The 222,586-nt window shown below is 61.2% G+C and carries 227 protein-coding genes, 2 tRNA genes and 1 other annotated feature (2 of these 230 running past the window's edge); of the genes, 117 read left to right on the top strand and 112 right to left on the bottom strand.

What is annotated here, in order from left to right:
• Positions 1-884, top strand: the 3' portion of a protein-coding gene (locus tag AC0JZ8_RS17775) for a phage terminase large subunit family protein (protein ID WP_471893062.1). It extends 55 nt beyond the left edge of the window; only the last 884 of its 939 coding nucleotides appear in the window; its start codon lies beyond the left edge, outside the window; the stop codon is at positions 882-884.
• A gap of 109 nt (positions 885-993) precedes the next feature.
• On the opposite strand, the gene AC0JZ8_RS17770 is transcribed toward AC0JZ8_RS17775, so the two are convergent.
• On the bottom strand, positions 994-1,194 hold the full coding sequence (locus tag AC0JZ8_RS17770) for a hypothetical protein (protein ID WP_062453459.1): 201 nt from the start codon (positions 1,192-1,194) through the stop codon (positions 994-996).
• Between the two features lie 97 nt (positions 1,195-1,291).
• Here AC0JZ8_RS17770 and AC0JZ8_RS17765 point away from each other — a divergent pair, with 97 nt between their 5' ends.
• The 10 genes from AC0JZ8_RS17765 (at position 1,292) to AC0JZ8_RS17720 (ending at position 7,703) form a co-directional block, all read left to right on the top strand.
• Entirely contained in the window at positions 1,292-1,921 is a 630-nt protein-coding gene (locus AC0JZ8_RS17765; RefSeq protein WP_180215423.1) for a hypothetical protein, read from the top strand.
• A 59-nt stretch (positions 1,922-1,980) separates the two neighbouring features.
• A complete protein-coding gene (locus tag AC0JZ8_RS17760; protein ID WP_471893061.1) occupies positions 1,981-3,150 on the top strand; it encodes a phage portal protein in 1,170 nt (389 codons plus the stop codon).
• Between the two features lie 60 nt (positions 3,151-3,210).
• The gene (locus tag AC0JZ8_RS17755; protein WP_184654789.1) at positions 3,211-3,498 is read left to right on the top strand and encodes a CopG family ribbon-helix-helix protein; all 288 of its coding nucleotides are present in this window, start codon (positions 3,211-3,213) and stop codon (positions 3,496-3,498) included.
• Positions 3,498-3,806, top strand: a complete 309-nt coding sequence (locus AC0JZ8_RS17750) for a type II toxin-antitoxin system RelE/ParE family toxin (RefSeq protein WP_471893060.1) — start codon at positions 3,498-3,500, stop codon at positions 3,804-3,806. The genes AC0JZ8_RS17755 and AC0JZ8_RS17750 overlap by 1 nt, the downstream gene beginning before the upstream one ends.
• Positions 3,807-3,985: 179 nt before the next feature.
• A complete protein-coding gene (locus AC0JZ8_RS17745) occupies positions 3,986-4,312 on the top strand; it encodes a DUF6107 family protein (protein ID WP_062453454.1) in 327 nt (108 codons plus the stop codon).
• 79 nt (positions 4,313-4,391) lie between these two features.
• Complete coding sequence (locus tag AC0JZ8_RS17740; RefSeq protein WP_471893059.1) at positions 4,392-4,985, top strand: HK97 family phage prohead protease; 594 nt, start codon at positions 4,392-4,394, stop codon at positions 4,983-4,985.
• Positions 4,986-5,001: 16 nt separating this feature from the next.
• A complete protein-coding gene (locus tag AC0JZ8_RS17735) occupies positions 5,002-6,285 on the top strand; it encodes a phage major capsid protein (protein WP_471893058.1) in 1,284 nt (427 codons plus the stop codon).
• Positions 6,286-6,403: 118 nt separating this feature from the next.
• Positions 6,404-6,973, top strand: coding sequence for a head-tail connector protein (locus tag AC0JZ8_RS17730; protein WP_471893057.1), 570 nt, complete (start codon positions 6,404-6,406; stop codon positions 6,971-6,973).
• Positions 6,973-7,305, top strand: a complete 333-nt coding sequence (locus tag AC0JZ8_RS17725; RefSeq protein WP_180215424.1) for a phage head closure protein — start codon at positions 6,973-6,975, stop codon at positions 7,303-7,305. The genes AC0JZ8_RS17730 and AC0JZ8_RS17725 overlap by 1 nt, the downstream gene beginning before the upstream one ends.
• A complete protein-coding gene (locus AC0JZ8_RS17720) occupies positions 7,302-7,703 on the top strand; it encodes a DUF3168 domain-containing protein (RefSeq protein WP_174195867.1) in 402 nt (133 codons plus the stop codon). Before AC0JZ8_RS17725 ends, AC0JZ8_RS17720 begins: the two co-directional genes overlap by 4 nt.
• Here the strand turns inward: AC0JZ8_RS17720 and AC0JZ8_RS17715 are convergent.
• Positions 7,682-8,908 carry an MFS transporter gene (locus tag AC0JZ8_RS17715; protein ID WP_471893056.1) on the bottom strand — a complete coding sequence of 409 codons (1,227 nt, stop codon included), beginning with the start codon at positions 8,906-8,908 and terminating at the stop codon, positions 7,682-7,684. The genes AC0JZ8_RS17720 and AC0JZ8_RS17715 overlap by 22 nt on opposite strands.
• A 110-nt stretch (positions 8,909-9,018) precedes the next feature.
• Here AC0JZ8_RS17715 and AC0JZ8_RS17710 point away from each other — a divergent pair, with 110 nt between their 5' ends.
• The 21 genes from AC0JZ8_RS17710 to AC0JZ8_RS17610 all read left to right on the top strand — a co-directional run bounded on the left by AC0JZ8_RS17710 (position 9,019) and on the right by AC0JZ8_RS17610 (position 31,660).
• Entirely contained in the window at positions 9,019-9,426 is a 408-nt protein-coding gene (locus AC0JZ8_RS17710; RefSeq protein ID WP_062453448.1) for a phage major tail protein, TP901-1 family, read from the top strand.
• A 20-nt stretch (positions 9,427-9,446) separates the two neighbouring features.
• Positions 9,447-9,797 carry a gene transfer agent family protein gene (locus AC0JZ8_RS17705; RefSeq protein WP_062453447.1) on the top strand — a complete coding sequence of 117 codons (351 nt, stop codon included), beginning with the start codon at positions 9,447-9,449 and terminating at the stop codon, positions 9,795-9,797.
• A complete protein-coding gene (locus AC0JZ8_RS17700) occupies positions 9,797-10,015 on the top strand; it encodes a rcc01693 family protein (RefSeq protein WP_471893055.1) in 219 nt (72 codons plus the stop codon). The genes AC0JZ8_RS17705 and AC0JZ8_RS17700 overlap by 1 nt, the downstream gene beginning before the upstream one ends.
• Positions 10,016-10,059: 44 nt before the next feature.
• Entirely contained in the window at positions 10,060-10,596 is a 537-nt protein-coding gene (locus AC0JZ8_RS17695) for a phage tail tape measure protein (RefSeq protein ID WP_471893054.1), read from the top strand.
• Positions 10,597-10,605: 9 nt separating this feature from the next.
• A complete protein-coding gene (locus AC0JZ8_RS17690; RefSeq protein WP_471893053.1) occupies positions 10,606-11,244 on the top strand; it encodes a phage distal tail protein, Rcc01695 family in 639 nt (212 codons plus the stop codon).
• Entirely contained in the window at positions 11,241-12,116 is an 876-nt protein-coding gene (locus tag AC0JZ8_RS17685; protein WP_471893052.1) for a DUF2163 domain-containing protein, read from the top strand. Before AC0JZ8_RS17690 ends, AC0JZ8_RS17685 begins: the two co-directional genes overlap by 4 nt.
• Positions 12,113-12,610, top strand: a complete 498-nt coding sequence (locus AC0JZ8_RS17680; protein WP_471893051.1) for an NlpC/P60 family protein — start codon at positions 12,113-12,115, stop codon at positions 12,608-12,610. Before AC0JZ8_RS17685 ends, AC0JZ8_RS17680 begins: the two co-directional genes overlap by 4 nt.
• Before the next feature lie 94 nt (positions 12,611-12,704).
• Complete coding sequence (locus tag AC0JZ8_RS17675) at positions 12,705-16,502, top strand: baseplate multidomain protein megatron (protein WP_471893050.1); 3,798 nt, start codon at positions 12,705-12,707, stop codon at positions 16,500-16,502.
• A gap of 64 nt (positions 16,503-16,566) precedes the next feature.
• Positions 16,567-16,788 carry a hypothetical protein gene (locus AC0JZ8_RS17670; protein ID WP_062453440.1) on the top strand — a complete coding sequence of 74 codons (222 nt, stop codon included), beginning with the start codon at positions 16,567-16,569 and terminating at the stop codon, positions 16,786-16,788.
• Between the two features lie 160 nt (positions 16,789-16,948).
• Positions 16,949-17,212 carry a hypothetical protein gene (locus AC0JZ8_RS17665; RefSeq protein WP_062579714.1) on the top strand — a complete coding sequence of 88 codons (264 nt, stop codon included), beginning with the start codon at positions 16,949-16,951 and terminating at the stop codon, positions 17,210-17,212.
• Between the two features lie 72 nt (positions 17,213-17,284).
• Complete coding sequence (locus tag AC0JZ8_RS17660; RefSeq protein ID WP_471893049.1) at positions 17,285-17,956, top strand: response regulator transcription factor; 672 nt, start codon at positions 17,285-17,287, stop codon at positions 17,954-17,956.
• Positions 17,946-19,370, top strand: coding sequence for a sensor histidine kinase (locus AC0JZ8_RS17655; RefSeq protein ID WP_062453437.1), 1,425 nt, complete (start codon positions 17,946-17,948; stop codon positions 19,368-19,370). The genes AC0JZ8_RS17660 and AC0JZ8_RS17655 overlap by 11 nt, the downstream gene beginning before the upstream one ends.
• 317 nt (positions 19,371-19,687) lie before the next feature.
• Positions 19,688-20,083, top strand: coding sequence for a hypothetical protein (locus AC0JZ8_RS17650; RefSeq protein ID WP_430256330.1), 396 nt, complete (start codon positions 19,688-19,690; stop codon positions 20,081-20,083).
• Between the two features lie 179 nt (positions 20,084-20,262).
• A complete protein-coding gene (gene ccmI, locus AC0JZ8_RS17645; protein WP_471893390.1) occupies positions 20,263-21,459 on the top strand; it encodes a c-type cytochrome biogenesis protein CcmI in 1,197 nt (398 codons plus the stop codon).
• Positions 21,456-22,007, top strand: a complete 552-nt coding sequence (gene ccmE, locus AC0JZ8_RS17640; protein ID WP_471893048.1) for a cytochrome c maturation protein CcmE — start codon at positions 21,456-21,458, stop codon at positions 22,005-22,007. Before ccmI ends, ccmE begins: the two co-directional genes overlap by 4 nt.
• A complete protein-coding gene (locus tag AC0JZ8_RS17635; RefSeq protein WP_471893047.1) occupies positions 22,004-23,998 on the top strand; it encodes a heme lyase CcmF/NrfE family subunit in 1,995 nt (664 codons plus the stop codon). Before ccmE ends, AC0JZ8_RS17635 begins: the two co-directional genes overlap by 4 nt.
• A 143-nt stretch (positions 23,999-24,141) precedes the next feature.
• Entirely contained in the window at positions 24,142-24,621 is a 480-nt protein-coding gene (locus tag AC0JZ8_RS17630; RefSeq protein WP_062453433.1) for a cytochrome c-type biogenesis protein, read from the top strand.
• 158 nt (positions 24,622-24,779) lie between these two features.
• Positions 24,780-26,384: a Do family serine endopeptidase gene (locus AC0JZ8_RS17625; RefSeq protein WP_471893046.1), complete on the top strand. Its 1,605-nt coding sequence runs from the start codon at positions 24,780-24,782 to the stop codon at positions 26,382-26,384.
• Between the two features lie 100 nt (positions 26,385-26,484).
• The gene (locus AC0JZ8_RS17620; protein ID WP_274604797.1) at positions 26,485-27,243 is read left to right on the top strand and encodes a response regulator transcription factor; all 759 of its coding nucleotides are present in this window, start codon (positions 26,485-26,487) and stop codon (positions 27,241-27,243) included.
• Between the two features lie 39 nt (positions 27,244-27,282).
• On the top strand, positions 27,283-28,674 hold the full coding sequence (locus AC0JZ8_RS17615; RefSeq protein ID WP_174196051.1) for a sensor histidine kinase: 1,392 nt from the start codon (positions 27,283-27,285) through the stop codon (positions 28,672-28,674).
• A 25-nt stretch (positions 28,675-28,699) separates the two neighbouring features.
• The gene (locus tag AC0JZ8_RS17610) at positions 28,700-31,660 is read left to right on the top strand and encodes a bifunctional [glutamine synthetase] adenylyltransferase/[glutamine synthetase]-adenylyl-L-tyrosine phosphorylase (RefSeq protein WP_471893045.1); all 2,961 of its coding nucleotides are present in this window, start codon (positions 28,700-28,702) and stop codon (positions 31,658-31,660) included.
• An 18-nt stretch (positions 31,661-31,678) separates the two neighbouring features.
• Here AC0JZ8_RS17610 and AC0JZ8_RS17605 read toward each other — a convergent pair whose 3' ends face one another.
• Both AC0JZ8_RS17605 and pepN read right to left on the bottom strand, forming a co-directional pair.
• Complete coding sequence (locus AC0JZ8_RS17605) at positions 31,679-34,033, bottom strand: PAS domain-containing sensor histidine kinase (RefSeq protein WP_244474011.1); 2,355 nt, start codon at positions 34,031-34,033, stop codon at positions 31,679-31,681.
• Between the two features lie 283 nt (positions 34,034-34,316).
• Positions 34,317-36,965 carry an aminopeptidase N gene (gene pepN, locus AC0JZ8_RS17600; RefSeq protein ID WP_471893044.1) on the bottom strand — a complete coding sequence of 883 codons (2,649 nt, stop codon included), beginning with the start codon at positions 36,963-36,965 and terminating at the stop codon, positions 34,317-34,319.
• A gap of 326 nt (positions 36,966-37,291) precedes the next feature.
• On the opposite strand from pepN, the gene AC0JZ8_RS17595 reads away from it, so the two are divergent.
• Positions 37,292-38,230: a DMT family transporter gene (locus AC0JZ8_RS17595; protein WP_092662503.1), complete on the top strand. Its 939-nt coding sequence runs from the start codon at positions 37,292-37,294 to the stop codon at positions 38,228-38,230.
• Between the two features lie 83 nt (positions 38,231-38,313).
• Here the strand turns inward: AC0JZ8_RS17595 and AC0JZ8_RS17590 are convergent, their stop codons facing one another.
• The 5 genes from AC0JZ8_RS17590 to AC0JZ8_RS17570 all read right to left on the bottom strand — a co-directional run bounded on the left by AC0JZ8_RS17590 (position 38,314) and on the right by AC0JZ8_RS17570 (position 42,241).
• Positions 38,314-38,448, bottom strand: coding sequence for a hypothetical protein (locus tag AC0JZ8_RS17590; RefSeq protein WP_256413693.1), 135 nt, complete (start codon positions 38,446-38,448; stop codon positions 38,314-38,316).
• A 13-nt stretch (positions 38,449-38,461) separates the two neighbouring features.
• Positions 38,462-38,653 (bottom strand): hypothetical protein, encoded by a 192-nt coding sequence (locus tag AC0JZ8_RS17585; RefSeq protein WP_062453430.1) that lies wholly within the window; start codon positions 38,651-38,653, stop codon positions 38,462-38,464.
• Positions 38,654-38,824: 171 nt separating this feature from the next.
• Positions 38,825-39,721 carry a uracil-DNA glycosylase gene (locus tag AC0JZ8_RS17580; RefSeq protein ID WP_174195881.1) on the bottom strand — a complete coding sequence of 299 codons (897 nt, stop codon included), beginning with the start codon at positions 39,719-39,721 and terminating at the stop codon, positions 38,825-38,827.
• Positions 39,722-39,797: 76 nt separating this feature from the next.
• On the bottom strand, positions 39,798-41,090 hold the full coding sequence (locus tag AC0JZ8_RS17575) for an Hsp70 family protein (protein WP_184654805.1): 1,293 nt from the start codon (positions 41,088-41,090) through the stop codon (positions 39,798-39,800).
• Between the two features lie 164 nt (positions 41,091-41,254).
• Positions 41,255-42,241, bottom strand: coding sequence for a hypothetical protein (locus AC0JZ8_RS17570; protein WP_471893043.1), 987 nt, complete (start codon positions 42,239-42,241; stop codon positions 41,255-41,257).
• Positions 42,242-42,394: 153 nt separating this feature from the next.
• Between AC0JZ8_RS17570 and blaOXA the strand changes: the two genes are divergently transcribed.
• Positions 42,395-43,198 carry a class D beta-lactamase gene (blaOXA, locus tag AC0JZ8_RS17565; protein ID WP_471893389.1) on the top strand — a complete coding sequence of 268 codons (804 nt, stop codon included), beginning with the start codon at positions 42,395-42,397 and terminating at the stop codon, positions 43,196-43,198.
• Between the two features lie 6 nt (positions 43,199-43,204).
• Here blaOXA and AC0JZ8_RS17560 read toward each other — a convergent pair whose 3' ends face one another.
• Complete coding sequence (locus AC0JZ8_RS17560) at positions 43,205-43,918, bottom strand: DNA helicase (protein WP_471893042.1); 714 nt, start codon at positions 43,916-43,918, stop codon at positions 43,205-43,207.
• 182 nt (positions 43,919-44,100) lie between these two features.
• A complete protein-coding gene (locus AC0JZ8_RS17555; protein WP_062453424.1) occupies positions 44,101-44,889 on the bottom strand; it encodes an SDR family oxidoreductase in 789 nt (262 codons plus the stop codon).
• Between the two features lie 306 nt (positions 44,890-45,195).
• On the opposite strand from AC0JZ8_RS17555, the gene AC0JZ8_RS17550 reads away from it, so the two are divergent.
• Positions 45,196-46,872, top strand: coding sequence for an electron transfer flavoprotein-ubiquinone oxidoreductase (locus AC0JZ8_RS17550; protein WP_192076656.1), 1,677 nt, complete (start codon positions 45,196-45,198; stop codon positions 46,870-46,872).
• Between the two features lie 123 nt (positions 46,873-46,995).
• On the opposite strand, the gene AC0JZ8_RS17545 is transcribed toward AC0JZ8_RS17550, so the two are convergent.
• Together AC0JZ8_RS17545 and AC0JZ8_RS17540 are read right to left on the bottom strand one after the other, a co-directional pair.
• Positions 46,996-47,364, bottom strand: a complete 369-nt coding sequence (locus AC0JZ8_RS17545) for a PIN domain-containing protein (protein WP_471893041.1) — start codon at positions 47,362-47,364, stop codon at positions 46,996-46,998.
• Entirely contained in the window at positions 47,361-47,558 is a 198-nt protein-coding gene (locus tag AC0JZ8_RS17540) for a type II toxin-antitoxin system VapB family antitoxin (RefSeq protein WP_062453421.1), read from the bottom strand. Before AC0JZ8_RS17540 ends, AC0JZ8_RS17545 begins: the two co-directional genes overlap by 4 nt.
• Before the next feature lie 194 nt (positions 47,559-47,752).
• Between AC0JZ8_RS17540 and AC0JZ8_RS17535 the strand changes: the two genes are divergently transcribed.
• Complete coding sequence (locus AC0JZ8_RS17535) at positions 47,753-48,370, top strand: L,D-transpeptidase (protein WP_062579746.1); 618 nt, start codon at positions 47,753-47,755, stop codon at positions 48,368-48,370.
• A 93-nt stretch (positions 48,371-48,463) separates the two neighbouring features.
• On the opposite strand, the gene AC0JZ8_RS17530 is transcribed toward AC0JZ8_RS17535, so the two are convergent.
• The 3 genes from AC0JZ8_RS17530 to AC0JZ8_RS17520 form a co-directional block, all read right to left on the bottom strand.
• Positions 48,464-48,880: a DoxX family protein gene (locus AC0JZ8_RS17530; protein WP_062453419.1), complete on the bottom strand. Its 417-nt coding sequence runs from the start codon at positions 48,878-48,880 to the stop codon at positions 48,464-48,466.
• 107 nt (positions 48,881-48,987) lie between these two features.
• Entirely contained in the window at positions 48,988-50,004 is a 1,017-nt protein-coding gene (locus AC0JZ8_RS17525) for a zinc-binding alcohol dehydrogenase family protein (protein WP_471893040.1), read from the bottom strand.
• A gap of 115 nt (positions 50,005-50,119) precedes the next feature.
• Positions 50,120-51,367 carry an MFS transporter gene (locus AC0JZ8_RS17520; RefSeq protein WP_471893039.1) on the bottom strand — a complete coding sequence of 416 codons (1,248 nt, stop codon included), beginning with the start codon at positions 51,365-51,367 and terminating at the stop codon, positions 50,120-50,122.
• Between the two features lie 251 nt (positions 51,368-51,618).
• Here AC0JZ8_RS17520 and AC0JZ8_RS17515 point away from each other — a divergent pair, with 251 nt between their 5' ends.
• Complete coding sequence (locus AC0JZ8_RS17515; protein WP_062579750.1) at positions 51,619-52,578, top strand: diacylglycerol/lipid kinase family protein; 960 nt, start codon at positions 51,619-51,621, stop codon at positions 52,576-52,578.
• Positions 52,579-52,607: 29 nt separating this feature from the next.
• Here AC0JZ8_RS17515 and AC0JZ8_RS17510 read toward each other — a convergent pair whose 3' ends face one another.
• Both AC0JZ8_RS17510 and AC0JZ8_RS17505 read right to left on the bottom strand, forming a co-directional pair.
• Positions 52,608-54,854 (bottom strand): mechanosensitive ion channel family protein, encoded by a 2,247-nt coding sequence (locus tag AC0JZ8_RS17510; RefSeq protein ID WP_471893038.1) that lies wholly within the window; start codon positions 54,852-54,854, stop codon positions 52,608-52,610.
• A 151-nt stretch (positions 54,855-55,005) separates the two neighbouring features.
• On the bottom strand, positions 55,006-56,340 hold the full coding sequence (locus tag AC0JZ8_RS17505; protein WP_471893037.1) for a glutamine synthetase family protein: 1,335 nt from the start codon (positions 56,338-56,340) through the stop codon (positions 55,006-55,008).
• Between the two features lie 93 nt (positions 56,341-56,433).
• Here AC0JZ8_RS17505 and AC0JZ8_RS17500 point away from each other — a divergent pair, with 93 nt between their 5' ends.
• Positions 56,434-57,801, top strand: coding sequence for an aspartate aminotransferase family protein (locus tag AC0JZ8_RS17500; RefSeq protein ID WP_471893036.1), 1,368 nt, complete (start codon positions 56,434-56,436; stop codon positions 57,799-57,801).
• Positions 57,802-57,803: 2 nt separating this feature from the next.
• Here the strand turns inward: AC0JZ8_RS17500 and AC0JZ8_RS17495 are convergent, their stop codons facing one another.
• Together AC0JZ8_RS17495 and AC0JZ8_RS17490 are read right to left on the bottom strand one after the other, a co-directional pair.
• Entirely contained in the window at positions 57,804-59,357 is a 1,554-nt protein-coding gene (locus AC0JZ8_RS17495) for an ArnT family glycosyltransferase (RefSeq protein WP_471893035.1), read from the bottom strand.
• 150 nt (positions 59,358-59,507) lie between these two features.
• Positions 59,508-60,533, bottom strand: coding sequence for a glycosyltransferase family 2 protein (locus AC0JZ8_RS17490; RefSeq protein ID WP_062580229.1), 1,026 nt, complete (start codon positions 60,531-60,533; stop codon positions 59,508-59,510).
• Positions 60,534-60,688: 155 nt separating this feature from the next.
• Here AC0JZ8_RS17490 and AC0JZ8_RS17485 point away from each other — a divergent pair, with 155 nt between their 5' ends.
• A complete protein-coding gene (locus AC0JZ8_RS17485) occupies positions 60,689-61,663 on the top strand; it encodes a lysylphosphatidylglycerol synthase domain-containing protein (protein ID WP_471893034.1) in 975 nt (324 codons plus the stop codon).
• On the opposite strand, the gene AC0JZ8_RS17480 is transcribed toward AC0JZ8_RS17485, so the two are convergent.
• The 4 genes from AC0JZ8_RS17480 to AC0JZ8_RS17465 form a co-directional block, all read right to left on the bottom strand.
• Positions 61,664-62,080, bottom strand: coding sequence for a type II toxin-antitoxin system VapC family toxin (locus AC0JZ8_RS17480; RefSeq protein ID WP_471893033.1), 417 nt, complete (start codon positions 62,078-62,080; stop codon positions 61,664-61,666).
• A gap of 8 nt (positions 62,081-62,088) precedes the next feature.
• Positions 62,089-62,367, bottom strand: a complete 279-nt coding sequence (locus AC0JZ8_RS17475; RefSeq protein ID WP_471893032.1) for a hypothetical protein — start codon at positions 62,365-62,367, stop codon at positions 62,089-62,091.
• Positions 62,368-62,413: 46 nt separating this feature from the next.
• The gene (gene amn, locus AC0JZ8_RS17470; RefSeq protein ID WP_062453407.1) at positions 62,414-63,916 is read right to left on the bottom strand and encodes an AMP nucleosidase; all 1,503 of its coding nucleotides are present in this window, start codon (positions 63,914-63,916) and stop codon (positions 62,414-62,416) included.
• 168 nt (positions 63,917-64,084) lie between these two features.
• Positions 64,085-64,435, bottom strand: a complete 351-nt coding sequence (locus AC0JZ8_RS17465; RefSeq protein WP_192086800.1) for a DUF2147 domain-containing protein — start codon at positions 64,433-64,435, stop codon at positions 64,085-64,087.
• Positions 64,436-64,956: 521 nt separating this feature from the next.
• Between AC0JZ8_RS17465 and AC0JZ8_RS17460 the strand changes: the two genes are divergently transcribed.
• Positions 64,957-65,223 carry an SEL1-like repeat protein gene (locus AC0JZ8_RS17460; protein ID WP_062579770.1) on the top strand — a complete coding sequence of 89 codons (267 nt, stop codon included), beginning with the start codon at positions 64,957-64,959 and terminating at the stop codon, positions 65,221-65,223.
• A gap of 190 nt (positions 65,224-65,413) precedes the next feature.
• On the opposite strand, the gene AC0JZ8_RS17455 is transcribed toward AC0JZ8_RS17460, so the two are convergent.
• Positions 65,414-66,523 carry a pyridoxal phosphate-dependent aminotransferase gene (locus AC0JZ8_RS17455; RefSeq protein WP_471893031.1) on the bottom strand — a complete coding sequence of 370 codons (1,110 nt, stop codon included), beginning with the start codon at positions 66,521-66,523 and terminating at the stop codon, positions 65,414-65,416.
• A gap of 121 nt (positions 66,524-66,644) precedes the next feature.
• Positions 66,645-66,989: a hypothetical protein gene (locus tag AC0JZ8_RS17450; protein WP_244474013.1), complete on the bottom strand. Its 345-nt coding sequence runs from the start codon at positions 66,987-66,989 to the stop codon at positions 66,645-66,647.
• Between the two features lie 235 nt (positions 66,990-67,224).
• On the opposite strand from AC0JZ8_RS17450, the gene AC0JZ8_RS17445 reads away from it, so the two are divergent.
• From AC0JZ8_RS17445 to AC0JZ8_RS17420, 6 genes are all read left to right on the top strand, one after another.
• Complete coding sequence (locus tag AC0JZ8_RS17445) at positions 67,225-68,445, top strand: NAD(P)/FAD-dependent oxidoreductase (protein ID WP_192086798.1); 1,221 nt, start codon at positions 67,225-67,227, stop codon at positions 68,443-68,445.
• Between the two features lie 30 nt (positions 68,446-68,475).
• Positions 68,476-69,273, top strand: a complete 798-nt coding sequence (locus AC0JZ8_RS17440) for an aldolase/citrate lyase family protein (RefSeq protein ID WP_471893030.1) — start codon at positions 68,476-68,478, stop codon at positions 69,271-69,273.
• Between the two features lie 85 nt (positions 69,274-69,358).
• Positions 69,359-69,449, top strand: a tRNA-Ser gene (locus tag AC0JZ8_RS17435).
• A gap of 359 nt (positions 69,450-69,808) precedes the next feature.
• Positions 69,809-70,903 carry a porin gene (locus tag AC0JZ8_RS17430; RefSeq protein ID WP_113166386.1) on the top strand — a complete coding sequence of 365 codons (1,095 nt, stop codon included), beginning with the start codon at positions 69,809-69,811 and terminating at the stop codon, positions 70,901-70,903.
• A 418-nt stretch (positions 70,904-71,321) separates the two neighbouring features.
• Positions 71,322-72,401, top strand: a complete 1,080-nt coding sequence (locus AC0JZ8_RS17425; protein WP_113166387.1) for a porin — start codon at positions 71,322-71,324, stop codon at positions 72,399-72,401.
• A gap of 339 nt (positions 72,402-72,740) precedes the next feature.
• Positions 72,741-73,823 (top strand): porin, encoded by a 1,083-nt coding sequence (locus AC0JZ8_RS17420; protein ID WP_471893029.1) that lies wholly within the window; start codon positions 72,741-72,743, stop codon positions 73,821-73,823.
• Between the two features lie 90 nt (positions 73,824-73,913).
• Here the strand turns inward: AC0JZ8_RS17420 and AC0JZ8_RS17415 are convergent, their stop codons facing one another.
• A complete protein-coding gene (locus AC0JZ8_RS17415) occupies positions 73,914-76,073 on the bottom strand; it encodes a lytic transglycosylase domain-containing protein (RefSeq protein WP_471893028.1) in 2,160 nt (719 codons plus the stop codon).
• A gap of 233 nt (positions 76,074-76,306) precedes the next feature.
• On the opposite strand from AC0JZ8_RS17415, the gene dapA reads away from it, so the two are divergent.
• The 3 genes from dapA (at position 76,307) to AC0JZ8_RS17400 (ending at position 78,861) form a co-directional block, all read left to right on the top strand.
• Complete coding sequence (dapA, locus tag AC0JZ8_RS17410) at positions 76,307-77,191, top strand: 4-hydroxy-tetrahydrodipicolinate synthase (RefSeq protein ID WP_062453396.1); 885 nt, start codon at positions 76,307-76,309, stop codon at positions 77,189-77,191.
• Between the two features lie 109 nt (positions 77,192-77,300).
• Positions 77,301-77,777: an SsrA-binding protein SmpB gene (gene smpB, locus AC0JZ8_RS17405; RefSeq protein ID WP_062453395.1), complete on the top strand. Its 477-nt coding sequence runs from the start codon at positions 77,301-77,303 to the stop codon at positions 77,775-77,777.
• Between the two features lie 115 nt (positions 77,778-77,892).
• Positions 77,893-78,861: a lysylphosphatidylglycerol synthase transmembrane domain-containing protein gene (locus AC0JZ8_RS17400; RefSeq protein ID WP_092661804.1), complete on the top strand. Its 969-nt coding sequence runs from the start codon at positions 77,893-77,895 to the stop codon at positions 78,859-78,861.
• 60 nt (positions 78,862-78,921) lie between these two features.
• On the opposite strand, the gene AC0JZ8_RS17395 is transcribed toward AC0JZ8_RS17400, so the two are convergent.
• Positions 78,922-79,500: a LabA-like NYN domain-containing protein gene (locus AC0JZ8_RS17395; protein WP_062453393.1), complete on the bottom strand. Its 579-nt coding sequence runs from the start codon at positions 79,498-79,500 to the stop codon at positions 78,922-78,924.
• 279 nt (positions 79,501-79,779) lie between these two features.
• On the opposite strand from AC0JZ8_RS17395, the gene rpoZ reads away from it, so the two are divergent.
• The 10 genes from rpoZ (at position 79,780) to AC0JZ8_RS17345 (ending at position 88,251) form a co-directional block, all read left to right on the top strand.
• The gene (gene rpoZ, locus AC0JZ8_RS17390; RefSeq protein ID WP_062454756.1) at positions 79,780-80,187 is read left to right on the top strand and encodes a DNA-directed RNA polymerase subunit omega; all 408 of its coding nucleotides are present in this window, start codon (positions 79,780-79,782) and stop codon (positions 80,185-80,187) included.
• Between the two features lie 136 nt (positions 80,188-80,323).
• Positions 80,324-82,585, top strand: a complete 2,262-nt coding sequence (locus AC0JZ8_RS17385) for a RelA/SpoT family protein (RefSeq protein ID WP_113167359.1) — start codon at positions 80,324-80,326, stop codon at positions 82,583-82,585.
• A 159-nt stretch (positions 82,586-82,744) separates the two neighbouring features.
• Positions 82,745-82,897, top strand: a complete 153-nt coding sequence (locus AC0JZ8_RS17380) for a DUF3563 family protein (RefSeq protein ID WP_082471869.1) — start codon at positions 82,745-82,747, stop codon at positions 82,895-82,897.
• A 188-nt stretch (positions 82,898-83,085) separates the two neighbouring features.
• The gene (locus tag AC0JZ8_RS17375) at positions 83,086-83,715 is read left to right on the top strand and encodes a DUF2062 domain-containing protein (RefSeq protein WP_471893027.1); all 630 of its coding nucleotides are present in this window, start codon (positions 83,086-83,088) and stop codon (positions 83,713-83,715) included.
• Between the two features lie 15 nt (positions 83,716-83,730).
• Positions 83,731-84,138 carry a holo-ACP synthase gene (gene acpS / locus AC0JZ8_RS17370; protein ID WP_062453390.1) on the top strand — a complete coding sequence of 136 codons (408 nt, stop codon included), beginning with the start codon at positions 83,731-83,733 and terminating at the stop codon, positions 84,136-84,138.
• Between the two features lie 200 nt (positions 84,139-84,338).
• The gene (lepB, locus tag AC0JZ8_RS17365) at positions 84,339-85,094 is read left to right on the top strand and encodes a signal peptidase I (protein WP_062454754.1); all 756 of its coding nucleotides are present in this window, start codon (positions 84,339-84,341) and stop codon (positions 85,092-85,094) included.
• Complete coding sequence (gene rnc, locus AC0JZ8_RS17360) at positions 85,094-85,810, top strand: ribonuclease III (protein ID WP_371816122.1); 717 nt, start codon at positions 85,094-85,096, stop codon at positions 85,808-85,810. Before lepB ends, rnc begins: the two co-directional genes overlap by 1 nt.
• A gap of 9 nt (positions 85,811-85,819) precedes the next feature.
• Complete coding sequence (gene era, locus AC0JZ8_RS17355; protein ID WP_471893388.1) at positions 85,820-86,815, top strand: GTPase Era; 996 nt, start codon at positions 85,820-85,822, stop codon at positions 86,813-86,815.
• A 196-nt stretch (positions 86,816-87,011) separates the two neighbouring features.
• Positions 87,012-87,527 carry a hypothetical protein gene (locus AC0JZ8_RS17350; RefSeq protein WP_062453388.1) on the top strand — a complete coding sequence of 172 codons (516 nt, stop codon included), beginning with the start codon at positions 87,012-87,014 and terminating at the stop codon, positions 87,525-87,527.
• A 208-nt stretch (positions 87,528-87,735) separates the two neighbouring features.
• Positions 87,736-88,251 (top strand): PAS domain-containing protein, encoded by a 516-nt coding sequence (locus AC0JZ8_RS17345; protein WP_092661812.1) that lies wholly within the window; start codon positions 87,736-87,738, stop codon positions 88,249-88,251.
• Between the two features lie 10 nt (positions 88,252-88,261).
• Here the strand turns inward: AC0JZ8_RS17345 and AC0JZ8_RS17340 are convergent, their stop codons facing one another.
• On the bottom strand, positions 88,262-88,654 hold the full coding sequence (locus AC0JZ8_RS17340) for a hypothetical protein (protein ID WP_062453386.1): 393 nt from the start codon (positions 88,652-88,654) through the stop codon (positions 88,262-88,264).
• Between the two features lie 221 nt (positions 88,655-88,875).
• Between AC0JZ8_RS17340 and recO the strand changes: the two genes are divergently transcribed.
• A complete protein-coding gene (gene recO / locus AC0JZ8_RS17335) occupies positions 88,876-89,658 on the top strand; it encodes a DNA repair protein RecO (protein WP_192086791.1) in 783 nt (260 codons plus the stop codon).
• Here the strand turns inward: recO and AC0JZ8_RS17330 are convergent.
• Positions 89,639-90,865, bottom strand: coding sequence for an MFS transporter (locus AC0JZ8_RS17330; RefSeq protein ID WP_430256353.1), 1,227 nt, complete (start codon positions 90,863-90,865; stop codon positions 89,639-89,641). The genes recO and AC0JZ8_RS17330 overlap by 20 nt on opposite strands.
• A 105-nt stretch (positions 90,866-90,970) precedes the next feature.
• The gene (locus tag AC0JZ8_RS17325) at positions 90,971-91,870 is read right to left on the bottom strand and encodes a DMT family transporter (RefSeq protein WP_062453384.1); all 900 of its coding nucleotides are present in this window, start codon (positions 91,868-91,870) and stop codon (positions 90,971-90,973) included.
• 278 nt (positions 91,871-92,148) lie between these two features.
• Between AC0JZ8_RS17325 and AC0JZ8_RS17320 the strand changes: the two genes are divergently transcribed.
• Positions 92,149-92,400 carry a hypothetical protein gene (locus AC0JZ8_RS17320; RefSeq protein WP_139283842.1) on the top strand — a complete coding sequence of 84 codons (252 nt, stop codon included), beginning with the start codon at positions 92,149-92,151 and terminating at the stop codon, positions 92,398-92,400.
• Between the two features lie 61 nt (positions 92,401-92,461).
• On the opposite strand, the gene AC0JZ8_RS17315 is transcribed toward AC0JZ8_RS17320, so the two are convergent.
• The 11 genes from AC0JZ8_RS17315 to AC0JZ8_RS17265 all read right to left on the bottom strand — a co-directional run bounded on the left by AC0JZ8_RS17315 (position 92,462) and on the right by AC0JZ8_RS17265 (position 101,936).
• Entirely contained in the window at positions 92,462-93,307 is an 846-nt protein-coding gene (locus tag AC0JZ8_RS17315; protein ID WP_471893026.1) for an MOSC domain-containing protein, read from the bottom strand.
• 9 nt (positions 93,308-93,316) lie between these two features.
• Positions 93,317-93,967: an HD domain-containing protein gene (locus tag AC0JZ8_RS17310; protein WP_471893025.1), complete on the bottom strand. Its 651-nt coding sequence runs from the start codon at positions 93,965-93,967 to the stop codon at positions 93,317-93,319.
• 8 nt (positions 93,968-93,975) lie between these two features.
• Entirely contained in the window at positions 93,976-96,744 is a 2,769-nt protein-coding gene (locus tag AC0JZ8_RS17305) for a DUF2339 domain-containing protein (RefSeq protein WP_471893024.1), read from the bottom strand.
• Between the two features lie 82 nt (positions 96,745-96,826).
• A complete protein-coding gene (locus tag AC0JZ8_RS17300) occupies positions 96,827-97,675 on the bottom strand; it encodes a mechanosensitive ion channel family protein (RefSeq protein ID WP_174195908.1) in 849 nt (282 codons plus the stop codon).
• Between the two features lie 98 nt (positions 97,676-97,773).
• On the bottom strand, positions 97,774-98,319 hold the full coding sequence (locus tag AC0JZ8_RS17295) for a tyrosine phosphatase family protein (RefSeq protein ID WP_325261265.1): 546 nt from the start codon (positions 98,317-98,319) through the stop codon (positions 97,774-97,776).
• Complete coding sequence (locus AC0JZ8_RS17290; protein WP_430256694.1) at positions 98,316-98,909, bottom strand: YfbR-like 5'-deoxynucleotidase; 594 nt, start codon at positions 98,907-98,909, stop codon at positions 98,316-98,318. Before AC0JZ8_RS17290 ends, AC0JZ8_RS17295 begins: the two co-directional genes overlap by 4 nt.
• Before the next feature lie 14 nt (positions 98,910-98,923).
• Positions 98,924-99,775, bottom strand: a complete 852-nt coding sequence (gene ygfZ / locus AC0JZ8_RS17285; protein WP_471893023.1) for a CAF17-like 4Fe-4S cluster assembly/insertion protein YgfZ — start codon at positions 99,773-99,775, stop codon at positions 98,924-98,926.
• Positions 99,776-99,879: 104 nt separating this feature from the next.
• Positions 99,880-100,599, bottom strand: a complete 720-nt coding sequence (locus AC0JZ8_RS17280; protein ID WP_471893022.1) for a hypothetical protein — start codon at positions 100,597-100,599, stop codon at positions 99,880-99,882.
• Positions 100,600-100,670: 71 nt separating this feature from the next.
• Positions 100,671-100,928, bottom strand: coding sequence for a hypothetical protein (locus AC0JZ8_RS17275; RefSeq protein ID WP_062453374.1), 258 nt, complete (start codon positions 100,926-100,928; stop codon positions 100,671-100,673).
• Between the two features lie 103 nt (positions 100,929-101,031).
• Complete coding sequence (locus AC0JZ8_RS17270; protein WP_244474014.1) at positions 101,032-101,502, bottom strand: TIGR02301 family protein; 471 nt, start codon at positions 101,500-101,502, stop codon at positions 101,032-101,034.
• A gap of 8 nt (positions 101,503-101,510) precedes the next feature.
• Positions 101,511-101,936, bottom strand: a complete 426-nt coding sequence (locus tag AC0JZ8_RS17265; RefSeq protein WP_062579812.1) for an NUDIX hydrolase — start codon at positions 101,934-101,936, stop codon at positions 101,511-101,513.
• A 150-nt stretch (positions 101,937-102,086) separates the two neighbouring features.
• Between AC0JZ8_RS17265 and AC0JZ8_RS17260 the strand changes: the two genes are divergently transcribed.
• The 3 genes from AC0JZ8_RS17260 (at position 102,087) to AC0JZ8_RS17250 (ending at position 103,902) form a co-directional block, all read left to right on the top strand.
• Positions 102,087-102,413 carry a YnfA family protein gene (locus AC0JZ8_RS17260; RefSeq protein ID WP_062453372.1) on the top strand — a complete coding sequence of 109 codons (327 nt, stop codon included), beginning with the start codon at positions 102,087-102,089 and terminating at the stop codon, positions 102,411-102,413.
• Positions 102,414-102,454: 41 nt separating this feature from the next.
• Positions 102,455-103,219 carry an SOS response-associated peptidase gene (locus AC0JZ8_RS17255; RefSeq protein ID WP_209900444.1) on the top strand — a complete coding sequence of 255 codons (765 nt, stop codon included), beginning with the start codon at positions 102,455-102,457 and terminating at the stop codon, positions 103,217-103,219.
• A 65-nt stretch (positions 103,220-103,284) separates the two neighbouring features.
• Positions 103,285-103,902 (top strand): LysE/ArgO family amino acid transporter, encoded by a 618-nt coding sequence (locus tag AC0JZ8_RS17250; protein ID WP_471893387.1) that lies wholly within the window; start codon positions 103,285-103,287, stop codon positions 103,900-103,902.
• Between the two features lie 6 nt (positions 103,903-103,908).
• Here AC0JZ8_RS17250 and AC0JZ8_RS17245 read toward each other — a convergent pair whose 3' ends face one another.
• The 5 genes from AC0JZ8_RS17245 to AC0JZ8_RS17225 form a co-directional block, all read right to left on the bottom strand.
• Complete coding sequence (locus AC0JZ8_RS17245) at positions 103,909-104,046, bottom strand: hypothetical protein (protein WP_430258480.1); 138 nt, start codon at positions 104,044-104,046, stop codon at positions 103,909-103,911.
• Positions 104,047-104,235: 189 nt separating this feature from the next.
• The gene (locus tag AC0JZ8_RS17240) at positions 104,236-105,054 is read right to left on the bottom strand and encodes a CDP-alcohol phosphatidyltransferase family protein (RefSeq protein ID WP_062453369.1); all 819 of its coding nucleotides are present in this window, start codon (positions 105,052-105,054) and stop codon (positions 104,236-104,238) included.
• Between the two features lie 22 nt (positions 105,055-105,076).
• On the bottom strand, positions 105,077-105,778 hold the full coding sequence (locus AC0JZ8_RS17235) for a phosphatidylserine decarboxylase (protein ID WP_180215429.1): 702 nt from the start codon (positions 105,776-105,778) through the stop codon (positions 105,077-105,079).
• Positions 105,779-106,023: 245 nt separating this feature from the next.
• Positions 106,024-106,164 carry a hypothetical protein gene (locus tag AC0JZ8_RS17230; RefSeq protein WP_156461813.1) on the bottom strand — a complete coding sequence of 47 codons (141 nt, stop codon included), beginning with the start codon at positions 106,162-106,164 and terminating at the stop codon, positions 106,024-106,026.
• 26 nt (positions 106,165-106,190) lie between these two features.
• A complete protein-coding gene (locus tag AC0JZ8_RS17225) occupies positions 106,191-108,092 on the bottom strand; it encodes an ABCB family ABC transporter ATP-binding protein/permease (RefSeq protein WP_062579820.1) in 1,902 nt (633 codons plus the stop codon).
• 199 nt (positions 108,093-108,291) lie between these two features.
• Between AC0JZ8_RS17225 and AC0JZ8_RS17220 the strand changes: the two genes are divergently transcribed.
• Entirely contained in the window at positions 108,292-108,516 is a 225-nt protein-coding gene (locus tag AC0JZ8_RS17220) for a hypothetical protein (RefSeq protein WP_062453367.1), read from the top strand.
• Positions 108,517-108,675: 159 nt separating this feature from the next.
• Here AC0JZ8_RS17220 and AC0JZ8_RS17215 read toward each other — a convergent pair whose 3' ends face one another.
• Positions 108,676-110,583, bottom strand: coding sequence for a LysM peptidoglycan-binding domain-containing protein (locus AC0JZ8_RS17215; RefSeq protein WP_471893021.1), 1,908 nt, complete (start codon positions 110,581-110,583; stop codon positions 108,676-108,678).
• Positions 110,584-110,742: 159 nt separating this feature from the next.
• Between AC0JZ8_RS17215 and AC0JZ8_RS17210 the strand changes: the two genes are divergently transcribed.
• Both AC0JZ8_RS17210 and AC0JZ8_RS17205 read left to right on the top strand, forming a co-directional pair.
• Positions 110,743-111,360, top strand: coding sequence for an LOG family protein (locus tag AC0JZ8_RS17210; RefSeq protein WP_471893020.1), 618 nt, complete (start codon positions 110,743-110,745; stop codon positions 111,358-111,360).
• Between the two features lie 41 nt (positions 111,361-111,401).
• Complete coding sequence (locus AC0JZ8_RS17205; protein ID WP_471893019.1) at positions 111,402-112,034, top strand: LysE family translocator; 633 nt, start codon at positions 111,402-111,404, stop codon at positions 112,032-112,034.
• 7 nt (positions 112,035-112,041) lie between these two features.
• On the opposite strand, the gene AC0JZ8_RS17200 is transcribed toward AC0JZ8_RS17205, so the two are convergent.
• The 7 genes from AC0JZ8_RS17200 to cysS form a co-directional block, all read right to left on the bottom strand.
• Complete coding sequence (locus AC0JZ8_RS17200; protein ID WP_062579824.1) at positions 112,042-112,371, bottom strand: DHCW motif cupin fold protein; 330 nt, start codon at positions 112,369-112,371, stop codon at positions 112,042-112,044.
• Positions 112,372-112,393: 22 nt separating this feature from the next.
• Positions 112,394-113,320: an EamA family transporter RarD gene (rarD, locus tag AC0JZ8_RS17195; RefSeq protein WP_430250236.1), complete on the bottom strand. Its 927-nt coding sequence runs from the start codon at positions 113,318-113,320 to the stop codon at positions 112,394-112,396.
• A 134-nt stretch (positions 113,321-113,454) separates the two neighbouring features.
• Complete coding sequence (locus tag AC0JZ8_RS17190; RefSeq protein ID WP_471893018.1) at positions 113,455-114,570, bottom strand: metallophosphoesterase; 1,116 nt, start codon at positions 114,568-114,570, stop codon at positions 113,455-113,457.
• Between the two features lie 188 nt (positions 114,571-114,758).
• Positions 114,759-115,718 carry a prolyl aminopeptidase gene (pip, locus tag AC0JZ8_RS17185; protein ID WP_471893017.1) on the bottom strand — a complete coding sequence of 320 codons (960 nt, stop codon included), beginning with the start codon at positions 115,716-115,718 and terminating at the stop codon, positions 114,759-114,761.
• Positions 115,715-116,218 (bottom strand): GFA family protein, encoded by a 504-nt coding sequence (locus AC0JZ8_RS17180; protein ID WP_471893016.1) that lies wholly within the window; start codon positions 116,216-116,218, stop codon positions 115,715-115,717. The genes pip and AC0JZ8_RS17180 overlap by 4 nt, the downstream gene beginning before the upstream one ends.
• Entirely contained in the window at positions 116,215-116,727 is a 513-nt protein-coding gene (locus tag AC0JZ8_RS17175) for a GFA family protein (RefSeq protein WP_471893015.1), read from the bottom strand. Before AC0JZ8_RS17175 ends, AC0JZ8_RS17180 begins: the two co-directional genes overlap by 4 nt.
• Positions 116,728-116,863: 136 nt before the next feature.
• Positions 116,864-118,261, bottom strand: coding sequence for a cysteine--tRNA ligase (gene cysS / locus AC0JZ8_RS17170; RefSeq protein ID WP_471893014.1), 1,398 nt, complete (start codon positions 118,259-118,261; stop codon positions 116,864-116,866).
• A 357-nt stretch (positions 118,262-118,618) separates the two neighbouring features.
• On the opposite strand from cysS, the gene AC0JZ8_RS17165 reads away from it, so the two are divergent.
• Positions 118,619-118,846 carry a hypothetical protein gene (locus tag AC0JZ8_RS17165; protein WP_062453357.1) on the top strand — a complete coding sequence of 76 codons (228 nt, stop codon included), beginning with the start codon at positions 118,619-118,621 and terminating at the stop codon, positions 118,844-118,846.
• A 21-nt stretch (positions 118,847-118,867) separates the two neighbouring features.
• On the opposite strand, the gene AC0JZ8_RS17160 is transcribed toward AC0JZ8_RS17165, so the two are convergent.
• The 8 genes from AC0JZ8_RS17160 to alr form a co-directional block, all read right to left on the bottom strand.
• Positions 118,868-119,449, bottom strand: coding sequence for a DedA family protein (locus AC0JZ8_RS17160; RefSeq protein WP_062579834.1), 582 nt, complete (start codon positions 119,447-119,449; stop codon positions 118,868-118,870).
• 41 nt (positions 119,450-119,490) lie between these two features.
• On the bottom strand, positions 119,491-120,231 hold the full coding sequence (locus AC0JZ8_RS17155) for an SDR family NAD(P)-dependent oxidoreductase (protein ID WP_113111103.1): 741 nt from the start codon (positions 120,229-120,231) through the stop codon (positions 119,491-119,493).
• A gap of 83 nt (positions 120,232-120,314) precedes the next feature.
• Positions 120,315-121,817 (bottom strand): amidophosphoribosyltransferase, encoded by a 1,503-nt coding sequence (purF, locus tag AC0JZ8_RS17150; RefSeq protein ID WP_062579838.1) that lies wholly within the window; start codon positions 121,815-121,817, stop codon positions 120,315-120,317.
• Between the two features lie 135 nt (positions 121,818-121,952).
• A complete protein-coding gene (locus tag AC0JZ8_RS17145; RefSeq protein WP_062579839.1) occupies positions 121,953-122,540 on the bottom strand; it encodes a CvpA family protein in 588 nt (195 codons plus the stop codon).
• A gap of 154 nt (positions 122,541-122,694) precedes the next feature.
• Positions 122,695-124,098, bottom strand: a complete 1,404-nt coding sequence (radA, locus tag AC0JZ8_RS17140; protein ID WP_062453352.1) for a DNA repair protein RadA — start codon at positions 124,096-124,098, stop codon at positions 122,695-122,697.
• 4 nt (positions 124,099-124,102) lie between these two features.
• On the bottom strand, positions 124,103-124,348 hold the full coding sequence (locus AC0JZ8_RS17135; protein WP_471893386.1) for a type II toxin-antitoxin system RelE/ParE family toxin: 246 nt from the start codon (positions 124,346-124,348) through the stop codon (positions 124,103-124,105).
• A 47-nt stretch (positions 124,349-124,395) separates the two neighbouring features.
• On the bottom strand, positions 124,396-124,653 hold the full coding sequence (locus AC0JZ8_RS17130) for a ribbon-helix-helix domain-containing protein (RefSeq protein ID WP_062453351.1): 258 nt from the start codon (positions 124,651-124,653) through the stop codon (positions 124,396-124,398).
• A 77-nt stretch (positions 124,654-124,730) separates the two neighbouring features.
• Entirely contained in the window at positions 124,731-125,897 is a 1,167-nt protein-coding gene (alr, locus tag AC0JZ8_RS17125) for an alanine racemase (RefSeq protein WP_471893013.1), read from the bottom strand.
• 255 nt (positions 125,898-126,152) lie between these two features.
• Between alr and AC0JZ8_RS17120 the strand changes: the two genes are divergently transcribed.
• Positions 126,153-126,527, top strand: a complete 375-nt coding sequence (locus tag AC0JZ8_RS17120) for a tudor domain-containing protein (RefSeq protein WP_471893012.1) — start codon at positions 126,153-126,155, stop codon at positions 126,525-126,527.
• A gap of 93 nt (positions 126,528-126,620) precedes the next feature.
• Here AC0JZ8_RS17120 and AC0JZ8_RS17115 read toward each other — a convergent pair whose 3' ends face one another.
• The 5 genes from AC0JZ8_RS17115 to rpsF form a co-directional block, all read right to left on the bottom strand.
• Positions 126,621-128,123 carry a replicative DNA helicase gene (locus tag AC0JZ8_RS17115; RefSeq protein WP_062579847.1) on the bottom strand — a complete coding sequence of 501 codons (1,503 nt, stop codon included), beginning with the start codon at positions 128,121-128,123 and terminating at the stop codon, positions 126,621-126,623.
• A gap of 266 nt (positions 128,124-128,389) precedes the next feature.
• Positions 128,390-128,968, bottom strand: coding sequence for a 50S ribosomal protein L9 (gene rplI / locus AC0JZ8_RS17110; protein ID WP_062579849.1), 579 nt, complete (start codon positions 128,966-128,968; stop codon positions 128,390-128,392).
• Between the two features lie 20 nt (positions 128,969-128,988).
• Positions 128,989-129,966, bottom strand: coding sequence for a DUF2232 domain-containing protein (locus tag AC0JZ8_RS17105; RefSeq protein WP_062579851.1), 978 nt, complete (start codon positions 129,964-129,966; stop codon positions 128,989-128,991).
• Between the two features lie 164 nt (positions 129,967-130,130).
• Complete coding sequence (rpsR, locus tag AC0JZ8_RS17100; protein ID WP_062453345.1) at positions 130,131-130,379, bottom strand: 30S ribosomal protein S18; 249 nt, start codon at positions 130,377-130,379, stop codon at positions 130,131-130,133.
• 23 nt (positions 130,380-130,402) lie between these two features.
• Entirely contained in the window at positions 130,403-130,870 is a 468-nt protein-coding gene (gene rpsF, locus AC0JZ8_RS17095; RefSeq protein ID WP_062453344.1) for a 30S ribosomal protein S6, read from the bottom strand.
• Positions 130,871-131,231: 361 nt separating this feature from the next.
• Between rpsF and AC0JZ8_RS17090 the strand changes: the two genes are divergently transcribed.
• Positions 131,232-132,734, top strand: a complete 1,503-nt coding sequence (locus AC0JZ8_RS17090; RefSeq protein WP_471893011.1) for a Dyp-type peroxidase — start codon at positions 131,232-131,234, stop codon at positions 132,732-132,734.
• Positions 132,735-132,811: 77 nt separating this feature from the next.
• On the opposite strand, the gene AC0JZ8_RS17085 is transcribed toward AC0JZ8_RS17090, so the two are convergent.
• Together AC0JZ8_RS17085 and AC0JZ8_RS17080 are read right to left on the bottom strand one after the other, a co-directional pair.
• Entirely contained in the window at positions 132,812-133,066 is a 255-nt protein-coding gene (locus tag AC0JZ8_RS17085; RefSeq protein ID WP_062453342.1) for a hypothetical protein, read from the bottom strand.
• A gap of 85 nt (positions 133,067-133,151) precedes the next feature.
• Positions 133,152-134,195, bottom strand: coding sequence for an aldo/keto reductase (locus tag AC0JZ8_RS17080; RefSeq protein WP_430256371.1), 1,044 nt, complete (start codon positions 134,193-134,195; stop codon positions 133,152-133,154).
• Between the two features lie 213 nt (positions 134,196-134,408).
• Between AC0JZ8_RS17080 and AC0JZ8_RS17075 the strand changes: the two genes are divergently transcribed.
• From AC0JZ8_RS17075 to gmk, 8 genes are all read left to right on the top strand, one after another.
• Entirely contained in the window at positions 134,409-135,710 is a 1,302-nt protein-coding gene (locus tag AC0JZ8_RS17075; protein ID WP_471893010.1) for an Nramp family divalent metal transporter, read from the top strand.
• A 108-nt stretch (positions 135,711-135,818) separates the two neighbouring features.
• A complete protein-coding gene (gene fabD, locus AC0JZ8_RS17070) occupies positions 135,819-136,778 on the top strand; it encodes an ACP S-malonyltransferase (RefSeq protein WP_471893009.1) in 960 nt (319 codons plus the stop codon).
• Between the two features lie 16 nt (positions 136,779-136,794).
• Positions 136,795-137,532 (top strand): 3-oxoacyl-[acyl-carrier-protein] reductase, encoded by a 738-nt coding sequence (gene fabG / locus AC0JZ8_RS17065; protein ID WP_471893008.1) that lies wholly within the window; start codon positions 136,795-136,797, stop codon positions 137,530-137,532.
• Between the two features lie 283 nt (positions 137,533-137,815).
• Complete coding sequence (locus AC0JZ8_RS17060; RefSeq protein WP_006727438.1) at positions 137,816-138,052, top strand: acyl carrier protein; 237 nt, start codon at positions 137,816-137,818, stop codon at positions 138,050-138,052.
• Positions 138,053-138,170: 118 nt separating this feature from the next.
• Complete coding sequence (gene fabF, locus AC0JZ8_RS17055) at positions 138,171-139,433, top strand: beta-ketoacyl-ACP synthase II (RefSeq protein WP_062453337.1); 1,263 nt, start codon at positions 138,171-138,173, stop codon at positions 139,431-139,433.
• A 135-nt stretch (positions 139,434-139,568) separates the two neighbouring features.
• Entirely contained in the window at positions 139,569-140,807 is a 1,239-nt protein-coding gene (gene mltG, locus AC0JZ8_RS17050) for an endolytic transglycosylase MltG (RefSeq protein WP_471893007.1), read from the top strand.
• Between the two features lie 36 nt (positions 140,808-140,843).
• Positions 140,844-141,752: a YicC/YloC family endoribonuclease gene (locus AC0JZ8_RS17045; protein WP_471893006.1), complete on the top strand. Its 909-nt coding sequence runs from the start codon at positions 140,844-140,846 to the stop codon at positions 141,750-141,752.
• A gap of 7 nt (positions 141,753-141,759) precedes the next feature.
• Positions 141,760-142,449, top strand: a complete 690-nt coding sequence (gmk, locus tag AC0JZ8_RS17040; RefSeq protein WP_062453334.1) for a guanylate kinase — start codon at positions 141,760-141,762, stop codon at positions 142,447-142,449.
• Between the two features lie 79 nt (positions 142,450-142,528).
• On the opposite strand, the gene rsmA is transcribed toward gmk, so the two are convergent.
• The 6 genes from rsmA to AC0JZ8_RS17010 all read right to left on the bottom strand — a co-directional run bounded on the left by rsmA (position 142,529) and on the right by AC0JZ8_RS17010 (position 150,127).
• Positions 142,529-143,374 (bottom strand): 16S rRNA (adenine(1518)-N(6)/adenine(1519)-N(6))-dimethyltransferase RsmA, encoded by an 846-nt coding sequence (rsmA, locus tag AC0JZ8_RS17035; protein ID WP_209900478.1) that lies wholly within the window; start codon positions 143,372-143,374, stop codon positions 142,529-142,531.
• Positions 143,374-144,405, bottom strand: coding sequence for a 4-hydroxythreonine-4-phosphate dehydrogenase PdxA (pdxA, locus tag AC0JZ8_RS17030; protein WP_471893005.1), 1,032 nt, complete (start codon positions 144,403-144,405; stop codon positions 143,374-143,376). The genes rsmA and pdxA overlap by 1 nt, the downstream gene beginning before the upstream one ends.
• Before the next feature lie 27 nt (positions 144,406-144,432).
• A complete protein-coding gene (locus AC0JZ8_RS17025; protein ID WP_471893004.1) occupies positions 144,433-145,395 on the bottom strand; it encodes a SurA N-terminal domain-containing protein in 963 nt (320 codons plus the stop codon).
• 132 nt (positions 145,396-145,527) lie between these two features.
• Entirely contained in the window at positions 145,528-147,861 is a 2,334-nt protein-coding gene (locus AC0JZ8_RS17020) for an LPS-assembly protein LptD (protein ID WP_062453331.1), read from the bottom strand.
• Positions 147,861-148,949 (bottom strand): LPS export ABC transporter permease LptG, encoded by a 1,089-nt coding sequence (gene lptG / locus AC0JZ8_RS17015; protein WP_062453330.1) that lies wholly within the window; start codon positions 148,947-148,949, stop codon positions 147,861-147,863. The genes AC0JZ8_RS17020 and lptG overlap by 1 nt, the downstream gene beginning before the upstream one ends.
• Complete coding sequence (locus AC0JZ8_RS17010) at positions 148,946-150,127, bottom strand: LptF/LptG family permease (RefSeq protein ID WP_062453329.1); 1,182 nt, start codon at positions 150,125-150,127, stop codon at positions 148,946-148,948. Before AC0JZ8_RS17010 ends, lptG begins: the two co-directional genes overlap by 4 nt.
• Before the next feature lie 277 nt (positions 150,128-150,404).
• On the opposite strand from AC0JZ8_RS17010, the gene AC0JZ8_RS17005 reads away from it, so the two are divergent.
• Both AC0JZ8_RS17005 and AC0JZ8_RS17000 read left to right on the top strand, forming a co-directional pair.
• Entirely contained in the window at positions 150,405-151,898 is a 1,494-nt protein-coding gene (locus AC0JZ8_RS17005; RefSeq protein WP_471893003.1) for a leucyl aminopeptidase, read from the top strand.
• A complete protein-coding gene (locus AC0JZ8_RS17000; RefSeq protein WP_113111088.1) occupies positions 151,898-152,347 on the top strand; it encodes a DNA polymerase III subunit chi in 450 nt (149 codons plus the stop codon). Before AC0JZ8_RS17005 ends, AC0JZ8_RS17000 begins: the two co-directional genes overlap by 1 nt.
• Here AC0JZ8_RS17000 and AC0JZ8_RS16995 read toward each other — a convergent pair whose 3' ends face one another.
• The 4 genes from AC0JZ8_RS16995 to AC0JZ8_RS16980 all read right to left on the bottom strand — a co-directional run bounded on the left by AC0JZ8_RS16995 (position 152,348) and on the right by AC0JZ8_RS16980 (position 157,071).
• Positions 152,348-152,740 carry a type II toxin-antitoxin system VapC family toxin gene (locus AC0JZ8_RS16995; RefSeq protein WP_092661884.1) on the bottom strand — a complete coding sequence of 131 codons (393 nt, stop codon included), beginning with the start codon at positions 152,738-152,740 and terminating at the stop codon, positions 152,348-152,350. It lies immediately after the preceding gene.
• Positions 152,740-153,003 carry a type II toxin-antitoxin system VapB family antitoxin gene (locus AC0JZ8_RS16990; protein WP_092661886.1) on the bottom strand — a complete coding sequence of 88 codons (264 nt, stop codon included), beginning with the start codon at positions 153,001-153,003 and terminating at the stop codon, positions 152,740-152,742. The genes AC0JZ8_RS16995 and AC0JZ8_RS16990 overlap by 1 nt, the downstream gene beginning before the upstream one ends.
• A gap of 70 nt (positions 153,004-153,073) precedes the next feature.
• Positions 153,074-155,116, bottom strand: a complete 2,043-nt coding sequence (locus tag AC0JZ8_RS16985; RefSeq protein ID WP_471893002.1) for a prolyl oligopeptidase family serine peptidase — start codon at positions 155,114-155,116, stop codon at positions 153,074-153,076.
• 71 nt (positions 155,117-155,187) lie between these two features.
• Entirely contained in the window at positions 155,188-157,071 is a 1,884-nt protein-coding gene (locus AC0JZ8_RS16980; protein WP_209900491.1) for an ABC-F family ATP-binding cassette domain-containing protein, read from the bottom strand.
• 206 nt (positions 157,072-157,277) lie between these two features.
• Between AC0JZ8_RS16980 and AC0JZ8_RS16975 the strand changes: the two genes are divergently transcribed.
• A complete protein-coding gene (locus tag AC0JZ8_RS16975) occupies positions 157,278-158,156 on the top strand; it encodes a trypsin-like serine peptidase (protein ID WP_174195940.1) in 879 nt (292 codons plus the stop codon).
• Between the two features lie 78 nt (positions 158,157-158,234).
• Here the strand turns inward: AC0JZ8_RS16975 and AC0JZ8_RS16970 are convergent, their stop codons facing one another.
• Positions 158,235-158,948, bottom strand: coding sequence for a Crp/Fnr family transcriptional regulator (locus AC0JZ8_RS16970; protein WP_092661890.1), 714 nt, complete (start codon positions 158,946-158,948; stop codon positions 158,235-158,237).
• Between the two features lie 206 nt (positions 158,949-159,154).
• On the opposite strand from AC0JZ8_RS16970, the gene AC0JZ8_RS16965 reads away from it, so the two are divergent.
• Positions 159,155-159,877, top strand: coding sequence for a hypothetical protein (locus AC0JZ8_RS16965; RefSeq protein WP_471893001.1), 723 nt, complete (start codon positions 159,155-159,157; stop codon positions 159,875-159,877).
• 89 nt (positions 159,878-159,966) lie between these two features.
• Here AC0JZ8_RS16965 and AC0JZ8_RS16960 read toward each other — a convergent pair whose 3' ends face one another.
• Both AC0JZ8_RS16960 and AC0JZ8_RS16955 read right to left on the bottom strand, forming a co-directional pair.
• Positions 159,967-161,016, bottom strand: coding sequence for a GGDEF domain-containing protein (locus tag AC0JZ8_RS16960; protein WP_471893000.1), 1,050 nt, complete (start codon positions 161,014-161,016; stop codon positions 159,967-159,969).
• A 174-nt stretch (positions 161,017-161,190) separates the two neighbouring features.
• The gene (locus AC0JZ8_RS16955) at positions 161,191-161,706 is read right to left on the bottom strand and encodes a DinB family protein (RefSeq protein WP_062579897.1); all 516 of its coding nucleotides are present in this window, start codon (positions 161,704-161,706) and stop codon (positions 161,191-161,193) included.
• Positions 161,707-161,858: 152 nt separating this feature from the next.
• Between AC0JZ8_RS16955 and AC0JZ8_RS16950 the strand changes: the two genes are divergently transcribed.
• Both AC0JZ8_RS16950 and ndk read left to right on the top strand, forming a co-directional pair.
• Positions 161,859-162,548 carry a glutathione S-transferase family protein gene (locus tag AC0JZ8_RS16950; protein WP_174195943.1) on the top strand — a complete coding sequence of 230 codons (690 nt, stop codon included), beginning with the start codon at positions 161,859-161,861 and terminating at the stop codon, positions 162,546-162,548.
• An 81-nt stretch (positions 162,549-162,629) separates the two neighbouring features.
• A complete protein-coding gene (gene ndk, locus AC0JZ8_RS16945; protein ID WP_062453319.1) occupies positions 162,630-163,052 on the top strand; it encodes a nucleoside-diphosphate kinase in 423 nt (140 codons plus the stop codon).
• Between the two features lie 74 nt (positions 163,053-163,126).
• Here the strand turns inward: ndk and AC0JZ8_RS16940 are convergent, their stop codons facing one another.
• A complete protein-coding gene (locus AC0JZ8_RS16940) occupies positions 163,127-163,645 on the bottom strand; it encodes a hypothetical protein (RefSeq protein WP_062453318.1) in 519 nt (172 codons plus the stop codon).
• A complete protein-coding gene (locus AC0JZ8_RS16935) occupies positions 163,642-164,205 on the bottom strand; it encodes a CGNR zinc finger domain-containing protein (protein WP_062453317.1) in 564 nt (187 codons plus the stop codon). The genes AC0JZ8_RS16940 and AC0JZ8_RS16935 overlap by 4 nt, the downstream gene beginning before the upstream one ends.
• A 67-nt stretch (positions 164,206-164,272) precedes the next feature.
• Here AC0JZ8_RS16935 and AC0JZ8_RS16930 point away from each other — a divergent pair, with 67 nt between their 5' ends.
• Positions 164,273-165,169, top strand: coding sequence for an ABC transporter permease subunit (locus AC0JZ8_RS16930; RefSeq protein WP_471892999.1), 897 nt, complete (start codon positions 164,273-164,275; stop codon positions 165,167-165,169).
• Between the two features lie 3 nt (positions 165,170-165,172).
• On the opposite strand, the gene AC0JZ8_RS16925 is transcribed toward AC0JZ8_RS16930, so the two are convergent.
• The 4 genes from AC0JZ8_RS16925 to uvrC form a co-directional block, all read right to left on the bottom strand.
• Positions 165,173-165,631, bottom strand: coding sequence for a molybdenum cofactor biosynthesis protein MoaE (locus tag AC0JZ8_RS16925; RefSeq protein ID WP_062453315.1), 459 nt, complete (start codon positions 165,629-165,631; stop codon positions 165,173-165,175).
• Positions 165,632-165,646: 15 nt separating this feature from the next.
• Entirely contained in the window at positions 165,647-165,901 is a 255-nt protein-coding gene (gene moaD, locus AC0JZ8_RS16920; protein ID WP_062453314.1) for a molybdopterin converting factor subunit 1, read from the bottom strand.
• Positions 165,898-166,488: a CDP-diacylglycerol--glycerol-3-phosphate 3-phosphatidyltransferase gene (gene pgsA / locus AC0JZ8_RS16915; RefSeq protein WP_062453313.1), complete on the bottom strand. Its 591-nt coding sequence runs from the start codon at positions 166,486-166,488 to the stop codon at positions 165,898-165,900. The genes moaD and pgsA overlap by 4 nt, the downstream gene beginning before the upstream one ends.
• Positions 166,489-166,617: 129 nt before the next feature.
• Positions 166,618-168,672, bottom strand: a complete 2,055-nt coding sequence (gene uvrC / locus AC0JZ8_RS16910) for an excinuclease ABC subunit UvrC (RefSeq protein WP_471892998.1) — start codon at positions 168,670-168,672, stop codon at positions 166,618-166,620.
• A gap of 741 nt (positions 168,673-169,413) precedes the next feature.
• On the opposite strand from uvrC, the gene AC0JZ8_RS16905 reads away from it, so the two are divergent.
• Positions 169,414-170,052, top strand: a complete 639-nt coding sequence (locus tag AC0JZ8_RS16905) for an outer membrane protein (protein WP_062453311.1) — start codon at positions 169,414-169,416, stop codon at positions 170,050-170,052.
• Positions 170,053-170,153: 101 nt separating this feature from the next.
• On the opposite strand, the gene AC0JZ8_RS16900 is transcribed toward AC0JZ8_RS16905, so the two are convergent.
• The 4 genes from AC0JZ8_RS16900 to AC0JZ8_RS16885 all read right to left on the bottom strand — a co-directional run bounded on the left by AC0JZ8_RS16900 (position 170,154) and on the right by AC0JZ8_RS16885 (position 173,603).
• Positions 170,154-171,164, bottom strand: coding sequence for a Bug family tripartite tricarboxylate transporter substrate binding protein (locus tag AC0JZ8_RS16900; RefSeq protein WP_471892997.1), 1,011 nt, complete (start codon positions 171,162-171,164; stop codon positions 170,154-170,156).
• 181 nt (positions 171,165-171,345) lie between these two features.
• Positions 171,346-171,942: a glutathione S-transferase family protein gene (locus AC0JZ8_RS16895; RefSeq protein ID WP_062453309.1), complete on the bottom strand. Its 597-nt coding sequence runs from the start codon at positions 171,940-171,942 to the stop codon at positions 171,346-171,348.
• A gap of 57 nt (positions 171,943-171,999) precedes the next feature.
• On the bottom strand, positions 172,000-172,686 hold the full coding sequence (locus AC0JZ8_RS16890; protein WP_471892996.1) for a ribonuclease T2 family protein: 687 nt from the start codon (positions 172,684-172,686) through the stop codon (positions 172,000-172,002).
• Positions 172,687-172,736: 50 nt separating this feature from the next.
• Positions 172,737-173,603, bottom strand: coding sequence for a 23S rRNA (adenine(2030)-N(6))-methyltransferase RlmJ (locus AC0JZ8_RS16885; RefSeq protein WP_471892995.1), 867 nt, complete (start codon positions 173,601-173,603; stop codon positions 172,737-172,739).
• A gap of 83 nt (positions 173,604-173,686) precedes the next feature.
• Here AC0JZ8_RS16885 and AC0JZ8_RS16880 point away from each other — a divergent pair, with 83 nt between their 5' ends.
• Together AC0JZ8_RS16880 and AC0JZ8_RS16875 are read left to right on the top strand one after the other, a co-directional pair.
• Positions 173,687-175,825, top strand: coding sequence for a molybdopterin-containing oxidoreductase family protein (locus tag AC0JZ8_RS16880; RefSeq protein ID WP_471892994.1), 2,139 nt, complete (start codon positions 173,687-173,689; stop codon positions 175,823-175,825).
• Positions 175,822-176,409, top strand: a complete 588-nt coding sequence (locus tag AC0JZ8_RS16875; RefSeq protein WP_184654883.1) for an NUDIX domain-containing protein — start codon at positions 175,822-175,824, stop codon at positions 176,407-176,409. Before AC0JZ8_RS16880 ends, AC0JZ8_RS16875 begins: the two co-directional genes overlap by 4 nt.
• Here the strand turns inward: AC0JZ8_RS16875 and AC0JZ8_RS16870 are convergent.
• Both AC0JZ8_RS16870 and AC0JZ8_RS16865 read right to left on the bottom strand, forming a co-directional pair.
• Entirely contained in the window at positions 176,406-176,813 is a 408-nt protein-coding gene (locus tag AC0JZ8_RS16870) for a PIN domain-containing protein (protein WP_192076725.1), read from the bottom strand. The genes AC0JZ8_RS16875 and AC0JZ8_RS16870 overlap by 4 nt on opposite strands.
• Positions 176,813-177,088, bottom strand: coding sequence for a type II toxin-antitoxin system Phd/YefM family antitoxin (locus AC0JZ8_RS16865; protein WP_184654885.1), 276 nt, complete (start codon positions 177,086-177,088; stop codon positions 176,813-176,815). The genes AC0JZ8_RS16870 and AC0JZ8_RS16865 overlap by 1 nt, the downstream gene beginning before the upstream one ends.
• A gap of 151 nt (positions 177,089-177,239) precedes the next feature.
• Here AC0JZ8_RS16865 and AC0JZ8_RS16860 point away from each other — a divergent pair, with 151 nt between their 5' ends.
• Positions 177,240-178,067 carry an alpha/beta fold hydrolase gene (locus AC0JZ8_RS16860; protein WP_471892993.1) on the top strand — a complete coding sequence of 276 codons (828 nt, stop codon included), beginning with the start codon at positions 177,240-177,242 and terminating at the stop codon, positions 178,065-178,067.
• A gap of 65 nt (positions 178,068-178,132) precedes the next feature.
• Here AC0JZ8_RS16860 and purN read toward each other — a convergent pair whose 3' ends face one another.
• Positions 178,133-178,759: a phosphoribosylglycinamide formyltransferase gene (purN, locus tag AC0JZ8_RS16855; protein WP_430258512.1), complete on the bottom strand. Its 627-nt coding sequence runs from the start codon at positions 178,757-178,759 to the stop codon at positions 178,133-178,135.
• Entirely contained in the window at positions 178,756-179,829 is a 1,074-nt protein-coding gene (purM, locus tag AC0JZ8_RS16850) for a phosphoribosylformylglycinamidine cyclo-ligase (RefSeq protein WP_062453300.1), read from the bottom strand. Before purM ends, purN begins: the two co-directional genes overlap by 4 nt.
• A gap of 247 nt (positions 179,830-180,076) precedes the next feature.
• Here purM and AC0JZ8_RS16845 point away from each other — a divergent pair, with 247 nt between their 5' ends.
• The 5 genes from AC0JZ8_RS16845 to AC0JZ8_RS16825 all read left to right on the top strand — a co-directional run bounded on the left by AC0JZ8_RS16845 (position 180,077) and on the right by AC0JZ8_RS16825 (position 187,239).
• Entirely contained in the window at positions 180,077-181,255 is a 1,179-nt protein-coding gene (locus AC0JZ8_RS16845) for an AI-2E family transporter (RefSeq protein ID WP_062453299.1), read from the top strand.
• A 7-nt stretch (positions 181,256-181,262) separates the two neighbouring features.
• On the top strand, positions 181,263-181,970 hold the full coding sequence (hdaA, locus tag AC0JZ8_RS16840; protein ID WP_471892992.1) for a DnaA regulatory inactivator HdaA: 708 nt from the start codon (positions 181,263-181,265) through the stop codon (positions 181,968-181,970).
• A gap of 100 nt (positions 181,971-182,070) precedes the next feature.
• Positions 182,071-184,284: an RNA degradosome polyphosphate kinase gene (locus AC0JZ8_RS16835; RefSeq protein WP_471892991.1), complete on the top strand. Its 2,214-nt coding sequence runs from the start codon at positions 182,071-182,073 to the stop codon at positions 184,282-184,284.
• 29 nt (positions 184,285-184,313) lie between these two features.
• Positions 184,314-185,834 carry an exopolyphosphatase gene (gene ppx / locus AC0JZ8_RS16830; protein ID WP_471892990.1) on the top strand — a complete coding sequence of 507 codons (1,521 nt, stop codon included), beginning with the start codon at positions 184,314-184,316 and terminating at the stop codon, positions 185,832-185,834.
• A gap of 118 nt (positions 185,835-185,952) precedes the next feature.
• Complete coding sequence (locus tag AC0JZ8_RS16825; protein ID WP_471892989.1) at positions 185,953-187,239, top strand: HEAT repeat domain-containing protein; 1,287 nt, start codon at positions 185,953-185,955, stop codon at positions 187,237-187,239.
• A 144-nt stretch (positions 187,240-187,383) separates the two neighbouring features.
• Here AC0JZ8_RS16825 and AC0JZ8_RS16820 read toward each other — a convergent pair whose 3' ends face one another.
• From AC0JZ8_RS16820 to AC0JZ8_RS16810, 3 genes are all read right to left on the bottom strand, one after another.
• The gene (locus tag AC0JZ8_RS16820) at positions 187,384-188,742 is read right to left on the bottom strand and encodes an esterase-like activity of phytase family protein (RefSeq protein ID WP_471892988.1); all 1,359 of its coding nucleotides are present in this window, start codon (positions 188,740-188,742) and stop codon (positions 187,384-187,386) included.
• 248 nt (positions 188,743-188,990) lie between these two features.
• Complete coding sequence (gene rnd, locus AC0JZ8_RS16815) at positions 188,991-190,136, bottom strand: ribonuclease D (RefSeq protein WP_471892987.1); 1,146 nt, start codon at positions 190,134-190,136, stop codon at positions 188,991-188,993.
• A 90-nt stretch (positions 190,137-190,226) separates the two neighbouring features.
• Positions 190,227-191,495, bottom strand: a complete 1,269-nt coding sequence (locus AC0JZ8_RS16810) for an MFS transporter (protein WP_471892986.1) — start codon at positions 191,493-191,495, stop codon at positions 190,227-190,229.
• 260 nt (positions 191,496-191,755) lie between these two features.
• Between AC0JZ8_RS16810 and aspS the strand changes: the two genes are divergently transcribed.
• The 3 genes from aspS to AC0JZ8_RS16795 all read left to right on the top strand — a co-directional run bounded on the left by aspS (position 191,756) and on the right by AC0JZ8_RS16795 (position 195,840).
• Positions 191,756-193,546 (top strand): aspartate--tRNA ligase, encoded by a 1,791-nt coding sequence (gene aspS, locus AC0JZ8_RS16805; RefSeq protein ID WP_471892985.1) that lies wholly within the window; start codon positions 191,756-191,758, stop codon positions 193,544-193,546.
• A gap of 175 nt (positions 193,547-193,721) precedes the next feature.
• The gene (locus AC0JZ8_RS16800; RefSeq protein ID WP_062579936.1) at positions 193,722-194,042 is read left to right on the top strand and encodes a DUF1236 domain-containing protein; all 321 of its coding nucleotides are present in this window, start codon (positions 193,722-193,724) and stop codon (positions 194,040-194,042) included.
• Positions 194,043-194,216: 174 nt separating this feature from the next.
• Positions 194,217-194,274 (top strand) — a sequence feature (sul1 is cis-regulatory element that is thought to sense ions involved in sulfur or methionine metabolism; They are found in Alphaproteobacteria).
• Positions 194,275-194,349: 75 nt separating this feature from the next.
• Positions 194,350-195,840 (top strand): SulP family inorganic anion transporter, encoded by a 1,491-nt coding sequence (locus AC0JZ8_RS16795; RefSeq protein WP_430256390.1) that lies wholly within the window; start codon positions 194,350-194,352, stop codon positions 195,838-195,840.
• Positions 195,841-195,922: 82 nt separating this feature from the next.
• Here the strand turns inward: AC0JZ8_RS16795 and AC0JZ8_RS16790 are convergent, their stop codons facing one another.
• A complete protein-coding gene (locus AC0JZ8_RS16790; protein WP_062453289.1) occupies positions 195,923-197,113 on the bottom strand; it encodes a hypothetical protein in 1,191 nt (396 codons plus the stop codon).
• A 232-nt stretch (positions 197,114-197,345) separates the two neighbouring features.
• Here AC0JZ8_RS16790 and parC point away from each other — a divergent pair, with 232 nt between their 5' ends.
• A complete protein-coding gene (gene parC, locus AC0JZ8_RS16785) occupies positions 197,346-199,613 on the top strand; it encodes a DNA topoisomerase IV subunit A (protein WP_471892984.1) in 2,268 nt (755 codons plus the stop codon).
• A gap of 45 nt (positions 199,614-199,658) precedes the next feature.
• Here the strand turns inward: parC and AC0JZ8_RS16780 are convergent, their stop codons facing one another.
• The 5 genes from AC0JZ8_RS16780 to hemB all read right to left on the bottom strand — a co-directional run bounded on the left by AC0JZ8_RS16780 (position 199,659) and on the right by hemB (position 202,770).
• Complete coding sequence (locus AC0JZ8_RS16780) at positions 199,659-200,045, bottom strand: type II toxin-antitoxin system death-on-curing family toxin (RefSeq protein WP_092661935.1); 387 nt, start codon at positions 200,043-200,045, stop codon at positions 199,659-199,661.
• Positions 200,045-200,266, bottom strand: coding sequence for an AbrB/MazE/SpoVT family DNA-binding domain-containing protein (locus tag AC0JZ8_RS16775; RefSeq protein WP_062453286.1), 222 nt, complete (start codon positions 200,264-200,266; stop codon positions 200,045-200,047). The genes AC0JZ8_RS16780 and AC0JZ8_RS16775 overlap by 1 nt, the downstream gene beginning before the upstream one ends.
• Before the next feature lie 75 nt (positions 200,267-200,341).
• The gene (locus tag AC0JZ8_RS16770; protein ID WP_062453285.1) at positions 200,342-201,103 is read right to left on the bottom strand and encodes an arginyltransferase; all 762 of its coding nucleotides are present in this window, start codon (positions 201,101-201,103) and stop codon (positions 200,342-200,344) included.
• Positions 201,104-201,224: 121 nt separating this feature from the next.
• Entirely contained in the window at positions 201,225-201,683 is a 459-nt protein-coding gene (locus tag AC0JZ8_RS16765; RefSeq protein ID WP_062453284.1) for an RDD family protein, read from the bottom strand.
• 76 nt (positions 201,684-201,759) lie between these two features.
• Complete coding sequence (gene hemB, locus AC0JZ8_RS16760; protein WP_471892983.1) at positions 201,760-202,770, bottom strand: porphobilinogen synthase; 1,011 nt, start codon at positions 202,768-202,770, stop codon at positions 201,760-201,762.
• Between the two features lie 194 nt (positions 202,771-202,964).
• Between hemB and AC0JZ8_RS16755 the strand changes: the two genes are divergently transcribed.
• The 11 genes from AC0JZ8_RS16755 (at position 202,965) to AC0JZ8_RS16705 (ending at position 214,381) form a co-directional block, all read left to right on the top strand.
• Positions 202,965-203,402 (top strand): DUF6163 family protein, encoded by a 438-nt coding sequence (locus AC0JZ8_RS16755; RefSeq protein ID WP_062454738.1) that lies wholly within the window; start codon positions 202,965-202,967, stop codon positions 203,400-203,402.
• A gap of 233 nt (positions 203,403-203,635) precedes the next feature.
• The gene (ldtR, locus tag AC0JZ8_RS16750) at positions 203,636-204,148 is read left to right on the top strand and encodes a transcriptional regulator LdtR (protein ID WP_062454736.1); all 513 of its coding nucleotides are present in this window, start codon (positions 203,636-203,638) and stop codon (positions 204,146-204,148) included.
• A gap of 533 nt (positions 204,149-204,681) precedes the next feature.
• On the top strand, positions 204,682-206,010 hold the full coding sequence (locus tag AC0JZ8_RS16745; RefSeq protein ID WP_062454734.1) for a L,D-transpeptidase family protein: 1,329 nt from the start codon (positions 204,682-204,684) through the stop codon (positions 206,008-206,010).
• A 185-nt stretch (positions 206,011-206,195) separates the two neighbouring features.
• Positions 206,196-207,485, top strand: coding sequence for a serine hydroxymethyltransferase (glyA, locus tag AC0JZ8_RS16740; RefSeq protein WP_471892982.1), 1,290 nt, complete (start codon positions 206,196-206,198; stop codon positions 207,483-207,485).
• Between the two features lie 9 nt (positions 207,486-207,494).
• Positions 207,495-207,974: a transcriptional regulator NrdR gene (gene nrdR / locus AC0JZ8_RS16735; RefSeq protein WP_062453281.1), complete on the top strand. Its 480-nt coding sequence runs from the start codon at positions 207,495-207,497 to the stop codon at positions 207,972-207,974.
• Positions 207,975-207,978: 4 nt separating this feature from the next.
• The gene (gene ribD, locus AC0JZ8_RS16730; RefSeq protein ID WP_471892981.1) at positions 207,979-209,058 is read left to right on the top strand and encodes a bifunctional diaminohydroxyphosphoribosylaminopyrimidine deaminase/5-amino-6-(5-phosphoribosylamino)uracil reductase RibD; all 1,080 of its coding nucleotides are present in this window, start codon (positions 207,979-207,981) and stop codon (positions 209,056-209,058) included.
• Between the two features lie 9 nt (positions 209,059-209,067).
• Entirely contained in the window at positions 209,068-209,679 is a 612-nt protein-coding gene (locus tag AC0JZ8_RS16725) for a riboflavin synthase (protein ID WP_062579946.1), read from the top strand.
• Positions 209,680-209,882: 203 nt separating this feature from the next.
• Positions 209,883-210,341 (top strand): 6,7-dimethyl-8-ribityllumazine synthase, encoded by a 459-nt coding sequence (gene ribH, locus AC0JZ8_RS16720; RefSeq protein WP_062453278.1) that lies wholly within the window; start codon positions 209,883-209,885, stop codon positions 210,339-210,341.
• 4 nt (positions 210,342-210,345) lie between these two features.
• Positions 210,346-210,825 carry a transcription antitermination factor NusB gene (gene nusB, locus AC0JZ8_RS16715; RefSeq protein WP_430256394.1) on the top strand — a complete coding sequence of 160 codons (480 nt, stop codon included), beginning with the start codon at positions 210,346-210,348 and terminating at the stop codon, positions 210,823-210,825.
• A gap of 20 nt (positions 210,826-210,845) precedes the next feature.
• A complete protein-coding gene (locus AC0JZ8_RS16710; protein WP_062579950.1) occupies positions 210,846-212,075 on the top strand; it encodes an MFS transporter in 1,230 nt (409 codons plus the stop codon).
• Between the two features lie 164 nt (positions 212,076-212,239).
• On the top strand, positions 212,240-214,381 hold the full coding sequence (locus tag AC0JZ8_RS16705; protein ID WP_062453275.1) for a sodium-translocating pyrophosphatase: 2,142 nt from the start codon (positions 212,240-212,242) through the stop codon (positions 214,379-214,381).
• Positions 214,382-214,460: 79 nt separating this feature from the next.
• On the opposite strand, the gene AC0JZ8_RS16700 is transcribed toward AC0JZ8_RS16705, so the two are convergent.
• Entirely contained in the window at positions 214,461-214,985 is a 525-nt protein-coding gene (locus AC0JZ8_RS16700; protein WP_062454732.1) for an outer membrane protein assembly factor BamE, read from the bottom strand.
• A gap of 223 nt (positions 214,986-215,208) precedes the next feature.
• On the opposite strand from AC0JZ8_RS16700, the gene AC0JZ8_RS16695 reads away from it, so the two are divergent.
• From AC0JZ8_RS16695 to AC0JZ8_RS16660, 8 genes are all read left to right on the top strand, one after another.
• Positions 215,209-215,760: a ubiquinol-cytochrome C chaperone family protein gene (locus AC0JZ8_RS16695; RefSeq protein WP_062579953.1), complete on the top strand. Its 552-nt coding sequence runs from the start codon at positions 215,209-215,211 to the stop codon at positions 215,758-215,760.
• Positions 215,757-216,335, top strand: coding sequence for a YceD family protein (locus tag AC0JZ8_RS16690; RefSeq protein WP_062579955.1), 579 nt, complete (start codon positions 215,757-215,759; stop codon positions 216,333-216,335). The genes AC0JZ8_RS16695 and AC0JZ8_RS16690 overlap by 4 nt, the downstream gene beginning before the upstream one ends.
• Before the next feature lie 148 nt (positions 216,336-216,483).
• The gene (plsX, locus tag AC0JZ8_RS16685) at positions 216,484-217,530 is read left to right on the top strand and encodes a phosphate acyltransferase PlsX (protein WP_062453272.1); all 1,047 of its coding nucleotides are present in this window, start codon (positions 216,484-216,486) and stop codon (positions 217,528-217,530) included.
• Positions 217,531-217,550: 20 nt separating this feature from the next.
• Entirely contained in the window at positions 217,551-218,522 is a 972-nt protein-coding gene (locus AC0JZ8_RS16680) for a beta-ketoacyl-ACP synthase III (RefSeq protein WP_062453271.1), read from the top strand.
• Positions 218,523-218,661: 139 nt separating this feature from the next.
• Positions 218,662-219,000: an integration host factor subunit alpha gene (locus tag AC0JZ8_RS16675; protein WP_192076741.1), complete on the top strand. Its 339-nt coding sequence runs from the start codon at positions 218,662-218,664 to the stop codon at positions 218,998-219,000.
• Between the two features lie 172 nt (positions 219,001-219,172).
• Positions 219,173-219,706 carry a MerR family transcriptional regulator gene (locus tag AC0JZ8_RS16670; RefSeq protein WP_062453269.1) on the top strand — a complete coding sequence of 178 codons (534 nt, stop codon included), beginning with the start codon at positions 219,173-219,175 and terminating at the stop codon, positions 219,704-219,706.
• Positions 219,707-219,812: 106 nt separating this feature from the next.
• Entirely contained in the window at positions 219,813-220,277 is a 465-nt protein-coding gene (locus AC0JZ8_RS16665) for a BA14K family protein (protein ID WP_062579958.1), read from the top strand.
• 183 nt (positions 220,278-220,460) lie between these two features.
• Positions 220,461-220,537: transfer RNA gene (locus AC0JZ8_RS16660), tRNA-Pro, on the top strand.
• A gap of 455 nt (positions 220,538-220,992) precedes the next feature.
• Here the strand turns inward: AC0JZ8_RS16660 and AC0JZ8_RS16655 are convergent.
• The 5 genes from AC0JZ8_RS16655 to AC0JZ8_RS16635 form a co-directional block, all read right to left on the bottom strand.
• A complete protein-coding gene (locus AC0JZ8_RS16655; RefSeq protein ID WP_062579960.1) occupies positions 220,993-221,328 on the bottom strand; it encodes a hypothetical protein in 336 nt (111 codons plus the stop codon).
• A gap of 138 nt (positions 221,329-221,466) precedes the next feature.
• A complete protein-coding gene (locus tag AC0JZ8_RS16650; RefSeq protein WP_062453266.1) occupies positions 221,467-221,652 on the bottom strand; it encodes a hypothetical protein in 186 nt (61 codons plus the stop codon).
• A 104-nt stretch (positions 221,653-221,756) separates the two neighbouring features.
• Positions 221,757-221,906 (bottom strand): hypothetical protein, encoded by a 150-nt coding sequence (locus AC0JZ8_RS16645; protein WP_471892980.1) that lies wholly within the window; start codon positions 221,904-221,906, stop codon positions 221,757-221,759.
• 76 nt (positions 221,907-221,982) lie between these two features.
• On the bottom strand, positions 221,983-222,276 hold the full coding sequence (locus tag AC0JZ8_RS16640; protein WP_062579963.1) for a hypothetical protein: 294 nt from the start codon (positions 222,274-222,276) through the stop codon (positions 221,983-221,985).
• Positions 222,277-222,333: 57 nt separating this feature from the next.
• A protein-coding gene (locus tag AC0JZ8_RS16635) for an O-antigen ligase family protein (protein ID WP_471892979.1) crosses the window boundary here: on the bottom strand, positions 222,334-222,586 show its final stretch. Its footprint extends 1,001 nt past the window's final position; 253 of the gene's 1,254 nt are visible here — the last part of the coding sequence; its start codon lies off the right edge, out of view; the stop codon is at positions 222,334-222,336.

Here is a 222,586-nt window from a genome sequence, read left to right as displayed (position 1 = left end):
TCAGGGGCAGTGCACACAAAGCCCTGTCGTGGGAGATCGGCAAATGGAAGCATGCGCAGGAAACGTTCGACATGCTGCAGTTCGGCCTGCGGCTGGGACTCGATCCGCGCCAACTGGTGACGACCACGCCGCGACCGGTGCCGGTGCTGAAGCAACTGATTGCCGACCCCGGCACGCGGCTGATCAAGATCTCCACAGCCGGTAACGCCGGCAATCTGGCACCGGGCTTTATCGCGGCGCTGGAGCGACGCTATGGCGGGACGCGGCTCGGGCGCCAGGAACTCGGCGGCGAGCTGATCGAGGATCGCGACGACGCGCTGTGGAAGCGCACCGACCTCGAGGCCTGCGTGACGCGGTTTACCGGGGTTCTGCGGCGAATCGTGGTGGCGGTCGATCCGCCCTCGGGATCCGGTGAAAACTCCTGCTGCGGCATTGTCGTGGCGGGTGTCGAGGCAAGCGAAGGTTCGCCTGGCCGGGCCGTGGTGCTGGCCGATTGTTCGGTGACCGGCCAGACGCCGGGCGGCTGGGCAAAGGCCGTGGTGAAGGCGTATTCGCGGTTTTCGGCCGACCGCGTCGTGGCCGAGGGCAACCAGGGCGGCGACATGGTGCCGGCGATGCTGAAAAGCATCGACGCCAACCTGCCGGTGACGGTGGTGCATGCATCCCGCGGAAAGTTTGCCCGCGCAGAACCGGTCGCAGCCCTCTACGAGCAGGGACGGGTGGTGCATGCGGGACGGTTTGCGGAGCTGGAGGACCAGATGTGCGATTTCGGTCCCAACGGACTGTCATCGGGACGCTCGCCGGACCGGCTGGATGCGCTGGTCTGGGCGTTGACGGCGCTTGTTTTGGACGGCCTGGGCGAGCCGCGCGTCAGGGGGATTTGAGCCTAGGCCCGGTGTGGCGCTTCTGGTGAACCGCGCAACGAAAAGCGGCCCGGACAGGGCCGCTCAAGCGTTCTATATCTGACAGTTGGCTACTGCCAACAGTTGCAATTCAGCTTTTAGCCGGCACAGCCGGAGCGCTGTCGCGCATCTGCTTCCATTCGGATTCCATGCGCTCGAGGACGTGCTGCGGCACCGATTTCGTGGCGGCTGTCTGGGCGGTCTGCTGCATCATCATGATCTCCGGATTGTGCGCTGCACCATCATGGTGGTGCGCCCCTATGAACGTCGCATGGTTGGATTGGTTCCACATCCTTACTCCGAAGTAAATCGTCACTAACAGACTAAAACGATTTAGTTTTTTCTAAACCGATTGAAACCTTCGAACGCGGTAAAGGGGTAGGATTAACATGGGATACGAGCGCAGTTTTTTCTTCGATCACGTGCGCAGGAACCCGTTCAGCGGGCGGTTGGCAAGTGGTCAGGTGGCCGGGTTGGCTGCTGTTTTGGAGGCATGGGAGGCGCGCAACCCCATCGAAGGCCCCGCGGCGCTTGCCTATGCGCTGGCGACCGCGTTTCACGAGACGGCAGCGACGATGCAGCCGGTGCGCGAAACGCTGGCCAAGACCGATCAGCTTGCGGTGGTGCGGCTGGAAAGCGCTTACAGCGCCGGCCGGCTGCGGACGGTGAAGACGCCGTACTGGCGTTACGATGCCGATGGCCGCACCTGGCTGGGGCGCGGGCTCGTGCAACTGACCCACAGGCGCAACTACCAGAAAATGTCGGCGCTGACAGGGATCGATCTGGTCACGGCACCTCACCGCGCCATGGAGATGGATGTGGCAGTAAAAATCCTGATCGAGGGCATGCGGGCCGGCAGTTTCACCGGCCGCAAGCTCGGCGATTATTTCGGCCCTGGGAAATCGGACTGGGTCGGGGCGCGAAAAATCATCAATGGCAATGACCGGGCGGCGCAGGTGGCGGGGTACGCGAAAGCGTTCGCGGCAGCGCTGCGGGACGATGCGGCGATGGCGGCCTGAGGGCTGGTTGAGGGCTGGTTGAGGGTGAAGTGATCCCGGATCGAGTGAAGGATGCGATGATGAGATTTCCATTCCGGCTTCCTGGGCTTTCCCGCATCGCGCCGCCTCAGGAAACCAAGGCGACGTCGGGGCTATCGTCGGGCTTTGCGATCGTATCTGGCGATGGCGCGGCGCACTGGTCCGGGCGGTCCTATGCGGCTCTGGCAAAGGCCGGGTTCATGAAGAACCCGATCGCCTATCGGGCCATGCGGATGGTGGCCGAAGCTGCCGCCGCCGTGCCGTGGCTTGCCTATCGGGGGACGAGCGAGGCAGCCGATCATCCGGCGCTGGCGCTTCTGGCACGTCCGAACGGGCGCCAGAGCGGGCCGGATTTCTTCGAGGCGCTGTACGGGCATCTGCTTTTGTCCGGCAATGCCTATGTGGAGCCGCTGGCGCTTGGCGGCGACCTGCGGGAACTGCATTTGCTGCGGCCGGACCGGGTGAGCGTCGTCGAGGGGCGCGACGGCTGGATTGCGGCCTATGATTATCGCGCCGGGCAGGTGACACGGCGGCTTGCCGTCGATCGTGACGGGCCGGGGCTGCTGCACCTGAAGCTGTTTCACCCGCTCGACGACCATTGTGGCCTGTCGCCGCTGGTGGCGGCTGGCGCAGCGCTCGACCTTTCCAATGCGGCGGCGGGCTGGAACAAGGCGCTGCTCGACAATTCCGCAAGACCGTCCGGCGCGCTGGTCTACCAGCCGAAGGACGGCGGCAATCTTTCCGCGGATCAGTATCAGCGGCTGAAGGACGAACTGGAGGCGGGCTATTCGGGGGCGGTAAATGCCGGCCGGCCGCTGCTTCTGGAAGGCGGGCTGGACTGGAAGGCGATGGGGCTTTCGCCGAAGGACATGGATTTCATCGAGGCGAAGAACGGTGCTGCCCGCGACATTGCGCTGGCGCTCGGCGTGCCGCCAATGCTGATCGGCATTCCCGGTGACAATACCTATGCCAACTACCAGGAGGCCAACCGCGCCCTTTACCGGCTCACGGTGCTGCCGTTGATTGCCCGAACGGCCGCAAGCTTTTCCGCCTGGCTTTCGGATACGCTCGGGGAGGGACTTCGGCTGGAACCGGATCTCGACGGGGTGGCAGGTCTCTCGGCCGAGCGTGAGGCGCTGTGGGCGCGGATCGGTGCTGCAGCCTTCCTGACCGAGGACGAGAAGCGCGAGGCGGTGGGTTATTCGGCGTGATTGCCCGATCGCGGCGCAAGGTGTAATTTGTAATACGGTGTATTACAGATGGAGATCGTCATGGCAGACGCCAACTCTGACAAGAAGGCCGAAAAGCCCGTTCTCTCGGACCCGATCACCTTGCGCGTGCCGCAGGACATTCTCGACGATATCGAGAAGATCGCCGAGACATCCGATCGCAGCAGAAGCTGGGTGATTGTCCGGGCGTTGAAATATTATCTGATGGCGGAGGGGAATGACATCCTGCAGATCCGCAAGGGCGAGGAACAAATTGCGCGCGGCGAATTCGTCGATGCGGAGGAGTTCTTCGCGGAGGTGCTCGACGAGAAGAAGAGCGACGCCGCCTGATGCGGATCAGGCTCTCCAAGGATGCGGCGCTCTTTCTGAGAAGCGAGCAGCGGTATCTGGAGCGTTTCAATCCGCGCGCCGCCGAAGCGGTGCTGCGGCAGTTGCGGGGATCGATGCGGCTCTTGCTGGACTATCCGCAAGCCGGGAGCCCGATTGAGGCGCTGGAAGGAAGGCGCCGTTTCGTGTCCGGCGAATATGTCATCGACTACAGGATGGAGAAGGGGATCATCTCCGTTTCCCACATCCGACACGGCCGACAACTGCCACCCGATCTCTTAGCGGACGGACCGGCAGATGAAGGAAACTGAGAGACTCAACTTCTCAAACCCCTGACTCAACTCGTCAACGCGGTCTCGCAAGTGATTCAGGGGATTGATGAAAACCTGAAGGCCTCATGTGGCGCGTGAAGATGCGCGAGGCCTTGGCGGTTGCGGATGGAGATCCGCTTTCCGGCTGACACTCTCAACATAACCCAGAAAGTTTAACGATGGCTGACCTTGGGCACGATCCGGGAACGCTTGGCGTGTGGGCTGCGCGGACCGCAGGTGCGGTGGCGGGTGCGGGCGTTTCGCTGGTCTATCTCCTGCCGAAAAGCGGGCACGAGGCGGCGAGCCGGTTTCTGACCGGGGTGGCCTGCGGACTGATCTTCGGCGGGCCGGCCGGGCTTTGGCTGATGGCACGGTTGGGGATCAGCGGTGAGCTTCCCGAGCCGGAGACCTTGCTGGCGGGATCGGCTGCCGCCAGCCTTTCGGCCTGGTGGGTGCTGGGCGCGCTGTCGCGCTTAGCCGAGCGATACGGGCGCCGCAGGGAGTAAGGCGCTCCCGACGGCGACGACCTCCTTCCGCCGCGGGCGGATGGGTTCGACAGGTTCAGTGACATTGCAGGAGATCCCGATGCACGCTGACCGCGGGCAATGCCCGCCCATGCGCCCGAATGTGCGCAAATTCGCCAATCTGGAACTGGCCGGCATTGCCGGCGACGGCACGTTTTCCGGTTATGCCAGCGTGTTCGGCGAGGTCGATCTCGGTCGTGACCGGATCGAACGGGGGGCGTTTCTCTCCTCGCTTGTCGAACGCGGCGCAACCGGCGTGCGCATGCTTTACCAGCACGACCCGAACGAGCCGATCGGCGCCTGGAAGACGATCCGCGAGGATGGTCGCGGGCTGTTCGTCGAGGGCGTACTGTCGCCAGGCGTCGCCCGATCGCGGGAAGTGCTGGCGCTGATGAAATCCGGTGCGCTGGACGGGCTCTCGATCGGCTTTCGAACCGTACGGGCCCGCACCGACGCCAAGACGGGGGTGCGGCGCATTCTCGAGGCGGATCTTTGGGAAATCTCCGTCGTGACCTTTCCGATGCTGCCATCGGCACGGGTGTCCGACGTCAAGCATCAGCGCTTCTTTCGCGACCGCGAGACGGAGCTCGTTCGCCAGATGCGGCGGGCGGCGAAGATGATGTGGAGATCGTCGTTCAGGCAGAACAAGGCTTAATGGAGAAGGATAGGACATGATGACGGGACAGGGACAGGGAAGTGGCGCCGTGGCGCCGGAAGTGAAAGCCGTGCCGGAAACGGTGACGGCCGCGCTCGACGAATTCATGGAGGCGTTCGAGGCCTTCAAGGACGTCAACGACCGAAGGCTCGGCGAGATCGAGCAGAAGCTGACTGCCGACGTGGTGACCCGCGACAAGGTGGATCGCATCAACCGCGCCATGGACGACCAGAAACGGGTGCTGGACCAGCTGGCGCTGAAGAAGGCGCGGCTGCCGCTCGGTGGCCGGGGTGGGTATGGCCAGAGTGCCGATCTTTCGCCTGAGGCGATGGAGCACAAGGCGGGGTTCGACGCCTATATCCGTCGCGGCGAGGACAATGGACTGCGCGAGCTGGAGGCGAAGGCGTTCTCCGTTGGGGTCGGCGCCGATGGCGGCTATCTCGTGCCGCCGGAGACCGACACGGAAATCGGCCGCCGCGTGTCCGTCGTGTCGCCGATGCGGGCGCTTTCGACCGTGCGCACCGTCTCGACTTCTGTCCTGAAGAAACCGTTCTCGACGACGGGGCTGACCACCGGCTGGGTTGCGGAAACGGCGGCGCGGCCGCAGACCAATACGCCGCTTCTGGCCGAACTCGCCTTCCCGACCATGGAACTCTACGCCATGCCGGCCGCCACGCAGGCGCTGCTCGACGACGCGGCTGTCGACATGGAGGCCTGGATTGCCGGCGAGGTGGATATCGTGTTTGCCGAGCAGGAGGGCGATGCCTTCGTGCGCGGTGACGGGGTAAACAAGCCGAAGGGTTTTCTCGCCTATACGGCTGTTGCCGATGCGAGCTGGGCCTGGGGCAGTCTTGGCTATATCGCAACCGGTGTTGCCGGCGGCTGGAAGGCGACCAATCCCTCCGACACGCTGATCGAGGTGATCTACGCGCTCAAGGCCGGTCATCGTCAGAACGGCACGTTCATGATGAACCGCAAGGTGCAGGCCGATATCCGCAAGTTCAAGGATGTCGACGGCAACTACCTGTGGCGGCCGCCGGCAAGTGCGGGCCAGGCCGCCTCGCTGATGGGCTTTCCGATCGCAGAAGCCGAGGAAATGCCTGACATTGCCGCAAGCTCGACGTCGCTTGCCTTCGGAGACTTCCGCTCGGGCTATCTCGTGGTCGATCGGGCCGGCGTGCGCATCCTGCGCGATCCGTATTCCGCCAAGCCCTATGTGCTGTTCTACACCACCAAGCGGGTCGGCGGCGGGGTGCAGAATTTCGAGGCGATCAAGCTGGTGCGGTTCGCCGTGAGCTAATCGGCCGGGCGGACTAACGTTTGCCGGAACTACCCGTCATCCGGCCATCCCCACCTTCTTCCCGCAGCGGCGGGGAGAGGATGGGCAGGGCCGGATATCATCTTCGACGAGGATCCCCATGACCTATGCCCAGACCAATCCGCCCCTGGCGGAACCGCTGACGCTTGCCGAGGCAAAGGCGCATCTGCGTCTTGACGGCGCTGATGAGGATGCGCTGATCGGATCGCTGATTGCGACTGCCCGCGAGCATCTGGAGCGTGAGACGGGCCTATGCCTGATGGCGCAGTCCTGGCGGCTCTATCTCGACCGCTGGCCCTGCGACGGCGTGATCCGCATCCTCAAGTCTCCCGTGCAAGCGATTCAGAGCGTTACGATTTACGATGCTGCAGGGAATGCGGTTGATGTGTCGCTTGAAGACCATCTGCTCGACGGCAAGGGGCGACCAGCGCGACTGTGGCTGCGCTCGACGATCGATCCCGGCCAGGTGATGAACGGCATCGAGATCGACTTTTCGGCCGGCTATGGCGAGGCCGGGACCGATGTGCCGGATACGCTGAAGCGGGCGATGTTGATCCATATCGGCCATATGTTCGCCTTCCGCGGCGTGCTGTCGCCCGACCAGCAGCCGGCGGGAATTCCCGATGGCTATGAGCGCCTGATCGCGGCCTTTCGCATGCGGAGGCTGTGATGGTGGTGTTTCTCGACCCCGGCCAGATGACCGCCCGGCTGGAGCTGGAAGATGCGGTTTCCGTATCCGACGGTCAGGGTGGTGCGACCGTAACCTGGCAATCGGTGGCGGCCGTTTGGGCAATGATCGAGCCGGTCTCATTCGTTGTGACCGAAGCGGCAAGTGCCGAGGTGGGCACGGTCAGCCACCGGATCTGGATCCGGTTTCGAAGCGATGTCGCGGCCGGGCAGAGGCTGACCAAGGGCGCGCGGATCTTCCTGCTGAAACTGGTGCGCGACCCTGACGAGACCGGTCGCTATCTGGTCTGCCAATGCGAGGAGCAGGCACTATGACCTCAGCCTCCAATGCATTGATGAAGGCGGTCCATGCGCGGCTGACCGGCGACGCCGCATTGACGGCGCTGGTCGGTCAAGGCGGTGTCCACGACCGGCTGATGCCGAAGCCGAAACTGCCGGCGATCGCCTTTGGGGAGTGGGAGACGCGTGACTATTCGACCGGTACGGAACCGGGCGAGGCGCATAGCCTGACCATCACGGTGTGGTCGCAGGCCGAGGGGCGAAGGCAGGCGCAGGAGATCGCAAGCCGGGTGGACACGCTGCTGCACGATGCGGCGCTGACGCTGGAAGGGTTTGTGCTGGTGAGCCTGTTGCGGACTGGGTCGCGCACCAGGCGTGAGCCGAACACGCGATATCTTCAGGTCGAGCTGCGTTACCGTGCGGTGACTGAGTGAGAGGCCGCCATGCGGTTACTCTGCCGCACGAGATGCATGAGGAAGAGGATGCCGGTAAGCGCCGAGCCGGCCAGAAGGACGGTGACGACGAGAACCGTCAGCGCGCCCGATCGATCGAGCAGTGCTGTGAACACGACGGGGGCGAGCGCATTGGCAAGGTTCTGCGGCATGGACAGCCGTGCGGCCTGGCGGCCATAGTCGCGCGGTGAAAACAGGGCGAGCGGCAGCAGCGCCTTTGCGACCTGCAGGACTGCCGAGCCGATGCCGTAAAGCCCGATGAAGATCCACAGCGTTGCGGTCGACGACGGCAGGACGATGAGGCTGAGAAAGCCGAGGATCATGAAGCTATTGCCGGTCACGGCCGTAATGAACGGATTGCCGCGCTTGCCGAGCAGCATATCGAATGCACGCGCCGAAATGCCGATGACGCCACGCGCTGCGGCAAGCTGCAGGGCAAATTCAGGCGTCGCACCGGATTGCCGCAACAGTTCCAGAAGCGACGGCGACACGCCGTAGGATGCGAAGGAGGCAATGGTGGTGGCGGTGGCGACCAGAAGGAAGGCGAGCTTGCCTTGCCGATTGGTGAAGGCGACCGGGGGCGCATCGACGCCGGCATCGGCGGTGTCCCAGGCGATCGGCTTCGGCAGGGCGAAGAGATAGAGCGGCACGCAGACGAACAGATGCACGAAAGCGCAGACCATCATCGTGGTGCGCCAGCCGATGAGATCGTTTCCGAGACTGAGCAGCGGCCAGAAGATGGTGGCGGAGAGGCCGGTAAACAGCATCAGGATGGTGATGCTGCGACGTCCCTTCGTGCCTTCACGCTCGACCACCGCGGCATAGGCCGGTGCCGAGAGACAAAAGGCGCCGCCGGCACCGAGCAGGATCCACGCGACCGCATAAAGCGGCAGGCCGTTCGAGACGGACAGCACGAGCAGCCCGGCGCAGAAGAATACGGAACCGGCAGCGAGAACCTTGGCCGCCCCGTGGCGCCCGAGCAGCCGGCCGACGAGCGGACCACAAAACGCGCTGGCGAGCATCATCACCGACAATCCGGCAAACACCATTTCGTTGGCTAGGCCGAGATCGGGCGCGATGGAGCGACCGAGAACGCCGAGGCTTTCGAACGTGGTGCCCCAGCCGATGAGTTGCGTGATGGCGAGAACGCCAATGGTCCGGGCAGACCGGAGGGGGGACTTGGTCAATGCGATATCGCGATGGGGAGCGGGCGAGGAAATGTGTCCCGCGGCTGTAGCAGGTCGGCACGCAACCCGAAAGCATCAATACTTCAAAGCGGTTGGAAAAGGATCGGGACATGGTGGCACAGAAGGGCAAGGACCTTCTCCTGAAGGTGGATAATAGCGGAACGTTTCTGACCGTGGCGGGACTGCGCTCCAGGCGGATCGCCTTCAACGCCGAAACGGTCGACATTACCGATGCCGAAAGCAGCGGGCGCTGGCGCGAACTTCTGGGCGGGGCGGGGGTGCAGCGGGCATCGCTGAGCGGTTCGGGCATCTTCAAGGACGGCACGAGCGACGCGCTGGTGCGCAGCACGTTCTTTGCCGGCACGATCCTGTCCTGGCAGATCATCATCCCCAGTTTCGCGACACTGGCGGGTGCGTTCCAGGTGACGGCGCTCGAATATTCCGGCGAGCACAATGGCGAAATCCGGTTCGAGATTGCGCTCGAATCCGCCGGCGTCGTGAGTTTCACAGCATTGTAAGAGCATGAAAGGGGGATTTCATGGGCATGCATGGACGGGCCAACCGCCGACGCGGCGAGGTGGAGGCCGAAATGGACGGCGAGCGGCGCATCCTGTGTCTGACGCTCGGCGCGCTGGCAGAACTGGAAACGGCCTTTGCGGCGAGCGATCTGACGGAGCTCGCGGGACGGTTTTCCTCCGGGCGGATGAAGGCAGCCGACATGATCCGCATCATCGGGGCGGGCCTTCGCGGCGGCGGCAACCTGATTACCGACGACGAGGCGGCGGCGATGAGCGTCGATGGCGGGATCCTGTCCTGTGCGCGGATCGTCGGCGAGTTGCTGAGTGCTGCCTTCGGCACGGATGAGGGCACGTCACCCGCAAACCCCTGATGGCCGCAGCGGGCGGGAAGGCGCAAACGTTTGAGCCTTTTCCATGGGATGCGGCGATGCACGCCGGTCTCTGCCTGCTGCGGCTTTCCGCACCGCAATTCTGGGCGATGACGCCACGGGAACTGTTTGCCGCAACCGGCGGCCTGATCAAACGCGCGACGTCGATCGAGCGAGCCGGGCTGGAGACGCTGATGCGGGCTTTTCCGGATGGGGCGTGATTTTGCGAGCCGGTTGATCTTCGATGTGAACGGGAGCGGATGCGATGGATCCAGATGACGAGACGTTTGGCGCGGCGGTGGCGGGGGCTGAAGCCTTGTCTGGCGTGATGGCGGATCTTGAGGCGCGTTCGGACCGGTTCGGCCGGGCTTTGACCAGTGCACTGAGCACGGCGACGACCGGGGGCAAGGGGCTGGACGATGTGTTGAAAGGGCTCGGCAACCGGCTGGCGGATATTTCGCTAACGGCAGGGCTGAAGCCGCTCGAAAGCCTGCTGGGCAATGCAGTGAGCGGGCTGATCGGGTCTGTGACGCCGTTTGCCGATGGCGGCGTCGTGCGGGCGCCGACTTTCTTTTCGATGGGCGGCGGCACCGGGCTGATGGGCGAGGCGGGTGCCGAGGCGATCCTGCCGCTTCGGCGCGGATCGGACGGCGCGCTCGGCGTGGCGTCAGCTGGCGGCGGCGGGGGAGCGCAGGTGGTGTTCAACGTGACCGCGACGGATGCGGCGAGTTTTCGCAAAAGCGAGGGCCAGATTTCGGCGATGCTGGCACGCAGCGTTTCGCGCGGAAACAGAGGATTGTGAGGGGCAGCGATGAGCGGATTTCATGAGGTGCGCTTTCCCCTGCGGGTGGCGCTTGGCGCTTCCGGCGGGCCTGTGCGCCGGACCGATATCGTCAATCTGTCCAATGGCCGGGAGGCCCGCAACCAGCGCTGGCGGGATTCGCGGCGAAGCTATGAAGCCGGATCCGGGGTGAAATCGGTTGCCGATCTCTATGCGGTTCTGGAGTTCTTCGAGGCACGCGGCGGCCAGCTCTACGGCTTCAGGTTTCGCGATCCGGTCGACTGGAAATCCTGTGGGCCGGGCCAGGCGATCTCGGCAAGCGACCAGCAGATCGGGGTCGGCGATGGGGCGAACTCTGCGTTCTCGCTGACGAAAACCTATGCGGATGCGGCCGGCGGCTGGGAGCGACGGATCACCAAGCCGGTGGCGGGAACGGTGGTCGTGTCGGTCGGCGGCGTGGCGAAGGCAGCGACGTCCTTCACCGTCGATACGACGACCGGCATCGTGACCTTTGCGGAAGGGCAGGTGCCTACGGCCGGCCAGATCGTGCGGGCCGGGTTCGAATTCGACGTGGCCGTGCGCTTCGATACCGACCGGATCGAGATCAATCTGGCGCATTTCGACGCCGGGCGTATCCCGGCCATTCCATTGACGGAGGTGCTGGCATGAGGGCGATCCCGGCGGGTCTTGCCGCCCATCTGATCGGCGAGGCGACCACGATCTGCTATTGCTGGCGGGTGACGCGACGTGACGCGGTGGTGCTTGGGTTTACCGAGCATGACCGCGACCTGGTCTTTGCCGGCACGACATTTCTGGCGGCAAGCGGCTTTGCGGCGAGCGAGGCGGAACAGGCGCTTGGCATGGCCGCCAGCGCGGAAGAGGTGGAGGGCGGCCTCTCGAGCGCTGCAATCGACGAGGCGGATCTTGCAAGCGGGCGCTATGACGGCGCGCGGGTCGAGCTGTTCGTGGTCAACTGGGCGGATCTGGCTCAGCATATGCTGCTCAATATCCGCGAGATCGGCGAAGTCTCGCGATCGGGCGGTGCTTTCAGGGCCGAGTTGCGCAGCCTTGCGCATCGACTGGGCCAGCCGAAGGGCCGGGTCTATGGCAGGCGCTGCGACGCGAGCCTTGGCGATACCAGCTGCCGGGTGAACCTCTCGGCCTGGCGCGGGAATGGCATGGTGGATGCGGTGATCGATCAAAGCCGCATCGTCGTCTCGGGTCTTTCCGGATTTGCAGAGGGATTTTTCGGCCGGGGCATCGCGGAATTTGCAGGCGGGTCGCAGGTGGATATCGAGGTTCACGAGCGACGCGCAGACGGCAAGGCGGTGCTGACATTCTGGTTGCCGCTGGAGCAGGTGGTCGTTCCCGGACAGGCGGTGACGTTGACGGCCGGTTGCGACAAGACGGTCTCGACGTGCGGCGGGAGGTTTGCGAACATCCTCAATTTCCGCGGCTTTCCGCATGTGCCGGGTTCGGATTTTGCCTATTCGTATGTGGATGGCGAGCGGCTGCATGACGGCGGAGCGCTGTTCGAATGAGCGCCGCCGGAGGGCGGATCGTCGCGGTGGCGGAAAGCTGGATCGGCACGCCCTATCGGCATCAGGGCGCAACGCGCGGCATCGGCTGCGATTGCATAGGCCTGATCCGCGGCATCTGGCGGGAGCTTTACGGCGAGGAGCCGGAACCGGTGGGTCCTTATGCGCCCGACTGGGCGGAACGGGGCGGCGAGGACCGGATGGCGGAGGCTGGCATCCGGCTGTTTGGACCGTCATTTGGCGTCGTGCAGATGCAGCCGGGCGATCTGCTGCTGTTTCGTTGGCGACCGGACACGATGATGAAGCATGCGGGCATTCTGGCCGGGCCGTCCCATTTCATTCATGCCTACGAGCAGATGGCGGTGACACGCTCGGTTCTGGTGCCCTCCTGGCGCCGCAAAATCGCTGCAGTGCACCGGTTTCCGCCGGCAAGGGATGGCGCGCTCCTCGCGCCAATCGGGGCACGTTCCCTCTCTCCGCGAGCGGGGTTAGAGTGAGGGGCAGCCACGTCCTTTTCTGCCTCCAAAATCTGATAGATCCACAACATGAGCGCGCATCCAGTTCACGGCTGGGGCGGCGTGAGGGGGTTCCATGGCGACGATCCTGTTTCAGGCGGCGGGTGCGGCACTTGGTGGGGTGTTCGGTCCTGTCGGGGCGATCCTTGGGCGGGCGGCGGGGGCGTTGGCGGGGAGCGTGGTTGATCGGGCGTTGATCAACGGGTCCTCGACCGTCTCGGGCGCGAGGCTTGCGACGGCGCGTATTCCGGGGGCCGATGAAGGGGCGGCGGTCAGCCGGGTTTATGGCACCGCGAGGATCGGGGGTACGCTGATCTGGGCGACGCGGTTCGAGGAGGAGGCGACGCGGGAGCGGACCGGCGCCAAGGCGACGGGCGGGTCTCAGACGGAAACGTTTCAGTATTTCGCCAACTTCGCCGTCGGGCTATGCGAGGGACCGATCGCCTGCGTGCGGCGCGTCTGGGCCGATGGCCAGGAAGTGGACCTGACGGCGATCGAGATGCGGGTGCATGTGGGCGACGAGACGCAGTTGCCGGATCCGCTGATCGAGGCGAAGCAGGGGGAAGGAAAGGCGCCGGCCTATCGCGGGCTTGCCTATGTCGTGCTCGACCGGTTGCCGCTGGAAGCGTTCGGCAACCGCATTCCGCTGCTGCAGTTCGAGGTGGTGCGGCCGGTGGGGACACTGGAGCGGCAGATCCGGGCGGTGACGATTATTCCCGGCGCGACCGAGCATGGCTATCACACGGTTCAGGTGACCGAGAAGACGGCGGAAGGCAGCGCCCGCATTCTCAACCGCAACACGATGGTGGCAACGACCGACTGGCAGGCATCGCTCGACGAACTGCAGGCGCTCTGCCCCGATCTTGAGAGCGTGGCGCTGGTCGTCGCCTGGTTCGGGACGGATCTGCGCGCGGGCCAATGCCGCATTCTGCCGGGTGTCGAGGTGGAGACACGGCGCGACGAAAGCACCGTATGGTCGGTTGCCGGGGTGGTGAGGAGCGCGGCGCACCGCGTCAGTTCGTCGGGAGGCGGGCCGGCCTATGGCGGCACGCCTGGGGATGCAAGCGTGCTCGCGGCGATTGCCGATCTCAAGGCGCGCGGGCTGAAGGTGTTTCTCTATCCGTTCGTGATGATGGACATCGCGCCGGGTAATGGTCTGGCCGATCCCTATGGCCAGGCGGAGCAGGCAAGCTACCCGTGGCGCGGGCGGATTACCTGTCACCCTGCACCGGGACTGGCGGGGAGTGCCGACAGGACGTCGGTTGCGAGGACGCAGGTCGAGGCTTTTGCCAACGGGGCGGACGGCTATCGGCGGATGGTGCTGCATTATGCCGAGCTCGCCAATACGGCCGGTGGCGTCGAGGGGCTGGTGATCGGATCGGAACTGCGGGGGCTGACGCAGATCCGCGATCAGACCGGTGCGTTTCCGTTCGTCGAGGCGCTGGTGACGCTGGCATCGGATTTGCGGGCGCTTGTCGGACCGACGACGGCGCTGACCTATGGCGCGGACTGGAGCGAATATTTCGGCTACCACCCGCAGGACGGTTCCGGCGATGTGTTGTTCCATCTCGATCCGCTCTGGGCGTCGCCTCATATCGATGCGGTCGGGATCGACAATTACATGCCGCTCTCCGACTGGCGCGACGAGGATCTGGCAGCGGCAAATCCGGATGGGTTCCGGTCCTGCGACGACCGGGCGGCGATGGCGGCGCAGATTGCGGCGGGCGAAGGGTTCGACTGGTATTACGCAAGCGAGGCCGACCGGGCGACCCGGCTGCGCTCGCCGATCACCGACGGGCTGGCGGGTAAGCCCTGGGTGTTTCGCGCCAAGGATCTCCAGGGGTGGTGGGACAACCGACACTATAACCGGGTGGGCGGCGTGGAGAGTGCGGCGTCGACAGCCTGGTTGCCGGGGATGAAGCCGATCTGGTTTACCGAACTGGGTTGCCCGGCTGTCGACAAGGGCGCCAACCAGCCGAATGTGTTTGTCGATCCGAAATCGGTGGAAAGCAGCCTGCCGTATTTCTCGTCCGGCGGGCGATCCGACAGCCAGCAGCGACGGTTTCTCGAAGCGCATCATGGCTGGTGGCAGGGCGAGGCGGCACCCGCCGGCATGGTCGATCCGGATCATGTGTTCGTCTGGACATGGGATGCGCGGCCGTCTCCGGCCTTTCCCGACGACCTGACGATCTGGAGCGACGGCGAGAACTGGCGCACGGGGCATTGGCTGAACGGCAGGCTGGGCGGAACGACGCTTGCCGACGCGATCGCGGCGATCCTGACCGATCACGGTTTTGACGATTTCGACGTGTCCGGCGTGACCGGCGATCTGACCGGCTATGTGCAGGCTGATGTTACCTCGGCGCGCTCGCTGCTGGAGCCTCTGTTGAGTGTGTTCCAGATCGACGTCAGCGAGGATGCCGGGCTGTTGCGATTCCGCTCGAGGCAGGGTGCGAGCCTTGCCGCGCGCGAGATCGGGATCGTGGCGGAGGTCGAAGGCGAACCCCTCTGGTCGGAAAGCCGGGGCCACGACAGCGACTTCCCGGCGCAAGCGGTGTTGGGCTTCTACAATCCGGTTCTGGACTACGAGCAGGCGAGCGCACGGTCGCGCCGCGCTACGGCCGAAAGCGAGCGTGTGGCAAGCTACGACCTGCCGGCGACGCTTGGCGAGGAGGCGGCGCTCGGGGCGGTGGAATCGGTGCTGCGAGCGCAGCGCGTGGCACGGCGCTCGATCTCCTTCACGCTGCCGCCGCAGGATCTGGCGCTCGAGCCCGGCGATGCGGTGCACCTGGCAGATGGTCCCGACGGTATCTTCGTCGTCCAGCGGGTCGAGGACGGGACGGTGCGGCGGATCGAGGCACAGAACCATGCGCCGCTTCCGCCTGGTCGCTATGACGCAGTGACGACGCGGCGTGAGAGCGGTCGTTCGGCGAGCGACGCCTTTGCGCCGGTCCTCCATTTTCTCGACCTGCCGCGGCTGACCTCGTCCGATGAGGCAGGGTTTGCGGCGGTGGCAGCCTATTGCAGGCCCTGGCGGCGGATCGCGGTTTCGTCTTCGGCAACGACCGATGGATATCGCCGGCGGGTGACGGTCGATCGCCCAGCAAGGCTCGGCTTGCTGGTTTCGGCGCTCGATCCCGGTGTAACGGGACGGTTCGACCGCTCAAAAGTGCTCGATCTCGACCTTTATTTCGGCGGTCTCTCGTCGGCGCAGGCGCTGGCGGTGTTGAGCAGCGACAACCGGCTAGCCATCCGCGCGTCAAACGGCATCTGGGAGATCGTCGGGTTTGCCGAGGCGCAGGAGATCGCGGCGGGGCGATGGCGGCTGTCCGGATTGCTGCGGGGACTGGCGGGAACCGAGGATGCGATGGCGGCCGGGAGCGCTGTCGGTGCGGCCTGCGTGGTGCTGGACGATGCCGTGAAGCCGCTCGGGCTGACCGGTGACGAGCAGGGACGGAGGCTGAATTTCCTGGCCGAAAGCCTGGGCGCCGTCGGAGGCCGATCCGGACCGCATGTGTTTGCCGGTGGAGAAAGGGCGCAGACGCCGCTTTCGCCGGTGCATATCCGCGGTGTCCGGTTGGCCGATGGCGCTGCCCAGTTCCGCTGGATCCGGCGCGGGCGCGTCGATGCCGACGGCTGGGACGGGCGCGATATTCCGCGAGACGAGCCGGACGAAGGCTACCGCGTCGAGATCCTCGGGACCAGTGGCGTCGTGGTGCGGCGGGTGGAGGTCGAGGCTCCGCTGTTCCTTTATCCGGCGAGCGACGAGCTTGCCGATTTCGGCTCTCAGCAGCCGAGCCTCACCCTGAGCATCCGCCAGATCGGGCAAGCCGTGCCGCTCGGCATTGCGGCGCTTGCGACGATCGCGTTCTGACAGCCGAGTTTGAGTGCCAATTTTTGTGTGCCGATTTCTGACAATATCGTGATGGGAGACAGCTATGGACGGGACAAAAGCCTGGTATCAATCGAAGACGATCTGGGGCGCGCTGATTGCCGTTGCCGCCCCGCTTGCGCATGTGGCGGGAGTGGAGATTAACGCTGATGCGCAAGGGGAGCTTGCCGACATTCTGGTCACCTTTGCCGGTGCTTTCGGCGGGTTGCTGGCGCTCTACGGGCGGATCGTCGCGAGCGCGCCGATCCATCCGACGGGCAAGGGATGACGGCGCCACGAGGGTCAGCATTACAGACCATTCATTTGCCATTCAGTTGGTATTGGATACATACTCCATCGAATGCTTTGGACATGATTTCGGGGACGTGATTCAAGACCGTGATCCCGGGGCGTGACACCTGTCGTCTTATGAGTGGAAACCGAAAGCCATGGCGCGACTGCCGATCATTGCGATCATCGCCGCGACAATAGCGGGATTGGCGGCCTTTGTGCCGGCAAACGCGCCGGCGCGCGACTATCTGATCCTGGTTGCAGGCGACTGCGGCACGGCGGCAAACAAGGTATTGCGCGACACGGGAGGTCAGCTTTTGTCCGCCCAGCCATCCTCGGACGGACAGACCTGCATTGTCACCGTGCTGGTGCAGGGCAATGGCGAACGTCCGCGCAAGGTGACGGTCCGGGTTCCCATGTAGGCCGGTTGCCTGTAAACCGGCTTGTAAGCTTCATACCGCGGCGGGGCCCGCAGTGATTTTCAGGACAGTTTCATGCGTATTCTCGTGGTCGAAGACGACGTCAACCTCAACCGCCAGCTTTCCGACGCGTTGAAGGAATCCGGCTATGTGGTCGATCAGGCCTTCGACGGCGAAGAAGGGCACTATCTCGGCGAGACCGAGCCCTACGACGCCGTGATCCTCGACATCGGACTGCCGCAGATGGACGGCATCACCGTTGTCGAGAAGTGGCGTGAGGCGGGCAAGGGCATGCCGGTGCTGATGCTGACGGCGCGTGACCGGTGGAGCGACAAGGTGTCGGGTATCGATGCCGGCGCCGACGACTACGTTGCCAAACCCTTCCATGTGGAAGAAGTGCTTGCGCGCGTGCGTGCGCTTATCCGGCGTGCTGCGGGGCATTCGTCGTCCGAGATCATCTGCGGTCCGGTTCGGCTCGATACCAAGGCATCGAAGGCGAGCGTCGACGGAACACAGCTGAAGCTGACCTCGCACGAGTTCCGGCTTCTCTCCTACCTGATGCATCACATGGGCCAGGTCGTGTCGCGCACCGAGCTTGTGGAGCACATGTACGACCAGGATTTCGACCGCGACTCCAACACGATCGAAGTGTTTGTCGGGCGCCTGCGCAAGAAGATCGGTGTCGACCTGATCGAAACCGTGCGGGGCCTCGGCTACCGCATGCAAGCGCCCAACGATGCGCATTAAGCGGATAGGGCCCCGCTCGCTCACCGCTCGCGTTCTGCTTCTGGCAACCACCTGGTCGGCGGTGGCGCTGGTGGTGATCTCGATCGTCATTTCGCAGCTCTACCGCCAGTCCGCCGAACGCTCGTTTACCGACCTTTTGCGGGCGCAGCTCTATAACGTCATCAATTCCGTGACGATCGGCGAGGACAACAAGCTGATCGGCAACCCCCAACTGGGCGACCTGCGTTTCTCGCAGCCGGAGACCGGATGGTACTGGATCATCGAACCGCTCGGCACGTTTGCCGCGACGGCGATCTCGTCCTCGTCGCTCGGGACCTCCAACATCACAGTGCCGTCGATCCTGCAGGCGCCGTTCAACAATCGCTACGAGCGTTTCTATCCGACCCGCGACGCTTTCGGGAACCACGTCCTGGTCGCGGAAACCGAAGTGGTTCTGGACGGCGAGGGACGCGCGGCGCGGTTTCGCGTCTCGGGCAATCTCGATGCCGTGGAAGACGATATCCGCAGCTTTTCGCGCAGCCTCTATATCGCGCTCGGCGTGTTCGGGATCGGCAGCCTGATCGTCAACGGCCTCGCCATCCTCTACGGATTGCAGCCGCTTGATGCGGCGCGCCGTTCGCTGGAGCGGGTGAGGCGCAGTGAGGCGGAGCATCTGGAGGGAGAATTTCCGCGTGAAATCATGCCTTTGGCAAACGACATCAATGCTTTGATCGAAAGCAACCGCCGCATCGTCGAGCGGGCCCGCATGCAGGTCGGCAATCTCGCGCATTCGCTGAAGACGCCGATCGCGGTTCTGCTCAACGAATCGCGCATGCTCGACAAGGTCCAGTCCGATCTCGTCCGCTCGCAGGCCGAGACGATGCAGGCGCAGGTGCAATCCTATCTGAATCGCGCCCGGATCGCGGCACAGCGCAACTCGCTTCTGGCGCGCACGGATATCGAGCCGGTGCTGGAGCGGCTGGTGCGCGTGATGCGCCGCCTCAACCCCGACAAGGAATTCCACCTTTCCGTCTATCCGCCGGGCGCAGCGCTTGCGCTGGAGCAGCAGGATGTCGAGGAGACGATCGGAAACCTGTTGGAAAACTCCGCACGGTTCTGTCGCACCGGCGTCTGGGTGACGGCAGCGCTTGCAACAGCGCCACCGGAAAAGGCAGAAGGAGAGGCGGCCAAGCGTCCCTGGATCGAGATGGCCGTCGAAGACGACGGGCCGGGTCTCAATCCCGACCAGATCACCGAAGCGGTCAAGCGCGGCAGGCGGCTGGACGAGAGCAAGCCGGGGGCCGGGCTGGGACTGTCGATTGTAAGCGAGATCGTCAGCGAATATCAGGGCGAGCTGGAGATGACGCGCGGGGTGCGCGGTGGCCTTCGGACCCAGTTGCTGCTGCCGGGCATGATCAAGGAAGTCGCCGGCTGAGCACAAGGCCGGTTGAGGGAAGAAAACTGTGGCCGATGGGCAACGACGCCGCACTTGCTTCCGACGGTTCTGGACGGACGGATCGCCTGCTATATCTTGTCTACAGCCAATGCAACATCATGCCGTGACGATACGGCGACAACAAGAACTGCGCACAAAAAGGAGAGGCGACAATCGCAGCATTTCAGTTCCGACCCAATAGCGTCATAATGGCGCCAAGCCGGAAACCGAATGATGCCGGTTCCGATCCCGAAAACGAAACGAGCGCGGTTCCCGACACGATGCGGTTGTCACATCTCCTCACTGCAGCAACATTCATGACGATTGCCGGCCTGCTGGCAGGGTGCAACACCAGTTCCACCGCGGCGGGTGCCCCGAAAGGCCTGCTGTCGCAACGGCCGTCAAGTTCGGCTGCCTATATCACGGCGCTGCAGGGCGGGATCGTCGGGCGGACCGGCGCCGAGCTCTCCAGCAGCGATCGGACGCGGGCGCTTGAGGCGGAATACCGCGCGCTTGAAGGCAGTGCCGTCGGCCAGACGATCAAGTGGAAGGGTGACGATGCGAGCGGCGAAGTGATCGCCAACGCACCGTTCCAGGTCGGCTCGCAGAACTGCCGCCAGTATCGCCACACCGTCACGGTCGCCGGCAAGGAACTGATGTCGCGGGGGGCAGCCTGCCGCAACGCCAGCGGCACATGGACGCCGCTGACCTGACAATCCCGATCAGACGCGGAAAATAAAAAAACGTTGCCGATGCTGTCGGGAGCGGTCTCCATCTTTGCTGCTAGGGGAACGCTTGCCGGCTGCGGCAATACCCGTCAAATTCGCGTCAACGCGCGCTAGACCACTGGCCGGCCATTGGAAAGCGTCACCGATTGCGGTAATGGGCGATGATGTATTTGTGGATCGTTCTCGCGCTGCTGACGGCTGCCGTCGCAGCCGCCCTTCTCCTGCCGTTTGCGCGCAGCGCTTCGGCGGCTGCTTCCGGCGTATCGAATGCTCTTCGGGGCAATTCCACGAGGGCCGGAGAGGTCGAAGTCTATCGCGACCAGCTGCGGGAAATCGACCGCGACCGCGAAGGCGGGTTGATCAGCACTGAGGAGGCGGAGAACGCCCGCGCCGAGGTTGGACGCCGGCTGATTGCCGCTGCGGCCGAAAACGATCAGGACAAAACCGGCGGCATCGCCAACAGAAAGCACCGGATCGCCACGGCACTCGTCACCGTCGTGCCTCCGGCATTGGGGCTCTGTCTTTACTTGAGCCTCGGAAATCCCGGCATCCCGGACCAGCCGCTACAGGCGCGTCTTGAAAACCCCGGCAACAATATCGCGCTGCTCGTCACCAAGGTGGAGCGGCACCTGGCCGAAAATCCGACCGATGGTGCGGGCTGGGATATTCTGGCGCCGATCTATCTGCGGCTGAACCGTGCGGGCGATGCCGAACTGGCCTATCGCAATGCGATCCGTTTCATCGGTCCGAGCAATGCCCGCTATTCGGGCCTCGGCGAAACGCTTGTTGTCGCCAATGACGGGATCGTCACGGAAGCGGCGCGCCAGGCGTTCGAGCAGGCGGTGAAACTCGATCCGGCCGATCCGCGCTCGCGCTTTTATGCAGCACTTGGTTTGGAGCAGGGCGGGAGGAAGGACGAGGCACGGGCGGCCTTCGAGGAGCTTGCAAGTACGACGCCTGCCGATGCGCCGTGGAAGGGTTTGCTTGACGAACATATCGTCAAGAACGGCGGGACGCCTTTGGCTGTAAAGCCGGTGGCCCCTTCTCTCGGAGGACCGACACAGGAAGATGTTGCGGCAGCGCAGGACTTGTCGCAGGGTGATCGTAAAGTGATGATTGCCGGCATGGTCGACAGTCTCGCCGCAAAGCTCAAGGACGAGCCCGACAATATCGAGGGCTGGCTGCGGCTGGTGCGCTCCTATGCGGTGCTGGGCGACGAGGCGAAGGCCCGCGACGCACTTTCGACCGGACTGGCGCAGTTTCCGCCTGACGGCAATGATGGCAAGCGTCTGCTGGCGCTTGGCAAGGATATCGGGCTCGATGCGGATGCATCGCCGGCGCCGGGAGGAGCAAGACCATGACACGCAAGCAGAAACGCATGGCGGTGATTCTGGGCGGCATGAGCTTCGTCACGATCGCAGTGCTGCTGGTCATGTTCGCCTTCTCGCAGTCGGTCGCGTATTTCTTCATGCCGGGCGATCTGGCCAAGACCGATATCCAGCCGGGAACGCGCATCCGGCTCGGCGGGCTGGTGGAAGAGGGATCGGTCAAGCGCGGCCAGGGATCGACGGTGAGCTTTACCGTGACCGATGGTACCGGCAAGGTGGATGTCAGCTATACCGGCATTCTGCCCGACCTGTTTCGCGAGGGGCAGGGCGTGGTGACCGAAGGCGTGTTTGACGGCGGCACCCGGTTTACCGCCGACAGCGTGCTGGCCAAGCATGACGAGAATTATATGCCGAAGGAAGTCGCCGATCGTCTGAAGAAGGACGGTGTCTGGGAAGACGGGACCGGCAAGGGCATGGCGCCGAAAAAGGATGCGGCTCAGCCTGAAGCCAAAATCGACGGCAAGCCGCAGGTGATGCTGCAGATGCCAGGGACGTCCGCCGAGGGAGTGACCAGACAATGATCGTCGAGATCGGCCATTACGCGCTGGTTCTGGCGCTTGCCACCGCGCTGATCGTATCCACCCTGCCGATGATCGGTGCCAGGCGTCGCGACCCCGCGATGATGGCGCTGGCAACGACCGGGTCGCTGACGCTGTTCGCTCTGGTGGTCATCTCGTTTGCGGCACTGACCTGGGCCTACATGGTGTCGGATTTTTCGGTCAAGAACGTCTGGGAAAACTCCCATTCGATGATGCCGATGCTCTACAAATTCTCCGGCGTCTGGGGCAATCACGAAGGATCGATGCTGCTCTGGCTGCTGATCCTCGCCTTGTTTTCGGCGCTGGTGGCAGGGTTCGGCGGCAATCTGCCGGATACGCTGAAGGCCAATGTTCTGGCCGTGCAGGCCTGGATCTCTTCGGCCTTCCTATTGTTCATCCTGCTCTCGTCCAACCCGTTTCTGAGGCTCGACCCCGCACCTGCGGAAGGGCAGGACCTCAACCCGGTTTTGCAGGATCTCGGCCTCGCCATCCATCCGCCGCTGCTTTACCTCGGCTATGTCGGCTTTTCCGTCTGCTTTTCGTTTGCCGTCGCGGCGCTGATCGAGGGGCGTATCGATGCCGCCTGGGCGCGCTGGGTGCGGCCGTGGACGCTGGCGGCCTGGACATTCCTCACGGCAGGCATCGCGATGGGCTCCTACTGGGCCTATTACGAACTCGGCTGGGGCGGCTGGTGGTTCTGGGATCCGGTCGAGAATGCTTCCTTCATGCCGTGGCTTGCGGGCACCGCGATGCTGCATTCGGCACTGGTGATGGAAAAGCGTGAGGCGCTGAAGATCTGGACGGTGCTTCTGGCGATCATGACCTTCTCGCTGTCGCTGCTTGGAACCTTCCTGGTGCGGTCGGGCGTGCTGACCTCGGTGCATTCGTTTGCGTCCGACCCGACCCGCGGCATCTTCATTCTCTGCATCCTTGCGGTATTTATCGGTGGTGCGTTTTCGCTGTTTGCCTGGCGGGCGCCGAGCCTGAAGGCGGGCGGACTGTTTGCGCCGATCTCGCGCGAGGGCGCGCTGGTGCTGAACAACCTGATCCTGACGGTGGCGACGGCGACGGTTCTGACCGGCACGCTCTATCCGCTGGTGCTGGAGACGCTGACCGGCGAAAAGATCTCCGTCGGCGCACCGTTCTTCAACATGACCTTCGGGTTGCTGATGCTGCCGCTTCTGATCGCCGTCCCGTTCGGCCCGGTGCTGGCCTGGAAGCGCGGAGATCTGCTGGGCGCTCTGCAGCGGCTCTACGTGTTTGCCGGACTGTCGCTCGCGGCCGGTCTCGCCTTCGCGTATTTCCAGGGCGGAGGGCCGGTCCTGTCGATCTTCGGGCTGGCGCTCGGTTTCTGGGGCATGTTCGGCGCGGTGGCCGATCTCTGGTATCGCGGCAATTTCGGCAAGGTCGGCTTCGCCACAGGCCTTCGACGCGTCCGGGGCCTGCCGCGTTCGGCGTTCGGCACGGCGCTCGCGCATTTCGGCCTCGGCGTAACCGTGCTCGGGATTTTTGCGGCGACGACATTCGGCACCGAAACGGTGGTTGAGATGAAGCAGGGCCAGACGGCCGAGGCCGGTGGCTATTCGCTGACCTTCGACGGGTTCCGCGATGCCGTCGGGCCGAACTTCACCGAAAGCCGCGGGCATTTCACGGCCCGCAAGGGCGGGGCTGCAGTCGCCGACGTCTGGTCCTCGAAGCGGCTCTACACGGCGCGGCGCATGCCGACGACTGAGGCCGGTATTCTCACCTTCGGTCTCAGCCAGCTCTATGTGTCGCTCGGCGACCCAATGGATAGCGGCGGGATTGTCGTGCGGATCTGGTGGAAGCCGTTCATCCTGTGCATCTGGGGCGGATGTCTGATCATGATGATGGGCGGGTTCGTGTCGCTGTCCGATCGCAGGCTGAGGGTCGGCGCGCCGGCCAAGCGGCCGAAGGTGGTGACGCCGAAGGGTGGGCTGGAGCCGGCGGAATGAAACATTCGCGGCTTCCCTCATTCCTGTGCTTGTCACCGCAATCCAGCGCGCCCGGGTCTCTGGGCGCAAAAGACGCAATTGAAACAGCGGGTTCTTTCACAGCGCGGACGCGCCGTGCCTGGATTCCTGTGACGAGCACAGGAATGAGGGGAGGATGGGGTTTGCGCAGATCATGCCAGGCTCTGCTTGCGCTCTTCCTGCTACTCGCACCGCTTCCCGCCTTCGCCGTCAATCCGGATGAGATCCTCAAGGATCCGGCGCTGGAACAGCGGGCGCGGCAGATTTCCACGCAGTTGCGCTGCATGGTCTGCCAGAACCAGTCGATCGACGACAGCAATGCCGAGCTTGCCCGTGATCTTCGCGTGCTGGTGCGCGAGCGGTTGACGGATGGGGATACGGACGGGCAGGTGATCGATTATGTCGTCTCCCGCTACGGCGAGTTCGTGCTGCTCAATCCGCGTGTGAGCGCAAGGACGATCATTCTCTGGGCGCTGCCGATCGGAGCGCTGGTGATCGGCATCGTCGCGCTGTTCGTCTTTATCCGGACCCGGCCAAACACACGCTCCATCGCGGCTCTGACAGATGCCGAAAAGAAGCGGATCGACGAGTTGTTGAAGCGGTAAGGTCTGCCGTTTCTCAAGGCTGCAAGAATTTCGAACATTACCAACAATTCATGCCACCGACACCTGCAGTTAAGGTGCGGGCTCCTATATCTCTTCTCAACCACCGCCGCCGGACCTCCGGCAACACCAAGACTGACGAGAAGAAGAAGGTAGCTCAGATGCGCACCATTAAACGTCCCTCCCTGAAGACGGTTCTCAAGACTTCCACCGTAGCTGGCCTTGCGGCCGTCATGCTGTCGACCGGCATTCCGGCCCAGGTGACCGCATCCTTCGCGGCCCCCGTCAGCGTGACTGCGCCACAGGCACCGAGCTTTGCAGATGTCGTTTCCGCCGTATCGCCCGCCGTCGTGTCCGTTCGCGTCCAGTCGGACGAGCCGCAGGAAACCGCCGACGAAGGTGGCAACAACTTCAACTTCAATTTTGGCGGTCGCGGTTTCGACCAGTTGCCCGACGATCATCCGCTGAAGCGCTTCTTCAAGGAATTCGGTGGCCAGGGCGGCCCAGGTGCTCCGGGCGCTCCCGGTGGTCCGAACGGCGGCCCCGGTGCCGGTCCGCGTGACCGTGCCGATCGTGGTGGCCCGGGCGCAAACCGTCCGCATCACCTGCGTCCGACCGCACAGGGCTCCGGCTTCTTCATCTCCGAAGACGGCTATGTCGTCACCAACAACCACGTCGTATCCGATGGTCAGGCCTATACGGTCGTCCTCAACGACGGCACCGAGCTTGAAGCCAAGCTGGTCGGCCGCGACAGCCGCACCGATCTGGCGCTGCTGAAGGTCGATGCCACCAGCCGCAAGTTCACCTATGTGTCCTTTGCCGACGACACCAAGACCCGCGTCGGCGACTGGGTCGTGGCTGTCGGCAACCCGTTCGGCCTTGGCGGCACCGTGACTGCCGGCATCGTCTCGGCCCGTGGCCGTGATATCGGCTCCGGTCCTTACGACGACTACATCCAGGTGGATGCGGCCGTGAACCGCGGCAATTCCGGCGGCCCGACCTTCGACCTTTCCGGCCAGGTTGTCGGCATCAACACGGCGATCTTCTCGCCGTCGGGCGGCAATGTCGGCATTGCCTTCGCGATCCCGGCCTCGACCGCGAAGGACGTGATCAACGACCTGATGAAGGACGGCAAGGTGGCGCGCGGTTGGCTCGGCGTGCAGATCCAGCCGGTGACGCAGGATATCGCCGACTCGCTCGGCCTCAAGGAAGCAGCCGGCGCGCTTGTCGTTGCTCCGCAGGAGGGATCGCCAGGCCAGAAGGCCGGCATCAAGGAAGGTGACATCATCACCGCCGTCAACGGCCAGGCTATCAAGGATGCCCGCGAGCTGTCGCGCCGCATCGCAGGCTTCGGCCCTGATGCCAAGGTGAAGATCGATCTGTGGCGTGAAGGCAAGTCGCAGAACGTCACCGTGACGCTCGGCAACATGGCAAGCGACGAGGCGGCTTCGGCCGAACCGAAGCAGCCGGATGCGCCGGTTCCCTCGACCAGCAAGGCGCTCGCCTCGCTCGGCATCACCGTTGCTCCCGCCGAAGACGGTTCCGGCCTTGCCGTGACCGAAGTCGATCCGGACAGCGAAGCAGCGGCCCGTGGTCTGAAGAACGGCGAGAAGATCTTGTCGGTCAACAACCGCAAGGTCGCTACCGCCGATGACATCGGCAAGGTGATTGAACAGGCCCGCAAGGACGGCCGCACCCGTGCGCTGTTCCAGGTCGAGGCCGACGGTACCAGCCGCTTCGTGGCGCTGCCGATCGACGAAGGCTGATTAAAGCCTCCGGTTCCCAATAGGTTGGTCCTCCCAGACGACCTCATGAAGGGCGCCACCGGCAACGGTCGGCGCCCTTCACCGTTCATGGAGTTTCAAGATGCAGACGATAATCCCACATTCCGGCAGTGCCGATGATTCCGCTGGTGCAAAAATCGCAAGCGACGCTATTGTCCCGCACATGAAGATTCTGGTGATTGAAGACGATCTCGAGGCTGCGGCCTACATGACGAAGGCCTTTCGCGAGGCAGGGATTGTTGCCGACCATGCAAGCGACGGCGAAAGCGGCCTGTTCATGGGCACCGAGAATTCCTACGACGTGATGGTGATCGACCGCATGCTGCCGCGGCGCGATGGTCTGTCGGTGATTTCGGAACTGCGCAAGCGCGGCGTCAATGCGCCGGTGCTGATCCTTTCCGCACTTGGCCAGGTGGACGACCGGGTGACCGGACTGCGTGCCGGCGGCGACGACTATCTGCCAAAACCCTATGCATTCTCAGAGCTTCTGGCGCGTGTCGAGGTTCTCGGCCGGCGCAAGGGCACGCCGGAACAGGACATGGCCTACCGGGTCGGCGATCTGGAACTCGACCGGCTGTCCCACGAGGTGAAGCGCGCCGGCAAGGAGATCCTGCTGCAGCCGCGCGAATTCCGTCTTCTCGAATACCTGATGAAGAATGCCGGCCAGGTGGTGACCCGCACGATGCTTCTCGAAAACGTCTGGGACTATCACTTCGACCCGCAGACCAATGTGATCGACGTGCATGTGTCGCGGCTTCGCTCGAAGATCGAGAAGGATTTCGACAAGCCGTTGCTGAAGACCATCCGCGGTGCTGGTTATATGATCAAGGACGAGGGGTAAGCCTTCGTGTTTGCCCGTATCGTCAACCGCGCAAGGCTGATGTTCCGCTCCACGGCGGTGAGGCTTTCGGCGCTCTACATCCTGCTGTTTGCGCTCTGCGCCGCGTTTCTTGTGTTCTACGTTACGGCACTTTCCGAAAAGACGCTGGTGCAGCAGACGCGCCAGACGATTCAGGAGGAAATCCAGGACATTCAGCGCGCCTATGACCGCGGCGGCATCAATCTTCTTCTGCGCATCATGGAGCGGCGCGCCCGCCAGCCGGGTGCCAATCTCTATGTGATTGCGGGCCCGAGCGGCGATATCTTGGCCGGCAATGTCGCCTCCGTGCAGCCGGGCGTTCTCGACAAGGAAGGCTGGACGGACATGCCGTTCGGCTACACCCCATACTCCGAGAACCAGGGCGCGCGGCGGCATCTTGCGATCGCCAACGTGCTGCGCTTCGACAACGGTCTTCGGATCATGATCGGCCGCGATCTCGGAGATCCCAGCCGTTTCCGCTATATCGTGCGCCAGGCGCTGATGGTGGCGCTGGCGATCATGGGGCTCGGTGCTCTCGTGATCTGGTTCGGCATCGGCCGCAATGCGCTGAAACGGATCGACCGGATGTCGGCCGCAAGCCAGAAGATCATGGCGGGCGACCTGTCGCAGCGGCTGCCGGTTGGCCGCTCCGGCGACGAGTTCGACAGGCTGTCGGAATCGCTCAACGCCATGCTCGGCCGCATCGAGAAACTCAACGAGGGACTGCGGCAGGTTTCCGATAACATCGCCCACGATCTGAAGACGCCGCTGACACGGCTGCGCAACAAGGCGGCCGATGCGCTTTCCGAAGACCGCGAGGATGTGCGTCGTCACGCGCTGGAAGGGATCATCGGCGAAAGCGACCAGCTGATCCGGACCTTCAACGCGCTGTTGATGATCTCGCGGGTCGAGGCGGGTTCGATGGCGGCGGAAATGTCTGATGTCGATCTCTCTGCCGCCTCTGCGGACTGTGCCGAGCTTTACGAACCGGTGGCCGACGAGGTTGGACTGGCGCTGGTGACCGAGATCGAGCCCGGCCTTTCCGTGAACGGCAACCGCGAACTGATCGGCCAGGCGATCTTCAATCTGCTGGACAATGCGATCAAATACGCCGCTGAAGCCGGCGGTGTTCCCGAGATCAAGGTGAAACTGTCCTCAGTGGGCGGGCTGATCCGGCTGTCCGTGTGCGACAACGGTCCGGGCGTGCCAGCGGACAAGCGCGAAGAGGTGACGAAGCGGTTCTTCCGGCTGGATGCCAGTCGTTCCAAGCCCGGAACGGGTCTCGGCCTGTCTCTGGTCGAGGCAGTGATGGGGCTGCATGGCGGAAGGCTGGAGCTCTCCGCGACCGACGAGGCGAGCACTGAGGCTCCCGGCTTGACGGTGACCATGGTGTTTCCGGTGGTGAAGGGCTAGGCTGGCGGAGCGCGGGAGGAAAAGAATGGAGACCGGAAACCGGCTCGACGACGTAGCGGCTGGTGTGATCCGGCCGCTGAACCAGGCGGAGGCCAAGCTTGCGCTTTCCCTGTTGAAGGAGATCGGCAAGACCGAGCCTTCCGTGGCTGAACTCGTCAAGGCCGATGGGCCGCTCAAGGCCTTTTTTGTCGCAGCGTTCTCGCTGTCACCGTTTCTCCGCGATGTGGCTTCGATCAGGCCTAAGCTTCTGGCCGGTGCGATCGACGGGCAGGTCGAGGATGCGCTGGCCGCGCTGGTTGACGCAGCGCGAGACGCCTGGCGACCGGTGGATGCAAGGATCCCGTCCGAGAACGAGGTGATGACGGCGCTGCGCAGTGCCAAACGCGCGTTCGGCTTTCTGCTGGCGCTCGCAGATCTTGCCCGCATCTTCTCGGCACGGGATACGACGCGCTGGCTGAGCGAGTTTGCGCAGGCTTCTACGGCGGCGGCGATCGATCATCTGCTTCTGGCAGCCCATGAGAGTGGCAAGCTCCGGCTCGTCGATCCAGCGGAGCCGAGCCGCGGATCGGGCCTGATCGTGCTCGGGATGGGCAAGCTCGGTGGCCGCGAGCTGAACTACTCTTCCGATATCGACATCGTCGTCTTCTATGATCCCGACGCCGGCATTCTTGCCGACCCGCTCGATGCCTCGGAAACCTATGGGCGGATGATGCGGCGGTTGATCCGCATTCTGCAGGAGCGCACGGCAGACGGCTATGTGTTCCGCACCGATCTGCGGCTGAGGCCCGATCCGGGCTCGACTCCGCTTGCCGTGTCGATGGATGCGGCGCTGATCTATTACGAGGGCAGGGGCCAGAACTGGGAACGGGCAGCCTTCATCAAGGCCCGTCCGGTGGCGGGCGATATCGTGGCAGGCGAGGGATTTCTGAAGCTGCTGACGCCGTTCGTGTTTCGCAAATATCTCGACTATGCGGCGATTGCCGACATCCATTCGATCAAGCGGCAGATCCATGTGCACAAGGGCCACGGTGCGATCGCCGTCAAAGGTCATGACATCAAGCTCGGCCGGGGTGGCATTCGCGAGATCGAATTCTTTGCGCAGACGCAGCAGCTTATCGCCGGCGGCCGCATGCCGGCCTTGCGCACGCGCGAGACAGAGGCAGCGCTGAAGGCGCTGGCCGAGGCGAAGTGGATCAGGCCGGAGATCGCGGCGGCGCTGACCGATGCCTACTGGTTTTTGCGCGATGTGGAGCACCGCATCCAGATGGTGCATGACGAGCAGACGCACAGGCTGCCGACCACCGAGGCGGAACTGAAGCGCATTGCCTTCATGCTCGGTTTCGACAGCGTTGCGGCCTTTTCGACCAGGCTTGAAGCCATTCTGAGGACGGTCGAGAAGCGATATTCCCGGTTGTTCGAGCAAGAGGAAAAGCTTTCTTCGCAGGGCGGAAATTACGAAGGCAATCTCGTCTTCACCGGCCAGAAGGACGATCCCGATACCTTGGAGACGCTCGGCCGGCTCGGTTTCGAGCGTCCGGCCGACATGAGCCGGGTGATCCGGACCTGGCATTCCGGTCGCTACCGGGCAACGCAGTCATCGGAAGCCCGCGAGCGGCTGACGGAGATGATGCCGGCGCTCTTGAAGGCGATCGGCGAGAGCCGCCGCGCCGACGAGGCCCTGCTGCGGTTCGACAGTTTTCTCAAAGGCCTGCCGGCCGGCATCCAGCTGTTCTCGCTGATCGGCAACAATCCGCTCCTTCTGTCGCTGATCGTGACGATCATGGCCTCTGCGCCGCGGCTCGCCGATATCGTCGCCTCCAAGCCGCATGTGTTCGACGGCATGCTCGACCCCGGGCTGATGGCGGAGATCCCCACCCGCGACTTTCTCGCCTCGCGGCTGACGGCGTTTCTGGCAAGCTCGCGGCACTACGAGGACCGGCTGGACCGGCTGCGGATCTTTGCCGCCGAGCACCGGTTCCTGATCGGGATCCGGTTGCTGACCGGGTCGATTTCCGGAGAGGAGGCGGGTCGCGCCTTTACCCATCTCGCCGATCTCCTGATCGAGGCGGCGCTGATTGCCGTGACAGCCGAAATCAAGGCGGCGCATGGCGCCTATCCGGGCGGTCGGCTGGCCGTGCTCGGCATGGGCAAGCTCGGCTCATTCGAACTGACCGCCGGCTCTGATGTCGATCTCATCCTTCTCTACGACTATGACAGCGCGGTCGCGGAAAGCGATGGCCCGCGGCCGCTTGATGCGCAACGCTATTTCACGCGCCTAACCCAGCGGCTGGTCGCAGCGCTTTCGGCGCCGATGGCGGAAGGTGTCATCTTCGAGGTGGATCTGCGGTTGCGTCCCTCCGGCAACAAGGGACCGGTCGCCACCCGCATCGGTGCCTTTGGCAAATACCAGCGCGAGGAAGCCTGGACCTGGGAGCATATGGCGCTGACGCGGGCGCGGCTTGTCTGCGGTGACACAAGCCTTCAGGACGAGGTGAGGGACGTGATCGAAGACGTTCTGTCGTTAAGCCGTGATGTCGGCCAGATCGCCAAGGACGTCTCAGAGATGCGGGTCCTGATCGGCAAGGAAAAGCCGCCGCGCGATAGCTGGGACTTGAAGCTGATCCCGGGTGGATTGATCGATATCGAGTTTCTGGCCCAGTACCTGCGGCTTGTCGCACCCGTGAAGGACATCACCGTCCACACCTACGGCTCGACGACCGGCGAGTTGCTCGAGCTGTTAGGCCACGACCTGATTACGCCCGGCGATCTCGATACCTGCCTTGAGGCGCTTCTGTTGTTCAGCGAATTGTCGCAGATCATCAGGCTCTGCGTGGACGGCCCGTTCGAGCCGAAGGATGCGCCATCCGGTCTCGTGGAGCGCATCTGCCGGGCTGGAGACTGTCCGGACCTGGCGACGCTCGAGGGCGAGGTAAAGCGGTTATCCAAGGCGGTGCGGAAGGTTTTCGAGAAAGTGGTGAGAATCTGAGCGAAGGCTTAAGAGCTCTCAAGCTACCTTCTTTGCCGCAAACTGGACCATGTCGCTCTGGGGGATGTGGATCGAAACCACGGTTCCCTTGCCCATGACGGACCGGATCCGCATCGTGCCGCCGTGCAGGGTGATCAGCGAGCGGGAGATGGCGAGGCCGAGGCCGGAGCCGCCTTTGCTCTTGGCATACTGGCTCTGCACCTGTTCGAAGGGCTGGCCGATCTTCGACAGCGATGCCTTGGGGATGCCGATGCCGGTGTCGGCGATCGTAAGCACGATGCCGCCGCTGATCGGCTTTGCGCGCAGTTCGATGCGGCCGCCTTCGTCAGTGAATTTCACGGCGTTGGAGAGGAGGTTCAGCATCACCTGTTTCAGCGCCCGGCGATCGCCGATCATGTCGAGGGAAGGCGACAGGCACTGGCGGATGGCGATCTGCTTTTCCTGCGCGACCACCGCCGTCAGCCTCAGGCTTTCCTCGATCAGCGGCGTCAGGTTGACGGGCTCCGACTGGATCAGCATGTGACCGGCCTCGATCTTCGACATGTCGAGGATATCGTTGATGACGTTGAGGAGATGCTTGCCGCTGTCGTGGATATCGCGGGAGTATTCGCTGTATTTGGCGGATCCGAGCGGACCGAACATGCCGTTCACGAGGATCTCGGAAAAGCCGAGGATGGCGTTGAGCGGCGTTCTGAGTTCGTGGGACATGTTGGCGAGGAATTCCGACTTCGCCTTGTTGGCGGCCTCGGCGCGTTCCTTTTCCGCCTGGTAATTGGCATTGGCGGTCGAAAGCTCTTCCTTCTGGCGCTCGAGCTTCTTCTGCGAGGCGGAGAGATCGCCGATCGTTGCCATCAGGCGGCGTTCCGAATCGCGCAGGCGTTCCTGGTGACGCTTGAGCAGGGTGATGTCGGTGCCGACGGATACCGTGCCGCCATCGCGGGTGCGGCGTTCGTTGATCTGCAACCAGCGTTCATCGGCAAGCTGCACTTCGGTGGTGCGCGACAGGCCGCTGCGATCGGGATCGGCGACACGGCGTTCGATCACCGGACGGGCAGAGGCGCCAAGCACGGTGCTGCGTTCGGTGCCGGGAACGAGGACTGAGTCCGGAAGACCGTGGGCCTGCTGGAAATGGGTATTGCACATCACCAGGCGGTCGTTCTTGTCCCAGAGAACGAAGGCTTCCGACGTGCACTCGATGGCGTCTGCAAGGCGCTGGTCGGCTTCTGCATAGCGTTCGGCAAGCCGGTGCTGCTCGGTCACATCCATGGCGATGCCGATCACATGGGTGCGACCGTTTGCCATCCGCACGACCTGGGCGCGGGCGCGCATCCACACATAGTGGCCGGCGGCGTGGCGCATGCGGAAGACTTGGTCCACCTGCTTGGCATTGCCGCGGCTGATGGCGCGGGCGAGAGCGTAAAGATTGCCATCGGTCGGGTGCATCATCCGCGCCGCATCGGTAAAGGACACGACGTTGCCAACCGGGGGGAAGCCGAGCATCTCGTACATCGAGCCCGACCAGAACAGGCGCCGGTTAGTAACGTCGAAATCCCACAGGCCGCAGCGACCGCGCGACAGCGCCGTCTCGATGCGCAGGTTCGATTGCACGAACGTCTCGTCGGCGTCGCGGGCGCGCTTCACCTGAGCGTAATAGGCATAGAGGATGACGAGCAGGATGGCCGAAATGCCGGCAAAGATCGTGACGCTGAGCGAGACTTCGCCACGTACGAATTCGTTCGTCGTCTCCAGCGAATGGGCCGCTACGATCAGCGCACCGTCGTTGCCGATTGGCTTGATCGACGCATAGTAGGGGACATCACCGAAAAAGGTCTCGATGACCGTGCCCGACCCGCCGACGCGGCGCATGGCTGCGGTTTCGGGAAGAACCGAGGAAAGACGCTTGCCGAGATAGCTGCCGGCATCGCCGATGCCGCCGAAGATCCGGCCGGTGGTATCGGTAAAGAGCACGACAGCGCCGCGCTCCAGCTTGTCCTGGCCGAGGAATGTCGAGAGACGCGCTTGGGCAGTCTGGCGGTCGGCTGCAGCAAACAGCGATTCCTGACCGGAGAAAGCGGCGGATGCGGTCGCGGACATCAGCGACGCGGACTGGCGCGCGGCATCTTCCATCCGGCCATGCTCGCCCACGATCCCCATAATGCGCGATGCGGCAACGACGGCAAGAAAGATAAGGATCAGAATTGGAATGGAACGCTTCAGCACCAGCTCGACGCGCGGCGTCTGCTGTGCGATCGGCCGGACGGAAAGCTGAGCTTCCTCCGGAGCCGTCCGTCCAAGGCTGCTGAAGCCTGGAAACTTGAAGCGCAACCATCCCCCGGCCTCGGTTTCCCGCTGCACGCCCGATATCATCGTCATCCGATCCCTCGTCGTGATTCGCTGCGCCGCCGCTCGAATCTGACCTAATGAATCACAGAGTGATTCTCTGTGTCCAGAGGGTTGGTAACATTTCGTTAACCATATGATAGTCGACGCATTTACGCCTGAGAGGATCCGCAAATCAGGTGTCTGGGTAACGCTTTTCAGGATGCGAGTTATCAAGCCCCGTCAAGCAAGATGTACCAAAATGTGCCAAATCGGCGCAAAAAATATCCGCGCCGGCAGGCAGCCGACGCGGATGTCATTTTGCACGAAGATTGTCTCAGCCCTTCAGCATACGCTCAACGATGTCGCGCACGTCAGTCGAAAGGGACGGGCTACGTTCAATCGTCATCAAAGCGTCGCGGGCCTGGTCGGCGCGGGTCGGCTCCAGCGAGCGCCATGAGCGCATCGAGGTGAGGATGCGGGCGGCAAGTTGCGGGTTCTTCGGATCGATCTCGAGGATCTGTCCGGCGAGGAACCGGTAGCCTTCGCCGTCGCGGCGGTTGAAGCCGGTCGGGTTCGAGAAGGCATACATGCCGACCAGTGCGCGAACACGGTTCGGATTGCCGGCATTGTAGCGCGGATGGTCGATCAGCGCTTTCACCCGTGCCAGCGCATCTTCGCCGGGCATGGTCGCCTGCAGCGAGAACCACTTGTCGATGACCAGCGGGTTTGCGTCGAACCGCGTCAGGAAGCTTGCGAGCGCACCCGTCGTTTCCGAGGCTTCCGGGAAGCGATGGGCAAGCAGTGTGAGCGCCTGCGAGAGTTCCGTCATGTTGTCGGCGGCACTGAAGGCTTCGGCCGCGCGCTGCGGGCTGTTTTCGGCATAGGCGAGGTAGGTCAGCGCCGCCGATTTCAGCGCACGCCTGCCGGCGGCTTCGGCATCCGGCGAATAGGCACCCTCTGCCTTCATCTCGGTAAACAGGCGCTTGAACAGCTCGACACCGGCATCACCGATGAGCTTCAGCACGGCGGTGCGGCCCGTGTGTATCGCCTCCGGATCGTTGTTGCCGCCAAGTTCGCGACCGATATCGGCTTCGCTCGGCAGCGCCAGAACCTGGGCGCGGAAGGCGGGCTCCAGCGTGTCGTCGCCGGCGGCTTCGAGAAGTGCCTCGATCAGGGCCGGGTCGCAGGTGACGTCGTGGCCTTCCCGCGCATCGCGGGCAGCCTTGGTAAGGTTCGGGATGGCGAGATCCGTCAGGGCCTGCCAGCGCGAAAACAGATCCGTGTCGTGACGAGCGATATGCGCAAGATCGGCCAGCGTCTGGGTAAAGGCGATGTTGACCGGCGCCGAGAACGAACGGTTGAGCGACAGAACAGGCCGCAACGCAATGCCGGTAAAGGTGAAGGTTTGGCGGCGATCGGTGAGATGCAGCACGTCACCGGTCACTTCACCGCCCTTGACGGATGTCGCGTCGGCAATGGTGCCATTATCGAGGATCAGCGCGAAGGACAGCGGAATGTGCATCGGCTGCTTGTCCGGCTGGCCGGGCGTTGCCGGCACCATCTGTTCGAGCGACAGCTTGAACGTGGCGGAGGCCTGGTCGTATTCGGTCGAGACGTTGACGAGCGGCGTGCCGGCCTGCGAATACCAGAGCGAGAACTGGGCGAGATCGCGCCCGCTCACATCCTCGAAGCATTTCACATAGTCCTCGACGGTGACGGCCTGGCCGTCATGCCGTTCGAAATAGAGATCCATGCCGGCCTTGAAATCGTCCTTGCCGAGCAGCGTGGCGATCATGCCGGTGACTTCGGACCCCTTCTGGTAGACCGTCGTCGTGTAGAAATTGTTGATCTCGCGATAGGTCGTCGGGCGCACCGGGTGGGCGAGCGGGCCGCCATCCTCCGGGAACTGGTCCGAGCGGAGATGGCGCACTTCGGCGATGCGCTTGACCGGACGCGAGCGCTGGTCGGCCGAGAATTCGTGGTCGCGATAGACCGTGAGGCCTTCCTTCAGGCACAGCTGGAACCAGTCGCGGCAGGTGATGCGGTTGCCGGTCCAGTTGTGGAAGTATTCGTGGGCGATGATCGCCTCGATATTGGCGTAGTCCTGATCCGTTGCAGTCTCTGGATCGGCCAGCACGTACTTGTCGTTGAAGACGTTGAGCCCCTTGTTCTCCATGGCGCCCATGTTGAAGTCGGAAACGGCGACGATCATGAAGATGTCGAGATCGTATTCGCGGCCGAACCGCTCCTCGTCCCACTTCATCGAACGCTTCAGAGCGTCCATGGCGTAGGCGGTGCGCGACTCGTTGCCGTGCTCGACATAGATCTTCAGCGTCACTTCACGCTCGGACATCGTCACGAACGTGTCTTCGACGACCGCAAGATCGCCGGCGACGAGAGCAAACAGGTAGGATGGCTTCGGATGCGGATCGAACCAGGCGGCAAAGGCGCGGCCTTCATCATATCCGGCACCGCCCAGGAAATTGCCGTTCGACAGCATGACCGGGTTGGCGGCCTTGTCACCGATGATGGTGATCGTGTAGGGCGCCAGAACGTCGGGACGGTCAGGGAAGTATGTGATCCGGCGGAAGCCTTCGGCCTCGCACTGCGTGCAATAGATGCCGTTGGTGCGGTAAAGCCCCATCAGCTGCGTATTGGCTTCCGGATTGATATGGGTCGTGATGGTGATCTCGAACGGCGCCTCGGCCGGCAGATCACGGATGATGAGGCTTTCCGGCGTGGTATCGTACTGACTGGCCGGCACGTCCTTTTGGTCAAACAGCAGGCCGGAGAGAGCAAGCTCGTCGCCATCGAGCACCAGAGGAGCGGACGGATCCACGCCTTCGCGGCGATGGAAGATCAGCCGGGCATCCACTTTCGTGTTCGTCGGGTCGAGCTCGAAGGTGAGGTCGACACGTTCCAGAACGAAATCAGTGGGGCGGTAATCTGCCAGATGTACGATCTGGCCCGTATCTGTTCGCATGACTTTTCCTGAACCGGCTCTTCAAATTGAACGCGTCGAGGATCTGCGCGGTTGCGCGCATTGAGCTTTCGACAATCCCCATCGCCGCCGCGGATCATTGCACGCAATACTAAACGATTGTTGAAGCCACCTTTAAGATAACGCGATTTTGTTCCAGTCTTGAGCAGCCTCGCGGAAGCTGACTTGCCATCATGCTTCGTGATTGTGCTTTGTCAATTTCCTGTCGCGGCCCCGGGAAATGTGGTTATTGTGATTTGTATTCGAATCCTTTTCTTTGGTGGTGCTGCGATTACGGTCCCGTCACCGTGATTTTTGCAGAGTGCATGATGGTGGCCGACGCGCAGAACCCCTTGCGGGGCATTCTTTTCAAGGTCATCTCCGTCGTCATCTTCGTGGCCATGCAGGTCTGCATCAAGTCCGCCGGAACGGGGATCCCTGCAGGGCAGATCACCTTTTACCGCTCCGCTTTCGGGATCGTGCCGATCGTGCTCTACCTGTCGGTTCTCGGACAGCTATGGCCGGCATTCCACACGTCGAGCATTTTTGGACATTTCAAGCGCGGTGTGCTGGGCATCATGTCGATGGCCTTCGGCTTTTACGGCCTGATCCACCTGCCGCTGCCAGAAGCGATCGCCATCGGCTACGCGGGACCGCTGATGGCCGTCGTGTTTGCAGCGCTCATCCTCAAGGAAACAGTGCGCGTCTATCGCTGGACGGCGGTGTTGATCGGAATCGTTGGCGTTCTCGTCGTCTCCTGGCCAAAGCTGACACTGCTCCGCGACGGCGGGTTTGCCTCCGAACAGGCGCTCGGGGCGATCGCGGTTCTCTGTGCCGCCGTGCTGGCCGGTCTTGCCATGGTGCAGGTGCGCCAGCTGGTGCAGACCGAAAAGACGGCGACGATCGTGCTGTATTTTTCGCTGACCGGCGCGCTTCTGTCGCTGGCCAGCCTGCCGTTCGGCTGGGTGTCGCTGCCCTGGAGCAGTTTTCTGCTTCTGATCGCGGCCGGGCTATGCGGTGGCGTAGCGCAGATCTTCCTGACCGAAAGCTATCGATTTGCCGATGTCTCGACAGTCGCACCCTTCGACTATACGTCGATCATTCTGGGCATTGCCGTGTCATATCTGCTGTTTGCGGACGTGCCGACGGCAACGACGCTGATCGGTACCGCGATTACGGTTTCCGCCGGTATCTTCATCATCTACCGCGAGCATCGGTTGGGTCTCGAGCGCAAGGCGGCACGCCGGGCGTCAAGCACCGCCAACTGAACCCGTGCTGCAGGAACATGCCCCAAACGCAAAAGGGCCGCATGACGCAGCCCTCGACAGTTCAATCCAACATGGATGACGCTTTACAGCGGAATTGCAGTTTCCGCGTCGGAGCGCTTCACCGCTGAGCGAGAAAACTCGACGGATGCAGATACCGCGCAGCTGATCTGGAGAATGCTGTCGCGGATCGTACGGATCGGGTGCAGAACGGTTTTCATTGTCGTCATACCCTCAGCGTTCACGAAAGTCTGCGAAGACGGCGGACGGACGGGTGATCCCGACCGGACGGCTCATCGAGCGCGACGTGATCTGCTCGTGCGTGGCAGATCCGAAGTGGTGGTACCCGTTCGAGGAGCGCGGCGCGAGGCCGGCAACGCGGAGGGTTTCAAAACCCGAATGGATCGGACGAAAGCGTGTGGTCATTGCCTTGGTTCCTTAAACCGTGTCCTCCCAAGACAGGATGATATATTGCAGCGCAGCATTGATTCATCAATGGCGGCAAACGCGGCGCTGACATGCAGCGCACGCATAACGATATTCATAAATTGGTAATATTAACGCGAATCGTCGGTCTGCTGCCTAGATTCTGGGCATTCAAGTGCCGGAAATGCGGCTTTTGAACAGCAGCATGTCCTGCCAGGCAAGAGCCTTGTTGGCAGGCGCCGCAAGCAGATCCTGAGGGTGAAGCGTCGCCAGCGCCGACACCGCGAGACCTGCCGCCGTGACCTCGCGCCATTCGCCGCGCATGGAATGGATCGTGCCGGTGTCGCCGAGGAACAGACGCGCGGGAAAGTTGCCGAGCAGCAGCAGATGGCGTGGCTCGGCAAGCGCGATCTGACGGTCGAGGAACGGCCTGCAGATTTCAAGCTCCGCGTCTGAAGGCATCCGGCTTCCCGGCGGACGCCAGGGGATGATGTTGGTGAGCAGCACCGTTTCGCGCGACAGGCCGATCGCCGCCAGCATTCGGTCCAGCAATTGGCCTTGCCGCCCGGAAAACGGTGTGCCGTCGCGATCATCTTCGGCATTCGGCATCGGGCCGATCACCATGATGCGCGATTGCGGATCGCCGGTCATGAACACCGTTGAGCGGGCGCCGTGTTTCAGGTTGCAGCCGCCGAAGGTTTCCAGCGCCGTCTTCAGTTCGGAAAGCGTGCCGGCACCGTCTGCCGCAAGACGCGCGGCATTGACCGCGCCGCCATCGGGAATGGCGACCTGCTGCATGGAGGAGGGGGTAAGACGCGGAGCCGGGGGTGCGGGACGCTGCTGCTGTGGGGCATCGCCGCCGCCAGCATAGGCCTCACGCTCACCTTGCGGCGGTGACGACGCGTTCGGTGCCGCTCGCCCTTGCGCCTTCGCGGCCTTCTGCTCGGCAAACTGCGCGAAGCGATCGACCGGTTCGTCCTCGACCAGCCAGTCGACACCCGAATCCGCATAGAAATGCAGCAGCGCTGCAAGTTCGGCAGGATCGAGTTCGGAGGCGGTGGGGCTCATATGCGCACCCTATAGCATGTCGGGCTCGGGTTGGAATGGGATTCCGTCCGCGGCTGTGGAGAACCTCGTGGAGTGCTTACGCCGCCCACTGCTCCACATCGCCGCTTTCGCCGATCAGGGCCAGACCGTGGGCGATCGACAACAGTTCGCCGCCGCTCTCGATCTTGCCGGCATCGAAGCGCCGGTTGAAGATCTGCCGCACCGCCGGCACGAAGGATGTCCCACCGGTCAAGAACACCTTGTCGACCTCATCAGGTGCCGTGTTTGTCTTGGTCAGCACGTCGTCCAGCGCACCTTCGATCCGGGCGAGGTCGTCGGCGATCCAGGTTTCGAAATCGGTCCGCTTCACCATCTTCTTGCCACCCCGGCCGAGCGGCGAGAAATTGAACTCCGCCTCGTCGGACGCAGAAAGCGCCATCTTGGTGGCCGAGATCGACTGATAGAGCGGATAGCCTTCGTCGTGATCGACGAGATCGATGAAGAGTTCCAGCTTGTCCGGATCGGTCGCCGAGCGCACCAGCGATTTCAGATCGGTGAACTCGCGGGTGGTCTTGAATATCGACAACTGGTTCCAGCGCGAGAAATTGGCGTAATAGCTCGACGGCACTTCGAGAAGCTTGTCGAAGCTTTTGAAATGCGTGCCCTTGCCGATCTCGGGCGCCACCAGATGCTCCACCATCTTTGCATCGAAGTGATCGCCGGCGATGCCGACGCCCGAATGGCCGATAGGCGTGGCGACGAGCTTGCCGGCGACACGCTCGAAGCGGATGAGCGAGTAGTCCGTCGTGCCGCCGCCAAAGTCGGCCACCAGAACGGTGGCATCGCTCTTCAGGCTCTGCGCGAAGTAATAGGCGGCTGCGACAGGCTCGTAGACATAGTGGATTTCCGGAAAGCCCAGCCGCGTCAGAGCTTCGTTGTAGCGATCGGTGGCAAGTTTCTCGTCCGGGCTGGCGCCGGCAAAATGCACCGGACGTCCTGCGACGAGACGCGAGACTTCGCCCGGCCAGTTGCCTTCTGCATAGGCCTGCAGCCGCTTCAGAAAGATTTCCATCAGGTCTTCGAACATGTGCCGGCGGGCAAACACCAGCGTACCCTGAAACAGGGGGCTTGCAGCAAAGGTCTTGATCGACTGCAGGAAGCGAACATCACCGGGATTGTCGATGAACTGGCGGATGGCGGCCTGACCGGCCTCGATCTTCAGCGCCTGCGCGCCAAGCTTCGCATCCTTCATGAAGGACAGCGCCGTGCGCATCGAATCCGTGGTGCCGGCGCTGCTGGAGAACTCCAGCGAATGCGTGGTGGCGCCACTGTCCGCCAATGCCAGAACCGTATTGGTCGTGCCGAAATCAAGCCCGAGCGCCCGTGCCATGGCCGTGCTCCTTAAAGATCTACGTCGAATATGATGAACCGGAAGCGCCGCTTCCGAGGGCAACCGAACGCGAAAACGCGCCCTGTTTTTCAAGAGGGCGCGTGATGGCACAAGGTGCAGGCGAAGGCAAGAGCGGAAAGGGACTGAACCCCCTCCGGTCGTCCTCAGGCCTCGCTGTAGATCTTTCCCATATCCAGCGTCTTGGACGTATCGCCGGAGCCGAACAGGGTGCCGATCGTCTGGGTTTCCTTGGAAACGATATTGTCCAGCATCTGGCTGACCATCAGGCTCTGAAGGACTTCCGAAGCCCGTTCGCGAGCCTGTTGTTCCTCGCTGGAACCGGTCGTTCCAAAACGGGTCTGGATCCTTGCGACCTGATCGAGGAAGTCTGCGACGCGATCGGCAGAGGCCGTCTTGGAGACGGAGGTCGACGCGGTGGTCGGAGCGTTGGACGACGAAGCCGTCGCTCCCGTGCTCGAGCCGCCCGCCGGTGCCGTGGATGCAGTGCCGGCCTGGACCGGACCCGACGAGGAGGGGCCAGAGGCGCTGCCGGAATTCACGCTGTTCGATGGCGCTCTGTTTGATGGAGCAACGGCACCCGCCTCGGGTTCAGCGGATGGCTCAGCTTCCATCGTGCTTTGTGCCGGCACGCTTCCGGTCGATGTGCTGCCCGATGGCGCACTGGACGTTGGCGCTGCGGTGTCGTCGTCTTCAACCATCGAAGCGTCGCGGTCTGTTTCGGCGCCGCTGGTCTCGGTGCTTTCAGGCTTTGCATCGCCGGTCGCAGCAGTTTCCGGCGCGGTGGAAACCGGCGTCTCGGATTTGTCTGTGTCGCCTACGCTCTCGCTGGCTTCATCATTATCGGCCGCTACTGGCTCGGCTTCTGCAGTCTCGTCACCCGACGCCGGAGGCGTGGCGGAGTAGATGCCGTCATCGCTATTGTCGACCTGCGTTTCGGGTTCTGCGCTCGCGACCGGTTTAACCTGCTCGGTGCTGGTCGGGGTGGTTGCGGATGAAGTGCCGGATGTTGTGCTTGCTGGCTGTGTGCTTGAGGTGGACGTCTGGCTCGTAGAGGATGGTTGGCTGGAACTGGACGTCTGGCTCGGCGAGGATGAACTCGATCCGCCTTTGAAAAGGCTGTCAATTAACACGGTATGCCCCTTGGGTTCTAATCAAGCTCGGCCTTTAACAGCGTCGCCTTGACGAGGGGTCAAAACCGGCATGACAAGTTAACTCAATGTTTACACATTCATGGAGGATCTTCCCGGCGTCGCACAAGGAGGACTGCTAGAGTGCTGAAGAAAATGAAGTTTCTGTCGTTGATCACGGTTGCGTGCTTGTTTTCCGGCGTGACCTCCCATGCTGCCGAGCCCATCGCCTGCACGGTCGTAATCGAGGAAAAGACAGGTGAACAAGTGCACCGGGAAGGCGCCTGCGATCAGGCTTTCTATCCGCAATCCACCTTCAAGCTGCCACTCGCGATGATGGGCTACGACGCCGGCATCCTCACCGACGAGACGACGCCGCTCTGGAAATACCAGGCGAAATTCAACCGCTCTGAGCGTGAGCAAAAGGATGTCGACCCGACTATCTGGGAACGCGATTCGATCGTCTGGTATTCGCAGGAGATCACGCGCAAGCTCGGCAAAGAGCGTTTCGCGGCCTATGTGAAAAACTTCGGTTATGGCAACCGCGATGTCTCCGGCGGACCCGCCGGCACCGATGGCTTGACGGAAGCATGGCTGATGTCGTCGCTGAAGATTTCGCCGGACCAGCAGGTGGCGTTCATCCGTCGCTTCCTCACCGGCAAGCTGCCGATCTCGGAAAAGGCTTCCGACATGACGCAGGCCATCCTGCCGCATTTTGCAGCTGCTGACGGCTGGGACGTGCAGGGCAAGACCGGCGCCGGCTGGATGCGCGGCAAGGACGGCAAGCCGGACTATTCCCACCCGATCGGCTGGTTCGTCGGCTGGGCCGAGCAGAACGACCGCCGCGTGATCTTTGCAAGGTTGCTGGTCGACGTGAAGCGCTATCCCGACACGCCGATCAGCTATGTTGTGCGCGACAGCCTGATCGCGGACCTGCCGAAGCTTGCCGCCGATCTCTGATGCCGCTTACCCGTTCGGCCGGAACGCCACGCTGCCGCCCTGAAGGAAGCAGGTCCGGCTGAACTTGGACAGGTCGAGCGGGTTGGGAAGCCTGACATCCGCGATGTCGGGGAGGGGCTTCGTCGCCTCGTCGTAAGCGCGGTCGATCTGCGTCACGAAGACGATGATCAGACCGCGCTTACGGGCGAAAGACTCGAGTGTGGAAACCTGGTCGGCCAGCGGCGGGTTTTCGCGGCGCTGGTCGAGCAGTTGCAGATAGTCCACCACGACCAATGTGCCGGCTGCAGCGGTTTCCAGCGCCTCGATCATGTAACCGGCATTGATCGCATCGGAGCAGTCGAACGAAAACTGGTCTCCGAAGCGCTGAGGCTCGACCTCAAGCGCGCGAAAGCGCCCGAGAATGTCGGCAGGCGTATAATCGAGGCTGAAGAAAAAGGCGCTGTTGCCGGCTTTCATGGCCTCGATGGCAAGGCTGAGCGCCATCAGCGTCTTGCCCTGTCGCGGCCGTGCACCGACCAGCAGCATGTCGCCCCGTTTCAGGCTCCGGTACAAGATTTCGGCGGACGATGTTTCGGCATGCTTGGCCGATAGCAGGCTCCAGCTCCGGTACCCTTGCTCGATGGCGAGCCGGTCGAGCGCGGCGTGAAGGGGAGTGGATGTCTGCCGGGCGAGAAGCTTCGCCTTGCGTTTCAGCTGATAGATCGGAACTGTCGTTTTCATGGTCAAACCTCCTATTGCGAGCGTGTTTCGCAATCCCTCCTTGTGCGGATGCTCGAACAGTCGGTTCGATGATCAGAGGTCCGGTATGAGGTTTACTTTCCCGTTCGGAGGGGGGAGGCGTGGACCGCGCCAGAATCAGAGCCTAGCGCGATCCGTGTCGTCTTCAAAGTGGTCTTGTCAGGTTAGAACGAGCGGGCCGCTCCGCCATCGACGCGCAGCATCGATCCGGTGATGTAGCTTGCGGCTTCCGAGCAGAGGAAGGCACCGGCAGCGCCGAATTCCTCGACCGTGCCGAGCCGGCCGGCGGGGATCGTCTTGACCGATGCGGCGCGGACTTCGTCCATCGTCTTGCCCTGCTTCTTCGCATTGGCCGTATCAAGCTCCTCGATCCGGTCGGTGAGGATGCGGCCAGGCAGCAGCATGTTGGCGGTAATGCCGGAACCGGCGACTTCTGTCGCAAGCGTCTTGTTCCAGCCGACCAGAGCGCCGCGCAGCGTATTCGACAGCGCGAGGTTGGCGATGGGCTCAACCACGCCGGAGGAGGCGACCGTCAGAACGCGACCCCAGCCTTGCGCCTTCATCTGCGGCAGCAACGTGTTGGTGAGCGTGATGACGCGCAGCACCATCGACTGGAAGAACGTGTCGAGCTTGTCGGCGCTCATGTCCTCAGTCGTGCCGGGCGTTGGGCCGCCGGTATTGTTGACGAGAATGTCGATGCCGCCGAGCTTTTCCTCAACGGCCGTCACCATCGAAGCGACGAAATTCTCTTCGCCGAGATCGCCGCGGACCCAGTCAGCCTTGCCTTTACCGAGCGCATTGATCGCCTTGCAGTTTTCGGCCAGCTGATCGCCCGACCGACCGACGAGAAGGACGTTTGCGCCTTCCGCCGCCAGAGCCTTGGCTATCCCCAGCCCAAGGCCGCGGGAGGAGGCGAGTACGAGCGCGCGTTTGCCGGCAATACCGAGATCCATGAAGCTTTCCTTCTCTGCACGAGGTTCATAACGGGCCTTCGGGCGCGACGACAGGTTGCGACGCGGGACCGGTCATTTGAATGCCGGGGCTTTATAGCTTTGGTCCACCCATGGCGAAAGCCAGAACTTGCCTTTGGCGCCAGAACCGTTATTTACGTGTACGTCAACGTAAGTTGAGAAAACGGAAGCGTGCTTTGCGCGAATGACAAGCCGGAAGACGTTTTCGCGCCTCGACAAGCGGGATCGCTTTTGACAAGACAGAAACAGACCTACTGCGCCGGCGAGGGGCCGGCATCGGAGTTTGCAATGGACGCCCAAGACCTTTCCGCCAACCCGCTTCCCGAACGTGAAAGCATGGAGTTCGACGTCGTGATCGTCGGCGCTGGCCCGGCCGGCCTGTCGGCCGCGATCCGGTTGAAGCAGGTCAATCCGGATCTGACGGTGGTCGTTCTGGAAAAAGGCGCCGAAGTCGGTGCGCATATTCTTTCAGGCGCCGTGGTCGATCCGTCGGGCATTGATGCGCTCCTGCCCGGCTGGCGGGAGGAAGAGGGCCATCCCTTCAAGACCGAAGTAACCGACGACCAGTTCCTGCTGCTCGGTCCCGCCGGCTCGATCCGCCTGCCGAACTTCGCCATGCCGCCGCTCATGAACAATCACGGCAATTACATCGTCTCGCTCGGCAACGTCTGTCGCTGGCTTGCCGAAAAGGCCGAAGCGCTGGGCGTCGAGATCTATCCCGGCTTTGCTGCCGCCGAAGTGCTCTACAATGACCAGGGTGCCGTAATCGGTGTCGCAACCGGCGACATGGGGATCGAGAAGAACGGCGAGCCGGGTCCTGCCTATACCCGCGGCATGGAACTGCTCGGCAAGTACACGCTGATCGGCGAAGGCGTGCGTGGCTCGCTAGCCAAGCAGCTGATCGCGAAATTCGATCTCGCCAAGGATCGCGAACCGCAGAAATACGGCATCGGCATCAAGGAACTTTGGCAGGTCAAGCCGGAGAACCACAGACAAGGCCTCGTCCAGCACTCGTTCGGCTGGCCGCTCGGCATGAAGACCGGCGGCGGCTCCTTCCTCTACCACCTGGAGGATAACACGGTCGCGGTCGGCTTCGTCGTCCACCTCAACTACAAGAACCCCTATCTCTACCCGTTCGAGGAATTCCAGCGGTTCAAGACGCATCCGGCCATCCGGGGCACGTTCGAAGGCGGCAAGCGCCTGTCCTACGGCGCGCGCGCGATCACCGAGGGTGGCTACCAGTCGGTGCCGAAACTGTCCTTCCCGGGTGGCGCGCTGATCGGCTGTTCCGCCGGCTTCGTCAACGTGCCCCGCATCAAGGGATCGCACAACGCGGTCATCTCCGGCATGCTCGCCGCCGACAAGCTGGCCGCCGCAATCGCTGCCGGCCGCGCCAATGACGAGCCGGTCGAGATCGAGAACGAATGGCGCCAGACGGCGATCGGCACCGATCTCAGGCGCGTGCGCAACGTCAAGCCGCTTTGGTCGAAGCTCGGAACCGGTCTCGGCGTCGCGCTCGGCGGTCTCGACATGTGGACCAACCAGCTGTTCGGCTTCTCGTTCTTCGGCACGCTGAAGCACGGCAAGACCGATGCGCAAAGCCTGGAGCCGGCGGCACAGCACAAAAAGATCGACTATCCCAAGCCCGATGGCGTGCTGACCTTCGACCGTTTGTCCTCGGTGTTTCTCTCCAACACCAACCACGAGGAAGACCAGCCGGTCCATCTCAAGGTCAAGGACATGGACCTGCAGAAGCGCTCCGAGCTCAAAGTCTATGCGGGCCCCTCGACCCGCTACTGTCCCGCCGGGGTCTATGAATGGGTGGAGAAGGACGGCGAAGAAGTCTTCGTCATCAACGCCCAGAACTGCGTCCACTGCAAGACCTGCGACATCAAGGACCCCAACCAGAACATCGTGTGGGTCCCGCCACAGGGCGGCGAGGGGCCGGTGTATCAGAATATGTGATCCTTGAGGTGCCGAGGGAGACCAGAGCAACCGCTGTGCGTTCAATTGGACGCACAGCGATCTAGAGAGGCGCCTCCGCACAGTCCCGGATGCAAATCGCTGCGCAGGTTTGCTGGGAGCGCTTCAGACTGAGGTCCAGCCACGGCCGAACCGGTGGGCGACAGCGTTCAGCCGCTTGTCCCGTGTCCAAAGCAACAGATCGGGCGTCAACAACAGAGACGCCACGAGATGCGCGTCACAATAGCCGATGCCTGAGCCAGACAGTTTCTGTGTCCGTATCATTGCCAGAACCTCCGCATCTGACGCTGTTTCGGATTTCGGCAGCCGATGCAGATAGCCGATGATCACATCGTATTGGCGCATGTTCCCCAGCGCCAGTTCCCCGATCACATGCGGATGAGTGCAGACCTGTCCATTTTCCAGCAGAGCAATCAGCCTCGGGTCTCGTTTGCCGAGATGGTCGGCCCAGATGACTGTATCGACCAGAATCACTGCTCGTCCGGCCGCCAGCGGGGCGCTGATCTGAAGTCTGGTTCCGTTCCGCCAAGAAGAGCAAGGCGCCGTGCAGCTTCGTTTTGAACGAGAAGCGTAAGCGCCTTCTTGACGATCGCCGATGTCTCCTGAAGACCGGTCAGTTCCTTTGCATCGATAAGCAGTTCATCATCGATGGTGATCGTCGTTCGCATGGTCAGTCTCCCTTCGCATGAAAAATAACATCAGATGATGCGCTTAACAACGTCGTGCGCGCCTGTGGGCGTGCACGGTGTTGTCGTGTGCAAATACGCCATGGATCCGGCTCGATCCGCACCCGCCTTATCAGTTCATTAACCATAATATCCGTAATCCTTGGTCATCTTCTCGACTCGCCAAGGACACATTCATGTCGATTTCCCGTCGCGGCCTGCTGGTCGGTTTGCCGCTTCTGCTGGCCGGTTGCGCATCCACGTATCCAGAACAGCGCAATTATGCAGCGCTCCCAGGCGAGGCTTTCCCCTTGTCACCGGTGCCAATCGATCGGATCAGGCCCGAACTGCGCCGGACCGAAGTCGACTATGTCAGCTCCTACGAGGCAGGTACCGTCGTCGTTGATACGCCTGCGCGCCGGGCCTATTACATTCTCGGCAATGGCCGGGCGATCCGTTACGGCGTCGGTGTCGGCCGCGCCGGTCTTGCACTCTCCGGAAACGCCTATGTGGGCCGCAAGGCCGAATGGCCGACCTGGACGCCGACGGCCAACATGCAGCGCCGCGAACCGCGCTACCGGGCGCTCGCAGGCGGCATGCCGGGCGGCCCTAACAACCCGCTCGGCGCCCGTGCGATGTATCTTTACCGCGGCGGCAACGATACGCATTTCCGCATCCACGGCACCAACCAGCCGGATTCGATCGGTCACGCGATGTCGAGCGGTTGCATCCGCATGATGAACCACGACGTCATCGATCTTTTCCAGCGCGTCCAGGTCGGCGCAAAGGTCGTCGTCATCCAGGCGAGTGCCTGATCCAAGCCGCAGCCATCCGTAAGAAGCCTGCCGTCACTGTCGTGGCGGCGGGCCTTTTCGCATGTGGATGTTATGGGTGGACGTGAACACCCGTCAGCGTGATTTCCAGGCGACGACCATCAGGCCGCCGATCACGGTGATATGCTCCATCACCACGTAGAACTCGAGCGTCTTGAACGGCTCTTCCATCGTCCAGAAATGGTGGACGATCGGAATCGTCAGCGCCGTGAACACGCCGAGCGCGCCGGCACCGAGCCAGGTCCAGCGGTTGAGGATGATAAGCGCCGAACCCACCAGCTGGGTGATGATGACGGCCACGTTGAAGGCGAATGCCGGTTCCAGCCCGAACTGCGTCATCTCCGCGACGCCGGCCGGAAAATCGATGAGCTTGGAAAGCCCGCTTCCCCAGAACATGAACGTCAGGACGGCTCGGGCCAGATACCCGAACCATGTGGACCCGGTCACGATATCCAGCGGATTTCCGAATGTATTGGACTGCGATGTCGCCATAAGAACCCCCTTTGCGCGTACCCGCCTGGACCATAGCTCCAAACGGCAAACGTGATAAGGTGTAAGTTTTTATCGATACACCTTATGGGGTGTGTGTTGCTGCGTGGTCAGAAGCCGGACAGAACCAGCTTGCCTCGCGTCGTGCCGCTTTCGATCCTGGCGTGGGCCTTCTTGAGGTTTGCAGCATTGATCGGGCCGATCACGTCGGACAGCGTCGTGCGGATCTTGCCGGCATCAACCAGTTCGGACACATGATTGAGCAGCTTGTACTGTTCGATCATGTCGGCGGTCTGGAACACCGGCCGAACGAACATCGTCTCCCAATGAATCGACAAAGCCTTGCGCTTGAACTGGCGGATATCGATCGGCTCCTTCGGGTCGTCGATCAGCCCTAGTCGTCCCTGCGGCGCGATCATCTCGAGGATGTCGTTGATGTGATCGGAGGTTTCCGTCGTCGAGAACACGAAGGCGGGGTTGCCGATCGCCATCCCGGCGATCTGTTTTGCCAGCGGCTTGGAATGGTCGAGAACATGGTGAGCGCCGAGCGTGCGGATCCAGTCCTGTGTTTCCGGCCGCGAGCCGGTGCCGATCACCGTCGCGTCGGTCAGTTCTCGCAGCAACTGGATGGCGATGGAGCCGACGCCACCGGCGCCGCCAATGACCAGAACCGCATTCCAGGCGCTCGCCACCTTGTCCTGCACCTTCATCCGGTGAAACAGCGTCTCGTAGGCGGTGATTGCCGTCAGGGGCAGCGCGGCCGCCTCCTCGAAGGACAGGCTTGCCGGCTTCTTGCCGACGATCCGCTCGTCGACCAGATGCAGTTCCGCATTGGTGCCGGGACGGTTGACCGCGCCCGCGTAAAACACCTCGTCACCCGGCTTGAAGAGTTTCACATCCGGCCCGACCGCCCGGACCACGCCGGCTGCATCGAAGCCGAGGATCCGGTACTGGCCAGCTTCGACAGGCTGCAACCGGCGCTGCTTGGTATCGACAGGATTGACCGAGACGGCCTTGATCTCGACCAGCAGGTCGCGCCCCTTGGGCTCGGGCTCCGGCAGCTCGATGTCGAGAAGGGCGTTTTCGGATGTGATCGGCAGGTTTTCGCTAAAACCAACAGCGCGCATGGAATCTCCTCGTCAAGCTCAGGGCATCGAGGACGATACATCGCGCGTAACGACGGCAACGGCAAGGCGGCGCAGGCGAGCGCCGGTACGCTTTACCGAGCCGGCACTTTCTGGCTCAGGCTGAGGGCTTTGCCTCACGTTCCAGAGCGACCGACACGCCGAAGACGCAGAGCCCGATCAGCGAAAGTACCGCACCGACATAACCGGTTGCCTGAAAACCCCAGCCCCAGGCGATGACGAGCCCGCCGAGCCAGGCACCGAGTGCGTTGGCGATGTTGAAGGCCGAATGGTTGGAAGCGGCCGCCAGCGTCTGGGCGTCGGCGGCCACATCCATCAGCCGCGTCTGCAGCGCCGGGCCGCAGGCGAAGCCGCAGCCGACCAGGAAGACGGTGATATAGAGCATGACAGGGATGTGCGCGAAGGTCGCAAAGGCCAGCATCACGGCCACGTAGAACACCATCGTTCCGCCGATCGTATCCTTCAGCGAAATGTCGGCAAGCCTCGAGCCGACAATATTGCCGACATTCATGCCGATGCCGAACAGGGCGATGACGATCGACACCATGGTGACCGGAAGCCCGGCCGTTTGCGTCGTGGTGGAGGCGATGTAGCTGAACACCGAAAACATGCCGCCGAAACCGACCGAGGCAATGCCGAGCGTCAGCCAGACCTGGGTCTTGCCGAATGCGCTGAGTTCGCGGCGAATGCTGGCGCCTTCCTGCACCTTGTCCCTCGGCTGGAAAAACCAGACGAGTGCCACGGTCAGGAGACCGATGAAGCCGACAAGGTAGAAGGCGGAGCGCCAGGACAGCATCTGGCCCATGAAGGTGGCAAGCGGCGTGCCGAGCAGCGTCGCGATCGTCAGACCCAGCATGACGCGGCCGACGGCGCGGGCGCGCTTGTTGGGCGGCACCATGGAGGCGGCCACCAGCGAGGCTACCCCGAAATAGGCCCCGTGCGGCAGGCCGGTGACGAAGCGCAGCGCGGTAAAGCTCCAGAAACTTGGCGCCATCGCCGACAGGATGTTGCCGACCGCAAAGACACCCATCAGAGCCAGAAGCAGCGTGCGGCGCGGCAGCCGGGCCGATAGAATTGCGATGATCGGCGCGCCGATCACCACACCCAGCGCATAGGCGCTGATCACATAGCCCGCCGTTGGGATGCTGACCTGATACGTCTCCGCCACATTCGGCAGCAGGCCCATGATGACGAACTCGCCGGTACCGATCCCGAAGCCGCCGACGGCAAGCGCGAATTCGATCAGAAGGACGGCGAGGGGGGAAAGGCTGGTTTTCGGGATGCTGTCGTCAGGTCTGGTGTTGGCCTTGGCATCGGGCACGTGTCGGACTGCGGTGTCTGTCATGGTATCGCATCTGTTGAAAAAGCGGACGGGTACGGCTCGAAGCGAGCGCGTCCGGGAGCAAATGATGGGGCTTTGAGGCAGTTGAATTGACAGCAGATTAGCACGTGATTGTGCAGCGCGGTAGGCTTTTGACAAAAACCAACTGTACCACAATCGTGCAATCGCCATGCGGTGCCGTTGATATCTGCCGCGGCCTCACCATTTTCCACCCTGTCGTTATCCGCCGCCCTCGAGCACCTGGTCCCTTGTCGATGAAACTACATGCCGTTTTCAACCGCGATGGCGGGACTTTCCGAACCACGGATATGGACGCTTACTGCGACCACGCCCTGAAGACCTTCCGGGCTGCCGGCCACGAGATCGAGTGCAAGGTTGTTGCCGGCGACAAGGTCGTCGAGACGATGGAAAAGGCAGCCTCGATGCCCGGCGTCGAAGGACTGATCGCCGGCGGTGGCGACGGCACGATTTCCGCGGCGGCGGGCATTGCCTGGAAAAGCGGTATCGTTCTCGGCGTGGTGCCGGCCGGCACGATGAACCTGTTTGCCCGTTCGCTGAAACTGCCGCTCGACATCTGGGAAGTCCTCGACACGTTGGCAGAGGGCACGCCCGAAGCGATCGATATCGCCAGCGCCAACGGAAAAAGCTTCGTGCACCAGTTTTCCGCAGGCCTGCATGCCCGGATGGTGCGCTACCGCAACTCGATGAATTTTGCCTCGAGGCTCGGCAAGATGCGGGCAAGCGCAAGGGCTGCAATCGGCGTCATGTTCAACCCGCCGGAATTCGAGATGGAATATGTCGTCGATGGCAAGCGCACTTCGCGCAAGGTGTCGGCCATCTCGGTCTCAAACAACGAGTTTGGCACCGATCCTCTGATGTTTGCCGATGACCTGACCAGCGGCCATCTTGGGTTCTACCTCGCCGAACCGATGAAGCCGTCCGGGGTCGCAAAACTCACCTTCGACATCCTGCGCGGCAAGCTCAAGGAAAACGCCGCGGTCACGGCGATGACGGCAACAGAACTCGAACTGCACTTTCCTCGCCACCGCCGCGACGTCAGCTGTGTCATCGATGGCGAACTCCTGCCGATGAAGCGGGACGTGACGCTGAAGATCCATGCCGGCGAACTGAAGGTTCTGGTTCCCGGACAGAATACGGCTGCAGGACGCGAAAATGCCGCTGCGAATATGTCGCCGGAACCGTCTACGGTCTGATCGGCGCTGAACGCGGCAATGTCGAACGCTCAGACAGCGATCGACGTCAGCGGTGGCGGCGTGCCGGCGGCGGCGGCTTCGATATCGACGGAATTGGCTCCGTTCGAGCGCACCGTCACCGCATTGGATGCGAGCTGCACGCCGGCGGCCTTGCAGGCGGCCAGCAGCCGCGTCATCGCTTCGCGCTTCAGGATGCCCGGATTGCCGGGCAGGCAGGTAAACTTGAAGCGGACGATCATCGCCGTTTCGGTGATGTCCTGGATACCCTGCATCTTCAGCGGAATGAGGAACTGCGGCCCAAATTCCGGATCCTCCAGCATGCCCAGCCCCACCTTCTTGGCGGCACGGCGGATGATCTCGGCATCGCTGTCGCGCTCGAAGCGGAGCTGGAACTTGATCGTTCCCCAGTCGCGGCTGAAATTGGTGACGGAACTGATCTGCCCGAAGGGAATGGTGTGGATGGGTCCGTTGTGATGGCGCAGCCGCACGGAGCGCACGGTGATCTGCTCCACGGTCCCCTGCAGCTTGCCCGTATCGATGTACTCGCCAATCCGGAAGGCATCGTCGACAATAAAGAAGATGCCGGAAACGACGTCCTTTACCAACGCCTGAGACCCGAACGAAAGCGCAAGACCGAGCACTCCGAACCCGGCCAGCAGCGGCGCCACGTTGATGCCGAGCGAACTGAGGACGATCAGCGAGCCGACCGCGAGAACCGCACCGAGAACGAGGTTGCGAATCACCGGCAGCGCCGTCGTCAGGCGGCTTGTCTGCTTCTTGTCCGCTTGCTCGTCTTCCTGGCCGGGCAGCATCACGGTCTGCGGTGGTGCGATTGTCTCGGCGTATTTCCACACCAGCGTGTAGACGGCCCAGCTTGCGACCACGGCAAAGCTCAGCCGCTCCAGCCAGAGGATCCAGCCGGTTGCGATGTCGCCGCCGCTGGTCATCAGCGGCCACCAGAGCGCGGTGATCAGGTGCAGGCCGCCGATCCACACAGCGCCCGAGCAAACCACACGAAGGCTGGCGAGCACGGAAGACCACAGGCCCGCCCCGTGGGTGGTTTCCCAGTGCCGCGCGAACTCGTCCACCACGTGGTGGGCACCGAGTGCGAACACCGGCAGGAGCAGCAGGATGACCTGAGTCGAGCCGGCTGCGAAGCTCCAGCGCGCACTGTCCGGCGAGCCGATGATGACCGACCCGAAGAACCAGATGAAGATGGCCGAAACGACATAGAAATCCGGAAGCAGGTTGCCGATGACGCGCCGGACGGGGCCCGGGCTTGAGCCCTTGAACGCAGCGCGGATGCCGGCGCGGCCGCCCCAGAACCAGGTTAGCTTGAGCAGCGTCAGCAGGGTGCCGCCGATCAGGAACCACCCGTCGAGCGAGGCCCGGTCCAGGCCTAGCCAGTTCCACAGCCGCATGGTCTCACCAAACAGGGCGGTGATCACCCCATAGGCGGTGAGCATATGGAAATGCCATTGCGGATTGCTGATCGCGAACAGTGTTTCGCCGCTCTCATCGGGCCGAAACAGGAACCGTCCCACCGCCATGTAGACAAGCAGGATCAGGGTGAAGGCAATGGCGGCCTGGCAGACCTGGAAGGCAGCCGTGGTATCCGCGAGCATCGTCAGCAGGACCCACCGGGCGACACCGAGAAAAATCGCGATCGACAGCAGATCGCCGACCAGGCGCTTGAAGAAGCGGCGGAACTTGCCGGCGATGTGACGGGCCCGCAAATGGCTGTGTCGCAGCAACTGCGCAAACAGGAGCCGAACGCTAAGCGCCGCGGCGCCGCCCGCCAAAAGCGAAAGCAGCGCCACCATCGCGATCCGGCCGTTCGCAATGCCCTCGGCATCCAGATGCGTGGTCGTCATGCCCACCATGGTGGACAGGGCCTGCAGCCCCGCAATCGCCGTCGTGAAACCTTGGGACGAGGCATCCGAAAACCGCTCCCAGCTGGCCATGCCCATGTTGGCCGCTTCCATTTCCGGCGTCATCTGCATCGTATCGGCGCTGGTTGCGGTGGCAGTGCCAGAGGTCGTGTCCGATGCGGAGGTCGCGGGGTATGCAGCGGCGCCGGTGGTTGTGGTCGCGGTCTCCACCTGAACCGTCAGCGGTCGGCCCGTGCGGGCCGCAAGATCCAGCACCTGCTGCACGTCGGCGGCGGTCTGACCGGGCTTGAGGACGACGGTCAGCGGCGCGTCCTGCGACCACATCGGAGATGCGGTCAGGAGAAGGCCGAGAAAGGCTGCTGCGGCAGCTCGGCAGAACGGCATCAGCGTCTCCATCGGCCAAGCGGCCCTTGCCCGTCCGCGCCGCGCGTGGCGGCATGACGTCCTTTTGCAACCCCTGCAGGCTCGCAGGCAGGTTCCCATCATATGGCGAAGATCGTCGTTCCGCCAGCCGCCCGCCGATGGATGCTGGATCCTAGATTCGAGGCAGATAGGTCTGGTAGTCGAAGTCGCTGACGGTCCGCAGGAAGGTGATCGCCTCCTTGCGCTTCGTGTCGCCGTAGAGCGTCTGGTATCGCTTTCCGAACACGTCCCGGATGAAAGGCGAGGCAGCAAAATCCTCGACCGCGGTGAGGAAATCATGGGTGAGGCGTTTCGCGTCAGCTGGGGGTTTTTGGCCGGGCTCCGTTGCCGGACCGGGATCGAGATCCGCTTCGAGCCCTAGGAGCATCCCGCCGAGAATGGCGGTCAGCAGCAGGTATGGATTGGCATCGGCACCGGCAACGCGGTGCTCGATGCGCGCGGCGGGACCGTTCGCGTCCGGAATGCGGACGGCCGTTCCGCGATGGCCAAAGCCCCAGTCGATATCGACGGGCGCAAACGAATCGGGCTGAAAACGCCTGTAGGAGTTCGCAAAGGGCGCAAACACGAGCTGCGCATCACGCATTGTGTTGAGCAGGCCGGCGGTGACGGATCGCAGTTTCGCAGGGTCGCCGCCCTTGGCGTCGAGAATGTTGTTGCCGTCGGCATCGATGATGCTGGCATGCACATGCAGGCCGGACCCGGCATGATCCGAATAGGGTTTCGCCATGCAGGTGGATTTCAACCCGTGCTTTCTGGCCGCCTGTTCGACAATGCGTTTGAGGCAGATGCAGTCGTCGGCCGCCGCCAGCGCATCCGCGCGGTGCAGAAGGTTGATCTCGAACTGACCGGGACCGAATTCGGCCGTCGTCGCATCCGCTGGCAGGTCCTGAGCATGCGCCCATGTGCGCACTGTCTGCAGGTAACCGTCGAGAGCATCGACTGCGCCCATGTCGTAGAGCTGGAACCCGTTCGGCTCGCCGCGATAGGCAAGTTTTGCCGGCGGCCGCGGACGTCCGGTCTCGCGCCAGTCATCTTCGACCACATAGAATTCGAGCTCCATCGCCACGACCGGCGTCAGCCCAAGCTTCGAAAAGCGCTGCAGCAGGCCGGCCAGAATCGCGCGCGGATCCATGAAGCTCGGCTGCCCGTCCATCTCGTGCATGGTCGCAAGCACCTGCTTCGAGCCCGACGGGCCCCAGGGCATCGGCGCAAGCGTGCGGCGGTCGGGAATGCACAGCCCGTCGGGATCGCCGATCGAGATCGAAAGCCCGGTCAGCTCGTCATTGTCGCAGCCCCAGATATCGAGCGACTGGGTGGAGGAGGGCAGCCGTACCGTTCCGTCCCAGATCTTCTTTTCGGCCGTCATCGGAATGCGTTTGCCGCGCAGGTCGCCGTTCATGCCGACCAGCATGATTTCGATATGGGGCTCGGCTGCGGTCTCGGTCATGAAGCATCATCTCGATGGTTGCGCTGCCTCGTTGGTAGCCGATAAGAATTGGTCGCACAATCTGAGCCGCGTCCAAGCCCCGAGGGAAACCGCATGAACGAGAAGCCGACGATCTCCAATCTCGCCGCGATCGACGCAGCCCACCACATTCATCCGTTTTCGGACATGAAAGAGCTGAACGCCAAGGGCACGCGAATCATCGAGCGGGCCGAGGGGCGCCATATCTGGGATTCGACGGGCAAGAAGTATCTCGACGGCTTTGCGGGCCTCTGGTGCGTCAACGTCGGCTATGGCCGAAAGTCCATCGCGGACGCTGCCTACCGTCAGATGCAGGAATTGTCCTATTACAACAGCTTCTTCGGCACCACGACGCCGCCCGCCATTCTGCTTGCCCAGAAGATCGCGTCGCATGCGGGGCCGCACATGAACCGCGTGTTCTTCACCAATTCCGGATCAGAGGCCACCGACACCTGGTTCCGCATGGCTCGCGTCTACTGGAAGGCGCTCGGCATGCCGGAAAAGACGCTCGTGATCGCGCGGCGCAACGGCTACCACGGTTCGACCGTCGCCGGCGCCTCGCTCGGCGGCATGAAGCTGATGCACGAACAGGGCAACCTGCCGATCGACGGCATCCACCATATCGGCCAGCCCTACTGGTATGCTGAGGGTGGCGATCTTTCGCCGGAGGAATTCGGCCTGCAAGCAGCGCGCGAGCTTGAAGCCAAGATTGATGAACTGGGCGAAGACAAGGTTGCCGCCTTCGTCGCTGAGCCGATCCAGGGCGCCGGCGGCGTGATCATTCCGCCGGATACCTACTGGCCGGAGATCTCGCGCATCTGCAAGGCGCGCAACATTCTGCTCGTGTCCGATGAAGTCATCTGCGGCTTCGGCCGCCTTGGCTCCTGGTTCGGCTACCAGCATTACGGCTTTGAGCCCGATCTCGCGCCGATCGCGAAAGGCCTGTCCTCCGGCTATCTGCCGATCGGCGGCGTGCTGGTCTCCGACCGGGTCGCGGATGTGATGGTCAACGAGGTCGGCGACTTCTTCCACGGCTACACCTATTCGGGCCACCCGGTGGCCGCAGCAGCCGCGCTCGAAAACCTGCGAATCATCGAAGACGAAGGTCTGGTCGAACGGATCCGCGACGATATCGGACCCTATTTTGCGAAAGGCTGGAAAAGCCTTGAGGCGCATCCGGTCGTCGGACAGGCCGATTGCGTAGGCTTGATCGGCGGCCTTCAGCTTGCAGCCGACAAGGCGACCCGGCGGCGCTATGCCAAACCCGACGATATCGGGTCGCTCGTGCGCAACCACTGCCTCGAAAACGGGCTGATCATGCGCGCCACGGCAGACCGCATGCTGGCATCGCCGGCCTTCACCATCACCCGGGGGGAAGTCGACGAAATGGTAGTGACGTTGTCAAAGGCTCTGGATCACCTCGCAGAAACCGTGACGGAATAGGGTCAGTCCGGGAGATCGACAATTGCCATGGCGAATGGGTACTGGTCGCCTTCGTGTCCCCAGGAGTAGGGAAAGCGCAGGATGACCGGGGTAGCCGAAAGCCCTTCGAGCCCCTGCGTCTTCAAATAGCGGCCAAAGACGGCCTGAAACCCGTCCGGCATTGTGCCATCCGAGCGGCGCCAGACAAAGACTCCCTTGCGATAGGCTGAGATTGCCGTGGTCACCATGCCGGCCGGCTGGTGCGAGACGACAACGGTCGTATCGGGCAGGTTGAAACGCATATTTCCCGCCAGATGCCCATCGGCGGCAATGATCAGCATCGGGCGCGGGTCGGAACCGTCGCTTGCGAGTTCCGGCTCGATCTGCTTCGCCAACTTGTCGAAGGGAATGTTGACGTAACCGTAGTTGCGCGTGAAGGGGTCGATCGCCACTCTTCCAAACAGGATCAGGGGAATAATCACCATGATCGCCGCAGCAGTCACCCAGAGGCGCTTGAGCGGCATCGATATGTCGATCCCGGCTGCGTCGATCTTCAGCGTCAGGTAAAGCGGCAGAATCAGCAGCAGCGGCGTGAGCCAGCGGTCGCGCACGTCATCCACGCCGCCGAACAGGACCATGCCCAAAAGGACGGCCATCACGAATGCCAGGATGCGACCGGCAAGCCGGCTCCAGTCGTCCTCGGCCTTGAAGACCGTCGAAAGCTTTTCACGCAGCGAGATGGCGAACACCGCTGCGGTGAGGGCCATGAACCCGGTCGATGACAGGAGCAGAGATCGCAGTCCGCGGGAGATCGCTGCGAGCGTACCGGCGTCAGCGCTGATGAGTTTGTCCACCGACCGGCTGCTGGCCGCCTCGAAATTGTCGAGCAGCCAGACGGCGTGCGGGGCAACGACAAGCAGCGCCACCAGGCCGCTCAAAAGGATGCGCCAGTCCAGCACCCGGTCTCGAAACCGGCTTTCCATCAGCACTGCAAGCATCGCGCAGAGCGGAAGAAGGACAAAGTTGTACTTGGTCATTCCCCCGATTCCCGTGGCGAGCCCGAACAGAAGGAACGAGGCAAGCGTCGGAACGGATAAGAGCCTGAACAGCGCAAACAGGAAGAGTGAACTGCCGAAGATCGCCGCCACGGTGTGGCTGAGGTCCCGTTGCGCCTCGAACGAGACCTGCGGGATGGTCAAAAGACCGAGCACCGCCACCACCGCGAGGCGCTTGTCCTTCAAGACCTGTCGGGCAGCGAGGAAATAGAAGCCGTAGGCACCGAACAGAAGCAGGTTCTTCAGTCCCGACAAAGTCGGCATCGACATGCCAAAGAGATGAACCGCGAGGTATTGCAGCCAGTTGTAGATCGGCGGCTGGGTGCCGTATCCGGCCAGCAGCCATTGCGACAGATAGGCCTGTTCGCCTTCGTCAAGCTCCAGCGCATGCGGCAGAACCAGACGCACCCCAATATTCACCAGAAAATAGACCGCCAGGACCGTGAAAAACGTGCGGCCGCGGGAAAGCCGGTCCGCGGAGACCCTGACAGTGGAGAAATGTGAACCCTCAAGGCTATGCAAAAGGTTTTCTCCAGGTCCGCCGGTGACGAAGACTGAATAATTCAGGCGCGAATGTCTGTCTGGCGTATCATGCCGTGCCCGCAGATCAAGCGGCAAGCCAGCGTGCCGGCTGCCCTTTTGACGTGTTTTTTCAGAATATCGCTGAGTGTGTCACGGCTGCGGCGTAGCGTCACTCGAGGCGACACCCTCGTGGACTGCCCTGACGATATAGGAGAGCGACGCGCCGTCACGGTAGTAGATGCGGGCGATCATTTCGGCGAGGATGCCGGTGGTGATCATCTGCACCGAGGACAGGAACAGCATCACGCCGATCATGAAGAGCGGACGTGTACCGATATCGTTGCCCAGAATGAACTTGTCGATGAACAGGTAAAACAGGATCAGCGCCGAAAGCGCACCGAGGCCAAGGCCGAGCGATCCAAAGAAATGCCCCGGCCGCGCCTTGAAGCGCATGAAGAACATCACCGACAGAAGATCGAGAATGACGCGGAAGGTGCGCGAGATCCCGTATTTCGAAACGCCGTGCTGGCGGGCGTGATGGGTGACAGGCATTTCGCCGATCCGCGAGCTCGGCACGACGCCCGCAACCCAGGCCGGGATAAAGCGGTGCATCTCGCCCATCAGTTGGACCTGCTTGATGACAGCCGAGCGATAGATTTTCAGCGAGCAGCCGTAGTCATGCAGGCGGACGCCGGTGATGCGGCCGATCAGCCGGTTGGCGATAAAGGAAGGCACCTTGCGCAGGAACAGCCCATCCTGGCGGTTCTTGCGCCAGCCGACCAGGAGGTCGAGTTCGCGTCGCTCGAGTTCGGCGACCATCGAAGGAATGTCTTTGGGGTCGTTCTGCAGGTCGCCGTCGAGCGTCGCAATCAGCCGGCCGCGTGCTTCCGTAATGCCGGCCTGCATGGCGGCCGTCTGGCCGAAATTGCGCTGCAGCTCGATGATCCGCAGGATGAGACCCGAACGCGACAGCGAAAGCTTCGCATTGGCGATCGTCGCGTCGGTGCTTCCGTCGTCGACCAGGATCAGCTCCCATGCCGAGGGATAGGTGGCCATGGCGGCGCAGATCCGCTCGATCAGCGGACCGACGCTTTCCTCTTCGTTGAAGAGCGGCACGACGAGGGAGAGTTCGACCGGTGAAACGGTGCCGATCGTACCATCAAGCGTGCCATCGATCGTACCGGCCGCCGAACTTGCTGTTGTACGCACCTTGTGTTTCTCCTAGAAACTCGGGAAACCTCGGGCGTGACGGTCCGCCGGCATGGCGGCCGCAGTCTCTGCGCCTTGGTCTTAATGCTTGACCCGAAACCTCGTATTGGGCCCCCTGATATATGAAGAATTCTCCGGTTTCCAGCCGCAGACCGTGGATAATTCGCCACGCCATGACGCTTGGCACAGTTGCGATCGTGGCCCTCTACGCCGCCTTCATCCACTATGTCTGGGGCTGGGGCAGGGTCGTTTCATTATGGAGCGCCGCCGGGTGGGGAACGGCTGCTTTAGCGCTCGTGTTATTGCTTGCGACCTATGTGCTGCGCACCTGGCGGATCTATGATTATTTCCCGCACGAAACCGGCGGCCGCTTCGGCACGTTGCTGCGGCTCGTGCAGGTCCACAACCTTCTCAACATCATGCTGCCATTCCGCTCGGGCGAAGCAAGCTTCCCGCTTCTGATGCGGCGCGAGTTCGGCGTTTCTCTCACCCGCGCAACGGCAGCGCTTCTCGTCATGCGGCTGTTCGATCTGCACGCCCTGTTGGCCGCTGCCGGCGTCGGGCTCGTGCTGCAGACGGGTGGTACGACGGGTGCAATCTGGGCGTGGGCGTTGTGGGCCGCGTTTCTCATCCTGCCGGCGCTAGCCTTTGCCTTACGCGGCCATGCCTTCAAGCTCGCGGAAAAGCTGCTGCCGGCGAAGGGGAAGACGCTGCTCGACGAGATCAAGGCCGGACTGCCGCTTGATGCAAACGCCTTTGCTCGGGCCTGGGGCGCAACACTGGTCAACTGGTTCACCAAGATCGCGGTTCTTGCCTGGGTCCTCGGCCTGCTCGGCGGGCTCTCGGTCGGCCCGGGTTTCGGCGGCGCGCTCGGTGGTGAATTGTCCTCGGTACTGCCCGTCCACGCACCCGCCGGCGTCGGCACCTATCCGGCCGGCATCACTGCGGGAGCCATTGCCTTCGGAGCGGATGCGGGTGGGATGGCATTGGAGGAACTCGGCAAGGCTGCGGTCAACACCCACATCCTCGTCATCGTCTCGTCACTCGTCGGCACCGCATTGTCGCTTTTGGCGGCACGGCCGAAGAGGGGGGATTGATCAGGCGAAAGACGAAAGAGGAACAGCCAGCTTCCTTACGGCCCGATCGGTACTCTGACCCAGCTTGCGCACAAGGCTTTCATCGGCCGTCACGAATTGCAGCCCTTCACGTTGGTCAAGGGCCAGATACAGGCAATCGTAGGCCGGATGGTCGATCCGCGCGGCGAGCTCTATGGCCGCCAGCCAGATCGGCAGCATCTCCCGAAGCTGGAGATCCGATCCCTCGATCATCAGAGCGGCAAACCTTGCCTCCGGCAGTGACAACTCCCGGCGCCGCACCTTTTTCCAGAAAATGTTGGCGCACTCCGCCAGGATGAGATCGGGCGCCGCCAACTCGTGTCGGTTCAAAAGGGTCATCGCCTGCGGTGTGCCGGGTTCTTCGACGACCCATTTGACGACAACGCTCGCATCGACCACGTAAAGGGTCATCGCTTGTTGCGCCCCTCGCGCTGCAGCACTTCCGATAGTGTGTGGTCACGGTCTGCCGTCAGCCTGCGGAATTCTTCCGCCAGCGTCTCGAATGTTGGACGGCTGTGGCGGGGCCCGTCCCATCCCGTGCCCTCCAGCGCGTTTAGGGCACGCTGCCTCCGCTCACCTTCCACGAAGTGGCGAAGCACGTCCTCGACTGTTGCCGTTTCCGGCAGCCCGCTGATCTCCTTCGCCTCAATCAGTAGGTCATCGTTGACTGTCGATGTCGCGCGCATTGCAGCCTCCATGCACGCACAAGTGTATACGCGATTTGACCCGCTGTCACTGGAAAGCCGTCTCGTAAAAGCTTCGCAGCTTGCGCGAATGCAGCGTCTCAGTGGGCATCGCCGCCAGTTTCTGCACGGCACGGATGCCGATCTGTAGATGCTGGCTGACCTGGGTCCGGTAGAACGCCGTCGCCATGCCGGGCAGCTTCAGTTCGCCATGCAGCGGCCGGTCGGAGACGCAGAGCAGCGTTCCATAGGGCACACGGAACCGGAAGCCGTTTGCGGCAATCGTTGCCGATTCCATGTCGAGCGCGATCGCTCTCGACTGCGAAAGCCGCTTTACCGGGCCGCGCTGGTCGCGCAGTTCCCAGTTGCGGTTGTCGATCGTCGCCACTGTGCCGGTGCGCATGATCCGCTTCAGCTCGAAACCCTCGTAACCGGTCACTTCCTCGACGGCGCTTTCCAGCGCCTGCTGCACTTCGGCAAGCGCCGGGATCGGGATCCAGACGGGCAGGTCGTCATCGAGCACATGGTCTTCGCGAACATAGGCGTGGGCCAGCACGTAATCACCCAGCCGCTGGCTGTTGCGAAGGCCCGCGCAATGTCCCACCATCAGCCACGCATGCGGACGCAGCACGGCGACGTGGTCGGTAATCGTCTTCGCATTGGAAGGCCCGACGCCGATATTCACGAGAGTAATGCCGGAATGATCGCCCTTCTTGAGGTGATAGGCCGGCATCTGCGGCATCCGGATCGTGCCCGGGTTCTCCGGCCGGTCGTTGCCGGCGGTGGTGAGGATGTTGCCCGGCTCCACGAACTCCGTATACCCGTCGCCACCTTCCGCCATCAGCTTACGCGCCCAGGCGGCGAATTCGTCGATGTAGAACTGGTAGTTCGTGAACAGCACGTAATTCTGGAAATGCTCTGCCCCGGTCGCGGTATAATGGCTGAGCCTTGCCAGCGAATAATCGATGCGCTGCGCGGTAAACGGCGCAAGCGGCGCAGGCTCGCCGAACGGGGCCTCGTATTCGCCATTGGCGATAAGATCGTCCGTATTGTTGAGATCCGGCGTGTCGAACAGGTCGCGCATCGGGATGTCGGCCATCGCGTTGCTGACGGACGACTCGATATGCGCGCCTTCGCCGAATGCGAAATGCAGCGGGATCGGTGTCGTCGATTCCGACACGATCACGGGAACGCCGTGGTTGCGAATGAGCAGATCGAGCTGCTCGATCAGGTAATGGCGAAACAGTTTCGGCCGGGTCACCGTTGTCGTGTAGACGCCGGGGGACGTCACGTGGCCATAGGAGAGACGCGAATCCGCATGGCCGAACGACGTGGTCTCGATCATCACCTGCGGATAGCAGGCGCGGTATCGACCGGTCACGGCCGCACCCTTCGCAAGTGCGCCGAAGGCATCGATCAGGAAGGACGTGTTGCGCTCGTAAAGCGCTGTCAGCGCATCGACGGCTGCTTCCGCATTGTCGAAAGCCTGCGCCGCGACAGGGCTCGGGCTGATGAAAGCAAGGGCGGGGAGTGAAGAGATTCGTGTGTTCATGCGCTATTATAATGGGAAGTTTTCGACAATCAAACGACAGCTGACGGGGATAATAGCCTGATCTCATCCCCAATCGCCGGCGAGACCTGCACTGCTATCCCGGCCCACCCGTTACAGAGGTGACTGCCGGGATTGCAAACGCTGCCGCCTGCTATCGCGACGATAGCGTCAGAGGCGCGTCCAGGTCTGCGACTTGCAGAGGATCTTCATCACGCAGCCCTTCATCTTGAGCGAATTGCCGCTGACCGAGCCGGAGCCGCTATAGGTCTTGTCCGCCTCGGGATCGGTGATCTCGCCGGTATAGTCGCTGCCCTTGGGCGAAAGCTTGCCGATCTGCCGTCCCGCATGCTTGCCGGTTTTCAGCGTCACGCAGAAGGCGCCGCCGCATTTGCCGATCTCTGCCGTCTCGCCGCTTGCGGTCTTCCAGTTGCCCTCGATCGCTTCTGCCGCATGGCCGGTGCCGGCTATGCCGAAGGCGAAGAATGAGAAAGCAGCTGCGAGTATCGAAATGCGCTTCATGATGGTTTTCCCTCCCGGAGCCGGCGCTTCCGCACCGGTCATATGTCTGAGCGTTCGCACCTCCTCGCGCGAACAGCGGAAAATCTAGCTTACGCACACGTAAAGGTAAATATCCTGAGCCTGCGCATGGGGCGGAATATCAGCCGAATCTCCCGCCGTTTTCGCCGAGCGACGCGCGTTTATTTCGACGCGATGAAAACGCGACCCGAATTCGTGGTGAAGAAAGGGTTGAAATCCAGATCTGAATTTTTCGTAAAAATGTCCGCAAAACCCTTAATAGCCAAGGGCCGCGATGTTTAACAAAAAACCAAGTTTACCAAGCGTTTGCACTTTGTTTTCAGCAAATTAATCATGCTTTTTAGGCGCTTTTTGCAAGCTTTGGCCGATACTCAAATCATCAAAGAGCGGCACAAACCGCCACCCCGGAAGGGCCGATAACAAGCTGCACAAGACAGCGACGGTCCCGACGGAAAACAGGGCAGACGACAAGAACAACGTTCTCGAAACAGGGATACGAACCGATGGCACGCTTTGAAATGAATGCTTCCGAAATGGCCACCATGGGTGGCGAGGCTCGCGCAGACGTTCTCTGCGACATGGGTCTGATGTATGCGACCGGACGGGGTTGCCCGGTCGATCTGGTCTCTGCCCACAAGTGGTTGAACATCGCCGCGATCAAGGGCTGCGACCGCGCCGCCGAATTGCGCGCCGATCTCGCCGCGACGATGACCAAGATGCAGCTTGCAGAAGCGCTGCGCGCAGCCCGCGAATGGATGACCATCCACTAACGCGCAAGCGCATATTCAGTCATGCGACCGGCCCAGAAGAAGGCCGGCGATCAAGAACACGGGCCTACCAGAGAGAAAACGGGATGGAGACGCGGCGCGAACCGGAGCTGTTCCCGGCAACAAACCGCAGCCGCTGAAGATCAAAAGACCGCGACCGGCAGAAACAAGGCCGGCGCGGTCTTTTTCTGTTCTAGAGACCCTTCAGAACTTTCGGCAGCACCTCTTCCAGCAATGCCATATCCTGCTCCGGTCCTGCGCTGATGCGGATGCAGCGGTTGAGAGGTGCCACGCCCGGCATACGAATGAAGACGCCGTGCTCCATCAGACCGTCGACGATCGCCCGCGCATGGGTACCATCGCGGCCGCAGTCGATCGCCACGAAATTGGTTGCCGATGGCAGCGGCTCGAGCCCGTTGGCCCGGGCGATCGCCGAGATCCGGTCGCGAGAGGCTTTGATCTTGTCGATCACCTCAGCCAGATAATCCTGGTCTTTCAGTGCCGCCAGTGCTGCTGCCACGCCGACCCGGTTCATGCCGAAATGGTTGCGGATCTTGTCGAACGCGGTGGCGTTGTCGGGCGTCGAGATGGTGTAGCCGACCCGCGCGCCCGCCAGACCGTAGGCCTTGGAGAAGGTCCGGGTGCGGATGATGTTCGGCAGGTCGATCAATGCCGAAAGCTTCGGCGCTGCGCCATCGGGCGCCGTTTCGCAATAGGCCTCGTCCAGCACCATCAGGCAGCTTTCCGGCAGGCCCCGCGCGAAGGAGACGATCTTTTCGGCGTCGTTCCAGCTGCCCATCGGATTGTCGGGATTGGCGAAGTAGACCAGCGGCGCGTTTTCGCGGATGACGGCGTCCATCAGGGCGTCGAGATCTTCGCGATCGTCGCGGTAGGGCACCGTCACCAGCGTGCCGCCATGGCCGGCGACATGGAAGTTGAAGGTTGGATAGGCACCGTAGGACGAGACGACGGGCATTCCCGGCTCGATCACCATCCGCACGATCTGCCCGAGCAGGCCGTCCACGCCTTCGCCGATCGCAATGTTTTCGGCGTTGCAGCCAAGATGCGCGGCAAGCGCCTGCTTCAGCTGGTAATTCTCCGGGTCCGAATATTTCCAGCTGTCTGCGGCGGCGGACTTCATGGCTTCGATGACTGACGGGGCAGGGCCGAACCCGTTCTCGTTGGCGCCAATTCGGGCTTGCACGGCAAGCCCTCTGGCGCGCTCAATGGCCTCGGGGCCGACAAAGGGAACGGTCGCGGGAAGAGCGCCAATGAGCGGCGTGAAGCGCGAGAATGAAGACATGATATCAGGATCCGGTTCAAAAAGTCCGCACACAATAGGGGGCTTTGAACGGCGTGCAAGGGCGGACAAGGCCGCTGATGGCGCGCATGAAGCAAAACTATGCCCCTGACGACGACCCGGCTTAGTGGCTCGTTTCGAACGAAAGCCGGATGACGTGATGCAGGAATTCCGCATCGATCAGCATGTTGAAGGCGACCGTGACCTTCTCCTCTTCGCGGCGCATCACGGTGCAGCCGATTTCGTCGTGAATGCCGAGGATTTCCAGGAAGAAGTTGGCCGGTACCGGCAGGCTGGGACTGACGTCCAATTCGGCGCCATAGAGAGAGATGGTCCGGATCAGGCAGCGGAAGGCGGTATTGGTCGAGAGATGGTGTCCGACAAAGATGATCCGGCCAGGCCGGTCTATCGTGAACTTTTCAAATGCCCGATCGCCCGTGTGAGCATGGTCGTGTGCGGTATCCTTCATCATCGTACCCGGCAGATCGCCTCCCTCGTTCTCGTCCTCGACTATGACTTTATTCCTCTTTTTATGAATCATTCTGAAACAGATGGGTAAAATGCCGCTGATCTGCGCGTTTTCGTCGCGTCATGATCACGCGTTGCGCAAGTTGCACCGTTAGTGTGCCGAAATCGGGCTGTTGACGGGTCGCCGGGGCGGCGCTACCCCTTCAGCCGCGAGTTTTTCGCGATGGGAGCAGGGCGTGGCAGCAGGTAGATTGGTGATCGTCGGGGCAGGGCAGGCCGGGTTCGCGCTCGCCGCCAAGCTGAGAGCGCTGAAGGATGAGCGGCCGATCACGATGATTGGCTCCGAAGATGTCATTCCCTATCAGCGGCCGCCACTGTCCAAGAAGTACCTGATGGGCGAGATGAGTTTCGACCGCCTGACGTTTCGCCCGGAAACCTGGTTTGCGGAACACGATGTCGAGCTCCGGCTCTCGACCTTTGTCGAAGAAATTGACCGGGATGCAAAGACGATCCGAATGCAGGACGGGTCTGTCCTCGAATATGAACATCTGGCGCTGACCACCGGCTCGACGCCGCGCACCCTTCCAGCCAGCATCGGCGGTGATCTCACGGGTGTCTTTACCGTCCGTGACAAGCGCAACGCCGATCTCCTCGCCGACGAGATGAAGGCAGGTCGCCGGCTTCTGATCATCGGCGGTGGCTATATCGGCCTCGAAGCCGCAGCTGTCGCCCGCCATCTCGGGCTTGAAGTGACGCTCATCGAGATGGCTGACCGCATTCTCCAGCGAGTCGCGTCGAAGGAAACCGCCGACGTGATGCGGGCCATTCACGCCGAGCACGGTGTCGTCATCCGGGAAAAGACAGGCCTTACCCGCCTGATCGGCGAGGACGGCCGGGTTCGCGGGGCCGAGTTGTCCGATGGCACGGTCATCGATATCGATTTCGTCATCGTCGGTATCGGCGTCACGCCGAACGACCGGCTGGCCCAGCAATGCGGCCTCGACGTTGGCAATGGCATCCTCGTCGACGACTATGCTCGCACGTCCGATCCGGCAATCTTTGCCATGGGCGATTGCGCCATGCTGCCCTGGAAGGGCAACAACATCCGTCTCGAGTCGGTGCAGAACGCAGTCGACCAGGCCGAATCGGTTGCCGCGACCCTGACCGGGTCAGCCGAGCCCTACGAGGCAAAGCCGTGGTTCTGGTCCGACCAGTATGACGTGAAGCTGCAGATCGCCGGGTTCAACCTCGGCTACGACGAGACAGTGATGCGGCCGGGCAGCCGGGAAGGCAGCGTCTCGATCTGGTATTTCCGCGAGGGCCGCCTGATCGCGGTGGATGCGATCAACGACGCCAAGGCCTATGTGACCGGCAAGAAGCTGCTGGACAACGGCCTGACGGCAGACAAGGCGCTGATCGCCGATCCGGCGACCGACCTCAAGCAGTTGCTCGCGTAATAAAGACAGCATTTTTTAAAAGGAGATACCATGCCGGCACCGAAAAACGCCTTCAAGGCTCGTTTGCAAGCCGGCCTGCCGCAAATCGGCCTCTGGCTCAACATGGCCGAGCCGTTGCCGGCGGAAATTGCCGGCCATGCGGGCTTCGACTGGCTGGTCATCGATGGCGAACACGGACCGAACGACCTGCGCAGCATCATGGCGCAGTTGCAGGCCCTGTCCTCCTCCTCATCGGAAGCCGTCGTTCGCCCGCCGATGGGCGAAACCTGGATGATCAAGCAACTGCTCGACATCGGCGCCCGCACGCTTCTGGTGCCGATGGTCGATTCCGCCGAGCAGGCGAAAGCACTGGTTGATGCCGTCCGCTATCCGCCGGAGGGAAAGCGCGGCGTGGGTGCAGCCGTTGCCCGCGCGTCCGCCTTCAACGCGATCGCAGACTATACAGACACGGCTGCAGACGAGATCTGCCTTCTGGTGCAGGTCGAAACCATGGCGGCGATCGATGACATCGAGCGAATCGCGGAGGTCGAAGGCGTTGACGGCATCTTCATCGGTCCGGCAGATCTCTCTGCCGACATGGGTTTTCGCGGCCAGATCGGTGCACCGCAAGTGCAGGACGTGATCGAGAACGCGAATCGCCGAATCGTCGCCGCCGGCAAACCGGCCGGCATCTTGACCTTCGAAGAAGAACTCAACCGCCGCTATCTCGATCTCGGCGCAACGTTCGTGGCCGTCGGCGCCGATGTCGCTCTCTATTCCAATGCGCTGAAGACGCTCGCCGGTCGCTATGGACGCGGTTCGGGTGGTGCAGGCTCCGCCAGCTACTGATTCCACGCCGAATCCTGCCTCGAATCGGGATCGGCCTGCGAAAGACCTTGCAATCGGCAACGTTCCGAAATAATCAGGCCGGACCGGAGAGGTGGCCGAGTGGTCGAAGGCGCTCCCCTGCTAAGGGAGTATACGGCAAAACCGTATCGTGGGTTCGAATCCCATCCTCTCCGCCATTCCCAAATTTCAAACTCCCAATCGATTTGCGATCCTAGAATCGCTGTTGCGCGCGTAGTTCGCTGAACCTTGCGCGAAGCCTAAGTGGCTGCTTTCCAATGTGTTTCTTAACGATGTGTAAACTTTTAACGGTCGCCCGAGGTGCTTTTGTGCTCTTTCGGCAACACGGGTTTGTGAAGCAGGTGGGTAGAAGGTGCGGATGGCCAGTTCGCGATTGCATGCGCGGCCTGCATTTGTAATTTGAACCACGGAAGCGCGGCGGTGGTTCGTCCGTTTTCAAAGTCCCGGGGACGGGCAGGGAACGCTGGCCTTTAGCAAAAGACCCATCCCCATATGAAACTTTGACTGGAGGTCAAATATGAACATCAAGAGCCTTCTTCTCGGCTCCGCTGCAGCTCTCGCAGCAGTTTCCGGCGCCCAGGCTGCTGACGCGATCGTCGCTGCTGAGCCGGAGCCAATGGAATACGTTCGCGTTTGCGACGCTTTCGGCACAGGTTACTTCTACATCCCGGGCACGGAAACCTGCCTCAAGGTTGGTGGTTACGTTCGTTTCGACGCTAAGTACAACGACGCATACCGCCTTGACCGCGAGGGTCTCTTCACCAACACTCGCGCTCACATCTCGCTCGACACCGCTTCGGACACCGAATGGGGCGCTCTGAAGACCAAGATCGTAGCTCGCTTCGACTACAACCCTCAGTATGATGTCATCTCCGACACCAACGGCACTGACATCGGTTTCGATGGCAACAACACTCGCACTCGTCTGAACCAGGCTTACATCACTTGGGGCGGGTTCCTGGTCGGTCTTGCTGACTCGCAGTACTCGCAGTTCTCGGGCTACGCTGGCGACATCATCAACGATGATGTGATCTCCTACGGTCCTTTCGAACTCAACCAGGTTACCTACACCTTCGACGCCGGCAACGGCTTCAAGGTTGTTGCTTCGCTTGAAGACGACGGCGCGAACGACAACGACACTCCCGGTGGCGCAAGCGACTGGCCGGATGCAGTTCTTGGCGCTAAGTACGACAACGGCACGTTCGCTGCTTCGCTCGTCGGCGGTTACGATGAGTCGGCTGAAGAAGGCGCTGTAAAGGGCCGCATCTCCGGCAAGTTCGGCGCATTCTCGGCCTTCCTCATGGGCGGCTGGAACACAGACGGCGACACCAACAACAAGTACGCACCAGGTACCAACTATGGTGATGCTACGGTAGGTTGGGGCGACTGGGCTGTCTGGGGCGGCGCTGGCTACAAGTTCACCGACAAGGTTGCTGCTAACGTACAGGTTGGCTACACCGACTCCGAAGTTCTTGCTGCTTCCGCAAACGTCAAGTGGACCCCGGTTTCGGGTCTCCTGATCCAGCCGGAAGTTTCGTACACGAGCGTCGACAACGCGCAGATGGACGACGATCAGTGGACCGGTATGGTTCGCCTTCAGCGCACGTTCTAATCCTTATTTAAGGATTGTTTAACGGAAGGCCCGGCTCACGCCGGGCCTTTTGTCGTTCGTGGCACTGATTTTTCTGCGCGATCCGTCGCGAATCGGCGTCGTGGCCTGGTGATTTTTCCCGATGAGGGAGGTTGTCACATTCCTCTGGAAGCATCGTCGGTCGCCGATTCCCGGCCTGTTTATTAAGTGTTGGTTAACACTCGAAACCAATGCGATGAAACGTTGCAACACTTTTTCAAATAAACGCCAAAAATGCACGTCGAAGCTTGCGATTTACTTGTCACAATTGGGAAGGTCTCGTAGCCTCAAGAGATGAAGCGCGTCGGTTCGTCGCCGTTTCTTGAGTCGCGGGGAGGGGCAGATATGCTGGCTCCAGCAAGCTACTCACCCCTTTTGAAACTTTGACTGGAGGTCAAATATGAACATCAAGAGCCTTCTTCTCGGCTCCGCTGCAGCTCTCGCAGCAGTTTCCGGTGCCCAGGCTGCCGACGCTATCGTCGCTGCTGAGCCGGAGCCAATGGAATACGTTCGCGTTTGCGACGCTTTCGGCACCGGTTACTTCTACATCCCGGGCACTGAAACCTGCCTCAAGATCGGTGGTTACGTTCGTTTCGACGCGCAGTACGCAGACGCTTACAGGCCGAATAGCGATGGCCTGTACACGAACACCCGCGCGCACATCTCGCTCGACACGGCTTCTGACACCGAATGGGGTGCACTGAAGACCCGTATCACGGCCCGCTTCGACTACAATCCGCAGTATGATGTGGTTTCCGACACTAACGGCACTGGTATCGTCTCTGACGGCAACAACACCCGTACGCGTCTCATCGACGCCTACATCACATGGGGCGGCTTCCTGGTTGGTCTCACCGACTCTCAGTTCTCGTCCTTCTCGGGTTACGCCGGCGACGTCATCAACGATGACGTGATCTCCTACGGCCCGTTCGAACTGAACCAGGTTACCTACACCTTTGACGGTGGCAATGGCTTCAAGGCCGTGGTCTCGCTCGAAGACGACGGCACCAACGACAACGACACACCCGGTGGCGCAAGCGATTGGCCCGATGCTGTTGCTGGTATCAAGTACGACACAGGCACGTTCGCAGCTTCGCTTGTCGGTGGTTACGACGAATCGGCTGAAGAAGGCGCAATCAAGGCCCGCATCTCCGGCACCTTCGGCGCATTCTCGGCCTTCCTTCTCGGTGGCTGGAACTCGGACGGCGACACCACAAACAAGTACGCTTTTGGCGACAGCATTGGCCAGAGCTGGGGTGACTGGGCTGTTTGGGGTGGCGCAGGCTACAAGTTTACCGACAAGGTTGCTGCCAACGTTCAGCTTTCCTACACGGACAACGACACCTTCGCAGCAACTGGTAACGTTCAGTGGACCCCGGTTTCCGGTCTCCTGATCCAGCCGGAAATCTCCTACACCAGCTGGGACGCAATCGACGAAGACCAGTTCGCTGGTATGGTTCGCCTTCAGCGCACGTTCTGATCCTTTAAAAGGATTTGGTTTTACGAAAGGCCCGGCTTCTGCCGGGCTTTTTGCGTTTCGGCGTTTGAGCCGGTCCGCCGCTCGACGATTCGCTGCAACGCAGCATCGTCCGCTCTTCAGCGATTTAGAACACACGAACCAACTGATGAATGCTTGCAACACCGACCGGTTCGATTGAGGCGCTAATGGACGCGACAGTGCCGATTTCGTTGCCGCAAAGTTGATCGACGACTAGCGTCTCGGCAGCCGACCACGCGACTCGGGGTGATTCCTGCTTCCATGGACGACCTTGTTTTACGACATGCATTGTTTCATCTGCGTTTGTTTGGAGATTACAAAATGAACATCAAGAGCCTTCTTCTTGGCTCCGCTGCTGCCCTGGCAGCAGTTTCCGGCGCTCAGGCTGCCGACGCTATCGTCGCAGCCGAACCGGAACCCATGGAATACGTTCGCGTTTGTGACGCGTTTGGCACAGGCTACTTCTACATCCCAGGCACTGAGACCTGCCTCAAGGTTGGCGGTCGCGTCCGCTTCGACGCTCTGTATGGCGATGCCTACAATCCTGACGCCGATGGTCTCTATACAAACACCCGTGCCGAGCTCTACCTGAGCACAGCTTCCGATACGGAATGGGGTGCTTTAAAGACCAACCTTACGGCGCGCTTCGATTATAACCCGCAGTATGACGCCATTGATGCGGCTGGCACCGGCATCGAAAGTGACGGCAACAACACCCGTACCCGCCTGATGGTTGCGACGATCGAACTCGGCGGCTTTGCGGTCGGCCTGCAGGATTCGCTCTATGAATCCTTCATCGATTACGCCGGTAACGTCGACAGCGACGACGTCATCAATTACGGCCCGAGCGAAGTCAACATGGTTGCCTACACCTACAAGGGTGGCAACGGCTTCTCGGCATTCGCCGCTCTCGAAGACGACGGCCAGAACGACAACGACACCGCCGGTGGCGCCAGCGACTGGCCGAATGTTGCCGCTGGTCTGAAATACGACACAGGCAATTTCATGGTCGGCGTAACAGGTGGTTACGACGAATCGGCTGAAGAAGGTGCCGTCAAGGCACGTGTCGGCGGCAAGTTCGGCGCCTTCACCGCCTTCCTGATGGGTGGCTGGAACAGCGACGGCGACAGCTTCAACTCCTATGCACCTGAAATCATTGATGGCTTCGGCTGGGGTGACTGGGCCGTCTGGGGTGGTGCCGGTTACGAGTTCAACGAAGACCTTGCTGCCAACATGCAGGTTTCCTACTCTGATAGCGACGTCCTTTCGGCTGTCGCCAACCTGCAGTGGACGCCGATCCAGGGCTTCCTGATCCAGCCAGAAATTGCCTACACCAAGTGGAACAACGCCACGCTCGACGACGAAGCATGGTCGGGTCTCTTGCGCTTCCAGCGCACGTTCTGATTTCTGCTATCAAACGCGAAAGGCCCGGCATTGCCGGGCCTTTTTGCATTCTGAGGTGTGATCAGATGAACCAGGCGTTGCAAGATAAGATTATCGGCGACCCAACCGCAGGTCTGTCACGATATCCGACGTCTGTCCAAGCCTGACCTTGTAGACCTGATAGTTCTCCATTACCCGCTGCACATAGTTGCGCGTTTCGGGGAAGGGGATGCGCTCGATCCAGTCGACGACTTCGTCGATAGGCTTGCCGCGAGGATCGCCATAGCGGGCAATCCACTCGTTCACCCGTTTCGGCCCCGCATTGTAGGCGATGAATGTCATGATGTAGGAGCCGCCGAACGTCTCGATCTGCTCTCCCAGATAATGGGCGCCGAGCGTCGCGTTATAGCCGGCATCGCTTGTCAATCGGTCGGCCTTGAAGGCCAGCCCGTGGCGCCTCGCCACGCCCTGGGCGGTCGTCGGCAGGATTTGCAGCAGCCCGCGGGCGTTGGCCGGTGACACGGCTGTCGGATTGAACGCGCTTTCCTGCCGGGCGATCGCGTAGGCAAGCGCCTTGCCGGACCCCTCGATATTGGCAGCCGTTGGAATGACGCCCAGTGGATAGGCAAGCGCTGCAACGTCGATGCCGCGTGAAAAGGCACTCTTGCCGATCGAGAGCGACAGCGCATGGTCGCCCTGCGCTTCCGCGCGTGACGAAAGCAGCGCGAGTTCACCGGGGCTTGTCAGCTCTTCGCCAAGTGCCTTGTAAAGCGCTGCCGACCGGCGATCGTGGCCGGCGGCGTCCAGTCTTGCGATAGCCCGAACGGCCTCGCGGTTTTCGAACATCTGCCGGTCGGCTGCCGATGGCGTCGGATAACTGACATCGAGCGTCCGCGTGCCCAGCCTTGCGGCGGCGAGCTGGCCATAGAATGTGCCGGGGAACCGGGCAGCGCGGCTGTAGAATTCCGATGAGGAACCCGGTCCGCCAGCTTCCGCGGCGCGTCCGAGCCAGTAGAGCGCGCGCGATGCCGAGAGCGGACGGCTCGAGGCGGCAAGAATCCTCGAGAAATGCTTTTCGGCTGTGGCCGGATCGTTCAGCGCCCGCAGCGCGTACCAGCCCGCATGAAACTCCGCATCCACCTTGTCGGTGGAGAGTGCTGCCATCGGGTCGGACACCGTCCGGTAGGCCAGCCTGACATCGCCGAGATCGGCGAGCCCGCGGGCAACGATTCGTTGCTCGTTCCACCATTCGCTGGTGTTGATCAGGCGGCCCGCTTCGCGCGGAGCCTTTGCGAGAAGCGCTGCTGCCTCCTGGTACTTGTCCTGCCGGCGCAGATATTCGATCCGCACGAACAGGGTAGCCGGATCGCTTGCCAGCGAACGGTCAATTGCCTCGATCGCCGGTCCTGCCGTCTTTGCGTTGACGATGACGGCGTTCCACGCCTTGTAGAGCGATTGCGAACCGCCGAGCTCGGCAAAGCGCTTCGCCTGCGCGCCGCGGCTGCGGTACATCAGGTAATCCATCCGCGCCCGGTGATCCGCAGGCGAAAGAAGCGCAGAAAACTCGGCAAGGATCCGGTCTTCCATCGGCTTGTCCAGCGGCTCGGATGCCCAGATGTTTTTCAGGATGCGCCCGGCATCGGCATGTTTGCCGCTTGCCACCAACGCCCTCGATAGAATGACGGCACCTTCCGGCGTTTCCGGTTTCGTCGTGCCGAAAGCGGCAAGCACCTGGGCCGGCGTCGGGTTTTCGCGGTAGAGCGCGCGTTCGGACTGCGCCCGCAGGGTGGAAAGCCCCGGCCATCCGACGAGCCTGCGCTGCGCAGCGGCAATTTCGCTCGAAGGAATACCGCGGGCGCCCGAGGTGGCAATCGCCCAGGTCAGGATCTTTTCGTCGAGCGAGCCTTCCGGCAGGCTGTCGCGCATGGCGATCGCCTGTGCGGCATCGTTGTCGGAGAGTGCATCGAGACCGGCCTTGAGAGCAGGGGCGGGAGCGGGCGTCGCAAGCGGCCGGTTCATCCTGGGGATTGCGCCGGTAATGTCAGGCACGGGAACCAGCGCCGGAGTGGCCGGTGGTGTTGTCGGTGGCGCAGGGACGGGCGTCGGAACGGTGGTGAAGCCCTGGATTGCAGCGGGAGCGTCCGGCCTCACGAATGGGAGCGGTGCGACGCCTGCATTGGAACCTGGAGGTGCAGCGTAAGCCGGCAGGACCGCGACGCTGATTGACAGCGCTGCCCAGAGCGTCTTGAGGATTACAACGGGTTTGCTCATCCGGCAACTCGCGACAACGATGTTTCAGACCCCTTATTAGCTGCTGACAAGCTTAACAAAACCTTACCACAGCGGTCACGATCGCGCGAATTCTTAAGTGGGATTTACGCTGAAAACCCATGTACTTCCGCTTGTCGCCGCCCGGTCGCCGATTTATGGTGCCCAGCCTTATAGTCGCGGATTACGGCCGAAGCATGGATTGTACCATGCCCTTCGGCCTTTGGGAGTTTTGCATGTTCAAGGGATCGATCCCCGCTCTCGTCACCCCCTTCACCACCGACGGCGCGGTGGACGAGGATGCTTTCGCCGCGCATGTGGAGTGGACGATCTCGGAAGGCAGTTCCGGTCTGGTCCCGGTCGGTACGACCGGCGAATCTCCGACGCTCTCGCACGACGAACACAAGCGGGTCGTTGAACTGTGCGTCGAGGCCGCCCGCGGCCGCGTCCCTGTCATCGCCGGCGCCGGGTCCAACAACACCCGCGAAGCGATCGAGCTTGCCCAGCATGCGCAGACCGCGGGCGCCGATGCGCTTCTGGTGGTCACACCCTATTACAACAAGCCGACCCAGAAGGGCCTGATCGCGCATTTTTCCGCGGTCGCCGAAGCCACGGATCTGCCGATCATCATCTACAACATTCCCGGCCGGTCGGTCATCGACATGACCCCGGAAACGATGGGTTTCCTTACCAAGGCCTACAAGAACATCGTCGGCGTCAAGGATGCGACCGGCAAGATCGAGCGCGTCTCCGAACAGCGCATCACCTGCGGGTCGGAATTCGTGCAGCTGTCCGGCGAGGATGCGACGGCACTTGGCTTCAACGCCCATGGTGGCGTTGGCTGCATCTCGGTGACGGCCAATGTCGCGCCGCGGCTTTGTGCCGAGTTCCAGGCCGCCACGCTTGCCGGCGATTATGCCAAGGCACTCGAGTATCAGGATCGCCTGATGCCGCTGCACAAGGCGATCTTCATGGAGCCCGGCGTCTGCGGTTCGAAATACGGGCTTTACAAGGTCCGCGGTCTGAACCGCGCCGTCCGCTCTCCACTGATGTCGACGCTGGAACCGGCGACGGAAGCTGCCATTGATGCAGCACTGCGTCATGCGGGTATCCTGAACTGAAGCCGCAGCGCTTCACTTTTGCTGCCTGGCGCATTACATAGAAATCGAACCCCGCTCATCGCCCATGGGCGGGGATTGTGTTTCAGATGAAGGGCGACGGAAGATTTCAATGGCCCCCAAAGGCAGCCAGCGCACGGTGAACAAGATTGTCGCGGAAAACCGCAAGGCCCGCTTCAATTACGAGATCCTCGATACCTACGAAGCCGGCATCATGCTGACCGGCACCGAGGTCAAGTCGCTGCGTGACGGCAAGGCAAATATCGCCGAGTCCTACGCCTCCGACGAAGGCAATGAAATCTGGCTGATCAACAGCCATCTTCCGGAATATCTGCAGGCCAACCGCTTCAACCACGAGCCGCGCCGTCGCCGGAAGCTGCTTTTGTCGAAGCGCGAGATCTCCCGCCTGCGTGTCGGTATCAACCGTGAAGGCATGACGCTGGTGCCGTTGAAGATCTACTTCAATGAAAAGGGTCGCGCGAAACTCGAACTGGCGCTCGCCAAGGGCAAGAAGCTGCACGACAAGCGCGAGACCGAGAAGGAACGCGACTGGAACCGCGAGAAGTCGCGGCTTTTCAAGGCCGGCTGAGGCTGACCGGTCGGGCGTCGCGTTAAGCGCGTGCTCGAGCGAGCTGGAGAACCCTCACTGCGGAACAAAACCACACATCGCCCGTTTCAGCTCGTTATTTTGGGGTAAGTGGGCGATGACGAAGAAGCAGATCTTTACCTACATCACGATTGTCATCGGCTTCGGCGCCGCCGGCTACCTTCTGTACCATACGTTCCGCGAATACTCGCTCAGCGACATTGTCCAGTCCGTCCGGGATATCCCGACCTATAATCTCGTCATGGCGGGTCTGTTTGCCGCCGGATCCTATGTCTGCCTGTCCGGCTTCGATTGGGCCGGCGTGCGCTATGTGAAGAACGACCTCTCCTATCCCAAGATCGGCCTTGCCTCCTTCATCGCCCTGTCGATCGGCCAGAGTGTCGGCCTGTCGGGTCTCAGCAGCGGCGCGCTGCGCTATCGCTACTATCATCACTGGGGCATGAGCACCGAGGACGTTGCCAAGATCGTTCTGTTTTCCGGTGTCACTGTCGGCATCGGCATGGCCGTTCTGTCGGGTATCGTGATGATCATCAATCCGAAGGATGCCGCAACAGTCCTGCGGCTGTCGGAGGCGATGGTTATGGGGATCGGTTTTGCCTGCCTCGCCGTGACGGGTGTATATCTCATCCTCGCGGCAACGGTGCGCGCGCCTTTGAAGATCCGCTCCTGGAGCTTTGAAATGCCGACGCTCAGGATCGCCATCGCACAGGTGGTAATCGGCACGATCAATTTCGCGCTCGTATCCGCCTGTCTGCGCGAAGTCATGGCAGCGAGCGCCGATGTCAGCTACCTGAAGGCCGCGACCGCGTTCGTGCTCGCCAATCTTGCAATCCTCATAACCCATGCGCCCGGTGGCCTCGGAGTCCTCGAGGCAACGGTTCGTCATGTAATGGGCGACCAGGCGTCGATTGGTTCGCTTGTCGCGTTCCGAGTGATCTACTTCTTCATTCCGTTCTTTATCGGGCTTCCCCTGGCCCTGATCGTCGAGGGCGTGTTTCGTGCACGAAAGCGCAGCGCCGGGCAGGGGGCGTCATCTTCGGTGACGCCGGAGCCGCATTCGGCCTAGTCGTTTTCCCCAACAAAAAAGGCGCCGTCGAACGGCGCCTTTCTCATTCCAGGGATGATCTCAGCCTTCGGCCGGTTCGGGAGCAGGCTCCGTCGGCCGTGGTGCGCGTTCCGATGGATCGCGGCCCACTTCGGCTTTCAGTGTCATCAGATCGATGAAATGATCGGCCTGCCGGCGCAGGTCGTCGGCGATCATCGGCGGCTGCGTCTGCATCGTCGAAACGACCGAGACCTTGCGACCGCGGCGCTGCAGCGCCTCGACAAGATTGGTGAAGTCGCCATCGCCCGAAAACAGCACGAGATGATCAACGGTCTCGGCCTGTTCCATCGCATCGATCGCGAGCTCGATATCCATGTTGCCCTTGATTTTGCGGCGGCCAAGGGAATCCGTGAATTCCTTGGCGGGCTTTGTCACAACCTTGTAGCCGTTGTAATCCAGCCAGTCGATCAGCGGTCTGATCGACGAATATTCCTGATCCTCGATCAGCGCCGTATAGTAATAGGCACGCAACAGATAGCCGCGCTTCTGAAAAGCCTTCAGAAGCTTACGGTAATCAATATCGAAACCAAGGCTTTTCGAGGCCGCGTAAAGATTAGCACCGTCGATAAAGAGAGCTATCTTCTCTCTTGGGTCAAACATATGTCTCCATCCCCTTCAAGCTGCTTGACCAAGGACCCGTCAAATGAAAAGTTGAGCCGATCGCTTAGGTATTTATCGGTTAAATTACCAGCTAATCATATAAATGTCATTTATGGTAGGATTCGCTTTTATCCAAGCAACCTTTCGTTGAATCTGGCCAGAGTCATCGCCACCACGGTCGGCGGCATGCGGCAGTCGGCATGAATAAACTTGAATTTCGCCGGCAATGGCTGTATCGGGCGTAGCAATTCCGAAAATAACGACCGCAAAGGACAGGCAATGGCCCGTGTCACAGTAGAAGATTGCATTGACAAAGTCGATAATCGTTTTGAGCTGGTGCTTCTCGCCAGCCACCGTGCCCGCCAGATCTCGCAGGGCGCAGCGATCACCATCGATCGCGACAATGACAAGAACCCGGTCGTCGCACTGCGCGAAATCGCCGACGAAACGCTGTCTCCCGACGACCTGAAGGAAGACCTGATCCATTCGCTGCAGAAGCATGTCGAAATCGACGAGCCCGAGCCTGATCCGGCAACCCTGATTGCTGCCGGCAGCACGTCGACAGCCTCTGGCAACGACGAGGAAGACGGCGCCGCGGAAACCGTCAATTTCGACCAGATGTCGGAAGAAGACCTTCTCGCCGGTATCGAAGGCCTCGTGCCGCCGGAAAAGAGCGACGATTACTGATTGATGCATTGTTTGGGCAAGGGACCGTTCATTCTCTCGCCCTAATCTGTCTTGATATCTATGATGGCCGCGCTGATCTGATGGTTGGCGCGCCATTTTTATTTTGTTGGACCCGGTATCGAGGGCATTTCACGGGATGATGAGGCAGTACGAGCTTGTTGAGCGGGTACAGAAGTACAAGCCCGAGGCCAACGAAGCTCTTCTCAACAAGGCCTATGTCTACGCCATGCAAAAGCATGGCCAGCAAAAACGCGCCTCTGGCGATCCCTATATCTCGCATCCGCTCGAAGTGGCTGCCATCCTCACCGACATGCATCTCGACGAGTCGACGATCGCCGTCGCGTTGCTGCACGATACGATTGAGGACACGACCGCGACCCGCGCCGAGATCGACGAGCTGTTCGGCGAGGATATCGGTCGTCTCGTCGAGGGTCTGACCAAGCTCAAGCGTCTCGATCTCGTCTCGAAAAAGGCCAAGCAGGCCGAAAACCTGCGCAAACTGCTGCTGGCGATCTCCGACGACGTGCGCGTGCTGCTGGTCAAGCTTGCCGACCGGCTGCACAACATGCGCACGCTCGACCATATGAAGGCTGAGCAGAAGGCACGCATTTCCGAAGAGACGATGGATATCTATGCGCCGCTTGCCGGCCGCATGGGCATGCAGGACATGCGCGACGAGCTCGAGGACCTGTCCTTCCGCTACATCAACCCGGAAGCCTATGCGACGGTCACCCAGCGGCTGGCCGATCTTTCGGCCCGCAACGAAGGACTGATCAAGAAGATCGAGGACGAGTTACGCGATCTTCTCGTCGCCAACGGCCTGCCGGACGCCGCCGTCAAGGGACGCCAGAAGAAGCCCTATTCCATCTTCCGCAAGATGCAGTCGAAGTCGTTGTCCTTCGAACAGCTTTCCGACCTCTACGGTTTCCGCATTGTCGTCGACGACGTCGCCTGCTGCTACAAGGCACTCGGCATCGTTCATACCCGCTGGCGCGTCGTGCCGGGCCGCTTCAAGGACTACATCTCCAACCCGAAGCAGAACGACTATCGCTCGATCCACTCGACGATCGTCGGCCCCTCGAGGCAGCGCATCGAATTGCAGATCCGTACCGAGATGATGCAGGAGATTGCCGAATACGGGATCGCCGCGCACGCGCTCTATAAGGATGGCCAGTCGGGTGGCGCCAAGGGCGACGATCTTCTGCCCAAGGAATCGAGCGCCTATTCCTGGCTGCGCCATACGATCGAGTCGCTTGCAGAAGGCGACAATCCGGAAGAATTCCTGGAGCATACCAAGCTCGAACTGTTCCAGGATCAGGTCTTCTGCTTCACGCCCAAGGGCAAGCTGATCGCGCTGCCGCGCGGTGCCACGCCGATCGACTTTGCCTATGCGGTTCATACCAATATCGGCGACACCACGGTTGGCGCCAAGATCAACGGCCGTATCATGCCGCTTGTCACCCGGCTGAACAACGGTGACGAGGTGGAGATCATCCGCTCGGGCGTGCAGGTTCCGCCGGCCGCCTGGGAAGAAATCGTCGTCACCGGCAAGGCCCGCTCGGCCATCCGCCGCGCTACCCGCATGGCGATCCGCAAACAGTATGCCGGCCTCGGCTATCGCATTCTGGAGCGCACCTTCGATCGCGCCGCAAAGACCTTTACCCGCGAGGCGCTGAAGCCTGCTCTGCATCGGCTTGCCCACAAGGATGTCGAGGATGCGATCGCTGCCGTCGGGCGAGGGGAGCTGTCGTCTCTCGACGTGCTGCGCGCCGTCTTCCCCGATTTCAAAGATGAACGCGTTACCGTGAAGCCATCGGCCGATGACGGCTGGTTCAACATGCGCAGCGCGTCCGGCATGATGTTCAAGCTGCCGAACCAGCCAAAGGCACCGCTGGAGGATGCCCAGACGGCCGTCAATGCCGGCGATGTCGTTGCGTTGAGCCCTGAACCGGTTCCGATCCGCGGTCTTGCCGGCAATATGCAGGTGCGTTTCGCACCGAGCGGCGCCGTGCCCGGAGACCGTATCGTCGGGATCATGGACAAGGGCGAGGCGATCACCATCTATCCGATCCAGGCGCCGATCCTGCAGCACTTCGATGAGGAACCGGAGCGCTGGATCGATGTGCGCTGGGATCTCGACGAGGCCAACAAGTCTCGTTTTCTGGCCCGTATCGACGTCAACACGATCAACGAGCCAGGCACCCTTGCGACGGTCGCGAAGACAATCGGCGGTCTCGACATCAACATCCGATCCTTGTCGATGGCCAGCAATCGCGCCGCCGATTTCTCCGAGATCGCCATGGAAGTCGAAGTCTGGGACGTGCGCCAGCTCAATCAGCTCCTGACGCAGCTGAAGGAACTGGACTGCGTTTCCAACCTGAAGCGTGTCTACGACTAGACCCCAGCCGATCGTCGACGCGGACTGCCTGTTTTGAGTGCGCTCCCTTTGAGAGGGTATGCATTCAATGCAGGGCTGGGAGGTAACCCTTGCGTTGGTAAAGCCCGCTGGTTCAGCCTATATCTGCTGCACCGCAACATTTACCGAAAGAGACGTCAGATGTTTACCTCCGTCCGCAAGTTCGCCCGCGTCCTGCGCGGCCCTTCCGTCCAGGAACGCGAAATGGCTTACCTCAATGAAGCCTGCGATCGCTTCGATCTCGAGCACCGCGTTCGCCAGATCGACCGTGGCATGTTCCGCAAGTCCATCTAATTCAATGGCATGACAGCGGCTCGCTCGTCTGTCGTGCAGTAGATCTATCCGGGGGCCGTGCGCGAAGCGGCCCGATGCCAGCGGCCAATTTTCGCCATCATCTTGGGCTTCCGCTACGAAGACCGTTTCCGAACTGAGATGATGGTTCTCGGATCCTTGACCGGACCGAACCAGAAAGAAGCTGCTTCATGCCCTTTCGGCGCCGCAAAGCCCCGACCTTCCGAGAAAAGCTGCATCGCGCAATATTCCCTCCGAAGGGGTTCCGCCGTGTGCTCGGATATTACCGGCTCAAGATCTTGCGCATCGGCGGTTCGCCGCATGCGGTTGCTGCCGGTCTTGCCATCGGCATGGTCAGCGCCTGGACACCCTTTCTCGGCTTCCACATCCTTTTTGCGATTCCTTTTGCCTGGGTGCTGGGCGGCAGCATGGTCGCTGCGGCGCTTGGCACGGCCTTCGCCAATCCCGTTACTTGTCCCATCATCTGGCCCCTTACGTGGGAAATCGGCCAGTTCATCCTTGGCCGCGCTGGCGGCGGCGAAGCGCGGCCGGTCGATCTAGCGGCGCTGTTTTCCCAGCTCAAGCTATCGGAACTCTGGGACCCGATCCTGGAGCCGATGCTGATCGGCTCGCTGCCTCCCGGACTGTTCTGCGGACTGCTTGTCTATGTCGCGACCTATTTCGGAATCCGCAGTTTTCGCAACAGCCAGACGGAGCGTCGCCTTGCCCGCCGCAGCGAATATCAGCAGGCCTATGAGCGGGAATATCAGCCGGGGAACTTGACGGCGCAGCCGGCAAACCGCAAGTCAGTCGATGCTTGAGATAGAGGGACTTTGATGATTATCGGCATGGGCAGTGACCTCATCGACATCCGTCGAGTTGAAAAATCCATCGAACGTTTCGGGGAACGGTTCACCCATCGTTGTTTCACCGATATCGAGCGCGCAAAGTCCGATCGTCGGAAGAACCGCGCCGAATCCTATGCCAAGCGGTTCGCCGCCAAGGAAGCCTGCTCCAAGGCCCTCGGCACCGGCCTTGCAAACGGCGTGTTCTGGAAAGACATGGGCGTTGTCAACCTGCCGGGCGGCAAGCCGACCATGGTGTTGACGGGTGGCGCGGGTGAGCGGCTGGCGGAACTTATGCCCGCCGGTCAGGAGCCTTTCATCCACGTCACGATCACCGACGAGTATCCCTATGCGCAGGCCTTCGTGATCATTGAGGCGCGACCGGTGGCCGCTCCGTGAGCGTACCCGAATTTGGCGAAGCGGTGGGCCATTGCCGCCGCTCTGTGAAGACGCTAAAGCATGTCCCGCAAAAGCGCGCAGCGGTTTTGTAGCTACAAGGTGCCACGCAGGAATGACCTGAACGGCGGGCGTGATCTCTCGAAGATTGCGGCACGTTTCACACAGGTAGCCATCCGCCGTGAAGAGAGAGATTGAAATACGTGTCCGATAACGCCGAGACGAAGCCGCAGAATGCCCTTTGGGAAAACATCAAGGTCATCATCCAGGCCTTGCTGCTGGCTATGGTGATCCGCACCGTCCTGTTCCAGCCCTTCACGATTCCGTCCGGCTCGATGATGCCGACGCTCCTGGTCGGCGACTATATCTTCGTCAACAAGTTCGCCTACGGGTTCTCGAAGTATTCGATGCCGTTTTCGCCGGACCTGTTTGAAGGCCGCGTCCTTCAGTTCAGCGAGCCGAAGCGCGGCGACGTGATCGTGTTCCGCCTGCCGCAGCAGCCCGAGATCGATTACATCAAGCGCCTGATCGGCCTTCCCGGTGACCGCATCCAGGTTCGCGACGGCGTGCTCTTCGTCAACGGAACCGCTGTACCCAAGCAGGGCGACGGCGCTTTCACATCCGACTACCGCTCCGATCCCGGCACCAACGTTCCAGTCTTCCGCGAGACGCTCGACAACGGCGTGACCTTTGACACGCTCGACCAGTCCCCAAGCTCGCGCGGCGACAACACCCGCGAGTTCGTCGTGCCGGCCGAACACTATTTCTTCATGGGCGACAACCGCGACAACTCGCTCGACAGCCGATTTGACGAAGGTCCGGGCATGGTTCCGGCCGAAAACCTCGTCGGTCGCGCCAGCGTCATCTTCTTCTCGCTCGGCAACGACACGTCCTTCCGCGAGATCTGGAAATGGCCGTCCAACATGCGTTGGGACCGTCTCTTCAAGGGCGTTCATTGATGAAACCGCTCTCACTCTCGGATGAAGAACGCGGCCGTCTCGAGACGATAATCGGCCACGTCTTTTCCGAGAAGCAGTGGCTTGACCGGGCGCTGACCCACGCCAGCGTCGGTCTTGCCAAGGATGCCAATTACGAGCGTCTGGAGTTTCTGGGCGACCGTGTGCTCGGGCTCTGCGTTGCCGAACTTCTGTTCACTACCTTCCGGTCCGCACCGGAAGGAGAGCTGTCTGTGCGCCTTAATCAGTTGGTCAGCGCCGAAAGCTGTGCCATTGTTGCAGACGAGATGGAACTGCATCGTTTCATCCGCACCGGCGCCGACGTCAAGAAGATCACCGGCAAGCGGATGATGAACGTCCGCGCCGATGTGGTGGAGAGCTTGATTGCCGCCCTTTATCTGGATGGCGGACTGGAAGCTGCCCGCGGTTTCATTCTGCGTCATTGGAAGGCGCGTGCGACCCGCGCCGATGGCGCCCGCCGCGACGCCAAGACGGAATTGCAGGAATGGGCACATGCCAAATTCGGTGTGACACCTTCCTATCGCATTGACGACCGCTCCGGCCCGGATCACGACCCGCGCTTTACTGTGACGGTCGAGATTCCCGGTGTTTCGCCCGAAACGGGCGCCGACCGGTCGAAACGTGCAGCCGAACAGGTGGCTGCCACCAGGATACTCGAACGCGAAGGCGTCTGGCAGAAGACCTCTGCTGAAGACTGATTGGACATCATGATCGAAGACAACACCATCGAAGGCAAAGACGAAGACGTAAACGCCGTTCAGCCGGAAACCGCGGTCGACGAGGCGGCGGCGGAACAGGCTGAAGCCGGTCCGACCCATTCCGGTTTCGTGGCGCTGATCGGCGCGACCAATGCCGGCAAGTCGACGCTGGTCAACCGTCTCGTCGGCGCCAAGGTGTCGATCGTCAGCCACAAGGTGCAGACGACCCGCGCCATCGTTCGTGGCATCGCAATCCACAACAACGCCCAGATCGTCTTCATGGATACGCCCGGCATCTTCAAGCCGCGCCGCAGGCTGGACCGCGCCATGGTGACCACCGCCTGGGGCGGCGCCAAGGATGCCGACATGATCGCGCTCCTGATCGACAGCGAACGCGGCCTGCGCGGCGATGCCGACGCGATCCTCGAGGGTCTGAAGGATGTGCATCAGCCGAAACTGCTGCTTCTGAACAAGATCGATCAGGTCAAGCGCGAGGATCTTCTGGCGCTTGCTGCTGCGGCCAACGAAAAGATCGACTTCGTGCGCACGTTCATGATATCGGCGACGACCGGTTCCGGTTGCGACGATCTGATGGACTATTTCTCCACGACCCTGCCGGAAGGCCCCTGGTACTATCCGGAGGATCAGATTTCCGATCTGCCGATGCGCCAGCTTGCTGCCGAAATAACCCGCGAGAAGCTCTTTCTAAGGCTCCACCAAGAGCTTCCCTACGCCTCGCATGTCGAGACGGAGAAGTGGGAAGAGCGCAAGGATGGCTCCGTCAGGATCGAACAGGTCATCTATGTCGAGCGCGAAAGCCAGAAGAAGATCGCTCTCGGCAAGAACGGCGACGCCATCAAGGCAATTTCGACAGCGTCGCGCAAGGAACTGACCGAGATCCTTGAACAGCCCGTTCACCTGTTCCTTTTTGTGAAGGTCAGGGAAAATTGGGGAGACGATCCACAACGTTTCCGCGAAATGGGCCTGGAATTCCCGAAAAACTGAATGTTTGACCGTTTTTGGCTTGCCGACTCCTTCCGATGCGTTAGCTTGATATCGGGAGAAGGAACTGCTGTGTAATTTCGAATGTTAGTAAATTCGGAAATGCTTAATTGTTATTTCCTAAAATACGCCGACGGGTTACGCTGGTTGTATTGAAGGACTGAGGCGATCTCGGCAAATCGTGGAGGTGGTGCCAGGCATGAGCGATATAAGACGTTTTGATGCCTTCAGTGGTATGGATCTCAGCGATGCGGTTGGGTTCTTCAGCTGGAACGTTCAGGAGAACAAGGTCTACGGCGATCAGGTCTTCGCATTCATCTACGGGGTCCCCTACAGGGACCTCGAGAGCGGCGCGCCGATCGAACAGGTCATCGTCAACGTCGACGATGGCGACAAGCAGCGCGTCGCAAAAGCCCTGCACGAGTCCATCATTTCTGGCAAAAAGTGCCATCAGAGTTATGGAATCACCCATGTGGACGGTCGCCGCGTCACGGTGACAGGGCAGGGACGATGCCTTCGCGACAAGCTCGGCCTGCCGTCGATCTACACAGGTTCCGTTACCGCTGTCGAAGTGGGCAGTGGTGCTCATTCTGGCGATCCACTCAAGACCCATTGTCTCGAGGCTTTGAAAATCGCCAACAGCCGCCGCCACGCGCTTGCGGCCCGCTACCTGTCCTCCGCACTCAACGTGCTGGATGGCGGCAAAAAAGCGTAAAGCATCCATGGTTCGGGCAAATTGCGGCTGCATCCTCCGGTCGTGCACGATGGCTGCAGAATCGCTCCCTTGGACATTCCTGTCAGCCAAAGGTCGCTCGTGATTCGTTACGTAGAATCCCGTAGCAACTTGTCATCTATCAATGTACGCGATTGCTAACGCGATGGTGATGGTACAACTACGCGTCGTATTGGCATAGGGAGCGGACATGGCACGCGGAACGATCGCTTCTGACGAAGCGGATCAAGATTTCATCAACGCGGTGGGGTTCTACAGCTGGAATGTTGCAGAAAACCGCGTCTATGGTGACGAGGTCATCGCCCATGTGTTTGGTCTCTCGATTGAGGACCTGTCGATCGGAATGCCGATCGACGTCCTGGTGCGCTACATCGACGAAGGCGACAAGCAGCGTGTGGCCAAGGCTATCCACATGGCGATCGTCGATGGTGCAGCCTACAATGCCGAATACAGCCTGACCCATCCGGATGGCCGTAAGGTTAGTGTTCGCGCGAACGGACGCTGTCTGCGCGATGTCGATGGACTGCCTTCGATCTACAGCGGCACTGTCATCGTGCAGCCAGCTCTCGCCGAACCGATTCAGATCAGTGATCCGCTCGAGAGCCACTGCCGGGCAGCGCTGGATCTCGCTTCAGCGCGCGGCCATGCTCTGGCCGCGCGATATCTGTCTTCAGCACTGAACATGCTGACGCCGGATCTCGGCTGAGACGGAGATCTTACTTCTTGCGCTCCATCAGCGCCTTAACCTCTTCGAAGCGACGACGATTTTCGGGTTCCTGCTCACCCGGGCCGTAGCATGTCTTCGAGATGCAGAAGCGCAGCAGCGTGAAGGGAGGTCCACCCTTGCCGAACTCGCAATCGATCTCGTTGGTGAAATCGGTCGGCTTGGCGTCCTGGCGGGTCGAATAGGTGAGACGTGCGCCCGGCGGATCGAGTTCCGGGAAGGACTGCACAATGCCGGTCTTGACGTCTGGAATGAGCAGGAAGTTCTTGGCAACCGCGACGCAAGCCTGTTCAAGCTGCGGCGACTGTGCGGCCGCAGGCGTTGGCAAGGCGAGGCCAAAGGGCATCGCGGCAATGATAGCGGTAGCGAGCAGGGCGTTTTTCATGTGATCTCCGGCAGCGTATTGCTCTTGGCTGTTCGGCGGAGAAATCCGCGGCGAAGGCAATTTGTTCCAGCCCGGTCGAGAGATAAATCGAGGGAGGCGCGACAGCCACACCTAGATACCGACAGAGCCCGCAAACCGTGCCGGAAAGACGCAGAAACCGATTCAGTCCCAAGAGGTTATACGGTAGAACTGATCAACGCAGACAGGAAGTTCACCTATCGATGCAGTGGCAGGACGAGGCAATCATCATCGGCGTGAAACGCCACGGCGAGACGAGTGTCATCGCCGAACTGATGACGCGCGAACGCGGCCGCCATCTCGGCATCGTCCGGTCCGGCCGCTCGCGCGCGATGCAACCGGTGCTGCAGCCGGGAAACCGCGTGGAGGTGGTCTGGCGCGCGCGTCTCGACGAGCATCTCGGCGAATTCAAGCTCGAACCGCTGCAACTGCGTGCAGCAAAGCTGATGGAAACCGCAACGGCGGTCTACGGTGTCCAGGCGATGGGGGCTCTGCTTCGGCTGCTTCCCGAGCGTGATCCGCATCCGCACCTGTTCGAAGCTCTCGATATCATTCTCGATGCGATGGATGATCCGTCCGATGCGGGCGAACTCTTCGTCCGGTTCGAACTCGCGGTGCTGAACGATCTTGGTTTCGGACTGGATCTTTCGGAATGTGCAGCGACAGGCACACGCAGCGATCTTGTCTATGTGTCGCCAAAATCCGGTCGCGCCGTGAGCCGCGATGCCGGCGCTCCCTATGCGGACCGCATGCTGGCCCTGCCGGATTTTCTGGGAGAGGGAGCATCCAGGACTGCCGACCGCGACGGCATGGCCGCGGCCTTCCGTCTGACCGGCCATTTCCTATCCCGGCATGTCTATGAACCGCGCGGAATGACCCAGAGTACCGCCCGCGACGGGTTCGTTCAGGCGGCGCTGAAGGCGCTGTCGAAAGCCCCTGACGATCAGACGCCGCAAGGATCAGGTATCATTCCGCCGGCTGCATGACCGGTTGGCGGTTCACCGTCTTTTCGCGAATGGGCCAGTGTACGGCCGCGGCAAACAGGCCGAACACGACGCCGAACCACCAGACCATGTCATAGGAACCGAGCCTGTCGTAAAGCGCGCCGCCCATCCAGACGCCGAGGAACGACCCCACTTGGTGCGACAGGAACACGAAACCGCCAAGCAGGCCCAGATGCCGCGTGCCGAACATGATCGCCACCAGTCCGTTGGTCGGCGGCACCGTGGACAGCCACAAGAGACCCATCACGGCGGCAAAGATGATGACCGAGGTCGGAGACTGCGGCAGAAGCAGGAAGGCCGTGACGGCGATCGAGCGGCCGATATAGATATAGGCGAGCAGATAGGGTTTCGAGTAGCGCTGCCCGAGCACGCCGGCGCCGAGCGAGCCGATGATGTTGAAGAAACCGATCAGTGCCATGGCGATCACCGCATACCGAGCGTCAATGCCGATATCGCGAAGATAGGCCGGGAAATGCGCGGTGATGAAAGCTACCTGAAAACCGCAGACGAAAAAGCCCGAGGTCAGCAACAGGTACGACTTGTGCCCGAAGGCTTCCCGCAGTGCCTGCGCCGCGGTCTGCTTGAACTCCGTCTGGTTCTGCGTGCCGGAGCTGGCATTGCCCCGGAGCGGGATGGCAAGCAGCGGAACAGCAAGCATCATCGCCGACATGATCATCAGACTGTCCGACCAGCCGTAGGCCGTGATCAGCGCCTGGCTGAGCGGCGCAAACAGAAACATCCCGGCAGATCCGGCGGCAGTGCCGATCCCGAACGCTAAGGAGCGCTGTTCGGGCGTCACGTTGCGGGCAAAGGCTGACAGGATCGTGCCGAACGAACCGGCGCCGACGGCAAGCCCCACCATCAGACCGCCTGACAGGTGCAGCATGGGAATTGATTGCGCGGACGACATAAGGAACAGTCCGCCCGCATAGAGGAGACCCGACAGGGCGAGCACGCGGCCGGTACCGTATTTGTCCGCTATCGCTCCGAAGATCGGCTGGCCAAGGCCCCAGGCGAGGTTCTGGATCGCCATCGCGAGCCCGAACGTGGTGCGATCCCAGCCCCGATCGGACAACATCGGCAGTTGGAAGAAGCCCATTGCCGAACGCGGGCCGAAGGTCAGCATCGCAACCAAGGCACCGGCCGTGATGATCAGCCAGGGCATCGATGCGCGCGCGGGGTTGGACATGCTTGCCTCCTGAATTGAGGCATTATCCATAGCCGCGCGGGTGTGAAATGGGAAACGACTTTTCCTGACGCGATGCATCACAACAGCTGATGCGACAAGCCTCTTCTACAGCGCGCCGGGCGGCTCGATCGGGGGCGGTGGGACTTTGCCAAGCCGCGATTCGCGCCAGAGCGTGAAGGCGCCGGCGCTAATGACGATCGCACACCCGGCCACCATGTTGATGGTCATCATCTCGCCGAACAGCATCACACCGATCAGGCAGACGAGCACCGACTGTACGTAGAACATCGGCTGTACCGCGACGGCGTCGACGAGCGAGTAGGCGCGGATCAGCAGATAGTGCCCGGTCATGCCGGTAACGCAAAGCGTCAACATCCAGAACCAGTCGGAAAGCGTGATGTGCGACCAGTAAAACGGACCGACCAGCGTGATCGCCGCAGCACCGGCAATACCCGTGTAGAAAAACGCGGTATCGGCCGTGTCGGTGCGGCTCGCGAGCCGGGTCAGCACCGAGTAGAGCGCAAACATCGTGGTGCCGATCAGCGGGATGACGATCCGGAAATCGAATGTCGCATGCAGCGGATTGATGATCATCAGGATGCCGGCAAAGCCGACGCCGATCGCGGTCCAGCGCCGCCACCCGACCTTCTCGCCAAGCAAGGGCACCGAAAGGCAGGCAACGAGCAGTGGCGTCGCAGCAAAGATCGTATGGGTGGCCGCAAGACCGACCTCGGCAAATGAGAAGATCGACAGCGCGATCTGGAAAACCAGAATGACCCCGCGGGCAATCTGCAGCCACAACCTGTTCGCGGACGCTGCACCTTTGACACCGCCGGACGAGCGACCGGCCACGATGAGCACGAAACCTGCGAAGGCCCAGTAGCGGATCATCGCCACGAAAATGGGAGGATAGGCGCCGCCCAGGTGTTTCGAGATGCCGTCCTGAACCGCGAAGATAATGACAGCAGTCAACGCGAAGAGAAGTCCCGTAGACCGAGATGTCATGATGGTGATCGATTCCAGTGCGGAGCGCGCAAGCGCCGCCGTGACGCCCTACGTTTGTGAGATCGGTGTTCTTGACCGGTTTTGACCTTTGTCAACAAACGCCGATTGGACATGTCTGCCATGCGGTGCCGTCAGAGGGAACCTTCAGACCCAGAAAAGGTATATGAGAAACTGCAAATAGTTCTGGAGACCTGCACTTGAGGTCTTCCCCGTACTGGCGACTGGAACATATGTTCTCAAGGTTGAGTTAGACTTGGGCAAGCAAATCAGGAGAAACGATGCTCACTGGGATGACGGAAGACCAGCGAAACGAATTTCTGGAGCGCATCACCGCGACCACGATTGCAAACCAGGCAATCCTGAAGTGTAGCATCAGCGGTTTTCCTTTGACGGCGGATAATGTTGTCGCCTTCGTTGGCGATTTTCTCGATCCGGAAAACCCGAACCTGCAGGAACTGATCGAAAAGATTGGTCACGCCATCGACGAGGTGCTGGATTGCCAGGGCCAGGCGATGCGCCTGGCGCGGTAGCACAGGACAGTTCTCAAGTCCGGAAAGGGGATGCGGTCAGGCAACGTACAGCCGCTTTTCCTTACCGATGCTTGATGGCCCAGGCGCCGCGCGTCGAGACCACTTTCACGTCGTCACCAATTGCGATCATGCCGCCGCCGCGCGGCACTGCGTTCCATCCGAACAGCGGGCCGGGAACGCGCCGGTCGGCCGACATGCGCAGGCGACCGAGTGCCGGCATCGGGTTGGCGACATCCCGCGAACCGGTCACCTGATCCTGGGTGATCATGATGCAGCGGGCGCAGGGTTTGACGAGATCGAGACGAAGGCCGCCGATCTCGATCGCCTCCCAATGGTCATCGCCAAAGGCGTCCCCGTCGTCGATGACGATGTTGGCGCGGAACCGGTCCATCCCGACGGCGCCTTCTCCATGCTTCTCCATGTCGGCATTGATCGCCTCGAGCGAGCCGGTGGTCGTGACCAGGACCTGGTATCCGTCGGCAAATGTGACCGGCGTATCGGGTCCTGCCCAGTCGTCGCTTGCGGTCCGCTTCGAACGTTCATCGAAGAAAACAAGCCGCACGTCGCAGCCCAGCCAGTCGCAAAGGGTCGAGTTGATATCCTTGTCGGCCAGCGCGGCGCTGACGATCGAATTCCAAACGACCACATCGGTACGCCGGTAGCCCGGCGGCCGGGTGACGGTGATCTCGCCCTTGCTCTCCATCGAAAACCGGAACCCGTCCGTGTCGGGCAGGACCTGCAACTGCGCCATTTCTGGAAGATCGCGCTGGTTGACGAAATGCCCCCTGGTATCGACCAGCATCAAGCTGCGATCGCCGGGTATGCCTGTGCACGTCATCTGCGTCTCAGTGAGCGAAATGCCGCGGCCGCTCTTCAAGGGGTAGTAGTTGATCTCGCTGACATGCATGGGTTTTCCTCAAATTTCATCGAGAAAGAGGTCGAGAACACTTTTCAGACGCTGGTGGCGTTCGTTTGCCGCCTGCCGGCCGGCCTGCGTCTTGAAGCCGTCGGCGAGCTTGAACAGCTTCGTTTCGAAATGATCAATTGCAAACGTCCTGTCGTCCAGCAGTCGATGCTTGGCGAGCGGATCGGCCGGATCGTAAAGCGCCGAACCCATCCGCCCGGCAATGTAGAAACAGCGTGCCGCACCGATCATGCCGATTGCATCGAGCCGGTCCGCATCCTGCAGGATCTTCGCCTCGATCGTCTGCGGCTCGAGATTTGCCGAAAAACTGTGGGTGAGTATCGCATGGGAGACCGCATCGATCTCTGTATCGCTCCAGCCCATCTCGCCCAGAATGCCCGCCGCCTTCTCCGCGGCAAGACGAGACGCCTGGTTGCGCAGCGGGGAGTTCTTTTCCACCGCAACGCAGTCATGCAGCAGCACCGCGGCTGCCAGCACCCGCCCGTCGCCGCCTTCGTGTTGATGAATGCGCATCGCATTCTTGAAGACGCGGGCGATGTGAGCCAGATCGTGGCTTCCATCGTCGCCAGCACTGGCATGCGGAATGAGGCTTCTGGCCAGATCCTGGTGGGGCGAAAAGGATTCTGCGAGTGACGCGGTCATGCTGGTTTCTACGAAGGTTCGTGAGAATCGTCTGTATTAGATGTTTCGCTCTTGTTGACCAGAATCCGTTGATAGAAAAGCCCGATTCCGATCAGAACTGCCCCCAGCCCGATGAAGGACAGGGCCCGCATAATGCCTTCGAGATTGGCCATGTCGATCAGGAAGACCTTCGCCACGGACACCAGCACCAGCACTGCAGAAGCAAGCCGCAGGCTCTTGGCGTTCCATTTCGAGCCCGCTACCAGAAGGCCGATGCCGATCAGGAGCCAGACGACAGAATACGCATAGGTTTCGGAAGCGAGAAAGCCCTTCCACTGGGCAATATTCTGGCCCTGGAAAAAGCGTCGAACCGAAAGCGTCGCCCAGAGAAAGCCGAGCAGGGCGCCCGAGACGGCGAGCATTGCCACATAGGGCGCTGGCCGCCGGCCGCGAGCCAAGTACGAGGTCAGTCCATAGGCGAGCGCCGGGAGAAGATAACCGAGCAGCAGAAGGTTGAGGACGGGCCAGGAGCCCGTGCTTTCGCCTGAAAAGAACGGATTGAGCGCAAACACATGCGCCGAGAGCACGTTCACCGTCGCGATCGCGCCGGCGATCATCGAGCCGTAGCGGAAGACCGGGCTCGGGCTTTTAAGGTCGAGCGTCATCAGAATGCCGGAGAAGCCGATCGTCAAGAGCGTGTAGATCGACTGCTCGCCAAGCGTCGGCGTGCGGGCATCGAGCACGCCGCCATTCATCGCGTGGCGTATCAGCACGGCAAGTGTCAGCAGGGCTGCAAGCGATGCCAGTCCCTGCAAAACGTTGCGGACACGGACATCGGGTGAATTGCGCAGCATCCAGGCTGCTACAATCGCGAGCAGGGTCGGAATACCGTAGCCCGGCAGCAGCGCATTGAAGAACGGCGTCGTGCCGAGACTGTCCGCGCCAACCAGCGTCGGCTGCCAGGCGATGCGGCCGAACACGATCGCGATTGCCGCCGCCATCATCCAGGGCAGGGCAGCCCATGTCCGCACTCGCATCGCCATCAGATAGGCAAAGCCGAGACCGGAGAGAAGGATCGTCGTGACGATGCCGTTGGTGAGCGCGTGCAGTGCCAGCGTGAGGCCCGCGAAGGAGCCGAGCACGGCGATATTCGCCGGCCAATCGATGTTGTCGCCATCGCTTTCGTCACGTCCGCGAAACAGCCACTCCGCCACCGCGAGCATCACAAGTCCGATGCCGATGCCATAGAGGCCGTGCGTCCAGTCGCGGAAAAAATTGCCGAAGTTCAGAAACGAGATGAACCCGATCGTGACCGGCATTGCCCCCATCGTAAAGGACCAGAGTACCGAAAACGTCGGTTCCTCATGCCGGAAGCGCCTGAGGAACCCGGCCCCGAGCAGCGTGAAGATGCCGCCGAGGAGCAGGAAGCCTGCAATCTCGTGGCCGAAAGCAGCAACGACAGGCGCGGTTGTGCCGGTCACCGGTTCGGGCATCACATAGGCGAGCAATGTGGACGCAACGGTCGCGATACCGGCAAGCGCGGCGAGCGCTGCAACCACGACCGTCCACACCCCGTAGCTGCGACTGCTGCCGACGGCGGCCAGCGCGCCGATCAGGGCGACGAAGACGAACAGCGGATGAAGAGAGCCCCCAGGCGTGGCGACCAGCATGGCAAGCGCCGAAATCGCGACCGTGACTGATAACGAGAGGGTGATCCGCAGCGGTGGCCTCTTCAGCAGCGCCCGCCAGCCGCCGCTCCCTGTCAAGCCGCGCGTATAAACGCGGCCGGGCCAGATGAGGATCGTTCCGGCAATCATCATCAGCAGCACCAGCGAAGGCGGCATCATGTCGATCGGCAGCGATTGTGACGTGTAGGCGAGAACCCAGAGGCCGATCCCGAAATTGGCGATCATCGGCACCACGGTCCAGCGGGGGATGCGCGAGGCGGCGTTCAACGCCAGCCAGCTCACGCCGAGAAACAGGAACAACGCGTTGACGTCCGGGTCGTCGGTCGTCACCAGAAGCGGCGTGATCAGCGAGCCGAGCAGGCCAAGCCCGGCCAGCGTCTGCCCGTGCAGCAGCGACAGCCCTATTGTTGCAAACGAAATCAGGGCCATCAGCATGAAGGCGGTGCCGGAGCCGATGAAATCGTAAAAGGCGTAGGCCGCGAAGGACGCGCCCAGCAGCGTGATGCTACCGGCGGCCGTCAGCGCACCGGGGATCATCGCATTGGCGTAGAGCTCCGACATCTTGGGCATTGCCCGACGGCGCACCAGCTCGCCGGCGGCAATCAGCACCAGGCCGAACATCGCTGCCAGCGACAGACGGGCACCGGGGCCGAGCAGACCGGCTTCGATCGAATAGCGGACAAGGAAGATGCCGCCAAAGGCGAGTGCCACGCCACCCACCCAGACCGGCCAGCGAGCACCGAGATAGCTTTCCAGATTTTCACGGCGGAAGCGCGGAGCGGGCGCGGGGAGCGGTGGTGTTTCGGCTGCCTGATCGGACGTCCTCACCTCGGGCGCCGTGATCTCTGCCAGAACTTCGGTCTTCGATGGTTCTGCTGCAGCCTTTGCAAAGCCCGTGTCGGCGGCCATCTCAGCCGCGGCTTCGGTGCGGATCTCGGCAAGCGCCGTCTCGGGCGATACGACCGTCTCGGAAGTGGCGGGAACGCCGCTCAGCAAGCGCGCCCGGACATCCGAAAGTTCTTTCTCCAGCGAAGCGACCCGGCCCGACAGCTTTCGCTGCGAGACGACGAGGGAGAGAATGAGAACGATCAGCAGAAGCTGGAGGATCATATGCTAGCGGGCTCGGTTGAGAAGGTCAGCGGACGTTATACCATTGGTCCGCAAAGAAAAGCCGATCTCCCCGTCGATACCGTTATGGGGTGTATGACGCCGGACCGTCGTCCTGCGCATCGGCCGGCACCTCTTCCTCGACCACCTTGTCGAAGGCAAGCTTGACGGCCTTGGTCATGTCGCGGCTGACCGCCCACCACTGGGCGCTCTTGATCCAGTAGCGCAGTGTCAGTTTGGCGCTGCCGGCATCGAAATCCGCAAGATAGGTGGTCGGTGCCGGGTTGCTCTCCACCCGAGTTTCCGACTTGGCGATCGACTTGAGCTTGGCTTCGGCCTCGTCGAGGCTCTGGTCGGCCGACAGCGTCACCGAGATCTCGTGCCGGCGCGTGTGCAGGCGCGAATAGTTGGTGATCGGCACGTTCCAAAGCGTCGAATTCGGCGCCAGGCGATAGACGCCTTCGGCGGTGCGAAGCTCGGTCGCGAACAGGCCGACATCGACGATCGTGCCGCTGACATTGCCCGTCTCGATCGATTCGCCGACGCGGAACGGGCGCAGAACCAGAAGCATGATGCCGGCTGCGATATTCTGCAGCGTGCCCTGCAGGGCAAGACCGACCGCAAGGCCGATCGCGCCCAGCGCCGCCAGGACCGATGCCGTCTGGACGCCGAACTGGCCGAGCACCATCACCACGACGATGATCAGCACCGCGTAACGGATGATGTTGGAGAAGAACTGCGCCAGCGTTGCGTCGATGCCGTTCACCCGCGACAGACCGTTATGCGCCCAGCGACTGAGCAGGCGGGCGGCGGCCCATCCGACGATCAGAAGAAGAATGGCGCCGATGACCGAGAATGAATACTGGATGCCGAGGGCTGTGAGCTGTGAGAGTGCCGTACGAGTTGCGACGACGAAAGCCGATGCCTGTTCCATTCGGGGCCTGATCCTTTGCTGTAAAGAGGAGGCTAATTGGCGCGGGTGACTGTCAGGTCAAGGCAAACGGAGCGACGTTTCTCACCCGCCGCAGGGGATCAGGACGCGCGGTTTTCGATTTCGGCCTGTGCCGTAACAGGCAGCACGAACGAGGCCCGACCATCCGTTTCAGCGCCGCGCCCGATCCGCTTGATCGCCTGCACAAGCCGTCCGTCACGCTGCAAAAGACGGTCGCCGATCTCAATCAGCCTTGTATTCGGCGTCGCATGCGGCGCGACCTTGCGCAGCCTTGTCGCCAGCTCGACCTCGTCCTGTTCAGGATAAAGTGCCAGCGACGCGATGACGGCCGCTGCCGGAGACCGCGACACGCCCATCCAGCAATGCACGACGAGCGGCGCGGACTGATCCCAGTCTTTGGCGAAGGCGATCAGCTGCTCCACATGTGCCTCGCTCGGCGCAATCAGAGTGCCGGTGCCGGCAAAGCCGATATCGTTCATCTTGAGCTTCAGGTGGCGCGCGGCGGCAATCACGGCAGGCCGGTGGAAATCCTGCTTTTCGGCAATCAGGCTCACCATTTCACGGGCGCCGTGGCGGACCGAGAGTTCGGCGATCTTGTCGAGCGGACAGACGATGATCCGGCTCATGCCGTCACACCGCGATCGGCTTCAAGCGCATGAAAGCGCTCGAGAAAGCGCGCCTGAGCATCCAGCGCCGGCATCGGCTTCAGTTCCAGCATGTCTCGGGTTATGCCACGCGGCACGCCGAAGAATTTCTGGGCTTCGGCGACGGAAAACCCGGCAAGCTCGGTCGCTTCGAAAAACGCGGCAACGGTGTCGGCCTTCTTGATCATCACCTTCAGCTCCTTCGTCGGATGCGGCGGCAGGCCGAAGCGGATATGGATCGCAGCCTCGAGCCGCAACTCGACCGCCTTGTAACCGCCGCCGACCACCGACTTGAAGGGCGAGATCATGTCGCCGATGACGTATTCGGGTGCGTCATGCAACAGCGCCATCGCCATCGCCTCGCTGGAGGCATCGGGATTGGTGCGAGAGAAGATCTGCTCAACGATCAGGCTGTGCTGCGCCACCGAAAACGCGTGGTCGCCTTTGGTCTGGCCGTTCCAGCGCGCAACGCGGGCAAGCCCGTGGGCGATATCGGCAATCTCGACATCGAGCGGCGAGGGGTCCAGCAGGTCGAGCCGGCGGCCGGAAAGCATCCGCTGCCAGGCGCGCATAGATTTCAATCCGCTCACGGCTCGGCCTCTTGCGTCGCTGTCGGGAACAACAGGTCGGTCCATTCCGGCAGCGAGAGAAGGACGGTGACATCGCTCGCCGTCAGGGGAATACCATTGGCGATCGCATCGCCGACCCGGTCAATCCGCACGATTGCAAGCCCCTTGTTACCCAAGACGGATCCGAGCGTGCCGACCGGCTTGCCACCGGCCATGATGTCCGTGCCTGAGACGGGCAGGGCAGTCTCGCTTGTGACGAGCGCGACACGCCGCCGTGCCGTGCCACGGTGCTGCATGCGAGAGACGACTTCCTGCCCGACATAGCAACCCTTGCGGAACGACAGCCCGTCGGTCTTGTCGAGGAGAACGTCGTGCGGAAAGGCATCCTGCAGGGCATAGTCGAAGCCGGAGGCCGGAATGCCGGACGCCACCCGCAGCGTCTCGTACTCGGCTTCCGACGCGTCGATCGCGATGCCCTCGGGCTTTCCCGGATATCGCGACAAAGTCACGCCGGCTTTGGCAAACGCCGCATCCGCAGCACCAGTAACCGAACCGTCGCCCCAGGTTACCGTCACGCCATCGGCATCGTCGGCTGCAATCGTCACGGCCGCCCGCAGCTTGTACATGGTGAGACGGCGCATCAGCGCGTCACGCTGGGCGGCATCGGTCTCCATCAGGAAATCGTCGCCGTCACGGGAGATCATGAAGTCGAACAGGATCTTGCCCTGCGGCGTCAAAAGCGCGCCGGGACGGGCCGTCCGTTCAGGCAGGGATTCGATATCTGTCGTGATCAGGCTGTGGAGAAACTCGCGTGCATCGACACCGGAAACCCGGATCAGCTGGCGCGAGGAAAGATGGACGGCGGGCATGGCGGAAGGTCCGATTGTTGAGCCGGAAGGTCGAACCCGACAGGTAAGCCCTCCCGACCGCGCGAACAAGTGCAGTCGCGGTGCCGCAAGCGCATCGGCAAGAGTCAGTCGCCGCCGGTGAAGAACTTCCACTGGCCGTCGGGCGACAGGCCGATGCGGTAGAAATTGTAGGCGTCGTTTTCTTCCATGCCGATCATATCGCCGGCCGTAACGATCCGCAGCAACTCGACGCGCTCCGGTGGGGTGAGGGCAGAGATCGACTTGCCGGCGAAATAAGGCCAGACGTAAACCTCTTCCGGCTGCCCGGCCTCGAGCCTCACGGCGCTGGCGGAGAGAAGGTCCATGACGATCGCCAGAATTTCCTGGCCGTCTGGATCGCCGGAAAAGTTCTTCAGCGCGCCGACCGGATCGTCGCCCTGATAGTCCATAACCTGGGTCTGGTTCGGGCCGGGATTGGTCAGCGGCTTCAGCCGTTCGATATCGCCGGAGGCAGCGGCCTCGATCAAGGCGGCGCGCATTTTCTTGACAGGCTCAGGCAACGTGGTCATGTCGCGGATGATGTCGGCCTGGATCGTGTCGGTCGCCGCAGCCGTTGGCTGGCCGGCGGCGGGTGCAGCGGGCGTTGCTACGGGCGCCTGGGCTGACCCGGTCGCCGGCACTTGCGGACCCTCGAAAGCCTGCATGACGCCGGACGATGGCTTGCTGCCGCCTGTTTCACCCTGCGCTGTGGTGCTCAGCGCCAGCGCGGAAGCCGGTGCCATAACCTGCAAGCCGCAAAAGCATGTTGCGGCAAGCGCCAGACGCAGACCGTTGAAATTTGTCATGATATGCATTCCGGCCGCCTTCCGAAGGGGAATTCTCGGCTTTTCTTGATGCCTGATAAGGATGTGCGAGATTACTGAACGATCCGTTCCGGCGAAAACTCTCCGGCCAGCATGCGGTTCTTCAGCGAATCCAGCAGCGCTTCGGCGCCGGTTTCGCCCAGCAGGCGGATCGTCTCGCGAATGGCACAGGCCATCGCGACATCAGCAATGATTTCAGCCTCGATGCCATCGGCACGGCCATCAGCCCAGGCTTCATTCTGATATTCCAACGCAGCCTGCATCTTCTCGTGGACGATCATGTCATCGATTTCGTTGCGGCCTGTCTGCATACTCTTGATCCTCGGTACCCGTATTAATTACTGACCCATTAAGAACTTTATCAGCCTTTTATCAAAACGACACGGCTTGAGGTCAAAAGAGGTAAATAAACCGCTAATTTCCGTAGCGACTGGCTATTTCGGCGGCAAGTGTTGCGCCTTCGGCACGGTAGAGTTCCTCAGCCATGCGTGCGGGTTCATTGCAGGATGTGTGAACCGCGGCAAACGAGCGGTAGCCGCGGTTGTAGGCGGCGGTCAAGCGTTCCCGCCGTTTAGGCTCGCTGGCGGTGTCAGAATCCAGCAATTTCTGCATGGATCCGCGCCAATCGTCACTGGTTGCACCGCAAAGCGACCGCAAATAGGTGACCGAGCCCAGCACTTCCGCAAGCCGCATCATCTGCGAATCATACGGAGCCGGTTTTGATTCGGTTTCCGTCTGTGGCGCGGCCGTTGTCGCAGACGGCGCCTGCTTCGACGGTGCTTTCTGCGACTGGGCGCCAGCCGGCGCGGCGGCACAACTCAGCGCGATCGCAGCAACGATCGCGAATCGGTGGGAAGACGTGAGGAAAGACATCAGGCGGTGCATACGAACTCCTAACCGCGTTTCAGTTCCGCCGCCAGCCTTTCGGCGCACTCCAGCACGCTCGCAGGCACTGGAAGATTGCGGATCTCCTCAACCGAATACCATCCCGGATCGGCCGCATCGTCGGCGGCAATCGCTTCTCCTTCGGGGTCCGCTTCGACACGGAACACCGAGAGCGAGAAATGGCGGTTGTCGTCTTTGTCCTTCTTAAGGTCGTAGGTGGCAAACAGGGTCGGATTGCGCACAGCGATGCCGGTCTCCTCGAAGAATTCCCGCACCGCCGTCTCCGATGGCGTCTCGCCGGGCTCGGCCCGACCCCCTGGAAAGGCAAACAGATTGGCCGAGGGCGGGTTCAATCGCCGGATCAGCAGAAATTTGCCGTCGCGTTCGAGAATGGCCGACGATGCGGCTTGCGGGGAGGGCGTGGCTGTTGTCATGGACTGCTGAAGCTTTGAAGAGCGATAAGGTCAGGATAGTGTAGGCGGGAATAGCCGCCCATCAAGGACATATCATGTCGCGCGCAAAAACCCTCTCTCACGGCATGACACGGCCCGAACCATGCCGGTGAACCTCAACGGCTGGACAGCATGAAAACCTATCTCCTCTACTCGCTTGCCGCCCTGTTCGAGATCGCCGGCTGCTTTGCCTTCTGGGCCTGGTGGCGGCTGGAAAAGCCGGCTCTGTGGCTGGTGCCGGGTATGGTGTCGCTCGCGCTGTTTGCCTGGGTGCTGAGCTTCGTGCCAAGCGACGCGGCCGGGCGGACCTACGCCGCCTATGGATCGATCTACATTCTGGCCTCCATCCTCTGGCTTGCTGGTGTCGAGAACCGGATGCCCGACCGCTGGGACTTGATCGGCACGACCGTGTGCCTCCTCGGCGGCGCGATCATCCTCTTCGGTCCCCGCAGCGCCTGATCCGCTTGACGTCTGCCTACCCCGGTGCCATCTAATCTCGCATGTGCGGACGCTACGCCCTGACGGCGACTTCTGAGGAAATTCTGGAGGTCATGCAGGCGCTGGGGGAGGAAGGTTTCCCGGCCCGCTACAATATTGCCCCGACGCAGCCGATCCTGATCGTCATGCACAACGAGTATGTGAAGCCCGGCAGCAATCTTCCGCCGCGTCGCGCCGTACTTGCCCGGTGGGGCCTGATTCCGGGCTGGGTCAAAGATATCAAGGACTTTCCCCTGATGATCAACGCGCGCTCCGAGACGGCGGCCGAAAAGGCGTCGTTCCGGGCCGCCATGCGTCACCGCCGCGTTCTCATTCCGGCCTCCGGTTTCTACGAATGGCGCCGGCCCCCAAAGGAGACGGGACTGCCCTCACAGCCCTTCTGGATCCGCCCGAAGAATGGGGGCGTCATCGCCTTTGCGGGACTGATGGAAACCTACGCATCTGCCGATGGCTCGGAAGTCGATACCGCGGCGATCCTGACGACTGCTGCCAATCACGCCCTGCGGCCGATCCACGACCGCATGCCCGTCGTCATCGCGCCGGAGGATTTCGATCGCTGGCTGGATTGCAAGAACGGTGAGCCACGCCACGTGGCGGATCTGATGCGGCCGGTACAGGACGATTTCTTCGAGGCGTTTCCGGTATCAGATCTGGTCAACAAGGTGTCCAACATGGGCAAGGATCTGCAGAAACCGGTCGCGGTGGCACAGCCGCAGGAGAAGCCGCCAAAGGCATCCGGCAGCAGCGGCCAGATGTCGCTGTTTTGATCCGTTCCGACCGCGTCACACCATCCAGCCTTCGAATCACGTCCTGAACGGATCTCCCTATGAACCTGATATCCGCCGGTTTTTCCGGCTTTGCGCTGGGCGGCTCGCTGATCGTGGCGATCGGCGCTCAGAATGCGTTTATCCTGCGCCAGGGGCTGATCCGCAGCCATGTCTTCGTGCTGTGCCTGATCTGTGCAATATCCGACGCCTTGCTGATTGCAGCCGGCGTCGGCGGGCTGGGAACGATCGTGTCGCAATCGCCGCTGCTGATCTCGGTGGTGACGCTGGGCGGCGCGCTGTTCCTCGCCACCTATTCGGCCATGGCATTCCGGCGGGCGGTAAAGCCCGGTGCCATGGTCGCTGGCGCGCCTGAGAGCATGGCACTGAAGGCGGCGGTGATGACCTGTCTCGCCTTCACATTTCTAAACCCGCATGTCTATCTCGATACGGTCGTGCTGCTCGGCAGCCTGTCTGCGGCCTATCAAGGTCCGGAAAGGGTAGCCTATGGCGCGGGCGCGGTGATCGCATCCTTCGCCTGGTTCTTCGGCCTGGGCTACGGCGCCCGCTATTTGGCGCCGCTATTTGCCAGACCCGCCGCGTGGCGGGTGCTGGATGGCCTGATCGGCGTTGTCATGGGGTTGCTCGCGCTCGGGCTTCTCATAAGCTTCCTGCGCGGCGCCTGAGACGGATCAGCGAGCCGGGCTGAGCGTTGGCTTGCGCTTCAGCATCATCGCCGCAGCAGCAACGGCTTTGAGGCCGAGCGGACGGTAATGGCTGGAAAGGTCCGGCTTGGCTTCGATAATTGTCTTGTTGGTTTCGCTGCTCACGTCTGTCTCCTCACGAATCTCTGTTCCGCTCAAGGGCGGGCCGGCGCATTTCGCCGCCAATCCGGGCGGAATCATGGCTGCGGCTTTACGATGCGGTAGAGAAAGAATGGACGCGCCAACTTGCCGCAAGCTGGGGCTGCGACGCAACAATTCGTGTGCGCCGCAGCATCAGTCGCAAGGGCAGGACGATCAGACGTGCGTGCGCTCGTCCTCGATGGTGATCGTGCCATAACGCTTTTTCCACGCACGGGCAGAAAACGGCAGAACACAGAGATAGGCAATCGCGGTGATTGCCAGGATTTCCCAGGTGTAGCTCATCAAGAGGCCGACATAGAGAACGGCCACAAGCATGATCGGCAGCATCAGGTCACGGCGGATGCGGCCCGACTTGCCGGACCAGACCGGCAGACGCGAGACCAACAAGAAGCCGATCAACAGCGTGTAGAGAACGCTGGCATACACGAAGAACTTCGTCTGTTCGACGCCGAGAAAACCGAGATAGACCGGCAGAAGCACCAGAAGCGCACCCATGGGTGCCGGGACGCCTACAAAGAACTCCGACTGCCAGGGCGCCTTGATGCCGCGGTCTTCCATCACGTTGAACCGGGCAAGCCGCAGGCCAGCCGCGATTGCATAGAGAAGTGCCGCTATCCAGCCGAAGGATTTCGCTCCGTCGAGCAGGAAGGCATAGGAAACGAGAACGGGCGCAACGCCGAAATTGATGATGTCGGCAAGCGAATCCATCTGCACGCCGAATTTCGACGTTGCCTTCAGAAGCCGTGCGATCCGACCATCGATCCCGTCGAGGAAGGCTGCCAGCAGCACCATCGCGACAGCGAGTTCGAACCGTCCCTCGAAGGCAAGTCTGATCCCGGTGAGGCCGGCGCAGATCGCCAGCACCGTGATCAGGTTGGGGATCATCAGGCGGACCGGGATCTCGCGCAGGCGCGGACCACGGGCCTCGTCGGTCGTATGGTTCTGTTCCGGCGGCGAGACGGGCGTCTCCATCAGATGATCTCCTTGCGTTTAGTTAGGCACGACGGCCGATGGTCGGTCCCTTGGCGGAACCGAATTCGGCCAATACGGTTTCGCCGCCGACCGCTCTCTGGCCAACCACGACGCGCGCCTGGCCACCGGCCGGAACGAAGACGTCGAGGCGCGAACCGAAGCGGATCAGGCCGAAGCGCTCACCGGCGCTGACCGGCTCGTTGGGCTTGACCCAGCAGACGATGCGGCGTGCCACAAGACCGGCGATCTGTACAACGCCGACGCGGCCGTGCGGGGTGTCGATGACAAGCCCGTTGCGCTCGTTGTCGCTGGACGCCTTGTCGAGTTCCGCGTTGACGAACTGCCCTTCGCGATACTCGATGCGTGTCACCTGGCCCCGAACAGGGGCGCGGTTGATATGGCAGTCGAACACGTTCATGAAGACCGAGATGCGCAGCATCGGCTCGATGCCGAGATCCAGTTCGGCTGGCGGCACGACCAGAGCAACATGGCTGACGCGGCCGTCGGCAGGGCTGATGACGAGATCGTCATCCTGCGGTACGACCCGTTCCGGATCGCGGAAGAAGTAGGCGCACCAGAGCGTCAGTACCAGTCCGATCCAGAACAGCGGCTCGGCGAAGTAGCCGAGGATCAGCGAGACGACGAAAAAGATGACGACGAAAACGTAGCCTTCCTTGTGGATCGGCACGAGCGTGTTGCGGATGGTGTCGAAAAGATTGATCAACCCTTGGTTCTCCTCAATGGTCTGTGCTGCCTGCCTATAGAAAAACCCTATTTGCGGCAATCCGGTTCCGTCGATGCGCCCGTGACGTCATACAACTTCCCGGTATAATTGACGGAATACACCGTTTGAAGCGCCCAGCGACCTCTGCTTGAACGCGGTTTATCCCTGACGCGTCAGTTTCCCAAAGGCCGAGCCTCGTCTTCTGACACTCGCCGACGCGGTGCATTGCCGCAGATGTCTTCGCCTCAGCGAACCGCCTCAGGGTCTACCCAGCCCATCCAGGTCGAGAAGGCGAGCAGAGGCGAGCCGTAGAAGACCAGCACCAGCATATAGATGATGGCGATACCGCCGAGTACCAGCATCCGCCTGTTCGTATATCGTCTCATGCTGTTCTCCTGTTATTCTGCTGCCGTTACTCAGCAGCAGGTGCGCCGCGACGGACGATGCCGAGATCGTCGTTCTCGCGCACCTTCTTCAACTGCTCTTCCGCTTCCGTCGCCTCGCGCTGACGGTTCCACATCGAGGCGTAGAGGCCTTCCTGCTGCAGCAGCCCCGAATGGGTGCCGCGCTCGGCAATCTGGCCGTCGCGCAGAACGATGATCTCGTCGGCATTGATAACCGTCGAGAGGCGGTGGGCGATGACAAGCGTCGTCCGGTTCTTCGAAACGAGATCGAGTGCGGACTGGATCTCGTGCTCGGTCGTCGTATCGAGCGCCGAGGTCGCCTCGTCGAGAATGAGGATCGGCGGGCTCTTCAAAACCGTGCGGGCAATCGCCACGCGCTGCTTTTCGCCGCCCGAGAGTTTCAGCCCGCGTTCGCCGACCTTTGTCTCGTAGCCATCCGGCAGAGCCTTGATGAACCGGTCGATCTGAGCGATCTCGGCCGCCGCCTGGACTTCGGTATCCGAGGCACCCGGCCGGCCGTAGCGGATGTTGTAGACGACCGTGTCGTTGAACAGCACCGTATCCTGCGGCACCATGCCGATGGCCGAGCGCAGCGACTTCTGCGTCACGTTGCGCACATCCTGGCCGTCGATGGTGATCGATCCGCCCTGGATATCGTAGAAGCGATAGAGCAGGCGCGAGATGGTGGATTTGCCGGCACCCGATGGGCCGACGATCGCCACCGTCTTTCCAGCCGGCACGTCGAAGGAGATGCCTTTGAGGATCGGTCGTGCCGGATCATAGGAGAACTGCACGTCGCGAAAGGCGATGGCGCCTTTTTCAGGTCCCTGTCCGATGACAAGATCCTTCGCGTCCGGCCGGTCCACGACTTCTGCTTCGACTTCAAGAAGGTCGAACATCTGCTCGATATCGGTCAGCCCCTGGCGGATTTCGCGGTAGACGAAGCCGATGAAATTAAGCGGAACCGCGAGCTGCATCAGCAGCGCGTTGACGAACACGAAATCGCCAATCGTCTGGTCGCCGCGCTGCACGGCAAGCGCCGACATGATCATGATCACGGCCTGTCCCAGCCCGAAGATCACGCCCTGGCCGAAGTTCAGCCATCCGAGCGAGGTCCAGACGTCGGTCGCCGCCTTTTCATAGCGCTCCATGGAGGAATCGAAGCGCTTTGCTTCCATGTCCTCGTTGCCGAAATATTTCACAGTCTCGAAGTTCAGAAGCGAATCGATGGCTTTTGTGTTCGCCTCGGTATCGTTGTCGTTCATCGTCCGGCGGATGGAGATGCGCCAGTCGCTGGCCTTGATCGTGAACCAGATATAGGCGGCAACCGTAACAGCCGTGACGGCAAGGTAGGCGAACCCGTAGGCGGCCCAGAAGATGATCGCTGTCAGCAGGAATTCGATCACCGTCGGCACCGAGTTGAGGATGGTGAAACGAACGATCGTTTCGATGCCCTTCGTGCCGCGTTCGATGATGCGCGACAGGCCGCCGGTCTTGCGTTCCAGGTGGAAGCGCAGCGAAAGCTGATGCATGTGCACGAAGGTCTTGTAGGCAAGCTGGCGCACCGCGTGCTGGCCGACCGAGGCAAACAGCGCGTCACGCAGCTGGTTCAGACCCACCTGCAGGATGCGGGTAAAGTTGTAGGCGACGACCAGCACGACGGCGCCCAGCAGAAAGACCGGCAGGATTCCCGCCATGTCGAGCTTGCCGTTTAGCGCATCCGTCGCCCACTTGAAGAAATAGGGGACGGAGATGAGCACCAGCTTTGCCAGCAGCAGAAACACCGTCGCCCAGATGACGCGCGCTTTCAGATCCGCGCGTCCGACCGGCCACATATAGGGCCACAGGTTGACGAGTGTGCTGAAGGGATTGCCGCTATCCGCAGATACGGTCTTCTTTTTTGCTGCCATGGATTTACCTGAATCTGAGGGCGAAGAAACGCCTTCCCGGCAAATAGGCTGCGCAGGGCCATGTTGCAAATGAAACTCGCATGAAACCTCATCTGGCCTCATCGGTCGAAAGTAGGTATGACTACGGAGTGTATAAGTCCGAATTGCGAGGCGGAGGAGGTCTGGCTATTCGAGGGAAGCTCGCTTTGGGAGGAATATCATGCGCTTCAAGACGATTGCCGTTGCGACTGCCCTGAGCACTCTTCTGTGGGGAGCCTCGGCCGGCGCGGCTTTCACTGCCTATACGGTGGTCAAGCATGTACCGCATCTCAATATACTGGAAACGGTCACAGCACTTGTCGAGCGCAACAGTCTTTCACTGCACGTTGCCGCCCATTCACTGGCAGTCACGCCGTCGCAACTGATGATCGGCGATCGGTCGTAAGTCTGTTTTTCTGCAGAGTGTTGCACCGATAGCCGCCGCCGCGACGTGAAGCTCAACCTCCCGCATTCCCGTGATGAGCACAGGAATGTGGAGATTGGGGAACCCGAAGCATTGGCCCTGCGGTTTTAAGTCGTTTTCAGGAGAATTGGGGCCGCGTCATCATTTCCGATGCTGGATCCGTTCGCGGTGCAGCTCTTCCGAATCCGGCCGGAACTCCTCCGGTACGCCGAAGATCTGGCCGGGCTGGATGATGTCGGGGTTGCGGATCTGATCCTCGTTGGCGAGGTAGATCGTCGTGTAGCGCACGCCCTGGCCATACATCCGGCGCGAAATCTGCCACAGCGTATCGCCACGTCGGATGATCACCGAATTGCGTTCGCTTTGCGTCAGCGGTGCCTGCTGGAACGTCTTTGTGCCGTCAACGCCTGTGGCGGGAGCAGCCGGCGTGCCGGCCATTTCCTGTTCGTTGCCACCATCCATCTGCCGTGCCATGGCGGGCCCGACGGCGCGGGCGATCATGGCGCCGAGGTCCTTGAGGGCTGCGCCAACGGCGGCAACGTCGTTTGGAACCTTGTCGAGTGCGGCAAGTGCTGACGCTGCATCCTTGGCGGCATTGTCGGCAACGGAGCGGGCGGAAACGGAAGCGTCGGCCGGCAGGCGGTATTCGGTCAAAGACTTGAGCGTAATCGATGTGGACGAACGTGCCGCCGCCATCTGTTCGCCGCTCGGCACCTTACCGTCGGCGTAGAGGTTCTGCAGCAGGTTGAAGGCGCGTACCACTTCGTTGCGAAGCTTCTCGAAGGCGCCGCCATCGATCGTCGACATCGGGCTTGAAACTGCGGGGGCTGCGACTGCCGCCACCTGTTCGCCGGCCGGACGGTTGAACGGAACTTCGACCATGACGGAGCGCTGGCCGGCCCCGTTCAGTGCCTCGACGCTGATCCGGTGGTCGCCGACCGAAAGCTGCGTGTTGCCCTCGATGACGAAATGGCCGTTGCCGCCTGCGCGCGACTGGCCGACGGGCTCGCCGTCGACAAGACCGCGCACCGTGACACCCGAGCGGGCGATGCCGGCGATAAAGATTTTCGAGCCTTCAAGCTCGACGGCGGTGATCTGCAGATCCGGTGTTCCAGCCGGAGCAGGCGTCGCGTCGGGAGCCGCGGTCGAGGACGGAGCAGAGACGTTTGGCGCGCTGGATGCGATCTGCGACGATGCCTGCGGCAAGGCCGGAGTGACGGCTGGCGTCTGAGACTGACCCGCAGCCGTCTGGCCTGGAGGGGACGGCGCAGCGTCAGGAGCAGGGGCAGGGGGTGTTGGTGATGTCGCGACATTCGGTGCGGCAGGCGCAGACGCGTTCGGCGTCGCGATGACCCGGCTCGCTTTGCCCGGCGTCGTCACCATGGCAAGCAGCTTGCCGGTCTTCGGATCGCTGGGTACGGAGACCGTCGCGGTCTCGTCCGAGACGACCGTCTTGCCGTCCTTGCCGGTGGCCTTGAGAACCAGCTGGTGATCGCCCGGCGGCAAAGGTTTGTCGAGAACGGCTGCAAAATCGCCGCTCGGGCCGACGTCGATCTTGGCGACGACCGAGTTGCCACTGGAGATTTCGAGTGTCGAATTGGGCAGCGCGCGGCCGGCAATCACGGCCGAACCGTCGGGCTCGACGCGCAGCACGTCAAAGGCGGGCTTGGCTGGCGTTTGGGCAGCGTTCGGCTGGGCGGTGACCGGGCTTGTCGCGCTCGGTGCAGCTGTTACTGCGGGTGCGGCCGGAGCGGAGGGCGCTGCCGGAGCGGAAGGGGTTGCCGGGGGAGATACGGGAGCGGCCGGCGTCGTCGCGGGCACGGATGCCTGCTCCTGCGGCTTCGGCGCGTCCGGAGAATTCGGTGCGTCTGTCGGCTTCACCGCCTGCTTCGTGCTCTCGACCGCGTCCTTGACCGCATCGCCGGCAGCGTTGATCGCATCGCCGAGCGGTTTGGCATCATGATTGATCCGCGGCAGCACGAAAAAGACCATCAGCAGCGATGCGATGGCGAGTACGACCAGAGCGAGCCAACCGGCGCGGTTTTTCATGAGCAAAGCCTTTTCCCGATGGACCCTCCATCGTCTTTCCGGATTATCCGTTTCCTCTAGTCATAACAAGCTTTTCCAGTGTTTCAGCCTTGCTCTGCGCAGTATTTCCAGCCAAATCTCGTGGTTGGTGCGTCGCGTGCCAACCCTTTGAAGTGCCTGATGGAGAAAACTGTGCCAATACGATCCATATGCGTTTACTGCGGCTCGCAGCCGGGGCGCGATCCCGCCTATATCCAGGCCGGCCGTGCGCTCGGAAAATCCATTGCAGCCCACGATCTCAGGCTGGTCTATGGCGGCGGCACCAAGGGCATCATGGGTGCGGTTGCCGCTGGCGTTCTGGCACACGGCGGCAAGGTTACCGGCATCATTCCGGATTTTCTTGTCGATATGGAGGCAACCCGCCATTCGCTCGGCCAACTCGACGAACTGATCGTCACCAAGGACATGCATGAGCGCAAGCACAAGATGTTCGAACGCTCCGATGCCTTCGTCACCCTGCCGGGCGGCATCGGCACTCTGGAAGAGATCGTCGAGATCATGACCTGGGGCCAGCTCGGCCGCCACGAGAAGCCGATGGTGTTTGCCAATATCGGCGGGTTCTGGGATCCGATGCTGTCGCTCGTCACCCATATGCGCGAGGAAGGCTTCATCCACCGGGGGCATCTGGTACAGCCGATGGTGATCCCTGACGTGGATGACATCGTGCCGGCCATTCTCGACCGCGACGAACAGCAGGCCGCGTCAAAGGGCGAAGCCGCCGTCATCTCGAAACTCTAGGGTTTAAGGCTTCCGCCTAGGGCAGGGGACAGGAGCACCGCATGCCAGACTGGAATATCCTGTTCGCCTTCCTTGTGACGACGTCCATCTTCGCCTTCATTCCGGGACCCGCGATGCTTTACGTAGCGGCCCGCACGATGGTTGCCGGACGCAAGGCGGGCATGATGGCGGTGCTCGGCGTCCATCTCGGATCCTACGCCCATATCATCGCTGCGGCAGCTGGCCTTTCGGTTCTCTTTCACGCCGTCCCAGTAGTTTATGGGCTGGTGAAGCTTGCAGGCGCGATCTACCTGATCTGGCTTGGCATTTCCCTGTTTCGCGCGAAGGCTGCGGGTGCCGGCGATCTGCAGGCGGAGACACCGAGATCTGCCCGAAAGGCATTTGCCGAAAGCATCGTCGTCGAGGTTCTCAACCCGAAGACGGCGATCTTCTTCCTGGCCTTCCTGCCGCAGTTCATCGACAGCGCGGCCAGCCTTCCGGTCTGGGTTCAATTCGTGGTTCTGGGACTGGCCGTCAGCGTGATCTTCACGATCGCCGATGTTTTCGCCGTTGCTCTTGCCGGGTTGGTGATGGCACGGCTCAACCGATCGAGCACGGCGCAAAAGCTTGCCCAGCTAGCAGGCGGCACCATCCTGGTCGGTCTCGGCGCGCATCTCGCGCTGCAGAGAAGCTAGAGACGCGTCAGTCGACGATGAAGAGCTTGGCGCCCAGTGTCGTAGAGGACCGGTGCGGTTCGGCGCTGTCGGCCACCTGATAGCTCATGCCGGGTTTCAGCACAAATACGCGTCCGTCGGCAAGTTCGGTCGTCATCTCACCTTCGAGGCACAGCAGGATATGGCCTTTCTCGCACCAGTGGTCGGCGAGATAGCCCGGCGAATGCTCCACCATCCGCACCCGGATTGGTCCGAAATGGCGGGTGCGCCAGGTCGAGTGTCCGGTGTCACCCTTGTGGACGGTCGGCTCGATCTGCGACCAGTCCGTCGTGCCGAAGGGGATATCTGACATCTGCATGAACGAATCTCCTGATGGGCGGTCAGCGGCTGCGAAGGTCCCGCAGCATCGCCAGCGTATAGACTGCAAGTGCCGACCAGATGAACACGAAGGCGGTGAGCTTGATGCCGCTCAACGGCTCCTTGAAGATGAATACGGCGGTCAGAAAGATCATCGTCGGCGCGATATACTGCATGATGCCGATGGTCGAAAGCTTCAGCAGCTTGGTGGCATTGGCATAGATCATCAGCGGCACGGCTGTCGCTATACCGGCAAAGGCAAGAAGGGCCGCATCATAGCCGACACCGTTCAGGAAGTGGCCCTGGCCCGTCGCTTCCAGCCAGATGAGGTAGGGCAGCATCGGAATGCTGATCAGAAGCACTTCGAGGAAAAACCCCTGGTTCGGACCGATCGGCAGCGTCTTGCGGAAGAGGGCATAGAAGCCCCAGGTAAATGTCAGCGCCAGCGACACCCACGGCAGACCGCCCGAACCCCAGGTGAGGATTGCGACACCGACCACGGCAAGCCCGATCGCCGCCTTCTGCATCGGCAAAAGCTTTTCCTTCAGCACCAGCGCTGCCATCAGAATGCTGAACAGCGGATTGATGAAATAGCCGAGCGCGGCATCGATGGCGCGACCGTTCGAGACCGCCCAGACATAGATACCCCAGTTTGCGGTGATGAAGGCGGCGGTGACGCAGGCCATGCCGAGCATGCGCGGCGTCCGGATCGCTGTCTTCACATCCCCGGTGCGTCCGAGAATGATCAGCACGAGGCCGGCGATCGGCACCGACCAGATGGCGCGGTGCGCCAGCACTTCCAGCGCCGGAAGATGCGCGACCGCTTTCAGGTAAAAGGGAAGGACGCCCCACAGGAGATAGGCGGTGATGCCGAAGGCAAAGCCGCGCGGCGTGTCCTCGTTCTTCGCTCCCGCGGGTTGTGCGGCGACGGGAACGGTATCGGTGGCCATCAGGGCGTTTCCGGCAATTTGTTATCGTTGGCTGGCGGGATACACCAAGGCGTGGCCCCCGGCCAATTCATTTCTGTGAAGCATGGATCAGCGGCGCGACCGCTCCGACCGACCCGCTCACCGGATGCCGCAACTCACTTCGGCCTCAGCGTGATCACGGTCAGTTCCGAGGGTACGCCGAGCCTCAGCGCAAAACCGATCCACAGGGCCGTACCGTTATTGACATAGAGCGACATCTGATCGACGTCGTAGAGACCGGACACGAAGCCGTTGTTGAAGCGGGCGATAAGGCGATCGAACCCCCAGATCATGCCGCCATGGGTATGGCCGGACAGCTGCAGATCGGCCCCGGCATCCGCCGAAAGCTTCGCATCGCGTGGCTGGTGGTTGAGGAGGATGACCGGAACATCAGCTGGCGCACCTGATAGCGCCTTGCCGACGTCAGGGCCTTCCAGGCCGAACCGGGTGGCGTTGAGATCGTTGACGCCGGCCAGCACCATCTGCGCACCGCCGCGCGACAGCACCACGTGGCCGTTGGAAATGGTGCGAAGGCCAAGCGTCTCGTATTGCCGCATCCAGTCGTCATGGCCGAAGTAATATTCGTGATTGCCCGGAATGGTGAAGACGCCGTCTGGAGCGCGCAGTTTGGCAAGCGGGGCAACATCCAGATTGCGGGCCTGCAGATCGCCATCGATCAGGTCGCCGGTGATGACGATGAGGTCGGCATTCTGGGCATTGGCCTTGGCTACCGTCTCTTCGACCCAGGGCGCCTGAAACAGGCGGCTGATGTGAAGATCCGTCAGCTGGATCAACCGGTAGCCATCAAACTGCGCTGGCAGGGTGTGGATGCGGATCTCCACTTCCTTGACCGGCGGCACCCGGATCGCCTGGTTGACGGCAAAAGCTGCAAGCGACATGGCAGCTGCGCCGATCCCGTAGCGCAGCCCGACCGGTATTCTGATCCGCCGACGTCGAAGGGCTGCCGTGACAAGCGCGACCAGATCGAGCGCCAGCTGAAATATGCCAAGCAACAGGATCGTGCCCGCCATCCAGTTGACGACGATCATCGTCATCCGCGGCACTTCAGGCGAAAACATCGTGCCGAACACGATCCGGCTGATCAGACTGTGCTGGAACACCACCATCAGCACGACCGCGATCAACCCCTTCGCCCAGCGGGGCCACGGCAGCGGCAGAAGGAAGCGGAGGACGACGTAGAGGCACAGAAGGGCTTTGGCGAGATGAAACACGTCGATGAGGCTCGGCTTCAGGAGGATGCGATAAGGCAGGGAGCCCTAACTGTGCCGGCCGGCGGTTAATCTCAACCGGCATAACGGGATGTTGATCGGGAGGGGTGAGGCATATCGCTTCTCCCCGCCCGCAGGGAGAAGTTGGCGGGAGCCGAATGCGGGGCGAGACGCCCCGCAAGCTTTCGCATTTATGCCTTCCCCGCAAACCGATCCGTCGCCCGGATCAGTTGATCCGTAATCCCCGGTTCCGATACGGCATGTCCAGCGCCTTCGATGATGTGGAAATCTGCGTCGGTCCAGACCTTCGACAACTGGTAGGCGTATTTGAGCGGGCAGGGCATGTCGTAACGGCCGTGCACGATGATGCCCGGAATGCCCTTGAGTTTTGTCGCATCACGCAGCAGCTGGCCTTCGTCAAGCCAGCCGGCATTCATGAAGAAGTGGTTTTCGATGCGCGCGAAGGCGATGGCGTAATGGTCTTCGCCGAAGCCTTCGGTCAGCGCCGCATCGGGAAGCAGGGTGATCGTCGATCCCTCCCAGATACTCCAGGCCTTGGCCGCCTCAAGCTGCGCTGCCGTGTCTGATCCTGTCAGACGACGATGATAGGCGGCCATCATCTCGTGGCGCTCGTCCTCGGGGATCGGCGCGAGAAACGCCTCGTATTTTTCGGGAAACATTTCCGAGACGCCGAACTGGTAGTACCAGTCGAGCTCGGCTTTCGTCAGCGTATAGATGCCGCGCAGCAGCAGCTCGCTCACCCGCTCGGGATGGGTTTCAGCATAGGCGAGGCCGAGCGTCGAACCCCAGGATCCACCAAACACCTGCCACTTGTCGACGCCGACCATCTCGCGCAGCCGCTCGATATCGGCGACCAGATGCCAGGTCGTATTGGCCTCAAGGCTTGCATGCGGCGTCGACTTGCCGCAGCCGCGCTGGTCGAACAGAAGGATGTCGTAGAGTTCAGGATCAAACAGTCGCGACTGGATCGGCGTGATGCCACCGCCCGGGCCGCCATGCAGGAAGACGACAGGCTTTGCGCCCTTCGTGCCATGCCGCTCGAAATAGATCGAATGGCCATCGCCGACATCGAGCATGCCGGTGTCATAGGCGGTCGTTGCGGGATAGAGCGTGCGCAGCACTTCCGTCATAGATGCAGACCTTTCGCCGGCCAGTTTTCCGTATCGTGATCGGGATGCTGGAAGGAGATGATCTGCTCCTGCTTCGAATAGTAGTCCGTATCGCCATGCACGGGAGCGTCGAAGATCGTCTCCACCCAGGGAAGCCGGAAGGAGTGGTTGACCTGCACCTGCGGCATCAGGTCGTCGCGCTCGTCGAAAGCGCCGATCGCGATATCGAGGCTGGTCGGCGTGCGGTAGGTCAGCGGCGTGCCGCATTCCCCGCAAAAGCCGCGGTCGATATTGATCGAGGACTGGAAGTATTTCGGCTCCCCGCGGGTCCACTCGACCCCGGTTTCCGCACTGTCCTGCGGTGCTGCGACAAGCGGTCCGAAGAACCCGCCGAACGCCTTCTGGCACATCCGGCAATGGCAGATGGAGGCACGGCCGAGCTGTCCGTTGATCCTGAAACGAACGGCACCACACTGGCACCCGCCGGTTCTTGGCTGTCCGGCTTTTTCCGTCTCACTCATGCGTCGTCCTCCTTGGTCATTCCGCCGATGCCGGCAACTGGTTGCCATACCTGTGTATCGTGATCCGGATGCTGGTTGGAAACGATATCATTGAGGAAAGGCGCCTCGTCGATATCGTCCATCGTATCGTGCCCGGGCAAGGCGTGCAGATGATCCACGAACCCCACCTTGCCCTCGGTGCCGTATTGTACCGAAGGCGGCAGCGCCGATGGATCGTCGAAAGCACCGGCCGAGACCGCAATGCCATCCGCCGCCTCATAGGTCAGCGGCGTGCCGCAATTGTCGCAGAAGCCGCGCCGCACATGGTTTGAAGACGCGAAATATTTCGGCTGTCCGCGCGTCCAGGAAAAGCCGGTGCCGCGGGTGGAGACGAGGGGCGCATAATAGCCGCCGAACGCCTTCTGGCACATGCGGCAATGGCAGATCGAGACATGGTCGGGCTTGCCTTCGAGGCGAAACCGCACGGCCCCGCACTGGCAGCCGCCGGTATGAATGTCATGGGTGGTCATGCATTGCCTCGTAGAATGGTCTGGCCGCCGCTATCGCCCACAGGATCAGCCTTGCAGTCTGCACGCATATCGTCTTCCCCGTCCTAAGGTGGTCCCGTGCGCAAAGCATAGGACCACCGCACCAAGGCGGCAAGCGTTAGCGCTTGACCTCCCAGGCGGTCGTCCGTTCACCGGTCTCGGCGTTCTTGCCATCCTTCAGCTGGATGCCCTTCGCTGCCAGTTCGTTACGAATGCGGTCGGCTTCGGCGAAGTTCTTCGCTTTCAGCATTTCGAGACGCAGCGCGACAAGTGCATCGACCGCTTCCGCTAGCGCCCCGTCCACTTCCGTCTTTTCCGGCGCGACGCCGAGAAGGGCGGCGCTGGCGGCAAACATTGGCAGCAGCGTTTTGTCGGCATTGGCTTCCTGCGCCAACGCATGGATGCGCTGGATCGCGGCCACCGTGTTGAGGTCGTCGGCGAGCGCCTCGAGGACGATCGGGCAGGGCTCCGTGCCCTCAGGGATCTCGGCAAGGTCGACGGCCGGCCATTTGGCGAGAAGCCGCTCGGCCTCTTCGATGCGCTTGATCGAGAAGTCGATAGGCTCCCGGTAATGCGTCATCAGCATGGCGAGGCGCAGCACCTGGCCCGGCCACTTGCGACCGCCGAACGTATCGGTATCCAGCAACTGGTTGATGGTGATGAAATTGCCGGCGGACTTCGACATCTTGCGGCCTTCGACCTGCACGAAGCCGTTATGCATCCAGACATTCGCCATCACGTCCGTGCCGTGGGCGCAGCGCGACTGGGCGATCTCGTTTTCGTGGTGCGGAAAGATCAGGTCCAGCCCGCCGCCATGAATGTCGAAGACTTCTCCGAGATAGCGGCCGCTCATCGCCGAGCATTCGATATGCCAGCCGGGGCGACCGCGTCCCCAGGGGCTGTCCCAGCCGGGTTCGTTGTGGGAGGAAAGCTTCCACAGCACGAAATCACCCGGGTTCTTCTTGTGCGCATCAACAGCGACGCGCGCACCCGCCTGCTGCTCATCCAGCGGACGCTTGGAAAGCTGGCCGTAATCGGCCATCGACTTGGTGTCGAACAGCACTTCGCCCTCGGCGACATAGGCGTTGCCGTTGCCGATCAGCTTTTCGATGATAGCGATCATCTGCGCGATATTGTCCGTGGCGCGCGGCTCGATGCTGGGCTCAAGGCAGCCAAGGGCCGCGACGTCGTCGTGGAACTGCTTTGCCGTCTTTTCGGTCACCGCATGGATCGCATCGTTGAGCGCAAGATGCGGAAAATCGCGCAGCGCCCGGGCGTTGATCTTGTCATCCACGTCGGTAATGTTGCGCGCATAGGTCACGTGGGCGTCGCCATACACGTGCCGCAGCAGCCGGAACAGCACATCGAACACGATCACCGGCCGGGCGTTACCGATATGGGCGAAATCGTAGACCGTCGGGCCGCAGACATACATGCGGACGTTGTCGGCATCGATGGGCTCGAACGCCGTCTTCGCGCGGATCAAGGTATTGTATAGCTTGAGCGTGACGCTCATCGAAAAATCTCCCAACATCCTGACGTCGCATGCATCTATGGCGAGCGGACCAGAGCGTTTGTCTTCAAAGCTTTTCGAGAGACGAAAACGGCCAGGCCAGCGCTTTACGCTGAGCGAATAATGATCCCGCAGATGGAAATCGCCGTGTTCATCCATCGTTTATGGCGCGAGGCCACTGTTTGGTCAAGAGATTTGCTGATGCGTTCCCGGTCCGAAATCCCATCGAAAAAGCTGTTGAAAAGAGGTTTTCACCGCCCGCGTTTAGTTACCGGTTAATCTTAACCAAAACCTGTGTTTTGCGTTTTGTCCATTCTGCCTAATATTAGAAATCACTGATGAAGAGTGGGAGGCAGGGTCATGGACGTAAGAACGACCTTCGTGGGAAAGCCGCTTGATCCGGGTGAGCTGGAACGGCTGGCGCGAATATACAACGTCGCGCGCTGGATGACCGGTCGCTCCAGGCACGATCCGTCCGCCGCCAGGCTGGCGGCCATGGCAATCCGCTTCTACCAGCTCGGCGTGCGCGACGACGATGTTCTTCTCGAAAAGGTGCTCAGCACCCATTCGGCTCTCACGAGCAACTGAGATGTCCGAACGGCGTGCGACCTAATTCCGGGTTCCCGCCCACACGCGTGCCAACGTCTTGCGCGCCAGGAATGCGGTGACGGCAACCGCAACAAGGATTACGCCGAGGGCTGCGAGCATGTGAACATGCAGTCTCAAATGTCCAAACAGCGCCTCGACCGCGTTGCCGAACAGGTACCCGATCGCCGTTATACCGACGCCCCAGACGAATGCGGCGATGAGATTGAGAAAGAAGAAGCGAAGAGGCGAGATGCCGGAAAGTCCGATCATCAAGGGACTGACGGTGCGGATGCCGTAGACGAAACGGAACGAGAGGATGAAGCCCGTCGGATGCGCCGCAAGCAGGGTGCGGACGCGTTCTGCAGCCTTTACCCGCATCATCCGCTGGACGATTGCCAAGCGGTTTGCATGGCGGCCCGCAAAAAACAGCGCCTGGTCAGCGATCAGCGATCCCAAGAAGGCACCCGCCGCGGCCTGCCAGTAGGGCATGAGGCCGCGGTGGGAAATCACGCCGCCGAGAAACGCTGCCGTCTCGCCCTCGACAGCCGCTCCCAGAAACACGGCCACCGGTCCATACTCACCGATCAACTGTTCCAGGCTCATGACTAGATTCCCCCAAACGTCCGGGCTGTCGGTCTATCCGGTTACTCCGGCATTCTGAAATCGACGAACCGGTTTTCGCGCACCACGAACATGCGGCCACTGTCGGTAAGCTCTGGCGAGGCGAGGAAGAGGATCTTCTGCGCCACCTCCGACGGATGCGGCAGTGTCTCCGGATCTTCGCCAGGCACGGCCTGCGCCCGCATCGCGGTCCTCGTGGCGCCCGGGTTGACCATGTTGACCTTGAGCGTCGTGTGCGTGTTTTCCGCAGCCCAGATGCGGCCCATGGTTTCCACAGCCGATTTCGAGATCGCGTAGGCACCCCAGAAAGCCGGGGCCTTTGCGGCAGCGCCTGACGAGAAGAGCAGGGCGCGACCCGCATCGGATCGCACCAGCAGAGGCTCCACGGAGCGGATCAGCCGCCACATCGAGGTGACGTTGGTCAGCATCACCTTTTCGAACACTTTCGCCTCGATATGCCCGAGCGGCGAAATCGTACCAAGAATGCCGGCATTGGCGACGAGGATGTCGAGCTTGCCCCACCGTTCGAAGATCGAGGCACCCAGCCGGTCGATCGCCTCCATGTCGGTGAGATCGAACGGCACGAGCGTTGCCGAGCCGCCTGCAGCCTTTATCGCGTCGTCCAGCTCTTCCAGCCCGCCGACGGTGCGTGCGGTGGCGATCACATGCGCGCCGGCCTTTGCCAGCTCCAGTGCCGTGAAGTAACCGATGCCGCGCGAGGCGCCGGTCACCAGCGCAATCCTACCCTTCAAGTCGATCGTCATTGTTCCATCCTGCCAGTCGCGACCAAAAAAGAAGGCCGCGTTCCCGCAGCCTTCTAAAACGTTCATGATCGATTGAAAACCATTCAGCCGTTGCTGGCCAGAAGCGACACCTTGCGGCCGACCGCTTCGCCGTCCTTGTCGAGAAGACGCGTCGGGTAATCGCCGGTGAAATAATGGTCGGTGAACTGCGGCCGTGCATCGTTGCGGTCTTCGCCGCCGACGGCGCGGTAAAGCCCGTTGATCGACAGGAATTCGAGCGAGTCCGCGCCGATATATTTGCACATCGCTTCGAGGCTGTCGTACTGGTTGGCCAGCAGCTTTTCACGGTCCGGCGTGTCGATGCCGTAGAAATCGGGATAGTAGATCATCGGGCTTGCGACGCGCAGGTGAACTTCCTTGGCGCCGGCATCGCGGATCATCTGGACGATCTTCAGAGACGTGGTGCCGCGCACGACCGAATCGTCGACCAGCACGACGCGCTTGCCCTCGATCATCGCCCGGTTGGCCGAATGCTTCAGCTTCACACCGAAAGCGCGGATCTGCTGAGTGGGCTCGATGAAGGTGCGACCGACATAATGGTTGCGGATGATGCCGTATTCGAACGGAATGCCGCTCTCCTGGGCGTACCCAAGAGCTGCCGGCGTGCCGCCATCGGGAACAGGCACGACGACATCAGCTTCGACAGGCGCTTCCTTGGCGAGGTTGATGCCCATGTTCTTGCGCGCCACATAGACCGAGCGACCGCCGACAACGGAATCGGGACGAGCGAAATAGACGTATTCGAACAGGCAGAGCCGCTCCGGCTGGCCATTGCCGGCCTTGCGGGCATCGATCGAGATCGAGCCGTCTGACTGGATCTCGCAGATGATCACTTCGCCGTTTTCGACGTCGCGGATGAACTTGGCACCGATAATGTCGAGCGCGCAGGTTTCAGAGGCAAACACAGGCTTGCCGTCGAGTTCGCCCATAACGAGGGGACGGATACCGGTCGGATCACGCGCCGCGATCAGCTTGGTGCGGGTGATGGCAAGCATCGAATAACCGCCTTCCATCTGCCTGATGGCATCGATGAAGCGGTCTGCGGTGGAGGAGTAGCGCGAGCGCGCGATGAGGTGAAGGACGACTTCCGTATCGGATGTCGACTGACAGATGGCGCCGCCGGCGATCAATTGCCGGCGCAGCGTGAGACCGTTGGTGAAATTGCCGTTGTGGGCAATCGCGATACCGCCGACTTCCAGTTCCGCAAACAGCGGCTGGACGTTGCGAAGAGCGACTTCGCCGGTTGTTGAATAGCGGTTGTGGCCGATCGAGATATTGCCGGGAAGCTTCGCGAGCGTGACCGGGTCCGTATAGTGATCGCCGACCAGGCCCATCCGGCGCTCCGAATGGAAGCGCAAACCGTCGAACGAGACGATACCGGCGGCTTCCTGACCGCGATGCTGCAGGGCATGCAGGCCGAGCGCCGTCAGCGTTGCCGCATCCGGGTGGCCGAGGACGCCAAAGACGCCGCATTCTTCATGAAGGGTGTCTTCGTCCCATACGTTGGAGCGGTTGACATCGAATGTTTGCGATCCCGGCTGCTGCATCTGGCCGTACCCTTTCAGGAAAAATGGAAAGGCTGGCCGGGGGAGATTTCCCCCGGAGACCAGCCCGTCTATCATCAGATTTCGAATGTTACCACAAATGGTGATGGTGTGCGCTGCATCAAGCGCAACACAGCGTCAATTATTTGTAACCGGTGCGTCTTCGGCCGGCGTCTGGTCGGTACCAACAGCGCCATCCACAGGTGCTTCTTCCTTGCCGAGGATACGGGCCCGGATCTGCGGCTCGATATCGGCTGGCAGCACGGCTTCGAGGCGTCCGACCAGCGTATCGAGGAACGGCTTCGACTTGGCGTTGGTGACCCAGGTCGGCTGGGCACTTTCAGCGACCAGCCAGTTCCAGAAGGCAACGGCCACGACGAGAAGCAAGATGCCGCGGGCAGCTCCGAACAGGAAGCCGAGCGTGCGGTCGAGCGCACCGATGCGGCTGTCGATGATGAAGTCGGCAATTCTGGATGTGATGAAGGAGATGATGATCAGCGCCACGAGGAAGATGACGCCGGCCGAACCGGCAATGGCGATGCGGTGATCGGATGTGTACTTTTCCGCGTAAGGGACAAGCAGCGGGTAGAGATAGTAGGCGGCGGCAATGGCGCCGGCCCAGCTTGCGATCGACAGAACTTCGCGGGAGAAACCGCGAACCATGGCAAGCACGGCCGAAAACAGGGTGACGCCGATGACAATACCGTCAAAGATGGTGATGGGCATGTAAACTCTACTCCAGAACCTGCCGTTGCATGCCTGCCGTCTTGGTGAAGCCAATGTGGGCCAGCCGTTTTCGTGCCTAGATGAGGGTGGAGTTCCCAGCCTGATCCAGAGCGTCGAGCGCGTGTCTTACATCAGCCGTGGCGTTAACGGAAGATCAATCATCTTCCTCCTGCTTCCCCAGTTTTTTGACCGAACCGGCGATGCGCGACACCAGATCCGGCAGGTCTTCGATCATCGTCCAGCGGGCGCTGGAACCCTTCGGCAACTCGGCGGATGTGGCCGGCAGCATGGCGCCGGAAAAGCCGAGCTTTTCGGCTTCTTTCAATCGCTGCGCGGTCTGCGAGACGGGGCGCACCGCGCCGGAAAGACTGATCTCTCCGAAGAACACATGGTCGGCCGGAAGAGCGATGCCGGCAAGCGAAGAAACAAGCGCTGAGGCAATCGCCATATCGGCGGCCGGCTCCGAGATGCGGTAACCGCCGGCGACGTTCAGATAGACGTCGTGCTGTCCGAGACGCACGCCGCAATGGGCTTCGAGAACCGCAAGGATCATGGCGAGACGCGACGAATCCCACCCGACCACCGCGCGGCGCGGCGTGCCGAGCGAGGTGGCAGCCACCAGCGCCTGAACCTCGACCAGAACCGGCCGCGTGCCTTCCATACCGGCAAAGACGGCAGCCCCTGGCGACTTGGCATTGCGTTCGCCGAGAAACAGTTCCGACGGGTTGGTGACCTCGCGCAGACCCTTGTCGGACATTTCGAACACGCCGATCTCGTCGGTCGGCCCGAACCGGTTTTTCACCGTGCGCAGGATGCGGTAATGATGGCCCCGGTCACCCTCGAAATAAAGCACGGCATCGACCATGTGCTCGACCACCCGCGGGCCGGCGATCTGCCCTTCCTTGGTGACATGGCCGACCAGAACCATGGCAGCGCCCGTCTGCTTGGCAAAGCGGATCATCGCCTGCACGCCGGTGCGCACCTGGGTGACGGTGCCCGGCGCCGAATCGGCCGTATCGCTCCACAGCGTCTGGATCGAATCGATGATGACGAGATCCGGCCGCTTGCCTTCCGACACCGTGGCGAGAATGTCCTCGACATTGGTTTCGGCCGCCAGAAGCACTTCCGTATCGGCAGCACCCAGCCGCTGGGCCCGAAGGCGAACCTGAGCGACGGCTTCTTCGCCGGATACATAGATGATGCGATGACCGCGACGCGAAAGGGCGGCTGCCGCCTGCATCAGAAGCGTCGACTTGCCGATGCCCGGATCGCCGCCGATCAGCACCGCCGACCCGCGCACGAAGCCGCCGCCGGTGGCACGGTCGAGTTCGGAAATGCCGGTATGAATGCGCGGTGCTTCCTCGGTTTCACCGGAAAGAGCCGTCAGCGTCACGGCGCGGCCCTTTTTCGGCACCTTGCCAGGCCCGGAGCCGATGCCGCCCATCGGATCTTCCTCGACGATCGTATTCCACTCGCCGCAGCCTTCGCACTTGCCCGCCCAGCGGCTATGCACCGTGCCGCAGTTCTGGCACACGAATTGAGTTTTAGGTTTTGCCATGAGATCAGGTTTCGTCAGTCTTGAAGAGGTCGGGATGAAGGTTTTGATGGCCGTGCAGGACCCGGACGATGCGGACTGCCGTTTCCGCTCGGCGGAAGTAGATACAGCGCTTGCGGTATGGGAGTGCTTTGAGACCGGGTGAGAGATTATCGCGCGGCGAACCTGGAAAACCGGTGAAGGCAATCCACTGCGCCTTTCGAGTAAGATCTCGTACGAAGTGGCTGGCCGCGACCGGATCGTCGACGGCGATGTACAGGAATATGTCGAGGAGATCCTGATCGGCCAGCGGGGAGTAAATCAGCTCTTTCGGTTCAATATGCGCATCCCCCGTTCGATGATCGAATCCGCGTGTGTGTCGGCATTGTCGAAACGCACGAACTCGCCTCTCTCCAGCTGGGCATCCGCCTCGGCGATCATCGTCCTCAAGAGCTCGTCTTCGCTTCCAAGACGGCTTAGTCCCGCCGCGACGACATCCTCAGCGCTTTCATAAGCGCCCGTCTTCACCTGCTCTTCGATAAACGCCAGAGCCTCGTCATTGAGATGGATCTCGGTCATTTCGATCTCCTTTTGTTCTCATTTAGCACGAAGATATCGCCCGCGAAAGAGGGGGATCTCCGCATGCGCTTGCGTTCTCACTCGTCGGCGTAAAGATACCGCCGCTCGTATCGCAATCCGAGGCTGGTGAGGAGTTCGTAGCCGATCGTGCCGGCCGCCCGGGCCACCTCGTCGAGCGGCATGTTGGGACCGAACAGCTCGATATAATCGCCGGTGCGAACATCGCGTTGCGGCACGTCGGTGATGTCGAAGATCGTCAGGTCCATGGTGACGCGCCCGACGACCGGCACGCGGTGGCCGGCGATGAAACCGAAACCGCCTTCGTGAATGCTGTCGCGGATCGGAACGCCGGAGCCCGACAGCGACCGCTTGTAGCCATCCGCATAGCCCGCCGCGACGATCGCCAGCCGGCTGTCGCGGGTCAGCCGGTGTGTGCCGCCATAGCTGACGGTTTCGCCGGTCTTGGCGCTGCGGATCTGGATGATGCGCGCCTCGGCCTTGGCCACCGGCCGCATCGGATTGCTGACGCCGCCGACGGCCTCGCCGCCATAGACGGCAATTCCTGGACGGGTGAGGTCGAAATGGTACTCGGCTCCGAGCATGATGCCGGAAGAAGCGGCAAGACTTGCCGGAATGCCTTCATAAGCCGCCGCAACCTTCTGGAATGATTCAAGCTGCTGGCGGTTGAAGGATGAGGAGGGCGTATCGCCGCTGTGCAGATGCGACAGAACGAGGACGGGCGAAATACTCGCAGGCCGCGACACGTCGTCGGCAAAGGCGAGCGCGTCCTCAAGCGGAATGCCGAGCCGGTTGAACCCGGTATCGATATGCAGCGCGCAAGGGTGATCGCCGTGTTCTGCGGTCACCGCCATCCAGAAGCTAAGCTGCTCTTCGGAGACGAGGACCGGAACCAGCCCGTGTTCGTAGAACGTCCCTTCCTGACCGGGCCAGACGCCTGACAGGACATAGATGCGGGCATCGGGCGCATAGGTTCGAAGCGTCACACCTTCCTGAACCACGGCCACGAAGAAATCGCGCGCGCCGGCCTCGTAAAGCGCCGTACCGCAATCCTCGAGACCGAGACCATAGGCATCCGCCTTGACCACGGCCGCAGTCGAGGCATTGCCGGAGAGATCAGCCATCTCCCGCCAGTTGTCGGCAAGCGCTACGAGATCGATGGTCAGCCGGGCAGGGGCGATATCGAATTCGTCGAAAGGCAGGGTGTCGTCGTCGAAATCTGTCATGAGCGCTCAGCAGAATGGATCGGATCGTCGCCAATCCTTACCCGTTTCCACGGCCGGAAAAAGACATATGGGCGAGATTTTGCGCGCTGCACGCTTTTTTCCGGCATTCCAAGCAATCTGATAAAAACGGACACATCCACAACGTATTAATTCAGTGTTCAGTTTGTATTGTGTATCAGATTTACTGTTCAAATAATTGAATTTCCCCGCGTCATTGGGCAGGGGGAGGGCGGAAATATATTTCGGGAGACTAATGTGAAAAATGTACTTTCAGTCATATTGACAGCAAGCTTTCTTGCTTCCGGCGCGTCTGCAGCCTTGGCGCAGACGAAGGGCGACTGGGTTCTCGGCAACTATAAGGGTGCCGGTTACTGGTTTCCGGGTGTTATCGAAAAGATCGGCGGCGGCAGCGTTACCATCCGCTACGATGACGGTGACCGGGAAACGGTGGCTTCGAGCGCGGTGCGGCCGTACGACTGGATGATCGGCATGAAGGTCGAATGCAACTACAAGGGCGCCGGCGACTGGTACCCGGGCAAGATCACCGCGCTGGCAGGCGAGAAAATCGGGATCGCCTATGATGACGGCGACAAGGAAAGCACCGGGACCGGACGCTGCCGGACCCAGTAGTCGATCAGCGACCCTAAACTGGTCGATGCCGGCCGCTTTGCGGCGGCGGGCATTGACCATCTTATCACAGAGACTTGTGCCGCAATGAGCTCATCAATGCTCTTCGTATTGCGTGAAGCTTGGTTCGGCCAGATCTGCAAACCGCGTGAATTCCGCCTGGAAGGCGAGCTTGACGGTGCCGGTTGGTCCGTGGCGCTGCTTGGCGATGATGACGTCGGCCGTCCCCTTCACCTTGTCCATCAGCTGTTCCCATTCCGGGTATTTCGGATCGGCCATATCGCGCGGCTCTGAGTTCTTGACGTAATATTCCTCGCGGAACACGAAAAGAACCACGTCGGCGTCCTGCTCGATCGAGCCTGATTCGCGAAGGTCGGAAAGCTGCGGGCGCTTGTCCTCGCGGCTTTCCACCTGGCGCGAAAGCTGCGACAGCGCGATGATGGGAACGTTGAGTTCCTTGCCGAGCGCCTTCAGGCCGGTGGTGATCTGGGTGATTTCCTGAACGCGGTTCTCGCCGGATTTCCCCGACCCCGTCATCAGCTGGATATAATCGACCACGAGGCAGTCGAGGCCGCGCTGGCGCTTGAGGCGGCGCGCACGGGCAGAGAGCTGGGCGATCGAGATACCACCGGTCTGGTCGATGAACAGCGGCACTTTCTGCATCATCTGTGAGCAGGCGACGAGCTTTTCGAAATCGGCCTCGGTAATGTCGCCGCGGCGGATTTTGGACGAGGACACTTCGGTCTGCTCGGAGATGATACGGGTCGCCAGCTGTTCGGACGACATTTCGAGCGAATAGAAACCGACGACGCCTCCGTTCTTGGCTTTCATCGATCCGTCCGGCTGCACCTCAGGCTCGTAAGATGCTGCGATATTATAGGCGATGTTGGTGGCAAGCGAGGTCTTGCCCATGCCTGGACGACCGGCAAGCACGATCAAGTCGGACCGCTGCAACCCGCCCATCTTGCCGTCCAGCGACATGATGCCGGTGGAAATACCGGACAGATGGCCGTCGCGCTCGAAGGCCTGGCCGGCCATGTCGATCGCCAGCGCCACCGCGTCGTTGAACGACTGGAAGCCACCGTCGTAGCGGCCGTTTTCGGCAAGCTCGAACAGGCGACGCTCGGTATCTTCGATCTGGCTCTGCGGCGGCATGTCGAGCGGCGCGTCATAGGCGATGTTGACGACGTCCTCGCCGATGGTGATCAGCGCCCGGCGCAGTGCCAGATCGTAGATCGCCCGGCCATAATCCTCGGCATTGATGATCGACACGGCTTCGGCGGCAAGCCGGGCGAGATACTGCGCCACCGTCATGTCGCCGACCTTCTCGTCCGCGGGCACGAAATTCTTGATGGTGACCGGGTTGGCGGTCTTGCCCATGCGGATGATGTCGCCCGCCACTTCGAAGATCTTGCGGTGCAGCGGCTCGTAGAGATGGGTGGGCTTCAGAAAGTCCGAAACGCGGTAATAGGCGTCGTTGTTGACGAGGATCGCACCCAGCAGCGCCTGCTCGGCTTCGATGTTGTTGGGAGCCTCACGGTAGTGCGGCGCTGCATCCTTGTTGCTCAGCGATGCGATGTTGCGCGCGACTTCGTTCATGATCTCTGTCCGTCCTGTCCGTCGAAGTTGCCGGTTCTACTGGTAAATGCGCCGTGCTGAAACCGGCCTTTTGCCCCAGCGGCTTTTCCACAGCTATCCACAGCGCCATTTTGCCGGTGCCAGAAAGAACGCAGTGAAACGATGAATCCGGTTGACTGTGTTTCGCTGCGACTCAGTCATTGGTCGCATCAGTATAGCCCAAGAAGACAAAAAAACGCCCGGGCTGATGACCCGGGCGTTTCTCGAACTGGTTAGATGATGACGGCTTATTCGTCGTCTTCAGCGTTGCCGTCTGCGTCCGGATCGAAGAAGTCTTCCGGACGAAGCGCGTCTTCGTCGACGCCGTAGATGGCGTCAGCCGAGGTGAGGCTTTCGCCCTTGGCCTGGCGCTCGGCTTCTTCAGCGGAACGGGCAACGTTGACGGCGATTTCGGTTTCGACTTCCGAATGCAGGTGCAGAACGACCTTGTGCAGGCCGATTGCCTTGATCGGGGTGTTGAGATCGACCTGGTTGCGGCCGACGTTGAAGCCTTCGGCAGCCAGTGCCTCGAGGATGTCGCGGGCAGCGACCGAACCGTAGAGCTGGCCGGTTTCGCCAGCCGAGCGGACGATCACGAAGGTCTTGCCGTCAAGCGCGTCGGCAACGGTCTGGGCTTCGCCCTTGCGCTCCAGGTTACGGGCTTCAAGCGTTGCACGCTCGGATTCGAAGCGCTTCTTGTTGGCTTCGTTGGCGCGCAGCGCCTTGCCCTGCGGCAGAAGGAAGTTACGGGCAAAGCCGTCCTTGACCTTTACCGTTTCGCCCATCTGGCCAAGCTTGGCCACGCGTTCAAGCAGAATGACTTGCATGTTGTGGTTCCTTTCAAGTTTCAATTCGTAGGTGGTTCGTCACTGCCGTCTGCAGGTTTTGCAGGCGTCAGGGCAATGGTGCGGCGTGTGTCGGAAAGACCCAGCACGACAATGGCGATCGCCGGCAGGATAAGCATCGACGACAGGTAGCAGAGGACGAGAACCGGCAGGCGCCAGTCCTTGTCGCGTGTCCGAAAGTGAAGCGAGGCATAGCCCGCCATGAGAAAGCCGGCGCCGAACGTGCCGCAGACGACCGCGCCGATCATCGCCGGAGCGCCGCCGAAGAAAGTCATCACGGTGCCGGCGAGAAAGATAAAGATGGCATTGCGGTTCATGCGCAGCGCCGACGGCATGTCCTCGCGCGGCCGAACCGCCCGGCCGGACCGCGACACGACGCGTACCGCGATATAGAAGGCCGCAAACAGCAGCGTCACCCAGATGCCGCCCTGAAACATCGGCAGCATCAGCACCAGCAGCGACTTGGTCTGGGAAAGGCTCGCGACATCGGGGGCGAGGGTGGGCTCCTGCGCCTGGAGCGCTGTCGTCATCGCATCGACCATCTGGTCGATCAGTTCCGGGCCATAGCCGATCGCAAAGCCAAGCGCGATGACGGCAATCGTGACGAGGCCGCAGAGATGCAGCAGAATGTCGGAAATCGGGTACCAGGCCATCAGATTGTCCGGGCCGCCGAGTTCGGAGGCGGGACGGGCAAGATTGGCAAGATGCGACAACCAGCCGGCGGGTATCAGCGTGAACACCGCCATGGCCAGCGCAAACATCGGCGACACGAGAAGTGCACCAAGCACGCCGGCCGTGACAACGCCGACGATGGCGGCGCGATTGCCCCAGCCGAGGCCGGCAATCAGGATGGGAAGAGCGGACGCTGCATAGAGGATGGAGGCAAACGACGACTGTGCGCTCGCACCCATGACAAGCACGGTGGCGATAACACCGGCAAGGATACCGGTCGGCAGCACTGTCTGGAACTTGTTCGTCACTTTGTCTCGCTGTCCTGCCACATCAAGCAGTTAGGGGATAGGCCGGGACGGATGTCGCAATGGCCTTGATCCCCAACATGGGGTTTTGGTTTTGCCGATCCGCGCCCAACGCGGAAGGGAAGATGGACCTGCCGGCTTTGACAGCCGGCAGGTCCAATATCAGATTAGGACAGAACGTACGGCAGCAGGCCGAGGAAGCGGGCGCGCTTGATGGCCTGGGCCAGTTCGCGCTGCTTCTTCTGGGAAACGGCCGTGATACGCGAAGGTACGATCTTGCCGCGCTCGGAAATGTAGCGCTGCAGAAGACGAACGTCCTTGTAGTCGATCCGCGGTGCATTCGCGCCCGAGAACGGGCAGGTCTTGCGACGGCGGTGGAACGGACGGCGTGCCGCGGAGGAGGATGAGTCAGCCATTGGTGTTTTCTCCTTCGAACCGATTAAGCGTCACGTGGCGGGCGCGGTGCGCGCTCGAAACCACCTTCACGCGGGGGACGATCGCCGAAATCGCGGCGCGGGCCACGATCGCCGAAGTCGCGGCGAGGACCACGGTCGTCGCCATCACGGCGAGGGCGGTCGTCACGGTCGCGCTTCTGCATCATTGCAGACGCACCTTCTTCGTGCTTCTCGACGGCAAGCGTCATGTAGCGAAGAACGTCTTCGTTGATGCGCATCTGGCGTTCCATCTCGTGCACGGCAGCTGCCGGTGCGTCGATGTCCATAAGGGCGTAATGCGCCTTGCGGTTCTTCTTGATGCGGTATGTGAGGGACTTGAGGCCCCAGTTTTCTACGCGCCCGACTTTGCCGCCATTTGCTTCGAGGACACCCTTGTACTGTTCTACGAGGGCATCAACCTGCTGTGCGGACATATCCTGTCGAGCAAGGAATACGTGTTCATAAAGAGCCATGTAAGCTTTGCCTTTCTTGCGGTTGTTTTGTCACCCGGGTTCGGCGGCTAAGCCTCAACGACTGCTCTTGGAATGGGGCAAGCCCAGGCAAGAAAAGCTGTTGTATCGAGACGGTCGAGAGCGGAGACACGGGAGGCCGGAACGCTTTTCGTTCCTACGGCCGCTCACGCGACCTACCCTCCGTTCAGCCACCAGCCAGAAGACCGGGTGTTTCGAACAAGGCGGCTTATACGGATTTTTGACGATAAGGCAAGGGGGAGGGGTTCGACGCTCGCAAAAATAGTTGAATGGACTTAATAGCACCTTGGGTTGTAATTTGGGTTCGGGTCAATTCGACCCTTTGCCAAGAGGAGCAGGAGGCATGGCTAAGCTCGATACTATTTTGAATACTACCATCACCTGGAAAAATTGGACGTCGGATGCGGATCTTCTTTCGCTTTTGTCGGACCTGCAGGCCAATATCCTGAAGGGGCACGGCAGAGATCATACCAAGAATGTCTTTCTCAGTTTCGCTGGCATGAAGTCTGATGCGGTCGCCGGCCTGCTGCGGGATCTTTCGTTCGTGACGACATCCGCGCTGACGCAACTGCGCGAGGCAGAAGCATTCAAGGCAACGAAACTCGGCGGCGGAACGGTCGTCAGCGTCTTCCTCAGCGCAAAAGGGTATGCAGCCCTTAGTTTGCCGGATGCCAACATTCCCGCCGATGCCTCATTCAGGGCCGGAATGCGGAACCGCGGACGGCTCAATCCGATGCCGCTTCCGTTTGCCGGTCCTCCAATCAATGATCCGGAAAAGGAGCACTGGGAAAAGGGTGAGGCTTGGGACAGCGCCAAGGACGACCCCGACGCCATGGTTCTGATTGCAGACGAACAGGCCTCACTTGTGGGCAATTCCTACAGCGCGTTGCAGAAGGTTTTCGCAAAGCACGGCGCAACGGTTCTGGGTTCGGACATCGGCCTGGCGCAGAGGCGCAAGCAGGCGGGCGGCGATGTTCGAGGCGAAGGCATCGAGCATTTCGGCTATGTCGATGGCATCAGCCAGCCATTGTTTCTGACCGAAGACTTCCTCGACAACAATGGAATGCCCAAACCGCGCGGCAAATGGGACGAGGAGTTCAAGGCCTCCCAGTTTGTCGTATCGGATCCGGGCAATCCCACGACATTTTCATGCGGCAGCTATTTCGTCTACCGCAAGCTCGAGCAGAACGTGAAGCTGTCCAAGCAGAGGGAACGTCTGCTTGCGCAGTCGGTGGATCCACAGAACCCCGATGAGGACCGCGCGGGTGCGATGGTTGTCGGTCGCTTCGAGGACGGAACACCGGCACTGCAGAGCGGTCCAGTGGCGGGCGCGCCAACCAATGACTTCGACTACACACTCGACCCGGTCGGGCTGAAATGTCCCGTTCGAGCGCATGTCAGGAAGACCAATCCGCGCACGCCGGGCGACGAATTCGAGCGCTCGCATATCATGGCGCGCCGAGGCATAACCTATGGCGATCGGGCACCCGATTTTTCAGATGAGCCAGACAAGGGAGTCGGTCTTATTTTCATGGCTTACATGGCCGACGTCAATCAGCAGTTCGAGTTCACCCAGAGTGCCTGGGCGAACAATACGTCGTTTCCATTCCAGCCGGCGGTTCCGGCGAAGAAAGGTGTCGATTTCATCATCAGCCAGGTCGCAAACAGTGGCGATCCGTCTGAAAAGGAATGGATCGATGGCCATAGTCAGCCACAAAAGGTCGGCGTGATGGTTTTCGTGCAGACGGTGACCTTGATGGGCGGCGAGTACTTCTTCGCTCCATCGATCAGCTTCCTTCAGTCGGCACCATCCTTGATCGCAAACCCGCCGGCTGAGTTGTCGTAAAATAGCCGAGCGATTGAGCGGCGACAGAGATATATCCGGCGGCCGGGACTTATCGTTCCGGCCACCTTTATGCTGACCTACCGCGCCGCCCGGCTTTTCCAGTATCGCACCACTGCAATCACGGCGAGCAGAACGGCGAGCGGAAATCCAGCCTCCGCCACGAAGGTCCGGTCCGCCCTGACCTGGTCGCGCATGGCGATCCAGGCGATCGAGCTGACGATGCAGTTCTCGTTCGTGTCGGATATCTCGGTAATCGGCAGCTGACCACATTGCGCGGCTGCGACCAGATAGGCCTCGTGGAACGGGCTTCCGGGCCTTGGAATGTCGATCATGGCTTGTCCTCCGCCGGAAGGAATAGCGCAAGTTTGCGGATGACGACAGCGTGTTTCAGCCGGTCATCCGCAATCTGTCGCGACCTCAGATCGGCATCGGATAGTCGCGATAGACCGCGGCAATCTCTCTCAGAACCTCATCCGACAGCGTCACGTCGGTAGCGGCGATGTTGGTTTTCAACTGGTCCATCGTCGTAGCCCCGATGATGACGGAGGCCATGAAGGGGCGCGTCAGGCAGAAGGCGAGCGCCATCTGAGACGGGTCGAGGCCGTGTTTCTTGGCGATGTCGAGATAGGCCTTGACCGCCGGCTCCTGCCGCGGCTGAAGGCGACCGCCGAGATCCTGGTTGATCGAGCCGCGCGAGCCGTCGGGACGCGCGCCGCCCTGATACTTGCCGGAAAGCAGACCGGCTGCGAGCGGCGAATAGGCGAGGAGGCCGACATCCTCGTGATGGGACATTTCTGCAAGATCCAGATCGAACTGGCGGTAGAGAAGATTGTATTCGTTCTGCAGCGTCGCGACGCGGGGCAGACCCTTCTCCTCTGCCACATCGAGATAGCGCATCGTGCCCCAGGTGCTTTCGTTGGAAAGCCCGATCGCGCGGATCTTGCCCTCCTTCACCAGTTCGCCGAGCGTTTCGAGTTTTTCCAGAAAACTCGTGCGTGCCTGTTCGCGATCCTGTTTCGACGCATCGAACTTCCAGGAATTGCGGAAGTGGAACGTGCCGCGGTTCGGCCAGTGGATCTGGTAGAGGTCGAGGTAATCCGTCTTGAGGCGCAAGAGGCTTGCGTCGAGTGCTTCACGGATCGTCTCGCGTGTAATCGGGCGGCCGTCGCGAATGTAGGAGCGACCGCTGCCGGCGATCTTGGAGGCGAGGATCAGGTCCTGTCTCTTGCCGCTCTTTTGTAGCCAGGTGCCGATGATCGTTTCCGTGTCACCGTAGGTTTCGGCACCCGGAGGCGTCGTCGGGTAGAGTTCGGCCGTATCAAAGAAGTTGATGCCGTTGTCGAAGGCATAGTCCATCTGTTCATGGGCTTCGGCCTCGGAATTCTGCGTTCCCCAGGTCATCGTGCCCAGGCAGATCTCCGAAACGGAGAGGTCGGTGCGGCCCAGTTTATTGTATTTCATAAAGATCGATCCCGTCTGAAAAAGTGGCCGGACTTTAGATCGGATTTGACGCAGTGCAAGAGCAGATCGGTGCCGGTTTCGCGCGTCGGTAGCGTAAAATTTATCAAGAGTTTGCTGGACGGGAGAGAATTTTTTCCAACTTGTTCCCGATACGGCAATTTTGCGGCCGGATTTGCGTCTGGCGCAGAACAAATTTTTTGGAGGGCATTTTGAATGGTCAATAACGCGACGCAGCATAAGACGACACAATACGACGACAAGGGGTTTCCTGACGCCGGCGAACCGCCGAAGACGGGTCGATGGAAACTGATCGGTCCCGGTATCGTGGTTGCCGTTACCGGCGTCGGCGCAGGCGATCTGATCGCCACGCTGATTGCCGGCTCGCGTTTCGGCTATGCGCTACTCTGGGCAGCGGTCATTGGCTGTATCGTCAAGATTGCGCTTGCCGAGGGATCGGCCCGCTATCACCTCGCTACCGGTTCGACCATGCTCGACGGCTGGCGGTCGCTCGGCAAATGGACGAGCTGGTACTTTGGCATCTACATCATGATCTGGGGCTTCGTGTACGGCGCTACCGCCATGAGCGCGACGGCACTGCCGCTGGCGGCTCTCTTCCCGTTCCTGCCGCTCTGGGCCTGGGCCATGATCTCAGGCCTCGTCTGCGCGGCCTTCGTTGCCTTCAACAACTACGAAGTCTTCGAGACCGTGATGAAGATCTTCATCGCCATCATGTTCACCATCGTCGTCGGCATCGCCATCCTCGTCGTGCCTGATGTCGGCAATGCGCTGACCGGTCTGATCCCGACCATTCCCGAGGGTTCGGCCATCTACACGCTCGGCCTGATCGGCGGCGTCGGCGGTACCATCACAATGGCGTCCTACGGCTACTGGGTGAATGCCAAGGGATGGCGCACCCCGTCCTGGATGGGCGTCATGCGCCTCGACAATCGCGTCGCCTACATCATGACCGGCATTTTCGTCATCGCCATGCTGATCGTCGGCGCCGAGCTTCTCTACACGGCGCAGATCGCGCTCTCGACCGGTGACCGCGGGCTGCTCGATCTCGACGCGGTGCTCCAGGAGCGGTTCGGTCCGTTTGTCGCAAAGGCCTTCCTGGTCGGTTTCTTTGCCACCACGATCTCCTCCATCCTCGGCGTCTGGCATGGCGTGTCGCTGCTGTTTGCGGATTTCGTCCGCACCGTGCGTGGCGAAACCAGTGGCTCGCGGCAGGGACTGGAAAAGACGCCGGCCTTCAAGTTCTACCTGTTCTGGCTGACGATCCCGCCGATGTCGCTGTTGTGGTTCGGCCGCCCGTTCACGCTCGTCATCATCTATGGCGCGCTCGGAGCCTTCTTCATGCCGTTCCTGGCGGTCACGTTGATCTGGCTGCTGAACTCTGCCCGCGTCCCGAAGGAATGGCGCAATGGCTGGCTGTCGAACGGCCTGCTCGGCGCTGCAGCGCTGCTGTTCGTCGTTCTTTGCGTCAACGAAGTGATCAGCCTGATTTCGGGCTGATAACAGGGGGTAAGCACCGGCCAAAAGCGGGGTAAATGCCCGAAACCCTTGACTTGCAAGGCGGGAATGTGAATGGAAAGGGCAAAAATAGGGAAAGGAAACGACCTTATGAGTAGTCCGGCGAGCAGTATCGCATTCACATTCCCGGGTCAGGGAAGCCAGGCCGTCGGCATGGGCAAGGAACTGGCCGACGCCTTTCCCGAAGCCCGTGCCGTGTTCGATGAAGTCGACGAGGCGCTCGGCCAGAAACTGTCCGAAACAATGTGGAACGGGCCGGAAGAAACGTTGACGCTGACCGCCAACGCGCAGCCGGCCCTCATGGCCGTTTCCATCGCGACGATGCGCGTTCTCGAAGCCCGTGGCCTCGTTCTCGCCGAAAAGGTCGGTTTCGTCGCCGGCCATTCGCTCGGCGAATATTCGGCTCTCTGTGCAGCCGGCACGTTCTCTCTGTCCGATACGGCAAGGCTCCTGCGCATTCGCGGTGACGCGATGCAGTCCGCCGTTCCGGTCGGTCAGGGCGCGATGGCTGCGATCATCGGCCTCGACCACGCCGATGTCGAAGCGATCTGTTTGGAGGCGAAGTCGGAAGGCGTGTGTCAGATCGCCAACGACAATGGCGGCGGCCAGCTGGTGATTTCCGGCTCGAAGGCTGCTGTCGAGAAAGCAGCGGCTCTGGCGACCGAAAAAGGCGCCAAGCGCGCGATCATGCTGCCGGTCTCTGCACCCTTCCACAGCGACCTGATGGCGCCGGCGGCCGACGCCATGCGCCATGCGCTGGACACCGTCCAGAAAAACGATCCGGTCGTGCCTGTCATCGCCAATGTGCGCGCAACGCCGGTCACCGACGCGAACGAAATCGCGACGTTGCTGGTGGCGCAGGTGACCGGACAGGTGCGCTGGCGCGAAACCGTCGAGTGGTTCGGCGCCAATGGCGTGACGACGCTCTACGAAATTGGTTCCGGCAAGGTGCTGACGGGTCTTGCCCGCCGCATCGACAAGAATATCTCTGGCATAGCCCTCAACACCCCGGCCGATATTGACGCGGCGCTGGCTGCCATCCTCGGCTGAAGAGAAGGAATTCAACATGTTTGACCTGACCGGCCGCAAGGCCCTCGTCACCGGCGCCACCGGCGGCCTCGGCGAAGAAATCGCCCGCATGCTGCATGCGCAGGGCGCAACCGTCGGCCTGCACGGCACTCGCGTCAAGAAGCTGGAAGCACTCGCTGCCGAACTCGGCGATCGCGTCCACATCTTTCCGGCCAATCTTTCCGACCGCGCCGCGGTCAAGGCGCTCGGTGAAAAGGCGGAAGCGGAACTCGGCGGCGTTGACATTCTCGTCAACAATGCGGGCATCACCAAGGACGGACTGTTCGTGCGCATGAGCGACGAGGACTGGGACGCAGTCCTTGAAGTCAACCTGACCTCCGTGTTCCGCCTGACCCGCGAGCTGACCCATCCGATGATGCGCCGTCGCTTCGGCCGCATCATCAACATCACCTCGATCGTCGGCGTCACCGGCAATCCGGGCCAGGCCAACTATTGCGCCTCCAAGGCCGGCATGATCGGCTTCTCGAAGTCGCTGGCGCAGGAAATCGCCACGCGCAACGTGACGGTCAACTGCGTCGCGCCAGGCTTTATCGAGAGCGCCATGACCGGCAAGCTCAACGACAAGCAGAAAGACGCCATCATGGGTGCCATTCCGATGAAGCGGATGGGCGCCGGATCCGACATTGCCGCCGCTGTTCTTTACCTCGCTTCGAATGAAGCGGGATATGTGACTGGACAGACCTTGCATATCAATGGCGGTATGGCGATGATCTAATCCGGGGCACGGGCGCAGCAAATCCGAGTAAAATCGGCTGTTGGCGGCTGTGCGGCGGAACAGATTCTGGCTTTGCGTAGCACGGAAACCGTGTTAAGCGGGCCTTGACTACACGAAGTCACCCCGAAATTCAGGGCGTCATAATGCGTGAGCATGTGACTGGAACCTGAAGAGGGGCGAAGGGGTTTGCCCGCATCGGCACCATGAAGTGCCGGCGGCAGGTATTAACAGGATACGGATGCCATTCAGGCATTCGAGAAGACAAAAGGTCGAGGAAACCGACATGAGCGATATCGCAGAACGCGTTAAGAAAATTGTTGTTGATCATCTCGGCGTCGACGCCGAAAAGGTTGTCGAAGGCGCTAGCTTCATCGACGACCTCGGCGCGGACTCGCTCGATACGGTCGAACTGGTCATGGCGTTCGAAGAAGAATTCGGCGTGGAAATTCCGGACGATGCAGCTGACTCGATCCTGACGGTCGGCGACGCTGTAAAGTTCATCGAAAAGGCTCAGGCCTGATCGAACCATATTCGGGACGCGCGCCTCGTTGCGAGGCCGCGATCTCTCATGACGGCCCGCTTGTTCGGGCCGTTTCAGCAACTAACTGACAATACTACTACAGGGTGGGGCACTGGCGATGAGGCGTGTCGTTATCACCGGTACCGGCATGGTATCTCCTCTGGGATGCGGAACGGAAGTCAGCTGGCAACGTCTGCTGGCCGGCGACAACGCCGCCCGGGTCGTGACCGAATTTGAAGTCGAAGATCTTCCGGCCAAAATCGCCTGCCGCATTCCGGTCGGCGACGGTTCCAACGGCACATTCAATGCCGACAACTGGATGGAGCCGAAAGAGCAGCGCAAGATCGATCCATTTATTCTTTATGGTGTTGCCGCCGCCGACATGGCGCTGGCCGACGCCGGTTGGCACCCGCAGACCGACCAGGACCAGATCGAGACCGGCGTCCTGATCGGCTCCGGCATCGGTGGTCTCGAGGGTATCGTCGAGGCTGGCTACACTTTGCGAGACAAAGGCCCGCGCCGCATCTCGCCGTTCTTCATTCCCGGCCGCCTGATAAACCTTGTCTCCGGACAGGTCTCGATCAAGCACAAGCTGCGCGGCCCGAACCATTCGGTCGTCACCGCCTGTTCCACCGGTGCGCATGCGATTGGCGATGCCGCCCGGCTGATCATGCTGGGCGACGCGGAGGTCATGGTGGCCGGTGGTGCCGAATCACCCATCTGCCGGATCGCGCTGGCCGGCTTTGCTGCCTGCAAGGCGCTGTCGACCCTTCGCAACGACGACCCGCAAAGCGCCTCGCGCCCCTATGATCGTGACCGTGACGGTTTCGTGATGGGTGAGGGAGCCGGAATCGTCGTGCTGGAAGAGCTCGAACACGCCAAGGCGCGCGGTGCCAAGATTTACGCGGAAGTCGTCGGCTACGGCATGTCCGGCGATGCCTTCCACATCACGGCTCCTTCCGAAGACGGCGATGGTGCTTTCCGTTGCATGACGTCGGCCCTGAAGCGCGCTGGTCTTGGCGCATCCGACATCGACTACATCAACGCGCATGGCACATCGACCATGGCCGACACGATCGAACTCGGTGCTGTCGAACGCCTGGTTGGCGATGCGGCCTCCAAGGTCTCCATGTCGTCGACGAAATCCGCGATCGGTCACCTTCTCGGTGCAGCCGGCGCTGTCGAAGCCATCTTCTCCGCACTGGCGATCCGTGACAATATCGCGCCGCCGACGCTCAACCTCGACAACCCTGATGTCGACACTGTGATCGATCTTGTTCCGCATACCGCGCGCAAGCGCGAAATCAACGTGGCGCTGTCGAACTCCTTCGGTTTCGGCGGTACCAACGCGTCTCTGGTGCTCAAGCGCTACGAAGCCTGACGCGCATTCGGCCTTCGCTTCTCGGCTGGACTTCGACAGTCCGGCCGATATCATTTTCCGAACCTGCTTTTTGCCGTATTGCTTGGCCAAACAGCCGGTTGAAAGTCCAGAGTCGAGGGGAAACGGTTGAGCGACATGAATTCATCGAATGATCAGCCGGGTTATGGCAGTGGAAACGGCCATGGCGGCAATGGCACCGGTGGAAACCGAGGTCCGATCATTCCGAAATCGCCGAACGAGGCCCTGAAGCCCGAACGAGTGCCGGAACCGCCGCGTCGCTCCAAGAAGGCGCGCAGCCAGCTGGTGATCTTCCTGAACTTCGTCATGACCATGGTCGTGCTCGTCTGCATCGTGGTGATCGGCGGCCTGTATTACATGATCCGGACGTTTCAGGATCCGGGCCCGCTGGAAACGAACGCCCACTTCATGGTCCGTCCCGGTAACGGCCTGGCGGAGATTGCCAACAATCTCGAGCGCAACGGCGTCGTGTCCGACGCGCGCGTGTTCCGCTACGTGACCGCGACCTATCTGCGCGGCGGCGAGACGCTGAAGGCCGGCGAATACGACATCAAGGCGAGGGCTTCGATGAAGGACGTGATGGAGACGCTGATCTCCGGCAAGTCCATCCTCTATTCCGTCGTCTTCCCGGAAGGCCTGACCGTGCGCCAGATGATGCTGCGTCTCAACGAGGATGCGGTGCTGGAAGGCGATATGCCGGCGGAGCTTCCCGCCGAAGGCAGCCTGCGGCCCGATACCTACAAGTTCTCGCGCGGCACCAAGAGGTCGGAAATCCTCTCGCAGATGCACGCCGCTCAGCAGAAGACGATCGACCAGATCTGGGAGAAGCGCGACCCCGACCTGCCGGTCAAGACCAAGGCAGAGTTCGTGGTGCTGGCCTCGATCGTCGAGAAGGAAACCGGCAAGGACGACGAGCGCGCCCATGTCGCCTCGGTCTTCATCAACCGGCTGAACAAGGGGATGCGGCTGCAGTCTGACCCGACCATTGTCTACGGCATCTTCGGCGGTGAGGGCAAACCGTCCGATCGGCCGATCTACAAGTCCGATCTGACCAAGCAGACGCCCTACAATACCTATCAGATCAAGGGCCTGCCGCCGACGCCGATCTCCAACCCCGGCCGCGCCGCACTCGAGGCGGTTGCCAATCCGTGGCGCACCAACGATCTCTATTTCGTGGCAGACGGCACAGGCGGGCACGTGTTTGCAGCCACACTGGAAGAGCACAATGCCAACGTACGTCGCTGGCGCCGGATCGAGGCCGAACGGTCAACCGGCAATGCGGCAGCCCGCGGTGAAGAAGTGGTCGATGGCCAGCCGGATGGCGACGACGCCGAAAAGCCACCGAAAAGCAACTGACGCCTTGCCTCTGGGGAAGGCAGTCCGGAGAAGCGTATGAGCCTGCCGTCTAACCCGAAATCCCTGCAGTCGATGACCGGCTTTGCTCGCAGCGAAGGAACAAGCGGCCGCAATCGCTTTGCCTGGGAACTGCGCTCGGTCAACGGCAAGGGGCTCGACATGCGATTGCGGCTGCCCTCCGGCCTTGATCGTCTTGAGCAGGATGTCCGCAAGCGGATTTCCGAACGGTTTTCTCGCGGCAATCTGCAGGTGGCGCTGTCGCTCTCGACCGACGACGCAAAGGTGGAAGCGGTGCTGAACCGCGATGCACTGGCCGCCGTGATGGCGCTCCGTGCTGAACTGGGCGATCTGGTCGATTCGGCACCGCTGCGTCTCGACACGTTGCTTGGCATCCGTGGTCTCGTCGAGATCCGCGAGGCCGAGGATGACGAACAGGCGGTGACGGCGCGCGACGCCGCCATCCTGAACTGTCTCGGCGACGCGCTTTTCAAACTTGAAGAGATGCGCGAGCACGAAGGGTCGGCACTGCGGGACATTCTCACCCGCCATGTGGACCGCATCGCCGAACTGACGACCCTGGTGGAGAAGGACCCGTCCCGCTCGCCGGAAGAGATTGCCAAGAAGCTTTCCACGCAGCTCGCCGCCTTGATGGCGGAGGCGCCGACCCTCGACCGCGACAGGCTTTATGGCGAGGCAGCACTGCTTGCGACCCGCGCCGATCTGCGCGAAGAGATCGACCGGCTGAAGGCCCATGTCGTCGCAGCCCGCGAGCTTCTGCAGACGGGCGGGCCTGCCGGGCGCCGTCTCGACTTCCTTGCACAGGAATTTAACCGGGAATCGAATACGATCTGTTCCAAATCCAACGCCGCTGCTGTAACGGCAGCAGGACTGGAACTGAAAGTCGTGATCGACCAGTTCCGCGAACAGGTTCAGAATCTGGAGTGACACGACCATGAGCCCGGCCCCCTCGACACCGAAAACCTCGTCGCCCTCGAAGATGAAGACGACGATCGCGCGCCGGGGATTGATGCTGGTCCTGTCGTCGCCGTCAGGCGCCGGCAAGTCCACCATCGCCGGCAATCTCTTGCGCGGCGACCACAGCCTCGAGATTTCGGTCAGTGTCACCACCCGCGCCAAGCGCCCGAGCGAGATCGCCGACACCCATTACCACTTTATCACCGTGCCGCAGTTCGAGCGCATGCGCGATGCCGACGACCTCCTGGAATGGGCCGAGGTGCATGGCAATTTCTACGGCACGCCGCGCGAGCCGGTCGAAAAGGCGATGGCCGAGGGACGCGACATGCTGTTCGACATCGACTGGCAAGGCGCACTTCAGCTGCAGGAAAAGATGAAGGCGGACGTCGTCTCGATCTTCGTGCTGCCGCCAACCATGACCGAGCTGCAGTCACGCCTGCACCGCCGCGCCGAAGACAGCGAAGACGTGATCCGCACCCGGCTTGCCAATTCCCGCTCGGAAATCGAGCGCTGGCGCGAATACGACTACGTCATCGTCAACGACGATCTCGACGAAGCCTTCCACAACGTCAGCTGCATCGTCAACGCCGAACGCGTCCGCCGCGACCGCAGGCACGGCCTGTTCGAGTTCGTGAGCAACCTCCTGACGGAAGAGCCAACGCTTTAGGTTTTGGTTGGAAGGGCGCGCGTTCGTCGCGCCCACAAGTCGAGGTGGCCCCATCGCGCCAAGCGATAGGTGACGCCCTTCAGAGCAGATTTGCCAGTTTCACGAACTCTTCCACCGACAGCGTTTCGGCGCGGCGTTGCGGGTCGATGCCGGCTTTGGCGAGCAGGGCTTCTCCACCAACCGGTTTGAGGCTCTGGCGCAGCATCTTGCGGCGTTGGCCGAAGGCAGCGTGGGTGACGCGTTCCAGCTTGGAGACATCGCAGGGCAGGGGATTGGCGCGCGGGATCAGATGTACGACAGTCGATGTCACCTTGGGTGGTGGCGAAAAGGCCTGAGGCGGCACGTCGAACATCATGTGGGGATCGGTGCGCCAGCCCGCGAGGACGCCGAGGCGGCCGTAGTGGTCGTCTTCTTGGTCGGCAACGATCCGCAGACCCACTTCCCTCTGGAACATCAGCGTCAGGCTCTGCCAGAATGGCGGCCAGGTCTTGTCCTCAGGCAGAAGCCAGTTCAGCAGCAGTTGCGTGCCGATATTGTAGGGCAGGTTGGCGATGATCTTGACCGGTCCACCGGCAGCCTTCTCGGCCGCGAGCGCGGCGAAATCGATCTGCAGCGCGTCGCCCTCGATGACCTCAAGCCGTCCCGGATAGTGGTCCGCGATTTCTGCAAGCACTGGAAGCGCGCGGGCGTCGCGCTCGATGGCGATCACCTTCTTGGCGCCGAGCGATAGGATGGCGCGGGTAAGGCCGCCGGGACCCGGCCCAACCTCGAATACGGTCACGTCCTCAAGCGGTCCGGCCGCGCGGGCGATCTTCTGGGTGAGGTTGAGATCGAACAGAAAGTTTTGGCCAAGTGATTTCTTGGCATCCAGTCCATGACGCTGGACGACGTCACGCAGCGGCGGCAGCCCATCGAGCGTCGCCATCAGATGCGCCCCGCAAGGCTCTGTGTCATTGTTCCAGCCATGGCGCCTGCAAGCCGGATTGCCTCGACCAGGCTCGTCTCGCGGGCGACACCCTTGCCGGCGATGCCGAAGGCCGTGCCGTGGTCGGGAGAGGTCCGGATGAAGGGCAAGCCGAGCGTGACGTTGACGGATGTGTCAAAACCCAGCGCCTTGGCCGGGATCAGCGCCTGATCGTGATACATGCAGATTGCCACGTCGTAGCGGCCGCGGGCTTCGTCATGAAACATCGTATCAGCCGGCAGCGGCCCGAAGGCGTTGATGCCGTCTGCGCGCAGCTTGACGATGGCCGGATGGATGATGTCGCGTTCTTCGGTGCCCATCGTGCCGTCTTCGCCCGCATGCGGATTGAGACCGGCAATCGCGATGCGCGGCTGGTCGATGCCGAACCGGACTTTCAGGTCGTGATGGGTCACGCGGCAGGTTTCAAGGATTAGCGTTTCGGTGAGCGCCGCCGGAATGTCCTTGAGCGGAATGTGGATCGTGACGGGGATGGCGCGCAGCTTCGGTCCGGCCAGCAGCATGACGGGGCGCACGGGCCTGCCGGTATGCTTGTGCGCAAGGTCCGCCAGGAATTCCGTATGGCCGGGAAAGCCGAAGCCGGCCTGGTATAGAACGGACTTGGCAATCGGATTGGTGACGACGCCGAGCGTCTTTCCCGCAAACGACAGCGACACGGCGGTCTCGATCGCCTCGATCGTCCCACGGGCGGTGGCGACATGCGGCTCGCCGGCGGCGACTTCGGCTCCGGCCGGGATCGGCAGAACGGGAATCGCGTCTTCGAAGATCGAAACGGCGCCGTCCGCGTCGGTTTCACGGATCGCAACGTCGAGGCCAAGCAGGGCCGCGCGCGATGCAAGTACCGCCGGGTCGCCGAGGAAGAGAAACGGCGCAATGCCGTGTGTCCGTCTCGCCGTCCATGCGGCGAGCGTGATGTCTGGACCAATGCCGGCAGGATCGCCCTGGGTCAGCGCGAGCGGACGATCAAAAGGCATGCGGTCTCCGTTCAGGCCCTTTGGGCTTTACGACTTCTGGATGTAATCGATCTGGGCCTTGGCGCGCAGATCGTCCATGTACTTCTTGCTGTTCGGGTCTTCACCGGACTTTTCAGCCTTGCCGAGATCCTCGGCGCGGAACACGGCTTCGGCCGCCACGTCGTCGGAAACCTGACGCTGCTCGCAGATCGCCAGGAACTCGACGCCACGCTCGGTAACGCGCGTGCCGGTCGTGTTGCCGGAGGACTTCTCGATCAGCGGCTTCCAGTCTTCCGGCAAATCCGGCGCAAGCACGCGGCCCAGATCACGGATGGAAACGTCCAGCATCGTGGCTGCAAAGGTTTTAGCTTCGGCGCAGCCGGGGAACCGCGACCTCGACGCGTCGGCTTCCGCCTTGCGCTTGTTGAGGATGGCGTTCCGCTTTGCCGCGGGAACAACGAAGATCACCTGTTTCAGGAAATATTCGGTGGTGACGGGCTTCTGCTTGTTTTCCATCATGCGGGTAACAAGCTGGTCGGTCGACATGCGCTGACGACCGCCGCCGTAACGGGCGTTGACCAGGCGCGGCCAGCTCATCTGCACGGCGATATAGGCCTTGAAATGGTCCGGTGTGACGCCGGCCTGATTGAGCACGCTGCTCAACTGCTCGGGCGTCATCTTGTTGCCCTGCGCGAAGCGGGCAAACGAACGATCGACGTCGTCGGTGCTGACGGACATCTTGACGCGCGAGATTTCCTGGCGCTTCAGCGTTTCGTCGATCAGCTGATCGAGAGCGACCTTGTTGCTCGGCTTCTGGCGCTGAAGGCGCATGAAGGCCGAACGGCGGGCAACGTCGGCGGTGGTGATCGCCGACCGGTTGACGACGGCTGCGACGCCGCTCGTCGACTGTGCCATTGCCACGATTGGTGTCATCACCGGCGTGGCGACCGTGGTCGCGGCGAGCACGGAGACTGCCAGCACGATCTTGCGTGTCGCGGTCATTGCAAACATGAAACCAATCCCTTTTTTCCGCCCGGGCACTTGTCGCGCGACTTTGCGCGCTTTCGGCCGCCATACTAGCCGATTGGCGTCCGATTGCACAATCGTTGCGGCAAAACCATGACGATTCTTCCGTTACCGATCTCAGTAACGGAAGGTTTGATCGTAATCCTTGGTCGTGCCGATATTGACGTCGCCAAGCGTGCGGAAACTCAGGCGCGCACTGATCGTCCAGTCGTTCGCATCGGCTTCCGAAGGCTTGTCGGTATAGGCAAGCGTGAAGATCGTGCACTCGTCGGCGTAGCTGATACCGACGCCGCGCCGGATGAGCGAACTGTCTGTCAGGTCCCACGTGGCGGAACCGGCCAGCGACCAGTTTTCGTTGACCCGGAGCGACATGCTGTTCTTCAGCACGTCCGTCGCGTCGCTGTCGCCGTACTCGTCCTGCGCATCGACCTTAGTGTAGATCAGCTTGCCGCTGACCCGCGGTGTGGAATAGCTGAACGCTGTATCGGTGCGACGGATATCGAGCGACTTTTCATCGAGCCGCACGTTGTTGGAAAGCGAGAAGCCCTGCGGCAGGTCGATCGCCGCCATGGCGACGTAATCGGATCGCGATGTTTCGAGGCCCGAATTGGCCCCGGCCTGAACAAGATCGTCGCTGGCAAAGGAATTCTCGCCGGCAATCTGGTAGGACTGGCCGAAGATGCCGCGCACGCCGATGCCGTTGTTGAACGAGCCGGTATAGCGGAAGCCAACATTGGCACGGGTGCCGCCTTCGACACGGTCGTAGCCGGAGAACTTGTCCCGTTCGAACAGCGAAGTGGCATCGAACACGAAGCTCTGCGCATCCTCGTTGGGAAGGCCGCCGGACATCTGTTCGTCCGGACGCGCATAGATCTGCGCGATCGGCTCGATGATGTGGCTGCTGTTTTCGCTGGTGATCAGGAACGGATAGCGGGCCTCGAGGCCAGCCGTCAGCATGTATCGGCCGTTCGTACCGTTCGGCTCCAGATTGCCGTCATAGGCAAAGTTCGGATTGGACACATCGTGGCGGATGCCATCGGCGCGTGCTGCAAACAGCGGCGTCAGCAGCAGGCCGCCCGATGTCGTGTAGGTGCGCTTCCATTCGGCTTCGGTCGTCACGCGGGCGTAATCGCCTTCGAGACCAGGGAAGCGGTATGTGGTGCCCTCGAAGTAGGAATCCTCTTCGCGACGCGACAGGTTGGTCAGGTTGGCGTTGAACGAAAGCTCACCGCCGTACACCGATTCGGGCGCGATATACTGGTAGTCCAACGACGGATAGGCGATCGCCTGCTGGCGCTCGAGCGTGTTCGACGTGCCATTGTCCTGGACGTCGAAATAGTAGGCGTGCAGGTCGAAATAGTTACGCTTGCCAAGGCCGGTCAGGTAGACGTCGTTGGTGAACGTATCCTGGCTGACATCGGTCAGGCTGTAGGTCCGCGAGAAGTTCGCGTCCGTCTGGGCCATGACGTTCCAGCCGAAGGCCCAGCGCGGGTTGATCTGGAACTCGCCCTTGGAGGCGGCCATGAAGCGGCTGTTCTGCTCGCGGTCGCTTGTGCCAGCGTCGAACGAGCCGGGATCGCGCTGATCGATGCCGGCAAAACGGAACGTGTGGTCGCCGTTGTCGAACCGGTTGCGCACTTCGCCTTCGACCAGAAGTCCCTGGCTCGAATAGTAGGTCGGGCTGATCGTCGCATCCATGCTTGGCGAGAAGACATGGTAATAGGGGACGGTGACGCCGAACCCGAGGTTGTCGCTGACGATGAACTTCGGAAACAGCACGCCGGACTTGCGCTCGACAGTCTCGTCGGGAACCTCGATCGGGAAGGGCAGTTTTCCAAGCGAAAAGCCGAACAACTCGAACTGTGCATTCTCGAGGCGAATCGTATGCTTCTGTCCGTTGCGAATGACGCGCTGCGCCTTGACTTGCCAAAGAGGCGCCTTGCCGGGTGTGGCGGCGCATGGAAGGCAGGCGGTGTACACGGTGTTGTTGAGCACCATGATATCGCCGGTCTGGCGCTCGGCGCTTTCAGCCGCAAGGCGGGTATTGTCAGTGGTTTCCACGCGCAGGGCATTGATGAAGCCCTGGCCGAAATCGTCGGTCACGTCGAGCTCTTCCGCGTAGACGCGGCTGCCCGACGGTTCAATGAACTCGATATTGCCGGTCGCCATGACGCGGCCGGTGTTCTGATCATATTCAACGCGCTGCGCGACCATGCGGTAACGGTTGTAATAGATCTGGACGCCACCGGTCGCGGTGACGCGCTTGTTGTCCTGATTGTAGGTCAGTTCGTTGGCGCGCAGAAGCATCTTCGCACCGTCTTCAGCAGCCGGCACGAGGCCCTGCGCATACGCGCCGCCCGTCAATGCAGCGACGCCAGAGACACATACAGACACACCGGTCAGCAGGGCGGCGGCGAGCCGACTGATATTTCCGCGGTTACTTACCGCCACTAGCCATCCTCCTGATGAAGCAAGATCGTAGCGCCCAGGGCAGTCGCGACGACGACTGGAATCCAGACCGCCACGAAAGGAGGAATCGCCCCGCTGCTCCCGAATGCCTTCACAAGCACCGAGACGACATAAAGCACGAAGCCCGAAACTATTCCACCCAGAATCATCGACCTGGACTGTGCGAAGCGACTGAATTTTAACGACACTGTTGCCGCAATCATCGTCATGGCGACGAGCAGCAGCGGCAGTGAAAGCAGGGAGTGAAACTGGGTTTCCAGCGCCTTTGTCGAGATTCCAAAGGATTTGCCTATCTCGATCTTTCGGGAAAGACCAAGAAACGCAACGGTTTCCGGCTGAGCAAGGCTCTCCTGAAGATACTCGCGTCTCAAATTGGTTTTGACCTGTGCCGTCTCGAGACGGGTCGGAATTTCGCCCGGCCGATTCTCCAGAACGTCGTTAAGAAGCCAGTAACCATCTTCCAACTTAGCGGTCTTGGCGTCCTGCCGCATGGTGATGACGTCGTCCTTGTCGAAGTGGAAAACCACCACGTCGAGGAGCTCGGTACCGCTCTCGCGATAGGTCTTGGCGCCGATGATCACGTCTTCGTCGCCGGACAGCTGGCGGATCCACGGCACGAACTTGGACGACTTGGACTTGTTGCTGGCCTGCCGCCACGTGGTCTCGAGCGAGATTGATTCGCGCTGGCCCCAGGCGCCGATCGGGTTGACGACGAACAGCGTGAAGAGACCGAGCAGAAACGATCCGACAATGAAAGGTGCGACGAACTGCCAGACGGAAATTCCGGCTGCACGGGTGACGACCAGTTCGTAGCGACGGTTAAGCGCGATCAGCACCGTCATGCCGATAAACAGGCTCAGCGTCGGGATGGCCTGCTGCAGGATCTGCGGCACGCGCAACGCCGTCATCGCCAGCGCGCCGTAGAGGCTGTAGCCGTTGAGCCCCGAGAGGCGACGGCTCGTTTCGCTGAAATCGGCGAGAAAGATAATGGCGCTGACACCGAGCAGGAACCAGAATGCGGTGCTGATATAGCGCTTGAAGAAATAGCGGCCGAGAGTGGAGAAGATCATTTCACTTCTCCCGTGGTTCCGCGTCCCGTCGGCGACAAGCGCTTCTGCACGACGGTTGTCGCTTTCGTGATGCTGCGGCTGAACAGGCGAGGCATCTGGATCTGCCGGTTGGTGGCCAGCATGAAGCCCGTCACCAGGCAGGTCACCAGCGGAATCGCGTAGACCAGCGGCACGTAGGCCGCGTTGCGTTCCGTCAGATTGGTGGCCGAGAAGCCCAGCCAGCGCAGCAGGAAGGCGAAAAGCAGCACATAGATCATCGGATGCAGCCGTGCCGACCGGTGCGACCGCGTGTTGCCGGCGACAAGCAGAGACACCAGCGCGAAGGTGATCGGGAACAGCCAGTCGGACAGGCGACGATGCAGTTCGCTGCGGAAGCTCTCGGGCTTTTTCTGATAGGCGGGATCGGTCTTGTCGGGGTTGAGCAGGAAGCTCAGCGGCCGGTCGCCGGAGTAAAGCGGCAGGCCGCCCTCATCCGATTGGGTCATCGCTGACAGATCGAACGCATAGGACGCGAACTTGACGATCGAGATCCGGCCGTCCGGGCCTTTGCGATGCACTTCGCCATCGCGCATGGTAAGCGATGTGCCGCCAGGATCGACCGATCCTTCGCGGGCATAATAGATCAGGCCGAAATTCGGATCGCGGTAATCGACGATGAAAAGGCCTTTCAGCACCCGGCCTGAATGGCGCTCGGAGATCTGGACGTAAAGCCCGTCCTCGATGCTGCGAAAGGTCTTTTCCTCGATCACGGAAGATAGAAGGTCAGCATAGGCAGCTGCGACCATTTCGCGCGCGCCGAGCCGTGATTTGGGTTCGATGAAATTGGTGATGGTGAAGGAGACGAGGCTGAGCGCGACCGCGAGCAGGATCACCGGCTTGTAGATGATGCTGCGGGCCGCACCGGCCGCGTCGATCACAGGCAGTTCCGAATCGTTGTTCATCGCCGTCAGCGTCTGGGTGATGCCGATGACAAAGGCGAAGGGCAGGACAACCGGAATGATGGTCGGCAGGATATAGCTTGCGAGCTGCATGAACGAGCCCATCGACTGGCCGGTGTCGGTGACCAGGTTGATGCGGCCGAGCACCTGAATCGTCCAGATGATCGTGAGCACCGGAACGAGTGCCACCAGGAACATCTGCAGGATTCGGCGCAATATGTAGAGTTCGAGAAGCTTCATTCCCGCATTATGCCTCAGGTCCTAAGGGGCTTTCGTCCCGCATTCGATCGATGGTAGCCGCGCCTATCTAAGCGATTGGGAACGGCATTGCGACAGGGCCCCTGTCACAAAATGTTGGCAACCCCGGTTTTCTTCGGCGTTGTGACATTTGGAAACAGTGGATTGGACAGCAATACTGGCTTTAGGAAGGCGAGAAGTTCGATCCTGCGCGCTTGCGTTCGCGACCGAAAGGGTGAAGATCGGGCCTTTCTTCCGTACCACAATGCCTGGAGCTGTAATGTCCATGAAATTCGATATCGCCTTTTCCGCCTCCGCCGTCATCGATGGAGGACTTGCGATTCAGCTCAAGCTTTCGGGAGATGCCGTAGCCGCCGGTGTCGCCGAAGTCGATCCGCAGGCTGTTGCGGTAAGGGCGGCGGCCATCGCCAAGTTCAAAGGCAAGGCGTTGTCGACGCTTGATATTCTGGCCCCGGCCGGATCGAAGGCCGATCGGCTTATCGTGCTGGGTCTCGGCAAGGCCGACAAGCTGACAGCCTACGACTGGCTGAAGGCGGGTGGCGCCGCGGCCGCTGCGGTCAAGACGATGGAGAAGGTGACGGTGTTCCTCGATGCACCCGGTGCCGACGTCGGCGCGGCCGAAGCTGCGGATTTCGCGACCGGCATGCTGCTGCGCGCCTACAAGTTCGATACCTACAAGACCAAGAAGAAGGACGACGACGAGGACAAGTCGCCGAAGACGGTGACCGTCACCATCGTCACGGCAAAAGCCGATGCGGCGACTGAGCAATTCGTCTCGGCGAAGGCCATTGCCGAGGGTGTGATTCTTGCCCGCGACCTGGTCAATCTGCCGCCCAACGTGCTCGGACCGATCGAGTTTGCGCAGAAGGCGAAGGATCTGGAATCGCTCGGCGTTGACGTGGAGATCCTGACCGAAACCGAGATGACGGAACTTGGCATGGGCGCTCTGCTCGGCGTCGCCCAGGGCTCTTCCCGGCCGCCGCGGCTGGCGATCATGACCTGGAACGGCGGCACGCCGGGAGATCAGCCGGTCGCCTTTGTCGGCAAGGGCGTCGTGTTCGATACGGGCGGCATCTCGATCAAGCCGAGCCTCGGCATGGAAGACATGAAGGGCGACATGGGCGGAGCTGCCGCCGTGACCGGCCTGATGCACACGCTCGCCGCCCGCAAAGCCAAGGCGAACGTCATCGGCATTATCGGCCTGGTCGAAAACATGCCTGACGGCAACGCCCAGAGACCCGGCGATATCGTCACCTCGATGTCCGGCCAGACGATCGAGATCGTCAATACCGATGCGGAAGGCCGTCTCGTGCTGGGCGATGCGCTCTGGTACTGCAAGGAACGCTTCAAGCCGCGCTTCATGATCGATCTCGCGACGCTGACCGGCGCCATCGTTGTCGCACTCGGCAACCTCCATGCCGGACTGTTTTCCAACGATGACGCGCTGGCGGACGAACTGACACAGGCGGGCGAGACAAGCGGCGAAAAGCTTTGGCGCATGCCGCTTTCCAAGGACTACGACAAGATGATCGACAGCCGCTTTGCCGACATGAAGAACAGCGGCGGCAGGCAGGCCGGCTCGATCACCGCGGCGCAGTTCCTCAAGCGTTTCGTCGGCGATACGCCCTGGGCGCATCTCGACATCGCGGCAACGGCGCTCAACTCGCCGCAGAACGAGATCAACCAGTCCTGGGCATCCGGCTACGGCGTGCGCCTGCTGGACGAACTCGTCCGCAAGAACTACGAGAACTGATGACCGAAGTTCTGTTCTATCACCTGACCGAATCGAAGCTCGAGGATGCGCTGCCGGCGCTTCTCGAAAAGAGCGTCGAGCGCGGCTGGAAGGTGGTCGTTCAGACAGCCGAAGACGTGCGTCGGGATTTTCTCGACGCACATTTGTGGACGTTTCGCGATGACAGTTTTTTGCCGCACGGCACCGATGCAGCGCCGATGCCGCAGGAGCAACCGGTTCTGCTGACCGCGACGGCAGAGAACCAGAATTCCGCTACCGTACGTTTCGTTGTCGACGGCGCCGAGCCGCCGCCGCTCGACCCCTATGAGCGCGTCGTCTTCATGTTCGATGGCTACGACCAGCTCCAGCTGGAAGGCGCGCGCGCTCAGTGGAAGAAGCTGAAGGGCGATGGACATGCGCTGACCTACTGGCAGCAATCACCCGAGGGACGTTGGGTGAAGAAGGCCTGATCAGGCAAGGTCGGTCCGCGCAAAATCTCCGCCGACGTAGAGAAGCGGCAGTCCGGACTGGCGCGCACCGGCATAGGAAAAGCAATCCCCGAAATTGAGCTTTGCCGGATGGCGGCCCTTGCCGTAACGGGCGAAGGCGTCGATGGCGATCGAAGCGGTGTCTCTCGTGGCAGACAGAACCTCGACATTCAGTTCTGCAAGAAGATCGTGCACGAGCGCAGCGGCATCCTGAACCGGGATGCTCCTCTTGCTGGCAAGCACGGTAGCGGCCTCAAAAAGCACCGTTGGCGACGTACAGAAGGGCGTTTCCCTCCGATCCAAGGCTCTTGCAACGCGCTCGTAATCGGGGCCGCCGATGAAATATTCAACCAGAGCTGATGTTTCCAGAAACATCAGCTCTCCCACATGTCATCGAGGAATTTCTTTTCGTCGAAATCAGGATTGGGCTTACCCATTGCCAGATAGCGTTTGCGAATGGCCTCAAGTCTTTCCCGACGCGTATTCTCGTCCGGCACGGCAGTTGTCTCTCCTGAAGGCGTTCCCACCACGCGAATCAGCGCCTGCCGGACCGCATCCTCCTTGCTCGGAGCATTCAGAATTTTCTGCGCCCGTTCGGCAAGCGCATCGAGAACCGGGTCGGTGATATGAAGCGTCATGGTCATGCCTCACGGGGTTGCGAACGAACGATAGTGTATCCGCGGATTTGGCACAACCGATGGCTACCGCTCACGCTTTCATGATCGTTTCGCGCAGGAAACTGTAGCCCATCGCCAATCGCGCGGCCTGTTCAAGCGTATCGCCGGCGCCGCCGTGACCGCCGGAGCCGTATTCGTGAAACAGAGGCCTATGCCCGGCATCGATCAGCCGCTTGGCGAAACGGCGGGCATGCGATGGATGCACGCGGTCGTCGTTGGTCGAGCTTTCGATGTAGATCGGCGGATAGGTCACCTCAGCCGCGGGGTCGATATTGTGGAGCGGCGAATAGGTCAGCATCGCGGCAAGCTCTTCCGCGACGTCAGGGTTGCCGTATTCGTCCATCCAGGCCTTGCCGGCTGGGAAGACGTGGAAACGCGACATGTCGATGACGGGGACCGAGGTCCAGATCGCGCCGAAGTCTTCCGGGTAACGGGTTGCCATGACCGCGGTCAGAAGACCGCCATTGCTGCCGCCATGGCAGGCGATGCGCGACGGTTTTGTGATGCCACGTGCGACAAGATCGCGGGAGACTGCGACGAAATCCTCGAACGCCTTGTGACGGCCCTTGCCCTTGGCGACCGTGTGCCAGTCGGGGCCGAATTCCGCGCCGCCGCGGATATAGGCCTGTACATAGGCGCCGCCATGCTCGAGCCAGACGCCGGTATTGCCCGAGTAGTAGGGAGCAAGCGGCCAGCCGAAACCACCATAGCCATACATCAGGACCGGCAGTTCGCCCTTCTCCCACGTCTTCGGATAGACGATGTGATAGGGGATTTTCGTCCCGTCTTCCGATGTCGCCTGCAGAAGCTCGGACTGCATCCCTTGCGCATCGAAATAGGCGGGAGAGACGCCTGTCGGAACCAAATCGGGCAAGCGGGCGCGATCCGTCAGGTCGAGACGCCATGTCCCGTAAGGCTGCAGGAAGCCCTGGCCGATGACGGTCAGGATTTCCTCGCCGCGCGTGAGGTCGGCATCGAGCGTGCGGAATCCGACGGTCTGCAGAGTGGACGGCAGCTGCAGTTCCTGCGGCTGCGCATCCGGTTTCGTGAGGTCGATCAGGAATAACCGCGGCACCATCACGTCGCTGACGACGAATGCGCCCCAGGTCTTGAACAGCGTGAACTGAGTGACGGTCTGCCCGTGTTCAGGGCTAAAGAGAACACGGGCAGCACCCAGCGGCTCATCCGAATACGGGATAAAATCCTGCAGGATCAGGCTGCCGGTCGGATAGCGCTCGTCACTCTTGGCGCGCCAGAGCAGATGGCGATGGTTGGCGGTGACATCGATCCTGTCGGGCAGATCGAGACGCCGGAGCGCACCTTGTCTATCGCGGACATGGACGCTCATCCGGTCGATCTCGTGGATGACGGTAAAGAACTCGATCGGCTTCTCGTCCGGTCCGCCGTTCCAGAACAGTGGATCGATGATCCCGCCGGTCGCCTGAACGTCGTCCGGGCCTGCCTCGAACAGGATCGGTGCATCTTTCGGATCCATGCCGCGCTTCAGCCGGCGGCCGACGCGGGGCCAGCCAGAGCGGGTGGCGGAGAATTCGTCGATCGAGCCGAAATAGGCAATCTCGTCCGGGCCGATCCAGCTTGCATGGGCTCGCGCTGCCGGTGTGTCGAAACCGCCCTCGACGACCGCCTTCGCCTCCGTGTCGAACTCCAGCAATCGCATCTGGTCGGATCCGCCGTCGGACAGGATGACGAGAACGCGGGTCGGCTCGTAAGGGGAGGTGACGGCGCCGCTGTAGATCCAGCGCTTGCCTTCGGTAACGCAAAAGGCATCTAAATCGAAAATGGTTTCCCAGGCTGCATCGTGGCGCGGCTCCTCCGTCGCCGGCAGTCGGCGCCAGAGACCGAGCGGATTGTCCTTGGTGCGATGAAAGTCGAACTGCCAGCGTCCGCGCCGCGCCGGCACGATCAGCCGGTCCTCGCGCTCAAACATCGCCTTCAGCGTGTCGCGGTCCGCTTCGAATTGGGGTGTTTCCAGGGCGTCCGCCGAGATCGCGTTCTGCTCGGCGATAAAGGCGAGCGTGCGGGCGTCGTCGTCGGTTTCGAGATAAAGATCCATCGAAGGCCTCCTCTGGCTGCAGCCACTTAGCTAGGCATGCAGACCGGCCGGGGCAACCGGGATGTCGAAACTCAGCCGACCATCGCTTCTTCGTATTCCGAAGACAGCATCAGCCATTGCTCTTCGGCAGCCGAGAGTTTGGCCGCGGCTTCGCCCCGTTCCTTGGCCTTGCTTGCGGCCTTTGCCGGCGTCTTTTCATAGAGCGCCGGGTCCGCAAGCTCTTTATCAAGCGCCTGAATCAGCTTCTCAAGCTTGGCCGTCAAGGCCTCGGTATCGTTGATCTTTTTGCGCAACGGGGCGAGCGAGGCACGCCTTTCCGCGCTCGCCTTGCGCTGTTCGACCTTCGATGCCGCATCGTCAATCAGCTGCGGTTTTTCTTCTTTTTTTTTACCGGAACTGACAATCAGGTCGCGGTATTCTTCGAGATCTCCCTCGAAGGTTTGCACCGTGCCGTTGTTGACGAGCCAGAGACGATCGACCGTCGCCTCGATCAGATGCCGATCATGGGAGATAAGAATGACCGCGCCCTGATAGTCGTTGAGCGCCTCGATCAGGGCTCTTCGGCTGTCGATGTCCAGATGGTTGGTCGGCTCGTCGAGGATGAGGAGGTTGGGCGCGTGGAAGGCGGCAAGCCCCATCAGCAGGCGCGCCTTTTCGCCGCCCGACAGATCCTTTGCAGGCGTCGACATCTTTTCTGTCGCAAGCCCCATCTGGGCGACGCGGGCGCGTACCTTGCCTTCCGGGACTGACGGCATCAGGCGGCGCACGTGCTCCACGGGAGAATCACCCGGGACGAGGTCGTCGAGCTGGTGCTGTGCGAAGAAGCCGATCTTCAGGCTTGGCGCGAGCTTCAGTTCGCCGCTTTCGGCGGCAAGCCGGCCGGCGATGAACTTGGCGAAGGTCGACTTGCCGTTGCCGTTCGAGCCAAGCAGGGCGATGCGGTCGTCATGGTCGATCCGGAGCGTGATGTTCTTGAGGATCGGCTTGCCCGGCTCGTACCCGACGGCACCGTTCTGCACCGAGATGATCGGCGAGGCGGGTTGCTTTTCGGGCTCGGGGAAGGTGATTGGCTGGACATGATCCTCGATAACAGAGGCGACCGTTCCCATCCGCTCCAGCGCCTTGACGCGGCTCTGCGCCTGCTTGGCCTTGGAGGCCTTGGCCTTGAAACGGTCGATGAAGGTCTGCAAATGCTTGCGGGCCGCATCGTTCTTCACCTTGGCCTTGGTCTGCAGCTCGTCGTTTTCCGCCTTCTGGCGTTCGAACTGGTCATAGCCGCCGCGATAGAAGGTAAGCTTCTTCTGGTCGAGATGGACAATCGACGTGACCGCATTGTTGAGCATGTCGCGGTCATGGCTGATGACGATGACGGTGTGCGGATAGCGGCGCACGTAATCTTCCAGCCAGAGCGTGCCTTCAAGATCGAGATAGTTGGTCGGCTCGTCGAGCAAAAGCAGGTCCGGCTCGGCAAACAGAACCGAAGCAAGCGCCACACGCATTCGCCAGCCGCCGGAAAATGACGAGGCAGGCCGAAGCTGAGCTTCCTGCGAAAAGCCAAGGCCCGCGAGAATGCTGGCGGCGCGCGCTTCCGCCGAATGGGCGTCGATGTCGACGAGGCGCATCTGGATGTCGGCAATCCTGTCCGGATCGGTGGCCGTCTCCGACTCGGCCATCAGCGCTGCGCGTTCCTTGTCGGCGGCGAGCACGATTTCCAGCAGCGAATCCTCGGTGCCGGGCGCTTCCTGAGCCACCTGTCCGAGCTTGGCGCTCTTCGGATAGGAGACCGAGCCGGTCTCCGAGCTGAGCTCGCCGGTAATCAGCTTGAACAGCGTCGATTTGCCCGCACCGTTGCGGCCCACAAGCCCGGCTTTGGTGCCGGCGGGCAGCGTCACGCTGGCATGGTCGAGGAGAAGGCGCCCGGCAATACGGGCGGAAAGGTCGGTAATGGTAATCATGGCCGCGGTTTTGGCCGAAACCGGGCGTGAAGGCAAGACGGCGGCCGTCGCGATTTGCGGGCATTGTGCGCTGCGAAGGGACAATCTCTCAAGGATCTCCCCCTGTTCCTCCGGGAACAGCCCTCCAGACCTCGCCCATCTAGGTTCGTCCCTGGCCACTCGGCCGAAGCATCCCTGACGGATGTTCGAACAAGGAGGGTTGAGAGATGAAGTTTTGGAAAGCGTCATGCCTGACACTTTTGGTGTCGGTTTCCTTTGCACCGACAGGCGCATTCGCCGATGACCGGTTCACCTGCTGGGCACCGACCGCGGCGCAGGCAGCCTTTACCGCAGACTACTGGACGGACGAGCGCCGTCGCAATGCAATCCCCGCTCCCGGCCTACTGCCGGAGAGCGGCATGCCAGGTGGCGACGTACATTCCCTCGAAGGGACCGAGGTCAAGCTGGCACCGATCAAAGAGGCTCCGTTCAAGTTCGGTGGCAAGCTGTTCTTTAGCCTGGGCGGAATCGATCAAGCGGCCAGCGCCCAGTTCGTCTCCGACGACAAGATCATTATCGGGGCGGCACACGCCATGTGGCTGAATGGAGACCAGGCCAGCAACGTGGTGTTCTATCCGGGTTATGACGGAGCGCCGGGCGAGGCTTATCCTATCGAAATGGCGTCCGTCCTGACGGCGTGGACGAAGATACCGCAAGTCCCGGGCCTTGCCGCGGCCGCAGTCGATTACGCGGTCATGCGCAGTACCAAGGCATCGACGTCTGGAAAATTCCAGCTGCGTCTCGCTAAGGTGCCTGAGAAAACCGAACTCACCCTGATGGGATATCCCGGACGGCTGGATGGTGGCGAGTACATGTTCATGGAGGACCCGTCGATCAGCGTCAGCGATGCGACGGCTTACGAGGCAAAGCCGCATCCGATGTACGGCGGCGGTGCCAGTGGCGGAGCGTGGTTCCTGCCGGCTGAGAATAAGGCGTTCGAAATCTTCAGCGTCGTGTCGAATGGCAGCCCTAGTAACGTCAAGGGGCCACATTTCACGCATGAGACCGAGGAAATGATCGAGTACGTCAAGGGTGGCTGCAAGTAGCAATCGCAAAAGGGCAGGCGACCTGCGCGACGGACCTTAAAATCCGTCGCGCTCGGCGTCGCGCCTTGGACCACCCTGTCAATTGTCGGTCGCCCCCTCGCGCGACATGATCTTCAGCGATCGGTAGTCGAGGATGATCAGGCGGCCGCGCCGCATGCCGAGCACGCCGTCGCCCTTCCAAGCCTGAAGCTGCGCGTTCACTCGTGGGCGGCTGGCATTGATCAGTTGCCCCATTTTCTCCTGCGATATCGCTCTGTCGATCAGCAGCCCCTCCGCTGTGCTGCGGCCGTGCAGGCGGGCGAGATCGACGAGAAGACGCGCAAGCCTGGTCTGCAGCGTATGCAGTGCCATGCCTTCGGCAAAGGCCATCGTCTTTCTGAGCTTGCGTGCGAATGTCTTCATCAGAAAAGCCGACATCTGGGGCATGCGGGTGATCTCACTGAATGCGCTGCGACGGACCACCATCACGCGGGTCTCACCGGCCGCGACCGCGTTCGCGAAGTGGGTGCAGCCGAGGGTGAGTTCGACATCTCCCAGAACGTCGCCAGCGCCGAGCTCGGCGAAGATCACTTCATGCCCATCCTCCGAGATGAAATAGAGGTGCACGCAACCGGACACGATGATCGACAGCGCGTCGCAGGCCTGACCGCTGAAAAACAGCGTCTGGCCGTCCCTATAGAGGCGGCTCGCCGACCCCGACACGAGACGCGAGTACGTGTCGTCGTCGAGATCGTCGAACCACGCGGAATGTCGGATGTCGTTGTTGATCTTGGAGATAAGGTTCGATGTCATAAACCCACTCGGACGCTGAGGTGTCGCTTGCCGTCTGAGCCGTGATACGAATAAATGCAATCAAAAGTTGTTACATGCGTGACATTCTCCAGCGATAAGTCATTCTAGGTTGTGCTCACGGCAGGAGTTGCCGTTGGTAGCCGAACGGACCGCTCGGTCCACTCCGCATGTCGCGGCGGCAAGAATGTGAAAGAGGAGAGGTCAGCATGCGTGTTATGATGGGAAGGGAAGCGATCGAGATCTTCGAGAAACAGGATCTGGGGACGCCCTATACGCTTACGGTCATGAACGAGAACCCGAAGTTCCAGAGTTATGCGTTGTTCCAGACGATACCGGACGTGGTCGGCGCGTCTCAGAGCCCTTTGTCCCTGGCATGGATGATCGGCAACGCGGCCTCGGGCAGCCCGGAAAACCCGAGCATGTCGACATTCAGCTGGACGATCGACTACTCGATCAGCGCCGGTTACATCCAGGAACTCGGGTCGACGCTCAGCCCGCGGGCCTTTGCGACCGCCAGCAAATGCGACGTCATGCTCGAGGGTCTTAACAACGTCGCGATCACCTACCAGGGCGCGTTCCCGAACGGTGCTCCGGCGTTTCCGACAAATCCGACAGCGGGTCCGGCCGGTGTGTTTCTCGTGCGGGCGAACAACCTGATCCCGTCGGTTCTGCAGCAGGCCAGTGTCCGGATGTCGCTGAATGTGGGTCTTGCGATGGGCGGCAAACCGGCCGTCGCGGTGCAGCTCGAGCCAAACCTCGACTACACGTTCACACCGAAGCCGAGCTATTTCATCATCGCCGGCTCGTTCATCGAGGGGCAGGTGATCGATACGGCCATCTCGTCCGCAGCGTTTCCGGTCCAGTTCGCGCAGGGCGTGACGAGAAAGACAATCCGCTTCCCGCAGGAAAACCAGTTCGTTCCCGCCTGACGCCGACGCGATCGACTTTTTGCTGAAATGCAGGACGCGGCGCCCGGATGGCCGCCGCGTCACTGTCGTATGGGGATCGGTCGATGCGTTCAGGAAACGCGACGGCTTGGATCGCCGAAGATCGCCACGGTGTCGGTTCCGGCGCCTGAACCCTGGGCACGTAGACTTTCGAGTGCCGTTGCCGCATGCAGCTTGATCTGCTGCGGCGAGAATGCCTCGGTCGAGAGCGCCACGCCGATCGACAGCCGCATGTGGGGGTAATGCCCTTCACCGGAACCTGCAAACACGAGGCTGTCGGCGATCGAAGTTACGAGTTGATCGGCGATCGCTTTTGCACCGCTCCGATCGACATCCTCGAACAGAAACGCAAAGCTGTCGGTCGCGGTCCGGGCCAGAAAGTCGTTCTTCTTGATCGCCTTGCGGAAAATCGCGGCGGCGCGCTTGACGATCCGGCCGGCAGTCACCTGGCCATAGGTCTGCGCCATCTCGCCGAGATCGACGAGGCGGACGACAAACAGCGCGGCCGGGCGGTGCTCGGCGGAAGGGGCGTAGAGGAGATCCAGCTTTTCCGCCAGCGCCACATGGTTGGGAAGCCCGGTCAGCCGGTCGGACAGAGAATTGGTTCGGGCCGCTTCCGCCAGATTGCTCGACATCAGCAGCCGGTCGGCGGCAAGCTCCAGAGATTTGGTGAGACCGATCTCGGCGGAGAGCGTTTCGCTTAGGTTCGCCTGAAGATGATCGAGCTCGGCCTGGATGTCGGCGAGACCGCTGGCACTTCCGCTCCGAAGGCTTTCGGCCGCCGTTTCCAGCGCACGTACGAAATTCTGCTTCTTCAGCGTGGCCTGGGCAATCGTGCCGACGAGATCGAGAACGCGTCTCGTTTCCTCGTCCCGGTTGGCGATCGATAGAACGACGAAGCCGGGAAGCTGGTAGCGCAGGCCGATCTCGTCGATCTGGGCCTGGGTAGCGCCGGCCGGAAGGGTGGCGACGTCGCGGGTAAGCGCCGGATCGGACCCCGACAGCGCTTCGTGGAACAGCGTGTAGTTGCGTGGAAGACCGGCAACGTCCTGCTTTGCCATCTGCTGCGCCACGACAGCCAGGCTCCTGTCACGCGATTGCCGTGCATTGTCCGCCGACATGATCCACCTATTCCTCAGGGTCTCGTTACTGTCTCGTTTCAGGAAAACAGTACGCGAGACGGAGGGTTAAGAACGCCTGAAACGTTGGCTTTTGTCAGGCGTTTGAAGACGTCTCGTTGCGAATACGGTTAAGGCTGAGTTCACAACCCCTGTTTGTCCTAAAGCCGTATTACATTAAACCTGCATCCACTGTTTTCCATGCCCGCGCAGGAAGGCGATCATATCGAGCACTACGGAGGGCTTGCCGAGCGAGGTGAGGATGGCGTGCACCTGTCCCCGGTGGTGGGTCTGGTGGTTGAAGAGATGGGCGAGAACAGGCGCCACTGGTTCGGTGACCTCCGTCGGAACGGTCACTGGCGTATAGGTGATGGTGGCACTGAGTGCGCCGTCGCTCAGCGACGTGAGATAGTCGGTGATACGCACATCTTCAGCGTCACGCGCCGTGCGCAGGTCAGAGAAATCCTCGAACAGAACGGCCCCCAGATCCGTCGGCGCCGTGCCGTCTCCGGTCAGGCGGCGCATCCAGATGCGGTCGGCAACGAGGATGTGGTTGAGCGTGCGGTGGACTGATCCGAAGAAGGCGCCACGATCTTCGCGGTATTCGGCGTCCGTCAGCGCGGCACAGGCATCGTAGACCTGTGAATTTGCCCAGGAATTGTAAGCGGCAAGCATCTGGAAATGGCGCAGCATTCAAAACGTCTCCGGTTGTTCACGTGTAATCATACCGGATTTGTCGGCCAACCCGAGGGGCAGGGGTTGATACCACCCATGAAATTTCCTGACTGGATTTGTGGGGCTTGCCATCCCATCATGTGCGGTGAGTGACAGATCAGGAGCCCATGATGACACGCATTCTCTATTCCCTCTGCGGCGCTGACGCGCACCGGCCATTTTCGCCGCATGCGTGGAAGGTGGTAATGGCGCTCAAGCACAAGGGGCTCGACTACACGGAGCAGCCGACACCGTTTACGCAGATCCCCAACCTGGAGAACGGGTTTTCCAAGACCGTGCCGATCCTGCGGGACGGAAACGAACTGATCCGTGACAGTTTCGACATCGCGGTCTATCTGGACGAGCGCTATCCCGACCGTCCGACCCTGTTCGGCGGGGAAGGCGGCAAGGCGCTCTCCCGGTTTGTCGAGGGCTTTTCGCAGACGGTGGTACACGGCGCAATCGCGAGGATCGCAATCAAGAGCGTACACGATACGCTGGGGCCGGCCGACCAGGCCTATTTTCGCAGCAGCCGCGAGGCCATATTCGGCCGGTCGCTGGAAGAGGTCGCCGCCGACCGGCAGAGGGAAATCGACACCTTCGCCGAGAAACTGAAGCCGGTTACGCACACGCTGAAATTCCAGCCTTTCCTTGGCGGCGAGGCGCCGCTGTTTGCCGACTACATTCTGTTCGGCGCGCTGCAGTGGCTGCGGGTGACGGATGGTGCCGACGTGCTGGGCAAGGACGGCTTGCTGGCTTCGTGGTTCGAGCGTCTGCTCGACCTTCATGACAGTGCAGGACGCGTTGTGACGGCTGCGTGAAATTAGGCCCATCCCCCTTGTTTCCGGCGAAAGGGGCGGTTAAACACCGCCCACTTTCCGTGGAAACAAAGGATGAGACCAATGGCGATTGAACGCACGTTTTCGATGATCAAGCCGGACGCAACGAAGCGCAACCTGACCGGCGCCATCACCAAGGTATTTGAAGACAACGGCCTGCGCATCATCGCATCCAAGCGCGTCTGGATGAGCAAGCGCGAAGCTGAAGGCTTCTACGCCGTTCACAAAGAGCGTCCTTTCTTCGGTGAACTCGTCGACGGCATGACGTCCGGCCCGACCATCGTTCAGGTTCTCGAAGGCGAAGGCGCCATCCTGAAGAACCGCGAAATCATGGGCGCGACCAACCCGGCCAACGCCGACGAAGGCACGATCCGCAAGCAGTTCGCCCTGTCGATCGGTGAAAATTCGGTTCACGGCTCGGATGCTCCGGAAACCGCTGCCCAGGAAATCGCCTACTGGTTCGCCGAAACCGAAATCGTCGGCTGATTGCTGCACGGATCGGTTCGATCTTCAAAAGGCCGGGGCATTCGCTCCGGCCTTTTTTGCTGTCTGCGGCAAGGTCATGGCGTCGCCGGGCAGCCGGTTCGCCCTGAGAAGTCGGTCGAGCCATCGGCCTTGAACATGTCGGGGTTGGGTGTGTAGGCTGGGCCGACGACCAGCGGTGCCGCCGGTATCACAGACTGATCGACATCCGACGTCACGGTGGTTTCGATCACCTGCAGCACCTCGCCGGACGCGCCTGTCAGCGTGATGGCCACGCGGTAGGGCCTGTCCTTCCGGACGCACTGGACGAACGGGCTGGCAAGCGTGAGCACATCGTCGACATCGAGAACTTTCTCTACGGTGAAAAGCGCCGGTCCGCCCTGCGGATCTTCGAATTCCGCTCTGGCGTGGCTTTCCTTAGGGGTGGCGGCGACCTTTCGAAGCGTGACGAGGTAGTTAGCGGTAGCCACCCGGTAGTTGAAGACGAAAATCCGGCCGGACAGTTCGAAATACACGCCTTCCGACGGTCGCTGGCAGCCAGTCACAATCAGGCCCATCACGCAGAGCCCGGCTGATATCGCTGCCCTCCACCTCATGTTGCGTCTCCAGCCGAAGGTCCGCCATCGCGGCTGCGGCGATAGTGGCGGTTCGCCTTCACGCGGTTGCCGCAGACGGTCATGTCGCACCAGCTTCTGCTGCGGTTGCGGCTTCGGTCGATAAACAGCCAGCCGCAATTGCCGCAGGTCTTCAGGCGGGAAATCTGATCGTCGCCGAGAAGCCGCAAGGCCGAGCGGGCGGTGGCGGCCTCAAGTGAGCCGGTGCCGGTTCCGCGCAACGCCACAGCCGTCGCGCCAAGCAGATCGGCCAGTTTGTGCGGGTCATCCTCGCCATCCGCTCGAGCACGGAAATACCGGTCGATCGCTTCCCGAAGCACGAGGAAATCGGCGCGTCTTTCCGCGGCGACTGGCGTCACTTCTCCAAACAACGCCCGCTCCGCCGAGAATTCTCCGGCCGCCTCGGGAAAGGCATCCATCTGCTGCGGAGAGGCGAAGCGATCAATGCGGCGTGACGGATCGATGCGCAGTATGACGCTGTTGGCGACATCGAGCGCCAAGGCGCCACCGACGAAACGATGCGGGGTCCAGGTGAAATCCATCCCAGAATTATAACTGGTGTAACGCGGTTTACCAGTTATATTCGTGTCATCCTTTTGGGGTTTGCCGATGGCCTATCTGCTCCAGCAATTGGCGAATGCTGTGCCGCTGTCGGTACTCTACGCAACGCTTGCCTTCGGCTACGTGATCGGCTTTGCGCTGACGAAGCGCGCAGACATCGCCTATGGCGCCATCTTTGCTTTTTCCGGCCATCTCTACGTGTTGTTCGCGCAGCTCGGCTGGGACGAGTTCTGGCTTGTCCTGCCGGCGGCACTGGCGATGGGGGCGGGCGCGGCGATCGTCGGCGGCGTCACGACCGGGATCGCGGTCGGCGGGCTGACCCTGCGGTTGATCGAAAGGCATGCGCGCAACGCGCCGATCGTCGCCGCGCTGGGCGTGCTGCTGGTGCTGATGGAGGGCGCTCGGCTTGCCTCCGGCTCCCGGGAGATCTGGCTATCGCCGTTTTTGAACCGTGCCGTTCCGCTCTGGGCGGGTGATGGCTTCGCGGTAACCCTGACGCTGATCCAGTTGCTCAATTCCGGCCTGATGCTGGCAATGATCGCGGCCGGCTGGCTGGTGATCGATCATACTAGCCTCGGGCGCGTCTGGCGGGCGGTGGCCGACGACAAGATTGCGGCCCAACTCTGCGGCATCAGTTCCCGTCTGGTATTCGTCCTCGCCTACGCGGCAGCATCTCTATACGCCTCCGTCGCAGGCGTGTTGGCGACCTCGTATTACGGAACGATGGACTTCGGCGCCGGGTTGCTCATCAGCAGCACGATCGTCCTGATTGCCGCAGCCGGCGGACATTCGCATCCGCTGCGGTCGGCAGCCGGTGCCGCCGCTGTCGGTTTCGCCGAAACACTGTGGAGCGGTTACGGCCCGATCCTGTGGCGGGATTTCGCCATCGGGCTGGTGCTGGTTGCGGTTCTCGTCATCAGCCGGCGGGAAAGGGTGGTCCCGTAAACCTCAGCGCCACCGATCGCGGGCGGTATCGTCGGCGTCTTTCGCATCGACCCAGGACCGGGGCGAACCGTCAGCCGCGTGTTCCTTTTTCCAGAACGGCGCCGATGTCTTCAGAAAATCCATCACGAAATTGGCGCCGTCGAAGGCTGCCTGGCGATGCGAGGCGACGGCAATGACCAGGACGATGTTGGCACCGGGGGCAATCTTGCCGTAGCGATGGATGGCGGTCAGTCCGAGAAGCGAAAAGCGGTCGATGGCAAGAAGGGCGATGCGGTTCATCTCGGCTTCCGCCATGCCCGGATAATGCTCGAGCTCCAGCGCCGAGAGCGCTCCCTGCTCGTCACGGCAAAGACCGCAGAAGCTGACCACCGCGCCGATATCCATGCGGCCGGCAGTGAGGAGATCGATCTCCGATCGCAGATCGAAATCGTCGGTCTGGACGCGGATCGTGGGCATCGTCATCAGATTGTCTTCCGTTTACCCGCCTGTCATCGGGGGGAAAATGCCGATCTCGCGTGCTCCGGCGATCTTTTCGAAATGCTCCACATGCTCCTGGTCGATCGCGACGCGAATGACCTCGGGATATTGCAGCGCGTTCTCGTATTCCTCGCCGAGCGTCTTCAGGTGATTAAGGAGATCACGCGCGGTAACGACCTCAGGCGGCAGGTCGAGATCTTCCTCGGTCTTGCCGATTCTCTCACGCACCCAGGCGAAATAGACGAGTTTTGTCATCCCTCGTCATCCACGAGATGCTTGAGACCGGCGCGGAAATAGTCGTAGCCGCTGTAGAAGGTGAGGGCCGCGGCGACCCAGAGAAGGCCGATGCCGATCTGCGTCGTGAACGGCAGGAACTTGTCGCCGGCAGGTCCGGCCAGCAGGAAGGCGATCGACACCATCTGGATCGTCGTCTTCCACTTGGCGATGCGGGTCACCGGCACCGATACCTTGAGCGCCGCCAGATATTCACGCAGGCCCGAGACGAGAATTTCGCGGCAGAGAATCGTGATTGCAGCCCACAGCGACCAGCCGGCAATCGTCTGGTCGGCAGCAAGCAGCAGAAGCACGGCGGCAACCAGAAGCTTGTCGGCGATCGGATCCAGCATGCGGCCGATATTCGAGGTCTGGTTCCAGATACGGGCCAGATAGCCATCCAGATAGTCGGTCAGCGACGCCACGACGAAGATCCAGAATCCGGCCCAGCGGGCAAAATCCGAACTTTCCAGCTTTCCTTCGATGAAGAAGCACAGAACGATCACCGGTACGGCAAGGATGCGCGCATAGGTCAGAAGATTGGGAATGTTGTACGCGCGGGAAGCCATGATGGACCTGTGCTTGAGGGTTGCCTCTAGTTGAGGTTTCGAGACGCCAGCGTCAACAGTTTTCGCGGCTTTTTTACAGTTGGTTGAGATGCATACGCTGTTTTGATGACCCATGCATGTCGTTCATCGTCATCCACTTCGGCTCTCGTGGAAGTGATTATAGACCTGTTTGGCCACCGCTTCGGAAATTCCTTCGACCGCCATCAGATCGTTGAGACCTGCGCGGGACACGGCCTTTGCGGTGCCGAAATGCTGCAGCAGCTTGCGCTTTCGGCCCGGCCCGATGCCGGCGATTTCGTCGAGCGGGTTCTTGAGCATCTCCTTTTTGCGCCGGGCCCGGTGCGAGCCGATCGCGAACCGGTGCGCTTCGTCGCGCATGCGCTGGACGAAGTAGAGGACCGGATCGCGTGGCGGCAGCGAGAAATCGCTGCGGCCATCGGCAAAAAAGCGTTCGCGGCCGGCATCGCGGTCGACACCTTTGGCCACCCCGATCGCCGTCACCACGTCTCGGATGCCAAGTTCGTCGAGGATGGTGCGCACAGCCGTCATCTGGCCCTGGCCGCCATCAATCAGGATGACATCGGGCCATGCCGGGAAGGCGGCATCGTTGATGTCGTCGCTGGTCGCCTCGACGGGTTTCGGCGCCGAGATGCTGCGATCAGGAATGCCTTCTTCCTTGATCAGTCGCGAGAAGCGCCGGGTCATGACCTCGCGCATCATGCCGAAGTCGTCGCCGGGGGTGATGTCGGTCGATTTGATGTTGAACTTGCGGTACTGGCCCTTCACGAACCCTTCCGGACCCGCGACGACCATGCCGCCGACGGCATTGGTCCCCATCATATGCGAGTTATCGTAGATCTCGATGCGCCGGGGCTGGTAGGGCAGGCTGAAGGTTTCGGCGAGACCCTTGAGAAGGCGCGCCTGCGACGACGTTTCGGCCAGCTTGCGGCCATGTGCTTCGCGCGCATTGGCAGCGACGTGATCGACGAGATCGCGCTTTTCCCCACGCTGCGGCACCAGGATCGAGACCTTGTGTCCCGCCTTTTCGGAAAACGCGAGCGCCAGCAGTTCCTGCTCCTCGACCGTTTCCGACAGCAGAATCTGCTTGGGAACCGGCTTGTCGTCATAGAACTGCGCGAGAAACGCGTTGAGGACCTCGGCTCCTGCCATCTGAGGATCGGCCTTCGGGAAATAGGCGCGGTTGCCCCAGTTCTGGCCGGTGCGGAAGAAGAACACCTGGATGCAGGTAAGCCCACCTTCGTGGTGGATGGCGAAGATATCGGCTTCCTCGACGCCGGCCGGATTGATGCCCTGGTGGCTCTGGACGTGGCTGAGCGCTGCCAGCCGATCGCGATAGATTGCGGCGCGCTCGAAATCCATGTCTTCGGAAGCTTCCGACATCTGCCTGGCGATGACGGTCTTCACGTTCTGGCTCTGGCCCGAAAGAAAGTCCGAGGCTTCCTTGACGAGCTCGGCATAGCCCTCGTCGCTGACTTCATGGGTGCAGGGGCCGGAACAGCGTTTGATCTGATACAGAAGACAGGGACGCGTGCGGCTCTCGAACACGCTGTCTGTGCAGGTGCGCAGCAGGAACGCACGCTGTAGCGAGTTGATCGTGCGGCCGACGGCAGAGGCCGATGCGAACGGTCCGAAATACTGGCCTTTGCGGGCGCGGGCGCCTCTGTGTTTCATCAGGGCAGGGGCACGGTGATCGCCGCTGATGAGAATGTATGGAAACGACTTGTCGTCGCGCAGCAGAACGTTGAACCGCGGACGTAGCCGCTTGATGAGGTTCGCTTCAAGCAGCAGCGCCTCGGTCTCCGTCCGCGTCGTGACGAATTCCATATGCGTGGTTTCGCGCACCATGCGGGTGAGGCGGTTGGAATGCAGTCGGCCCTGCGCATAATTGCTGACACGTTTCTTGAGGCTCTTCGCCTTGCCGACATACATCACATCGCCGGCCTCGTTGAACATCCGGTAGACGCCCGGCGCGTTCGGAAGGTGCTTGACGAACTCGGCGATCAGGTCGGCGCCCTTGAGGCCCGTGTCGTGGCGGACAGCCTCGTTCCAGTCGATGGACGTGGTGATAGCCGCAGCGACCGCTTCCGGTGCCAGGGCATCGTCGTCGTCGTCTTCGTTTCCGTCATAAAGAACGCCGCCATCGGGCACATTCTTCGCGTTCATCGCATGTCTCCGCCGGCAGAATCAGTTCAGACGACTATTTCTGCGGGCTCATCTCGTCTTTGTGATCATCCAACCCGAAGATATCGGCGACTCGGGGCTGAAGCTGTTCGCCAACAGATAGTGTTTTGCCGGCGGCTTTGGAAGCGTGCCACCACGCCTGCATTTCTCGCTCAGCAAACGAGCTCGCGGGGTCCTGGAAGCGAATACGGCAGGAATTCGGCCTCGTTTCGACCGGAAATGACGATTTGCAAGTAGGAGTTCTGCAGGATGCTGTGATGGCGTTGATGCGTTGCTCGGCTAAATTTGAGTTAAACTCGAATAAAGGAGGCTAAATCTCGCGACTCTCGGAGTCGTGATATGTATCGAGGCTGTTTGACAGCGTTTGTTCGCAATGTTAAGAAACGGTCAAGAAATGTAAAATGCTCTATAGTGCGATTAACGTCTCATTATCCTTAACGATATACCTGTGGCGATGAAGCAACATCGAAATTTAGCCGTCTAGCTGCCACAAACAATTCACATTTCGGCTCTTTCAATTCCTCAATTGCCCCCCAAATTCGTCCTCAGCCAGCAGGGAACAAAGCTGTCGTCAACTCTGTTGATGTGACACTTGCCCGGCAGCCTACAGCGCCGATACCCGAAAGGGTGCGCAGGGACGTTGTAGCAATTAGGAATACTCGTGTCGGACCTTCCGAAACCCGAAGTGGTTTTTGAGCCGATGCGCCAAACGGAGAAAAAGGTATGCGTATTCTCGTCGCGACTCTGATGGCCTCGGCTGCCAGCTTTATTGCAATTTCCTCGGCCAGCGCTGCTGACGCCGTCGACCAGATCCCTGCAGCTCCTATGGCTGTTGAAGAAGTCGCACCGGCCGCTACGTGGCAGGGCTTCTACCTCGGCGCCACCGGTTCCTACGACTGGGGCCGTTTCGGCGGTGGCGACTACAATGCCAAGGGTGCAGGCGGCGGTGCTTACACCGGTTACAACTGGCAGAGCGGCCAGGTTGTGTACGGTATCGAAGCTGACGTCGGCTACAACGGCCAGGACGGCAGAACGTCCGGCGGTTATCGTGGCGAAGCTGGCTGGGACGGTTCGGTCCGCGGCCGCGTCGGTTACGACCTCAACCCCTTCCTGATCTACGGTACGGCTGGTGTCGCGCTGCAGAACAACGAACTCAAGGATGCAACGTCGTCTGACGACAAGACATCCGTTGGTTACACGGTCGGCGTCGGTGCTGAAGCATTCGTCACCAGCAACATCACGACCCGTATCGAATATCGCTACACGGACTTCGCAGCCAAGGACTACAGCCTCGACAGCGGCAACGTCTCCAAGGGCTTCGACGACCACAGCGTTAAGGTCGGTATCGGCGTAAAGTTCTAATAAGAACAATAAAAAGCCGGGAGCGTTTCCCGGCTTCTCATCTAAAAGCCCGTTGTCACCAACGGGCTTTTTTCATGCGTGGTTTTCGGTCGGTATAACGATCAGTCCATCTGGATATTGGCGTTCTTGACGACCGGGGTCCATTTTGCGAGTTCGGCTGTCACGTGTTTACCGAGTTCCTCCGGGGTAGACCCGACGATCTTGGCGCTGAAATCCTTCATCCTGGCGACAACTGCCGGGTCCTGTAGCGCCTTGTTGGCGGCGTCGTTCAGTTTTGCGACCACTTCAGGCGGCGTGCCGGCCGGTGCGAACAGGGCGTTCCAGGTGTAGGTCTCGTAACCCGGTACCGTCTCGGCAATCGTCGGCACGTCCGGGAACGAAGCTGCCCGCTCGGCAGTGGTGACGCCCAGTGCCTTCAGAGTTCCCGCCTTGATATGCGGAGACGAGGAGGGCAGGTTGTCGAACATGATCGAGATCTGGTTGCCGATCAGGTCGTTGAGGGCAGGACCCGCGCCCTTGTATGGGACATGCTCCATCTTGACGCCGGTCATCGCCTTGAACAATTCGCCCGAGAGATGCAGCGGCGTGCCGTTGCCAGACGACGCGTAAGAATATTTCTCCGGCTCCTTCTTGAGGAGCTCCACCAGTTCCGCCACCGTGTTGACCGGCAGTTTCGGATTGATGACCAGAACGTTCGGCACGATGACCAGTAGCGAGACAGGCGCAAAATCCTTCTCGGGGTCGTAGGGCTTCTGCTTCAGGATCAGCGGGTTGAGCGCGTGGGTCGCAATCGTGCCCATCAGGATTGTGTAACCGTCCGGCTCCGCACGCGCGACGCGGTCAGCCCCGAGATTGCCGCCGGCACCGGCGACGTTTTCAACCACGATCTGCTGGCCGAGGATATCGCCCATCTTCTGCGCCACGACTCGACCGACAACATCCGTCGATCCGCCGGCTGCAAACGGCACGACAAGGGTGATCGTCTGGTCGGGAAACGACTGGGCCGCAGCCCCGGTGGCTGAAAGTGCTAGTGACATCACGGACAGGGCCGAGCCTGCAAGGGCTACGGAAAGGCGCAGGGCGGTTCGCCGCGTCAACGCTGATCGCTTCATGAAATTCCTCCGAATTGCTTCAAACGGCCTCCCGCCGTTCTCGTCATAGTAGCGGAGGAAAACCGGAGGGCAAGCGTTTCAATTGCTTGTGCAAATGGGAGAAGGGCTCGAACGACCGTCAGGTTGTGCCAGGATCCGCGGCAACCCAAGAGTTCTAGGGCGGCCGCGGATCTCATTCGGTTCAGGCGTAGGGCTTCATTTCCATATAGGCGGGAAAGCGCTTGGAGAACGTGTCAGGCCAGGAGGCGAGTTCTGGACGACCTTCGGCCCACTGGCCGTTAAAGCGCAGGTCGAGATAACCGATCATAGCGGCAAGCGCGAAGTGGCCACCATGCAGCTTCTTGCCGGTCTTCGGCAGGTTCTTTTCCAGATAGTCCAGCCCGCGCACCACCTTGTCCCACTGCTTGTCGATCCAGGGCTGGTGGACCTTTTCCTCTTCGCGCGAGCGACGCTCGTAGACGATCGCGAGAAGGCTATCGGTAATGCCGTCGCAGAGCGCTTCGAGCACTTCCGCCTCGGTCCGCTTCACGTCCTTCTTCGGGTAAAGCTTGCCGCCGGAGTGACGATCGAGGAAGTGCATGATCGCGACGCTGTCATAGACCGGCGGCTCGTTCTTGCGAATGAGAACCGGGATCTTCCCGAGCGGATTGTTGTCGATGAGTTCGGGAGGCGCCGCATTCGTGTCGGTCTTTTCTTCGGTCACGTCGAGACCGAGATGGCGGGCGGCCATGCGAACCTTGACGGAGTAGGGCGAGGCCGGGGAGTGGAGGATCTTCATCGGTATGTCCTTGTTCTGATATCGAGGGCCGCTGGTGTCATCTTGAGCAAGCGGATGTCAGCGGGCCGGAGGAAGCGTAACCTGGCCAATCCGGCAGCCGCGGCGGTCGACCTCCGCACAATCGCGAAACTGCAGATCCTTGCTAAGGCAGATACGAATTTCATCGAGCTTTTCACCTTCGCAGCTCGCAGCGATACCGCGGCGGGAAAGACCCGGGTTGGCGGACATGAAGGCCTGCTCGATGGCATCAGAGGAAAGCTTGAGCGGGCTTTGCCCGCCAGCAAGGTCCGCCGGAAGTTTGACGTGCTCAAAAGCCTTGCGGACAGTGTCGAAATAGGTTGGCTGGTCGAGGCCGGTGCAGCTTCCATGCTTGCGCCACTGGTGACCGATCAGACCCATCGACGGCATGATGTCGAACAGCTTTTCACCAAGCTGGCGCGGCACGCGATCGGGTTCCGACGAGCGGCAGAAATCCGGGAAGCCGGTTTCGTATTGCGGCCAGAGCCCGTGTACGACGAAGCGGAAACGTTTGTCGGTGCCGCATTGCTGCCGGTTGCGGCCTCCGTCATCGGACGCGCAGAAGGTCGGCGACCAGGACAGGGAGAGGACGTAGAAATCGAAAGCGCCCGCACGGTCCTCGGAGCCTTGCTGGCTCCGGTTGCGCTGCCGCTCCTGCGCCGTCGACGCAGTAGTGAAGGCGAGAAGGATGACGAGGCCTGCAAGGGCGGCGAACAAGCGTTTCATGGTGGGCGGCCTCCAGTCGCGCCGCACCATGAAAGGGATGCGCCGACGGGTCAAGCCTCGGCGTCGGTGTGTTCACCTCTTATCCAGAAGCATCGCTGCGAGGCGTAACGATCCTGTGCCAGCGCCGTCTTAATCGCGGGCAGGATCGTATGCAGCTCATCCTTGAGCGTGAAAGGCGGGTTGACGATGACGAGGCCCGAGCCGTTCAGGCCGACAAGATCGCGGTCGCTTTTCACGGTCAGCTCGACGCAGAGCATTTTGGGGATATCCAGCGCGTTCAGCTGCTCGTGGAAGTCCTTGATCGGCGCGCCCTTCTTCATCGGGTACCAGAGGCAATAGGTGCCGCCTGAAAACTTGCGATAGGCGTTGGCAAGACCCCTGACCATCCGGTCGTATTCGCCTTCTTCCTCGAAAGGCGGATCGATCAGCACGATGCCGCGCTTTTCCTTCGGCGGCAGATGCGCCCCGAGCGCCAGCCAGCCGTCGAGTTCGGTCACACGTGCCTGGTAGTCGCCTTCGAACAGGCGCGACAGGCGGGCAAAGTCTTCCGGATGCAGCTCCATTGCCGAGAGACGGTCCTGCGGGCGAAACAGCATGCGCGCGAGTTTCGGCGAGCCGGGATAGAACTTGACGCCACCCTTCGGGTTCAGTTCCTTCACGGCGCCCAGATAGGGCGCAAGGATTTCGGCCACTTCGGGAGAAAACTCCACATCGACCAGCTTGCCGATGCCGTCGAGCCATTCGCCGGTCTTCTGCGCTTCTTCGGAGGATAAGTCGTAAAGCCCGATGCCCGCATGCGTATCGAGGAAGCGGAACGCCTTGTCCTTGTTCTGTGCATAGAGAACGAGCCGCGACAGGACGGCGTGCTTGAGGACGTCGGCGAAATTGCCTGCGTGGTAGATGTGCCGATAGTTCATCTCAGCTTGTGTCTCGCTTGAATAAAATTGATGCGCTGCAAATGGCCCTTTTTGCAGCCGTCGCCATGCCATATAGAAAAGCCATGAACGTTGCGACCCCCATTCCCGAAAGCCCCGTCGTCGGTCACACTTCCGTCGGCCATACCGTCTGTCCGCATGACTGTCCGAGCGCCTGTGCGCTGGATGTCGAGCTGACTGCGGATGGCAGGATCGGTCGTGTCCGCGGCTCGTCCGACAATACCTACACGGCTGGCGTCATCTGCGCCAAGGTCGCGCGCTATACAGAGCGCATCTATCATCCCGGCCGCTTGATGGTGCCACAGCGCCGCATGGGTGCCAAGGGCGAAGGGCTCTGGCAGGAGATCTCCTGGGACGCGGCGCTTGACGAGATCGCCGACGCTTTCGTCAAGGCCGAAGCGAAGCACGGATCCGAAGCGGTCTGGCCCTATTTCTACGCGGGAACGATGGGTCAGGTGCAGCGCGATTCGATTGAGCGCCTGCGCCATGCCAAGAAATATTCCGGCTTCATGGGGACGATCTGCACCAACATGGCCTGGACCGGCTATGTGATGGGCACAGGCGCCTTGCGCGGACCCGACCCGCGCGAGATCGCGAAATCCGATTGCGTCGTGATCTGGGGCACCAACGCGGTCTCCACCCAGGTCAATGTGATGACCCATGCGATAAAGGCCCGCAAACAGCGCGGCGCCAAGATCGTCGTCATCGACATCTACGACAATCCGACAATGAAACAGGCCGACGTCAAGCTGGTGCTGCGCCCCGGCACCGATGCGGCACTCGCCTGCGCCGTGATGCATGTCGCCTTCCGTGATGGCTATGCCGACCGTGCCTATATGGCGAAATATGCCGATGATCCGGCAGGCCTCGAAGCGCATCTGAAAAGCCGCACGCCGGAATGGGCGTCGGCGATCACAGGCCTCACCGTCGAGGAAATCGAGGGGTTCGCCAGGCTCGTCGGCACCACGCCGAAGAGTTTCTTCCGGTTGGGCTACGGCTTTTCCCGTCAGCGCAACGGCACGGCGGCGATGCACGCGGCGCTGTCGATCGCGACTGTGCTCGGCTCCTGGCGACACGAAGGCGGTGGTGCCTTCCACAACAACGGCGAGATATATCGGTTCAACAAGGCCGAACTGATGGGCACGGCCTACAAGGATCCGGACATCCGCATGCTCGACCAGTCCCAGATCGGCCGCGTCCTGACCGGCGACGCTGAAGCGCTGCGCCATCGCGGACCGGTGACGGCGCTGCTGATCCAGAACACCAACCCGATGAACATTGCGCCGGAACAGCGCCTCGTGCGCGAAGGTTTTCTGCGCGACGATCTTTTCACCGTCGTCCACGAGCAGTTCATGACCGATACGGCCAAGGTCGCCGATATCGTTCTGCCCGCGACCATGTTCCTTGAGCATGACGACCTTTATCGCGGCGGCGGGCATCAGCATATCCTGCTCGGCCCGAAACTGGTCGAACCACCGGCAACGGTGCGCACCAACCTTTTCGTCATCGAGGAACTGGCAAAGCGTCTCGGCGTCGACGGGTTTGCCGGCTTCGGCATGGATGAGCGCACCCATATCGACCGCATCCTGAGTGCCATCGGTTGGGGATCCTATGACGCGCTGAAGGCCGACAAGTGGATCGATGCGCAACCGGATTTCGACACTGCGCATTACATCAACGGCTTCGGCTATCCGGACGGCAAATTCCGCTTCAGCCCCGACTGGATCAATGGCCCATCGCCGGATCGGACGCCCGACAGCGTCGGTCCGCTCGGGCCGCATGGGCAGTTGCCACGTTTTCCGGACCAGGTCGACGTGATCGAGACGGCCGACGCCGAGCATCCGTTCCGGCTCGCGACCTCGCCATCGCGCAGCTTCCTCAATTCATCCTTTGCCGAGACCAAAAGCTCGGTGGAGAAGGAAGGGCGGCCGGACGTGATGATCGATCCGATGGACGCCGCACGTCTCGGCATCGTTGACGGCGATATAGTCACGCTCGGCAACCGTCGAGGCGAGATCCGTCTGCATGCGAAACTCGTGACTGGTGCAAAACCCGGCGTGCTTATCGCCGAGGGATTGTGGCCCAACGACGCGCATCTCGACGGCGAAGGGATCAACGTCCTCACCGGCGCCGATCCGGTGGCGCCTTTCGGAGGTGCTGCCGTGCACGACAACAAGGTCTGGCTACGCAGGGAAATCGCATGAGCGACGTGAATGACCGGGTGAAGATCGTCAGCGATACGACGCTGTCGCAGGGCTGGACACGGCTTTCGGATTATCAACTCGATTATACCGATCGCAACGGCGAGACGCAGCGCATCAAGCGCGAGGTTTTCCATCGCACGCCGGCCGCCTGCATCCTGCTGCACGACCGCGAACGCGATATCGTCGTCCTCGTCAAACAGTTCCGGCTGCCCGCGCATCTCATCGGCGAGCCGTCCTTCATGATCGAGGTCCCGGCCGGCCTTCTTGATGGCGAAGACGCCGAAGACGCGATCCGCCGCGAGGCGATGGAGGAAACCGGCTACCGGATCCGCGACGTGCGTTTCGTCTTCAAGGCACTGACGTCGCCGGGCTCCGTGACCGAGGTCATCCACTTCTTCCACGCCTCGATCGATCTTTCCGACCGGATCAACGAGGGTGGCGGGCTCGCCGACGAGCACGAGGATCTAGAAGTGCTGGAGTTTCCGCTCGACAAGGCCGTCACGATGATCGCCGACGGCGAGATCATCGATGCCAAGACAATCATGCTGCTGCAGTGGGCCGTGCTTAACCGGGCGGCGCTTTAGGCCCGCACGAGGCTGCACCCGGCCGACGGGGCTGCCGCGATCAACTGCTTGTCGAGCGTTGCGAGTTCGAGGTTTTCCTCGAGCGACAGCGCAAGATAGGCGGCGTCGTAGGCGGATAGCTGGTAACGTGTCGCAAGGTCGAGAATAACGCCGTCATCCTCGACAGCGACCGTCGATATGTTGAGCTTGCGCAGCTTCGCCAAGCCTTCGAGGACAAGGTCGAACGAGATGCGCTTACGCCTGTATGCGACCATCAGCACGTTCCGCACTTCGTACCAGAGCAGTTGTGGCGCGATTGCCTCGGAAGTCTGCAGGCGAGCAAAGGCTGCATCTGCGATTGGATGACGTTCGTCTGGAAGGATCCAGCTGCAAACCACGGATGCGTCTGCAACGAATGCCGTCACTATCGGCGACCTTCCTTTTTCCACTCATCGATTTCCTCGGCAGTTGCCGACGGCATCCTGTCGCGGAAAGCGATGATGTCTTCGATCACTGCCCGCCGGCGCGCGAGTTGTTCTTCGGTGAACTCAGCATTCATACCGGGCGTGGCCGCGATCGGGCTGAGCCGCGCGACCGGTGTTTCGCCACGCGCAATCACCACCTCCTGGCCGGCTTCGACGAGGGGCAGGAGCTCGGAAAGTTCGGTTTTCGCATCACCCAGCTTGACCGTGATCGTCATCTCACACCTCCGGTTCAATCCAAGGTAGTCCGCGCCAAGCCGGTCGTCAAATGGCTGGTCGTTGGGAGGGATGCATCGCTTCCATGTCGGGGAACAATTGCCAGAGACCTCCCGTTAGACTGGTTCCATTGCCAGAAGAAGGGATGCAAAGATGACCATGATCACCACCCGCGACGGAACGCAGCTTTATGTCAAGGACTGGGGTCCGAAGACCGGCCGTCCCGTTATCACGATGCACGGTTGGCCGCTGACATCCGACACCTGGGACGACTTCGCGGTGGTGGCAGCAGACGCCGGGTTCCGCGCCATTTCCTATGACCGACGCGGGTTCGGCCGCTCCGAGCAGCCGTGGGACGGTTATGAGTACGATACGCTGGCCGACGATCTTGCCGATGTCATCGAGGCGACCGGCGCGCAGGATGCAGCACTGTTCGGCTTTTCCATGGGCGGTGGCGAGGTTGCCCGCTATATGTCGCGCCACGGCGGCAAGGGCGTTTCCAAGGCCGCGCTGATTGCGTCGGTCGTTCCCTATATGGCGCAGACGCCCGACAACCCTGATGGTGTGCCGCAGTCGGTGTTCGACGAGATGACGGCCGGCATGAAGGAAGACCGGGCGCATTTCTTCCACGGCTTTTTGAAAAGCTTCTACGGCGTCGGCGTGTTCACCGGTTCGGTGAGCGAAGCCGTGCTCGACTGGTCGTTCCAGCAGACGATGATGGCGGGTCTTCGGCCAACGCTTGCTTGCGCCAAGGCCTTCTCCTCGACGGATTTCCGTCCGGACCTGCCGAGCTTCAAGGTGCCGACGCTGATCATCCACGGAACAGGCGACCAGACGGTACCGATCGAGACGTCCGGCCGTGCTGCCGCCGCCGCGATCCCCGGCGCGACGCTGATCGAATACGAGGGCGCGCCCCACGGACTGTTTGCATCGAACAAGCAGCAGCTGACGGATGACCTGATGGCGTTCCTGCGCAGCTAACACAAATGGCCGCACACCCGATGGTTATGTCCGGCGTGCGGCCAAGATGTACACGAACGCTGTGATTAAAACTCTGCCCGGCCGGCGCGTAAGCTGACGCCGCCGGTCGCCAGAAGCGCGAGTGCTTCCGGATAGATCTGGTGCTCGACGGTCAGTACCCGCGCAGCGAGCGTATCAGGCGTATCGCCGTTCTCAATGGGAACGCAGGCCTGGGCCACGATCGGGCCTTCATCCATGCCCTCGGTCACGAAATGCACCGTGCAACCGGCAACTTTCATGCCGGCATCGAGCGCCCGCTGATGGGTATGCAGTCCCGGAAAAAGCGGCAGGATGGAGGGATGTATATTGAGTATCCGGCCCTCGTAGCGGGAAATGAAGTCCCCGGAAATCAGCCGCATGTAACCCGCAAGACATATGATGTCAGGCGCTATTTCCTCGAGTGCCTCAAGGATTGCCGCCTCGTGTTCGGCCTTGCCGGCATAGGACTTGCGCTCGAAGGCGAGTGTCTGGATGCCGCGCGCGTTCGCCTTTGCAAGCCCGCCGGCTTGCGGTTTGTCGGAGATGACGGCAACGATCTCGGCTGGGAAGTCGGGGCTTTCGCAAGCGTCCGCCAGCGACAGCATGTTGGAGCCGCCGCCGGAAATGAACACGACGACGCGCTTCTTCTGCACGCTGGCGAGTGCTCCGCTCATAGACCGAGCGTGCCCTTGTAGACGACACCTGCTTCGCCTTCCGCACGGTCGATCATGCGGCCGAGCGGGACGACGATTTCGCCTTCGCGGGTGAGCACATCCGTCACCGTCTGCGCATTCTCAGCCGAAACGACGACGATCATCCCGATGCCGCAGTTGAACGTGCGCAGCATTTCCTTCGGCTCGACACCGCCGGTCTTTGCCAGCCACGAGAACACGGGCGGAACAGGGATCGAGTCGAGATCGACTTCGGCCGCCAGGTTCTTCGGCAGCACGCGCGGAATGTTTTCCGGAAAGCCGCCGCCGGTAATGTGGGCAAGTGCCTTCAGGGCCCCGGTTTCGCGGATCGCCTTCAACAGCGGCTTTACATAGATGCGGGTTGGCGTCAAAAGCGCTTCGCCGAGCGACTTGCCGTCGAAGAACGGCGCAGGCGCATCCCAGCCAAGGCCCGAGATCGACACGATCTTGCGCACCAGCGAAAAACCGTTGGAATGCACGCCCGAGGAGGTGAGGCCGAGAATGACGTCGCCAGCTGCGAGATCGCCCACCGGTAGAAGCTGGCCACGTTCGGCAGCGCCCACTGCAAAGCCGGCAAGGTCGTAGTCGCCATCGGAATACATGCCCGGCATTTCCGCCGTCTCGCCGCCGATCAGCGCGCAGCCTGCATCGACGCAGCCCGCAGCGATCCCCTTGACGATGGCAGCGCCCTGGTCCGGATCAAGCTTGCCGGTGGCAAAGTAGTCAAGAAACAGCAGCGGCTCTGCGCCCTGCACGACGAGGTCGTTGACGCACATGGCGACGAGATCGATGCCGACCGTGTCGTGGAAATTGGCATCGATCGCGATCTTCAGCTTGGTGCCGACGCCGTCATTGGCAGCCACCAGGATCGGATCGGTAAATCCTGCAGCTTTCAGGTCGAACAGGCCGCCGAAGCCACCGATTTCGCCGTCTGCGCCGGGACGGCGGGTTGAGCGTACCGCCGGCTTGATCTTCTCGACCATCAGGTTGCCCGCGTCGATATCGACGCCGGCATCGCTATAGGTGAGACCGTTCTTGCCCGTCTCGCTCATCGTAATTCTCCGTTGGGACATGCCGCGCGAACCGAAGATCGAGACCTTTCGGCGTGGTGCGGCTGCGCAAAAATCTCCGGCCCGCCATTGCATGACAAGGCGGAGGATGCAAGCAGAAGCGTGGGCTTTCAAGGCTTTTCACAGGCCCGGCCTCCGGCGACGCGGCGAAGTCGATGCCGATCTTGACCTTACCCGGTCCGGGCTCATATGCGTGATACCGGGAATGCAGTGCAAAAAGGACGTAAAGATGCCCTATCATATCAGCGGAGCGAGCCTTCGCCGCCATGTCTTCTTCTGGGCAGCCGTTCTTTTCATCTTCGCGCTGTTTCTGTGGTTTTTCAGCTCCATCCTTCTTCCCTTCGTCGCAGGCATGGCGCTCGCCTATTTCCTCGATCCTGTCGCAGACTGGCTGCAGCGCCGCGGACTGAGCCGGATGATGGCTTCCGTGCTGATCCTGGTCTCGTTCGTCACGGTGTTCGCGCTGTCGCTGATGCTGGTCATCCCGATCATCGTCACCCAGTTCACCCAGTTCGCCGCCGCTTTGCCCGGTTACATCACCCAGTTGCAGCAGATCATTTCCAACCCGGAGAACTCGTTCCTGCCGAGCTGGGTCTCCAGCCAGATCGAGACCGTCAAACAGAATTTCTCCGAAGTGCTGAGCCAGGGCGCCGGCTTCATCGGTACCCTGTTTGCGCAGATCTGGAACTCCGGCAAGGCGATCGTCGACGTCGTGTCGCTCCTGATCGTTACCCCGGTCGTCGCCTTCTATCTGCTGCTGGACTGGGACCGCATGGTGTCGAAAGTCGATAGCTGGATCCCGCGCGATCAGGTCCAGACCGTGCGCGATATCGCCCGCGACATGGATGGATCCGTCGCCGGCTTTATTCGCGGGCAGGGATCGCTCTGCCTCATCCTCGGCATCTACTATGCCGTCGGTCTGTCGCTGGTGGGCCTGAATTTCGGCCTGCTGATCGGTTTCGTCGCCGGCATGATCTCGTTTATTCCCTATATCGGTTCGATGATCGGGCTGATCATGGCGATCGGTGTGGCGCTCGTACAGTTCTGGCCGGACTATCTGTGGATCATGGCAGTCGCTGCCGTGTTCTTCTCCGGCCAGTTCCTGGAAGGCAATATCCTGCAGCCGAAGCTGGTCGGCGAAAGCGTCGGTCTGCATCCGGTCTGGCTGATGTTTGCGCTGTTTGCCTTCGGTGCCATGTTCGGCTTTGTCGGTCTTCTTCTGGCCGTGCCCGCAGCGGCAGTCGTCGGCGTGCTTGTCCGCTTCGCGATCTCACGGTATCTTGACAGCGATCTCTATTACGGCCGATCGGTAGATCTGCCGTGGGAAGGGGCGCCACAGGCCGTGGTCAATGAAAATACCGGCATGCAGCGTCTCGATGCTCCCAAGAGCGACCAGAAAGACATCTGAAAAGCGAATGACCGGATCGAGCGAACGCGACCAGCGCAGAAGCGAACAGCTTCCGCTGCAATTCACCCATGATTCCGCGCAGAGCCGGGATGATCTCCTGGTCTCCGAACGGCTGGCCGCCGCCGTCTCTATCGTCGACGAGTGGCCGGCCTGGCCATCGCCGGTCGTGATCCTTGCGGGTCCCGTCGGTTCCGGCAAGTCGCATCTCGCCCATATCTGGCGGGAGCGGGCAGGGGCTGCCGAGATCCATCCGATCTCGGGTTCGAATGCAGCAACTGTCGCAGCGGATGGGCCGGTGCTGTTTGAGGACGCCGATCGGCGCGACTTCGACGAGACCACGCTTTTCCACGTCATCAATGCCGTGCGCCAGCATGGCCGCACTTTGTTGATGACATCGCGGCTGTGGCCCATGTCCTGGTCCGTGACGCTGCCGGACCTCAAATCACGGCTGAAGGCTGCGACCGTGGTGGAAATCGGCGAGCCCGATGAGGAATTGCTGGCGCAGGTCATGGTAAAACTGTTTGCCGATCGTCAGCTTTATATTGATGACAAACTTCTCAGTTACATCGTCACCAGGATGGAGCGATCTTTGGGCGCTGCGCAGATCATCGTCGACCGGCTGGACCGGTTGGCATTGGCGCGCGGGACCCGGATCACCCGTCCTCTGGCAACCGAAGTCCTCAAGGATTTCGGCAGTGCCGGACCGAATGATTAGCAACGTCTGCGCCGGCAATTGACTATGACGGTCGCGTCGTCAAACGTATCGTACGGCCCCACGCATACCGGTTATGGGGCTGGCTCTGGGATGGATGAAGATGGAATCGATGACGACCGAGATTGAGCAGCCCAAAAAGGGCGAGGCAGCCAGCAGGGACGAAGCGGTGGAGATGGGTGAGGCGCTGCTTTCCAGCCCCGAGCGGTTCATCAACCGCGAGTTTTCCTGGCTGCAGTTCAACCGCCGCGTTCTCGAGGAAACGCTGAACGCGTCGCATCCGCTTCTGGAGCGCATCCGCTTCCTGTCGATCTCGGCTGCAAACCTCGACGAATTCTTCATGGTGCGCGTTGCCGGTCTCGAGGGGCAGGTCCGTCAGGGCATCGTCATCAAGAGCCCCGATGGCAAGACGCCGGCAGAACAGCTGGATGCGATCCTGCAGGAAATCGACAATCTGCAGATGGAGCAGCAGGCTTCGCTCGCCGTGCTACAGCAGTATCTGGCGCAGGAAGAGATTTTGATCGTCCGTCCGGCAGCGCTTTCGGACGAAGACCGTGACTGGCTGTCCGGGACGTTCGACGACGAGCTGTTCCCGATCCTGACACCGCTTTCGATCGATCCGGCGCATCCGTTCCCGTTCATCCCCAATCTTGGCTTCTCGATGGGGCTGCAATTGCACAGCCTGAACGGCAAGGAGCCGATGACGGGTCTTCTGCGCCTGCCGACGACGCTTGACCGCTTCATCCGTCTGCCCGACGACGCAAACACGATCCGCTACATCACGCTCGAAGATGCGGTCGCCATGTTTACCGACCGGCTTTTCCCCGGTTACGAGGTCAAGGGCGGCGGTACGTTCCGCATCATCCGCGACAGCGATCTCGAAGTCGAGGAAGAAGCCGAGGATTTGGTCCGCTTCTTCGAGACGGCGCTCAAGCGCCGCCGTCGCGGCAAGGTCATCCGCATCGAGACCGATTCGGAAATGCCGGCGGAACTGCGCCAGTTCGTGGTGCAGGAACTCGGGGTTCCGGACAACCGCGTCGCGGTCTTGCCGGGTCTTCTGGCACTTAACACGCTGTCGGAAATCACCAAGGCGCCGCGCGACGATCTGCGGTTCGAAAGCTACAACGCCCGATTTCCCGAACGCGTCCGCGAACACGCCGGAGACTGCCTCGCCGCCATCCGCGAAAAGGACATGGTGGTCCACCACCCGTACGAGAGTTTCGACGTTGTGGTGCAGTTTCTTCTTCAGGCAGCCCGTGACCCCGACGTCCTCGCCATCAAGCAGACCCTCTACAGAACCTCCAACGACAGCCCCATCGTCCGAGCCCTGATCGATGCGGCCGAGGCCGGCAAGTCGGTGACGGCGCTGGTCGAGTTGAAGGCACGCTTCGACGAAGAGGCCAACATCCGCTGGGCGCGAGACCTGGAGCGCGCTGGCGTGCAGGTCGTGTTCGGCTTTATCGAGCTCAAGACACATTCGAAAATGTCGATGGTGGTGCGCCGTGAGGACGGCAAGCTGAGAACCTACTGCCACCTTGGTACCGGCAACTACCATCCCATCACCGCAAAGATCTACACGGACCTTTCCTTCTTCACCTGCAACCCGAAGATCGCCCACGACATGGCGAATATCTTCAACTTTATCACCGGTTACGGCGAGCCGAAGGAAAGCACCAAGATCGCCATGTCGCCCTACACGCTGCGACCGCGCATTCTCAAACACATCGAGGAAGAGATCGCGCACGCGAAGGCGGGAGCTCCGGCCGCGATCTGGATGAAGATGAATTCACTGGTCGATCCGGAGATTATCGACGCGCTTTATCGCGCCAGCCGCGCCGGCGTCGAAATCGATCTGGTCATCCGCGGCATCTGCTGCCTGCGCCCGCAGGTGCCGGGTCTTTCCGACAATATCCGCGTCAAATCGATCGTCGGGCGCTTCCTCGAACACAGCCGCATCTTCTGCTTCGGCAACGGTTACGGCCTGCCTTCGGACAAGGCTCTGCTCTACATCGGGTCCGCCGACATGATGCCCCGAAACCTCGATCGCCGCGTCGAAACGCTGGTGCCGCTGCTCAATCCGACCGTGCACGAGCAGGTTCTTTCACAGATCATGCTGGGCAATCTCATTGACAATCAACAGAGCTACGAGATATTGGCGGACGGTACGTCAAGGCGCATGGAAGTGCGCAAGGGTGAAGAACCGTTCAACGCGCAGCATTATTTCATGACCAATCCTAGCCTCTCGGGGCGTGGTGAAGCCCTGAAATCCAGCGCTCCGAAACTGATTGCCGGCGTCATGTCCGGACGCAAAAAGTAGCCGGCAAGAACAGTCAAGAAATAGGCAGCATGGTACGATCTGAAGCTCAAGGGCGCCTGCCTGGCATCGCCCCTGTTTCCGTCATCGACATTGGCTCGAACTCGGTTCGCGTGGTGATTTACGAAGGCCTGACCAGGGCACCGACCGTTCTCTTCAACGAGAAGGTTCTGTGCGGTCTTGGCAAGGGTCTCGGCTCGAACGGCCGGATGGACGACGAGGGCGTGTTGCGCGCGCTCGCCGCCCTGAAGCGGTTCAAGGCGCTGTCCGACCAGGCCCAGGCGACGGAAATCTATGTCCTCGCGACAGCCGCGGCCCGCGAAGCCTCCAATGGCCCGGATTTCATCGCCAAGGCGGAAGAAATTCTCGGCCAGGAGATTCAGCTCCTGTCGGGCGAGGAAGAAGCCAAATATTCGGCGCTTGGCGTCATCAGCGGCTTTCACGAGGTTGACGGCGTCGCCGGTGATCTTGGTGGCGGTTCGCTGGAACTGATCGACATCAAGGGACAAGAGTTCGGCAAGGGGATCACCCTGCCTCTCGGCGGCCTGCGCCTGTCGGAATCGTCAGGTGGCTCCCTTTCCAAGGCGCGGACATTTGCCCGCAAGCAGGTCAATACCGCCCGCTTTCTGGAAAAGGGCGAGGGCCGCACCTTCTATGCTGTCGGCGGTACATGGCGCAACATCGCCAAGCTGCACATGGAAATCACCAAATATCCGCTGCACATGATGCAGGGCTACGAGCTGACATTCGAGGAAATCCAGAAGTTTCTCGAAGACGTGATCGAAGCCAAGGACTCCAAGGATCCTGCCTGGCAGGCCGTCTCGAAGAGCCGTCGTTCGCTTCTGCCCTTCGGCGCCGTCGCCATGCAGGAAGTGCTCTCCGTCATGAAGCCGTCGGTTGTCAGCTTTTCGGCGCAGGGCGTTCGCGAAGGCTATCTCTATCACCTGATGCCGGATGAGGAGAAGCAGTCCGATCCGCTCGTCGTGGCTGCCGATCAGCTTGCCATCCTGCGTGCACGGTCGCCCGAACATGCCCGCGAGCTTGCCGATTGGACCGGCCGCATGGTGCCATTCTTCGGCATCAACGAGACCGAGGAAGAAAGCCGGTATCGCAGGGCCGCCTGCCTGCTTGCCGATATCAGCTGGCGCGCGCATCCCGATTACCGGGGCGCCCAGGCGCTGAACGTCATCGCCCACTCGTCCTTCGTCGGCATCACCCATGCGGGCCGCGCCTATCTGGCGCTCGCCAACTACTACCGGTTCGAGGGTTTGAGCGACGACGGTGCCACCGGTCCGCTCTCGACGATCGCGACACCGCGGCTTCTTGAGCTCGCCAAACTGCTCGGCGGGCTTTTGCGGGTCGTCTATCTGTTCTCGGCTTCGATGCCCGGCATCGTCAATAACCTGACTTTCCGCCAGTCGAGTTCGCCCGATCTCGACATGGAATTCGTCGTGCCGCACGCTTACCGCAACTTCGCTGGCGAGCGGCTGGAAGGTCGGCTGCAGCAGCTTGCCAAGCTGACCGGCAAGAAGCTCGCCTTCGTGTTCGAATAGCAGCTGTTGCGAGAACAGATGCATCAGATCTAGACGGTTGCAACCGAGCGGGCTTCGGCTTATCTTCGGTTGAACAGGCATGCCTTATGTTGGTGTTGGCTTCGAGGGGGGCTCGAACATGGCAGTGGCAGATCAAGGCGCGAACAATCATGCGGACCGTGGGGCCAATAACGCGCTGGCGCCCGAGAACAATTTTCCGGAAAAATACTTTGTTGCCGGCGTGGCCGTCGGGCTCTTTCTCGTGCTGCTGGGTACTGCAATCCTTCTCTTGGGACGCAGCCAGACCGCCTCCTCGCTGACCATCTGCGTCGGTTTCGGGCTGGTGCTTGCGGCGTTCGGTGCAAAGGTTGCAGGGAACTGGGCCGGCTGGTCGGTGACCGGGGCCGGCGCCATGGCAGTCGTTCTGTTTCTGATGCTCCAGCAATTTACGCCGCCTGGCACGCCGGCGCTGTTTAAAGGCGAGATCAGCGGCGACTTCTCGCATGTCGCCGATATCCGCATAATCGATGACGAGCCGCTCTACATCTACAAGGATGCCATGGTCCGACGGATCAAGTTTCTTGGCCTCGGTACATCGCTGCAAAGCACGCAGATGCGGATGCAGGTCGATACAATCGAAAAGGAAGCTGGCAAAGAGTATTTCGAGCTTATCGGCGATGCCCAGAAAATCCGGGCAATTTTCGCCGAAGGCCGGCCGGTCCAGTGGCGCTTCGACTACAATGCGCGGCAGGTCAAGAACGGCTCGCTGGTTCTCCTGTCCGAACTGGATACGCTTTCACCTGGGCCGACAGCGGAGGTTAGCGGCAGCACGACGGGTGCATGGTGGGATCTGAGCGCGTTCGCTCAGGCGGCGGTTCGGCCGGAAGCATCGGTCGACCAAATTCAGAAGGCGCTTGCCGGCCTGCGGAACGACGATACGTTCCTGAGGCGCAATTCCCGCGACTTTCTGGTCTCTGCCGGAGTTGTCGCAGTGCCCATGATGCTGTCTGCGCTGCACGCATCGCCGGACGATTACCGCGTCAAGCTCGGCGTGGTCTATGCCCTGGCAGAAATGATCCGCTCCGACCCCAATCTGGCGTCGTCTCTGTCGCAAAAGTTGGCCGCTGAGGATTTTCCGTTGCTGATCCAGGCGGCCGCAGATCCGGACAAGACCATTCGCTACCAGGCAGCAGATTTTCTGTACCGCCTGCAGGATCCGCGGGCCGTGGAGCTGAGCGTAAACGCTGCCAAGGATACGACAGATCAGGGTGTGGCCAATAACCAGATCCTGATCCTGCGGCAGTCGGGGAGCAATCTTTCCTCGTCGCAAAAGAGCGACATCGTCCGTCAGCTCAATGATCCTTCGACGAACTTGAACAGAAGCTTGAAAGCGCCATCATCGCTTAACGACGTCCTGAAATGGTAGATCCGGGCGATACCTGAGCTTTAATACGTCCAGGTTCGAAGTGTCATGGAGTCGAAAAGGGTACCTGCCGATGCAGATACCCTTTTCGGTTTCGTCGTGGTGATGTCCGGGCTCTAGAGGCCTGCCGATTACCGCCTCACTGCTTTACTTCGCGTTGAGGAACTCGGCGGCTTCGATCAGGCTGAACTCGTTGTCGTCAGCCTTGTTGACGGCGCGACCGGCCGAGAAGGGCAGGTTGTTGTCATTGCCGATGATCAGGTGTGTCGCGTCGATCTGGTCGACATTCTCGATCGTCACGAACGGCATGTCGTAGATGCCGTCCTTCGAGCCAGCCTTCTTCTTGTTGTCGGGGTCCTTGATGTTCAGAAGGTCGATATAGCCGATCTTGCGGACGGCCGCGCCGACATTGGCGTCGGTCATCTCGATCTTGTAGACGCGCTTCAGTTCGGCCGGTGCATCGAAGCAATCCGGCTTCGGCTGCTTCGGATCGGCGCAGGCCTTGTCCTTAGAGCCGGCGCCGTTGTCGCGTTCAATGACGAGGGCGGTGGTGGCGTCCAGCATGTTGAAATCGCCGATCGCGACACCCTTTTCAGACAGCGGATAGAGCCAGGAACGGCCGGTCCAGCTTTTCGAAGCGATGTCGAATTCGATGACGCGCAGCGCGGAGCGCCCATCGACCTGTTCGACCTTGCCGTCGTCGAGGAAGATCGGGCCTTCCAGCAGGCCGTAAAGCTTTTGCCCATCCTTCGACATTGCCATGCCTTCATAGCCACCCGAACGCTTCAGGTTGAAGACCGGCATCTTGGCGGCGGGGTTGGCAGGCATCGAAAGGGTCGGGTTGTCAGGCGAGGTCACCTTCTTGCCGTCAACGGTGGTGGCAACGACGTCAGTCAGCTGGCCGAGCATGTCGACCTTGATGAGGTAAGGCCCGAATTCCTCGCCGAGCCAAAAACCGTCTGCGACGGGCTGGATCGATTCGATGTCGAAATCGGCGCCGGTCAGGTAGCGCTTGTCGCTGCCTTCCATGGCGATCGGGAAGGGGGCAATCTTGTTGGGGTCCGACAGGAAGATGTTCTTGACGACATCGACCTTGTTGGTCGCCCAGTCGAACTTCACCTGATGCAGGAACAGCATCGCATCGGAGGAATTGGCCTTGGAGCCGAAGCCGTTGTCGGACAGCGTCCAGAACGTGCCGTCTGCCATGGCCTTGATCCCGGAAAAGCCCTGGATCGGCTGACCGTTGAACGGCAGCTTGACGTCGGTGACGCGGACACCGTCCTTGCCGTCGACCGAGCCAAGCTTTTCCGTACGCTTGCGGTCAGGCGTCGTGAACTTGCCCGAGGTCTTGAGAAATTCAGGAACGTCGGATGGGGATGCGGTTACCGTGTTGGCCGGCAGGATCGCCTGGCCTGTGAGCTTCGCCGGAAATTCGCGGTCGTCGGCCAATGCCGTGCCGGCGAGGAGGGCACTTACGAAGACGGAGGCTAAAAAGGTCTTGGTCATCAAATCACCTGTTCGATTGAGAAGAACACGCGACGTCGATAGGCGGCACGCATGACGGTGAGGTGATGATCGCTTGACGCTTGGATGAAGGTTTTACGTCTGTTTCTTGACACGCTAAAGCACCCATCAGCAGCATCGCTGAGCAGGGCAGAAACGCCGGAAATGTCTGGGATTTAAACGAAAAAGGGATCGCCCTCCGATCTCCGGTGGCCGATCCCTTAGATGCTGCAAGACGGTGAGGGCGAGCCTTACAGCTCGACCGCCTCGACCTTCTTGTTGACGAAGCGGAGCGCGACGCCGCCTTCGATCAGCTTCAACGCAATTTCTCCGAACAGTTCGCGACGCCAGCCGGAAAGGGCGGCTACTTCGGCCAACTCGCCTTCGGCGGCGATCTTTTCCAGATCGTCGGTATTGGCGAGCACCTTGGCGGCAACGCCCTGCTTGTCGGAGATGAGCTTCAGCAGAACCTTCAAGAGTTCGACGGCAGCGCCTGTGCCTTCCGGCAGGTGCACATGCTTTGGCGCATGGGGCATCTCGGTCTTCGGCAGCGCCAGCGCCGTATTGACAGCCTCGACGATTGCAGCGCCTGAGGACGAGCGCTCCCAGCCTTTCGGCACAGTGCGCAGACGTCCGAGCGCTTCGGTATCTTTCGGCTGCTGCTGGGCGATCTCATAGATCGCGTCGTCCTTCAGCACGCGTGAGCGCGGTACGTTGCGGCTGCGCGCCTCACGTTCGCGCCATGCGGCGACGAATTTCAGGATTGCCAACTCGCTCGGCTTCCGCAGACGCGACTTCAGACGAAGCCAGGCATCGTCGGGATGCAGGTCATAGGTCGACGCGCTCTCGAGAACCGCCATTTCCTCCGTCAGCCAGAGGGCACGTCCTTCGCGTTCCAGCTGTTCCTTCAGGAACAGATAGACGTCGCGCAGATGGGTAACGTCGGCCAGCGCATAGTCGAGCTGCTTTTCAGACAGCGGCCGGCGGCTCCAGTCGGTAAAGCGCGACGACTTGTCGATCTGCACGCCCTTGATGCGGTTGACCAGCTGGTCGTAGGAGACGCTGTCGCCGAAGCCGCAGACCATGGCCGCAACCTGCGTGTCGAAGATCGGATGCGGGACAAGATTGCCGAGATGGTGGATGATCTCGATATCCTGGCGCGCGGCGTGAAACACCTTGGTGACCGCCGTATTCGCCATCAGCTCGAAGAAGGGCTTGAGGTCGAGCCCTTTTGCCAGCGGATCGACGAGCACTTCGACTGTCGGGCTCGCCATCTGGATCAGGCAGAGTTCCGGCCAGAAGGTCGTCTCTCTCAAGAACTCCGTATCGATGGTGATGAAGTCTGACTGAGCCAGCTTTTCGCAGGCTTCCTGAAGGGCAATTGTTGTTTCGATCATCGTCTCATTCACGTGCAGGTGGTCAACCTTCCTTTCCCTTCCCGCCGCAGATGTCAAGACAAACGGCCAGCCTTTCCCGGCAGCGGGCGGCTATTTCCTGTTGTTGCCGTCAGCGTCCCTGTCCTTGTCGCCACCCCGGTCCGCCGGGTCGGCAAGCCGGTTGAAATAGGCCGACGTGCGCAGAAGCGACCGGAAGCGCGAGTTGCGCTGCTGCGGCGGCACGGGTGCCCGCACCTGCATCCGGCGCAGCGTGTAGATCGCGAACCCGGCGAAGATGAACGACGTGTAGAGGAAGAATGCGCGCGGGCCGTAGAATTCCAGAAGCGCTGCCGCAAGCAGCGGCCCGAACGTGGCGCCGACCGACCAGAAGAACAGCAAGCCTGCCGCGATCACCGCGTGCTCGCCTGGTTTCGCGTGGTCGTTGCCATGGGCCGAGCAGAGCGAATAGAGCGGCATCGAAAAGGCGCCGAACAAAAAGACGCTGATGATATTGGCCGTCTCGTTGCTGCCCGCGCCGAACGACAGATAGGCGCCGGTGATGACAGACCCGATCGTCGTCCACAGGATGACGCGCCGCCGGTCGAGCTTGTCCGAATAGACGCCGAGCGGATATTGCAGTACCACGCCGCCGATGATGCCGGCACTCATGAAGGTCGCGATCGACGTGATACTCATGCCGATCTCCTTGGCGTAGATCGGCCCGATATTGCGAAAGGCCGCCATCGACAGGCCGACCGCCACGACGCCCACCACAGCGAGCGGCGAAATGCGCCATACGGTTCTCAGATCAAAGGAAATCGAGGCCGGTGGCGTCGGCCCCGACTTGTCGGCGATGGATATCGGCACAAGCGACAGGGTGAGCGCGATGGCGATGATGTTGAAGATGACAGGTCCGTCGATGCCGAAGGTCGGGATCAGGTATTGCGCGATCGTGACCGAGCCGAGATCGACGAAACGGTAGATCGACAGCGTCCGCGCGCGGTTCTCGTTGGTCACTTGCGAGTTGATCCAGCTCTCGACGGTGGCAAACAGGCTGGCGATGGTGATGCCGATCAGGAAGCGCATGGCGAACCAGAAGACGGGATCGATGACCATCGATAGGGCGATCGAGGCGGACGCAGCGATCGCCGCCATGGCCGCAAAGGTGCGGATATGGCCGATCGAGCGCAGCAGCCGCGCCACATAGATGCAGCCGATCGCAAAGCCGACACTGTAGCCGGCACCGATCAAGCCGATGACTGACGGCGAAAAACCCTCGGCCGAACCGCGCAGCGCGATATAGGTGCCCTGGAGCCCGTTGCCGCCGATCAGGATCCCTGCGGTGATCAGAAGCGGTATCAGCGGGCGGATCTGGTTCATCGGATGCTTTCGGGCATGGTCGGCAGGCGCAGAGACTCAGCCAGCGCGCTGGCCGTATCGACCCATTCTGGTTATGACATCCTCCTATGCAACTCTAGCCGTAAAAGCAGGGGAAAGGGCTCGAGCGCCGCGGGAGACTGTGACAAGTCTTGACAAAGCAGGCCCACCATGCGCTTTTCCGGCCGATTTTCATGGGTTCGTACGGCTGTGCTTCGCGCGCCGATGAAGCCGCTTTCAGCATCAGTCCAGGATAAAAGACAATGCATCGTTACCGCAGCCACACCTGTGCAGCCCTCCGCAAGTCGGACGTCGGCTCCAATGTCCGTATCTCCGGCTGGGTTCATCGCGTCCGTGACCATGGCGGCGTTCTGTTCATCGACCTTCGCGACCATTATGGCATGACCCAGGTCGTTGCCGACCCGGACAGCCCGGCCTTCAAGTCGGCCGAAGTCGTGCGTGGCGAATGGGTCATCCGCATCGACGGCACCGTCAAGGCGCGTTCCGACGAGACCGTCAACAAGACCATGGCGACTGGCGAGATCGAACTCTACGCCCAGGAGATCGAAGTTCTCTCCGCTGCCAAGGAACTGCCGCTGCCGGTGTTCGGCGAGCCTGAATATCCGGAAGACGTGCGCCTCAAGTACCGCTTTCTCGATCTTCGCCGCGAAACGCTGCACAAGAACATCGTCAAGCGCACGCAGATCATTGCTGCCATGCGCCGCGAAATGGCTACCTGTGGCTTTACCGAATATTCGACACCGATCCTGACCGCATCGTCGCCCGAAGGCGCGCGCGACTTCCTGGTTCCAAGCCGTATCCATCCCGGCAAGTTCTTCGCGCTGCCGCAGGCGCCGCAGCAGTACAAGCAGCTGATGATGGTGGCGGGCTTTGACCGCTACTTCCAGATCGCACCGTGTTTCCGCGACGAAGACCCGCGTGCCGACCGCCTGCCAGGCGAATTCTACCAGCTCGACCTGGAAATGAGCTTCGTTACCCAGGAAGAAGTCTGGGAGACGATGGAGCCGGTCATGCGCGGCATCTTCGAAGAGTTTGCCGAAGGCAAGCCGGTTACCAAGGAGTTTCCGCGGATTCCTTACGACGTCGCGCTGCGCAAATACGGCTCCGACAAGCCGGACCTGCGCAACCCGATCGAGATGGAAGCCGTCACCGAGCATTTCGCCGGCTCCGGCTTCAAGGTGTTCGCAAACATGATCGCGTCCAACCCGAAGGTCGAAGTCTGGGCGATCCCGGCCAAGACCGGCGGTTCGAGAGCGTTCTGCGACCGTATGAACGCCTGGGCGCAGGGCCAGGGCCAGCCGGGTCTCGGCTACATCTTCTGGAAGGAAGAAGACGGCAAGATCGCGGGCTCCGGTCCGCTCGCCAAGAACATCGGCGAGGAGCGCACCGAAGCCGTTCGCACCCAGCTTGGCCTCGAAGCGGGCGATGCCTGCTTCTTCGTCGCTGGCGATCCGGACAAGTTCTACAAGTTTGCCGGCGAAGCCCGTAACCGCGCTGCCGACGAGCTGAACCTTTCCGACAAGAAGCAGTTCGCCCTGTGCTGGATCGTCGACTTCCCGTTCTTCGAATACAACGAGGAAGACAAGAAGATCGACTTCGCCCACAACCCGTTCTCGATGCCGCAGGGCGGTCTCGACGCGCTGGAAAACCAGGATCCGCTGACGATCAAGGCCTACCAGTACGACATGGTTTGCAACGGCTTCGAAATCGCCTCTGGCTCGATCCGTAACCAGCTGCCGGAAGTCATGGTCAAGGCGTTCGAAATGGTCGGCCTTTCGCAGCAGGACGTGGAAGATCGCTTCGGCGGCCTCTACCGCGCATTCCAGTACGGCGCACCGCCGCATGGCGGCATGGCAGCCGGCGTCGACCGCGTCGTCATGCTTCTGACCGGTGCCAAGAACCTGCGCGAGATCACGCTGTTCCCGATGAACCAGCAGGCTCAGGACCTTCTGATGGGCGCGCCATCGGAAGCGAGCCCCTCGCAGCTGCGCGAACTGGCGATCCGCCCGATCCCGCCGGTCAAGAAGGACTGATCTTCGGTTCTATTTCTGTGACGAGATTGGAAAGCCCGGCGCTCGAAGGAGGCCGGGCTTTCCCGTTTCAGCAGGGCAGGGCTTGGTTGCAGTGCAGCGATCAGACCTTGGTCGGACGGAACCATCGCCGCGTACTTCGAGTTGTAGAGGCAGAATAAACAAATGGAGTAAGACTATGCGCAAGATCGTACTGACCGCTTCGGCGGCATTCATGGCGCTTTCGAGTGCAGCCTTCGCCCAGACGACGATCATCACGCAGGAACCAGCAATGGCACCCGCAACGGTTGTCATGCCAGGCGAAGTCCGCACCTACGTGATGGAACAGCCGGTTGAATCCGTGCCGTACGAAGGCGACGTTCTAGTCGGCCGCGTGCTGCCGGAAGCCGTCCAGGTCCGTCCTGTGCAGGGATATGACTCCTACGGTTACACGGTCGTGAACGATCGCCGCGTCATCGTCGACCCGCAGACGCGCACGGTTATTCAGGTCCTGGAATAGTACTGTCTGATTTCGGTTAGTATTTGAGAGACCGGGGCTGCCACCGCAGCTCCGGTCTTTTTGCGTCGGAGCTTTTAGTCCGTATCGCTTCGGGGCCGCTACCGTCGCCGTCTCGCAGATATTCCCGTACCACGCTTGGCATCTGCAATTCTCTCCGCTATAGGTCGCCCATCACAAGGACTCAGGTGAAACTCCCGAGTGGCTCTTCCGGCCGCCGATCCGCCGGACAACGCAAAGCATCAGCCGTCTTTCTCACCCTGGAGGATACCTCCCGGCGGATGCGCTTTATTTGCGAAGTTTCCAATACATGACACAGTCAATTTCCGCCTATCGGCGCGAATGGTTTTCGAACATTCGCGGCGATCTCCTTGCCGGCATCGTCGTTGCGCTCGCGCTCATCCCCGAAGCTGTCGGTTTTTCCATCATTGCCGGCGTTGATCCAAAGGTCGGCCTGTTCGCCTCGGTCGCCATTGCCTGCACCACCGCGATCACCGGTGGCCGCCCGGCCATGATTTCGGCCGCCACGGCTGCCACTGCGGTGCTGATGGGGCCCCTGGTACGCGATCACGGCATTCAGTACCTGTTTGCCGCAACCATCCTGATGGGCATCCTGCAGATCTTCGCCGGCATGCTGAAACTCGGTCGCCTGATGCGGTTCGTGTCGAAATCGGTCATGACCGGCTTCGTCAACTCACTGGCGATCCTGATCTTTTTGGCTCAGCTGCCGCAGCTCATCAACGTTCCCGAAGTGACCTACCTGCTCATCGCATTGGCGCTCGGCATCATCTATCTGTTTCCCTATGTAACCAAAGCCATCCCGTCACCCCTTGTGGCGATCGCTGCCGTTACCATTCTGGCGCTCTCCTTCGGCATAGAGGTTCCGACCGTTGCCGATCTTGGCGCGATGCCGACGGCGCTTCCAGACTTCCTGTTGCCGGACGTGCCACTGACCTTCGAGACGCTGCGGATCATCTTTCCGTATTCGCTGGCACTCGCAGCCGTCGGTCTTCTGGAATCGCTGCTGACCGCACAGATCGTCGATGAAATGACAGACACGACCAGCAGCAAGACAAAAGAATGTTTCGGTCAGGGCAGCGGCAACATCGTTGCAGCCCTGTTCGGCGGCATGGGCGGCTGCGCCATGATCGGCCAATCGGTGATCAACGTCACGTCAGGCGGGCGCGGCCGGCTTTCGACCTTTGCCTCCGGCATATACCTGCTGATCCTGCTTCTGGTGCTTGATGATATCCTGCGCATTGTGCCGGTTGCAGCACTCGTGGCCGTCATGATCATGGTGGCGATCGGCACGTTCTCTTGGAAGTCGGTCATCGATCTCAAGCGGCATCCCGGTACATCCTCGATCGTCATGCTCTCGACCGTCGCGGTTGTTCTGGCAACGCACGATCTGTCGAAGGGCGTCATCGTCGGCGTGCTTCTGTCGGGTGTGTTCTTTGCGGGCAAGGTGGCCAGGATGGTGCGCGTGTCCTCCAGCCTTTCCGAAGAAGGCAAGGCAAGAACCTATGCGGTTGAAGGACAGGTCTTCTTCGCCTCGGCAGACGCTCTCGTTGACGCCTTCGATTTCGCCGAAAGCCTGGAACGCGTCACGATCGACGTTCGCCGTGCGCACCTCTGGGATATCTCGGCCGTCGGTGCACTCGACCGTGCAGTGATGAAATTCCGTAGCCGCGGCATCGCCGTCGAGGTGATCGGTGCCAACGAGGCAAGCGCCTCGATGATCGACCGGTTCGCGCTGCACGACAAGGAACACGCAGCCCTTTCGGCAACCCCCGGACACTGAAGCGGCGCACCTATCCTGAACAAGACAAAGCCCCGGCAATCGCTTGCCGGGGCTTTTTCATTCATCCCGTAGAGGGAAGCGATCAGTCGTTCGCGGAGACCTTGACGCCCAGCACGTTCGGCAGCGTGTTCGGTGCGCCCATTGCCGCGCCCATGATCATCGGGAACGGAACAGGGTTTGCCGGCTCTGCCGTGATCGTCAGGTTCTCGGGCTTGTCGAGATAGGTGTTGACGGCCTGGCTCAGCATGTTCTGCAGTTCCGGAATGTTATACTGCGACAGCACGATCGGCGTCATCGCCTTGATCATCTGTGCCATCTGCGGGCCGTTCGAACCCTGCTTCTTGCCGGCATAATCCAGCGCCTTCGCCGTCACGCCATCATCCTCGAAGCGGATCTGGGCCGCGTTGAACGTGAGCCGCTGCATCAGGCCAAGCATGGCAAGGTTTGCCGCCTGTTGCGCTTCCTGCTTGTTCGGGTTGGCTTCCAGCGCCTTTGCGGTTTCCTGAGCGGACTTCAGGAAGTCGATCGTATAGCCGGAAAAGCTGAAGGACAGATCGAGACGGCCAACCTTGTCGAAGTCGATCGCATATTCCTCGACGGCGACAGTACCGTCGTTCTGCGTCCATGTGCCGTTGAGGTTGATGCTGCCATCCAGAGTGTTGACGCCAAGCGCCTGGATTGCCTCGCGCGACTGCGGGTCGTCGATGATGCTGAGATCCGCCTTGATTTCGTTCAGTGCCATATCGAAGTCGATACCGGAATTGTCGTCCGCAACCTCCGTCGTGACGCTGCTCGGGCCGACTGTGAGAACGGTCTTGCCGCCGACTGCGACGGTCGTGGCGCCGGTCTTGGCTTCCTCGTAGAGCAGGAGCGACTCGATTGTGTTCTTCGTGGCGTCCGCCGGTACCGTGACGCCGCTCATCGTGATGTCGGACGCGCTGATCGTGGTGGCTTCATGCGAAACGTTGATGTTAGGGAAGGTCACCTTGTCGATCGTGTAGCCACCCTCGGCTTCTTCGACGCCATCCATCGTCACAGTGCCGATCGGCATCTTCTGCGGAGCCCCTGAGGGATTGTAGGTCGCGCCTGTAAGCGTCACCTTCGACCCGTCGACGGCAACCGACTGGGCTTCGAGCGCGCCGCCCTGGATGACGAGCGCGGCGTTGATCTTCTTCAGAAGATCGTTGCCGTCGAGAGCCAAGGCCGGCCCGGCAAACACCGACAGCGCTGTGGCGGCGGCAAGCAGGCGCGCCGTGGTGGAAAAGTGGGTCATAGGTCCTCCTGGCGGGCGGCACGGCCCGGGATCAATTACAGTCTGGCTGAGGCAAGAGTTAAGGCGGACGGTGCAAAACGTCCATGCCGTAGTGTCCATTCGCTTCGGCATAATTGCGGCAGCGTAAATGTTTGTCGCCAAACAGTGAAAACTTGTGTCATCGGCCCGATCATCCACAGGGCGTTTGGATAGGTTTCTTGCCGGGAATCAGGGATTTCTATAGTCAAGTGCCATGGGAAAAATTGTAACTCCACTTGGCGACGGCTCGGGAGACGGCGGCGGCGACCACATTCAGGCGGTTGACCTGAAGGCAGCGCTCGAAGAGCGCTATCTTGCCTACGCTCTTTCCACGATCATGCACCGTGCTCTGCCTGATGTGCGCGACGGTCTGAAACCCGTCCATCGCCGTATCGTCTACGCGATGAACGAGATGGGCCTTCGCCCCAACTCGGCCTTCCGCAAATGCGCGAAGATCGTCGGTGAAGTGATGGGTAACTACCATCCGCACGGCGACCAATCGATCTACGATGCGCTTGCCCGTCTCGCGCAGGATTTCTCGCAGCGCTATCCGCTGGTCAACGGCCAGGGCAATTTCGGCAATATCGACGGCGATAGCCCCGCCGCGATGCGTTACACCGAATCGAAGATGACTGCCGTTGCCGAACTGCTGCTGCAGGGAATCGGCGAGGATGCGGTCGACTTTCGCGATACCTACGACGAGAGCAACTCCGAACCGACGGTTCTGCCCGGTGCCTTCCCGAACCTGCTGGCCAACGGCGCCTCGGGGATCGCGGTCGGCATGGCGACGTCGATCCCGTCGCACAATGCCCATGAAGTCTGCGACGCGGCGCTGCATCTCATCGCCCATCCGGATGCCAGCGTCGAAAAGCTGCTCGAGTTCATGCCGGGTCCGGATCTTCCGACCGGCGGCATCATCATCGATAACCGCGAGTCGATCCTCGAGAGCTACAAGACAGGTCGCGGCGGCTTCCGCGTCCGCGCCAAGTGGGAGATCGAGGATCTCGGCCGCGGCGGCTATCAGATCGTCGTCACCGAAATTCCCTACCAGGTGCAGAAGTCGCGCCTGATCGAAAAGATCGCCGAACTGCTGATTGCCCGCAGGCTGCCGCTGCTCGACGACATCCGCGACGAATCCGCCGAAGACGTCCGCATCATCATCGTGCCGAAGAACCGCACGGTCGATGCGACGCTGCTGATGGAATCGATGTTCAAGCTGACCGAGCTTGAAAACCGCATTCCGCTCAACATGAACTTGCTCTCGATGGGGCGCGTGCCGCGGGTGATGGCGCTGAACGAGGTGCTGCTCGAATGGCTGGCGCATCGCAAGGACGTGCTGGTTCGCCGCTCCCGCTACCGTCTGGCAGCAATCGACCGGCGGCTGGAAATCCTCGGCGGCCTGCTGATCGCCTATCTCAACATCGACGAGGTGATCCGCATCATCCGCGAGGAGGACGAGCCGAAGCCTGTCATGGTGGCGCGCTGGTCTCTGACCGACCTGCAGGTGGAATCGATCCTCAACATGCGGCTGCGCAATTTGCGCAAGCTCGAAGAGTTCGAGATCCGCACCGAGCACGATAATCTGACCAAGGAAAAGGGCGAGATCGAAGCGCTTCTCGCCTCCGACGAACAGCAGTGGAAGACCGTTGCCTGGGAGATCCAGGAGGTCAAGAAACAGTATGCCAAGGCGACCGAACTTGGCCGCCGCCGCACCCAATTCGCCAATGCGCCGGAAGCCAATCTGGAAGCAATCCAGCAGGCGATGATCGAAAAGGAACCGATCACCGTCGTGATTTCGCAGAAGGGCTGGATCCGCGCCTTGAAGGGGCATGTGACCGATACGTCGGGCCTCGTCTTCAAGGAAGGAGACGGACCGAAGATCGCGTTCACGGCGCAGACGACCGACAAGCTGCTGCTGGTGACAACAGGCGGCAAGGCCTACACGCTCGGCGCCGATAAGCTGCCGGGCGGCCGCGGTCATGGCGAGCCGATCCGCATCATCGTCGACATGGAGAACGACCAGGACATCCTGACCGCCTTCGTCCACGACGCCAGCCGCAAGATGGTGATCGCCTCGACCGCCGGCTATGGCTTTGTCATTGCCGAAAGCGAGATGGTGGCCAACACCCGCAAGGGCAAGCAGGTCATGAACGTCTCGATGCCGGACGAGGCAAAGCTGGTCGTTCAGGTCAAGGGCGATCACGTCGCGATTGTCGGCGAGAACCGCAAGATGCTGGTCTTTCCGCTCGACCAGTTGCCGGAAATGACACGCGGCAAGGGCGTGCGCCTGCAGCGCTACAAGGGCGGCGGCATCTCCGACATCAAGTGTTTCGCAATCGATACCGGGCTTGCCTGGGAAGACAGTGCCGGACGCGCCTTCAACCGCAGCAAGGATGAGCTTCTCGAATGGATGGGTGACCGCGCCTCCGCCGGCCGCACCGTTCCGAAGGGCTTTCCGCGCAGCGGCAAATTCGCCGGCTGATCAGGCCTTTGGATTGAGACGGTTCGCCCTGATGGGCGGACCGGTTCAGGGGTAGGGGACCGTGTGATCGCGAAGGAACCGCGCTGCACCATCCTCGTCGATCTCGCCGGCTGCGACGGAGAGGATGAATTGGTAGAGCGTGGCGTCATCGGTATCGATGGCATACCCGTTGTCCATCAGGAAGACACCGGCTGAGACGATCGCGATCCGCTTGTTTCCGTCGATGAAAGCATTGTTCATTGCAAGAACGTAAAGATACGCTACCGCCAGCTCGATGAGGTCTGTCGATCCATATGCAACCTTGTTGACGGCAAGCATCAGCGCAGATTCCAGCGCGCCCTCATCGCGCAAACCATAAGCCCCACCGAATCTTTCGATCTGGCGCAGGTGGAGGCGTTCAACCAGCGCTCGTGAAAGAAATTGGATGGCCATCACTCGGCCAGCTTCTTGAGGGCAACCTTGTATCTGTCCATGAAGCGCTCCGCATGCTCTAGCTGACGGTTGAAATCGTCATCGAGCGGCTTCAAGACCAGCTTCCCTGCTTCTTCGCTAAGATCGATATTATCTCCCGCGCGCAACCCCATCCGCTCCAGAATCTCCTTCGGGATGATGATGCCTTCGGAATTGCCGATCTTGCGGATGGTGGTCTTCATGCGCGTATTCTCGTGTTGCAACGCGAGTTACAACATGAGGATGGCCGATTTGCAATGCCGTCGGGAGAGGGGGCGTCAGACGTCGCGCGCCGGATCGGCAAGTTCCCATCCGCGGGCCGTCAGGTGTTCCTGAGGCTGGTAGCGGGTCTTGTAGCCCATCTTGGGCGAGCCCTTCACCCAGTAGCCGAGATAGACATGCGGCAGGCCGAGCGTCTTCGTGCGGTTGATATGGTCGAGGATCATGAAGGTGCCGAGAGAGCGCTTTTCGAGATCGGGGTTGAAGAAGGAATAGACCATCGACAGCCCGTCGCTCATCATGTCGGTCAGCGCCACGGCGAGCAATTCGCCCCTCGGCGTGCCGGCGATACCGTCTCCCGGCTCGCGGCGGCGGTATTCGATGACGCGGGTGTTGACGTGCGAATCCTCGACCATGATTGCGTAGTCGAGGGCGGACATGTCCGACATCCCGCCGCGCTGGTGACGGCTGTCGAGATACCGTCGGAACAGGGAGAACTGTTCGGTCGACGGCTGCGCTGGACCAAGGGTCGCAATGATGTCGCTGTTGGTCGCGAGAACGCGCCTCATGGACTTCGCCGGCTGGAAGTCGCCTGCAAGGATTCGAACAGAAACGCAGGCACGGCACGCTTCGCAGGCTGGCCGGTAGGCGATGTTCTGGGACCGTCGAAACCCGCCTTGGGTCAATAGGTCGTTCATCTCCGCCGCGCGAGGACCGACGAGATGCGTGAACACCTTGCGTTCCATTTCACCCGATAGATACGGACAAATCGCCGGTGCCGTCAGGTAGAACTGAGGTGATGGCGTTGTCTGTGTGTTCATAGAGGTGCAGCCCGGTCCGTCGTCTTGCTCGTGGCGCTACTGATCCTAGCATGGCGCATAACGCGGAAACGTCAACTGGCGCATTTGCCGGTTGACGCATCCCTAGATCACTGTTGCGGTCTTACGACCTGCGGACGACGACGGTGCCGAGGAGGAGATCGTGAACCAGCCGCGAGCGCTCGATAAACAGCCCGGCCAGGAGCACCAGCGGCGTCAGTACCGAATTGATCACCCAGAACAGTACCGTGTGAACCATGGCAGTCAGGAAATCCATCCGGCGCCCGTCGACCCGTGTCATGGCAAGCCCCATGGCGCGCATGCCCGGAGATCCCTGGCTGGCGCCACCGAGCGTCAGGCCGAAATAGAGGAGGGCGACGATGAAGAACAACGCGGGATAGAGCATGAAGCCAAGCCCGAGCGTCAGAATTCCCAAGAAGAACACGATCACCGCTGCAGGGATGCACAGCAGAAGAACGAACAGGTAATCGATGACAAAGGCGAAGATCCGGCGTGACAGAACGCCGCTATAGGCGCGCCAATTGTCCGGTGCGGCATAGGTCGGGTTCGGTTCGAAGCTCATTCGCGTGGTTCTCCAGTTGTACCAAACCCGATATAAGAGGTGGCAAGCCCAACAGCAAGGTTTGCCACCATAGGCTTTAAACCCGGCCGAGTTTCTTCGCGGCCTCGATCGCAAAGTAGGTCAGGATGCCGTCGCAGCCGGCGCGCTTGAAGCAGAGCAGCGTCTCCATCATGATCCGGTCGCCGTCGATCCAGCCGTTCATCGCCGCCGCCTTGATCTGCGAATATTCGCCGGAGACCTGATAGGCGTAGGTCGGCAGGCCGAAGGCTTCCTTCACGCGCCAACAGATGTCGAGATAGGCGATGCCCGGCTTGACCATCAGCATGTCGGCGCCTTCTTCCACGTCGAGTGCCGCGTCGCGCATCGCTTCGGTGCCGTTGGCGGGCGAGATGTAATAGGCGTTCTTGTCGCCCTTCAGGAGCCCGCTCGTATTGATCGCCTCACGGTACGGACCGTAAAATCCCGAGGAGAACTTTGTCGCATAGGACATGATGCCGACATCCTGGTGACCGGCAGCGTCGAGCCCGCGGCGGATGGCGCCGATGCGACCGTCCATCATCTCGGACGGCGCGATGATGTCGGCACCTGCATCCGCCTGCAGGACCGCCGCCTTGATCACCTGATCAACCGTCTCGTCGTTGACGATCATGCCCTCACGCAGGATGCCGTCATGGCCATGGCTGGTAAACGGGTCGAGCGCCACATCGGTGATGACGCCGATATTGGGCACCGCTTTCTTCGCGGCGATGGTGAACTGGTTGATGAGGTTGTTCGGATCGAGGATCGCTGATCCCGTCTCATCGCGCAGGTTCATCTCGATGTCGGGGAAGGGCGCAACAGCGGGAATGCCGAGATCGGCCGCTTCCCTGATAGCCTCCACCGCCTTGTCGACGCTCATCCGGTTGACCCCGGGCATCGACTTGATCGGATCGACGATGCCGGTGCCGGGCACGATGAAGATCGGCCAGATCAGGTCGTCCACGCTTAGCCGGTTCTCCTGCACCATGCGTCGCGTCCAGTCTGCCTTGCGGTTGCGCCGCATGCGGCGATGACCGGTGACGTGGTCGACGAGGTGGGTCTTGTCCATGACGGATACTCCGTTCTTATTGCTCGCTGCTGACGAGAGCGTTTCCTGGCTGGATTGAAAGATTCTGCCGCAGCGGGCTTGTGTCAGGTCAAACGCTCTAACACGCGAGAAACTGTTTATGAATGGGGCTTACTGCGCATTGCTGCCATGCGGCATGCTGGCGGCTCGCGACGTCTCCCGATATGATCGCCGGTATGGAATCTGATTCACCCACGGTACCCAAGCGCACGCTGACGGAAATCCTTTTCGTCGTCTTCCTCAGGATTATCGCGGTTGCCTGCCTATGGTTCGGCATCCAGTACTGGGCGATGCTGGTCGGCTATTCGCTGCACGGCATGGCGCGCTTTGATCTTCTGGCGCCGCCCTGGAAAGTGGCGGCGGCCTCGCTTGCCGTTCTGTTTCCGGTTGCCTCGCTCGGTTTGTGGCTCACCGTGTCCTGGGGCGCGGTGCTCTGGACCATCGCAGCGTTCTCGCAGGTGCTGATGTATCTCGTCTGGCCAGAAATCTTCGGACGGAACACTCTTGTGCCCATCCTGCACGGCCTCGTGGCCGCCATTTACGGCGTGTTTCGGCTCTCTTTATGGCTGGAAGAGCGGCGCAAGGCGGAGCGGGTAAGGATTGATTCACCTTGACCCTAAAGCTTTGGCGCCTTGATTTGGCCTGAAATTTCGACCTAATCCATTGATTTCAATAGGGCGGAAATAAGGGTGAGGGGGAGGCAGCTAGACTGCCGACGATTGGAAAAACTTCTGCAAGATTTTGTTAACCCTTTGTTTTAAGTCGAATTTTATGCGCTTTCGTTAGTGTCTGTCTCAAGGCGGGAATAAACAAACACACCGCCAAGCAAAACAGTGAGGCAGTCATGATGAACACGAAAATGAAGCCGCAGGCACCGGTCGCAGCAGACATCAACGAAGACCCGATCCGTTCGCTTTACATGGAATCGCTCCACCTGGTCGAGCGCCTTCACCGCCGCCTGCTCGACGTCATCAAGGACGAGTTCGACCGCCAGGGTCGCGACGACGTCAACGCCATCCAGGCACTTCTCCTCTTCAACATCGGCAACTCGGAACTCACTGCCGGTGAACTGCGCTCGCGCGGTTACTATCTCGGCTCCAACGTTTCCTACAACGTCAAGAAGCTGGTCGACCTCGGTTTCATCAACCACCAGCGTTCGCGCATCGACCGCCGCTCGGTCCGCATCAGCCTGACCAAGGAAGGCCAGGAAGTCGCAGAAACCGTCGCCAAGCTCTATGATCGCCACGTCGGCTCGATCGAAAAGGTCGGCGGCATCGGCGAAGGCGAGTTCTCGCAGATGAACAAGCTGCTGCAGCGCCTCGACCGCTTCTGGAACGACAGCATCGCTTACCGCATGTAATATCTGCCATCGCCGCGCCGCGCTCCTGAACCACCGGAGGCGCGACGGCGGCACGGCAAAGACAACTGTCGGCGCCTGCATTTCCTCCAGTCATGCAGTGGCACGACACACATATCGGGCGGAGCGTAGCAATACGCTCCGCCGATCCCGTTTCAGAGCTCCAGATGTCCTCTGTCATGGTCGCCTGATGCAGGCTCTTTCAGAACACCGGAACGCAGCGTTCTCTCGCTCCACAGCGCACTCCCAACCTCCCGAAATGGCTTCGAGTTCGCGCCTGCCACATTTCCCGTTAAGTATCTCGAAGGAGGCCGAAAAGTCACGCTTTCACACGGCTTTGTGACGCTGCGGAAACTGACACGAATTGGCCATATTGCTATGGGACCGCCATGCTTGAACAGGTTCGGGAAACTCGTGCTACTCCAGATGGCCCCCCGAGCATTTCCAGCAGCCCAGCCGCGGAATTTTGCGCGTTTATTAACCATATCCCTGTAGCGCTTTTGTTTTGAAGCCTCTGGGACCAGATGGACAGGATGATGTCGAAAAAGATCGGATCGGAATTGCTTTCCCGCCGCGCCATGTTGCGTTCGGCCGTCTCCGTGGGTGCCGCCGTTCTGGCCGCGCCGGCTTTGGCGCAGTCGACGCTCGATGGCATCATGACCGCGCCTCGTCGTGGCAACTGGGATGACCAGTTCGATGCGCGTGGTTCGCGCTCGGCCGTCGGTGTCGTCTCCAACAATCCGATCCTTGGTTCCGAAGGCCCGGCAAACATCCAGCAGGCGATCGCCTTCTATCAGCAGATCGTTTCTGCAGGTGGCTGGCCCGATGTCAATTCGTCCGTGCGCCTGCAGCTCGGCGTCGTTGATCCGTCTGTGCAGAACCTGCGCCGTCGCCTGATGATCGCCGGCGATCTCGATCAGTCCGCAGGCATGTCCAGCTCGTTCGACAGCAATGTCGACGGTGCCGTCAAGCGCTTCCAGGCCCGTCACGGCCTGCCGGCAGATGGCGTGCTTGGCGAATTCAGCGTCAAGGCGATGAACGTTCCGGCCCAGACACGTCTGATGCAGCTCGAAACCAACCGGGTTCGCCTGCAGTCGATGTCCGGTGATCTCGGTTCGCGTTACGTCATGGTCAACATCCCGGCGGCCTATGTTGAAGCGGTCGAGAACGATCGCGTGGCGCTGCGCACCAATGCGGTCGTCGGCCGTATCGACCGCCCGACCCATGCGATCAATTCGAAAATCTACGAAGTCATCCTCAATCCTTACTGGACCGCACCGCGCTCGATCGTCGAAAAAGACATCGTGCCGTTGATGCGCAAGGACCCGACTTACCTAACACGCAACAACATCCGTCTGATCGACGGTCGTGGCCAGGAAGTGTCGCCGGAAACCGTGGATTGGAATGCCCCCAAGGCGCCGAACTTCATGTTCCGCCAGGATCCGGGCAAGATCAACGCGATGTCCTCGACGAAGATCAACTTCCACAACCCGAACAACGAATACATGCACGACACGCCCCAGCAGGGCCTGTTCAACAAGCTGATGCGCTTTGAGTCCTCGGGCTGCATGCGTATCCAGAACGTGCGCGATCTCGTGACCTGGCTGCTGCGTGACACGCCCGGCTGGTCGCGTCAGGAAATCGAACGGGTTATCGCTGCTCGCCAGAACAACCCGATCAAGCTCAGCCAGGAAGTTCCGGTCTATATCGTCTATGTCACGGCATGGTCGGCAAAGGACCAGGTCGTCCAGTTCCGCGACGACATCTACCAGCGCGACGGCAACCAGGAACTGGCTCTGCAGACCACGACCGGCGTGGAGCGTGCCTCCGGTGCGATCACCGAACAGGATCTCCTGCCGCAATAAGCAGGACGTCGCTGACGAACGACCAATTCGATTGAAAGGCCGCATCGCCCAAAAGGGTGGTGCGGCCTTTTGCCGTTGTCTCGAAACGGAGTTGGACGCGCAAATGTCGCTCCGTGTATTGCCCTGATCGGAAGGGAAGGCTAAGACGCGTCACATCGCCTGCCACCCTTCGAGGAGCCTCGCACATGTCCAATACCGAAGCATTCTTCTCCCGCCCGCTGGCCGAATCCGATCCGGATATTTTCGGCGCGATCGAGAAGGAACTTGGCCGTCAGCGCCATGAGATCGAACTGATCGCCTCGGAAAACATCGTGTCGCGCGCCGTGCTCGAAGCCCAGGGCTCGATCATGACCAACAAGTATGCCGAAGGCTATCCGGGCAAGCGCTACTACGGCGGCTGCCAGTTCGTCGACATCGCCGAAGAACTTGCCATCGAACGTGCCAAAAAGCTGTTCGGTGTGAACTTCGCCAACGTCCAGCCCAATTCCGGTTCGCAGATGAACCAGGCCGTGTTCCTGGCGCTGCTGCAGCCGGGCGACACATTCATGGGCCTCGATCTCAACTCGGGCGGTCACCTGACCCACGGCTCGCCGGTCAACATGTCCGGCAAGTGGTTCAACGTTGTGTCCTACGGCGTTCGTGAAGGCGACAACCTTCTCGATATGGATGCCGTGGCCGAGAAGGCCCGCACGATCAAGCCGAAGCTGATCATCGCCGGCGGCACGGCCTATTCCCGCACCTGGGACTGGAAGCGTTTCCGCGAGATCGCCGACGAAGTCGGCGCCTATCTCATGGTCGACATGGCGCATATCGCCGGTCTCGTTGCCGGCAACCAGCATCCGTCGCCGTTCCCGCACTGCCATGTCGCGACCACCACGACCCACAAGTCGCTGCGCGGACCGCGCGGCGGCATGATCCTTACCAATGACGAGGATCTGGCGAAGAAATTCAACTCGGCTGTCTTCCCCGGCCTGCAGGGCGGCCCGCTGATGCATGTCATCGCCGCCAAGGCGGTGGCCTTCGGCGAAGCGCTGCAGCCTGAATTCCAGGATTACGCGGCTCAGATCGTCAAGAACGCCAAGGCCCTGTCGGAAACGCTGGTGGCAGGCGGTCTCGACATCGTCTCCGGCGGCACCGACAACCACCTGATGCTGGTCGATCTGCGCAAGAAGAACGCGACCGGAAAGCGGGCCGAAGCAGCGCTTGGCCGCGGCTATATCACCTGCAACAAGAACGGCATTCCGTTCGATCCTGAAAAGCCATTCGTCACGTCCGGTATCCGTCTCGGCACGCCGGCCGGAACGACGCGCGGCTTCAAGGAAGCCGAGTTCACCGAAATCGGCAACCTGATCGTCGAACTGCTTGACGGCCTGAAGACGGCCAATTCGGACGAGGGCAATGCGGTGGTGGAAGCGGGTGTCCGCGAAAAGGTGATGACGCTCACCAATCGCTTCCCGATGTACCCGTACCTCTAAGGAAACACGATGCGCTGCCCCTATTGCGGTTCGGAGGATACCCAGGTCAAGGACTCGCGTCCGGCCGAGGATTTCACCTCTATAAGGCGGCGGCGCATTTGCCCTGACTGCGGCGGTCGCTTCACGACATTCGAGCGCGTGCAGTTGCGCGAGCTGCTGGTGTCCAAGAAGACCGGCCGCAAGGTACCGTTCGACCGCAACAAGCTGGTGCGGTCGTTCCAGATTGCGTTGCGCAAGCGGCCGGTTGATCCCGACCGCATCGAGCGCGCCGTCTCCGGCATCGTCCGGCGCCTCGAAAGCTCGGGCGAGAGCGAAATCTCCTCCGAAGAGATCGGCCTGCAGGTGCTCGAATCGCTGAAAAGCCTCGATGACGTCGCCTTCGTGCGCTACGCATCCGTCTATCGCGACTTCTCCCATGCGGAGGACTTCGAGAAAGTGATATCCGAGATCAACGCCAAGATTGCCCGCGATCCCGGGCTGGAGTCCTGACGCCATGTCGGAGGCCGACGACCAGCGGTTCATGGCCGCAGCGCTGAGGCTGTCGCGCTGGCATGAAGGCCAGACCATGACCAATCCATCGGTCGGCTGCGTGCTCGTCAGGGATGGTGCCATTGTTGGTGCAGCGGTCACGGCCCGCGACGGCCGACCACATGCGGAAGCCCGCGCGCTCGCCGTTGCCGGCGAGAAGGCGAGGGGTGCGACCGCCTATGTGACGCTCGAACCTTGCGCCCATCACGGCAAGACCCCGCCCTGCGCCAATGCGCTCGTGGCGGCCGGTGTTTCCCGCGTTGTCGTCAGCGTCGCCGATCCCGATCCGCGCGTCTCCGGTCAGGGATTGAAGATCCTGCACGATGCGGGCATCGCGACCGAGCTTGGCCTCATGGAAGATGACGGCAAGCGCGCGCTCGCCGGTTATCTCTCCCGCCAGATCCGCCACCGCCCTTACGTCACGCTCAAGCTTGCCGTCTCGGCCGATGTAATGCTGGGACGCCGTGGCGAGGAAGTGCTGATCACCGGGCCGCTCGCCCGTGCCCAGGTGCATGTCATGCGCGCCGAAAGCGATGCGATCCTGGTTGGTATGGGAACCGTCCGTTCCGACGATCCGCAACTAACGGTCCGGCTTCCCGAGATGAGCGACAGATCGCCCGTCCGCATTATTCTAGACCGCCGTCTCGAACTGCCGCTCGACAGCCTTCTGGTGAAGTCTGCCCGCGACGTGCCTGTGATCGTCGCCTGCGTGCCGGTCTCGCAAGAGTCCGAAAAGCGCGAGAAACTTCTGGCCGCAGGTGTCGATGTGATCGAGGCAGGCGATCTCGCAGCACTTCTCGACCAGTTGGCGACACGCGGAATTTCCCTGCTGTTTGTCGAAGGCGGCGCGACGATCGGAAAGGCATTCCTTGATGCCGGCCTCGTCGACCGGATCGTGGTCTCGCAGGGACCGACGACGGTGGGTGAGGGTGGTCTTGAATCGCCTCTGTCGCCATCCGATATGCCGGAAGGGTTCAAGCTGGTTCGTCAGGATGCGTTCGGTCCCGACCGTTCCTACGATTTTCAGAAAATCGAGCAGTCATAGAGGTCGTCGATGTTTACCGGAATTGTCACCGATGTCGGAACCGTAGCGGCGACGACCCCGATGGACGAGGGCGTCAAGCTCCGCATCGCCACGAGCTACGATCCGAAGACCATCGCGATGGGCGCCTCGATCGCCCATGGAGGTGTCTGCCTGACCGTGACCAACTTGCCCGAGGACGGCAGCAATGAGCGCTGGTTCGAAGTGGAAGCCTGGGAAGAAGCGCTGCGGCTGACGACGATCGCCGGCTGGACATCCGGGACCCGCGTCAATCTGGAGCGGGCGCTGAAGATCGGCGACGAACTGGGCGGCCACATCGTCTCCGGCCATGTCGACGGCAAGGCGGAGATCCTGTCCGTGACCTCTGAAGGCGAAGCGGTACGCATCCGCCTGCGGGCGCCGGAAAGCCTTGCCCGCTTCGTCGCGCCTAAGGGATCGGTTGCGCTCGATGGCACATCCCTGACCGTCAATGCGGTCGATGGCACCGATTTCGACGTGCTGCTGATCAGGCACACGCTGGGCGTCACCACATGGGGCGATCGCCAGGCCGGCGATTTCGTCAATTTCGAAGTCGATACGATGGCCCGCTACGCAGCAAGGCTGGCCCAGTTCCCGACAGGCTGAGGCTGACCCGACGATATGCGGAAACAGCCGGCAGCGGGCAAGCTGCGCTCCTCCTGTTCCGCCCCGATGGCGTTGCAGAATAGGTATTCGCGCCCTGCAACGCAGCGTTCAGCGAAAACCACTTGCCATTCCCGGCCGGGCATGTTTTGACCGCCGACTATTCGGCCTGTCGCCCAACGCGCCGATGTAACCAAGGTGAAATCATGCCGCAAGAACACGCACCTCACATCCTGATCGTGGAAGCACGGTTTTATGACGACATGGCGGACGCGCTGCTCGATGGCGCAACGACCGCTCTCAAGGATGCGGGTGCGACCTACGACGTGGTGACGGTTCCGGGAGCCCTCGAAATTCCGCCGGCAATCGCCATGGCGCTCGATGCCGGCGATCAGGACGGCACGTCCTATGACGGCTTTGTCGCGCTCGGCATGGTCATCCGTGGCGAAACCTACCATTTCGACATCGTCTCGAACGAATCCTCGCGCGCGCTGATGGATCTTGCGGTCTCCGAATCGCTGGCGATCGGCAACGGCATTATGACCGTCGAGAACGACGAGCAGGCCTGGGTGCGCATCAAGCGGTCTGAGAAGGACAAGGGCGGCTTTGCGGCCCGTGCCTGCCTCACCATGATCGCACTGCGCGAAAAGCTGAATGGTGGTTGATAGAATGACCAAAGAAGGCGAGCATCCGGTCAAGCCGGCAAATCAGCGTGGCGCGGCGCGTTTGGCAGCCGTTCAGGCCCTTTATCAGATGGATGTGGGCGGCACCGGCGTTCTCGAGGTCGTGGCCGAATATGAGGCGCATCGCCTCGGCCAGGAACTCGACGGCGATACCTATCTGAAGGCGGATGCCTCCTGGTTCCGCTCGATCGTTGCCGGCGTCGTGCGCGATCAGGACAAGATCGACCCGCTGATCCGCTCGGCGCTGCAGGAAGACTGGCTGCTGTCGCGGATCGATTCGACCCTGCGCGCCATCCTGCGTGCCGGAACGTTCGAGATCGTCGAGCGCAAGGATGTCCCGGTGGCCGTCATCGTCACCGAGTATGTCGAAATTGCCCGCGCGTTCTTCGAGGAAGACGAGCCGAAGGTCGTCAATGCGGTTCTCGACCGCATTGCCAAGCAGATCCGCGGCGACGCGAAGAAGTAACATCCCGGAAAGAGCATCAGATGGACGAAGCGGTCGAGCGTCAAAGAATTGACTTGAGCACCGCCCGCCGCAGCGTCTTTCTGCTCGCAGGCACCCAGGCCATCCTGGGGTCTGCCACACCTCTCACAGTGTCGATCGGCGCTCTTGCCGGCTACCAGCTTCTCGGCGACGACAAGTCGCTTGCGACAGCGCCGATCACCGCGTTCAACCTCGGCACGGCCGTCGGTGCGGTGCTGATTGCCATCGCGTCCAAGTTCCTGGGCCGCAAGGCGGCCTTCATGTCGGGCGGCATGCTCGGCGCGATCGGCGGCGGGCTTGCGGCAATTGCGCTGTTTCGCGGTGATTTCTGGCTGTTTGCCTTCGCGCTGCTGCTGGTCGGGTCCTGCGCCGGTTTCACCCAGAAGATCCGCTTCGCCGCTGCCGATATTTCTCCCAAAGCCTATAAGCCGCGAGCCATCTCCTGGATCCTCGGGGCCGGTATCGTCTCGGCGATCGTCGGGCCTCAGCTCTCCATCGCCGCAAAGGATTGGCTGGCGCCGGTGACCTTCGCCGGTGCGTTCCTGATGCTGATCCCGCTCTGCCTTGCCGGTATCTGCATCATGGCCTTCCTGCGTCTTCCGACCAAGGCGGATGCGTCGCTCTCAACCCAGCAGCCGCCGGCACGGTCGCTGCGGGAAATCGTCGTGACGCAGCGGTTCATGACCGGCATGGTCTGCGGTATCTGCACCTACGCGCTGATGACCTTCGTGATGACTGGTGCGCCGCTCGCCATGGTGATCGGCTGCGGCTTTCCGACGGAACTGGCGGCGCTCGGCATTCAGTGGCATGTGCTCGCCATGTTCGGCCCAAGCTTTTTCACCGGCATGCTGATCACCCGCTTCGGCGCGGAAAAAGTGGTCGCCGCCGGCCTCGTCACGCTGATGGGCTGCGCGATCGTTGCCCATATGGGCGTGGAATTGTGGAATTTCTGGCTGGCGCTGGTCCTGCTCGGGATAGGTTGGAATTTCGGTTTCATCGGCTCGACCACGATCGTCGCCTCCAGCTATCGCCCGCAGGAGGCCGACAAGGTGCAGGGGTTTCACGACATCGTCCTCTTCGGCACGGTGGCACTGTCCTCCTTCTCCTCGGGCAAGGTGTTCGTCACCTGGGGCTGGTCATTCATCAACCTGGTGATCTGGCCGGTCGCGATCTTCTGCCTTCTTCTCATTCTGGCGCTGATGCTGCGCAGGCCCGTCGCAAAAGCCAACTGACCCGGTTCTATTACCGTCGTAGCGCTTGACGGCGGTTGTTCCTCACCGCAATCTCACCCGCGCATGGCAACAGCTGCGTTCCTTGGGAGGGGAAAGCCGTTGCTGGAGGGTGCAGAATGCCGGGGCGGCATCGCCCGCAGCCGGTCAGGGAGAGGAAAATTCGCATGACTGTAATTCTAGGTGTGATCGTCTGCGGTCTGCTGTCGATCATTTATGCTGCATGGGCCACGCGTTCCGTACTTGCCGCCGATCAAGGCAATCAGCGGATGCAGGAGATCGCCGGTTATATCCGCGAAGGCGCACAGGCCTATCTGTCTCGCCAGTATATGACGATTGCCATCGTCGGTGTGCTGGTTGCGGGTCTCACATGGTTTCTTCTGTCTGGCACGGCAGCCATCGGCTTCATCATCGGCGCCGTTCTCTCGGGCGCTGCCGGCTTCATCGGCATGCACGTCTCGGTGCGGGCCAATGTGCGCACGGCGCAGGCGGCATCCCATAGTCTGGCAGCAGGTCTCGACATTGCCTTCAAGTCTGGCGCCATCACCGGCATGCTTGTCGCGGGCCTCGCACTGCTCGGCGTGTCCATCTACTTTTTCATCCTGACAACCGTGCTCGGCCATGCGGTCGGTTCACGCGAAGTGATCGATGCCCTTGTGGCACTCGGCTTCGGCGCCTCGCTGATCTCAATCTTCGCGCGCCTTGGCGGCGGCATCTTCACCAAAGGCGCCGATGTCGGCGGCGATCTCGTCGGCAAGGTGGAAGCCGGTATTCCGGAAGACGATCCACGCAACCCGGCAACGATCGCCGACAATGTGGGCGACAATGTTGGTGACTGCGCCGGCATGGCGGCCGACCTGTTCGAGACCTACGCAGTCTCGGTCGTTGCGACCATGGTGCTCGCGGCAATCTTCTTTGCCGGCAGCGCCGTCATCGACCAGGCGATGCTCTATCCGCTGGCGATCTGCGGCACCTGCATCATCACCTCGATCGTCGGCACGTTCTTCGTCAAGCTCGGCACAAACGGCTCGATCATGGGCGCCCTCTACAAGGGACTGATCGTGACGGGGCTGCTGTCCATCGTCGGGCTTGCGATCGCGACCTCGATCACCATCGGTTGGGGCACGATCGGCACGGTTGCCGGCATGGACATCACCGGCGCGAGACTGTTTGCCTGCGGCCTCGTCGGGCTGGTCGTGACAGCGCTGATCGTTGTCATCACCGAATACTATACCGGCACCAACAAGCGGCCGGTCAATTCCATCGCCCAGGCTTCCGTCACGGGCCACGGCACCAACGTCATCCAGGGACTGGCCGTCTCGCTGGAATCGACCGCACTGCCGGCACTCGTCATCGTTGGTGGCATCATCTCCACCTATCAGCTCGCCGGACTGTTCGGCACAGGCATCGCCGTCACCGCCATGCTCGGCCTTGCCGGAATGATCGTGGCACTCGATGCCTTCGGCCCTGTCACCGACAATGCCGGCGGCATTGCCGAAATGGCGCATCTGCCGCCGGATGTTCGCAAAGCCACGGATGCTCTGGATGCCGTCGGCAATACGACCAAGGCCGTCACCAAGGGCTACGCGATCGGCTCGGCCGGTCTCGGCGCACTGGTGCTGTTTGCGGCCTATGCCAACGATCTCCAGTACTTCGTGGCAAACGCCGATAAATATCCGTACTTCCAGGGGGTAGGCCAGATCTCGTTCAGCCTGTCCAATCCGTATGTGGTGGCGGGCCTGCTGTTTGGCGGTCTCATCCCATATCTGTTCGGCGGCATCGCCATGACGGCGGTCGGCAAGGCGGCAAGCTCGATCGTCGAGGAAGTTCGCCGGCAGTTCCGCGAAAAGCCCGGCATCATGCAGGGAACGGAAAAGCCCGACTACGGCCGCGCGGTCGATATCCTGACCAAGGCTGCGATTCGCGAAATGATCGTGCCGTCGCTGCTCCCGGTTCTCGCGCCGATCTTCGTCTATTTCGGCGTGCTTCTCGTCTCGGGCGGTGACAAGGCATCTGCCTTTGCAGCGCTCGGCGCCTCGCTTCTCGGCGTCATCATCAACGGCCTGTTCGTCGCGATCTCGATGACCTCGGGCGGCGGCGCCTGGGACAATGCCAAGAAAAGCTTCGAGGACGGTTTCGTCGATAAGGACGGCACCCGCCACATGAAGGGATCCGATGCCCACAAGGCTTCGGTGACAGGCGATACGGTCGGCGATCCCTACAAGGATACGGCAGGCCCTGCCGTCAATCCGGCGATTAAGATCACCAACATCGTCGCCCTTCTGCTGCTGGCGGTTCTCGCCCACTAGAACCAGGTCTCACACAGACAAAAGAAAGCCCGCGGTACCATTGGTATCGCGGGCTTTTTGATATTCGGAAATGCGCTTGTTAGTTGCCCATGCTCTGCAGCATGTTGCGGATCTGGCCGGCACCGCCGCTTGCTGCTCCGGAACCACCCGACAGAAGCTGCTGCAGGAAGGTAAGGTCGCGGCCGCCGGTTGGCGTCGTGCGCGAGATCGTGTCGAACACCTTGCCGTCCTGAAGTGCGTAGTTGGCGCGCTGTGCGACCACGCCGTTCTTGTCGAAATAGATGGCAAGCACGCTCTGCTCGACGATCTGCGGCTTCATGAAGGCTGCCCGACGGTGGCGCTTCTGGGAAATGTAATAGAACACTTCCGTATCGAAGGTCGCGGTCGTCGACGGTGTACCCATGGTCAGGATCACCTGCTCGCGGCTTGAACCGACAGGGATCAGGTTCAGCGACTGCTGGTCAACGACATAGCCGTTGTACATCGTGTCGCCGATTTCCATGGACGTGCAGCCGGAAACTGCAATCGATGCAACGACAAGGGCCGCCGCCGTTTTGCTCAACGCTTTCATTTCGTATCCGAAAACCCGCTTCTTCAACGGTATCCCCCACATGTCGATGTGCCGGCGGAAGCCGGTTACTCTGCTGCTCATACCATTGTGGCTATTCCGGGGACAGCTGACTGCCGCTTGCGGATAGCCGAACCGAAGCCCGCCGATGGCGAATGCATTGCAATTCGTGCCTGCTTCGGTAAACCAGCTTTCGTTTGCATGCAACATCGCCAGCTTCGACCATGACGCAAACATGAAGGCAAATGCAGGAAACACGATGATATTCGGCCTGTTCAAAAAGAAAAACAGCAATCAGACCATCGTCAACCGGCAATACTACGCCCTGACGTCGGCAGCGCGCATCCCCGTCTTCTACGAGGATTTCGGCGTACCCGATACCGTGATGGGCCGGTTTGAAATGCTGTCCATCGTGATGATCCTGTTTTTTCGCCGGACGGCGAAGTCGGGGCCGAGCGGGCAGGAACTGGCGCAGGAGATCGTCGATGCCTTCTTTCAGGATATCGACCATTCGATTCGCGAGCTCGGAATCGGCGACCAGGGGGTTCCGAAGCGGATGAAGAAGCTCGCGGGCATGTTCTACGGTCGGCTAGAAACCTACGCCGCAGCTCTCGACAGCGGCGACGAAACCGCGCTTGCCGCAGCGCTGCACCGTAATATCCATCCTAAAGCCACCGATATACAAGACATGAGCGCACTTGCGCACTGGATGACAACCACCGAAACCGCTATGTCAGCGGTCTCGGAAGATACGATTTCCCGTGGGCTGCTGGTCGTGCCGCAGCCGGTCCGGGAAGGCGAGGAACAATGAAACGCGATCAAGAACCCAGCAAGGCCAAAGGTGGCAAGCCTCCGTTCTCCTATCCTGTGAAGGTCGGAAACATTTCGGCCAATCCCGTCACTGTCACTGTTGAAGCCGATGAAAACGAGCTGAAGGGCTTGGCCGTTCTCTGGGACGTCGTATCGGTCAATTCGTTGAAGGCGGAAATCTACATTGCCCGCTGGAAGAAGGACGGCGTGCGCCTCAAGGGCCACGTCAAGGCCGCTGTCACCCAGGCTTGCGTGGTGACGCTTGATCCTGTGTCGTCGACCATTTCAGAGGATTTCGATCAGGTCTTTGTGCCTGAGGGATCCAAGCTTGCGCGCGTCGTCACGGCCGAAAGCGCCGAGATGGTGGTCGATCCTGATGGTCCGGACCTGCCGGAAATGTTTGTCGGCGATACGATCGATGCGGGCGAGGTCGTTGCCGAGTTCGTGGCACTGGCGATAGACCCTTATCCGCGCAGGCCGGGCATCGATTTCAAGGACCATATCGAGAGCGACCCGAACGATCCGGCGACCAAACCCAATCCGTTTGCCGCGCTCAAGGATTGGAAAAAAGACTGAGACCGGTTGTAAGCAGAAACAAAACCTATATTTTGGCCACGATTTCGCCGGCAGGGCGGCGCATGAGCGTGCCCACTGAAGAAGCAAAAGTCGGCGCAGGCATGTCTTGCAGGCGCGTGCGGCCGGTTAAAACAAGGATCAGGGACGCGTGATCAGAATTTCGATTGACGCCATGGGTGGCGACTTTGGCCCCGAGGTCGTCATGGCGGGCGCCGCGAAGGCGCTCGAACGCCATCCCGACGTCAGTTTTCTCCTCTACGGACTGAAAGCCGAATGCGAGCCGTGGCTTGCGCGCTATCCGAAATTGCGCGAGCGGTCCGTGTTCCATGCGTGTGAACTGGCCGTTGCCATGGACGAGAAGCCGAGTGCGGCGCTACGCCGTGGTCGCTATGTGTCGACCATGTGGCGTTCCATCGAAGCCGTGAAGCTTGGCGAAGCTGATGTCGTTGTGTCCGCCGGCAATACCGGTGCGCTGATGGCAATGTCGAAATTCTGTCTTCGCACGTTGGCGAGTATCGAACGCCCCGCAATTGCAGGCATCTGGCCGACGCTGAAGGGCGAAAGCATCGTTCTCGATATCGGCGCGACGATCGGCGCTGACAGCCAGCAGCTGCTCGATTTCGCCCTGATGGGCGGCGCTATGGCGCGGGCTCTGTTTGAAGTCGATTGCCCGACCGTCGGCCTTCTCAATGTCGGTGTCGAAGAGGTCAAGGGGCAGGAAGAGGTGAAGGAAGCCGGTCGGCTGATCCGCGAAGCCAACCTTCCGCACCTCTCCTATCACGGTTTCGTCGAGGGCGACGATATCGGTCGGGGCACCGTCGACGTTGTGGTGACCGAAGGCTTTACCGGCAATATCGCTCTGAAGACCGCCGAGGGAACCGCGCGCCAGATCGCCACGCTTCTGCGCGAATCCATGTCGCGCACGCTGCTTGCCCGGATCGGCTATCTGCTGGCCAAGCCTGCATTCGATCGACTGCGTGAGAAGATGGACCCGAACAAGGTCAATGGCGGCGTGTTTCTGGGCCTCAACGGCATTGTGATCAAGAGCCATGGAAGCGCCAACGCCGAAGGCATCGCGGCCGCGATCGCAGTCGGCTATGACATGGCGCGAAATGACCTCAACGCCAAAATTTCGCAGGATTTGAAGATTTATCATGCCAGACGCCTGCCGCCGGCCGGCCCTGAAGCCGCATGACGTTAGGATGTGATTTGACTATGATTCGATCAGTTGTTCGCGGTTACGGGGCAGCGCTCCCGAAACGGGTCGTCACCAATCGCGAGCTGGAGACGATGGTCGACACGTCGGACGAGTGGATCGTCCAGCGCACCGGCATCACCCAGCGGTACATCGCCGGCGACGACGAAACGACGGCATCGCTCGGTGAGAAGGCGGCGCGGGCAGCGCTCGATAATGCTGGCCTGACACCTGACGACATCGATCTGGTCCTTCTGGCGACTTCGACGCCGAACAACACCTTTCCCGCGACCGCCGTCGAGATCCAGAACCGGCTCGGCATGAAGCATGGCTACGCTTTCGACATGCAGGCGGTCTGCAGCGGCTTCGTTTACGCGATGACGACGGCAGACCTCCACCTGCGTGGCGGGCTTGCGAAGCGCGCGCTGGTGATCGGCGCCGAAACCTTTTCCCGCATTCTGGACTGGAACGACCGCACAACCTGCGTGCTGTTCGGCGATGGCGCCGGCGCCGTTGTGCTGGAGGCTCAGGAAGGCGAGGGCACGATTGCCGACCGCGGTATCCTGACGGCGCATCTGCGCTCGGACGGATCCCACAAGGACAAGCTCTACGTCGATGGCGGCCCATCGACGACCGGCACGGTCGGGCACCTGAAGATGGAAGGCCGTGAGGTCTTCAAGCATGCGGTGGCTATGATCACCGACGTGATCGAGGACGCATTCGAGGCGACCGGCACGACTGCCGAGGATATCGACTGGCTGGTACCGCACCAGGCCAACCGTCGTATCATTGATGGATCTGCCAAGAAGCTCAACATTCCCACCGAGAAAGTCGTCGTCACCGTCGACATTCACGGCAACACGTCTGCGGCATCGATCCCGCTTGCGCTTTCAGTTGCCTGTGCCGACGGTCGCATCAAGAAGGGCGATCTTGTGATGCTGGAAGCCATGGGTGGCGGCTTCACCTGGGGGGCCGTCCTGATCCGCTGGTGATGCCGGCTGAAAACCTGAGCCATATTATGAAATAATCAATGCCGAACAGATGCTTGGCCCGGGGGCGCTTGACCGTGGGGCACAACCAAAATACTGTTTGCGGGCTTTGATAATATCACATTAAATCAGGCGGGGGACCATGGCCGGCAAGACAGTCACACGCGCGGATCTGGCGGAATCGGTTTTTCGCAAGGTTGGCCTCTCTCGCACGGAATCGGCGGAACTCGTCGAAACGGTAATCGACGAAATCTGCAACGCCATCGTTCGCGGCGAAATGGTCAAGCTTTCGTCGTTTGCGACATTTCAGGTGCGCGCCAAGAACGAGCGCATCGGTCGCAATCCGAAGACAGGCGAGGAAGTACCGATCTCACCCCGCCGGGTGATGACCTTCAAGGCATCCAATGTTTTGAAGCAACGCATCCTCAAAGCGCACACATTGCGCAAGGTCAAGCAGAGGCCGGCAAGCCCTGCGAGCTGACACGCCCGTTTTGCACGCTGGCACCCCTGCCAAAACACCAATCTTGTGAACACACTTGAATCTTTCGGTGCAAGCCGTTGAGAAATGTGCGATTCGACGCATAATCCTCGTCCAGCCTTTCGTGCTGACCCCTTTCGCGCCGCACGGCCGTTCGATCCCTGGAGATTGACACTTGGACAAGAGCCCGGACGCATTCCGCACCATCAGCGAAGTCGCTGACGATCTCGACCTGCCGCAACACGTCCTGCGCTTCTGGGAAACGCGGTTTCCGCAGATCAAGCCGATGAAGCGGGGAGGCGGCCGTCGCTACTACCGCCCGGAGGACGTGGACCTGTTGAAGGGGATCCGTCACCTTCTCTACGACCACGGATACACGATCAAGGGCGTTCAGAAGCTCCTGAAGACGAATGGCAACAAGTTCGTCTCAGCAATCGCATCGGGTGATATCGCCACGATGGAAGCCATCATGGCGGCCAACAGCGAGAAGAATGCCGAGCCTAAAATTTCCACTCAGGAAGAAGATCAGGTCGTCGGGCGCCCGAAGGTAAAGCCGAGCGGCCGGTTCTTCGGTTTCGGCGGGGCCGGGGAGGACCAGTTGGAAGTCTCGGTTGGAAAATCGAGTGTCGGCAAGGAAGACCGTGCCTTGCTGCAGGAGGCACTGTTTGACCTTCTGGAATGCAAGCGCCTGCTGGACCAGGTTCGTTGATCCGATACCTGCTTACATGAACTCACTGTAAATTTACCGTTCACCTCTGGTTCAAACGCGAAGGTACAGCATTTACCTACGAGGAAACACTAGAGGAGATACAAACGTGAAAAAACTCGCAATCATTGTCGTCTCGGCCATGACGGCACTGACGAGCATGGTACCGGCACACGCCTTCCCTGTCGTCAACGCACCGAAGACCATCGAAGCGCCGCAGAGCGTTGATCAGGTCCAGCAGGTTCAGTGGCGGCATCGTGATCGTTGGGAAGGTCGTCGCTACTATCGTCACCATCGCGACTACCGCCGCGGCGACTATTATCGCGGTCGCCACTACCGCGGCCACAATTCGGGTGCGATCATCGGCGGTCTTGCTGCCGGCGCTCTGATTGGCGGTGCCATTGCATCCCAGCCGCGCTACGCCGAACCGCGTTACGTGCAGCCACGTCGTTACGTGAACGCCAATAGCGCGCACGTCAACTGGTGCGCCAACCGCTACCGGTCGTACAGAGCTTACGACAATACGTTCCAGCCCTATAACGGCCCGCGCCAGCTGTGCTACTCGCCCTACTGATAGGGCAGTCGCCAAGGCGTCCTGATAGGCCGGCTCCAGACAATGGGGCCGGCTTTCTTGTTGAAGCAAGACCGTCGATCCGAGATCCATTGAAAGCCGATTTTTTCCTTGCGTGGTGAAGATCATGTCAGTATGGAATGCATGCTTCACGCGACGCCGGTCCGCCGGCTCGAAGCGATGTGGCGGAATGTAGCGCAGCCCGGTAGCGCACTTGACTGGGGGTCAAGGGGTCGTCGGTTCGAATCCGGCCATTCCGACCATTCTTCCTTCGGCGACAGGCTCCCCCAGAGCCGCTTTGACCTGAGCTCGCCATTGGCGAACTCGTCTCTCGTCACGCCATCCTGTTGCCACGTCACTCACCAGAACCTGTGAACGAATGATGGATCATCCCGAACCGCGTTCGACTTATCTGACTACAATTTGCATTTGGCTGGAACGTCAGGGTTCCCGACGCGTTGTCAGATAGGAAAACAAAGGAGAATGTGATGTTGAAGGGTGTTGTACTTTGGGCGATGGGCGTTCCGATCCTTGTAATCGTGCTGCTCTACGCATTCGTATTCTAAAGCTCTGGATCTTTGGCGGTAACGGCCAGCGTTTCGATCTAAAAGGGTCAGCTCCGAGAGACGAGCTGACCCTTTTTCATTTTGGCAGCTGTTGTCGAGATATAGCTCGAGCAAAAAAAGGCCCCGCACTTGCGGGGCCTTTTCAGTCAGTCTTAGATTTCCGGGCAACCAGGGCGATTGGCGAAGGTGATCCGGTCGGGACCCCGACGGGTCATGCCCTGGACGGTGATGCTGCGGCGAGTGGCGCGGACGATCTCCGTCTGACGGAAGCCTTCGTCGCGAGCGGCGGCGCGTGCTTCGCCAGGGCTGCAGCCCATGCGGCGATCGCGTCTGTCGTAATCGCGATCCCTGTCGCGGATCACCGGGCGCACGCCGTCAGGTCCGATGCGCAGCTGTACGTCCTGGGCCGATGCCGGGGCAGTGGCCGCACCAAGGGTGCAGACGGACAAGGCCAAGGCGAGGCCTGCCTTTGCGAAAACATTGATCATTGTATCCTCCGTGTATGGAGCCGTGGCAGGGCCTGCGGCGCAAGATATTCACGGGGATGTAACTGATTTGTGAGTGGTAAAGTTCCGCCTGCGATCAATCAGCAAGTATAGGCGTAGCAGACGTGATAGTAGTTCGCGTTAGCGAAAACGCGCTGTCCGGCTCGCATTCATCAGAAGCTCCTGCTCGGAAGCAAACGACCCCAGGAGCTGCAGAAGACGGTTTTCCTCGTCCTTGTCGAGACGGTAACGGCGCGCAAAGTCAGTTACGCTCCACACCTTCTTCATTCCGGACTGCTGAAGATCGACGGGTGTAATATGCGACATTGTGCCCCCTCACAGATATTGGAGGATGGTATCCTCCAATATCTAGTGCATATAAAAACGACGTTAAATAGAGAAACTTCTTAAGCTCGGTTTGCGCGGAGAAACTACTTTTCCTCGACCTTGACGCCATCCTGGCCGATGCTGAATTCTACGCCATTTGGCTTGGTTTCTTCGCGGTAGACATAGAACCCCAGACCGACGACCAGAACAACGAGAGCGCCGATGATGAAGTACAGATTATTGGAACGCGTCATGAATTTCCCCGACTATGCAATTCTGGCCGGGAAACGCCTATGAGCTCAATATGTTCCAGCGAGTTTCAGGTTTTTTTCAATCGTCGTTTGCGGCGTTGAGATCTTCGGGGCGCATGCCCTCTTCCTGACCGTCTTGCTTCAGTCTCACACCCGGTCCCATTCCGGATCCGCCGTCGCCGGCTGCCAGGAATATAACGCCCCTTGTCTCGAAGAATGCCCTCAGTCTCTCACTGATGGTTGGGTCGGGCAGGGCGTCATGGGCCTCCGCGTTGTCGAATTCGACGGCGGACAGGCCCGAAGCGGCGCAAAGCGCCTCTTTCGAGATGCCGGTGAGTGCGCGCGCTGCGCGAATTTGCGATGAGGTCAACATACGAGAAATCTGGCGCAAGGCGACCCAATGTCAAGGACTTGCGCTTGAGGCAACAACTCAGGCCTGTAACGGCGGCATCGCGGCAGTGGTGTTTCGCTGATAGCGGTTTTCCAGGGCGACGCACGCCCAGAGAATGCCGAGCGAGAGATAGAAATGCCGCCAGTGGTCGGTGTCGATGACGTTGCCGATCATCGCATGTCCCAGGATCAGTACCCATGCAATCATCAGAAAAGGCTGCCAAGGCCTCTCGCGCAGCATATAGCGGAAGCCCATCCACAGGCTGGACCAGATCATGATCTGATACGTCACC

The organism is Velazquezella soli, assembly GCF_977018685.1.
The sequence above is the reverse complement of the archived record's forward strand: the minus strand, read 5'-3'. Positions and strand labels throughout refer to the sequence as shown.

Excerpts from the sequence above, each read along its gene's own strand:
- AC0JZ8_RS17770 (WP_062453459.1), bottom strand. The coding sequence starts at position 1,194 with ATGTGGAACCAATCCAACCATGCGACGTTCATAGGGGCGCACCACCAT.
- AC0JZ8_RS17765 (WP_180215423.1), top strand. The coding sequence starts at position 1,292 with ATGGGATACGAGCGCAGTTTTTTCTTCGATCACGTGCGCAGGAACCCG.
- AC0JZ8_RS17760 (WP_471893061.1), top strand. The coding sequence starts at position 1,981 with ATGAGATTTCCATTCCGGCTTCCTGGGCTTTCCCGCATCGCGCCGCCT.
- AC0JZ8_RS17755 (WP_184654789.1), top strand. The coding sequence starts at position 3,211 with ATGGCAGACGCCAACTCTGACAAGAAGGCCGAAAAGCCCGTTCTCTCG.
- AC0JZ8_RS17750 (WP_471893060.1), top strand. The coding sequence starts at position 3,498 with ATGCGGATCAGGCTCTCCAAGGATGCGGCGCTCTTTCTGAGAAGCGAG.
- AC0JZ8_RS17745 (WP_062453454.1), top strand. The coding sequence starts at position 3,986 with ATGGCTGACCTTGGGCACGATCCGGGAACGCTTGGCGTGTGGGCTGCG.
- AC0JZ8_RS17740 (WP_471893059.1), top strand. The coding sequence starts at position 4,392 with ATGCACGCTGACCGCGGGCAATGCCCGCCCATGCGCCCGAATGTGCGC.
- AC0JZ8_RS17735 (WP_471893058.1), top strand. The coding sequence starts at position 5,002 with ATGATGACGGGACAGGGACAGGGAAGTGGCGCCGTGGCGCCGGAAGTG.
- AC0JZ8_RS17730 (WP_471893057.1), top strand. The coding sequence starts at position 6,404 with ATGACCTATGCCCAGACCAATCCGCCCCTGGCGGAACCGCTGACGCTT.
- AC0JZ8_RS17725 (WP_180215424.1), top strand. The coding sequence starts at position 6,973 with ATGGTGGTGTTTCTCGACCCCGGCCAGATGACCGCCCGGCTGGAGCTG.
- AC0JZ8_RS17720 (WP_174195867.1), top strand. The coding sequence starts at position 7,302 with ATGACCTCAGCCTCCAATGCATTGATGAAGGCGGTCCATGCGCGGCTG.
- AC0JZ8_RS17710 (WP_062453448.1), top strand. The coding sequence starts at position 9,019 with ATGGTGGCACAGAAGGGCAAGGACCTTCTCCTGAAGGTGGATAATAGC.
- AC0JZ8_RS17705 (WP_062453447.1), top strand. The coding sequence starts at position 9,447 with ATGGGCATGCATGGACGGGCCAACCGCCGACGCGGCGAGGTGGAGGCC.
- AC0JZ8_RS17700 (WP_471893055.1), top strand. The coding sequence starts at position 9,797 with ATGGCCGCAGCGGGCGGGAAGGCGCAAACGTTTGAGCCTTTTCCATGG.
- AC0JZ8_RS17695 (WP_471893054.1), top strand. The coding sequence starts at position 10,060 with ATGGATCCAGATGACGAGACGTTTGGCGCGGCGGTGGCGGGGGCTGAA.
- AC0JZ8_RS17690 (WP_471893053.1), top strand. The coding sequence starts at position 10,606 with ATGAGCGGATTTCATGAGGTGCGCTTTCCCCTGCGGGTGGCGCTTGGC.
- AC0JZ8_RS17685 (WP_471893052.1), top strand. The coding sequence starts at position 11,241 with ATGAGGGCGATCCCGGCGGGTCTTGCCGCCCATCTGATCGGCGAGGCG.
- AC0JZ8_RS17680 (WP_471893051.1), top strand. The coding sequence starts at position 12,113 with ATGAGCGCCGCCGGAGGGCGGATCGTCGCGGTGGCGGAAAGCTGGATC.
- AC0JZ8_RS17675 (WP_471893050.1), top strand. The coding sequence starts at position 12,705 with ATGGCGACGATCCTGTTTCAGGCGGCGGGTGCGGCACTTGGTGGGGTG.
- AC0JZ8_RS17670 (WP_062453440.1), top strand. The coding sequence starts at position 16,567 with ATGGACGGGACAAAAGCCTGGTATCAATCGAAGACGATCTGGGGCGCG.
- AC0JZ8_RS17665 (WP_062579714.1), top strand. The coding sequence starts at position 16,949 with ATGGCGCGACTGCCGATCATTGCGATCATCGCCGCGACAATAGCGGGA.
- AC0JZ8_RS17660 (WP_471893049.1), top strand. The coding sequence starts at position 17,285 with ATGCGTATTCTCGTGGTCGAAGACGACGTCAACCTCAACCGCCAGCTT.
- AC0JZ8_RS17655 (WP_062453437.1), top strand. The coding sequence starts at position 17,946 with ATGCGCATTAAGCGGATAGGGCCCCGCTCGCTCACCGCTCGCGTTCTG.
- AC0JZ8_RS17650 (WP_430256330.1), top strand. The coding sequence starts at position 19,688 with ATGACGATTGCCGGCCTGCTGGCAGGGTGCAACACCAGTTCCACCGCG.
- ccmI (WP_471893390.1), top strand. The coding sequence starts at position 20,263 with ATGTATTTGTGGATCGTTCTCGCGCTGCTGACGGCTGCCGTCGCAGCC.
- ccmE (WP_471893048.1), top strand. The coding sequence starts at position 21,456 with ATGACACGCAAGCAGAAACGCATGGCGGTGATTCTGGGCGGCATGAGC.
- AC0JZ8_RS17635 (WP_471893047.1), top strand. The coding sequence starts at position 22,004 with ATGATCGTCGAGATCGGCCATTACGCGCTGGTTCTGGCGCTTGCCACC.
- AC0JZ8_RS17630 (WP_062453433.1), top strand. The coding sequence starts at position 24,142 with ATGAGGGGAGGATGGGGTTTGCGCAGATCATGCCAGGCTCTGCTTGCG.
- AC0JZ8_RS17625 (WP_471893046.1), top strand. The coding sequence starts at position 24,780 with ATGCGCACCATTAAACGTCCCTCCCTGAAGACGGTTCTCAAGACTTCC.
- AC0JZ8_RS17620 (WP_274604797.1), top strand. The coding sequence starts at position 26,485 with ATGCAGACGATAATCCCACATTCCGGCAGTGCCGATGATTCCGCTGGT.
- AC0JZ8_RS17615 (WP_174196051.1), top strand. The coding sequence starts at position 27,283 with ATGTTCCGCTCCACGGCGGTGAGGCTTTCGGCGCTCTACATCCTGCTG.
- AC0JZ8_RS17610 (WP_471893045.1), top strand. The coding sequence starts at position 28,700 with ATGGAGACCGGAAACCGGCTCGACGACGTAGCGGCTGGTGTGATCCGG.
- AC0JZ8_RS17605 (WP_244474011.1), bottom strand. The coding sequence starts at position 34,033 with ATGACGATGATATCGGGCGTGCAGCGGGAAACCGAGGCCGGGGGATGG.
- pepN (WP_471893044.1), bottom strand. The coding sequence starts at position 36,965 with ATGCGAACAGATACGGGCCAGATCGTACATCTGGCAGATTACCGCCCC.
- AC0JZ8_RS17595 (WP_092662503.1), top strand. The coding sequence starts at position 37,292 with ATGGTGGCCGACGCGCAGAACCCCTTGCGGGGCATTCTTTTCAAGGTC.
- AC0JZ8_RS17590 (WP_256413693.1), bottom strand. The coding sequence starts at position 38,448 with ATGAAAACCGTTCTGCACCCGATCCGTACGATCCGCGACAGCATTCTC.
- AC0JZ8_RS17585 (WP_062453430.1), bottom strand. The coding sequence starts at position 38,653 with ATGACCACACGCTTTCGTCCGATCCATTCGGGTTTTGAAACCCTCCGC.
- AC0JZ8_RS17580 (WP_174195881.1), bottom strand. The coding sequence starts at position 39,721 with ATGAGCCCCACCGCCTCCGAACTCGATCCTGCCGAACTTGCAGCGCTG.
- AC0JZ8_RS17575 (WP_184654805.1), bottom strand. The coding sequence starts at position 41,090 with ATGGCACGGGCGCTCGGGCTTGATTTCGGCACGACCAATACGGTTCTG.
- blaOXA (WP_471893389.1), top strand. The coding sequence starts at position 42,395 with ATGAAGTTTCTGTCGTTGATCACGGTTGCGTGCTTGTTTTCCGGCGTG.
- AC0JZ8_RS17560 (WP_471893042.1), bottom strand. The coding sequence starts at position 43,918 with ATGAAAACGACAGTTCCGATCTATCAGCTGAAACGCAAGGCGAAGCTT.
- AC0JZ8_RS17555 (WP_062453424.1), bottom strand. The coding sequence starts at position 44,889 with ATGGATCTCGGTATTGCCGGCAAACGCGCGCTCGTACTCGCCTCCTCC.
- AC0JZ8_RS17550 (WP_192076656.1), top strand. The coding sequence starts at position 45,196 with ATGGACGCCCAAGACCTTTCCGCCAACCCGCTTCCCGAACGTGAAAGC.
- AC0JZ8_RS17540 (WP_062453421.1), bottom strand. The coding sequence starts at position 47,558 with ATGCGAACGACGATCACCATCGATGATGAACTGCTTATCGATGCAAAG.
- AC0JZ8_RS17535 (WP_062579746.1), top strand. The coding sequence starts at position 47,753 with ATGTCGATTTCCCGTCGCGGCCTGCTGGTCGGTTTGCCGCTTCTGCTG.
- AC0JZ8_RS17530 (WP_062453419.1), bottom strand. The coding sequence starts at position 48,880 with ATGGCGACATCGCAGTCCAATACATTCGGAAATCCGCTGGATATCGTG.
- AC0JZ8_RS17525 (WP_471893040.1), bottom strand. The coding sequence starts at position 50,004 with ATGCGCGCTGTTGGTTTTAGCGAAAACCTGCCGATCACATCCGAAAAC.
- AC0JZ8_RS17520 (WP_471893039.1), bottom strand. The coding sequence starts at position 51,367 with ATGACAGACACCGCAGTCCGACACGTGCCCGATGCCAAGGCCAACACC.
- AC0JZ8_RS17515 (WP_062579750.1), top strand. The coding sequence starts at position 51,619 with ATGAAACTACATGCCGTTTTCAACCGCGATGGCGGGACTTTCCGAACC.
- AC0JZ8_RS17510 (WP_471893038.1), bottom strand. The coding sequence starts at position 54,854 with ATGCCGTTCTGCCGAGCTGCCGCAGCAGCCTTTCTCGGCCTTCTCCTG.
- AC0JZ8_RS17505 (WP_471893037.1), bottom strand. The coding sequence starts at position 56,340 with ATGACCGAGACCGCAGCCGAGCCCCATATCGAAATCATGCTGGTCGGC.
- AC0JZ8_RS17500 (WP_471893036.1), top strand. The coding sequence starts at position 56,434 with ATGAACGAGAAGCCGACGATCTCCAATCTCGCCGCGATCGACGCAGCC.
- AC0JZ8_RS17485 (WP_471893034.1), top strand. The coding sequence starts at position 60,689 with ATGAAGAATTCTCCGGTTTCCAGCCGCAGACCGTGGATAATTCGCCAC.
- AC0JZ8_RS17475 (WP_471893032.1), bottom strand. The coding sequence starts at position 62,367 with ATGCGCGCGACATCGACAGTCAACGATGACCTACTGATTGAGGCGAAG.
- amn (WP_062453407.1), bottom strand. The coding sequence starts at position 63,916 with ATGAACACACGAATCTCTTCACTCCCCGCCCTTGCTTTCATCAGCCCG.
- AC0JZ8_RS17465 (WP_192086800.1), bottom strand. The coding sequence starts at position 64,435 with ATGAAGCGCATTTCGATACTCGCAGCTGCTTTCTCATTCTTCGCCTTC.
- AC0JZ8_RS17460 (WP_062579770.1), top strand. The coding sequence starts at position 64,957 with ATGGCACGCTTTGAAATGAATGCTTCCGAAATGGCCACCATGGGTGGC.
- AC0JZ8_RS17455 (WP_471893031.1), bottom strand. The coding sequence starts at position 66,523 with ATGTCTTCATTCTCGCGCTTCACGCCGCTCATTGGCGCTCTTCCCGCG.
- AC0JZ8_RS17450 (WP_244474013.1), bottom strand. The coding sequence starts at position 66,989 with ATGAAGGATACCGCACACGACCATGCTCACACGGGCGATCGGGCATTT.
- AC0JZ8_RS17440 (WP_471893030.1), top strand. The coding sequence starts at position 68,476 with ATGCCGGCACCGAAAAACGCCTTCAAGGCTCGTTTGCAAGCCGGCCTG.
- AC0JZ8_RS17430 (WP_113166386.1), top strand. The coding sequence starts at position 69,809 with ATGAACATCAAGAGCCTTCTTCTCGGCTCCGCTGCAGCTCTCGCAGCA.
- AC0JZ8_RS17425 (WP_113166387.1), top strand. The coding sequence starts at position 71,322 with ATGAACATCAAGAGCCTTCTTCTCGGCTCCGCTGCAGCTCTCGCAGCA.
- AC0JZ8_RS17420 (WP_471893029.1), top strand. The coding sequence starts at position 72,741 with ATGAACATCAAGAGCCTTCTTCTTGGCTCCGCTGCTGCCCTGGCAGCA.
- AC0JZ8_RS17415 (WP_471893028.1), bottom strand. The coding sequence starts at position 76,073 with ATGAGCAAACCCGTTGTAATCCTCAAGACGCTCTGGGCAGCGCTGTCA.
- dapA (WP_062453396.1), top strand. The coding sequence starts at position 76,307 with ATGTTCAAGGGATCGATCCCCGCTCTCGTCACCCCCTTCACCACCGAC.
- smpB (WP_062453395.1), top strand. The coding sequence starts at position 77,301 with ATGGCCCCCAAAGGCAGCCAGCGCACGGTGAACAAGATTGTCGCGGAA.
- AC0JZ8_RS17400 (WP_092661804.1), top strand. The coding sequence starts at position 77,893 with ATGACGAAGAAGCAGATCTTTACCTACATCACGATTGTCATCGGCTTC.
- AC0JZ8_RS17395 (WP_062453393.1), bottom strand. The coding sequence starts at position 79,500 with ATGTTTGACCCAAGAGAGAAGATAGCTCTCTTTATCGACGGTGCTAAT.
- rpoZ (WP_062454756.1), top strand. The coding sequence starts at position 79,780 with ATGGCCCGTGTCACAGTAGAAGATTGCATTGACAAAGTCGATAATCGT.
- AC0JZ8_RS17385 (WP_113167359.1), top strand. The coding sequence starts at position 80,324 with ATGATGAGGCAGTACGAGCTTGTTGAGCGGGTACAGAAGTACAAGCCC.
- AC0JZ8_RS17380 (WP_082471869.1), top strand. The coding sequence starts at position 82,745 with ATGTTTACCTCCGTCCGCAAGTTCGCCCGCGTCCTGCGCGGCCCTTCC.
- AC0JZ8_RS17375 (WP_471893027.1), top strand. The coding sequence starts at position 83,086 with ATGCCCTTTCGGCGCCGCAAAGCCCCGACCTTCCGAGAAAAGCTGCAT.
- acpS (WP_062453390.1), top strand. The coding sequence starts at position 83,731 with ATGATTATCGGCATGGGCAGTGACCTCATCGACATCCGTCGAGTTGAA.
- rnc (WP_371816122.1), top strand. The coding sequence starts at position 85,094 with ATGAAACCGCTCTCACTCTCGGATGAAGAACGCGGCCGTCTCGAGACG.
- era (WP_471893388.1), top strand. The coding sequence starts at position 85,820 with ATGATCGAAGACAACACCATCGAAGGCAAAGACGAAGACGTAAACGCC.
- AC0JZ8_RS17350 (WP_062453388.1), top strand. The coding sequence starts at position 87,012 with ATGAGCGATATAAGACGTTTTGATGCCTTCAGTGGTATGGATCTCAGC.
- AC0JZ8_RS17345 (WP_092661812.1), top strand. The coding sequence starts at position 87,736 with ATGGCACGCGGAACGATCGCTTCTGACGAAGCGGATCAAGATTTCATC.
- AC0JZ8_RS17340 (WP_062453386.1), bottom strand. The coding sequence starts at position 88,654 with ATGAAAAACGCCCTGCTCGCTACCGCTATCATTGCCGCGATGCCCTTT.
- recO (WP_192086791.1), top strand. The coding sequence starts at position 88,876 with ATGCAGTGGCAGGACGAGGCAATCATCATCGGCGTGAAACGCCACGGC.
- AC0JZ8_RS17330 (WP_430256353.1), bottom strand. The coding sequence starts at position 90,865 with ATGTCCAACCCCGCGCGCGCATCGATGCCCTGGCTGATCATCACGGCC.
- AC0JZ8_RS17325 (WP_062453384.1), bottom strand. The coding sequence starts at position 91,870 with ATGACATCTCGGTCTACGGGACTTCTCTTCGCGTTGACTGCTGTCATT.
- AC0JZ8_RS17320 (WP_139283842.1), top strand. The coding sequence starts at position 92,149 with ATGCTCACTGGGATGACGGAAGACCAGCGAAACGAATTTCTGGAGCGC.
- AC0JZ8_RS17315 (WP_471893026.1), bottom strand. The coding sequence starts at position 93,307 with ATGCATGTCAGCGAGATCAACTACTACCCCTTGAAGAGCGGCCGCGGC.
- AC0JZ8_RS17310 (WP_471893025.1), bottom strand. The coding sequence starts at position 93,967 with ATGACCGCGTCACTCGCAGAATCCTTTTCGCCCCACCAGGATCTGGCC.
- AC0JZ8_RS17305 (WP_471893024.1), bottom strand. The coding sequence starts at position 96,744 with ATGATCCTCCAGCTTCTGCTGATCGTTCTCATTCTCTCCCTCGTCGTC.
- AC0JZ8_RS17300 (WP_174195908.1), bottom strand. The coding sequence starts at position 97,675 with ATGGAACAGGCATCGGCTTTCGTCGTCGCAACTCGTACGGCACTCTCA.
- AC0JZ8_RS17295 (WP_325261265.1), bottom strand. The coding sequence starts at position 98,319 with ATGAGCCGGATCATCGTCTGTCCGCTCGACAAGATCGCCGAACTCTCG.
- AC0JZ8_RS17290 (WP_430256694.1), bottom strand. The coding sequence starts at position 98,909 with ATGCGCGCCTGGCAGCGGATGCTTTCCGGCCGCCGGCTCGACCTGCTG.
- ygfZ (WP_471893023.1), bottom strand. The coding sequence starts at position 99,775 with ATGCCCGCCGTCCATCTTTCCTCGCGCCAGCTGATCCGGGTTTCCGGT.
- AC0JZ8_RS17280 (WP_471893022.1), bottom strand. The coding sequence starts at position 100,599 with ATGACAAATTTCAACGGTCTGCGTCTGGCGCTTGCCGCAACATGCTTT.
- AC0JZ8_RS17275 (WP_062453374.1), bottom strand. The coding sequence starts at position 100,928 with ATGCAGACAGGCCGCAACGAAATCGATGACATGATCGTCCACGAGAAG.
- AC0JZ8_RS17270 (WP_244474014.1), bottom strand. The coding sequence starts at position 101,502 with ATGCACCGCCTGATGTCTTTCCTCACGTCTTCCCACCGATTCGCGATC.
- AC0JZ8_RS17265 (WP_062579812.1), bottom strand. The coding sequence starts at position 101,936 with ATGACAACAGCCACGCCCTCCCCGCAAGCCGCATCGTCGGCCATTCTC.
- AC0JZ8_RS17260 (WP_062453372.1), top strand. The coding sequence starts at position 102,087 with ATGAAAACCTATCTCCTCTACTCGCTTGCCGCCCTGTTCGAGATCGCC.
- AC0JZ8_RS17255 (WP_209900444.1), top strand. The coding sequence starts at position 102,455 with ATGTGCGGACGCTACGCCCTGACGGCGACTTCTGAGGAAATTCTGGAG.
- AC0JZ8_RS17240 (WP_062453369.1), bottom strand. The coding sequence starts at position 105,054 with ATGGAGACGCCCGTCTCGCCGCCGGAACAGAACCATACGACCGACGAG.
- AC0JZ8_RS17230 (WP_156461813.1), bottom strand. The coding sequence starts at position 106,164 with ATGAGACGATATACGAACAGGCGGATGCTGGTACTCGGCGGTATCGCC.
- AC0JZ8_RS17225 (WP_062579820.1), bottom strand. The coding sequence starts at position 108,092 with ATGGCAGCAAAAAAGAAGACCGTATCTGCGGATAGCGGCAATCCCTTC.
- AC0JZ8_RS17220 (WP_062453367.1), top strand. The coding sequence starts at position 108,292 with ATGCGCTTCAAGACGATTGCCGTTGCGACTGCCCTGAGCACTCTTCTG.
- AC0JZ8_RS17215 (WP_471893021.1), bottom strand. The coding sequence starts at position 110,583 with ATGAAAAACCGCGCCGGTTGGCTCGCTCTGGTCGTACTCGCCATCGCA.
- AC0JZ8_RS17210 (WP_471893020.1), top strand. The coding sequence starts at position 110,743 with ATGGAGAAAACTGTGCCAATACGATCCATATGCGTTTACTGCGGCTCG.
- AC0JZ8_RS17205 (WP_471893019.1), top strand. The coding sequence starts at position 111,402 with ATGCCAGACTGGAATATCCTGTTCGCCTTCCTTGTGACGACGTCCATC.
- AC0JZ8_RS17200 (WP_062579824.1), bottom strand. The coding sequence starts at position 112,371 with ATGCAGATGTCAGATATCCCCTTCGGCACGACGGACTGGTCGCAGATC.
- rarD (WP_430250236.1), bottom strand. The coding sequence starts at position 113,320 with ATGGCCACCGATACCGTTCCCGTCGCCGCACAACCCGCGGGAGCGAAG.
- pip (WP_471893017.1), bottom strand. The coding sequence starts at position 115,718 with ATGACGGAAGTGCTGCGCACGCTCTATCCCGCAACGACCGCCTATGAC.
- AC0JZ8_RS17180 (WP_471893016.1), bottom strand. The coding sequence starts at position 116,218 with ATGAGTGAGACGGAAAAAGCCGGACAGCCAAGAACCGGCGGGTGCCAG.
- AC0JZ8_RS17175 (WP_471893015.1), bottom strand. The coding sequence starts at position 116,727 with ATGACCACCCATGACATTCATACCGGCGGCTGCCAGTGCGGGGCCGTG.
- cysS (WP_471893014.1), bottom strand. The coding sequence starts at position 118,261 with ATGAGCGTCACGCTCAAGCTATACAATACCTTGATCCGCGCGAAGACG.
- AC0JZ8_RS17165 (WP_062453357.1), top strand. The coding sequence starts at position 118,619 with ATGGACGTAAGAACGACCTTCGTGGGAAAGCCGCTTGATCCGGGTGAG.
- AC0JZ8_RS17160 (WP_062579834.1), bottom strand. The coding sequence starts at position 119,449 with ATGAGCCTGGAACAGTTGATCGGTGAGTATGGACCGGTGGCCGTGTTT.
- AC0JZ8_RS17155 (WP_113111103.1), bottom strand. The coding sequence starts at position 120,231 with ATGACGATCGACTTGAAGGGTAGGATTGCGCTGGTGACCGGCGCCTCG.
- purF (WP_062579838.1), bottom strand. The coding sequence starts at position 121,817 with ATGCAGCAGCCGGGATCGCAAACATTCGATGTCAACCGCTCCAACGTA.
- AC0JZ8_RS17145 (WP_062579839.1), bottom strand. The coding sequence starts at position 122,540 with ATGCCCATCACCATCTTTGACGGTATTGTCATCGGCGTCACCCTGTTT.
- radA (WP_062453352.1), bottom strand. The coding sequence starts at position 124,098 with ATGGCAAAACCTAAAACTCAATTCGTGTGCCAGAACTGCGGCACGGTG.
- AC0JZ8_RS17130 (WP_062453351.1), bottom strand. The coding sequence starts at position 124,653 with ATGACCGAGATCCATCTCAATGACGAGGCTCTGGCGTTTATCGAAGAG.
- alr (WP_471893013.1), bottom strand. The coding sequence starts at position 125,897 with ATGACAGATTTCGACGACGACACCCTGCCTTTCGACGAATTCGATATC.
- AC0JZ8_RS17115 (WP_062579847.1), bottom strand. The coding sequence starts at position 128,123 with ATGAACGAAGTCGCGCGCAACATCGCATCGCTGAGCAACAAGGATGCA.
- rplI (WP_062579849.1), bottom strand. The coding sequence starts at position 128,968 with ATGCAAGTCATTCTGCTTGAACGCGTGGCCAAGCTTGGCCAGATGGGC.
- rpsR (WP_062453345.1), bottom strand. The coding sequence starts at position 130,379 with ATGGCTGACTCATCCTCCTCCGCGGCACGCCGTCCGTTCCACCGCCGT.
- rpsF (WP_062453344.1), bottom strand. The coding sequence starts at position 130,870 with ATGGCTCTTTATGAACACGTATTCCTTGCTCGACAGGATATGTCCGCA.
- AC0JZ8_RS17090 (WP_471893011.1), top strand. The coding sequence starts at position 131,232 with ATGGCTAAGCTCGATACTATTTTGAATACTACCATCACCTGGAAAAAT.
- AC0JZ8_RS17085 (WP_062453342.1), bottom strand. The coding sequence starts at position 133,066 with ATGATCGACATTCCAAGGCCCGGAAGCCCGTTCCACGAGGCCTATCTG.
- AC0JZ8_RS17080 (WP_430256371.1), bottom strand. The coding sequence starts at position 134,195 with ATGAAATACAATAAACTGGGCCGCACCGACCTCTCCGTTTCGGAGATC.
- AC0JZ8_RS17075 (WP_471893010.1), top strand. The coding sequence starts at position 134,409 with ATGGTCAATAACGCGACGCAGCATAAGACGACACAATACGACGACAAG.
- fabD (WP_471893009.1), top strand. The coding sequence starts at position 135,819 with ATGAGTAGTCCGGCGAGCAGTATCGCATTCACATTCCCGGGTCAGGGA.
- fabG (WP_471893008.1), top strand. The coding sequence starts at position 136,795 with ATGTTTGACCTGACCGGCCGCAAGGCCCTCGTCACCGGCGCCACCGGC.
- AC0JZ8_RS17060 (WP_006727438.1), top strand. The coding sequence starts at position 137,816 with ATGAGCGATATCGCAGAACGCGTTAAGAAAATTGTTGTTGATCATCTC.
- fabF (WP_062453337.1), top strand. The coding sequence starts at position 138,171 with ATGAGGCGTGTCGTTATCACCGGTACCGGCATGGTATCTCCTCTGGGA.
- mltG (WP_471893007.1), top strand. The coding sequence starts at position 139,569 with ATGAATTCATCGAATGATCAGCCGGGTTATGGCAGTGGAAACGGCCAT.
- AC0JZ8_RS17045 (WP_471893006.1), top strand. The coding sequence starts at position 140,844 with ATGAGCCTGCCGTCTAACCCGAAATCCCTGCAGTCGATGACCGGCTTT.
- gmk (WP_062453334.1), top strand. The coding sequence starts at position 141,760 with ATGAGCCCGGCCCCCTCGACACCGAAAACCTCGTCGCCCTCGAAGATG.
- rsmA (WP_209900478.1), bottom strand. The coding sequence starts at position 143,374 with ATGGCGACGCTCGATGGGCTGCCGCCGCTGCGTGACGTCGTCCAGCGT.
- pdxA (WP_471893005.1), bottom strand. The coding sequence starts at position 144,405 with ATGCCTTTTGATCGTCCGCTCGCGCTGACCCAGGGCGATCCTGCCGGC.
- AC0JZ8_RS17025 (WP_471893004.1), bottom strand. The coding sequence starts at position 145,395 with ATGTTTGCAATGACCGCGACACGCAAGATCGTGCTGGCAGTCTCCGTG.
- lptG (WP_062453330.1), bottom strand. The coding sequence starts at position 148,949 with ATGATCTTCTCCACTCTCGGCCGCTATTTCTTCAAGCGCTATATCAGC.
- AC0JZ8_RS17010 (WP_062453329.1), bottom strand. The coding sequence starts at position 150,127 with ATGAAGCTTCTCGAACTCTACATATTGCGCCGAATCCTGCAGATGTTC.
- AC0JZ8_RS17005 (WP_471893003.1), top strand. The coding sequence starts at position 150,405 with ATGTCCATGAAATTCGATATCGCCTTTTCCGCCTCCGCCGTCATCGAT.
- AC0JZ8_RS17000 (WP_113111088.1), top strand. The coding sequence starts at position 151,898 with ATGACCGAAGTTCTGTTCTATCACCTGACCGAATCGAAGCTCGAGGAT.
- AC0JZ8_RS16995 (WP_092661884.1), bottom strand. The coding sequence starts at position 152,740 with ATGTTTCTGGAAACATCAGCTCTGGTTGAATATTTCATCGGCGGCCCC.
- AC0JZ8_RS16990 (WP_092661886.1), bottom strand. The coding sequence starts at position 153,003 with ATGACGCTTCATATCACCGACCCGGTTCTCGATGCGCTTGCCGAACGG.
- AC0JZ8_RS16985 (WP_471893002.1), bottom strand. The coding sequence starts at position 155,116 with ATGGATCTTTATCTCGAAACCGACGACGACGCCCGCACGCTCGCCTTT.
- AC0JZ8_RS16980 (WP_209900491.1), bottom strand. The coding sequence starts at position 157,071 with ATGATTACCATTACCGACCTTTCCGCCCGTATTGCCGGGCGCCTTCTC.
- AC0JZ8_RS16975 (WP_174195940.1), top strand. The coding sequence starts at position 157,278 with ATGAAGTTTTGGAAAGCGTCATGCCTGACACTTTTGGTGTCGGTTTCC.
- AC0JZ8_RS16970 (WP_092661890.1), bottom strand. The coding sequence starts at position 158,948 with ATGACATCGAACCTTATCTCCAAGATCAACAACGACATCCGACATTCC.
- AC0JZ8_RS16965 (WP_471893001.1), top strand. The coding sequence starts at position 159,155 with ATGCGTGTTATGATGGGAAGGGAAGCGATCGAGATCTTCGAGAAACAG.
- AC0JZ8_RS16960 (WP_471893000.1), bottom strand. The coding sequence starts at position 161,016 with ATGTCGGCGGACAATGCACGGCAATCGCGTGACAGGAGCCTGGCTGTC.
- AC0JZ8_RS16955 (WP_062579897.1), bottom strand. The coding sequence starts at position 161,706 with ATGCTGCGCCATTTCCAGATGCTTGCCGCTTACAATTCCTGGGCAAAT.
- AC0JZ8_RS16950 (WP_174195943.1), top strand. The coding sequence starts at position 161,859 with ATGACACGCATTCTCTATTCCCTCTGCGGCGCTGACGCGCACCGGCCA.
- ndk (WP_062453319.1), top strand. The coding sequence starts at position 162,630 with ATGGCGATTGAACGCACGTTTTCGATGATCAAGCCGGACGCAACGAAG.
- AC0JZ8_RS16940 (WP_062453318.1), bottom strand. The coding sequence starts at position 163,645 with ATGAGGTGGAGGGCAGCGATATCAGCCGGGCTCTGCGTGATGGGCCTG.
- AC0JZ8_RS16935 (WP_062453317.1), bottom strand. The coding sequence starts at position 164,205 with ATGGATTTCACCTGGACCCCGCATCGTTTCGTCGGTGGCGCCTTGGCG.
- AC0JZ8_RS16930 (WP_471892999.1), top strand. The coding sequence starts at position 164,273 with ATGGCCTATCTGCTCCAGCAATTGGCGAATGCTGTGCCGCTGTCGGTA.
- AC0JZ8_RS16925 (WP_062453315.1), bottom strand. The coding sequence starts at position 165,631 with ATGACGATGCCCACGATCCGCGTCCAGACCGACGATTTCGATCTGCGA.
- moaD (WP_062453314.1), bottom strand. The coding sequence starts at position 165,901 with ATGACAAAACTCGTCTATTTCGCCTGGGTGCGTGAGAGAATCGGCAAG.
- pgsA (WP_062453313.1), bottom strand. The coding sequence starts at position 166,488 with ATGGCTTCCCGCGCGTACAACATTCCCAATCTTCTGACCTATGCGCGC.
- uvrC (WP_471892998.1), bottom strand. The coding sequence starts at position 168,672 with ATGAACGCGAAGAATGTGCCCGATGGCGGCGTTCTTTATGACGGAAAC.
- AC0JZ8_RS16905 (WP_062453311.1), top strand. The coding sequence starts at position 169,414 with ATGCGTATTCTCGTCGCGACTCTGATGGCCTCGGCTGCCAGCTTTATT.
- AC0JZ8_RS16900 (WP_471892997.1), bottom strand. The coding sequence starts at position 171,164 with ATGAAGCGATCAGCGTTGACGCGGCGAACCGCCCTGCGCCTTTCCGTA.
- AC0JZ8_RS16895 (WP_062453309.1), bottom strand. The coding sequence starts at position 171,942 with ATGAAGATCCTCCACTCCCCGGCCTCGCCCTACTCCGTCAAGGTTCGC.
- AC0JZ8_RS16890 (WP_471892996.1), bottom strand. The coding sequence starts at position 172,686 with ATGAAACGCTTGTTCGCCGCCCTTGCAGGCCTCGTCATCCTTCTCGCC.
- AC0JZ8_RS16885 (WP_471892995.1), bottom strand. The coding sequence starts at position 173,603 with ATGAACTATCGGCACATCTACCACGCAGGCAATTTCGCCGACGTCCTC.
- AC0JZ8_RS16880 (WP_471892994.1), top strand. The coding sequence starts at position 173,687 with ATGAACGTTGCGACCCCCATTCCCGAAAGCCCCGTCGTCGGTCACACT.
- AC0JZ8_RS16875 (WP_184654883.1), top strand. The coding sequence starts at position 175,822 with ATGAGCGACGTGAATGACCGGGTGAAGATCGTCAGCGATACGACGCTG.
- AC0JZ8_RS16865 (WP_184654885.1), bottom strand. The coding sequence starts at position 177,088 with ATGACGATCACGGTCAAGCTGGGTGATGCGAAAACCGAACTTTCCGAG.
- AC0JZ8_RS16860 (WP_471892993.1), top strand. The coding sequence starts at position 177,240 with ATGACCATGATCACCACCCGCGACGGAACGCAGCTTTATGTCAAGGAC.
- purN (WP_430258512.1), bottom strand. The coding sequence starts at position 178,759 with ATGAGCGGAGCACTCGCCAGCGTGCAGAAGAAGCGCGTCGTCGTGTTC.
- purM (WP_062453300.1), bottom strand. The coding sequence starts at position 179,829 with ATGAGCGAGACGGGCAAGAACGGTCTCACCTATAGCGATGCCGGCGTC.
- AC0JZ8_RS16845 (WP_062453299.1), top strand. The coding sequence starts at position 180,077 with ATGCCCTATCATATCAGCGGAGCGAGCCTTCGCCGCCATGTCTTCTTC.
- hdaA (WP_471892992.1), top strand. The coding sequence starts at position 181,263 with ATGACCGGATCGAGCGAACGCGACCAGCGCAGAAGCGAACAGCTTCCG.
- AC0JZ8_RS16835 (WP_471892991.1), top strand. The coding sequence starts at position 182,071 with ATGGAATCGATGACGACCGAGATTGAGCAGCCCAAAAAGGGCGAGGCA.
- ppx (WP_471892990.1), top strand. The coding sequence starts at position 184,314 with ATGGTACGATCTGAAGCTCAAGGGCGCCTGCCTGGCATCGCCCCTGTT.
- AC0JZ8_RS16825 (WP_471892989.1), top strand. The coding sequence starts at position 185,953 with ATGGCAGTGGCAGATCAAGGCGCGAACAATCATGCGGACCGTGGGGCC.
- AC0JZ8_RS16820 (WP_471892988.1), bottom strand. The coding sequence starts at position 188,742 with ATGACCAAGACCTTTTTAGCCTCCGTCTTCGTAAGTGCCCTCCTCGCC.
- rnd (WP_471892987.1), bottom strand. The coding sequence starts at position 190,136 with ATGATCGAAACAACAATTGCCCTTCAGGAAGCCTGCGAAAAGCTGGCT.
- AC0JZ8_RS16810 (WP_471892986.1), bottom strand. The coding sequence starts at position 191,495 with ATGAACCAGATCCGCCCGCTGATACCGCTTCTGATCACCGCAGGGATC.
- aspS (WP_471892985.1), top strand. The coding sequence starts at position 191,756 with ATGCATCGTTACCGCAGCCACACCTGTGCAGCCCTCCGCAAGTCGGAC.
- AC0JZ8_RS16800 (WP_062579936.1), top strand. The coding sequence starts at position 193,722 with ATGCGCAAGATCGTACTGACCGCTTCGGCGGCATTCATGGCGCTTTCG.
- AC0JZ8_RS16795 (WP_430256390.1), top strand. The coding sequence starts at position 194,350 with ATGACACAGTCAATTTCCGCCTATCGGCGCGAATGGTTTTCGAACATT.
- AC0JZ8_RS16790 (WP_062453289.1), bottom strand. The coding sequence starts at position 197,113 with ATGACCCACTTTTCCACCACGGCGCGCCTGCTTGCCGCCGCCACAGCG.
- parC (WP_471892984.1), top strand. The coding sequence starts at position 197,346 with ATGGGAAAAATTGTAACTCCACTTGGCGACGGCTCGGGAGACGGCGGC.
- AC0JZ8_RS16780 (WP_092661935.1), bottom strand. The coding sequence starts at position 200,045 with ATGGCCATCCAATTTCTTTCACGAGCGCTGGTTGAACGCCTCCACCTG.
- AC0JZ8_RS16775 (WP_062453286.1), bottom strand. The coding sequence starts at position 200,266 with ATGAAGACCACCATCCGCAAGATCGGCAATTCCGAAGGCATCATCATC.
- AC0JZ8_RS16770 (WP_062453285.1), bottom strand. The coding sequence starts at position 201,103 with ATGAACACACAGACAACGCCATCACCTCAGTTCTACCTGACGGCACCG.
- AC0JZ8_RS16765 (WP_062453284.1), bottom strand. The coding sequence starts at position 201,683 with ATGAGCTTCGAACCGAACCCGACCTATGCCGCACCGGACAATTGGCGC.
- hemB (WP_471892983.1), bottom strand. The coding sequence starts at position 202,770 with ATGGACAAGACCCACCTCGTCGACCACGTCACCGGTCATCGCCGCATG.
- AC0JZ8_RS16755 (WP_062454738.1), top strand. The coding sequence starts at position 202,965 with ATGGAATCTGATTCACCCACGGTACCCAAGCGCACGCTGACGGAAATC.
- ldtR (WP_062454736.1), top strand. The coding sequence starts at position 203,636 with ATGAACACGAAAATGAAGCCGCAGGCACCGGTCGCAGCAGACATCAAC.
- AC0JZ8_RS16745 (WP_062454734.1), top strand. The coding sequence starts at position 204,682 with ATGTCGAAAAAGATCGGATCGGAATTGCTTTCCCGCCGCGCCATGTTG.
- glyA (WP_471892982.1), top strand. The coding sequence starts at position 206,196 with ATGTCCAATACCGAAGCATTCTTCTCCCGCCCGCTGGCCGAATCCGAT.
- nrdR (WP_062453281.1), top strand. The coding sequence starts at position 207,495 with ATGCGCTGCCCCTATTGCGGTTCGGAGGATACCCAGGTCAAGGACTCG.
- ribD (WP_471892981.1), top strand. The coding sequence starts at position 207,979 with ATGTCGGAGGCCGACGACCAGCGGTTCATGGCCGCAGCGCTGAGGCTG.
- AC0JZ8_RS16725 (WP_062579946.1), top strand. The coding sequence starts at position 209,068 with ATGTTTACCGGAATTGTCACCGATGTCGGAACCGTAGCGGCGACGACC.
- ribH (WP_062453278.1), top strand. The coding sequence starts at position 209,883 with ATGCCGCAAGAACACGCACCTCACATCCTGATCGTGGAAGCACGGTTT.
- nusB (WP_430256394.1), top strand. The coding sequence starts at position 210,346 with ATGACCAAAGAAGGCGAGCATCCGGTCAAGCCGGCAAATCAGCGTGGC.
- AC0JZ8_RS16710 (WP_062579950.1), top strand. The coding sequence starts at position 210,846 with ATGGACGAAGCGGTCGAGCGTCAAAGAATTGACTTGAGCACCGCCCGC.
- AC0JZ8_RS16705 (WP_062453275.1), top strand. The coding sequence starts at position 212,240 with ATGACTGTAATTCTAGGTGTGATCGTCTGCGGTCTGCTGTCGATCATT.
- AC0JZ8_RS16695 (WP_062579953.1), top strand. The coding sequence starts at position 215,209 with ATGATATTCGGCCTGTTCAAAAAGAAAAACAGCAATCAGACCATCGTC.
- AC0JZ8_RS16690 (WP_062579955.1), top strand. The coding sequence starts at position 215,757 with ATGAAACGCGATCAAGAACCCAGCAAGGCCAAAGGTGGCAAGCCTCCG.
- AC0JZ8_RS16680 (WP_062453271.1), top strand. The coding sequence starts at position 217,551 with ATGATTCGATCAGTTGTTCGCGGTTACGGGGCAGCGCTCCCGAAACGG.
- AC0JZ8_RS16675 (WP_192076741.1), top strand. The coding sequence starts at position 218,662 with ATGGCCGGCAAGACAGTCACACGCGCGGATCTGGCGGAATCGGTTTTT.
- AC0JZ8_RS16655 (WP_062579960.1), bottom strand. The coding sequence starts at position 221,328 with ATGATCAATGTTTTCGCAAAGGCAGGCCTCGCCTTGGCCTTGTCCGTC.
- AC0JZ8_RS16650 (WP_062453266.1), bottom strand. The coding sequence starts at position 221,652 with ATGTCGCATATTACACCCGTCGATCTTCAGCAGTCCGGAATGAAGAAG.
- AC0JZ8_RS16645 (WP_471892980.1), bottom strand. The coding sequence starts at position 221,906 with ATGACGCGTTCCAATAATCTGTACTTCATCATCGGCGCTCTCGTTGTT.
- AC0JZ8_RS16640 (WP_062579963.1), bottom strand. The coding sequence starts at position 222,276 with ATGTTGACCTCATCGCAAATTCGCGCAGCGCGCGCACTCACCGGCATC.